206 protein-coding genes, 3 tRNA genes, 1 other RNA gene and 24 pseudogenes (2 of these 234 cut by a window edge) are annotated in these 223,614 nt (G+C 69.9%); 144 read left to right on the top strand and 90 right to left on the bottom strand.

What is annotated here, in order from left to right; all coding sequences use genetic code 11:
• The 15 genes and pseudogenes from K6K41_RS04440 to ftsZ all read left to right on the top strand — a co-directional run.
• A protein-coding gene (locus tag K6K41_RS04440; protein WP_261405639.1) for a peptidoglycan D,D-transpeptidase FtsI family protein crosses the window boundary here: on the top strand, nt 1-454 show its final stretch. It extends 1,250 nt beyond the left edge of the window; the window shows 454 of its 1,704 coding nt (coding positions 1,251-1,704); its start codon lies beyond the left edge, outside the window; it ends in the stop codon at nt 452-454.
• Between the two features lie 5 nt (nt 455-459).
• On the top strand, nt 460-1,923 hold the full coding sequence (locus K6K41_RS04435) for a UDP-N-acetylmuramoyl-L-alanyl-D-glutamate--2,6-diaminopimelate ligase (protein ID WP_378146892.1): 1,464 nt from the start codon (nt 460-462) through the stop codon (nt 1,921-1,923).
• A pseudogene (locus K6K41_RS04430) lies at nt 1,920-3,376 on the top strand (UDP-N-acetylmuramoylalanyl-D-glutamyl-2,6-diaminopimelate--D-alanyl-D-alanine ligase). Before K6K41_RS04435 ends, K6K41_RS04430 begins: the two are co-directional and overlap by 4 nt.
• 9 nt (nt 3,377-3,385) lie before the next feature.
• Nucleotides 3,386-4,505, top strand: a pseudogene (gene mraY / locus K6K41_RS04425) (phospho-N-acetylmuramoyl-pentapeptide-transferase).
• 214 nt (nt 4,506-4,719) lie between these two features.
• Nucleotides 4,720-6,027, top strand: coding sequence for a UDP-N-acetylmuramoyl-L-alanine--D-glutamate ligase (gene murD / locus K6K41_RS04415; RefSeq protein ID WP_261404070.1), 1,308 nt, complete (start codon nt 4,720-4,722; stop codon nt 6,025-6,027).
• Nucleotides 6,028-6,265: 238 nt separating this feature from the next.
• Nucleotides 6,266-7,441: a putative lipid II flippase FtsW gene (ftsW, locus tag K6K41_RS04410; RefSeq protein ID WP_261404069.1), complete on the top strand. Its 1,176-nt coding sequence runs from the start codon at nt 6,266-6,268 to the stop codon at nt 7,439-7,441.
• Nucleotides 7,438-8,544: pseudogene (gene murG / locus K6K41_RS04405) on the top strand (undecaprenyldiphospho-muramoylpentapeptide beta-N-acetylglucosaminyltransferase). The gene ftsW and the pseudogene murG overlap by 4 nt, the downstream one beginning before the upstream one ends.
• Nucleotides 8,545-8,580: 36 nt before the next feature.
• Nucleotides 8,581-9,988: pseudogene (gene murC / locus K6K41_RS04400) on the top strand (UDP-N-acetylmuramate--L-alanine ligase).
• 26 nt (nt 9,989-10,014) lie between these two features.
• Nucleotides 10,015-10,317, top strand: coding sequence for a nucleotidyltransferase family protein (locus K6K41_RS04395; protein WP_261404068.1), 303 nt, complete (start codon nt 10,015-10,017; stop codon nt 10,315-10,317).
• 30 nt (nt 10,318-10,347) lie between these two features.
• Nucleotides 10,348-10,689: a HepT-like ribonuclease domain-containing protein gene (locus tag K6K41_RS04390; RefSeq protein ID WP_346433449.1), complete on the top strand. Its 342-nt coding sequence runs from the start codon at nt 10,348-10,350 to the stop codon at nt 10,687-10,689.
• A gap of 19 nt (nt 10,690-10,708) precedes the next feature.
• A pseudogene (murB, locus tag K6K41_RS04385) lies at nt 10,709-11,636 on the top strand (UDP-N-acetylmuramate dehydrogenase).
• A 236-nt stretch (nt 11,637-11,872) separates the two neighbouring features.
• Nucleotides 11,873-12,793, top strand: a complete 921-nt coding sequence (locus K6K41_RS04380; protein WP_261404066.1) for a D-alanine--D-alanine ligase — start codon at nt 11,873-11,875, stop codon at nt 12,791-12,793.
• Nucleotides 12,794-12,870: 77 nt separating this feature from the next.
• Nucleotides 12,871-13,785 carry a cell division protein FtsQ/DivIB gene (locus K6K41_RS04375; RefSeq protein WP_261404065.1) on the top strand — a complete coding sequence of 305 codons (915 nt, stop codon included), beginning with the start codon at nt 12,871-12,873 and terminating at the stop codon, nt 13,783-13,785.
• A complete protein-coding gene (gene ftsA, locus K6K41_RS04370) occupies nt 13,782-15,215 on the top strand; it encodes a cell division protein FtsA (RefSeq protein ID WP_261404064.1) in 1,434 nt (477 codons plus the stop codon). Before K6K41_RS04375 ends, ftsA begins: the two co-directional genes overlap by 4 nt.
• A pseudogene (gene ftsZ, locus K6K41_RS04365) lies at nt 15,212-16,920 on the top strand (cell division protein FtsZ). Before ftsA ends, ftsZ begins: the two are co-directional and overlap by 4 nt.
• A 330-nt stretch (nt 16,921-17,250) precedes the next feature.
• On the opposite strand, the gene K6K41_RS04360 reads toward ftsZ, so the two are convergent.
• Nucleotides 17,251-17,658 carry an endonuclease domain-containing protein gene (locus K6K41_RS04360; RefSeq protein WP_261404063.1) on the bottom strand — a complete coding sequence of 136 codons (408 nt, stop codon included), beginning with the start codon at nt 17,656-17,658 and terminating at the stop codon, nt 17,251-17,253.
• A 239-nt stretch (nt 17,659-17,897) separates the two neighbouring features.
• Between K6K41_RS04360 and K6K41_RS04355 the strand changes: the two genes are divergently transcribed.
• The 4 genes from K6K41_RS04355 to K6K41_RS04340 all read left to right on the top strand — a co-directional run bounded on the left by K6K41_RS04355 (nt 17,898) and on the right by K6K41_RS04340 (nt 24,516).
• Nucleotides 17,898-18,779, top strand: a complete 882-nt coding sequence (locus tag K6K41_RS04355; RefSeq protein WP_378146401.1) for an outer membrane protein assembly factor BamD — start codon at nt 17,898-17,900, stop codon at nt 18,777-18,779.
• Between the two features lie 28 nt (nt 18,780-18,807).
• Nucleotides 18,808-20,472 (top strand): DNA repair protein RecN, encoded by a 1,665-nt coding sequence (gene recN, locus K6K41_RS04350; RefSeq protein WP_261404061.1) that lies wholly within the window; start codon nt 18,808-18,810, stop codon nt 20,470-20,472.
• A gap of 354 nt (nt 20,473-20,826) precedes the next feature.
• A complete protein-coding gene (ligA, locus tag K6K41_RS04345; RefSeq protein WP_261404060.1) occupies nt 20,827-22,950 on the top strand; it encodes an NAD-dependent DNA ligase LigA in 2,124 nt (707 codons plus the stop codon).
• 267 nt (nt 22,951-23,217) lie between these two features.
• Nucleotides 23,218-24,516 carry an aspartate aminotransferase type Ic gene (locus tag K6K41_RS04340; RefSeq protein ID WP_261404059.1) on the top strand — a complete coding sequence of 433 codons (1,299 nt, stop codon included), beginning with the start codon at nt 23,218-23,220 and terminating at the stop codon, nt 24,514-24,516.
• Nucleotides 24,517-24,622: 106 nt separating this feature from the next.
• Here K6K41_RS04340 and miaA read toward each other — a convergent pair whose 3' ends face one another.
• Entirely contained in the window at nt 24,623-25,606 is a 984-nt protein-coding gene (gene miaA / locus K6K41_RS04335) for a tRNA (adenosine(37)-N6)-dimethylallyltransferase MiaA (protein ID WP_261404058.1), read from the bottom strand.
• An 82-nt stretch (nt 25,607-25,688) separates the two neighbouring features.
• Between miaA and serB the strand changes: the two genes are divergently transcribed.
• Both serB and K6K41_RS29255 read left to right on the top strand, forming a co-directional pair.
• The gene (serB, locus tag K6K41_RS04330; RefSeq protein ID WP_261404057.1) at nt 25,689-26,585 is read left to right on the top strand and encodes a phosphoserine phosphatase SerB; all 897 of its coding nucleotides are present in this window, start codon (nt 25,689-25,691) and stop codon (nt 26,583-26,585) included.
• Nucleotides 26,586-26,804: 219 nt separating this feature from the next.
• Nucleotides 26,805-27,464: a PAS domain-containing protein gene (locus tag K6K41_RS29255; RefSeq protein ID WP_315855137.1), complete on the top strand. Its 660-nt coding sequence runs from the start codon at nt 26,805-26,807 to the stop codon at nt 27,462-27,464.
• Nucleotides 27,465-27,467: 3 nt separating this feature from the next.
• On the opposite strand, the gene K6K41_RS04315 is transcribed toward K6K41_RS29255, so the two are convergent.
• Nucleotides 27,468-28,799: a Do family serine endopeptidase gene (locus K6K41_RS04315; protein WP_261404056.1), complete on the bottom strand. Its 1,332-nt coding sequence runs from the start codon at nt 28,797-28,799 to the stop codon at nt 27,468-27,470.
• Nucleotides 28,800-29,911: 1,112 nt separating this feature from the next.
• On the bottom strand, nt 29,912-30,301 hold the full coding sequence (locus tag K6K41_RS04310) for a hypothetical protein (RefSeq protein WP_261404055.1): 390 nt from the start codon (nt 30,299-30,301) through the stop codon (nt 29,912-29,914).
• Between the two features lie 119 nt (nt 30,302-30,420).
• Between K6K41_RS04310 and gph the strand changes: the two genes are divergently transcribed.
• Together gph and otsA are read left to right on the top strand one after the other, a co-directional pair.
• Nucleotides 30,421-31,104 carry a phosphoglycolate phosphatase gene (gene gph / locus K6K41_RS04305; RefSeq protein ID WP_261404054.1) on the top strand — a complete coding sequence of 228 codons (684 nt, stop codon included), beginning with the start codon at nt 30,421-30,423 and terminating at the stop codon, nt 31,102-31,104.
• Between the two features lie 150 nt (nt 31,105-31,254).
• A complete protein-coding gene (gene otsA / locus K6K41_RS04300) occupies nt 31,255-32,673 on the top strand; it encodes an alpha,alpha-trehalose-phosphate synthase (UDP-forming) (RefSeq protein ID WP_261404053.1) in 1,419 nt (472 codons plus the stop codon).
• Here the strand turns inward: otsA and K6K41_RS04295 are convergent.
• The 3 genes from K6K41_RS04295 to K6K41_RS04285 all read right to left on the bottom strand — a co-directional run bounded on the left by K6K41_RS04295 (nt 32,657) and on the right by K6K41_RS04285 (nt 35,814).
• Nucleotides 32,657-33,625, bottom strand: a complete 969-nt coding sequence (locus K6K41_RS04295; RefSeq protein WP_261404052.1) for a tetratricopeptide repeat protein — start codon at nt 33,623-33,625, stop codon at nt 32,657-32,659. The two genes, otsA and K6K41_RS04295, sit on opposite strands and share 17 nt — an antisense overlap.
• Before the next feature lie 96 nt (nt 33,626-33,721).
• A complete protein-coding gene (locus K6K41_RS04290) occupies nt 33,722-35,242 on the bottom strand; it encodes a TRAP transporter large permease (protein ID WP_261404051.1) in 1,521 nt (506 codons plus the stop codon).
• A gap of 50 nt (nt 35,243-35,292) precedes the next feature.
• Nucleotides 35,293-35,814 (bottom strand): TRAP transporter small permease subunit, encoded by a 522-nt coding sequence (locus tag K6K41_RS04285; protein WP_261404050.1) that lies wholly within the window; start codon nt 35,812-35,814, stop codon nt 35,293-35,295.
• 266 nt (nt 35,815-36,080) lie between these two features.
• Between K6K41_RS04285 and K6K41_RS04280 the strand changes: the two genes are divergently transcribed.
• Nucleotides 36,081-36,344 carry a hypothetical protein gene (locus K6K41_RS04280; protein ID WP_378146409.1) on the top strand — a complete coding sequence of 88 codons (264 nt, stop codon included), beginning with the start codon at nt 36,081-36,083 and terminating at the stop codon, nt 36,342-36,344.
• A 106-nt stretch (nt 36,345-36,450) separates the two neighbouring features.
• Here the strand turns inward: K6K41_RS04280 and moaA are convergent, their stop codons facing one another.
• A complete protein-coding gene (gene moaA, locus K6K41_RS04275) occupies nt 36,451-37,473 on the bottom strand; it encodes a GTP 3',8-cyclase MoaA (protein WP_261404049.1) in 1,023 nt (340 codons plus the stop codon).
• Nucleotides 37,474-37,623: 150 nt separating this feature from the next.
• Between moaA and K6K41_RS04270 the strand changes: the two genes are divergently transcribed.
• Nucleotides 37,624-37,980: a gamma-butyrobetaine hydroxylase family protein gene (locus K6K41_RS04270; protein ID WP_261404048.1), complete on the top strand. Its 357-nt coding sequence runs from the start codon at nt 37,624-37,626 to the stop codon at nt 37,978-37,980.
• Nucleotides 37,981-37,998: 18 nt separating this feature from the next.
• Here the strand turns inward: K6K41_RS04270 and K6K41_RS04265 are convergent, their stop codons facing one another.
• Both K6K41_RS04265 and K6K41_RS04260 read right to left on the bottom strand, forming a co-directional pair.
• Nucleotides 37,999-38,244, bottom strand: coding sequence for a hypothetical protein (locus K6K41_RS04265; protein ID WP_261404047.1), 246 nt, complete (start codon nt 38,242-38,244; stop codon nt 37,999-38,001).
• 171 nt (nt 38,245-38,415) lie between these two features.
• Nucleotides 38,416-39,069 carry a hypothetical protein gene (locus tag K6K41_RS04260; RefSeq protein WP_261404046.1) on the bottom strand — a complete coding sequence of 218 codons (654 nt, stop codon included), beginning with the start codon at nt 39,067-39,069 and terminating at the stop codon, nt 38,416-38,418.
• A 68-nt stretch (nt 39,070-39,137) separates the two neighbouring features.
• On the opposite strand from K6K41_RS04260, the gene K6K41_RS04255 reads away from it, so the two are divergent.
• The 4 genes from K6K41_RS04255 to K6K41_RS04240 all read left to right on the top strand — a co-directional run bounded on the left by K6K41_RS04255 (nt 39,138) and on the right by K6K41_RS04240 (nt 43,821).
• Nucleotides 39,138-40,325, top strand: coding sequence for a hypothetical protein (locus tag K6K41_RS04255; RefSeq protein ID WP_261404045.1), 1,188 nt, complete (start codon nt 39,138-39,140; stop codon nt 40,323-40,325).
• Nucleotides 40,326-40,552: 227 nt separating this feature from the next.
• Nucleotides 40,553-41,824: a hypothetical protein gene (locus K6K41_RS04250; protein ID WP_261404044.1), complete on the top strand. Its 1,272-nt coding sequence runs from the start codon at nt 40,553-40,555 to the stop codon at nt 41,822-41,824.
• A 42-nt stretch (nt 41,825-41,866) separates the two neighbouring features.
• Nucleotides 41,867-41,941, top strand: a tRNA-Val gene (locus K6K41_RS04245).
• Between the two features lie 314 nt (nt 41,942-42,255).
• Entirely contained in the window at nt 42,256-43,821 is a 1,566-nt protein-coding gene (locus K6K41_RS04240) for an anti-phage dCTP deaminase (protein WP_261404043.1), read from the top strand.
• 375 nt (nt 43,822-44,196) lie between these two features.
• On the opposite strand, the gene K6K41_RS04235 is transcribed toward K6K41_RS04240, so the two are convergent.
• On the bottom strand, nt 44,197-45,264 hold the full coding sequence (locus K6K41_RS04235) for a protein-methionine-sulfoxide reductase heme-binding subunit MsrQ (RefSeq protein WP_261404042.1): 1,068 nt from the start codon (nt 45,262-45,264) through the stop codon (nt 44,197-44,199).
• A gap of 336 nt (nt 45,265-45,600) precedes the next feature.
• On the opposite strand from K6K41_RS04235, the gene K6K41_RS04230 reads away from it, so the two are divergent.
• From K6K41_RS04230 to ilvN, 4 genes are all read left to right on the top strand, one after another.
• Nucleotides 45,601-46,977, top strand: a complete 1,377-nt coding sequence (locus K6K41_RS04230; RefSeq protein WP_261404041.1) for a GGDEF domain-containing protein — start codon at nt 45,601-45,603, stop codon at nt 46,975-46,977.
• Nucleotides 46,978-47,100: 123 nt separating this feature from the next.
• Nucleotides 47,101-47,343, top strand: a complete 243-nt coding sequence (locus tag K6K41_RS04225; protein WP_261404040.1) for a hypothetical protein — start codon at nt 47,101-47,103, stop codon at nt 47,341-47,343.
• A gap of 358 nt (nt 47,344-47,701) precedes the next feature.
• Nucleotides 47,702-49,453, top strand: a complete 1,752-nt coding sequence (locus tag K6K41_RS04220) for an acetolactate synthase 3 large subunit (protein ID WP_261405637.1) — start codon at nt 47,702-47,704, stop codon at nt 49,451-49,453.
• Nucleotides 49,454-49,698: 245 nt separating this feature from the next.
• Nucleotides 49,699-50,247 (top strand): acetolactate synthase small subunit, encoded by a 549-nt coding sequence (gene ilvN / locus K6K41_RS04215; protein ID WP_261404039.1) that lies wholly within the window; start codon nt 49,699-49,701, stop codon nt 50,245-50,247.
• A gap of 164 nt (nt 50,248-50,411) precedes the next feature.
• Here the strand turns inward: ilvN and K6K41_RS04210 are convergent, their stop codons facing one another.
• Both K6K41_RS04210 and meaB read right to left on the bottom strand, forming a co-directional pair.
• The gene (locus K6K41_RS04210) at nt 50,412-51,572 is read right to left on the bottom strand and encodes a GGDEF domain-containing protein (protein WP_261404038.1); all 1,161 of its coding nucleotides are present in this window, start codon (nt 51,570-51,572) and stop codon (nt 50,412-50,414) included.
• Nucleotides 51,573-51,646: 74 nt separating this feature from the next.
• Nucleotides 51,647-52,648, bottom strand: coding sequence for a methylmalonyl Co-A mutase-associated GTPase MeaB (gene meaB / locus K6K41_RS04205; protein WP_261404037.1), 1,002 nt, complete (start codon nt 52,646-52,648; stop codon nt 51,647-51,649).
• A 201-nt stretch (nt 52,649-52,849) separates the two neighbouring features.
• Between meaB and K6K41_RS04200 the strand changes: the two genes are divergently transcribed.
• Complete coding sequence (locus tag K6K41_RS04200) at nt 52,850-53,047, top strand: CsbD family protein (protein WP_261404036.1); 198 nt, start codon at nt 52,850-52,852, stop codon at nt 53,045-53,047.
• 57 nt (nt 53,048-53,104) lie between these two features.
• Here the strand turns inward: K6K41_RS04200 and K6K41_RS04195 are convergent, their stop codons facing one another.
• From K6K41_RS04195 to K6K41_RS04155, 9 genes and pseudogenes are all read right to left on the bottom strand, one after another.
• Nucleotides 53,105-53,317, bottom strand: coding sequence for a hypothetical protein (locus tag K6K41_RS04195; RefSeq protein WP_261404035.1), 213 nt, complete (start codon nt 53,315-53,317; stop codon nt 53,105-53,107).
• The gene (gene scpA, locus K6K41_RS04190) at nt 53,314-55,473 is read right to left on the bottom strand and encodes a methylmalonyl-CoA mutase (RefSeq protein WP_261404034.1); all 2,160 of its coding nucleotides are present in this window, start codon (nt 55,471-55,473) and stop codon (nt 53,314-53,316) included. Before scpA ends, K6K41_RS04195 begins: the two co-directional genes overlap by 4 nt.
• Nucleotides 55,470-55,964: a cobalamin B12-binding domain-containing protein gene (locus K6K41_RS04185; protein ID WP_261404033.1), complete on the bottom strand. Its 495-nt coding sequence runs from the start codon at nt 55,962-55,964 to the stop codon at nt 55,470-55,472. Before K6K41_RS04185 ends, scpA begins: the two co-directional genes overlap by 4 nt.
• 32 nt (nt 55,965-55,996) lie before the next feature.
• The gene (locus tag K6K41_RS04180; RefSeq protein ID WP_261404032.1) at nt 55,997-57,382 is read right to left on the bottom strand and encodes a methylmalonyl-CoA mutase family protein; all 1,386 of its coding nucleotides are present in this window, start codon (nt 57,380-57,382) and stop codon (nt 55,997-55,999) included.
• A 161-nt stretch (nt 57,383-57,543) separates the two neighbouring features.
• Nucleotides 57,544-58,581, bottom strand: coding sequence for a hypothetical protein (locus K6K41_RS04175; RefSeq protein WP_261404031.1), 1,038 nt, complete (start codon nt 58,579-58,581; stop codon nt 57,544-57,546).
• Nucleotides 58,582-58,899: 318 nt separating this feature from the next.
• A pseudogene (locus tag K6K41_RS04170) lies at nt 58,900-60,278 on the bottom strand (dipeptidase).
• Nucleotides 60,279-60,301: 23 nt separating this feature from the next.
• Complete coding sequence (locus tag K6K41_RS04165) at nt 60,302-60,694, bottom strand: type II toxin-antitoxin system VapC family toxin (protein WP_261404030.1); 393 nt, start codon at nt 60,692-60,694, stop codon at nt 60,302-60,304.
• A gap of 5 nt (nt 60,695-60,699) precedes the next feature.
• Nucleotides 60,700-60,948, bottom strand: a complete 249-nt coding sequence (locus K6K41_RS04160) for a type II toxin-antitoxin system VapB family antitoxin (RefSeq protein ID WP_261404029.1) — start codon at nt 60,946-60,948, stop codon at nt 60,700-60,702.
• Nucleotides 60,949-61,009: 61 nt separating this feature from the next.
• A pseudogene (locus tag K6K41_RS04155) lies at nt 61,010-62,559 on the bottom strand (helicase HerA-like domain-containing protein).
• A 154-nt stretch (nt 62,560-62,713) separates the two neighbouring features.
• On the opposite strand from K6K41_RS04155, the gene K6K41_RS04150 reads away from it, so the two are divergent.
• The 3 genes from K6K41_RS04150 (at nt 62,714) to folP (ending at nt 64,495) form a co-directional block, all read left to right on the top strand.
• Nucleotides 62,714-63,079, top strand: a complete 366-nt coding sequence (locus K6K41_RS04150; RefSeq protein WP_261404028.1) for a hypothetical protein — start codon at nt 62,714-62,716, stop codon at nt 63,077-63,079.
• Nucleotides 63,080-63,187: 108 nt separating this feature from the next.
• Nucleotides 63,188-63,595 (top strand): DUF4332 domain-containing protein, encoded by a 408-nt coding sequence (locus K6K41_RS04145; RefSeq protein WP_261404027.1) that lies wholly within the window; start codon nt 63,188-63,190, stop codon nt 63,593-63,595.
• Between the two features lie 75 nt (nt 63,596-63,670).
• Complete coding sequence (gene folP / locus K6K41_RS04140) at nt 63,671-64,495, top strand: dihydropteroate synthase (protein ID WP_261404026.1); 825 nt, start codon at nt 63,671-63,673, stop codon at nt 64,493-64,495.
• Between the two features lie 108 nt (nt 64,496-64,603).
• Here the strand turns inward: folP and K6K41_RS04135 are convergent, their stop codons facing one another.
• Nucleotides 64,604-65,689 (bottom strand): alpha/beta hydrolase, encoded by a 1,086-nt coding sequence (locus K6K41_RS04135; RefSeq protein ID WP_261404025.1) that lies wholly within the window; start codon nt 65,687-65,689, stop codon nt 64,604-64,606.
• 162 nt (nt 65,690-65,851) lie between these two features.
• On the bottom strand, nt 65,852-66,448 hold the full coding sequence (locus K6K41_RS04130; RefSeq protein WP_261404024.1) for a superoxide dismutase: 597 nt from the start codon (nt 66,446-66,448) through the stop codon (nt 65,852-65,854).
• Between the two features lie 215 nt (nt 66,449-66,663).
• Here K6K41_RS04130 and K6K41_RS04125 point away from each other — a divergent pair, with 215 nt between their 5' ends.
• On the top strand, nt 66,664-68,346 hold the full coding sequence (locus tag K6K41_RS04125) for a hypothetical protein (protein ID WP_261404023.1): 1,683 nt from the start codon (nt 66,664-66,666) through the stop codon (nt 68,344-68,346).
• A 10-nt stretch (nt 68,347-68,356) separates the two neighbouring features.
• Here K6K41_RS04125 and K6K41_RS04120 read toward each other — a convergent pair whose 3' ends face one another.
• On the bottom strand, nt 68,357-70,477 hold the full coding sequence (locus tag K6K41_RS04120; RefSeq protein ID WP_261404022.1) for a S9 family peptidase: 2,121 nt from the start codon (nt 70,475-70,477) through the stop codon (nt 68,357-68,359).
• A 398-nt stretch (nt 70,478-70,875) separates the two neighbouring features.
• Here K6K41_RS04120 and K6K41_RS04115 point away from each other — a divergent pair, with 398 nt between their 5' ends.
• Entirely contained in the window at nt 70,876-71,295 is a 420-nt protein-coding gene (locus K6K41_RS04115; protein WP_261405636.1) for a Ros/MucR family transcriptional regulator, read from the top strand.
• 95 nt (nt 71,296-71,390) lie between these two features.
• Here the strand turns inward: K6K41_RS04115 and K6K41_RS04110 are convergent, their stop codons facing one another.
• On the bottom strand, nt 71,391-71,780 hold the full coding sequence (locus K6K41_RS04110) for a DUF6477 family protein (protein WP_261404021.1): 390 nt from the start codon (nt 71,778-71,780) through the stop codon (nt 71,391-71,393).
• A 398-nt stretch (nt 71,781-72,178) separates the two neighbouring features.
• Here K6K41_RS04110 and K6K41_RS04105 point away from each other — a divergent pair, with 398 nt between their 5' ends.
• Complete coding sequence (locus K6K41_RS04105) at nt 72,179-72,757, top strand: DUF6456 domain-containing protein (protein WP_261404020.1); 579 nt, start codon at nt 72,179-72,181, stop codon at nt 72,755-72,757.
• Nucleotides 72,758-72,764: 7 nt separating this feature from the next.
• On the opposite strand, the gene K6K41_RS04100 is transcribed toward K6K41_RS04105, so the two are convergent.
• Complete coding sequence (locus tag K6K41_RS04100; RefSeq protein ID WP_261404019.1) at nt 72,765-73,205, bottom strand: SufE family protein; 441 nt, start codon at nt 73,203-73,205, stop codon at nt 72,765-72,767.
• 166 nt (nt 73,206-73,371) lie between these two features.
• The gene (locus K6K41_RS04095) at nt 73,372-73,776 is read right to left on the bottom strand and encodes a DUF5330 domain-containing protein (RefSeq protein ID WP_261404018.1); all 405 of its coding nucleotides are present in this window, start codon (nt 73,774-73,776) and stop codon (nt 73,372-73,374) included.
• 350 nt (nt 73,777-74,126) lie between these two features.
• Here K6K41_RS04095 and K6K41_RS04090 point away from each other — a divergent pair, with 350 nt between their 5' ends.
• The 3 genes from K6K41_RS04090 to K6K41_RS04080 are packed head-to-tail and all read left to right on the top strand — an operon-like array spanning nt 74,127 to nt 76,984.
• Nucleotides 74,127-75,917, top strand: coding sequence for a sensor histidine kinase (locus K6K41_RS04090; RefSeq protein WP_261404017.1), 1,791 nt, complete (start codon nt 74,127-74,129; stop codon nt 75,915-75,917).
• On the top strand, nt 75,910-76,629 hold the full coding sequence (locus K6K41_RS04085) for a peptidoglycan-binding domain-containing protein (protein ID WP_261404016.1): 720 nt from the start codon (nt 75,910-75,912) through the stop codon (nt 76,627-76,629). The genes K6K41_RS04090 and K6K41_RS04085 overlap by 8 nt, the downstream gene beginning before the upstream one ends.
• 19 nt (nt 76,630-76,648) lie before the next feature.
• Nucleotides 76,649-76,984, top strand: coding sequence for a DUF1491 family protein (locus K6K41_RS04080; protein ID WP_261404015.1), 336 nt, complete (start codon nt 76,649-76,651; stop codon nt 76,982-76,984).
• 149 nt (nt 76,985-77,133) lie between these two features.
• Here K6K41_RS04080 and K6K41_RS04075 read toward each other — a convergent pair whose 3' ends face one another.
• On the bottom strand, nt 77,134-78,258 hold the full coding sequence (locus K6K41_RS04075) for a DUF2336 domain-containing protein (RefSeq protein WP_261404014.1): 1,125 nt from the start codon (nt 78,256-78,258) through the stop codon (nt 77,134-77,136).
• 323 nt (nt 78,259-78,581) lie between these two features.
• Here K6K41_RS04075 and K6K41_RS04070 point away from each other — a divergent pair, with 323 nt between their 5' ends.
• Both K6K41_RS04070 and K6K41_RS04065 read left to right on the top strand, forming a co-directional pair.
• On the top strand, nt 78,582-78,776 hold the full coding sequence (locus K6K41_RS04070) for a hypothetical protein (RefSeq protein WP_261404013.1): 195 nt from the start codon (nt 78,582-78,584) through the stop codon (nt 78,774-78,776).
• Nucleotides 78,773-79,492, top strand: coding sequence for a hypothetical protein (locus K6K41_RS04065; protein ID WP_261404012.1), 720 nt, complete (start codon nt 78,773-78,775; stop codon nt 79,490-79,492). The genes K6K41_RS04070 and K6K41_RS04065 overlap by 4 nt, the downstream gene beginning before the upstream one ends.
• Here the strand turns inward: K6K41_RS04065 and K6K41_RS04060 are convergent.
• From K6K41_RS04060 to K6K41_RS04050, 3 genes are read right to left on the bottom strand one after another with little or no spacing between them, the layout of a single operon-like run.
• Nucleotides 79,482-80,045, bottom strand: a complete 564-nt coding sequence (locus K6K41_RS04060) for a DUF1254 domain-containing protein (RefSeq protein ID WP_261404011.1) — start codon at nt 80,043-80,045, stop codon at nt 79,482-79,484. The genes K6K41_RS04065 and K6K41_RS04060 overlap by 11 nt on opposite strands.
• Entirely contained in the window at nt 80,036-80,614 is a 579-nt protein-coding gene (locus K6K41_RS04055) for a DUF1214 domain-containing protein (protein ID WP_261404010.1), read from the bottom strand. Before K6K41_RS04055 ends, K6K41_RS04060 begins: the two co-directional genes overlap by 10 nt.
• 7 nt (nt 80,615-80,621) lie before the next feature.
• Nucleotides 80,622-82,778, bottom strand: coding sequence for a transglycosylase domain-containing protein (locus K6K41_RS04050; RefSeq protein ID WP_261404009.1), 2,157 nt, complete (start codon nt 82,776-82,778; stop codon nt 80,622-80,624).
• A 104-nt stretch (nt 82,779-82,882) separates the two neighbouring features.
• Here K6K41_RS04050 and K6K41_RS04045 point away from each other — a divergent pair, with 104 nt between their 5' ends.
• From K6K41_RS04045 to K6K41_RS04015, 5 genes are all read left to right on the top strand, one after another.
• Nucleotides 82,883-83,401, top strand: coding sequence for a YcgN family cysteine cluster protein (locus K6K41_RS04045; protein WP_261404008.1), 519 nt, complete (start codon nt 82,883-82,885; stop codon nt 83,399-83,401).
• A gap of 189 nt (nt 83,402-83,590) precedes the next feature.
• The gene (locus K6K41_RS04040) at nt 83,591-85,168 is read left to right on the top strand and encodes an MHYT domain-containing protein (protein ID WP_261404007.1); all 1,578 of its coding nucleotides are present in this window, start codon (nt 83,591-83,593) and stop codon (nt 85,166-85,168) included.
• A complete protein-coding gene (locus K6K41_RS30170; protein ID WP_428978567.1) occupies nt 85,165-86,466 on the top strand; it encodes a BLUF domain-containing protein in 1,302 nt (433 codons plus the stop codon). The genes K6K41_RS04040 and K6K41_RS30170 overlap by 4 nt, the downstream gene beginning before the upstream one ends.
• A 31-nt stretch (nt 86,467-86,497) precedes the next feature.
• Nucleotides 86,498-86,839, top strand: a complete 342-nt coding sequence (locus K6K41_RS04020; protein ID WP_261404006.1) for a hypothetical protein — start codon at nt 86,498-86,500, stop codon at nt 86,837-86,839.
• Nucleotides 86,840-86,975: 136 nt separating this feature from the next.
• On the top strand, nt 86,976-87,905 hold the full coding sequence (locus K6K41_RS04015) for a glutaminase (RefSeq protein ID WP_261404005.1): 930 nt from the start codon (nt 86,976-86,978) through the stop codon (nt 87,903-87,905).
• Between the two features lie 125 nt (nt 87,906-88,030).
• Here the strand turns inward: K6K41_RS04015 and K6K41_RS04010 are convergent, their stop codons facing one another.
• Both K6K41_RS04010 and K6K41_RS04005 read right to left on the bottom strand, forming a co-directional pair.
• On the bottom strand, nt 88,031-88,237 hold the full coding sequence (locus K6K41_RS04010) for a DUF2735 domain-containing protein (RefSeq protein ID WP_261404004.1): 207 nt from the start codon (nt 88,235-88,237) through the stop codon (nt 88,031-88,033).
• Between the two features lie 15 nt (nt 88,238-88,252).
• Entirely contained in the window at nt 88,253-88,564 is a 312-nt protein-coding gene (locus tag K6K41_RS04005; protein ID WP_261404003.1) for a hypothetical protein, read from the bottom strand.
• A 188-nt stretch (nt 88,565-88,752) separates the two neighbouring features.
• On the opposite strand from K6K41_RS04005, the gene K6K41_RS04000 reads away from it, so the two are divergent.
• A complete protein-coding gene (locus K6K41_RS04000; protein ID WP_261404002.1) occupies nt 88,753-89,790 on the top strand; it encodes a glutamine synthetase beta-grasp domain-containing protein in 1,038 nt (345 codons plus the stop codon).
• A 259-nt stretch (nt 89,791-90,049) separates the two neighbouring features.
• Nucleotides 90,050-90,316: a DUF2147 domain-containing protein gene (locus K6K41_RS03995; protein ID WP_261404001.1), complete on the top strand. Its 267-nt coding sequence runs from the start codon at nt 90,050-90,052 to the stop codon at nt 90,314-90,316.
• A gap of 34 nt (nt 90,317-90,350) precedes the next feature.
• Here K6K41_RS03995 and K6K41_RS03990 read toward each other — a convergent pair whose 3' ends face one another.
• The 3 genes from K6K41_RS03990 to K6K41_RS03980 form a co-directional block, all read right to left on the bottom strand.
• Nucleotides 90,351-91,496: a serine hydrolase domain-containing protein gene (locus K6K41_RS03990; protein WP_261404000.1), complete on the bottom strand. Its 1,146-nt coding sequence runs from the start codon at nt 91,494-91,496 to the stop codon at nt 90,351-90,353.
• A gap of 128 nt (nt 91,497-91,624) precedes the next feature.
• Entirely contained in the window at nt 91,625-91,783 is a 159-nt protein-coding gene (locus K6K41_RS03985) for a DUF3309 family protein (protein ID WP_261405633.1), read from the bottom strand.
• 99 nt (nt 91,784-91,882) lie between these two features.
• Nucleotides 91,883-92,059: a hypothetical protein gene (locus K6K41_RS03980; protein WP_261403999.1), complete on the bottom strand. Its 177-nt coding sequence runs from the start codon at nt 92,057-92,059 to the stop codon at nt 91,883-91,885.
• A gap of 341 nt (nt 92,060-92,400) precedes the next feature.
• Here K6K41_RS03980 and K6K41_RS03975 point away from each other — a divergent pair, with 341 nt between their 5' ends.
• Nucleotides 92,401-92,679, top strand: coding sequence for a hypothetical protein (locus K6K41_RS03975; RefSeq protein WP_261403998.1), 279 nt, complete (start codon nt 92,401-92,403; stop codon nt 92,677-92,679).
• A gap of 141 nt (nt 92,680-92,820) precedes the next feature.
• Complete coding sequence (locus K6K41_RS03970; protein WP_261403997.1) at nt 92,821-93,603, top strand: SDR family NAD(P)-dependent oxidoreductase; 783 nt, start codon at nt 92,821-92,823, stop codon at nt 93,601-93,603.
• Here the strand turns inward: K6K41_RS03970 and K6K41_RS03965 are convergent.
• Nucleotides 93,600-93,992, bottom strand: a complete 393-nt coding sequence (locus tag K6K41_RS03965; RefSeq protein ID WP_261403996.1) for a DUF4345 domain-containing protein — start codon at nt 93,990-93,992, stop codon at nt 93,600-93,602. The two genes, K6K41_RS03970 and K6K41_RS03965, sit on opposite strands and share 4 nt — an antisense overlap.
• An 18-nt stretch (nt 93,993-94,010) precedes the next feature.
• Here K6K41_RS03965 and K6K41_RS03960 point away from each other — a divergent pair, with 18 nt between their 5' ends.
• The 6 genes and pseudogenes from K6K41_RS03960 (at nt 94,011) to K6K41_RS03935 (ending at nt 99,808) form a co-directional block, all read left to right on the top strand.
• Nucleotides 94,011-95,258 (top strand): flavin monoamine oxidase family protein, encoded by a 1,248-nt coding sequence (locus K6K41_RS03960; RefSeq protein ID WP_261403995.1) that lies wholly within the window; start codon nt 94,011-94,013, stop codon nt 95,256-95,258.
• Nucleotides 95,259-95,379: 121 nt separating this feature from the next.
• Nucleotides 95,380-96,063: a hypothetical protein gene (locus K6K41_RS03955; protein ID WP_261403994.1), complete on the top strand. Its 684-nt coding sequence runs from the start codon at nt 95,380-95,382 to the stop codon at nt 96,061-96,063.
• 408 nt (nt 96,064-96,471) lie between these two features.
• On the top strand, nt 96,472-97,446 hold the full coding sequence (locus K6K41_RS03950; protein ID WP_261403993.1) for a tripartite tricarboxylate transporter substrate-binding protein: 975 nt from the start codon (nt 96,472-96,474) through the stop codon (nt 97,444-97,446).
• A gap of 102 nt (nt 97,447-97,548) precedes the next feature.
• On the top strand, nt 97,549-97,998 hold the full coding sequence (locus K6K41_RS03945) for a tripartite tricarboxylate transporter TctB family protein (RefSeq protein WP_261403992.1): 450 nt from the start codon (nt 97,549-97,551) through the stop codon (nt 97,996-97,998).
• A gap of 129 nt (nt 97,999-98,127) precedes the next feature.
• Nucleotides 98,128-99,653, top strand: a pseudogene (locus tag K6K41_RS03940) (tripartite tricarboxylate transporter permease).
• Nucleotides 99,654-99,732: 79 nt separating this feature from the next.
• Nucleotides 99,733-99,808: transfer RNA gene (locus K6K41_RS03935), tRNA-Lys, on the top strand.
• 245 nt (nt 99,809-100,053) lie between these two features.
• Here K6K41_RS03935 and K6K41_RS03930 read toward each other — a convergent pair.
• Complete coding sequence (locus K6K41_RS03930) at nt 100,054-100,824, bottom strand: DUF4394 domain-containing protein (protein WP_261403991.1); 771 nt, start codon at nt 100,822-100,824, stop codon at nt 100,054-100,056.
• 595 nt (nt 100,825-101,419) lie between these two features.
• Here K6K41_RS03930 and K6K41_RS03925 point away from each other — a divergent pair.
• The 4 genes from K6K41_RS03925 to K6K41_RS03910 all read left to right on the top strand — a co-directional run bounded on the left by K6K41_RS03925 (nt 101,420) and on the right by K6K41_RS03910 (nt 104,626).
• Complete coding sequence (locus K6K41_RS03925) at nt 101,420-102,160, top strand: hypothetical protein (RefSeq protein WP_261403990.1); 741 nt, start codon at nt 101,420-101,422, stop codon at nt 102,158-102,160.
• Nucleotides 102,139-102,984 (top strand): HAMP domain-containing protein, encoded by an 846-nt coding sequence (locus K6K41_RS03920; protein ID WP_261403989.1) that lies wholly within the window; start codon nt 102,139-102,141, stop codon nt 102,982-102,984. Before K6K41_RS03925 ends, K6K41_RS03920 begins: the two co-directional genes overlap by 22 nt.
• Nucleotides 102,879-103,208, top strand: coding sequence for a PAS domain-containing protein (locus K6K41_RS03915; protein ID WP_261403988.1), 330 nt, complete (start codon nt 102,879-102,881; stop codon nt 103,206-103,208). Before K6K41_RS03920 ends, K6K41_RS03915 begins: the two co-directional genes overlap by 106 nt.
• A gap of 77 nt (nt 103,209-103,285) precedes the next feature.
• Nucleotides 103,286-104,626, top strand: coding sequence for a hybrid sensor histidine kinase/response regulator (locus tag K6K41_RS03910; RefSeq protein WP_261403987.1), 1,341 nt, complete (start codon nt 103,286-103,288; stop codon nt 104,624-104,626).
• Nucleotides 104,627-104,741: 115 nt separating this feature from the next.
• Here the strand turns inward: K6K41_RS03910 and K6K41_RS03905 are convergent, their stop codons facing one another.
• Nucleotides 104,742-105,281, bottom strand: a complete 540-nt coding sequence (locus tag K6K41_RS03905) for a CsbD family protein (protein ID WP_261403986.1) — start codon at nt 105,279-105,281, stop codon at nt 104,742-104,744.
• Between the two features lie 179 nt (nt 105,282-105,460).
• Between K6K41_RS03905 and K6K41_RS03900 the strand changes: the two genes are divergently transcribed.
• A tRNA-Pro gene (locus K6K41_RS03900) sits at nt 105,461-105,537 on the top strand.
• 158 nt (nt 105,538-105,695) lie between these two features.
• Nucleotides 105,696-107,072, top strand: coding sequence for a cytochrome P450 (locus K6K41_RS03895; protein WP_261403985.1), 1,377 nt, complete (start codon nt 105,696-105,698; stop codon nt 107,070-107,072).
• Between the two features lie 255 nt (nt 107,073-107,327).
• On the opposite strand, the gene glf is transcribed toward K6K41_RS03895, so the two are convergent.
• Genes glf through K6K41_RS03880 form a run of 3 tightly spaced genes read right to left on the bottom strand, consistent with a single transcriptional unit; the run spans nt 107,328 to nt 109,559 of the window.
• Entirely contained in the window at nt 107,328-108,512 is a 1,185-nt protein-coding gene (glf, locus tag K6K41_RS03890) for a UDP-galactopyranose mutase (RefSeq protein ID WP_261403984.1), read from the bottom strand.
• Nucleotides 108,505-109,047, bottom strand: coding sequence for a glycosyltransferase (locus tag K6K41_RS03885; protein WP_261403983.1), 543 nt, complete (start codon nt 109,045-109,047; stop codon nt 108,505-108,507). Before K6K41_RS03885 ends, glf begins: the two co-directional genes overlap by 8 nt.
• Nucleotides 108,975-109,559: a glycosyltransferase family protein gene (locus K6K41_RS03880; RefSeq protein ID WP_261403982.1), complete on the bottom strand. Its 585-nt coding sequence runs from the start codon at nt 109,557-109,559 to the stop codon at nt 108,975-108,977. The genes K6K41_RS03885 and K6K41_RS03880 overlap by 73 nt, the downstream gene beginning before the upstream one ends.
• Nucleotides 109,560-109,980: 421 nt before the next feature.
• On the opposite strand from K6K41_RS03880, the gene K6K41_RS03875 reads away from it, so the two are divergent.
• The 3 genes from K6K41_RS03875 to K6K41_RS03865 all read left to right on the top strand — a co-directional run bounded on the left by K6K41_RS03875 (nt 109,981) and on the right by K6K41_RS03865 (nt 113,014).
• Nucleotides 109,981-111,129, top strand: a complete 1,149-nt coding sequence (locus tag K6K41_RS03875) for a glycoside hydrolase family 1 protein (protein ID WP_261403981.1) — start codon at nt 109,981-109,983, stop codon at nt 111,127-111,129.
• A gap of 200 nt (nt 111,130-111,329) precedes the next feature.
• Nucleotides 111,330-112,190, top strand: coding sequence for an ABC transporter transmembrane domain-containing protein (locus K6K41_RS03870; RefSeq protein WP_261403980.1), 861 nt, complete (start codon nt 111,330-111,332; stop codon nt 112,188-112,190).
• The gene (locus K6K41_RS03865; protein WP_261405632.1) at nt 112,082-113,014 is read left to right on the top strand and encodes an ABC transporter ATP-binding protein; all 933 of its coding nucleotides are present in this window, start codon (nt 112,082-112,084) and stop codon (nt 113,012-113,014) included. Before K6K41_RS03870 ends, K6K41_RS03865 begins: the two co-directional genes overlap by 109 nt.
• Here the strand turns inward: K6K41_RS03865 and K6K41_RS03860 are convergent.
• The 6 genes and pseudogenes from K6K41_RS03860 to K6K41_RS03835 all read right to left on the bottom strand — a co-directional run bounded on the left by K6K41_RS03860 (nt 113,011) and on the right by K6K41_RS03835 (nt 117,343).
• Nucleotides 113,011-113,211, bottom strand: coding sequence for a helix-turn-helix domain-containing protein (locus K6K41_RS03860; protein WP_261403979.1), 201 nt, complete (start codon nt 113,209-113,211; stop codon nt 113,011-113,013). The two genes, K6K41_RS03865 and K6K41_RS03860, sit on opposite strands and share 4 nt — an antisense overlap.
• 205 nt (nt 113,212-113,416) lie before the next feature.
• Nucleotides 113,417-113,584, bottom strand: a pseudogene (locus tag K6K41_RS30165) (cyclic nucleotide-binding domain-containing protein); the annotation flags it as partial.
• Nucleotides 113,585-113,739: 155 nt separating this feature from the next.
• On the bottom strand, nt 113,740-114,153 hold the full coding sequence (locus tag K6K41_RS03850; RefSeq protein WP_261403977.1) for an RrF2 family transcriptional regulator: 414 nt from the start codon (nt 114,151-114,153) through the stop codon (nt 113,740-113,742).
• A gap of 151 nt (nt 114,154-114,304) precedes the next feature.
• Nucleotides 114,305-114,739, bottom strand: coding sequence for a PaaI family thioesterase (locus K6K41_RS03845; protein ID WP_261403976.1), 435 nt, complete (start codon nt 114,737-114,739; stop codon nt 114,305-114,307).
• Nucleotides 114,736-116,232, bottom strand: a complete 1,497-nt coding sequence (locus tag K6K41_RS03840) for a fumarate hydratase (RefSeq protein ID WP_261403975.1) — start codon at nt 116,230-116,232, stop codon at nt 114,736-114,738. The genes K6K41_RS03845 and K6K41_RS03840 overlap by 4 nt, the downstream gene beginning before the upstream one ends.
• Nucleotides 116,233-116,237: 5 nt before the next feature.
• Nucleotides 116,238-117,343, bottom strand: a pseudogene (locus tag K6K41_RS03835) (CaiB/BaiF CoA transferase family protein).
• 153 nt (nt 117,344-117,496) lie between these two features.
• Here K6K41_RS03835 and K6K41_RS03830 point away from each other — a divergent pair.
• Nucleotides 117,497-118,732 (top strand): metallophosphoesterase family protein, encoded by a 1,236-nt coding sequence (locus K6K41_RS03830; RefSeq protein ID WP_261403974.1) that lies wholly within the window; start codon nt 117,497-117,499, stop codon nt 118,730-118,732.
• A complete protein-coding gene (locus tag K6K41_RS03825) occupies nt 118,665-120,521 on the top strand; it encodes an AAA family ATPase (protein WP_261403973.1) in 1,857 nt (618 codons plus the stop codon). The genes K6K41_RS03830 and K6K41_RS03825 overlap by 68 nt, the downstream gene beginning before the upstream one ends.
• Nucleotides 120,522-120,806: 285 nt before the next feature.
• Here K6K41_RS03825 and K6K41_RS03820 read toward each other — a convergent pair whose 3' ends face one another.
• Nucleotides 120,807-121,130, bottom strand: coding sequence for a hypothetical protein (locus K6K41_RS03820; protein ID WP_261403972.1), 324 nt, complete (start codon nt 121,128-121,130; stop codon nt 120,807-120,809).
• Between K6K41_RS03820 and K6K41_RS03815 the strand changes: the two genes are divergently transcribed.
• The gene (locus K6K41_RS03815) at nt 121,120-122,208 is read left to right on the top strand and encodes an ATP-binding protein (protein WP_261403971.1); all 1,089 of its coding nucleotides are present in this window, start codon (nt 121,120-121,122) and stop codon (nt 122,206-122,208) included. The genes K6K41_RS03820 and K6K41_RS03815 overlap by 11 nt on opposite strands.
• On the opposite strand, the gene K6K41_RS03810 is transcribed toward K6K41_RS03815, so the two are convergent.
• Nucleotides 122,198-122,695, bottom strand: a complete 498-nt coding sequence (locus K6K41_RS03810) for a hypothetical protein (protein WP_261403970.1) — start codon at nt 122,693-122,695, stop codon at nt 122,198-122,200. The genes K6K41_RS03815 and K6K41_RS03810 overlap by 11 nt on opposite strands.
• Nucleotides 122,696-123,384: 689 nt before the next feature.
• Between K6K41_RS03810 and K6K41_RS03805 the strand changes: the two genes are divergently transcribed.
• Together K6K41_RS03805 and K6K41_RS03800 are read left to right on the top strand one after the other, a co-directional pair.
• Nucleotides 123,385-123,921 carry a hypothetical protein gene (locus K6K41_RS03805; protein WP_261403969.1) on the top strand — a complete coding sequence of 179 codons (537 nt, stop codon included), beginning with the start codon at nt 123,385-123,387 and terminating at the stop codon, nt 123,919-123,921.
• Nucleotides 123,872-125,190 (top strand): annotated as a pseudogene (locus K6K41_RS03800) (DNA-packaging protein). Before K6K41_RS03805 ends, K6K41_RS03800 begins: the two are co-directional and overlap by 50 nt.
• 258 nt (nt 125,191-125,448) lie before the next feature.
• Here the strand turns inward: K6K41_RS03800 and K6K41_RS03795 are convergent.
• On the bottom strand, nt 125,449-126,453 hold the full coding sequence (locus tag K6K41_RS03795) for a DUF1236 domain-containing protein (RefSeq protein ID WP_261403968.1): 1,005 nt from the start codon (nt 126,451-126,453) through the stop codon (nt 125,449-125,451).
• A 232-nt stretch (nt 126,454-126,685) separates the two neighbouring features.
• Between K6K41_RS03795 and K6K41_RS03790 the strand changes: the two genes are divergently transcribed.
• From K6K41_RS03790 to K6K41_RS03780, 3 genes and pseudogenes are all read left to right on the top strand, one after another.
• Nucleotides 126,686-127,846, top strand: coding sequence for a phage portal protein (locus tag K6K41_RS03790; protein ID WP_261403967.1), 1,161 nt, complete (start codon nt 126,686-126,688; stop codon nt 127,844-127,846).
• Between the two features lie 412 nt (nt 127,847-128,258).
• Nucleotides 128,259-128,819 carry an HK97 family phage prohead protease gene (locus tag K6K41_RS03785; RefSeq protein ID WP_261403966.1) on the top strand — a complete coding sequence of 187 codons (561 nt, stop codon included), beginning with the start codon at nt 128,259-128,261 and terminating at the stop codon, nt 128,817-128,819.
• Nucleotides 128,820-128,880: 61 nt separating this feature from the next.
• Nucleotides 128,881-130,075: pseudogene (locus K6K41_RS03780) on the top strand (phage major capsid protein).
• 85 nt (nt 130,076-130,160) lie between these two features.
• On the opposite strand, the gene K6K41_RS03775 reads toward K6K41_RS03780, so the two are convergent.
• Nucleotides 130,161-131,420 carry a hypothetical protein gene (locus K6K41_RS03775; protein WP_261403965.1) on the bottom strand — a complete coding sequence of 420 codons (1,260 nt, stop codon included), beginning with the start codon at nt 131,418-131,420 and terminating at the stop codon, nt 130,161-130,163.
• 215 nt (nt 131,421-131,635) lie between these two features.
• Between K6K41_RS03775 and K6K41_RS03770 the strand changes: the two genes are divergently transcribed.
• From K6K41_RS03770 to K6K41_RS03720, 11 genes are read left to right on the top strand one after another with little or no spacing between them, the layout of a single operon-like run.
• Nucleotides 131,636-132,169, top strand: coding sequence for a head-tail connector protein (locus K6K41_RS03770; protein WP_261403964.1), 534 nt, complete (start codon nt 131,636-131,638; stop codon nt 132,167-132,169).
• The gene (gene gp17 / locus K6K41_RS03765) at nt 132,166-132,903 is read left to right on the top strand and encodes a tail completion protein gp17 (RefSeq protein WP_261403963.1); all 738 of its coding nucleotides are present in this window, start codon (nt 132,166-132,168) and stop codon (nt 132,901-132,903) included. The genes K6K41_RS03770 and gp17 overlap by 4 nt, the downstream gene beginning before the upstream one ends.
• Nucleotides 132,904-132,934: 31 nt before the next feature.
• Entirely contained in the window at nt 132,935-133,342 is a 408-nt protein-coding gene (locus K6K41_RS03760) for a phage major tail protein, TP901-1 family (protein WP_261403962.1), read from the top strand.
• A gap of 23 nt (nt 133,343-133,365) precedes the next feature.
• Nucleotides 133,366-133,722, top strand: coding sequence for a gene transfer agent family protein (locus tag K6K41_RS03755; RefSeq protein WP_261403961.1), 357 nt, complete (start codon nt 133,366-133,368; stop codon nt 133,720-133,722).
• Nucleotides 133,723-133,739: 17 nt separating this feature from the next.
• Entirely contained in the window at nt 133,740-133,904 is a 165-nt protein-coding gene (locus K6K41_RS03750; protein ID WP_315855136.1) for a phage tail assembly chaperone, read from the top strand.
• Nucleotides 133,897-134,403, top strand: coding sequence for a phage tail tape measure family protein (locus tag K6K41_RS03745; RefSeq protein WP_261403960.1), 507 nt, complete (start codon nt 133,897-133,899; stop codon nt 134,401-134,403). Before K6K41_RS03750 ends, K6K41_RS03745 begins: the two co-directional genes overlap by 8 nt.
• 16 nt (nt 134,404-134,419) lie before the next feature.
• A complete protein-coding gene (locus tag K6K41_RS03740; protein ID WP_261403959.1) occupies nt 134,420-135,049 on the top strand; it encodes a DUF2460 domain-containing protein in 630 nt (209 codons plus the stop codon).
• A gap of 9 nt (nt 135,050-135,058) precedes the next feature.
• Nucleotides 135,059-135,934, top strand: a complete 876-nt coding sequence (locus K6K41_RS03735) for a DUF2163 domain-containing protein (protein ID WP_261403958.1) — start codon at nt 135,059-135,061, stop codon at nt 135,932-135,934.
• Complete coding sequence (locus K6K41_RS03730) at nt 135,927-136,379, top strand: NlpC/P60 family protein (RefSeq protein WP_261403957.1); 453 nt, start codon at nt 135,927-135,929, stop codon at nt 136,377-136,379. The genes K6K41_RS03735 and K6K41_RS03730 overlap by 8 nt, the downstream gene beginning before the upstream one ends.
• 35 nt (nt 136,380-136,414) lie before the next feature.
• Entirely contained in the window at nt 136,415-140,347 is a 3,933-nt protein-coding gene (locus K6K41_RS03725) for a baseplate multidomain protein megatron (protein ID WP_261403956.1), read from the top strand.
• Between the two features lie 22 nt (nt 140,348-140,369).
• Entirely contained in the window at nt 140,370-141,971 is a 1,602-nt protein-coding gene (locus K6K41_RS03720) for a DUF2793 domain-containing protein (RefSeq protein ID WP_261403955.1), read from the top strand.
• Here the strand turns inward: K6K41_RS03720 and K6K41_RS03715 are convergent.
• Nucleotides 141,877-142,140, bottom strand: a complete 264-nt coding sequence (locus tag K6K41_RS03715; protein WP_261403954.1) for a hypothetical protein — start codon at nt 142,138-142,140, stop codon at nt 141,877-141,879. The genes K6K41_RS03720 and K6K41_RS03715 overlap by 95 nt on opposite strands.
• A 66-nt stretch (nt 142,141-142,206) precedes the next feature.
• Between K6K41_RS03715 and K6K41_RS03710 the strand changes: the two are divergent.
• The 7 genes and pseudogenes from K6K41_RS03710 to K6K41_RS03680 form a co-directional block, all read left to right on the top strand.
• Nucleotides 142,207-142,326 (top strand): annotated as a pseudogene (locus tag K6K41_RS03710) (peptidoglycan-binding domain-containing protein); the annotation flags it as partial.
• A 235-nt stretch (nt 142,327-142,561) separates the two neighbouring features.
• A complete protein-coding gene (locus tag K6K41_RS03705) occupies nt 142,562-142,903 on the top strand; it encodes a C40 family peptidase (RefSeq protein WP_261403953.1) in 342 nt (113 codons plus the stop codon).
• Nucleotides 142,904-142,937: 34 nt separating this feature from the next.
• Nucleotides 142,938-143,300 carry a hypothetical protein gene (locus K6K41_RS03700; RefSeq protein ID WP_261403952.1) on the top strand — a complete coding sequence of 121 codons (363 nt, stop codon included), beginning with the start codon at nt 142,938-142,940 and terminating at the stop codon, nt 143,298-143,300.
• Between the two features lie 13 nt (nt 143,301-143,313).
• Nucleotides 143,314-144,516 (top strand): hypothetical protein, encoded by a 1,203-nt coding sequence (locus tag K6K41_RS03695; protein ID WP_261403951.1) that lies wholly within the window; start codon nt 143,314-143,316, stop codon nt 144,514-144,516.
• Nucleotides 144,437-144,616 (top strand): PepSY domain-containing protein, encoded by a 180-nt coding sequence (locus K6K41_RS03690; protein ID WP_261403950.1) that lies wholly within the window; start codon nt 144,437-144,439, stop codon nt 144,614-144,616. The genes K6K41_RS03695 and K6K41_RS03690 overlap by 80 nt, the downstream gene beginning before the upstream one ends.
• A gap of 31 nt (nt 144,617-144,647) precedes the next feature.
• Nucleotides 144,648-145,311, top strand: a pseudogene (locus K6K41_RS03685) (response regulator transcription factor).
• Nucleotides 145,312-145,433: 122 nt separating this feature from the next.
• A complete protein-coding gene (locus tag K6K41_RS03680) occupies nt 145,434-146,753 on the top strand; it encodes a sensor histidine kinase (RefSeq protein ID WP_261405630.1) in 1,320 nt (439 codons plus the stop codon).
• Between the two features lie 6 nt (nt 146,754-146,759).
• On the opposite strand, the gene K6K41_RS03675 is transcribed toward K6K41_RS03680, so the two are convergent.
• Both K6K41_RS03675 and K6K41_RS03670 read right to left on the bottom strand, forming a co-directional pair.
• The gene (locus K6K41_RS03675) at nt 146,760-148,472 is read right to left on the bottom strand and encodes an FAD-dependent oxidoreductase (protein WP_261403949.1); all 1,713 of its coding nucleotides are present in this window, start codon (nt 148,470-148,472) and stop codon (nt 146,760-146,762) included.
• Nucleotides 148,469-149,530: an NAD(P)/FAD-dependent oxidoreductase gene (locus K6K41_RS03670; RefSeq protein ID WP_261403948.1), complete on the bottom strand. Its 1,062-nt coding sequence runs from the start codon at nt 149,528-149,530 to the stop codon at nt 148,469-148,471. The genes K6K41_RS03675 and K6K41_RS03670 overlap by 4 nt, the downstream gene beginning before the upstream one ends.
• Nucleotides 149,531-149,836: 306 nt before the next feature.
• Between K6K41_RS03670 and ccmI the strand changes: the two genes are divergently transcribed.
• The 9 genes from ccmI to K6K41_RS03625 all read left to right on the top strand — a co-directional run bounded on the left by ccmI (nt 149,837) and on the right by K6K41_RS03625 (nt 159,178).
• Nucleotides 149,837-150,964: a c-type cytochrome biogenesis protein CcmI gene (gene ccmI / locus K6K41_RS03665; protein WP_261403947.1), complete on the top strand. Its 1,128-nt coding sequence runs from the start codon at nt 149,837-149,839 to the stop codon at nt 150,962-150,964.
• A gap of 12 nt (nt 150,965-150,976) precedes the next feature.
• A complete protein-coding gene (gene ccmE, locus K6K41_RS03660) occupies nt 150,977-151,519 on the top strand; it encodes a cytochrome c maturation protein CcmE (RefSeq protein ID WP_261403946.1) in 543 nt (180 codons plus the stop codon).
• The gene (locus K6K41_RS03655; RefSeq protein WP_261403945.1) at nt 151,516-153,501 is read left to right on the top strand and encodes a heme lyase CcmF/NrfE family subunit; all 1,986 of its coding nucleotides are present in this window, start codon (nt 151,516-151,518) and stop codon (nt 153,499-153,501) included. Before ccmE ends, K6K41_RS03655 begins: the two co-directional genes overlap by 4 nt.
• 131 nt (nt 153,502-153,632) lie before the next feature.
• A complete protein-coding gene (locus K6K41_RS03650; RefSeq protein ID WP_261403944.1) occupies nt 153,633-154,106 on the top strand; it encodes a cytochrome c-type biogenesis protein in 474 nt (157 codons plus the stop codon).
• Between the two features lie 132 nt (nt 154,107-154,238).
• Nucleotides 154,239-155,807 (top strand): Do family serine endopeptidase, encoded by a 1,569-nt coding sequence (locus K6K41_RS03645; RefSeq protein WP_261403943.1) that lies wholly within the window; start codon nt 154,239-154,241, stop codon nt 155,805-155,807.
• Between the two features lie 230 nt (nt 155,808-156,037).
• The gene (locus K6K41_RS03640; RefSeq protein WP_315855135.1) at nt 156,038-156,733 is read left to right on the top strand and encodes a winged helix-turn-helix domain-containing protein; all 696 of its coding nucleotides are present in this window, start codon (nt 156,038-156,040) and stop codon (nt 156,731-156,733) included.
• Nucleotides 156,717-158,165 (top strand): sensor histidine kinase, encoded by a 1,449-nt coding sequence (locus tag K6K41_RS03635; protein WP_261403942.1) that lies wholly within the window; start codon nt 156,717-156,719, stop codon nt 158,163-158,165. The genes K6K41_RS03640 and K6K41_RS03635 overlap by 17 nt, the downstream gene beginning before the upstream one ends.
• Before the next feature lie 447 nt (nt 158,166-158,612).
• Entirely contained in the window at nt 158,613-158,822 is a 210-nt protein-coding gene (locus tag K6K41_RS03630) for a DUF3126 family protein (RefSeq protein ID WP_261403941.1), read from the top strand.
• 59 nt (nt 158,823-158,881) lie between these two features.
• The gene (locus tag K6K41_RS03625) at nt 158,882-159,178 is read left to right on the top strand and encodes a DUF6949 family protein (protein ID WP_261403940.1); all 297 of its coding nucleotides are present in this window, start codon (nt 158,882-158,884) and stop codon (nt 159,176-159,178) included.
• A gap of 10 nt (nt 159,179-159,188) precedes the next feature.
• Here K6K41_RS03625 and K6K41_RS03620 read toward each other — a convergent pair whose 3' ends face one another.
• Nucleotides 159,189-160,991: an alkaline phosphatase D family protein gene (locus K6K41_RS03620; RefSeq protein WP_261403939.1), complete on the bottom strand. Its 1,803-nt coding sequence runs from the start codon at nt 160,989-160,991 to the stop codon at nt 159,189-159,191.
• Between the two features lie 156 nt (nt 160,992-161,147).
• Between K6K41_RS03620 and K6K41_RS03615 the strand changes: the two genes are divergently transcribed.
• Complete coding sequence (locus K6K41_RS03615) at nt 161,148-161,678, top strand: gamma carbonic anhydrase family protein (protein ID WP_261403938.1); 531 nt, start codon at nt 161,148-161,150, stop codon at nt 161,676-161,678.
• A 105-nt stretch (nt 161,679-161,783) separates the two neighbouring features.
• Here K6K41_RS03615 and K6K41_RS03610 read toward each other — a convergent pair whose 3' ends face one another.
• From K6K41_RS03610 to K6K41_RS03600, 3 genes are all read right to left on the bottom strand, one after another.
• The gene (locus K6K41_RS03610; protein WP_261403937.1) at nt 161,784-162,419 is read right to left on the bottom strand and encodes a transglutaminase-like cysteine peptidase; all 636 of its coding nucleotides are present in this window, start codon (nt 162,417-162,419) and stop codon (nt 161,784-161,786) included.
• Nucleotides 162,420-162,853: 434 nt separating this feature from the next.
• Nucleotides 162,854-163,450, bottom strand: a complete 597-nt coding sequence (locus tag K6K41_RS03605; RefSeq protein ID WP_261403936.1) for a PilZ domain-containing protein — start codon at nt 163,448-163,450, stop codon at nt 162,854-162,856.
• A gap of 110 nt (nt 163,451-163,560) precedes the next feature.
• Nucleotides 163,561-164,157, bottom strand: coding sequence for a PAS domain-containing protein (locus K6K41_RS03600; RefSeq protein ID WP_261403935.1), 597 nt, complete (start codon nt 164,155-164,157; stop codon nt 163,561-163,563).
• Between the two features lie 215 nt (nt 164,158-164,372).
• Between K6K41_RS03600 and K6K41_RS03595 the strand changes: the two genes are divergently transcribed.
• The 3 genes from K6K41_RS03595 to K6K41_RS03585 all read left to right on the top strand — a co-directional run bounded on the left by K6K41_RS03595 (nt 164,373) and on the right by K6K41_RS03585 (nt 166,106).
• Entirely contained in the window at nt 164,373-165,197 is an 825-nt protein-coding gene (locus K6K41_RS03595; protein WP_261403934.1) for a rhomboid family intramembrane serine protease, read from the top strand.
• 87 nt (nt 165,198-165,284) lie between these two features.
• Nucleotides 165,285-165,716 (top strand): CBS domain-containing protein, encoded by a 432-nt coding sequence (locus K6K41_RS03590; RefSeq protein WP_261403933.1) that lies wholly within the window; start codon nt 165,285-165,287, stop codon nt 165,714-165,716.
• 15 nt (nt 165,717-165,731) lie between these two features.
• Entirely contained in the window at nt 165,732-166,106 is a 375-nt protein-coding gene (locus K6K41_RS03585) for a SecDF P1 head subdomain-containing protein (protein WP_261403932.1), read from the top strand.
• 9 nt (nt 166,107-166,115) lie between these two features.
• On the opposite strand, the pseudogene thrS reads toward K6K41_RS03585, so the two are convergent.
• A pseudogene (thrS, locus tag K6K41_RS03580) lies at nt 166,116-168,090 on the bottom strand (threonine--tRNA ligase).
• 537 nt (nt 168,091-168,627) lie between these two features.
• Nucleotides 168,628-169,056: pseudogene (locus K6K41_RS03570) on the bottom strand (iron-sulfur cluster assembly scaffold protein); the annotation flags it as partial.
• A 183-nt stretch (nt 169,057-169,239) separates the two neighbouring features.
• On the opposite strand from K6K41_RS03570, the gene folE reads away from it, so the two are divergent.
• From folE to K6K41_RS30150, 5 genes and pseudogenes are all read left to right on the top strand, one after another.
• A complete protein-coding gene (folE, locus tag K6K41_RS03565; RefSeq protein WP_261403931.1) occupies nt 169,240-169,905 on the top strand; it encodes a GTP cyclohydrolase I FolE in 666 nt (221 codons plus the stop codon).
• A gap of 88 nt (nt 169,906-169,993) precedes the next feature.
• Nucleotides 169,994-170,440 carry a phosphoribosyl-AMP cyclohydrolase gene (gene hisI, locus K6K41_RS03560; RefSeq protein WP_261403930.1) on the top strand — a complete coding sequence of 149 codons (447 nt, stop codon included), beginning with the start codon at nt 169,994-169,996 and terminating at the stop codon, nt 170,438-170,440.
• Between the two features lie 80 nt (nt 170,441-170,520).
• The gene (locus K6K41_RS30160; protein ID WP_428978566.1) at nt 170,521-170,967 is read left to right on the top strand and encodes a patatin-like phospholipase family protein; all 447 of its coding nucleotides are present in this window, start codon (nt 170,521-170,523) and stop codon (nt 170,965-170,967) included.
• Nucleotides 170,891-171,046 (top strand): annotated as a pseudogene (locus K6K41_RS30155) (hypothetical protein); the annotation flags it as partial. The gene K6K41_RS30160 and the pseudogene K6K41_RS30155, both read left to right, overlap by 77 nt.
• Before the next feature lie 272 nt (nt 171,047-171,318).
• Nucleotides 171,319-171,522, top strand: coding sequence for a patatin-like phospholipase domain-containing protein (locus K6K41_RS30150; RefSeq protein ID WP_428978621.1), 204 nt, complete (start codon nt 171,319-171,321; stop codon nt 171,520-171,522).
• A 15-nt stretch (nt 171,523-171,537) separates the two neighbouring features.
• On the opposite strand, the gene K6K41_RS03550 is transcribed toward K6K41_RS30150, so the two are convergent.
• Nucleotides 171,538-172,719, bottom strand: coding sequence for a hypothetical protein (locus K6K41_RS03550; protein ID WP_261403929.1), 1,182 nt, complete (start codon nt 172,717-172,719; stop codon nt 171,538-171,540).
• A 159-nt stretch (nt 172,720-172,878) separates the two neighbouring features.
• Here K6K41_RS03550 and K6K41_RS03545 point away from each other — a divergent pair, with 159 nt between their 5' ends.
• On the top strand, nt 172,879-173,448 hold the full coding sequence (locus K6K41_RS03545; RefSeq protein WP_261403928.1) for a nitroreductase family protein: 570 nt from the start codon (nt 172,879-172,881) through the stop codon (nt 173,446-173,448).
• On the top strand, nt 173,448-174,047 hold the full coding sequence (locus K6K41_RS03540) for a flavin reductase family protein (protein WP_261403927.1): 600 nt from the start codon (nt 173,448-173,450) through the stop codon (nt 174,045-174,047). Before K6K41_RS03545 ends, K6K41_RS03540 begins: the two co-directional genes overlap by 1 nt.
• On the opposite strand, the gene K6K41_RS03535 is transcribed toward K6K41_RS03540, so the two are convergent.
• The gene (locus K6K41_RS03535; RefSeq protein WP_261403926.1) at nt 174,044-174,751 is read right to left on the bottom strand and encodes an aldolase/citrate lyase family protein; all 708 of its coding nucleotides are present in this window, start codon (nt 174,749-174,751) and stop codon (nt 174,044-174,046) included. The genes K6K41_RS03540 and K6K41_RS03535 overlap by 4 nt on opposite strands.
• 336 nt (nt 174,752-175,087) lie before the next feature.
• Between K6K41_RS03535 and K6K41_RS03530 the strand changes: the two genes are divergently transcribed.
• Genes K6K41_RS03530 through K6K41_RS03520 form a run of 3 tightly spaced genes read left to right on the top strand, consistent with a single transcriptional unit; the run spans nt 175,088 to nt 177,185 of the window.
• A complete protein-coding gene (locus K6K41_RS03530) occupies nt 175,088-175,345 on the top strand; it encodes a hypothetical protein (RefSeq protein WP_261403925.1) in 258 nt (85 codons plus the stop codon).
• On the top strand, nt 175,318-176,046 hold the full coding sequence (locus K6K41_RS03525) for a hypothetical protein (RefSeq protein WP_261403924.1): 729 nt from the start codon (nt 175,318-175,320) through the stop codon (nt 176,044-176,046). Before K6K41_RS03530 ends, K6K41_RS03525 begins: the two co-directional genes overlap by 28 nt.
• Entirely contained in the window at nt 176,043-177,185 is a 1,143-nt protein-coding gene (locus K6K41_RS03520; RefSeq protein WP_261403923.1) for a DUF2336 domain-containing protein, read from the top strand. The genes K6K41_RS03525 and K6K41_RS03520 overlap by 4 nt, the downstream gene beginning before the upstream one ends.
• 17 nt (nt 177,186-177,202) lie before the next feature.
• On the opposite strand, the gene K6K41_RS03515 is transcribed toward K6K41_RS03520, so the two are convergent.
• From K6K41_RS03515 to K6K41_RS03500, 4 genes are all read right to left on the bottom strand, one after another.
• Nucleotides 177,203-177,730 (bottom strand): Hpt domain-containing protein, encoded by a 528-nt coding sequence (locus tag K6K41_RS03515; RefSeq protein ID WP_261403922.1) that lies wholly within the window; start codon nt 177,728-177,730, stop codon nt 177,203-177,205.
• 13 nt (nt 177,731-177,743) lie between these two features.
• Nucleotides 177,744-178,286: a response regulator gene (locus K6K41_RS03510; protein ID WP_261403921.1), complete on the bottom strand. Its 543-nt coding sequence runs from the start codon at nt 178,284-178,286 to the stop codon at nt 177,744-177,746.
• Between the two features lie 67 nt (nt 178,287-178,353).
• Complete coding sequence (locus K6K41_RS03505) at nt 178,354-179,133, bottom strand: NAD kinase (protein WP_261403920.1); 780 nt, start codon at nt 179,131-179,133, stop codon at nt 178,354-178,356.
• Between the two features lie 108 nt (nt 179,134-179,241).
• Nucleotides 179,242-179,802 carry an MBL fold metallo-hydrolase gene (locus K6K41_RS03500; protein WP_261403919.1) on the bottom strand — a complete coding sequence of 187 codons (561 nt, stop codon included), beginning with the start codon at nt 179,800-179,802 and terminating at the stop codon, nt 179,242-179,244.
• Nucleotide 179,803: 1 nt separating this feature from the next.
• Here K6K41_RS03500 and K6K41_RS03495 point away from each other — a divergent pair, with 1 nt between their 5' ends.
• Nucleotides 179,804-180,301 carry a hypothetical protein gene (locus K6K41_RS03495; RefSeq protein WP_261403918.1) on the top strand — a complete coding sequence of 166 codons (498 nt, stop codon included), beginning with the start codon at nt 179,804-179,806 and terminating at the stop codon, nt 180,299-180,301.
• 55 nt (nt 180,302-180,356) lie between these two features.
• Here the strand turns inward: K6K41_RS03495 and K6K41_RS03490 are convergent, their stop codons facing one another.
• From K6K41_RS03490 to ssuC, 8 genes and pseudogenes are all read right to left on the bottom strand, one after another.
• Complete coding sequence (locus K6K41_RS03490) at nt 180,357-180,869, bottom strand: FAD/NAD(P)-binding protein (RefSeq protein WP_261403917.1); 513 nt, start codon at nt 180,867-180,869, stop codon at nt 180,357-180,359.
• A 304-nt stretch (nt 180,870-181,173) separates the two neighbouring features.
• Nucleotides 181,174-182,778, bottom strand: coding sequence for an LLM class flavin-dependent oxidoreductase (locus K6K41_RS30935; RefSeq protein WP_487308362.1), 1,605 nt, complete (start codon nt 182,776-182,778; stop codon nt 181,174-181,176).
• Entirely contained in the window at nt 182,751-182,975 is a 225-nt protein-coding gene (locus K6K41_RS30930) for a hypothetical protein (protein WP_487308361.1), read from the bottom strand. Before K6K41_RS30930 ends, K6K41_RS30935 begins: the two co-directional genes overlap by 28 nt.
• Nucleotides 182,972-183,943, bottom strand: a complete 972-nt coding sequence (locus K6K41_RS03475) for a sulfonate ABC transporter substrate-binding protein (protein ID WP_261403915.1) — start codon at nt 183,941-183,943, stop codon at nt 182,972-182,974. The genes K6K41_RS30930 and K6K41_RS03475 overlap by 4 nt, the downstream gene beginning before the upstream one ends.
• 40 nt (nt 183,944-183,983) lie before the next feature.
• Nucleotides 183,984-184,106: a hypothetical protein gene (locus K6K41_RS03470; protein ID WP_261403914.1), complete on the bottom strand. Its 123-nt coding sequence runs from the start codon at nt 184,104-184,106 to the stop codon at nt 183,984-183,986.
• 20 nt (nt 184,107-184,126) lie between these two features.
• Nucleotides 184,127-184,528 (bottom strand): NAD(P)H-dependent oxidoreductase, encoded by a 402-nt coding sequence (locus K6K41_RS03465; protein ID WP_261403913.1) that lies wholly within the window; start codon nt 184,526-184,528, stop codon nt 184,127-184,129.
• Nucleotides 184,525-185,295 carry an ATP-binding cassette domain-containing protein gene (locus tag K6K41_RS03460; RefSeq protein WP_261405628.1) on the bottom strand — a complete coding sequence of 257 codons (771 nt, stop codon included), beginning with the start codon at nt 185,293-185,295 and terminating at the stop codon, nt 184,525-184,527. The genes K6K41_RS03465 and K6K41_RS03460 overlap by 4 nt, the downstream gene beginning before the upstream one ends.
• A gap of 111 nt (nt 185,296-185,406) precedes the next feature.
• A pseudogene (gene ssuC, locus K6K41_RS03455) lies at nt 185,407-186,154 on the bottom strand (aliphatic sulfonate ABC transporter permease SsuC).
• Nucleotides 186,155-186,454: 300 nt separating this feature from the next.
• On the opposite strand from ssuC, the gene K6K41_RS03450 reads away from it, so the two are divergent.
• The 3 genes from K6K41_RS03450 to K6K41_RS03440 all read left to right on the top strand — a co-directional run bounded on the left by K6K41_RS03450 (nt 186,455) and on the right by K6K41_RS03440 (nt 188,443).
• Entirely contained in the window at nt 186,455-187,729 is a 1,275-nt protein-coding gene (locus K6K41_RS03450) for an AmpG family muropeptide MFS transporter (RefSeq protein ID WP_261403912.1), read from the top strand.
• Between the two features lie 82 nt (nt 187,730-187,811).
• Nucleotides 187,812-188,048, top strand: coding sequence for a hypothetical protein (locus K6K41_RS03445; protein WP_261403911.1), 237 nt, complete (start codon nt 187,812-187,814; stop codon nt 188,046-188,048).
• Nucleotides 188,045-188,443 carry a hypothetical protein gene (locus K6K41_RS03440; protein WP_261403910.1) on the top strand — a complete coding sequence of 133 codons (399 nt, stop codon included), beginning with the start codon at nt 188,045-188,047 and terminating at the stop codon, nt 188,441-188,443. The genes K6K41_RS03445 and K6K41_RS03440 overlap by 4 nt, the downstream gene beginning before the upstream one ends.
• Before the next feature lie 65 nt (nt 188,444-188,508).
• Here the strand turns inward: K6K41_RS03440 and K6K41_RS03435 are convergent, their stop codons facing one another.
• The 5 genes and pseudogenes from K6K41_RS03435 to K6K41_RS03415 all read right to left on the bottom strand — a co-directional run bounded on the left by K6K41_RS03435 (nt 188,509) and on the right by K6K41_RS03415 (nt 195,495).
• On the bottom strand, nt 188,509-188,883 hold the full coding sequence (locus tag K6K41_RS03435; RefSeq protein ID WP_261403909.1) for a DUF423 domain-containing protein: 375 nt from the start codon (nt 188,881-188,883) through the stop codon (nt 188,509-188,511).
• 5 nt (nt 188,884-188,888) lie between these two features.
• Nucleotides 188,889-190,721 carry an aminopeptidase P family protein gene (locus K6K41_RS03430; protein ID WP_261405627.1) on the bottom strand — a complete coding sequence of 611 codons (1,833 nt, stop codon included), beginning with the start codon at nt 190,719-190,721 and terminating at the stop codon, nt 188,889-188,891.
• Between the two features lie 148 nt (nt 190,722-190,869).
• On the bottom strand, nt 190,870-191,754 hold the full coding sequence (locus K6K41_RS03425) for a 50S ribosomal protein L11 methyltransferase (protein WP_378146552.1): 885 nt from the start codon (nt 191,752-191,754) through the stop codon (nt 190,870-190,872).
• A gap of 106 nt (nt 191,755-191,860) precedes the next feature.
• Nucleotides 191,861-192,292 carry an SHOCT domain-containing protein gene (locus K6K41_RS29250; protein WP_315855202.1) on the bottom strand — a complete coding sequence of 144 codons (432 nt, stop codon included), beginning with the start codon at nt 192,290-192,292 and terminating at the stop codon, nt 191,861-191,863.
• 832 nt (nt 192,293-193,124) lie between these two features.
• A pseudogene (locus tag K6K41_RS03415) lies at nt 193,125-195,495 on the bottom strand (ATP-dependent helicase).
• Nucleotides 195,496-195,708: 213 nt separating this feature from the next.
• Here K6K41_RS03415 and K6K41_RS03410 point away from each other — a divergent pair.
• Nucleotides 195,709-196,104 carry a DUF1236 domain-containing protein gene (locus K6K41_RS03410; protein WP_261403907.1) on the top strand — a complete coding sequence of 132 codons (396 nt, stop codon included), beginning with the start codon at nt 195,709-195,711 and terminating at the stop codon, nt 196,102-196,104.
• An 80-nt stretch (nt 196,105-196,184) separates the two neighbouring features.
• Here K6K41_RS03410 and K6K41_RS03405 read toward each other — a convergent pair whose 3' ends face one another.
• A complete protein-coding gene (locus K6K41_RS03405; RefSeq protein ID WP_261403906.1) occupies nt 196,185-196,661 on the bottom strand; it encodes an acyl-CoA thioesterase in 477 nt (158 codons plus the stop codon).
• Between the two features lie 54 nt (nt 196,662-196,715).
• On the opposite strand from K6K41_RS03405, the gene K6K41_RS03400 reads away from it, so the two are divergent.
• Nucleotides 196,716-198,131 carry an FAD-binding oxidoreductase gene (locus K6K41_RS03400; protein WP_261403905.1) on the top strand — a complete coding sequence of 472 codons (1,416 nt, stop codon included), beginning with the start codon at nt 196,716-196,718 and terminating at the stop codon, nt 198,129-198,131.
• A 103-nt stretch (nt 198,132-198,234) separates the two neighbouring features.
• The gene (locus K6K41_RS03395; protein ID WP_261403904.1) at nt 198,235-201,906 is read left to right on the top strand and encodes an AsmA family protein; all 3,672 of its coding nucleotides are present in this window, start codon (nt 198,235-198,237) and stop codon (nt 201,904-201,906) included.
• Between the two features lie 135 nt (nt 201,907-202,041).
• On the opposite strand, the gene K6K41_RS03390 is transcribed toward K6K41_RS03395, so the two are convergent.
• The 7 genes and pseudogenes from K6K41_RS03390 to ssrA form a co-directional block, all read right to left on the bottom strand.
• A complete protein-coding gene (locus K6K41_RS03390) occupies nt 202,042-202,260 on the bottom strand; it encodes a ribbon-helix-helix domain-containing protein (protein ID WP_261405626.1) in 219 nt (72 codons plus the stop codon).
• Nucleotides 202,261-202,397: 137 nt separating this feature from the next.
• Nucleotides 202,398-202,592, bottom strand: a complete 195-nt coding sequence (locus K6K41_RS03385; protein ID WP_261403903.1) for a DUF4169 family protein — start codon at nt 202,590-202,592, stop codon at nt 202,398-202,400.
• Between the two features lie 70 nt (nt 202,593-202,662).
• Nucleotides 202,663-204,055: pseudogene (fumC, locus tag K6K41_RS03380) on the bottom strand (class II fumarate hydratase).
• A 126-nt stretch (nt 204,056-204,181) separates the two neighbouring features.
• Nucleotides 204,182-204,709 carry an SspB family protein gene (locus tag K6K41_RS03375; protein WP_261403902.1) on the bottom strand — a complete coding sequence of 176 codons (528 nt, stop codon included), beginning with the start codon at nt 204,707-204,709 and terminating at the stop codon, nt 204,182-204,184.
• 85 nt (nt 204,710-204,794) lie between these two features.
• Complete coding sequence (locus K6K41_RS03370; protein ID WP_261403901.1) at nt 204,795-205,184, bottom strand: thioredoxin family protein; 390 nt, start codon at nt 205,182-205,184, stop codon at nt 204,795-204,797.
• A gap of 99 nt (nt 205,185-205,283) precedes the next feature.
• On the bottom strand, nt 205,284-206,099 hold the full coding sequence (locus K6K41_RS03365; protein WP_261403900.1) for an MFS transporter: 816 nt from the start codon (nt 206,097-206,099) through the stop codon (nt 205,284-205,286).
• Nucleotides 206,100-206,661: 562 nt separating this feature from the next.
• Nucleotides 206,662-207,029, bottom strand: a transfer-messenger RNA (tmRNA) gene (ssrA, locus tag K6K41_RS03360).
• 97 nt (nt 207,030-207,126) lie between these two features.
• On the opposite strand from ssrA, the gene K6K41_RS03355 reads away from it, so the two are divergent.
• The 19 genes and pseudogenes from K6K41_RS03355 to K6K41_RS03275 all read left to right on the top strand — a co-directional run bounded on the left by K6K41_RS03355 (nt 207,127) and on the right by K6K41_RS03275 (nt 223,482).
• The gene (locus tag K6K41_RS03355; RefSeq protein WP_261403899.1) at nt 207,127-207,918 is read left to right on the top strand and encodes a thymidylate synthase; all 792 of its coding nucleotides are present in this window, start codon (nt 207,127-207,129) and stop codon (nt 207,916-207,918) included.
• Nucleotides 207,915-208,430 carry a GNAT family N-acetyltransferase gene (locus K6K41_RS03350; protein ID WP_261403898.1) on the top strand — a complete coding sequence of 172 codons (516 nt, stop codon included), beginning with the start codon at nt 207,915-207,917 and terminating at the stop codon, nt 208,428-208,430. Before K6K41_RS03355 ends, K6K41_RS03350 begins: the two co-directional genes overlap by 4 nt.
• Nucleotides 208,430-208,801 carry a hypothetical protein gene (locus tag K6K41_RS03345; protein WP_261403897.1) on the top strand — a complete coding sequence of 124 codons (372 nt, stop codon included), beginning with the start codon at nt 208,430-208,432 and terminating at the stop codon, nt 208,799-208,801. The genes K6K41_RS03350 and K6K41_RS03345 overlap by 1 nt, the downstream gene beginning before the upstream one ends.
• A complete protein-coding gene (locus tag K6K41_RS03340; protein ID WP_261403896.1) occupies nt 208,798-209,316 on the top strand; it encodes a dihydrofolate reductase in 519 nt (172 codons plus the stop codon). Before K6K41_RS03345 ends, K6K41_RS03340 begins: the two co-directional genes overlap by 4 nt.
• Before the next feature lie 168 nt (nt 209,317-209,484).
• Nucleotides 209,485-210,738 carry a protease modulator HflK gene (hflK, locus tag K6K41_RS03335; protein ID WP_261403895.1) on the top strand — a complete coding sequence of 418 codons (1,254 nt, stop codon included), beginning with the start codon at nt 209,485-209,487 and terminating at the stop codon, nt 210,736-210,738.
• A 12-nt stretch (nt 210,739-210,750) separates the two neighbouring features.
• Nucleotides 210,751-211,545 (top strand): protease modulator HflC, encoded by a 795-nt coding sequence (gene hflC, locus K6K41_RS03330; RefSeq protein ID WP_315855134.1) that lies wholly within the window; start codon nt 210,751-210,753, stop codon nt 211,543-211,545.
• On the top strand, nt 211,521-211,664 hold the full coding sequence (locus K6K41_RS29245) for a hypothetical protein (protein ID WP_315855133.1): 144 nt from the start codon (nt 211,521-211,523) through the stop codon (nt 211,662-211,664). Before hflC ends, K6K41_RS29245 begins: the two co-directional genes overlap by 25 nt.
• The gene (locus K6K41_RS03325; RefSeq protein WP_428978565.1) at nt 211,664-211,792 is read left to right on the top strand and encodes a hypothetical protein; all 129 of its coding nucleotides are present in this window, start codon (nt 211,664-211,666) and stop codon (nt 211,790-211,792) included. The genes K6K41_RS29245 and K6K41_RS03325 overlap by 1 nt, the downstream gene beginning before the upstream one ends.
• Nucleotides 211,762-212,181, top strand: a complete 420-nt coding sequence (locus K6K41_RS30145; RefSeq protein WP_428978564.1) for a hypothetical protein — start codon at nt 211,762-211,764, stop codon at nt 212,179-212,181. The genes K6K41_RS03325 and K6K41_RS30145 overlap by 31 nt, the downstream gene beginning before the upstream one ends.
• Nucleotides 212,082-212,300, top strand: a pseudogene (locus K6K41_RS03320) (aldehyde dehydrogenase family protein); the annotation flags it as partial. The gene K6K41_RS30145 and the pseudogene K6K41_RS03320, both read left to right, overlap by 100 nt.
• Before the next feature lie 43 nt (nt 212,301-212,343).
• Nucleotides 212,344-213,073: pseudogene (gene rpiA / locus K6K41_RS03315) on the top strand (ribose-5-phosphate isomerase RpiA).
• Nucleotides 213,070-213,588, top strand: coding sequence for a DUF2059 domain-containing protein (locus tag K6K41_RS03310; RefSeq protein WP_261403893.1), 519 nt, complete (start codon nt 213,070-213,072; stop codon nt 213,586-213,588). Before rpiA ends, K6K41_RS03310 begins: the two are co-directional and overlap by 4 nt.
• Before the next feature lie 22 nt (nt 213,589-213,610).
• A pseudogene (gene gor, locus K6K41_RS03305) lies at nt 213,611-214,971 on the top strand (glutathione-disulfide reductase).
• 28 nt (nt 214,972-214,999) lie between these two features.
• On the top strand, nt 215,000-215,887 hold the full coding sequence (locus K6K41_RS03300) for a DUF6869 domain-containing protein (protein ID WP_261403892.1): 888 nt from the start codon (nt 215,000-215,002) through the stop codon (nt 215,885-215,887).
• A 67-nt stretch (nt 215,888-215,954) separates the two neighbouring features.
• Complete coding sequence (locus K6K41_RS03295) at nt 215,955-217,343, top strand: MDR family MFS transporter (RefSeq protein WP_261403891.1); 1,389 nt, start codon at nt 215,955-215,957, stop codon at nt 217,341-217,343.
• A 125-nt stretch (nt 217,344-217,468) separates the two neighbouring features.
• Nucleotides 217,469-218,854, top strand: a complete 1,386-nt coding sequence (locus tag K6K41_RS03290) for a class II 3-deoxy-7-phosphoheptulonate synthase (RefSeq protein ID WP_261403890.1) — start codon at nt 217,469-217,471, stop codon at nt 218,852-218,854.
• Between the two features lie 161 nt (nt 218,855-219,015).
• Nucleotides 219,016-220,275 carry a GGDEF domain-containing protein gene (locus tag K6K41_RS03285; RefSeq protein ID WP_261403889.1) on the top strand — a complete coding sequence of 420 codons (1,260 nt, stop codon included), beginning with the start codon at nt 219,016-219,018 and terminating at the stop codon, nt 220,273-220,275.
• Between the two features lie 45 nt (nt 220,276-220,320).
• Nucleotides 220,321-221,997, top strand: coding sequence for an NAD+ synthase (locus K6K41_RS03280; RefSeq protein ID WP_261403888.1), 1,677 nt, complete (start codon nt 220,321-220,323; stop codon nt 221,995-221,997).
• Between the two features lie 144 nt (nt 221,998-222,141).
• Nucleotides 222,142-223,482 (top strand): glutamate--tRNA ligase, encoded by a 1,341-nt coding sequence (locus tag K6K41_RS03275; protein WP_261403887.1) that lies wholly within the window; start codon nt 222,142-222,144, stop codon nt 223,480-223,482.
• 4 nt (nt 223,483-223,486) lie between these two features.
• On the opposite strand, the gene K6K41_RS03270 is transcribed toward K6K41_RS03275, so the two are convergent.
• Nucleotides 223,487-223,614 carry the final stretch of a TIGR03862 family flavoprotein gene (locus K6K41_RS03270; protein ID WP_261403886.1) on the bottom strand. The gene runs 1,135 nt beyond the window's last position, so 128 of the gene's 1,263 nt are visible here — the last part of the coding sequence; its start codon lies beyond the right edge, outside the window; the stop codon is at nt 223,487-223,489.

Here is a 223,614-nt window from a genome sequence, read left to right as displayed (position 1 = left end):
GCCGACCTTCCTGCAGCGCACCGCCGAGGAGGCGCGCGCCGTCTCGACCAAGGTGCTGCGCGACCAGACCTCGGTCCAGATGCGCTACCTGATGCGCCTCAACGCCGAGAAGGGCTCGGCCAAGAAGGCCGACATTCCGGGCTACCGCGTCGGCGGCAAGACCGGCACGGCCGAGAAGGTCATCGGCGGCCGTTACTCGAAGACCAAGAACCTGACCGCCTTCACCGCCGTGTTCCCGATGGACAAGCCGCGCTACATGCTGCTCGCCGTGCTCGACGAGCCGAAGGCGCTGCCCGAGACCCACGGTTTCGCCACCTCCGGCTGGAACGTCGTTCCGGTCGGCGGCAGGATGGTCGAGCGCATCGCGCCGCTGCTCAACGTCGAGCCTGATTACGAGGCCCCGACCGCGACGGCGCTGCTCGGCGGCATCCCGACGGGCTCGGTTCAGGAGTGAGCGACCTGAAGGCTCCGGCCAGAACTCTCGGCGCGCTGTTTCCCGACGAAGGGCTCGCGCCCGACGTCGCGGCGACCGCGATCGCGGGGCTGACGGCCGACAGCCGGGCGGTGGAGCCCGGCTTCGCGTTCGCCGCGCTCGCAGGCGCCAAGACCGACGGCGCGCGCTTCGTGGCGCAGGCGCTGGAGAAGGGCGCGGCCGCGGTGGTGTCCGAAGCGCCGGTCGACGCGCCGGTTCCCGTGGTGCGGGTCGCCGACGGCCGGCTTGCGCTGGCGAAGGCGGCGGCGCGGCTCTATCCGCGCCAGCCGGAGCAGATCGCGGCCGTCACCGGCACGAGCGGCAAGAGCTCGACCGTCACGTTTCTCCGCCAGATCTGGAGCCATGCCGGCCACGCCGCCGCAAGCCTCGGCACGATCGGCGTGACCAAGCCCTCCGGGGCGACCTACGGATCGCTGACGACGCCCGATCCGGTTTCGCTCCATCGCACGCTCGACGGCCTCGCGGAGGAGGGGGTGACCCATCTCGCGATGGAGGCCTCGAGCCACGGCCTCGACCAGAAAAGACTGCATGGCGTTAACCTTAACGCCGCGGCTTTCACCAATCTCTCACGCGACCACATGGACTATCATCCGACGGTCGAGCACTACCGCGACGCCAAGCTTCGGCTCTTCACCGAACTGCTTCCCAAGGATGGGACAGCTGTGGTGTGGGCGGACTCCTCCGACGCCCCGGCCTTCATCGACGCCGCGAAGGCGAGGGGGCAGGGCCTCTTCACGCTCGGCCGCAAAGGCGAGACCTTCCGGCTGACGGACGTGCGCCGCGACGGCCTCGCCCAAATCCTTTCGCTCGACACGCCCGCCGGCCTGCGCGAGGTCCGTCTGCCGCTCGCAGGCGACTTCCAGGCCGAGAACGCGCTCGTGGCCGCAGGCCTCGCCATCGCGACCGGAGTCGACCAGGACGTCGCTCTCGCCGGCCTCGAACGGCTTGAAGGCGTGCCCGGCCGACTGGAGCTCGTGGGCGAAACGCCTTCGGGCGCCGCGGTCTTCGTCGATTACGCCCACAAGCCCGACGCTCTCGCCTCGGTGCTCGCGGCCCTTCGTCCCTTCGCCGCTGGACGCCTCGTCGCGGTCTTCGGCGCCGGCGGCGACCGGGATCCGGGCAAGCGCCCGATGATGGGCGAGGCGGCGGCGGCCGGCGCCGACGACGTCGTCGTCACCGACGACAATCCGCGCTCCGAAGAGCCCGCGAAGATCCGCGCCGCGATCCTCGCCGCGGCTCCGCAGGCGCGTGAAATCGGCGATCGCCGGACCGCGATCGAGACCGCGGTCGGCGAGGCGAAAGCCGGCGACGTGGTGGTGATCGCGGGCAAGGGTCACGAAACCGGCCAGATCGTGGGCGATCGGACATTGCCGTTCTCCGACCACGAGGTGGTTCGCGAGACGCTCGCAAAGTTGGGGGACGCCGCGTGACCGCGCAGACCGCATTCGCCGAGCCGCTCTGGTCCGCGCCGGAGCTCGCGCTCGCCACCGCCGGGCGCCTCGCCGGCCGTCCGGACGGCGCGCTGACGGGCGTCTCGATCGACAGCCGCACGGTCGGGCGCGGCGACGTGTTCTTCGCCATCAAGGGCGACGTGCATGACGGCCACAAATTCGTCGGCGACGCGCTCGGCCGCGGAGCGAGCCTCGCGGTCGTGGACGAGGCCCACGCCGACGAGGCGTCGGCCTTCGGCCCGATCCTCATCGTCAAGGACGTGCTCGAGGCGATGGTCGCGACCGGGATCGCGGCCCGCGCCCGCTCGCGCGCCAAGATCGTCGCGGTGACGGGCTCGGTCGGAAAGACCTCGACCAAGGAGGCGCTGCGCCTTGCGCTCGCGGAGGACGGCCAGACCCACGCCTCCGCCGCCTCCTACAACAACCATTGGGGCGTGCCGCTCACGCTCGCGCGCCTGCCGAAGTCGGCCGCCTATGGCGTGTTCGAGATCGGCATGAACCACCCCGACGAGATCCGCCCGCTCACCAAGATGGTGCGCCCGCACGTCGCGATGGTGACGAACGTCGAGCCCGTCCATCTCGCAGCCTTCAAGAACGTCGAGGGCATCGCCGACGCCAAGGCCGAGATCTTCGAGGGGCTGGTGCGCGGCGGCCATGCGGTCGTCAATCGCGACAACGCCCATTACGAGCGCCTGAAGGCCGCCGCCATCGAATGCGGCGCCGCGGTCTGGAGCTTCGGCGAGCACGTCTCGGCGGACTCTCGCCTCGACCGGCTGGCGCTCAAGGAGACGAGCTCCTGCGTCGCCGCCACCATCCTGGGCGAGCCCGTCACCTTCAAGATCGGCGCGCCCGGCCGCCACGTCGTCCAGAACGCGCTCGGCGTGCTGCTGGCCGCCAAGCTCGCCGGCGCGGACCTCGCGCTCGCCGCGCTCGCGCTCGCCAAGTTCGCCCCGCCCGCCGGGCGCGGCCAGCGCCACGAGCTCGGCGTCGCAGGCGGCTCGCTGCTTGTGATCGACGAAAGCTAAACGCCAATCCCGCTTCGATGCGCTCGGCGCTCGCGCTGCTCGGCCACACCATGGCGCCGCCGACGGGCCGCCGCATCGCCGTGCTGGGCGACATGCTGGAGCTCGGCGACGAGGGGCCGGCGCTCCACGCCAAGGTGGCGGAGACGGCGGCGGCGGCGCGCATCGACCTCGTGTTCTGCGCCGGGCCGCTGATGAAGTCGCTCTTCGACGCGCTGCCCAAGGCGCGCCGCGGCGGATGGGCCGAGACCGCCGCCGAGCTTCAGCCCAAGCTGCTCGATCGCCTGAAGGCCGGCGACGTCGTCATGGTGAAAGGCTCCAACGGCTCGCGCATGGGCCCGGTCGTCGCCGCGATGAAAGAGCGCTTCCGGCCTCTTTCGACGGTCGACGAGACGCAGGCGGCCGGGTAAAGCGCGACCATGCTCAGCTTCCTCGCCGAATTCTCGGACCTCGTTCCGGGCTTCAACATCTTCCGCTACATCACGTTCCGCACCGGCGGCGCCGTGATGACGGGCGCGCTGTTCGTGTTCCTGTTCGGCCCGCTGATCATCGACACGCTCAGGATCAAGCAGGGCAAGGGCCAGCCGATCCGAGCGGACGGCCCGGTCACCCACCTCTCCAAGCGCGGCACCCCCACCATGGGCGGGCTGATGATCCTCTCCGGGATGATCGCCTCGGTGCTGCTGTGGGGGAACCTCGCCAATCCTTACGTCTGGATCGTTCTGTTCGTCACCGTGGGCTTCGGCGCGATCGGCTTCTATGACGACTATCTCAAGGTCACGAAGCAGACCCACGCCGGCTATTCGGGCAAGATGCGACTGGGCCTCGAATTCGCCATCGCCATCATCGCGGTCTACTGCATCGCGATCGCGGGCCAGCCGGGCGGCTTCCGCGCCGCGAGCCTGCCGGGCCTCGACTTCGGCTTCTCGACCTCGCTAGCCTTTCCGTTCTTCAAGAACCTGTTGCTCGATCTCGGCTGGTTCTTCGTCCTGTTCGGCGCGGTGGTGCTGGTGGGCGCGGGCAACGCCGTGAACCTCACCGACGGCCTCGACGGCCTCGCGATCGTGCCGGTGATGATCGCGGCCGCGAGCTTCGGCTTCATCGCCTATCTCTCCGGCAACGCGCTCTTCGCCGAGTACCTTCAGATCCACTTCACGACCGGAACCGGCGAGATCGCGGTCGTGTGCGGCGCGATGCTGGGGGGGGCTCGGCTTCCTCTGGTTCAACGCGCCCCCGGCCTCGATCTTCATGGGCGACACCGGATCGCTCGCGCTCGGCGGCATGCTGGGCGCGACCGCGGTCGCGACCAAGCATGAGATCGTGCTCGCCATCATCGGCGGCCTGTTCGTGCTCGAGGCCGTGTCGGTGATCGTGCAGGTCGCCTCCTTCAAGCTGACGGGCAAGCGGGTGTTCCGCATGGCCCCGATCCACCATCACTTCGAGCAGCTCGGCTGGTCGGAGCCCCAGGTCGTCGTGCGTTTCTGGATCATCGCCGTCGTGCTGGCCCTCGTGGGCCTTGCGACGCTGAAGCTGAGGTGACGGGCATGGCTGCTTCGCAAGACCACATCGAGGCCAACTGCGTGCTTCGAGACGCCGTTCTGCGGACGGCTCCTCAGCATAAGGTGCATGTGTGGAGTCTAAGGGCTCCTCATGCCGAGGAGCGACGCGACGCGGCGCGTCCCGACGCACGCAGCGCCTCTCCCCAGAACGCCTTCTTCTGGATCAACCTCGCGCAGAGGCGGGCGTCTCTCTCGTGACGCCTGCGACCGCGTTCAAGGACATGAAGGTCGCGGTCTTCGGGCTCGGCGGCTCGGGGCTTGCGACCGTGCGCAGCCTCGTGGCGGGCGGCGCCGACGTCACCGCCTTCGACGACAACGCCGCGAGCGTCGAGAAGGCCAAGGCCGAAGGCCTGCCGACCGGCGACCTGCGCGAGGGCGACTTCTCCCGTTTCGAGCTTTTGGTGCTCGCGCCGGGCGTGCCGCTCACCCATCCCAAGCCCCATTGGAGCGTGGAGCTCGCCAAGGCCGCGGGCGTCGGCGTCATCGGCGACATCCAGATCTTCTGCAGCGAGCGCGACACGATCGCGCCGGACGCGCCCTTCGTCGCGATCACCGGCACCAACGGCAAGTCCACCACCACGGCGCTGACCGCTCATGTGCTGCGCGAGGCCGGCTGGGACGTGCAGATGGGCGGCAACATCGGCGTTCCGGTGCTGGAGCTCGCGCCGCCCGCGCCGAACCGCGTCCATGTGGTGGAGTGCTCCTCCTACCAGATCGACCTCACCATGACCCTCGCACCGACCGTCGGGGTGATGCTGAACCTCTCCGAGGATCATCTCGACCGCCACGGCACGATGGACGGCTACGCCGGCGTCAAGGAGCGGCTGGTGGTGAACGCGAAGACCGCTGTGATCGGCGTCGACGACGAGCGGTCGGCCGCGATGGCGAAGCGGCTTGCGATCGCGGGCGTCGAGGTCGTCAAGATTTCGGAGAACGATCCGCTCGACCTCTCCGGCGCCCGGGCGCTGCGCGGCGCGCACAACGTCCAGAACGCGAGCGCGGTCCGCGCGGTCGCCCGTGCGCTCGGCCTCGACGACGCGGCGATCCTGAAGGGCTTTTCGACCTTCCCGGGTCTCGCGCACCGGATGGAGATTTCGACGCCTGGCCGCGTCGTGTTCATCAACGACTCGAAGGCGACAAACGCCGACAGCGCCGAGAAGGCGCTCGCCTCGTTCGAGAAGTCGTTCTGGATCCTCGGCGGCAAGCCCAAGACCGGCGGCATCGAGGCGCTGGTTCCGCTGCTCGGGCGCGTCGAGAAGGCGTTTCTCGTCGGCGAGGCCTCGGAGGCTTTCGCCAGGACGCTTGGCGAGCACGGCGTCGCGCACGACTTCTGCGGGACCGTCGACAAGGCGGTCGAGGCCGCCGCGAAGGCCGCGGAGGCGTCGGCCGATCCGGAGCCCGTCGTGCTGTTCTCGCCGGCCTGCGCCTCCTTCGACCAGTTCCGCAATTTCGAGGAGCGCGGCGAAGCGTTCCGCAGGGCCGTGCTGGGACTTCAGCTTTAAGCGCCGGGTCATCCCGGCCGAAGAGCCGGGATCCAGAACCGATAAGGGATGGGCAAGCCCCACGACGCGTCGGTTCTGGATCCCGGGTCAAGCCCGGGATGACGCGCTTTGGCTCCAGCGCATCTCGCTTGGCGGCCCCAGTTCGAACTTCATTAACGCTAACCGTCCATTCTCGGCTCGCGCCTTTCCGCCCGCCGGGCCGCGACGCGCCGCATGCTCTTCGGAGTGGAACAGAACCATGATCTCCCGCGCGGAACGCACCCTCTTCGGCGAGTGGTGGTGGACCATCGACCGGGCCCTGCTCTTCGCCGTGAGCGGCCTCATGGTCCTCGGCGTCGTCCTGTCGCTCGCGGCCTCGCCCCCCGTCGCCGAACGCATCGGGCTCGACCTGTTCCACTTCGTGAACCGCCAGGCGCTGTTCCTCGCCCCGGCGTTCCTCATCATGATCGGCATCTCGTTTCTGTCGCCGCGGCAGGTGCGCAGGCTCGCCTGGATCGTGTTCGCGGGCGGCATGGTTCTGCTCGCCGTGACGCTCGTCCACGGCACCGAGATCAAGGGCGCGCGGCGCTGGGTCTCGTTCGCCGGCATCGTCGTGCAGCCGTCCGAATTCGTGAAGCCGGCCTTCATCGTGCTCGCCGCCTGGCTCTTCGCCGAAGGCTCCGAGCGGCGCGACATGCCGGGCCACATCCTCTCCACCGTGCTGCTCGGCTCGGTGGTGGGCCTGCTCATCCTTCAGCCCGACCTCGGCCAGACCGTTCTGACGACGGCGGTCTGGGGCGTGCTGTTCTTCCTCGCGGGCCTGCCCTGGATCTGGGTGGTCGGGCTCGGCGGGGCGGGGGCCTTCGGCCTCATCACCGCCTATCAGGTGCTGCCGCATGTGGCGCGCCGCATCGACCGCTTCCTCGACCCCGAGACCGGCGACAACTTCCAGATCGAGAAAGCCACAGAGGCCTTCGCGTCCGGCGGCTGGTTCGGCAAGGGCCCGGGCGAGGGCACCGTCAAGCGCATCATCCCGGACGGGCACACCGACTTCATCTTCTCCGTGACCGCGGAGGAGTTCGGCGTGCTGTTCTGCATGGTGATCGTGTCGATCTACGCCTTCATCGTGCTGCGCGGCCTCTACCACGCCCGCAACACGCAGGACGGCTTCACAAGGCTCGCGATCGCCGGCCTCGTCATGCTGTTCGGCCTGCAGTCGGCCATCAACATGGCGGTGAACCTCCACATGATCCCGGCCAAGGGCATGACGCTGCCCTTCGTGTCCTACGGCGGCTCCTCGATGTTCGCGCTCGCGCTCGGCATGGGCATGCTGCTGGCGCTCACCCGCAAGCGCCCGCGCGCCGACGCGCTCGCCGCCGAGATCAGGCGTCACGCCCGCAAGAGCGGCCACGCGCCCGCCGGAGCCCCGGCGTGACCGGTCGGCCGATCCTGCTCGCCGCGGGCGGCACCGGCGGGCATCTCTTCCCGGCCGAAGCGCTCGCGACCGAACTCGCAGCGCGCGGCGTCCCCGTCGAGCTCATCACCGACGAGCGCGCGCTCGCCTACGCCTCGCATTTCCCGGCGCGCGCGCTGCACGCCGCCCCCGCCGACACGCTGCGCGGATCGGGGCCCGCGGCCTACGCCAAGCTGGGCCTCACGCTGTCGCGCGGCGTCGTCCGCTGCGTCTCGATCCTGCGCAAGGTCGAGCCGGCGGCCGTCGTCGGCTTCGGCGGCTATCCGACCTTCCCGCCGCTGGTCGCGGCCCGCATCGTCGGCGCGCCCGTGATCCTTCACGAGCAGACGCCGTGATGGGCCGCGCCAACCGCATGCTGGCGAAGCTCGCGACGAAGATCGCCACAGGCTTCCCGACGGTCTCGGGCGCGCCGGAAGGCCGCGAGACCGTCCATGTCGGCAACCCTGTGCGCCCGCAGGTGATCGCGGCGAGCGAGGTCGCCTACCGGCCGCCGAGCAACCACCACCCCATTCGCCTGCTCGCCTTCGGCGGAAGCCAGGGGGCGCGCTTCATCTCCGAGATCCTGCCGGCCGCGCTCGCGCTGTTGCCGACGGAGCTGCGCGATCGGCTCGCCGTGACCCAGCAGGCCCGCCCCGAGGACATCGAGGCCGCGCGCGCAGCCTATGCGGCCGCGGGCGTGAAGGCCGAGCTCTCCTCCTTCTTCGCCGACATGCCCGGCCACATGGCGCTCGCCCAGTTCGTGATCGCGCGCGCCGGCGCCTCGACGGTCGCGGAGCTCGCGGTGATCGGGCGTCCCTCGATCCTCGTGCCGCTGCCCCGCGCTCGACAACGACCAGCTCGCCAACGCCAACGCGCTCGCGCTCGCGGGCGGCGCGGTCGTCTGGGAGCAGTCCCGCCTGTCGCCCCAGGCGCTCGCCGACGATCTCGCCGTCCGCCTCGAGGACGCCGCGGGCCTCGCCGCCGCCGCCGACGCCGCCCGCCGCGTCGGCGCGCCCGACGCCGCCGCGCGGCTCGCAGATGTGGTATTGGCGGCGGCGAGCGGCCGGTCTGCCGCCCGAAGCTGAAGCCGTCCTTCCCTCGAACTGACCGCGTGCCGACCCATGAAACTTCCCCGCGACATCGGGCCCATCCATTTCGTCGGCATCGGCGGCATCGGCATGTCGGGCATCGCCGAGGTGCTGGCCAATCTCGGCTACACGGTGCAGGGCTCGGACGCCGCCGAGAACGCCAACGTCAAGCGCCTGCGCGAGAAGGGCGTCGCGGTCACGATCGGCCATGCGGCCGAAAACCTCGGCAAGGCCGAGGTCGTGGTCGTCTCCTCGGCGATCAAGCGCAACAACGCCGAGCTCGCCGCCGCCCGCGAGCGCCGCCTGCCCGTCGTGCGCCGCGCCGAGATGCTCGCCGAGCTGATGCGGCTCAAGACCTGCGTCGCGATCGCCGGCACGCACGGCAAGACCACCACGACCTCGCTCGTCGCCACGCTGCTCGACGCCGGCGGGCTCGATCCCACCGTCATCAACGGCGGCATCATCAACGCATACGGCGCGAACGCCCGCATGGGCGACGGCGACTGGATGGTGGTGGAGGCCGACGAGAGCGACGGCACCTTCCTCAAGCTTCCCGCCGACGTCGCGGTCGTCACCAACATCGACCCCGAGCATCTCGACCATTTCGGCACCTTCGACGCCGTGAAGGCCGCGTTCCGCTCCTTCGTGGAGAACGTGCCGTTCTACGGCTTCGCGGTGATGTGCCTTGACCACCCGACCGTGCAGGACATGGTGGGCCTGATCGAAGACCGCCGGGTCGTGACCTATGGCGAGAACCCGCAGGCCGACGTGCGCCTGCGCGACCTCGACCTCAAGGGCGGCCAGTGCCGCTTCCGCGTGACGATCCATGACCGCACGTCCGGCGCCGAGACCGCGCTCGACGATCTCGTGCTGCCGATGGCCGGCCGCCACAACGCGCTGAACGCGACCGCGGCCATCGCCGTCGCCCATGAACTCGGCGCGACCCCGGACCAGATCCGGGCGGGCCTCTCGAAGTTCGGCGGCGTGAAGCGTCGCTTCACCCGCGTGGGCGAGTGGAACGGGGTCACGATCTTCGACGACTACGGCCACCATCCGGTGGAGATCGCGGCCGTCCTGAAGGCCGCGCGCGCTTCCACGGACGCCAATGTCGTGGCCGTCGTCCAGCCGCACCGCTACTCGCGCCTCAAGGCGCTGTTCGACGGATTTTCGAGCTGCTTCAACGACGCCGACACGGTGATCGTCGCCGACGTCTACGCGGCCGGCGAGCAGCCGATCGAGGGCGCCGAGCGCGACGATCTGATCGCGGGCCTGCGGGCGCGCGGCCATCGCCACGTCATCCCGCTTGAGAGCCCGCAGGCGCTCGCGGGCGTCGTGGCGGGAGTGGCCAGGCCAGGCGACTACGTGGTGTTGCTGGGGCGCGGGCTCGAGCACCTACTGGGCCGCCGCGCTCCCGGACGAGCTGGCGGCGCTTAAGAGCTGAACTGGAGGCGTGCTAGAACGAACGCCATGACGATGTCGCGCGAACATCTGATCCAGAGCCTTCTGGAGCTGGAGCCGAAGCTGAGGGCCAGGGGCGTGACCCACATGGCCCTGTTCGGTTCGCGCGCGCGCCAGGACAATCGACCCGACAGCGACGTCGACGTGGCGATCGAGGTTGATCCGCATGCCAAGTTCTCGCTGATCGACCTTTCGGGCGTCGCCGTGGCCATCGAGGACGAAACGTCTCTGGAAGCTAACGTTCTCATGCGTCGAAGCCTGGACGGCTCGTTCAGGAGTTCGTTCGAGAGAGACGCCATAGAGGTCTTCTGATGAACGAGAAGGTCAAAGACCGGCTCGGTCATATCAGCGTCGCCATTCAGGATATCCGGTCGCTCCTCGACGCGAAGACGATCGACCACCCTCCGCACCGACAGGTTCGCCCGCGCGGCTTTCGAGCGGTTCCTCGAGATCGTGAGCGAAGCGTCTCGACATATCCCGGCCGAATGGAAAGCCACGGACGCTCCCGACATCGACTGGCCGGCCGTCGCCAATCTTGGAAACATCATCCGCCACGTCTATCAGCGGGTCGACCTCGATATCCTGTGGAGCGTCTATGAGGACGATCTCGGGCCCCTCGAGGCGGCGATAGATGTCATGACCGAACGTCACTTCCCCGAACCGCCATCTGGTTCAGAACCGTAGCGGCCGTTAAGCGCGAGCGATGCACAGCCAACCTCCGCCTCTCCCCGATCGCCTCACGGCCCTCATGCCCGATCTGCGCGGCAAGCTCGTCGTGGGCCAAGCGCTCGGCGACCTCGCCTGGTTCCGCGTCGGCGGGCCGGCTGAAGCGCTGTTCTCTCCGTCAGACGAGGACGACCTCGCTTATTTCCTCTCCCGCCTGCCGGCCGAAACGCCGCTCTATCCGATCGGCCTCGGCTCGAACCTCCTGGTGCGCGACGGCGGCGTGCCGGGCGTGGTGGTGAGGCTCGGCAAGAGTTTTTGCCGGCATCGAGCGCGTTGGCGCGGATCGGCTGCTTGTCGGCGCCGCGGCGGCCGACAAGCGCGTCGCGCTCGCGGCCCATGAGGCCGGTTTGGGCGGCTTCGCGTTCTACCACGGCATTCCGGGCGCGATCGGCGGGGCGCTGCGCATGAACGCGGGCGCGAACGGGACCGAGACCTGCCAGCGCGTCGTCGAAGTCTACGGCGTCGATCGGACGGGCGCGAAGCGGACCTTCTCGAACGCCGAGATGGGCTACACCTATCGCCACTCCTCCGCGCCCGCCGACGTCATCTTCACCGGCGCGCTGATGCAGGGCGAGGTTCGGGACAAGGCCGAGATCCGCGCCGAAATGGACGCCGTCGCCGAGCACCGCGAGACCAACCAGCCGATCAAGAGCCGCACCGGCGGCTCGACCTTCAAGAACCCGCCCGGAAACTCCGCCTGGAAGCTGATCGACGCCGCCGGCATGCGCGGCCACCGGATCGGCGGCGCGCAGGTCTCCGAGATGCACTGCAATTTCCTCATCAATGTCGGGGGCGCGACCGCGGCCGACATCGAGGGGCTCGGCGAGGAGGTCCGCCGCCGCGTGCGCGAGACGTCCGGGGTGGAGCTCGAATGGGAGATCAAGCGGATCGGGACGGCGGCGTAAGGAAAGGCCTTGGGGAGGCCGACTGCGTGCTTCGAGACGCGGCCCAGAGGCCGCTCCTTAGCATGAGGTCAGGTTTGAGCTTCCACCACGCTCCTCATGCTGAGGAGGCCCGCAGGGCCGTCTCGAAGCACGCAGTTCGTCTCGGCGCGCGCGTCGCGGGCGCTTTGTCCTGAACACGATCCGGCCCGGCGCGTCGCGCCGTCCGGGATGACGACAAGAAGCATTCGGGGGAACGCATGTCGAAGCACGTCGCCGTCCTCATGGGCGGGCTCTCCTCGGAGCGACAGGTCTCGCTCTGGTCGGGAGAAGCCTGCGCCAAGGCTCTGGAGAGCAAGGGCTTTCAGGTCACGCGGGTGGATGTCGGCCGCGACCTCCCCGAGGTGCTCCAGCGCGTGAAGCCGGACGTCTGCTTCAATGCGCTGCACGGCCGCTTCGGCGAGGACGGCACGGTGCAGGGCCTGCTCGAGTTGATGGGCATCCCCTACACGCATTCCGGCGTGCTGGCCTCCTCGCTCGCGATGCACAAGGAGCGGGCCAAGACCGTGATGGCCGCCGCAGGAGTTCCTGTCGCGCGTGGCAAAGTCGTCACACGCGCGGAGGCTGCGAAGGCGCATCCGATCGAGCCGCCTTACGTTCTCAAGCCTGTCGACGGCGGATCGTCGGTCGGGGTGCTGATTGTTAACGAAGACCATGTCCACCCGCCGCAGGAGCTCACCCGCGAGGACTGGCCCCACGGCGAGCTGCTGCTGGCGGAAAAATTCGTGGCGGGACGGGAACTTACCTGCGCTGTCTTAGACGGCGAGGCGCTCGACGTGATCGAGATTCTCCCTTCCGACGGCTGGTACGATTTCGAGGCCAAGTACGCCAAAGGCGGCTCGAAGCACGTTCTCCCGGCCGAAATTTCATCCTTTGTTTACCAACAGGTCCGAAAACTGGCTGTCGCGGCGCACCACGCGCTCGGGTGCCGCGGGGTCAGCAGAGCGGACTTCCGTTTCGACGATCGTCCCAACGGAACCGGCGAACTCGTCTGCCTCGAAGTGAACACGCAGCCCGGCATGACGGAGACGTCGCTCGTGCCGGAACTCGCCGCTTATGTCGGCATGGGGTTTGGTGAGCTCGTCACATGGCTCGTGGAGGACGCGTCCTTAGATCGGTAGAGGAGCCGCAGCTCGCGGCCCCGCCCGTTCGCGCATCGCGTCCCCAGCCCACGCTGGTCTACCGCACCGATCCCAACATGCGCGCGGCCGGCGAGGCCCGCGTCCAGCGCCCCGACATCGACGACGTCGACGAGGTGATCGGCGCGAGCCGCTGGTCATCCCTCCGCTTCCGCCTCGAGCGCGTCGCGCGCAAGCGTCGCCTTGGCCTCGCGCTGGTCGCCGTCCTCTACGGCGGCACCGGCCTGCTCGGCATGATCGACGGCGGCCATTGGCCGACGGTGCGCGACGAAATCCTCAACGCCCACGTCACGACCGCCAACCTGATGGGCTTCCGCATCACCGCGGTGCAGACCGAGGGGCAGGTGGCGCTGACCGACGACGAGGTGCTGCTTGCGCTCGGCGTCAAGGACGACACCGCGCTGCCCTTCCTCGACGTCCGCGCGGCCCGCGAGCGCCTGATGGCGAACCCGCTCGTCCAGGACGCGACCGTCAAGAAGCTCTACCCCGACCGCCTCACCGTGAACCTCGTCGAGCGCAAGCCCTTCGCGCTCTGGCAGCACGACGGCAAGGTCCAGATCCTGGCCGAGGACGGCACGCCGATCGACGAGTTCCGCGACTCGCGCTTCGCGCATCTGCCGCTGGTCGTCGGCCCGTCGGCGAACCTCAAGGCCCAGAAGCTGCTCGACGCGCTCGCGCTCGCGCCGAAGATCCGCGAGGAGACCTACGCCGCGGTGTTCGTCGCCGAGCGGCGCTGGAACCTGCGCCTGCGCTCCGGGGTCGAGGTCAAGCTGCCCGAGATCGGCTATGCGGCCGCGCTGGCGCGTCTCGAGTCGCTCCAGGCCAAGCAGAACGTTTTCGCGAAGTGGATCAACGTGGTGGACCTGCGCTCCCCCGCGAAGATCGTGGTGCGCCTCTCGCCCGAGGCCGCGGCCCAGATGGCGGAGGCCGACAAGGCCGCCGCCAAGGCCAAGAAGAAGGCTGGCCAGATATGAGCGGCGCGTTCCCCTACGGCGTCGTGCCGAAGATGCGGCCGTTGCCGGGCCGCCGGGCCGTGATCGTGTCGGCGCTCGACGTCGGCACCTCGAAGGTCGTGTGCATGGTGGCGCGCCTGCGCCCCACCGAGGCCGGCGACGCGCTTCCCGACCGCAGCCACACCGTCGAGCTCATCGGCGTCGGCCACCAGCGCTCGCGCGGCGTGAAGGGCGGCAAGATCGTCGACATGGAGGCGGCCGAGCAGGCCATTCGCCTCGCCGTCGACGCCGCCGAACGCATGGCCGGCGTCCAGATCGAGAGCGTCATCGCGTCGATCTCCGCCGGGCGCCTCGCCTCCGAGACTTTTCACGCCGAGGTCGACATCGCCGGCCGCCCGGTCGAGGACCGCGACATCCGCCGCGTGCTGCAGGCGGGCTGCGTCCACACCGTGCGCCCGAACCGCGCCGTGGCGCATTCGATCCCGACCGGCTTCGCGCTCGACGCCACCCGCGGCGTGCGCGACCCGCTCGGCATGGTCGGCCAGCAGCTCGGCGTCGACATGCACATCGTGAGCGCGGAGGGCGCTCCGCTGCGCAACCTCACGCTCTGCGTCGAACGCAGCCACCTCAATGTCGAGACCATGGTGGCGGCGCCTTACGCGGCCGGTCTCGCGAGCCTCGTCGACGACGAGAGCGAGATGGGCGTCACGCTCATCGACATGGGCGGCGGCGCGACCTCGGTCGCGGTGTTCCAGGGCGGATCCTTCGTGCATTGCGACGCGGTGGCGCTCGGCGGCCATCACGTCACGCTCGACCTCGCCCGCGGCCTCTCGACCTCCATCGACGAGGCGGAGCGGCTCAAGACCCTGCACGCCAGCGTGTTTCCCTCGATCGCCGACGAGCGCGAGCAGATCGCCGTCACGCCGGTCGGCGAGGCGGAGCTCGAGGCGCAGAACTATCTGCCGAAGTCGATGATCGTGAAGATCGTCAAGCCGCGCGTCGAGGAGACCCTCGAGCTCGTGCGCGATCGCCTTCGCGCCTCCGGCCACGCCTCCGAGGCGCGCCGCGTGGTGCTGACCGGCGGCGCCTGCCAGCTCACGGGCCTGCCCGAGCTCGCGCGGCGAATCCTCGACCGCCCGGTCCGCATCGGCCGCCCGCTGGGCGCCCGCGGTCTTCCCGAGGCGGCCAAGGGCCCGGCCTTCGCGGCCCCGGTGGGGCTGCTCGTCTATCCGCAAGTCGCCGGCGTCGAGCATGTCGACCCGCGGCGGATGCGTCGCGGCGGCTCGCAGCCGCAAAAGGACACGTACATCCACCGGGTCGGCCGGTGGCTGAAGAGAGCTTCTGACCGGCGGCGCGGCGGCCGTCGGTCGGCAGGGGCCAAGCGCGCCCTCCGATCGCCGAGGACTGAAACGACTCGCGGTTGGCGCGAAAATTCTAGAGGCTTGAGATGACCATCAACCTGAAGATGCCGGACATCCGGGAACTGAAGCCCCGCATCACCGTGTTCGGTTGCGGCGGCGCTGGCGGCAACGCGGTCAACAACATGATCGACGCCGGCCTCGTTGGCGTCGACTTCGTGGTCGCCAACACCGACGCGCAGGCGCTGACGCTCTCGAAGGCCGAGCGCATCATCCAGATGGGCGTGCAGGTCACCGAGGGCCTCGGCGCCGGCTCGCAGCCGGAAGTCGGCCGCGCGGCCGCCGAAGAGGTCATCGACGAGATCCGCGACCATCTCTCGGGCGCCCACATGGCGTTCATCACCGCCGGCATGGGCGGCGGCACCGGCACGGGCGCCGCGCCCGTCATCGCCCGCGCGGCCCGTGAAGCCGGCATCCTCACCGTCGGCGTCGTCACGAAGCCGTTCCACTTCGAAGGCATGCGCCGGATGAAGACGGCGGAAGCCGGCATCGAGGAGCTGCAGAAGGCGGTCGACACGCTGATCGTCATCCCGAACCAGAACCTGTTCCGGGTCGCCAACGAGCGCACCACCTTCGCCGACGCCTTCGCGATGGCCGACCAGGTGCTCTATTCGGGCGTGGCCTGCATCACCGACCTGATGGTCAAGGAAGGCCTCATCAACCTCGACTTCGCCGCGTCCGCGCGATCATGCGCGAGATGGGCAAGGCGATGATGGGCACCGGCGAAGCCTCGGGCGAGAAGCGCGCCGTGCAGGCCGCCGAAGCCGCCATCGCCAACCCGCTGCTCGACGACGTCTCGATGAAGGGCGCCCGCGGCCTGCTGATCTCGATCACCGGCGGCAACGACCTCACCCTCTACGAAGTCGACGAAGCCGCGACCCGCATCCGCGAGGAGGTCGACTCCGAGGCCAACATCATCCTCGGCGCCACCTTCGACGAGAGCCTGGAAGGCATCATCCGCGTGTCGGTCGTCGCCACCGGCATCGACCACATCCTCGAGGCCGGCATGCCGACCCCGGCCGAGCAGCGCATCGCCGAGCTCGCGAGCCGCGTGAAGCCGGCGGCTCCCGCGCCCGCGCCGATGGCCCACCGCTCGCCCGAGCCGCAGCCGCTCCCGACCTTCCGCCCGGCGGCGCCCGTCGCCCAGGCGCAGGTCGAGCAGGCGGCCGAGGTCGAGAACCACTACGACGCACAGGTCGTGGCGGCGATCGAGGACGTCACCATCCGTCCGGCCGCGCCGCGCGCGCAGGTCGCCGAGCCGGAGCACCACGCCGAGGAGCAGTACGTTGAGGAGAGCGCCCATGAGGCGCCCTTCATCCCGCCGCACGCCGAGCGCGCCCCGGCGCGCGGTCCGCGCATGCCGCGGATCGAGGACCTGCCGATGCCGGCCCAGGCGCAGATCCGCGCGAACCATCACGCGGAAGTCGCCGGCCAGCCGGACAAGAAGCGCATGACGCTGCTCCAGCGCCTCGCCAACGGCCTCGGCCGCGGCCAGGAGGACGAGGGCCATCACCACGCCCCGCAGCAGGCCTATCAGCCCGCTCCGCAGCCGGCTCCGCGCATGCAGGCTCCGGCCCCGCAGAGCGACTACGCCCGCCGCCCGGCGCAGCCCCCGATGGGCCGCCCGGCCCAGGGCAACCTTGACGCCCACGGCCGCGCCCCGGCTCCGCAGCATCCCCGCGGCCTCGAGGACGACCAGCTCGAGATCCCGGCCTTCCTTCGCCGTCAGGCGAACTGAGGCGCTGGACTTAAGGTGAACGACCAAGCGGCCCGGGCGGAGACGTCCGGGCCGTTTTCGTTTGGGGAAGCGCTTGACGATTATGCGCTGCCTCTCGCGCTCGGATCCTCCCCTGCGTCAGCGGGGGAGGGGGACCACCCGCAGGGTGGTGGAGGGGCGAGCGCGACGCGCGGCATGGTCGCGGCGCCGGAAACGACGAGCTTGAGATTTCCGGCCCCTTCTTCGCCGCCGAGACGATCTCGGGGCTGCTTCCCGTTGAAAAGGGTAGCGCCGGCCTCCTCCACCATGGGCTTCGCCCACGGTCCCCCTCCTCCGCGTCGCAGAGGAGGATCAAGAGGCGCCGTCGCCTCCGCGCGCTTCCTCCCTTGCGTCAGCGGTCGAGGGGGTGAGCGCGACGTCCGCGATCATGAGCAGGACGCCTTCGAGGCCCTCGTCGTTCAGGACGTCCCGCGCCGCGAAGCGCAGCGTGCGAATCCCGCGCTCGGCGAGCAAAGCGTCACGACGCTCGTCGCGGACAAGTCGCTCTGCGAAATCGTGGACCGCTCCATCGACCTCGATGGCGAGTCGCGCGGAGGGGCAATAGAAGTCGAGGACGAACGGACCGATGGGATGCTGACGTCGGAAGCGTAGACCCTGAAGCTGGTCGCGTCGAAGCGCTCGCCAAAGCACGGCTTCCGGCAAGCTCAACTTCTTGCGCAGATTTCGCGCGATCCCGAACGTCCGTTTTGGGGCGCGCATTGTCGGTCCGTCGCGGCGGTCTCCTCCACCATGCTGCGCATGGTCCCCCTCCTCCGCAAGCGGAGCAGGATCATGGCCGCCGAGCCCTCCATCCCCTGTCTCAAAAAAGCCGCGCGTGCGTCGGAGATGAGTTTCGGCTATAGACATCCCGCCCGTCGCCAGCATGGTGCGTCGGGTTCCGCGTCAAGGCGCGGGCCGGTCCCGGGGGCCGAATCCGTCTGTTTGTGAAAGAGGCTTCGATGGCCGTGCGTCCGTCTACTGCTTCGTCCGCGCGGGGGCGCCGGATGATCCGCAACGCTCTTCTCGTCGCGCTCGCGCTGCCGATCGCCGGCTGCTCGATGTTCGAGGACAAGAAGGAAGAGCTCGCGCCGGACGAACCAGCCGACAAGCTCTACAACGAAGGCCTCAGCGGCCTGAACACCGGCGACTATGACGCCGCCAAGAAGAAATTCGCCGAGGTCGACCGCCAGCATCCGTACACGGACTGGGGCCGCAAGTCGGTGCTGATGACCACTTACGTCGCCTATCGCGACGGCAAGTATCAAGAGGCCATCACCAACGGCAATCGCTACGTCCAGCTGCATCCGACGAGCCCGGACGCGGCCTACGCCCAGTATCTCGTCGGCATGAGCTACTACAACCAGGTGCCGGACGTGAGCCGCGACCAGGAGCGCACGACGCGCGCGATCGCCGCTTTCGACGAGCTCGTGCGCCGCTGGCCGCAGAGCGAATACGCCGAGCCCGCCAAGCGCCGCGCCTCCGTCGCCCGCGACCAGCTCGCCGGCAAGGAGATGCAGGTCGGCCGCTTCTATCTCGCGCGCAAGGACTACACCGGCGCGATCAACCGCTTCCGCGTCGTCGTCAGCCAGTACCAGCAGACCCGTCACATCGAGGAGGCGCTTCACCGTCTGGTCGAGGCGTATCTCTCGCTCGGCATCGTCGGCGAGGCGCAGACCGCGGCCGCGATCCTCGGCCACAACTATCCGGACGGCGACTGGTACAAGCAGAGCTACGCGCTGCTGAACGGCTCCGGCCTGCAGCCCCAGCAGAACAACGACAGCTGGATCAGCCGCGCGTTCGGCGGCGGCAACAAGACCGCGGCCGCGAACCCGCCGGCCTGACCCCAAAACCCCTCCCGCGGGATCGTCCGTGCTCGCAAGGCTCTCGATCCGCGACATCGTGCTGATCGACCGGCTGGAACTCGATTTCGAGGGCGGCCTGTCGGTGCTCACGGGCGAGACCGGCGCAGGCAAGTCGATCGTGCTGGACGCGGTCTCGCTCGCGCTCGGCGGGCGCGGCGACGGCGGGCTCGTCCGCGAGGGCGAAGCCCAAGGCCAGGTGACCGCGGCCTTCGATCTCGCCCCCGGCCACCCGGCGCGCGCGCTGCTCAAGGCGCAGGACATCGACGACGACGGCGACGTGATTCTGCGCCGCGTGCAGGCCCGCGACGGGCGCACCCGCGCCTTCGCCAACGACCAGCCGGTGAGCGTCCAGACGCTGAAGAGCCTCGGCGCGCTGCTGGTCGAGATCCACGGCCAGCACGACGATCGCGCGCTCGTCGACCCGGCCGCCCACCGCGCTTTGCTCGACGCTTATGGCGGGCTCGGCCAGGAGGCCGAGGCGGTCCGCAGCGCCTGGACCGCGCGGCGCGCCGCCGAGAAAGCGCTTGGCCAGCATGCCGAACGGGTCGAGGCGGCGCGGCGCGAGGCCGACTACCTGAAGCATGCGAGCGAAGAGCTTTCCGCGCTTGCGCCCGAATATGGCGAGGAGGAGCAGCTCGCCGACCGTCGCGCCGCGATGATGCGCTCCGAGAAGGCGGCGGAGGACCTCAACGAGGCCTATGAGGCCGTGACCGGCGGCGCAGGGCCCGCTTCCGCGATCGCCAACGCGATCCGGCGGCTGGAGCGGCGCGCGGCGGCGTCGCCGGAACTCGTCGAGCCCGCCATCAAGGCGCTCGACGCGGCCCTCGTCGCGCTCGACGAGGGCGAGCAGCATATCAAGGCCGCGCTCGAGGCCACCGCCTTCGACCCCCGGGAATTGGAGCGGCTGGAGGAGCGACTGTTCGCGCTTCGGGCCGCGAGCCGGAAGTACGGCGTGCCGGCCGACCAGCTTGCGGCGCTCGCCAAGAAATACAAGCACGATCTCGCCGAGATCGACGCCGGCGAGGCGCGGCTGGCGGCGCTCGGCGCGGAGGCTGAGGCGGCGCGCCACGCCTACGCCGCCGCCGCCGAACGCCTGAGCGCCGCACGGCGCAAGGTCGCGGCCACCCTCGACGCGGCGGTGATGGCGGAGCTGCCAGACCTCAAGCTCGAACGCGCCCGTTTCACTACCGAGGTCGAGCCCGACACGGCCGGTCCCGAGGGCGTGGATCGCGTGGAGTTCTGGGTCCAGACCAATCCCGGCACGCGCGCCGGGCCCCTGGCCAAGATCGCCTCGGGCGGCGAGCTTTCGCGCTTCATGCTGGCGCTGAAGGTCGCGCTCGCCGACCGCGGCTCGGCCCCGACGCTGGTCTTCGACGAGATCGACACCGGCGTCGGCGGCGCGGTGGCGGACGCGATCGGGGCCCGCCTCGCCAGACTGGCGCGCACCGTGCAGGTGCTGTCGGTGACCCACGCCCCGCAGGTCGCGGCGCGGGCGGGTTCGCACTTCCTCATCTCGAAGGCGCAGGCGCCCGGCGAAACGCGGGTCGTGACGCGGGTCGCGGGGCTGGAGCGTCCCGAGCGCAAGGAGGAGATCGCCCGCATGCTGGCCGGCGCCTCGGTGACCGAAGAGGCGAGGGCTGCGGCGGCCCGGCTGCTGGAAGGGGCGGCGTGACCGGGGCGGAGACGGACTGCGTGCTTCGAGACGCCTTCGCTGGCGCGAAGGCTCCTCAGCATGAGGATCGTTTTCGCTTTTTCAACGGTCCTCATGCCGAGGAGACCGCAGGGCGGCGTCTCGGCGACCGAGGAGGCCAGGGCGGCGCCCACCCGGCTGCTGGAAGGGCGGCGTGACCGGGGCGGAGACGGACTGCGTGCTTCGGACGCCTTCGCTAGCGCGAAGGCTCCTCGGCATGAGGTCCGTTTGAGCTTGCCACCCTCGACCTCCTCATGCTGAGGAGCCGTTCGTGAGGACGGCGTCTCGAAGCACGCAGTCGGTCTCCGCCACGCTGGAACCCAAGGGCGATCTGAGATGGCCACGACAGACAAGGACGGCGGCGAACTCCCGCCCTCGCTGCCCGACGCGGCCGCCGAACACGCCAAGCTCGCCGACGAGATCCGCGCGCATGACCGGCGCTACTATCAGGACGACGCGCCGATCGTCTCGGACGCCGACTACGACGCGCTTCGCCAGAAGCTGAACGCGCTCGAGGCCGCGTTTCCCGACCTCGTCACGGCCGACAGCCCGAGCCAGACCGTCGGCGCGGCGCCCTCGGAGGCGTTCGCCAAGGTTCGGCATGCCGTGCCGATGCTCTCGCTCGGCAACGCCTTCAAGGACGAGGACGTGGCGGAGTTCGCCGCCCGCATCCGCCGCTTCCTGCAGATGCCGCCCGAGGAGGCGCTCGCGATCTCGGCCGAGCCCAAGATCGACGGACTCTCGGCCTCCCTGCGCTACGAGGACGGCGTCTTCGTCCGCGGAGCGACCCGCGGCGACGGCGCCGTGGGCGAGGACGTGACGCAGAACCTGCGCACCATCGCGGACGTGCCCGAACGCCTGAAGGGCAAGGACGTCCCCGCGGTGATCGAGGTGCGCGGCGAGGTCTACATGTCGCACGCCGACTTCCGTGCGCTGAACGAACGGCAGGTCGAGGCCGGCAAGCCGGTCTTCGCCAATCCGCGCAACGCGGCGGCCGGGAGCCTCCGGCAGATCGATCCGAAGAACACCGCCGCGCGGCCGCTGCGCTTCTTCGCCTATGCCTGGGGCGAGGCGAGCGAGGTTCCGGCCGAGACCCAGTCGGGCATGGTGAAAAACCTCGGCCGCTGGGGCTTCGCCGTCAATGACGAGATGACGGTCTGCGCGACGACCGACGAGCTTCTGGCGCATTACCGCGCGATCGAGGAGAAGCGCGCCACGCTCGGCTACGACATCGACGGCGTGGTCTACAAGGTGGACCGGCTCGACCTTCAGCGGCGGCTCGGCTTCGTGTCGCGCTCGCCCCGCTGGGCCATCGCCCACAAGTTCCCGGCCGAGCAGGCGACCACCGTGCTCGAGGCGATCGACATCCAGGTGGGCCGCACCGGTTCGCTGACGCCGGTCGCCAAGCTCAAGCCCGTTACGGTCGGCGGCGTCGTGGTGTCGAACGCCACGCTTCACAACGAGGACGAGATCGCCCGCAAGGACGTCCGCGTCGGCGACACGGTCGTGGTGCAGCGCGCCGGCGACGTCATCCCGCAGGTGGTGCGGGTGACCGACGCTGACCGGAAGGGCAGGGGCCCGGCGTTTGAGTTCCCCCATGTCTGTCCCGTCTGCGGCAGCCACGCGGCGCGCGATGAGGGGGAGGTGGTCTGGCGCTGCACCGGCGGCCTCACCTGCCGCGCGCAGGCGGTGGAGCGGCTCCGCCATTTCGTCTCGCGCGGCGCGATGGACATTGAGGGGCTCGGCGAGAAGCAGATCGAGGCCTTCTACGAGTGGGGCGAGATCCGCGAGCCGGCGGACATCTTCACCCTGGAGAAGCGCGAGAAGACCGAAGGTCGGCTCACCGCGCTGAAGAACCGCGAAGGCTGGGGCGAGACCTCGGCCAGGAACCTCTATGCGGCGATCGAGGCGGCGAAGTCGCAGACCGTCGACCGGCTGCTGTACGGGCTCGGAATCCGCCATGTCGGCGAGACCAACGCCAAGCGCCTGATGCGCCATTTCGCGACCATCGACGCCTTGCGCGAGGCGGCGAAGGCCGCGACGTCGCCGAGCGGCGAACGGGGCGACAAGGGCGACGAGGCCTGGCGCGAGATCGTCGACATCGACGGCATCGGCGCCGTGGTGGCCAAGGCCGTGGTGGAGTTCTTCCGCGAACCCAAGAACGACCCGCCGCTCGACGCGCTGCTCGCCGAGGCGACGCCCTCGGCCATGGAGGCGAGGGCGGAAAGCTCTCCGGTCTCTGGGCTCACCGTGGTGTTCACCGGCGCGCTCGAGAAGATGACGCGCGACGAAGCCAAGGCGATGGCCGAGCGGCTGGGCGCGAAGGTCTCGGGCTCGGTGTCGAAGAAGACCGACCTCGTGGTGGCGGGCCCGGGCGCAGGCTCCAAGCTCGAGAAGGCCAAGGAGCTCGGGATCGAGACGCTGACCGAGGACGAGTGGCTGGCGCGGGTCGGCGAGTAAGGCGCGACGTAGGCCGCCCCTTCTCCCGCTTGCGGGAGAAGGTAAGGATGAGGGGAAGTGGCGAAGGTCTTTCCGGCATGGACCCGTCCGTCGGGCGAGCTTTCTTTTCGAGGCGTCGGCGCCGACGGCCCTCACCCTTACCCTCTCCCGCAAGCGGGAGAGGGGGCGGAAGCGTCGCGCCAGTCCTGCCTCTCTTCCTCTGGCATGCCGCGCGCATGAGGCGTAGAACGCGCCCGTTCGACCGCCTCCCGCCTGAGGATCCTTCCCGTGACCGCCGCTCTCGCCGATCTCTCCGCCGCCGACCTCGAAGCCTTTCTCGCCAAGACCCGCGCCGATCTCGACGCGTTCAAGGCGCGCGGCCTGAAACTCGACATGACCCGCGGCAAGCCCTCGCCCGAGCAGCTCGTCTTCGCCGAGGGCATGCTGGCGCTGCCCGGCAACCGCGACCACACCTCCGAGGCCAATGAAGACGCCCGCAACTACGGCAACCTTCAGGGGCTGGCGGAGACCAGAAAGCTCTTCGCCGGCACCATGGGCGCGCCGGCCGAGCGGGTCGTGGTGGGCGGCAACGCCAGCCTCGCCATGATGCACGACGTCATCGTCTGGGCGCTGCTGAAGGGCGTGCCGGGCTCCGCGCGGCCGTGGAGCAAGGAAGAGGAGATCGTCTTCCTCTGCCCGGCGCCCGGCTACGACCGCCATTTCGCGATCTGCGAGGAATTCGGGATCAGGATGATCCCGGTGCGGCTCACGGGCGAAGGCCCGGACATGGACCAGGTCGAGGAGCTCGTGCGCGACCCGGCCGTGAAGGGCATGTGGTGCGTGCCGAAATATTCGAACCCGACGGCCGAGACCTATTCGGACGAGACCGTGCGGCGCCTCGCGAAGATGGAGACGGCTGCGCCGGACTTCCGCCTGTTTTGGGACAACGCCTATGCGGTCCATCACCTGACGGACGCCAAGGCCGAGATCCTCAACATTCTCGACGAATGCGCCGCGGCCGGCCATCCGGACCGGGCCTTCGTGTTCGCCTCGACCTCCAAGATGACGGTGGCGGGCGCAGGCCTCGCCTTCTTCGCCTCGTCGGAGGCCAACGTGAAGTGGCAGCAGGCCCGCGCCGGCAAACAGACCATCGGCCCGGACAAGCTGAACCAGCTGCGTCACGTGCGCTTCCTGAAGGACGAGGCGGGCCTCGCCGCCCATATGGACAAGCACCGCGGCTCGCTCGCTCCGAAGTTCAAGGCGGTGACGGACGCGCTTCAGGCGCGGCTCGGCGGCCTCGGCGCTGCGACCTGGATCACGCCTGCGGGCGGCTACTTCGTCTCGGTCGACCTCGCGCCGGGCGCGGCCTCGCGGACCGTCGCGCTCGCCAAGGAGGCGGGGCTCGCGCTGACGCCGGCCGGCGCGACGTACCCGTATGGCAAGGATCCGCAGGACTCGAACCTGCGGCTGGCGCCGTCCTTCCCGACGCTCGCCGACGTGAAGGTCGCCTCGGAGATCATCGCCGTCTGCATGGCGCTCGCCTGCGCCGAGGCGGAAGAGGCCCGGCGCAAGAAAGCGGCGGCGTAGGGTTCTTTTCCCGGACTTGATCCGGGACCCAGAACCGAGGCCGCTTCCGGAAGTTGCAGAACGCGCGCCGCTTCTCCTCTGAACCGTGCCGGTTCTGGGTCCCGGATCAAGTCCGGGACAAGGGCGGCGGCGCGGTTCCCCGCCGCCCGATTTCTCGAATCGCCAGCTCCAGCGCCTCGTCCGGCGCGGCCTGGAGCCAGCCCGGCATCCGGTTCCGGAACCAGGTCGACTGGCGCTTGGCGTAGCGGCCGGTGTCGAGGCGGGTGCGCTCCAGCGCCTCGTCGAGGCTGATCTCGCCGCGGGCATGAGCGGCGAGCGGGCGAACGCCGAGCGCCTTCATCGCCGGCAGCGCTGGGTCGAGACTGCGGGCGTCGAGCTTCGCCGCCTCCTCGACCGCGCCGTCGCGCGCCATGCCGTCGAGCCGCGCGGCGATGCGCTCCCTCAAAATCGCGCGGTCGGGCGCGAGCGCGATGCGCAGCGTCTCGGCGGGGTCGAGCGGCCCGCGCGTCGCTTCCTCCTGCCAGCGCGCGAGCGAGCGGCCGGTCGCCTCCAGCACCTCCAGAGCGCGGATGAGGCGCTGCGGGTCGGTGGGCCTCAGCCGCGCCGCCATTTCGGGGTCCCGGCGGGCGAGTTCGGCGTGGAGCTCGGCCGCCGGACCGAAGGACCGCCAGCGCACGCGCACCTCGTCGGGAATGGCGGGGACGGCCGCGAGCCCCGCGGTCAGCGCTTCGAGATAAAGCCCAGTGCCGCCAACGAAAATCGGGACGCGGCCGGGTTCGACGGCCTGTTGAGAACCCGGCTCAAAACCAGCGCTTAACCTGTTGATAACCCTGTGGACGTCGTCGAGATAGCGGCCGACCGCATAGGCCTCGGCTGCGTCCACATGGCCGTAGAGCGCATGGGGCGCGCGGGCCTCGTCGGCTTCGCTGGGGCGGGCGGAGAGCACCCGCAGGTCCGCATAGACCTGGCTCGCGTCGGCGTTCGCCACCACGCCGCCGCAGCGCTCCGCCAAAGCGAGCGCGAGCGCCGACTTGCCCGAGGCGGTCGGGCCGGCGATCAGGACGGCGCGGATCGGCGGCTCAGCGGCCATGCATCTCAGCTCATCGCCCAAGGTTGCGGCGGGCGTCGCGGTCCTTATAGACGAGGCCCCGGAACCCGGAGCCGTTCTTTCGATGAGCCAGTCCTTCGCCGCCGTGCTGATTTCGAACCCCGCGCGGCCGGCGGTGGACGAACGCGCGCTCGCTTGCGTCTCCGCCGCCCTTTCGGGCGCGAAGGCGCGCGTGCTCGCCGACGGCGTCGCGGCGGAGTTCGAGGTCTCGCGCTGCGATCCCGGGGACGTCCGCGCGAGGCTCGTCGAGGCGCTCGGCGGCGCGCCGATCGACGTCGCGGTCGTCCCCGTCGAAGTGCGGCGCAAGCGGCTGCTCATCGCCGACATGGACTCCACCATGATCGAGCAGGAATGCCTCGACGAGCTTGCAGGCGTGCTCGGGCTGAAGGCGCAGGTCTCGGCTATCACCGAGCGGGCGATGAACGGCGAGATCGCCTTCGAACCGGCGCTGCGCGAGCGTGTGGCGCTGCTCGAAGGCCTGCCGGCGGCCGAGACCGTGTCGCGCGTGCTCGCCAACCGCATCACGCTGATGCCCGGCGCCAAGACGCTGCTGGCGACCATGCGCGCCGACGGGGCCTATGCGGCGCTGGTCTCGGGCGGCTTCACGGCTTTCACGGGCGCGATCGCGGCGACGCTCGGCTTCCACGAGCATCGCTCCAACACGCTTCTTGAAGAGGCCGGCAAGCTCACGGGCAAGGTCGCCGAGCCGATCCTCGGCAAGGAGGCCAAGCTCGCGGCGCTCAACGACCTGATGGCGAGCCGCGGGCTGAAGACGGCGGAGACGCTTGCGGTCGGCGACGGCGCGAACGATCTCGCGATGCTCGGCGCTGCGGGCCTTGGCGTCGCCTATCGGGCCAAGCCCGCGGTGGCGCAGGCCGCCCATGTCCGCATCGACCATGGCGACCTGACCGCGCTCCTGTTTCTGCAGGGATACCGGTCCGACGAGTTCGTCGGCGGCTGACCACGCGCGCTCATGACGAGGGCAGGCGACGCGACTTTGATCGGATCGCGTTGCTTGAATATTTGCCAGGGCGCCCAAGCATCGATCGTCCCGAAATTCTTGTCGGACGCGTTGCGTTATTTTTACGAGAAAGTAATTCGTCGTTAAGCCTGCGCCGTGATCACTGTCCCGGTCGGATCCGTACGGCTGATCCGGTTCATGCAGCGCCAGGGGGGCGTGATGGCGAGCGCAGACGCAGCGACGATCGATCTCGCCGACTACACGCTCAGCATCGGCGGCCGCATCGACGGCTTTCTCTATCGGGGCCTGAACCGCGACGACTACGCCATGGTGTGGGTCTCGTCCGGTTTCGAGGAGCTCACAGGGCTCGACGCCGAGGCCTTCGTGCGCAAGCGCAGCTCCTTCAGCGCTCTGATCCATCCCGAGGACCTCGATCTCGTCAACGACGCGGTCGCCAAGGCGCTCGAGACCGGCGGGCGCTGGCAGGTCGCCTACCGTCTGAAAGCGCCGGACGGCGGCTGGCGCTACGTCCACGAGACCGGCGGCGGCTGCGATCCCGATCCGGAGACCGGCGTCGCGCGCTATCTCGACGGCATCATCCTCGAGTCCGGCCGGCTGACGGGGCTCGCCAAGAAGCTCGAGCAGGGCCGCGACTCGGTCCGGCAGATCAACGAGTCGATCGGCGAGATCTTCAAGACGCTGAAGACGCTGCGCCTGCTCGCGCTCAACGCGCGCATCGAAGCCGCGCGCGCGGCCGAGCACGGCCTTGGCTTCAACGTGGTGGCGCAGGAGATGAACGGCCTCGCCTCGGCGGGCGAGACCGTGATGAAGCTCGTCGAGGACGAGCTCCGCCGCCTCAACGAGGCCGTGAGACTGTAAGGCCTATTCGATCGACAGCGCGACGAACCGCACGTCGCCCTGCTTGCCGGAGAGCAGCAGCAGCGCGGTCTTTTTGCCTTCCTTCTTGAGCGCGTCGAGGCGCTTGGTCACGTCGGCCGGCTTCTCCACCGTCTCCTGCGCGACCTCGACCAGCAGGTCGCCTTCCTGGATCTGGTTCTCCTGCGCCTTCGAGCCGGGATCGACCTTGGTGATGACGAGGCCCTTGGCGTCGGGCTTGAGGCTGAACTTCAGCCGCAGCTCGTCGGTGATCGCCGTGAAGGACAGGCCGAGCGCCGCGCCCGTCTTCGGCTCCTCGGCGGGCGAGGGCGCCTTGAGCGCGGCCTGCTTCGGATCGGTTTCCTCGAGGCGGCCGACCTTCAGCTTCAGCGTCACTTCCTTGTCCTTGCGCCACACCGTGACCTCGACCTCGCGGTCGATCACGGTGTCGGCGACGATCCGCGGCAGGTCGCGCATCGCGCGCACCGGCTTGCCGTCGAACTTCAGCACCACGTCGCCGGACTGCATGCCCGCCTTCGCCGCCGGCCCGTCGTCGTTGACGCCGGCGATCAGCGCGCCCTTGTCCGGACCCTTGATGCCGAGGCTCTCGGCGATGTCGTCGGTGACCTCCTGGATGCGCACGCCGATCCAGCCGCGACGCGTCTCGCCGAACTGGAGGATCTGGTCGACGACGTTCTTGGCGATCGTGGACGGCACCGAGAAGCCGATGCCGATCGACCCGCCCGACGGCGAGATGATCGCGGTGTTGATGCCGACGACGTCGCCGTCGGTGTTGAACAGCGGTCCGCCCGAATTGCCGCGGTTGATGGCGGCGTCGGTCTGGATGAAGTTGTCGTAGGGGCCGGAATTGATGTTGCGGTTGCGCGCCGAGACGATGCCGGCCGAGACCGACCCGCCGAGGCCGAACGGGTTGCCGATGGCGAGCACCCAGTCGCCGACCCGCAGCTTCTCGGCGTCGCCGAACTTGACTGCCTTGAGCGGCTTCGGCGGCTTCACCCGCAGCACCGCCATGTCGGTCTTCTGGTCCTTGCCGACGAGTTCGGCGGTGAGCTTCGAGCCGTCGTTGAAGTTGACCGTGATCTCGTCCGCGCCGTCGATCACGTGGTTGTTGGTCACCACGATGCCGTTGGGGTCGATCACGAAGCCGGAGCCGAGCGACGTCTGCTTGCGCGAGGGCCGCTTCGGGCCGTTGTCGCCGCGCTTGTTGAAGAACTCGTCGAAGAAGTCCTCGAAGGGCGAGCCTTCCGGCACCTGCGGGCTCGGCACCGCCTTTTCGGCGGCCGCCGGCGCGTTCTGCGAGGTCGAGATGTTGACCACGCTGTCGATGATGCCCTCGGCGAGATCGGCGAAGCTCTCCGGCGCCGGGCGGGCGACGGCCGGCTGAAGCGGCGCGAACGCGAGGCCCGCGGCGAGAGCGAGCGCCGTCGCGCGGAAGAGGGGCGGTCGGCGTGGCTCATGACGTCTCCTGGCGGGGCGAGTGCGCGCGCGACTCTATAGAGGCTCATGAGGCGGAAAAAGGGTGGGCGTCCCGATGGTCTGTCGACGCCGTCGACCGGGACGGCCGCCGGGGCCGGTCAGGGACCGCCTTCGAGGCAAGACGTGAGAACGCGGGAGACGGTTTTGCCCGGTCTCGCCGCCCGAGAGCGCCCGACCCGCCAGCCGTCATCCCGGGCCTGACCCGGGATCCAGAGCCGACGCCGGCGCTTGGCTCTCGGTCCGCCTCGGTTCTTGATCCCGGCTCTTCGGCCGGGATGACGGGCGGAGGTTCGCGCGCCGGGGGCGACGGGGGCTGTTCCTGCGCCGGGGATGGCCGGGGCCACCCTCGCGCCGGAGTGGCTGAGCGCCCGACCCGCCAGCCGTCATCCCGGGCCTGACCCGGGATCCAGAACCGACGCCGGCGCCGCCTGGCTCCCGGTCCGCTTCGGTTCTGGATCCCGGCTCTTCGGCCGGGATGATGGGCGGAGGTTCGCGCGCGGGGGGCGACCGGGGCGGCTGTTCCTGCGTCGGGGATGGCCGGGGCGACCCTCGCGCCGGAGTGATAGGGCGCCCGACCCGCCAGCCGTCATCCCGGGCCTGACCCGGGATCCAGAGCCGACGCCGGCGCCTGGCTCCCGGTCCGCCTCGGTTCTGGATCCCGGCTCTTCGGCCGGGATGACGGGCGGAGGTTCTCGCGCGGGGGGCGACCGGGGCTGTTCCTGCGCCGGGGATGGCCGGGGCGACCCATGCGCCCCAGTGGCTGAGCGCCCGACCCGCCAGCCGTCATCCCGGGCCTGACCCGGGATCCAGAACCGACGCCGGCGCCTGGCTCTCGGTCCGCCTCGGCTCTGGATCCCGGCTCTTCGGCCGGGATGACGGGCGGAGGTTCGCGCGCCGGGGCGACCGGGCGGCTGTTCCTGCGCCGGGGCCGTCCGTCGGCGCTCCGGCCGAACTCACCGCGCCTGCGGCGTGCAGACCACCTGTTCGCCGAGCACGTAGCAGGCGCTCATACGGCCGGTTCGGCGCTCGACGCGATAGACGCCGCCCTCCTGCGTGTGGCTGGAGGCGGCGAGGCCGTAGGATCCCGGCTCCTGGGGCCCGGCGCCTTCGCCAGGCGCGAGGCAGAGCGTGACGCCGACCGAGCCGTCCTTCACGGCGTATTGGCAGACGCCGATCTCGCCGGTCGTCTTCTCGACGCGGAACATGCGGTTGAGGTCGGTCTGGGGCGCGGCGAGGAACTCGTAGTCCTGCGGCGGGGGCGGGGCGGGCTCCTGCGCGACGGCGACGGAGGCGGAAAGCAGTGCGGCGGCGATCCCCGACGTCAGTCCCCGGAACGTTCCCATGGCGGCCTCCCGGATCGCAATTCGCGCCGCGCGTCGAATCGCGGCGGTTGACGGGGCGGAGCCTAGCAGGCCTATGCCGGGGCGACATCGCCCCCTTCCAAGCCATCCCCCCGAGCCTCATGACCAACGACATTCCGCTCACCGTCGTGTTCGATCTCGACGGCACCCTCGTCGAGACCGCGCCGGACCTGATCGCGGCGCTCACCGTGTCGCTCGCGGCCGACGGCGCGCCGCCGCTGCCCTACGAGCAGGGCCGCGACCTCATCGGCGCGGGCGCGCGGGCGCTGGTCGAGCGCGGGCTGGAGGCGGCCGGCCGCCGCCTCGAAAAGTCCCGCGTCGACGAGCTGCACGCGATCTTTCTCGAGCACTACGGCGCCCACATCGCCGACGAGAGCCGGCCCTATCCGGGCTGCCTCGAGGCGCTCGACCGGCTCCGCGCGTCCGGCGCCAAGCTCGCGGTCTGCACCAACAAGGTCGAGAGGCTCGCGCGCCAGCTGCTGGACACGCTCGAGATGACCGACAAGTTCGACGTGATCGTGGGCGGCGACACGTTCCCGACGTCGAAGCCCGACCCGCAGTCGCTGCTCGGCGCGATCCAGCGGGCCGGCGGCGACGTCGCGCGCGCGGTGATGGTCGGCGACGCCTTCACCGACGTCGGCGCGGCGAAGAACGCGGGCGTTCCCGTGGTCGTGATGAGCTTCGGCTACACCGTCACGCCCCCGCACGAACTCGGCGGCGACGTCGTCATCGACCACTTCGACGAGCTCGAAGGCGCCATCGCCGCACTGGTCCCGGCCGTTTGAAGCGCCATATGGCGCCGCAGTGCAAAAAGATGGGAACAAGCGGCGGCGACGTGGCGTTTTAACGGCGGACATGAACACCCATTCATTTGATCGCCGCGCCACATGCGCGCCCCGGCCGGTGCGCCGCCAAGAAGAGCATGGAGCCGCGCCATGTCGCGGCTGATCGTGGTCTCCAATCGCGTGCCGGTGCCGAAGGGCGGCCAGCCGCCGGCCGGCGGGCTCGCGGTCGCGCTGTCAGGCGCGATGGAGGAGCGCGGCGGCGTCTGGTTCGGCTGGAGCGGCGACACCGCCCGTCATGACGAGGCGAGCGAGGTCCGCACGCTTGAGCGCGGCAAGGTCACCTACGCGCTTGTCGACCTCAGCCAGCGCGATCTCGAGGACTATTACGCGGGCTTCTCCAACCGGATGCTGTGGCCGCTGTTCCACTACCGGATGGACCTGACCGACTTCACCCGCGTGACGCTCGGCGGCTACTACCGCGTCAACCGGCTGTTCGCGAAGCTGCTCGCGCCGATGGTCGAGGCCGACGACGTCGTCTGGATCCATGACTATCATCTGATCCCGCTCGCCAACGAACTGAGACAGGCGGGCGTGCGCTGCCGGATCGGCTTCTTCCTCCACATCCCGTTCCCGCCGCCCGACATCCTCACCGTTCTGCCGAACCACGCCGACCTCGTGCGCGGGCTCGCGGCCTATGACGTGATCGGCTTCCAGACCCCGCTCGACGTCGAGAATTTCGAGACGTATCTGCGCCGCGAGAAGGTCGGCCGCCGCATGTCGGACGGCCGCTTCGTGATCCATGGCCGCGCGGTGCGTGTGGAGGCCTGGCCGGTCGGCATCGAGACCAAGGCCTTCGCCGACATCGCCGCCAAGTCCGACGACAACACGCTCGTCCAGCGCATGGACGAGAGCCTCGTCGGGAAAAGCCTCATCATCGGGGTCGACAGGCTCGACTACTCCAAGGGCATCGCCGAACGCATGCTCGCTTTCCAGTCGTTCCTGACGCTCGACACCGAGGCGCGCGGCAAGGTCACCTATCTCCAGGTGACCCCGAAATCGCGCTCCGAGGTCGCCGAATACGCCGCGATGGAGAAGGAGGTGGCGGAGCTCGCCGGCCGCGTGAACGGCCAGCACGCCGATCTCGACTGGACGCCGATCCGCTACGTGAACCGAACCGTCGGCCGCAACGCGCTTGCGGGGCTCTATCGGCTTGCGCGCGTCGGGCTCGTGACGCCGCTTCGCGACGGCATGAATCTCGTGGCCAAGGAGTTCGTGGCGGCGCAGAAGCCGGACGACCCGGGCGTGCTGCTGCTCTCGCGCTTCGCAGGCGCCGCGGCCGAGCTCGACGGCGCGCTGATCACCAACCCCTACGACATCGACGGCACCGCGGGCGCGATCTCGCGGGCGCTCGAAATGCCGCTCGACGAGCGGCTCGACCGCTGGCGGCGCATGTATGAGCGCATCGCCGAGCACGACGTCGCGTGGTGGTGCCGCAGCTTCCTCGACGCGCTTGAGGCCGCGCCCTCGAACGGCGCGAGCGCCGAGCCCCAGCTCAAGGCTGCGAGCTGAGCGGACGCCCCCAGGCCGCCGCGACGCGGTCGACCGACGGCTTGAGGTCGCGGGCCGAGCCGAGATCTGCCTCCGCGCCCGCGACGTCGCCGAGGGAGCGGCGCGCAGCCGAGCGGCCGCAGAGCGCCATCCATTTTACGCGGTCCCTCAACTGGCCTTCGCGCCCGCCCGACTGACGAGCGAGCGCGAGGTCGAACGCCTCGACGGCGGCCGAGGGCGCGTCCTCGGCGAGCGACACCCAGCCGGCGACGGCGAGCGCCTCGGCGTGGTCGGAGCCGCGGTTCAGGACCGAGCCCACGAGCGCCCGCGCTTCGGCGACGTCGCCGCGCGAGAGGACGATCCGCGCGAGGGCGAGCATCATGGTGGGATCGTTCGGCTGAATCGCGAGCGCGTAGTCGACGTCCTCCGCTGCGCGTTCGAACTCCCCGAGCTCGACCAGCGTGATGGCGCGGTTGGCGCGGAAGATGAACTCGTCGGGCGCGAGAGCGACGGCGCGGTCGAGATCGGCGAGCGCCTCCTCGTCCCGGCCGAGCAGGCCGAGCGCCGTGGAGCGGTTGTTGAGCGAGGGCGCGTCCTCGGGATCGAGCCGGATCGCGATGTCGCAATGAGGCATGGCGGCCGCCGGGTCGCTCTCGGCGATCGCCGCGCAGAGCCCGGCCCGCACCTCCGCGGCCTGGGGCGCGAGCGAGGCGGCCGTCTGAAGGTCGGCGATCGCGAGCGCGCGCTGCTCCAGCATCAGATAGGCGGTCGCCCGCCGCTCCAACGCGTCGACGTCCTCCGGATCGAGCGCGAGCGCACGCGTCAGCACCTCGACGGCCTCCTCGTAGCGGCCGTCCTCCACCAGCACGAAGCCCTGGTCGACGAGCTGGCCGGCCTCGCGCGCCTTGCCGAAGCCGAAGAGGCCGAACAGGTTGATCGCGAGCGCGATCGGCTCGAGCATCGAGGGATCCATCGAGGCCTCCAGACACGAAACCGCCCGCCGGAGGGGCGGGCGGCTCGGGCGCGCTGAGCTAGCGCGCCGATCGGAACATGGTAGCCGGACGCCGTTTTACTTCGGCGCCGGGGGCAGGAAGTCCGGCGGCGGCGGCATGCCGAAGTCGTCGGTCTTCTGGCCGTTTCCGCCGCCTCCAGGCGCGGGATCGCCGTAACCCATGTCCGGGATCTCGATCTTGATCGTGCTCGGATCGACCCCGCTCCCGGCCTTCTTGTAGTGCGTGACCATCTGCGGGAAAGCGATCACCAGAGCCACCATGATGCACTGGATCACCACGAAGGGGATCGCGCCCCAGTAGATCTGCGCCGTGGTGACGCCTTCGGTGCGCCTCTTGGTGATCTTGTCGATGTAGGACGAGCGCGGCGCGACCGAGCGCAGATAGAACAGCGAGAAGCCGAACGGCGGGTGCATGAACGAGGTCTGCATGTTCACGCCCAGCATCACGCCGAACCAGATCAGGTCGATGCCGAGCGCGGCGGCGGCCGGTCCGAGCAGCGGCACGATGATGAAGGCGAGCTCGAAGAAGTCGAGGAAGAACGCCAGCACGAAGACGAGGATGTTGACGACGATCAGAAAGCCCACCTGGCCGCCCGGCAGGCCGGTCAGCAGGCCCTGGACCCACTTGTCGCCCTCGACGCCGTAGAACGTCAGGCTGAACACGCGCGCGCCGATCAGGATGAAGATCACGAAGGTCGAGAGCTTCGCGGTCGAGTCGAGCGCATGCAGCATCAGCGGCATGTTGATCTTGCGCTTGAGGCCCGCGAGCACGAGCGCGCCGAACGCGCCCATGGCGCCGCCTTCGGTCGGCGTCGCGACGCCGATGAAGATGGTGCCGAGCACGAGGCCGATCAGCACCAGCGGCGGGATCAGCACGAACAGCACGCGGCCGAGCAGCGCCGCGCCGCGAAGCGAGCGCGCCTCCGGCGGCAGGGCCGGCGCGAACTCCGGCTTGATCATGGTGACGAGGAACACGTAGCCGGCGTAAAGCGCGGTCAGCACCAGGCCCGGCACCAGCGCGCCGTGATACATGTCGCCGACCGACTTGCCGAGCTGGTCGGCCATGACGATCAGCACGAGGCTCGGCGGGATGATCTGGGCGAGCGTGCCGGACGCCGCGATGACGCCGGCCGCGAGCCGCCGGTCGTAGCCGTAGCGCAGCATGATGGGCAGCGAGATCAGGCCCATCGAGATCACCGAGGCCGCGACCACGCCCGTGGTGGCGGCGAGCAGCGCGCCGACGAAAATCACGGCGTAAGCAAGACCGCCGCGCGCCGGGCCGAACAGCTGGCCGATCGTGTCGAGCAGATCCTCGGCCATGCCGGATCGTTCGAGGATCAGGCCCATGAAGGTGAAGAACGGGATCGCCAGCAGCGTCTCGTTGTTCATGACGCCGAGAACGCGGAACGGCAGCGCCTGGAGGAAGTCGGGCGCGAACAGGCCGAGCTCGATGCCGATGAAGGCGAACAGCAGGCCGTTGGCCGCGAGCGAGAACGCGACCGGGTAGCCCATCAGCAGGAAGATCACGAGCGCCGCGAACATAATCGGCGCCATGTTGTGGGTGAAGAACTCGACCATCGGGTGTTCCGCCGGGTGCTTGGTGTTTCAGCGAGAAGAAGGGCAGCGCGTCAGGCGACGACGGGTTCGTCGTCGCCCTCGTGCTTCTCCTCGTGAGGATCCGGGATCAGGCCCTGGATCACGGCGAGACGCTTGATGAGTTCGGAAATCGCCTGGAGCAGCAGCAGGACGAAGCCCGCAAGCAACAGGAACTTGGCCGGCCAGACGATGAGGCCGCCCGGATTGTTGGATATCTCTCCCGACAGGTACGAGTTCAGGAAGAACGGCCACAGGTCATAGATCATCAGCAGGCAGAACGGGACGAGCACGATCGCGTGGCCCGCGACGTCGACCCAGTCGCGGGTCTTCTTCGTCCACCGGCTCGCCACCACGTCGATGCGGATGTGCTCGTTCTTCAGCAGCGTATAGGCCGCGCAGAGCATGAAGGTGCCGCCGAACAGATACCACTGCGCTTCGAGCCACGCGTTGGAGCTGTACTGGGGCGCGACGTAGCGGATGATCGCGTTGCCGGTCGAGATCAGCACCGCGGCGAGCGTCAGCCACATGGCCGCGCGGCCGATGGCCGTGTTCATCGCGTCGATCACGCGACTCACGCTGAGCAATGCGCCCATTGTCGGCTTCTCCCCGTTCGAGCGCTTTATCGAAGCGCAAACCTCCTCTTGAGGCCTCCGCCGCCACGCCTTTCGCGCTGCTTACCACCGCGCTTTCCGCATGGCGAGATCGCACAGCGTCGATCGATCAGGAAAACTGTTGAGGCCATTCACGAAAATTATAGCGCCCGGGGGTGGGAGCCGGGCCGGGAGCCCCGATGTCAGCGGAGCGCTGGACAGGAGGCCCCATGACCATCGCGCCCGAACGCGCGGACCGCGCCAAGCTGTCATGGCCGCTGATGGACACGGCGGCGCGCCGTGCGCTCTCGGTCGGCCTGATGGAGGGGCTCAGTGCGAACCTCGACTGGTTCCCGCGCTATCAGGTCTACCTCCGGGACGAACGTCCGCCGGCGCTGATCGTCTGGGGGCCGCGCGACGGCTACATGCCGGAGGCGGCGGCGCTGATACGGGAGTTTCTGGGGCGCATGCACCCGCCCTTGTCCCGGACGTGATCCGGGACCCAGAACCGATGCGATTTCATAGGAGATCGACGACCGCCCCGTCTGATCGGCCGGCGCCGTCGGCTATTTGTCTCGGATCACGTCCGGGACAAGAAGCCTAGCCGCCCGTGGTGGACATGTGCCGTGCGACAGCCGGGCGGGCGTTCTTCCGGTCGATGATAAAGTCGTGGCCCTTGGGCTTGCGGGTGATCGCCTCGCGGATCGCCTCGACGAGCCGCTCGTCGCCTTCGCTCGCGCGCAAGGGGGCGCGAAGGTCGGCGGCGTCGTCCTGGCCGAGGCACATATAGAGCGTGCCGGTGCAGGTGACGCGCACCCGGTTGCAGCTTTCGCAGAAATTGTGGGTCATCGGCGTGATGAAGCCGATGCGCCCGCCGGTCTCGGCGACGCGCACGTAACGCGCCGGGCCGCCGGTCTTGTAAGGAATGTCCTGCAGGCTCCAGCGGCTCGCCAGCCGCGCGCGGACGAGGCTCAAGGGGAGATACTGGTCGGTGCGGTCGCCCTCGATGTCGCCGAGCGGCATGGTCTCGATCAGCGACAGGTCCATGCCCTTGCCATGCGCCCATTCGGCGATGCCGGCGATCTCGTCCTCGTTGACGTCCTTGAGCGCGACCGTGTTGATCTTGATCTTGAGGCCGGCCGCGAGCGCGGCGTCGACGCCGCCGAGCACCTGGGAGAGGTCGCCCCAGCGGGTCACGGCCTTGAACTTCGCTGGATCGAGCGTGTCGAGCGAGACGTTGATGCGGCGAACGCCCGCGGCGTAGAGGTCGGCGGCGTGCGTGGCCAGCTGGCTGCCGTTGGTGGTGAGCGTCAGCTCCTCGAGCGCGCCCGAGTCGAGGTGACGGCCGAGCGAGCGGATCAGCGTCATCAGGTTCCGCCGCACCAGCGGCTCGCCGCCGGTGAGCCGGAGTTTCCGCACGCCGAGGCCCACGAAGGCCGAGCACAGCCGGTCGAGCTCCTCGAGGCTGAGGAGATCGCGCTTCGGCAGGAACGTCATGTGCTCCGACATGCAATAGACGCAGCGGAAATCGCAGCGGTCCGTGACGGAGACGCGAAGATAGGTGATCGGCCGCGCGAACGGGTCGACGAGCGGCGACTGGAACATGTTCGGAAGGGCGTCCATCAGCGCGACGCGTTCCTCATACTCATCTGCCTTCTCGCCCGGACGCTCCCGCCGCGGGCGAGCGGCTGTTATCTCTGTCCTGGAGTCGTTCTACAAGCTATGAACGCCCCGCCGCGCCGTAAAGGTGCGCGGGCGCAACAAGGATCGAGCATGAACGAGGGAGAGTGGCCGATCGAGCTGAGGCTTTCGCCCGACGGGCGGACCCTCACGGTGGCCTGGGCCGACGGCGCCCGCCACGCGATCGCGGCGGAGCTCCTGAGGGTCGAAAGCCCGAGCGCCGAGGTGCAGGGCCATTCGCCGGACCAGAAGACGATCGTGCCCGGCAAGCGGAACGTCGTTATCCGCGACGTGCAGGAGGTGGGCTCCTACGCGGTGCGCCTCGTGTTCGACGACGGCCACAACACCGGCATCTACACCTGGACGGCGCTCCGCCGCTTCGGCGACGACGGAGCGGAGATGTTCTCGGACTATCTCGCGGCGCTCGACGCGAGCGGCCTCAAGCGTTGAAGTCGTAAGTCCGAAGCCTCAATGGGACACCGGCGGGGCGACTTCCGCGCCGGCCTCGGCGCGCTTCGACACCCAGCCGCAGTCGCACATCTTCTGAAGGATCTCTTCGGGGGTCTCGACGACGCCGACGCAATGCGTTCGATCCATCGAGCTCGTCAGCATGTCGATGGTCGTCTTCTCGCCGAATCGCCGCATATGCACCGCGAGCGACATGTTCACATAGATCTCGTGGTTCCCGAGCGCCGTGAGCCTGAGCCACTGCATGACGTCCTCCTGCGTTCTTCTTGCCCTCACGTTCCCCGATCACAGGATCGGAACACGAAAACGTCAGAGTGGCTAGGAATTTCCTCGCTGCGGCGCCGAAGAGGGGACGCAAAAAGGGCCGCCCGAGAATCGAGCGGCCCTTCGCCTAATGTCCGCTGACGTCGCGGCGACTTACATCTTTTTGTCGCCGCCGCCGGTCTGTTTGCCGGCCTTGCCGGAATCGCCCTCGGTGGTCGGGGCGGTCGCGCCCGTGCCCTGCTTCTGGACGTCCTGCGGGCTGGTCGCCACGCCGCCGGTCGAATTCTGCATCGCGCCAGTCGTTCCCGGCGACATCTTCTCGGTTTGTCCGCCCTGGCCAGACGCCGCGGGCTTGTCGGTTGTCGACGGCGAGGTTTGGGCCAGAACAGGGCCGGTCGCCAGAGCAAAGACCGAAGCGGCCAAAATCATTCTTTTCATCGCGTCCTCCTTCATGTGTGTCTTTTCATTGGTCGGCGAGCGATGTCTGTCGACGACACAATCGCAACGTGTCGGCTTGCCGAATGTTCCTGCTTGAAGCTCGGTAACATTATTGTGCGCTCGAACCGTCGTGGGCGACGAAAGCCGTCGGTCGGGCCGCGCGTCGGCGAAGCGCGCCTGTTCCCGGGTCGTGAGAACGCCGCTTAAGGTTTCCGCGTCAATGCGATGAAACCAAAGCGTATTGGCGCGCGGTCCGAGACGCCCATTCAAATGTAGGATGCTTATGCGCCAGAAAGTTATCGATCGATAATCATGCCGGGTCACAGTCTCGTCCGCGCGAAAAAAGATGAGGGCGCCCAGCCAAGCCATCTGGACTTCCGAGCCTCGCCGGAAGATGACCGCCCGCGGTGCACAACCGTGGGGAAACAAGAATGCGCATGAACATCAGTGCGGCGTGCAGCGTGGCGATCCTGCTGGCGGGGGCGTCGGCCGCATCGGCCACGAGCCTGTCGGGGGCGCCCTTCAATCTCAATCCCAGCGCTCCGAACCAGAGCGTCGTGGCGACCGCGTTCAACAACAAGGACGGCGGCTTCGGGGCCGTGCTCTCCGAAGACAGCGACGGCGACAAGACCCCGGAGACGATCTACCTCCAGCTGTTCGACGCCAAGGGCAAGCCGAACGGCAAGAAGGGCCTCGTCTTCCAGGGCGTTCCGACCGGCCCCATCCCGGCCTCGACGGTTCCCGGCGGCGGCTTGCCGCTCGGCGGCGGCAAGACGCTCGCCGGATACACCGATCTGAAGTTCAGCCCGACCGGCGCGTCCGGGGCTTTCTCCGGCCAGGCGATGGCCAAGGGCAAGAAGTCCGGCAAGGCGTTCGAGCTCTCCAAGAGCGACGGGCCGATGTCGTTCGGCTATCTGCTCCAGCTCTCCGACGGCCGCGGCCTCGCCTATTGGAGCTCGATCGATCTCCAGCTGAAGAACAAGGCCGGAGCCCGCTTCGTCTCGAAGGCCGGCGATCCCAGCCCCGCGACCATCGACCTGACGCGCAAGGACAGCCTGTTTTCCGGCGCGACGCCGTTCATGGACGGCTTCATCGTCCAGCACGCCCAGTACGACAGCAAGTTCAAGAAGGCCTCGGTCTTCGCCCGCGTCTACGACGGAAACGGCAAGCCGAAGAGCGCGGAAGCCACGCTCGAGAAGAACGGCAAGTTCGATGACGCCGTCTTCACCTCGGCGATGGGGCTGACGAACGGCCAGATCGTCGTGCTGCGTTCCGTCGCCACCAAGAAGGGCGCGGAGCTCACCGCACAGCTCCATGACGGCGCGCTCAAGCCGCTCGGACAGCCGAAGACCTTGTCGAAGGAGGCGCTCGCCCAGCCTTACGCCGCCCACCCGCTTCCCGGCGGCGACTTCGTGGTCGGCGTGAAGGTCCGCGACGGCGCGAAGGACCTCGCGCTCGAATACAGCCGCTTCAGCCCCGCGCTGAAGCAGGTCGGCGCCTCGGCGCGGATCGCGGGCGTCGCCGCGCCCGAGTTCTCGCAGATGGTGGGCCTCGACGGCGGCAACCTCGTCGCGATCTACACCTCGAAGGGCGCCGACCTCACCGGCCAGGTGATCAAGCCCTGAAGACGAACCCGGCGGCGTCAAACGCCGCCGGGCTTGGTCGTTTCGCGACGATCCGGCGGACGGCGGCGCCTGCGGCGACTGCCGTCCGCCTCATGATAATCATTCGATCATCTTTCGCGCTCGACGGGGCGCCGTCCGATTTTCTTGTTCGACCTTCGACGTCGTGATTGGACGACCTTCGGTCGCGCATGATCCTTTCGCCGAGACGATCGTCGGGGAGGCATGGCATGCGCATCGGTTTCGCTGCGGCGGCGCTGCTCGCCATGGCGTCGTCGGCCTCGGCCGCGAGCCTGTCCGGATCGCCCTTCGCGATCGACGCGCTGACCTCCCGCCAAGAGATCCGCCATTCGCTGTTCGAAACGCGAAAGGGCGGCTTCGGCGTCGTCATGGCCCGCGACGACGGCCAGACCGGTTTTCCGGATTCGACCTATCTCCGCCTGTTCGACAAGAAGGGTAAGCCGCTCGGCAAGACGTTCTTCGTCGGCCGCAGCAAGCCGGCGCCGGGGCCGTCCGCCGGGACGTTCCCGGCCGGCGCGCTGCAGCTCGCCGGCGGGAAGATCCTCGTGAGTTACGCCGACCACCGGATGAACACGATCTATTCGTGGGGCGGCCTGTTCGCCCAGACCGTGGCTCGGGGCGCGCCCGAAGGGACCGAACGCCGCGTCGACACGAGCGAAAGCGGCACTTTCGAAGCCGGCGGCCTGATCGGGCTCTCCGCGGGCCGCGGCCTGGCCTACTGGAGGATCTCGAACTCCCAGACCCGCCAGGTCGAGGCCTATGGCCGGTTCGTGACCAAGCTCAACGAGCTCGATCCGATCATCTTCGACTTCAGCCGCGAGGGACGCGTGCTGGTCGACGCCGCGCCCTATCGCAGCGGCTTCATGCTGAAGCAGGCCGCGAGCGACGAGACGAGCGGAACCGCCTCGGTGTTCTTCCAGCTCTATGATTCGCTCGGAACGCCGTCGGGCAAGGAGTTCCGGGCGCTCGATGGGGGAAAGATCGGCGAAGTCCCCTTCGTCTCGGCCGTCGGCCTGCCGAACGGCTCGATCGTCGTCCTGCGCAGCCTCAAGTCCAAGGGCGGCGCGGAGCTCACAGCGCAGCTTCACGCCGCGAAACTGGAAGCCGAAGGGCAAGCCCAAGGTGATCGCCAAGGATCTCGTCCGGCGCGACTACATGGCGCGCGCGCTCCCCAACGGCGACTTTCTCGTCGGCGTGACGGTTCCGGACGGGGAGAGCGAGACCGCGCTGAAGTTTATGCGCTTCGAGCCTTCGCTGAAGCAGAAGGGCGGGCCGGCGCGGATTTCGAGCGTCGACGGCGGCGCGCCGCAGCTCTCGCAGATGCAGATGCAGGTTCTGGCGACCGGCGACGCGGTGGTTCTGTATACGGTCCGCGGCAAGGGCCTCGCCGGGCAGCTTCTTCGGCCCTGAAGCGGCGGCCATGGGTCCGCCATACGAGATCGTTTGGAAGATCGTTTCGATCGCCGCGCAAGCCCGATTGAAATCCGCGGCGGGGGGAGTAAGAACCCGGCTTCCGCCGGTCTGCCCGAATAGCTCAGCGGGAGAGCACACCCTTCACACGGGTGGGGTCACAGGTTCGATCCCTGTTTCGGGCACCATTTTATCCCCTCTCAAGGCATAACAGCCTGTAACAGCGCATAACGCGCTGAGACGTGAAGCACCTCAGTTTCCAACCAAAAATTCCCCATTGCTGATCATGCCGTAACAGGCCGTAACTCCCAATCGCGCCAATTCTGACGGTATTTTTGACGGTATCGATTGTTACAAGCGCCTGACCGGGCACGCTCGAGGGAGCGCGCTCTGATGAGCGGCTGTGGATTTTTCGGATTGAACGGTGGTGTGACCTTTTCAACCGCACGTCGTAAGTGCAGATGAAATGGTCCCCTCAGGGGATGCCTTAGGGAGAGTGAAGGTGAGTTCCACCGCCGCCGCCGATTTGCTGTCGCTGCCGACGAAGGCGACCGTCGCAAATACGATTTCTGACCGTAGATCTCAGGAACTAATTATCGCGTTGGTCGGGCCGGTGGGCTCAGGAGTTTCAACGGCGGCCGAATTTATTAGAGAGATCATGGAAGTCGAATTTAAGTATTCAGTATGCCCTATCATTAAGCCAAGCGACATAATAAAATCAGAGGCGCATAGAGTTGGCATGACGTCTTTGCCCGCCGCTAACGCGGCAAACTATATAGACGTTATGCAAACTGCTGGCAACAAACTTAGAGAGAAATTTGGCAACAATTACTTAGCAGAGAAGGCCGTAGAGCGGATCGCAAAATTCCGAAAAGAAAAAGGGGGCGTCGCCGAGGGTGGCGTTTTAAAGCCTGGCAGGCGCGCTTACATAATTGACTCGATAAAGCATGTCGACGAAATCGATTTATTCAAAAAAGTTTATGGCGAGATGGTCTGCATATTTGGCGTTTTTGCGCCGGATCAGTTGCGGTCAAGTCGACTGAAAGACGGAGGTGTTCCCGAATTATCCGTCTCGAATATTATGAACCGTGACCGAGGGGAAGTTGCAACCTTTGGTCAGAAAACTCGAAAAATATTCGTCCAGTCTGATTTCTTTTTATGCAACGATAAGAAAAAGGACGAGTTGAGACAAAATATATCGCGCTATCTGCACATTCTATTCGGTGTAGGCGTTCATACGCCTACACGAGCCGAGTCGGCAATGTACGAGGCGAGTTCCGCGGCAGCGAACTCTGCATGTATGTCACGTCAAGTGGGTGCATCTATTGTGGCCGAGAATGGCGAGTTGATTGCCGTCGGGTGGAATGACGTACCAAAATTCGGTGGCGGGCTGTACAATGAAGATGATCAGTCCGTTTGGGATGCAGAAAAGGGCTCTTTAGTTGATAAAGACAATCGTTGCTTTAAGTGGAAAGGATGCGTTTGTCACAATGAGACTAGAAGACTCGGGATACTTGAGGAAATAACGGACAGTGTCGTCAAATCTGGCATGCTGAAGCGAGGCATCAGTCGGGCTGACGTCCGTGAAATATTTAAGGGCACAGCAGTCGACTCATTGATCGAGTATTCCAGGGCCATCCATGCAGAGATGGAGGCGATACTAACTGTAGCGCGAGAAGGGAAAAGATCTATATATAAAGCGACATTGTATACGAATACGTATCCATGTCATAATTGCGCTAGGCATATTGTTGCCGCTGGCATCAAATCAGTCATCTATATCGAACCATATGATAAAAGCCTCGCGGTTTCATTGCATGATGACGCCATCTCGGAAGATCCTGAAGACCGTACGCGCGTAGTATTCCGTCAATACGACGGCGTCGCGCCGTCGAATTATGTAAAACTTTTCAAATCAGGAGCCGAACGAAAGAGATCTGGAAAAGTTATTCGAACTAATCCAGCAACGTCCGTGCCATTATTTAGCATGCCATTGGATAGCATGGCCGATTACGAGGCAAAAGTGATTGCGGATTTGTCTGATAAGGAGCAAGCTCCGCTTGCGTGATGATCGTCTGACGGGAGCGATGGAGTGTCTAAGCGGAAGGATCGTACGGAGCCACAACTGTCACTTCAGTTGACCGAGCAGCCGCGGAAAGCCCACGACGCCCAGCAATGGGAGCGCCCGAAGGTGATCTCTTTTGTCGACTCAGCCACTCAAGCGATTCGGCAGGACGCGAAGGACCGGGTGCGTGCTGCGGGTATTTTCGCGATGCCGACCGAGCCGCGAGCGAAGGGTTGAGGCACCTGTTTTGCGGCTCTGCAGAGGTGCCAAATCTTCACAAGTTTGATGCCCAACCCGCAAAAAATGTGGTGCAAAAATGACACATTTTTTGACGGTATTTTTGACGGTACGGAAAAATCGTTTGCTAGAATAGTTGCGTTATCTCAATGACTTACAAAATCTAAACCTCCCTGTTTCGGGCACCATTCTTTCCTTCCGAGACGGTCTGTCCTGCGCTGCGGCCCTCGGCCTTGGCGCGCCGCGGCGGCGCGCGCCGATCAGGCTCGAGGCCGCGGCGACCAGGCCGAAGATCAGCACCAGCCAGCAGGGCCGCAGGCCCAGAACCGTGGTGAAGTTCGCCTTCAGCACCCGCAGCGGATCGACGCCGGTGGCGAGCCCGTACCAGATCGCCTCGGAAAGCGCGGTGGCGAGCGCCGCGGCGACCGCAAGCCCGGCGAGCCAGGCGAGGCTCACGGCTCGCTCGCCGTCGCGCTGCAGCCAGCGCCAGCCCATCGCCCACAGGAACAGGCCCCACATCAGCGTCTCGGAGACGTCGAGCTTGGTCTGCATGAAGAAGTGCAGCGTCGCGAGGCCGGCGATCAGGTAGGCGAGGCGGTGCAGCCGGCTCCAATTCTGCGCGCCCATGCGCTTCACCGCGCCGTCCCAAGAGGTCGCGCCGAGCGCGATCAATCCGAGCAGGGCCACGAGGCCGATCGCAAGGTAAATCCTGAGCGCGATCTCGCTCGCGATCTTCGAGACCACGAACTCCTGGTCGAGCGCGTAGAGCCCGAGATGGCCAAGCCCATAGGCGAGCGCCGCGAGGCCGATGCGCCGGCGCGTCAGCACGAGGCGCGGCCAGTGCAGCAGCCGACGGAACGGCGTGATCATCAAGGACAGGATGAGGAAGCGGAACGCCCAGTCGCCGGTGAGATGGATCGCGGCGTAGATCGGCCGCGCGCTGTCGCCGCCCGGGCCGCCGTCCGGCGCGCCGAATCTCGGCGCGGCCGCCGGGCCGAAGGGGGTCGAGCCGGAGCCGGCGGCCGGCCCGCCGATCCCGGGGCCGTCGGCGAAGCCCGGCGGCAGGCCAGGCGGGCCCGCGGGCGCCGCGCCCGAAAAATCGCCGTGCGCGGCGCGGAAGGCGAGCCACGCCGCCGGCAGGCAAAGCCCGACGAGCGTGAGCGTCAAGAGCGGCGAGAAGCGGCCGGTCCGGTCGTGCAGCAGTCCCATGCGGTTCGCCCGTCTCCAGAAAAAAGGCCTCGGTGCGCCTACGCGCAAGCGCGCTTGATCGTTACGCGGCGCGTCTCAAAAGGACGTGTGGGCGGCGCTCCTGCGCGCGGCGGTTGCTTCAAATTTGAGGGCTTTCGGGAACCCAGGCTTAAGGTCCCATGGCGTATGACATGCCACACCGGAACCGCTCGTCCGCGCTTCAGTCCATCGAGCCCGAGTCCGCCTATGCCTGCGTATCGCGTCTGTCTGCTCCGCCGGTTCATCGCCACATGCCTTGATTGGCTGTCCAGCCCGAAGGCCTCGCTGGCATTCTGCTACGGCGGGGGCCTCCTGGCGATGCGCTCGCTGGGGGAGGGAACCAACGGCGCGCCGCTGATGGGCCTGGCGGCCGCAGCCGTCGCAGGCCTCGTCATCCGCTACGGCCGCGGCTTCAGCGCCGGCGACGCCTTGCGGCTCGGGGCGGTACGGCTCGCTTTCGCGGCGGCGTCCAGCGAGAACGTCGTCGACGCCGCGCTCTGGTTCGGCCTCGATGTCGTGGCGATCTGCGGGGCCGCGGGCCTGTTCGGCTGGCTCCGCCGCAAGGGCTTCATCTCGTCCCAGTCGCGCGTCGTCGCGGCCTTGGGCGCTGCGGCCGTCACCATGGGTGTCGTCCAGGCCTCGCCCTTCTTCGCCGCCTTCGGCGAGTTCGGCGTCGGCTTCGCGGCCGCGCTCGTCGCCGCGAGCCTCGCCGCCATGCTGATCATGACAGTTACGCTGTCGTTCGACAGGCCCGAGCGCCGGCTCGACGACGCCAGCGGCCCACGGAACTTCCAGGGCGAGGCGCTCGCAGCCTCCGCGTTGCTCACGGTCTGCGCCGTCGCCGCGATCGCCGACGGGCGTCAGGAGATCGCGCTCGGCGCCTCGGCTGTGCTGATGTGGTTCGCGACCCGGCTCGGCCTGTTCCCGACCGCGCTCGCCGCCTTCCTGCTGGTCTCGACCCTGCACGCTTTCGGAGCCGGGGAGCAGTGGTCCGCGCTCGCCGAGGCGGGCCCGCGCGAGGCCGAACTGATGCGGGGGCTCGCGCTTGCGCTGCTGACGCTTCCCGCGCTCATCGCCGCCGCCGCGACCCACGACCAACGCCGCCTGAGCCGCGACCTGGCCTTCCGCGCCTTCCACGACGGGCTGACGACGCTCGCCAACCGCACGCACTTTCTCGAGACGCTCGGCTCGGCGATCGAGGGCGCCCGCGGCAAGGGTCGCCGCTTCGCGCTGTTCCTCGTCGATCTCGACCACTTCAAGTCCGTGAACGACAGCTTCGGGCATGCGAGCGGCGACGCGCTGCTGGTGGAGGTGTCGCGACGGCTGCGCGACACGGTCCGAGCGACCGACATGGTGGCGCGGCTCGGCGGCGACGAATTCGCGGTGATCGCGCCGGTGCCGACGGCCGATGACGCCACGCGGCTCGCCGGACGGCTCGTGGCCGGCGTCAATCAGGCCTTTGTGCATGACGGGCTGGAGCTTTCGCCGACCATCACGGTGGGCGTCGCGCTCGCGCCGGATTCCACCGTTGATCCCGAACGCCTAATGGCGCTCGCCGACCATGCGCTCTACGAGGCCAAGGCCGCGGGCCGCAACTGCTGGCGGCTCTGCTCGGCGGAAGCCGCCGACGCCTTCGCGGTCGACTGGAACGTGGTCGACTGCGAGCCGAAGGCGCAGATCGTCTATCTGGATTGACGCGGCGCGCACTCTTCCGGCCGAACGGCGTAAGACCATTTCAGGTTGTGTCGCCATGGACGCGGCGCACAGTATCGCCATACGGCGTTGTTTGGCGGTCGCGTCGAGCCAGGGCCGGGGGCTTTGGCCGGCGCCGCGGGGCTGCGCGTCGGGTCGACGTCGTCCGTCCAGGTGTTCGTGGACGGGGAACAGGCGATGGTCGCCGTGAACGCCGAGGGCGGCAACGTCCAGAACTGGAAGAAATTCTCCACGACCTTCACCGCCACGAAGGCGCGCACGAAGATCAGGTTCAACAATGGCGACGCGCCGTCCGACACCCACAACGGCCTCGACGCCGTTTCGCTGACGCCCGTCGAGGCGGACTGACGTTCGAGCGTACGACCGAAGTCGCGCGCGCCGCGCCTTGACGACCGGCTTCGCCGCACGTAACTTCCGAGCGAATTCCGGCTGAGGAGCGACGAATGTCGCGCAAGCTTATCGTAATCTGGGCGTCATCGAAGGTGCGGGCCGCATAAGGTTCGCGCTCGAACGATGACGCCAAGCCAAGGGTCCCCCACGGGGCCCTTTTTTGTTGCCTAAGCGTCCGAAAAGCGCGAGGGCGATGGTCAGGAAAAGGCGAGAGGAAAACGCCATGGCCGCGCAAGACGCCGCAGAACTGGAACCGAAGACCACCGAAGAGGCCGCCTCGATCGACCCCAAGGCGGTGAACCTGTCCGCCGAGACGATGACCGGCGCCGAGATCGTCATCCGCGCCCTTCAGGATCAGGGCGTGGCGCACATCTTCGGCTATCCGGGCGGCGCGGTTCTTCCGATCTACGACGCGCTGTTCCAGACGGAGGACCTCGAGCACGTGCTGGTCCGCCATGAGCAGGGCGCGACCCACATGGCCGAAGGCTACGCCCGCTCGACCGGAAAGTGCGGCGTCGTGCTCGTGACGTCGGGCCCTGGCGCGACCAACGCGGTCACCGGCCTCACCGACGCGCTGATGGACTCGATCCCGATGGTCTGCATCACCGGTCAGGTGCCCACGCATCTGATCGGCTCGGACGCGTTCCAGGAATGCGACACGGTCGGCATCACGCGGCCCTGCACCAAGCACAATTACCTGGTGAAGGACGTCAACGACCTCGCCCAGGTGCTGCACGAGGCGTTCTACGTCGCGACCCGCGGTCGTCCGGGCCCGGTCGTCGTCGACATCCCGAAGGACGTCCAGTTCGCGACCGGCCGCTACGTCGGCCCGGGCGACATCATCCACAAGAGCTACCAGCCGAGGCTCAAGGGCGACGTCGCCAAGATCCGCGAGGCGGTGGAGCTGCTGGCCTCGGCGCGCAAGCCGATCTTCTACACCGGCGGCGGCGTCATCAATTCCGGCCCGCGCGCGAGCGAACTGGTGCGCGAGTTCGCCGATCTCACCGGCGCGCCCGTCACCTCGACGCTGATGGGCCTCGGCGCCTATCCGGCGTCCGGGCCGCAGTGGCTCGGCATGCTCGGCATGCACGGCACGTTCGAGGCCAACAACGCCATGCATGACTGCGACGTGATGCTGTGCGTTGGCGCGCGCTTCGACGAGCGCATCACCGGCCGTCTCGACGCCTTCTCGCCGGGCTCGAAGAAGATCCACATCGACATCGACCCGTCGTCCATCAACAAGAACGTCCGCGTCGACGTCGGCGTCGTGGGCGACGTCGCGCATGTGCTCGAGGAGATGGTCGCGATCTGGAAGGCGAGCCGCTCGCGGATCGATCCGGCGGGCCTCGCGGACTGGTGGCGGCGCATCAACTCCTGGCAGGCGCGCAACTGCCTCGAGTTCAAGAACTCCGACGAGACCATCAAGCCGCAGCATGCGGTGCGCCGTCTCTACGAGCTCACCAAGGGCCCGAACACCTACGTCACGACCGAGGTCGGCCAGCACCAGATGTGGGCCGCGCAATACTTCCGCTTCGACGAGCCGAACCGCTGGATGACCTCCGGCGGTCTCGGAACGATGGGCTACGGCCTGCCGGCTGCGGTCGGCGTGCAGAAGGCCCATCCGGACGCGCTCGTGATCGACATCGCGGGCGAGGCCTCGATCCAGATGTGCATCCAGGAGCTCTCGACGGCGATCCAGTACAATCTGCCGGTCAAGATCTTCATCCTGAACAACGAGTACATGGGCATGGTGCGCCAGTGGCAGCAGCTGCTGCACGGCAGCCGCTATTCGCACTCCTATTCGGAGGCGTTGCCGGACTTCGTGAAGCTCGCCGAGGCCTATGGCGCGACGGGCCTGCGGGTGTCGAACCCGGCCGAGCTCGACGACACCATCCGCAAGATGGTCGAGACGCCGGGCCCGGTCGTTGTCGACGTGCATGTCGACAAGATGGAGAACTGCTTCCCGATGATCCCGTCGGGCCGCGCCCACAACGAGATGCTGCTCGGCGAGGCCGGCGAGCAGACCATCAACCAGGCGATCACCGACGAGGGCAAGAAGCTCGTCTGACCCGTCTAAAGCGCGTCATCCCGGACGGCCCGAGAGGGCCGATCCGGGATCGTCGTCAGAACGCTCTCGAACCTCAGCCGTCATCCCGGGCTTGACCCGGGATCCATGAACGCCGACGGCGCAGGATCGCGCCGGAGCGCCGTGGATCTGGATCCCGGCTCTTCGGCCGGGACGACGGGTTCCGCCTCATCAGATCGACCCGGACGCGTCGCGTCTTCCGCATCTCCAATCAGAAGAACACCGACATGCGCCAGCCCACCGGCTCCGCCTATTTCATGGACGACACCCACGAGCCGCGCTCGAGCCACACGGCGGTCCTCGTCGACAACGAGCCGGGCGTTCTCGCCCGCGTCATCGGCCTGTTTCTCCGGCCGGGGCTACAATATCGACCTCAGCCTCACCGTCTCCGAGGTGAGCCCACGAGGGCCACCTCTCGCATCACCGTGGTGACGACCGGCCCGGACGACGTCGTCGACCAGATCAAGACCCAGCTCGACCGCCTCGTGCCGGTGCACAAGGTTCTGGACCTCACCCAGACCGGCCGCGCGCTCGAGCGCGAGCTCATGCTGATCAAGGTGCGGGGCAAGGGCGAGGCGCGCGTCGAGGCGCTGAACCTCGCGGACGCCTTCCGGGCGCGCGTCATCGACGCCACCACCGAGAGCTTCGTGTTTGAGATCACCGGCAAGCCCGACAAGCTCGACCAGTTCATCGTGCTGATGACCCCGCTAGGCCTCGTCGAGGTCGCCCGCACCGGCGTCGCGGCGATCGCCCGCGGACCCGAGGGGATCGGCTGAGCGCGGGCCCCTAGAGCACGATGACTTTCGGATGACTCGCCACGTCATGCCCGCGTCTTCGCGGGTGTCCACGACTTCGACGTAACGCTCTACGTTTCCAGTAAGTCGTGGATGCCCGGCTCCGCCGGGCATGACGGCATGAGCCGATGAGATCGCGTCACGCTCTAGCCGACGAGCCGAAGCTCTGGCGGCGTCTGCGACGGCAGGCCCATGGCCGGCGCCGCCATCGAGGGCTCGAAGGTTCTGAAGGCGCCGCGCCCGGCGGCCTTGGCGGCGTAGAGCGCAAGGTCGGCGCGCGCGAACCATTCGGCCGGGGCCGCGCCGTCGGAAGCCGCGAAGCCCGCCGAGGCGCCGATCGCGATGCGCGCGCCGTCGCCCTCGACGTCCATCCGCAAGGCCTCCACCACGCGGGCTGCGAGCCGATCGCCGCCTGCGGCGTCGGTCACCAGCACGGCGAATTCGTCGCCGCCGAGCCGCGCCACGACGTCCGAGCCGCGGCAGGTGGCCTCGAGCCGGCGCGCGGCCTCCTTCAGGCAGGCGTCGCCGCGCGAATGGCCGAACGTGTCGTTCACGCCCTTGAAGCCGTCGAGATCGACGAGCAGCAGCCCGGCGCGCGGGTCATGGGCGCGCTCGGCCAGCCGCTCGTCGAACAGGCGGCGGTTCGCAAGTCCCGTCAGCGCGTCGACCTCGGCGAGGCGGCGGGTCTGGGCCGCGATCGCGCGTTCGCCGGTGACGTCGCGCTTCATGCCGTAGAGCCGCGTGGCGCGGCCGCCCTCATGCTCCACCACCGCCGCGATCCGGATCCAGCGGCTGACGCCCCTGGCCGTGGTGATCTCGGCGTCGAGCGAGAACCGGCCGCCCTTCACGAGGGCCTCGCCGCGCACGCGCTCGAGCCGTTCGAGCGAGGCGGGCTTGTAGAGATCCAGCATGTCGCGGCGATGGAGCCGGCTTCCGGCGGGCAGGCCGAAGAGGTCGTAGACGCCCGCGCTCCAGTCCAGCCGCTCGTCGCCGAGGCGGCACTCCCAGAGGCCAGAGCGCGCCGCGCCAAGCGCTGCGTCGATGGTGCGGCTGCGGCGGTCGGCCTCCAGCCGCAGCGCGTCGATCGCCCGCGCCTGCGCCTCCACGAGATCGGCGAGCCTGCGGCGGTCCTCCTCGAGCCGGCCGCGCCGCAGCGCATGGGCGGCGTCCTCGGCGAGCCGCGCGATCGCCTCGGCCTGCTCGCGTTTCAGTCCGGGCGTCGACAGCGCCTGGCGCACCTCGGCGATGAGGCGCGCGGCGTCGTCGTCGCTTGGGGGCGTCGCGTCATTGGGCAAGGCGTCGGACATCGAAAAGCGGCGGGGCGAAGACTCGACTCTGGAGGAAGCTATTCCTCATCCCTTTCGAACTCGTGTCCAGCGCCTTAGAAGCCCAGCACCTTCGCGATTTCGTCAGCGGCGAGCGTCGGGGCGAGTTCGCCTCGCGCGACTTCGCCTTCGAGCGCCGGCACGCGCTCTGCGAGGCGAGGGTGCTCGCCGAGGCGCTCGCGGAAGCGCGCCTCCACCATGTCCCACATCCAGCGCACCTGCTGGCTCGCGCGGCGTTCGGCGAACTCGCCGGATTTTTCGCGCGCGGCGCGGCAGGCCAGAACCCGCTCCCACAGCGTGTCGAGCCGGATGTTCTCGCGGCCCGAAACGGTGATGACCTCGGGCGTCCAGGCGCCGGAATTCGCCGAAAGGATCCTCAGCGCCGCCTTGTAGTCGGAGGCCGCGTCGCGGGCGCGCGCCGCGTTGTCGCCGTCGGCCTTGTTGACCGCCATGATGTCGGCGATCTCGAGCACGCCCTTCTTGATGCCCTGGAGCTCGTCGCCGGCGCCGGGCAGCATCAGCACCACGAACACGTCGGTCATGTCCGCCACCGTGATCTCGGACTGGCCGATGCCGACCGTCTCGACCAGGATCACGTCGAAGCCCGCGGCCTCGACCAGCAGCATGGTCTCGCGCGTCTTGGCCGCGACGCCGCCGAGCGTGCCGGCGGACGGCGAGGGGCGGATATAGGCGTGCGGATCGTGCGCGAGGCTCTTCATCCGAGTCTTGTCGCCGAGGATCGAGCCTCCGGTTCGCTTGGACGACGGGTCGACCGCGAGCACCGCGACCCGATGGCCCTGCGCGGTCAGCATGCTCCCCAGCATGTCGATCGTGGTCGACTTGCCGACGCCGGGCACCCCCGTGATGCCGACGCGCACCGCCCGCCCGGTCTCCTCGATCAGCGCCTGCACCATCGCGCGGGCCGCGGCCTGGTGATCGGCGCGGCGGGATTCCGCGAAGGTGATGGCGCGCGCGAGCGCCGCCCGCTCGCCTTTTCGGATGCGCTCGGCGAAAGCCGCGACGTCGATCTCCTGCACGGGCGTCTGTGAAACGGGCACTGCGGGCTTTCGGCTTGAAAACTGAGGGAGTTCCGCCAGCCTATCAGGCTGCGGCGGCTGGCGCGAAGCGCGCGGGGCGAGACCAAGTGATGAGTCGCCTCAGCACGGAAATTTCATCCGCTACGTCGAACTGTCATCTGCCGTTCAGCGTTCTCGTCGCATAGTGTCTGTTACAGATTGTTTCAGCTCGCGAGGATGGCAATGAACGCCGATCGACTGGAAGGAATCTACCGTCAGGTGAAGGGCCGCCTGCTCCAGGCCTGGGGCCGCATGAGCGGCGACCAGGCGATGGTGCTGCGCGGCCGCGCCACGGCGCTCTCCGGAAAGGCCCAGGCGAGCTTCGGCCGCGCCATGGGCGCGACCAAGCTTCTCGGCTTCCGCCGCCGTCTCGGGGTGTGAAGCTGCACATTTGACCTCATGGCCGGCGATCCGCCGGCCGGGATCTGCCGGCTCGTCTTACGAGGACGCGCCGGTGAAGGCTTCTTGAGCGCGCCGCCGAAAGGCGGCTTTTTCGTCCTCGCTGGCGAACAGATAGCCTTCGGTGGGCAGTCCCGCCTGCTCGAACAGCTTTCCGTCCCACAACCGGCTCGGCGGGTTCTCGGCGCGAAACAGCTGCTTGGCGATCGCCTCGATCATCTCGGGCGTCGGCTCTTCGGACGGGCCGCTCATTCGGCCGCCTGCGCGGGCGAATAGCCCAGCCGCTCGTTCAACATCACGACAAGCTCCTTGGCGGCGTTCGCCACCACTGTGCCGGGCGGGAAGATCAGGCTCGCGCCCGCCTCTTTCAGCGCCGGATAGTCGACCGGCGGAATGACGCCGCCGACCACGATCATGACGTCCTCGCGCCCTTCCGCCTTCAGCGCGTCGCGCAGCGCCGGGACGAGCGTCAGGTGGCCCGCCGTCATGGTCGAGATGCCGACGACGTGGACGTCGTTCTCGATCGCCTGCCGGGCCGCCTCCTCGGGCGTCGCGAACAGCGGGCCGATGTCGACGTCGAAGCCGAGGTCGGCGAAGGCCGAGGCGATGATCTTCTGGCCGCGGTCATGGCCGTCCTGGCCGACCTTGGCCACGAGGATGCGCGGCCGGCGGCCGTCGGCCCGCTCGAAGGCCGCGACAAGCTTCTGCACGTCCTCGATCGCGCCCATGGCCTTGGCCTCCCGCTTGTAGACGCCCGAGATCGACTTGATCTCCGCCCGGTGGCGCCCGAACACGCGCTCCATCGCGCTCGTGATCTCTCCCACCGTCGCCTTGGCGCGGCCGGCCTCGATCGACAGCGCCAGCAGGTTGGCGTTCCCGCGCGCGCCGGCTTCGAGCGCGTCGAGCGCGGCCTGGACCTTGGCCTCGTCGCGCTCCTCGCGCAGGCGCTTGAGCTTGGCCTCCTGCGCGGCGCGAACTTCCGCGTTCTTGATCTGGCGGACGTCGAGCGTCTCGTTCTCCAGCACCTTGTAGGCGTTGACGCCGACGACGACCTGATCGCCCGAGTCGATGCGCGCCTGCGTGGTGGCGGCCGCCTCCTCGATGCGCAGCTTCGGCACGCCCGCCTCGATCGCCTTCGCCATGCCGCCCAGCCGGTCGATCTCGGCGATGTGGGCGAGCGCCTTCTTGGCGAGGTCGTGGGTGAGCTTCTCGACATAGGCCGAGCCGCCCCACGGGTCGATGAAGCGCGTGGTTCCGCTTTCCATCTGGAGCACCAGCTGGGTGTTGCGGGCGATGCGGGCCGAAAAGTCGGTCGGCAGCGCCAGCGCCTCGTCGAAGGAGTTGGTGTGGAGCGACTGGGTGCCGCCCTGCGTGGCCGCGATCGCCTCGAGCGTCGTGCGGGTGACGTTGTTCCAGACGTCCTGCGCGGTGAGCGACCAGCCGCTGGTCTGGCAATGGGTGCGAAGGGGAAGCGACTTCGGGCTCTTGGCGCCGAGGTCGGTCATGAGCTTCGTCCAGATGAGGCGCGCGGCCCGCATCTTCGCGATCTCCATGAACACGTTCATGCCGATGGCCCAGAAGAAGGAGAGCCGCGGCGCGAACTTGTCGATGTCGAGGCCCGCCGCCATGCCGGCCTTCACGTATTCCGCCCCGTCCGCCAGCGTGTAGCCGAGCTCGAGGTCGGCCGTCGCCCCGGCCTCCTGCATGTGGTAGCCGGAGATCGAGATCGAGTTGAACTTCGGCATGTGCTGGGACGTGTGCGCGAAGATGTCCGCGATGATCCGCATCGAGGGCTGCGGCGGGTAGATGTAGGTGTTGCGGACCATGAACTCCTTCAGAATGTCGTTCTGAATGGTTCCGGCGAGCTTTTCCTGCGGCACGCCCTGTTCTTCGGCCGCCGCGATGAAGAGCGCCAGCACCGGCAGAACGGCGCCGTTCATCGTCATCGACACGGTCATCTTGTCGAGCGGGATGCCGTCGAAGAGCGTGCGCATGTCGTAGATCGAGTCTATCGCGACGCCCGCCATGCCGACGTCGCCGGCGACGCGGGGGTGGTCCGAGTCGTAGCCCCGGTGCGTCGCGAGATCGAACGCGACCGAGAGGCCCATCTGACCGGCCGCGAGGTTCGCCCGGTAGAAGGCGTTGGAGTCTTCCGCCGTGGAGAAGCCGGCATATTGCCGGATCGTCCAGGGCTGGGCCGCGTACATGGTCGGGTAGGGGCCGCGGATGAACGGCGCGAGGCCCGGCCAGGTGTCGAGGCCCTTGAGGCCGTCGAGATCGGCCTCCGAATAGACCGGCGGCACGTCGATGCCCTCGGGCGTGGTCCACGGCGCGGCTGCAGCCTTCGGCGCGGGGAGGTCGGGCCGGGCCCAGGCGATGTTCGAGAAATTCGGAAGGGTCGCGCTCATGCCGCGCCTCCTTTCGCCGTGCTGGCGACAGTGGAGGCGATTGTGGTCGCTTCCGTGAGAATGTCGATGGCGTCGTCGCCGGCGGCCACGACGCCTGCGGCCTCGAGCGCGTCGCGGCCGTCCTTGGGCCGGCCCGCGAGCCACACGGTCGCGCCGGACGCTTTCAGCGCCTTGGCGATCGCCGCTCCGCTCTCCTGATAGTCCGGATCGGCGCCGCAGATCACCGCGAGCGCTGCGCCGGAGGCCTTGAACGCGTCCGCGATCTGCTGCGCCGAGGCGTCTGCCGGTCCGTCGGGCGTCGCGAACCCGCCGGCGGCGAGCAGGTTGCGGATGAAGCCGGCGCGCGCGGCGTGGCGGGCGATGGGGCCGACAAGCGCGAGGAACGCCGCGGGACGCTCCGACGCCGCTTCGTTGGCGTGGCGGATCCGTTCGAATGGCTCGGAAAGCCGCGCGGTCGCAAGCGGCGCGCCGACCGGCTGGCCGGCGTCCACACCGAGGCTTTCGCCCTTGCCAAACGCCTCGATCAGCGCCGCGAAGTCCGCTGACCGCCGCCGCCATCGCCGCCGCCGCTGCGATCGCTGGTCGCCGTAGGCGCCCCGGCCGCGTCGGCCTTCGGAAATTCGCTGACGCCGACGAGCGGCATCCTGCGCGTCGCGACGAGCTTGCCGCGGGCCTTGGCGGTCTCGCCGATCTTCGCCTGCCAGAAACCGGACGTCAGCGCCGCCAGCGCGCCGCCCTCTGCCTCGATCTCCTGGAACAGTCCCCAGGCCTTTTCGGCGAGCGCGTCGGTCAGCGCCTCGATCGCGCCGGCGCCGGCCGCGGGGTCCGCGACCCGATAGGCGTTGGTCTCTTCGAGCACGATCGACTGGACGTTGCGGGCGATGCGGCGGGCGTCGCCGTCCGCGGCCCCGCGCGCGAAGCTGTAGGGCAGCACCATGACCGAATCCGCGCCGCCGACGCCGACCGCGAAGGCCGCGATGGTCGAGCGCACGATGTTGGTCTGGCTGTCGTCGAGGGTGAGCATGCGCCGCGAGGTTTCGGCGTGAATGTGCAGCGGCGCGTCGGCGAGCCCGAACTCGCGGCGCAACGCCGCCCACAGCAGGCGCGCGGCCCTGAGCTTGGCGATGGTCGCGAACTGGTCGCCGTCAGCCGCGAGCGCGATCGCCGAGGCGTCGAGCACGGTTTTGGGGTCGAGCCCGTGCGCGGCGAGCGTCCGGACATGCTCGACCGCGGCCGCGAGCACGCCCGCGAGTTCCTGCGCTTCGCTGGCGCCGGCCTCATGGGCGACGCGCCCGTCGAGCAGCAGAACCGGGGAGGAGAAGCCGAGGCCGTTGAGCGTCTTGAGCGCGTCGGCGACGGACGCGGGATCAGCGGCCGAACCGGCGAGCAGCGCGTCGCGGACGAGGTCGAGGCCGAAGAGGACCGACACGTCCTGCGGCGCGTGACCGCGCTGTTCGACGAGCGCCGCGACGAGCGCCGCCGCCTGCGCGCCGCCGAGCGGCTCGGTCTCGACCACGGTCGTGACGAGATCGAGCATCACGCCTTCAAGCGCGGCGTCGAGAGCATCGATCTTTCGGGCGCCGAGGCCGTCCGGGGTTAGCACCAGCGCGACGCCCGACGAACCGTTGGTGAGATCCTCGAGAACCTGCGCGTTGGCGTCGGCGATGTCCGCAAGATCCATGCGGGCGAGGGCCGACCACCGCGCGCCGGCCGGGCGGCCTGCGATGGCGCGAACAGGCGCGCGCGGCCGGATCGCCTCGAAGGCGACGCCGTCGACGAGCTTCGCGTTCACCACCGGATCGAGCGGTCGGCCCTTGAGCGCGGCCTCGGCGGCCCTGCGCCAGGAGGCCTCGTCGGAGGGGAAGTCGGCGGCGAAATCGGTCGTGAATGCGGACGCGTCGGCGGTCATGGTCGTCTCTGCTGCAATGCGGCGCCACCCTGCCACAGGCCCGCACCCCCAGCCATCTTGGAAAATCGAACTACTGGAGAGGGCCGCCGAAACGGAACGGCCCGGATGCGCGAGACGCGTCCGGGCCGGCGAAAGCAGGAGATTCGGAGCGAGGCCGCGCCTTAGAAAGAGACGCCGAGGCGTCCGCGGGTCGCGCGGGTCGAAACGCCGTCGCGGCGGCCGTAGTCGTAGTTCACCTGGACGGTCACGCCCTCCATGAGGGACGTTCCGACGCCAAGACCGCCGACGAGCCCGCGTCCGGTCGGCGAACCGCCCATCGCGATGGCGTCGACGCGTTCGCCGCCCACCGAGGCCTTCAGCTTGCTCGAGCTGAAACCCATCACGCCCTCGCCGCCGACGAAGGCCTCGACCTTCAGCTTGCGCTTGGAGTCGAGGCGGAACGAACGCGAGCCCGACAGCCGCGCCGCGCCGATCGCCGCGACCGCAGACCGCGCGCCGAACGAGGCGGCGCCCGAACCGCCGCGCTCGGAATAGCCGGAGAGCCGGTCGCCGAGCGCCGAGGCGGTCAGCATCGGCGTGATGGTGATTCCGGCGATCTTGGTCGAGGCTCCGATCTGACCGGACGCGCGCGCCACGACGCTCGAGGCGGCGGCCTGGCACTGGTCGCCGGCCTCGCCGCGCTCGATCGCGCCGAAACCGAACTGCGACGCGCCCACCAGAGCCTTGGCGAAGACGCGGCCCTCGTTGAACTTGGCGTAGAAATCGACATGCCGCCCATAGGCCCGCGCGCCAAGATCCCCGGAGCCGACGCCGCCGAAGCCCGCGCTCGCCATCGCGCCGATGATAAGGCCGGGGCGGGTTTCGCGATCGAGGCCGATGCGCATCTGGGTGGACGCGCCCGAGCCGATGCGGCCTGCGCGCTCGCCTTGGCCGTAGCCGACGCCGGACGACTCCCAATAGCTCATGAAGCCGGGAACCGGCTTGTTCGCGCCGACGCGCTCGGCGTCGAGCCGCGAGAACGCGGCGTCGATCTCGGCCATCGACAAAAACAGCGGCGCCTCTACCAGCGCCTGGGTCGATCGAAAGTCTCTCGGGGCGTCGGCCTCGCCGGCCGCAACCGGAGCGGGCGTCGCCGCGAAGGCCAAAATCGTCCCCAGCGCGCCGAGCGTGAGCCCGGCGCGTCGCGCCAGTCCGACCATGATTCGCTGCCTCTGCCGCCTGCCGACGAGGCCCCGCACGGCTCTCGTCTCGCTGCGTCGCAGTATGAACGAACGTTCAGGAAATGGCGCCCCCGAAGACTCACGAAACCGTCATGGGGGACGACGAAAGTCGGAGGTGTTGCCCATACGGCTCAAATGGTTAACCGACGTTAACCGCTGCGCGCCGAAGCCTTGTGCGCCTTGCCCGGGAAAGGGCGCCTGCGGGGCGGGCACACACGCAGGATCAGCGCCGAACGCGGGCAGGCGCCTGTCCAGCGTGCGTTGCACAAATGATTTGCCGTCAGTCGAAGCGGTAATTCAGCCCGCCAACGCGCCTAGGATCCGGATCCAGGAGCGCGTGCCTTTCCGGAAGCTCTCGAGGTCGTACTTCTCGTTCGGCGAGTGGATGCGGTCGTCGTCGAGGGCGAAACCGACCATCAGCGTGTCGAGGCCGAGCGTGCGCTTGAAGTCGCCGACCACGGGAATCGAGCCGCCCATGCCGATCGTCACCGGCGCCACGCCCCATTCGGCTTCGAGCGCCGCCCGCGTCTTGGCGAGCGCCGGGCTGTCGATCGGAACCTGAATCGCGCGCGAGCCCTTGTGGCCGTCGAATTCGACCGCGCAGTCGGAGGGCAGGCGCTCGCGCACGAAGGCGCGGAACGCCTGGCGGATCGCCGCCGGGTCCTGGTCGCCGACGAGGCGGAACGAGATCTTGGCGTGAGCTTCCGCCGCGATCACTGTCTTGGCTCCGGCGCCGGTGTAGCCGCCCCACATGCCGTTCACGTCGCAGGTCGGGCGCGACTGGATCTGCTCGATGATCATGCGGTCGCGCTCGCCCGCGGGCTCCGACAGGCCGACCGGCTTCAGGAAGGCCTCCGCGTCGAGCCCGAGGCCGCGCCACTGCTCGCGCACGTCCTCGGGCGTCTCGTGAACGCCGTCATAGAAGCCCGCAAGCGTCACGCGGCCGTCGGCGTCATGAAGGTCGGCGACGATCTTGGAAAGCACGTGCAGCGGGTTGCGCGCCGCGCCGCCATACATGCCGGAGTGGAGGTCGCGGTTCGCGGCCTTGATGGTGATCTGCTCGTAGATGAGGCCGCGCAGCGCCGAGGTGATGGCCGGCCGGCCTTGCGCCCACATGGTGGTGTCGCAGACGAGCGCGGCGTCGGCCTTGAGCTCGTCCTTGGCCTCGTCGAGGAAGCCGCCGAGATTGACCGAGCCGCACTCCTCCTCGCCCTCGATCATCAGCGTGACGCCGACCGGCAACTCGCCGGTCGCGGATTTCCAGGCGCGGCAGGCCTCGACGAAGGTGAGCACCTGGCCTTTGTCGTCGCTGGACCCGCGGCCGAGGATGATCTTCTTGCCCTCCTTGGTGGTCGCGATCTTCGGCTCGAAGGGCGGCGTCTCCCATTTCTCCAGCGGATCGACCGGCTGCACGTCGTAGTGGCCGTAGAACAGCATGTGGGGGCCGGTGGGTTTGGCGTGCTTGGCCAGCACCACGGGGTGGCCGGGCGTCTCCCGAAGCGCGGCCTCGAATCCGAGCTCGGCGAGTTCGCGCTTCAGCCAGTCGGCGGCCTCGCGGCAGCCGTGGCGATAGGCCGGTCGGTCGAGATCGACGGGATCTTCAGCCACGAGAACAGCCGGTCGAGGCTCTGCTCGAGGCCCTCGTCGGCGGCGGCGAGGCGGTCGAGATCGGACATCGATGATCCTTTCGGAAGAGGCTTCAGGCGAGGTCCGTATGGACGAAATCGTCGCCCTTGTAGAGCAGCGGCACGGCGTGCGCCTTGGCGCAGGCGTAGGCGAAGCAGTCGCCGAGATTGAGGCGGGCAGGGTGGCCGGTCCCCTTGCCGTAGCGCGATCGCGCGTCGATGGCGAGGCGGCCGATCTCGGCGGTGATGGGGACCGTCTTCACCTTCGGCGAGGTGTATGCCGCTGTCTCTTCGGCGGCGAGTTCGAGGTCGATGCGCAATCGCGCCGAAACCGCGAGCGCTGTCTCAAACAGCGCCAGAGCCGAGGTGATCAACGGCGTCTTGGATGCGAGCAGACGCGCCTCGATGTCGTCGGCGTCCTTTTCCCGGACCAGGATGGCGGTCAAAGCCGAGGCGTCGACGAACATGATCGCTATTCGTCGTTGAGAGCGTCGAAGAACGCCTTGTCGAGCGCCACGCCCTCATCTTGAGGGTACTGGGCGAGCCGCTCCCTGACAGCGCGCATCTGGGCGCGCTTTTCCTCTTCGCTTTCCGCAAGCTTCAGCTTCTGAAGCTCGGCGTCGCACGCGACGCGGATCGTTTCGGTGAGCGAGGCGCCCGTCGCGGCGGCGAGCGCTCGCACCACCCTGTCGGTTTCCGGATCCCTTACGTGAAACGCCATCGTCTACACCCCATGGCCTGTCGGTGTAGATAAATAGCGCGCCCGACCGCGTTCAACAACCTCACCGCCGCATCAGGCTGCCCAGCACGCCGCGCACCACAGCGCGCCCGACCGAGCCGCCGACCGAGCCCGCGATCGATTTGCCGATCGAGGCCGCGACGTTGCCGGCGGTCTGGTTGACGATGGTGCGCGTCACCTCGCGGGCGACGCGCTGGCCGGGGTTCAGCGTGCTCGAGCGCGAGGAGCCGCCGCCGAAGATCGTGCTGAAGATGCCGCCGATCCCGCCTCCGCCGGCGTCGGCCTCCACCACCTGCTGGGCGCGCTGCGTCAGCAGCTCGTAGGCCGACTCGCGATCCACCGCCGTGTCGTATTTCGCGCCCATCGCGGAGTTCTGGATGATGGCGCGCCGCTCCTCCGGGCTCACGGGCCCGATGCGCGCGGCCGGCGGTCGGATGAGCGTGCGCTGGACGATCGAGGGAACGCCCTTGCCTTCGAGCGTCGAGACCAGCGCCTCGCCGACGCCGAGCTCCATGATGACTTCAGCGGTCTTGAGCTTCGGGTTCGGTCGGAAAGTCTCGGCGGCGGCCCGCACCGCTTTCTGCTCGCGCGGCGTGTAGGCGCGCAGCGCATGCTGGACGCGGTTGCCGAGCTGGCCCGCCACCGTCTCGGGCACGTCGAGCGGGTTCTGCGTCACGAAATAGACGCCGACGCCCTTCGAGCGGATGAGGCGCACCACCTGCTCGACCTTCTCGATCAACGCTTTCGGCGCCTCGTCGAACAGCAGGTGCGCCTCGTCGAAGAAGAACACGAGTTTCGGCTTCTCCGGATCGCCGACCTCGGGCAGCTCCTCGAAGAGCTCCGAGAGCAGCCAGAGCAGGAAGGTGGCGTAGAGGCGGGGGCTGCCCATCAGCTTGTCGGCCGCCAGGATGTTGATCATCCCCTTGCCGTTGCGGCTCGTGCGCATGAGGTCGGGAAGCGTCAGCGCCGGCTCGCCGAAGAAGCTCGATCCGCCCTGTTGCTCGAGCACCAGCTGACGCTGGACGGCGCCTACGGTCGCCTTGGCGACGTTGCCGTATTTGGTGGTGAGCGCGGAGGCGTCTCGGCCACATAGTTCAGCAGCGCCTGCAGATCCTTGAGGTCGAGCAGAAGCAGCTTCTCGTCGTCCGCCACGCGGAACACGATGTTGAGCACGCCCTCCTGCGTGTCGTTGAGGTTCATGAGCCGCGCGAGCAGCAGCGGCCCCATCTCCGAGACGGTGGCGCGGATCGGGTGGCCCTGCTCGCCGAACAGGTCCCAGAACGTCACCGGGAAGGCGTCGTTGACGTAAGGGGTGAGCCCGATCTCCTCGGCGCGCTTGACGAGGAAGTCCTTCGGCTCGCCCTTGGCCGCGACGCCCGAGAGGTCGCCCTTGATGTCGGCGGCGAAGACGGGGACGCCGGCGTCCGAAAACCCTTCGGCCAGCGCCTGCAGCGTGACGGTCTTGCCGGTGCCGGTCGCGCCGGTCACGAGGCCGTGGCGGTTGGCGAGCTTGAGCTCGAGATACTCGCCCTTCTCCTTCGCGCCCTTCTGGTCGAAGCTCGTCCCGATGAAGATCTTGCCGTCCTCGAGCATGCCGTCTCCTCGCCTCTGTCCGCCGGGCGATTAGTGGCCCGCCGGGCGAGCCGAGACAAGCTGACAGGTCGCGCTTCGCCCATCGGCAGCTTGCCATCGGACCGGCCCTGCCTACTATGCGCCTCCCAATGAGAACCCGGGGAGAAGCCGGACGATGGACGAACTCGTGAACCGCCTGACGGCCGCAGCCGGCCTCGACCGCGCCAAGGCCGAGGCCGCGGTCAAGACCATCCTGGTGTTCCTCGACAAGGAGGCGCCGGCCGACGCGGTGAAGGAGCTCGTCGACGCCATGCCAGGCGCCGACAAGGCGCTGGAGCAGGGCCGCAAGGAAAGCGACGGCTCGGATTATCAGGGGTTCGGCGCCATGGCGGCCTATCACGCGCTGACCGCCGCCGGCCTTTCGGGCGGCGAGGTGCAGATCGTCACCAAGGAGCTGCTCGCCCATTCCCGCGAGACGGTGGGCGAAGAGACGACGGGTCGCATTGTCGGCTCGGTCCCTGGGCTCGAAGCTTTCGTTTGACAACTTCGGTCGCCGAAGGATTTTATTCTTCGGCCTTATGCGCAGTCGCGTTGAGAGGTGACTGATCCCCTGCGTCTTCTGGGGCTGTTATGATCTCGGGGGACGCGCTTGACCTACGCCATCTTGAAGCTCGCAGGCGTCTGTCCGGACACGGTCAAGAAGCTGAGAGCCGTTGGCGTGCGCACGACGGCGACGCTGCTCGAGCGGGCCAATCATCCGCGGGGCCGCAAGGCGCTGGCGGCGGCCTCCGGGGCGCCTGAAGCCACCATCCTGCGCATCGCCAACATGGCGGACCTGATGCGGGTGAAGGGGGTCGGCGGCGAATACGCGGAGTTGCTCGAGGCCGCCGGCGTCGACACGGTGAAGAGCCTCAGGAACCGCAACGTCCAGAACCTCACCCGCGCGATGGCCGAGCTCAACGTGAAGAAGAAGCTCCTGAAGGCGCCGCCATCCGAAAAGCGCGTCGCGGCCTGGATCGAGCAGGCGAAGTCGATGCCGGCCGTCATGACGTACTGACGGGCGCTCGCGCGGGGCGGAAAACGCCGCTATGTCGGGCCTGCCAGCCATTCCGCGCCGCCAAGTGATCCCGACATGTCGCCGAACGAGCCTTTCGCCGCCGCCCGCCTGTTCGACCGCGCCGGCGGCCCGCGCATCATGGGCATCCTGAACGTCACTCCGGATTCGTTCTCCGACGGCGGACGCTTCGAGGCGGTCGAAACGGCGGTCGCCCACGCCCGCGCCATGGCCGAGGAGGGGGCCGACGTCATCGACGTCGGCGGCGAGTCGACCCGGCCCGGTCACACGCCGGTCGACGCCGAGGAAGAGATCCGCCGCGTCGTTCCGGCGATCCGGGCGCTCCGGGCCGCGCTCGAAACGCCGATCTCGATCGACACGATGAAGGCCTCGGCGGCGGCGGCCGCGCTCGAGGCCGGTGCCACGATCGTCAACGACGTCTGGGGCCTGCAGCGCGATCCCGACATCGCCCGCGTCGCCGCCGAACACGGCGCGCCGGTCTGCGTGATGCATCACCGGACCGAGGTCGACGCCTCGCTCGACGTCGTCGAGGACATGAAGCGGTTCTTGAGCCGCTCCATCGAAATCGCTCAGAAGGCTGGCGTTCCGGACCGCGCGATCATGCTCGACCCCGGCGTCGGCTTCGGCAAGACCGTGGAGCAGAACCTTCAGGCGATCCGCCGCGTCGACGCGCTCGCGGCCATGGGGTTTCCGGTGCTGCTGGGAACCTCGCGCAAGTCGCTGATCGGACACATCATCCCGCGCGAACCGAAGGAGCGGGTCTTCGGCACGGTCGCGACGTCCGTCGTCGGCTGGGCCGCGGGCGCGACGATGTTCCGCGTCCACGACATCCGCGCGAACCGCGACGCGTTGCTGGTCGCCAAGGCCGTGCTGGAGAGCTGAAGCGCGAGGCGGACGTTCGCCGGACGCGGCCGAAAACGCCGGCCGTCGTTCCGGGACAGGCCGGGACGACAGCTGCGTCTCACGCGGCTCTCATGGAAGCGCGCGAGCTTACGGCCGCGCCACGATGGGTTTCGGCGGAGCGAGCGGCTTCGGGCCCGGAGCCGCGTTGGGCGGCGGCGGGGCGGCGTTCTTGACGCCGCTCGCGATGGTCTCGGGCGTCGAGGCGCCGGCGGCGACGCGCGTCGCGTCGCTGACGGGCCCGGTCTGCGCGACGGTGACGCCGCGCTTCAGCCGCGAGCCGAGAAAAGCGAGCATCGGAGGCGTCTGCGGGGCCCAGAGCTTCCAGTTGTGCCCGCCGGGCGAAACCGAAAAAGTCACCGGAATGCGCGCCGCCTTCAGCGCCTCGACGAATTTGGCGTTTCCCGCGGCGAGGATCGGAATGTCCTGGTCGCCCCAGGTCATGAAGAGCGCCGGCGTCTCCTCGACCGTCTCGCCGTCGTCGTCGATGCTGCGCCAGGGGCTGGCGGCGTTGAAGGTCACCGGATCGAAGGTCTTGCCGAAGGTGCGGCCGAACAGGCCGATCTGGAAGGCGGGGAAATCGGTCGCGCTCTTGACGTCGGCGAACAGCGCGCCGGAGAGGCTCGCCGCGGCGGCGAACTCGTCGGGCTCCATCAATGCGAAGCGCAGCGCCCCGTATCCGCCCATCGACAGGCCGCCGATCGCGCGCGCCGCGCCGTCGGCGATCGTGGGATATTTGGCGTCGATATAGGTGATGAGGTCGTCGAGGATGGCGGTCTGCCATCGTCCGGTGCCCTCGGGCCCCGAGCTGTCCACGTACCAGCCGGTCTGGGCGAAGGGCATGACGATGATCGAGGGCGGCAGCTTGCCATCGGCGATCAGCCGGTCGGCGGTTTCGCGCAGTCCGCCCTGGTCGAGCCAGGAGACGTCCGTTCCGCCATGGCCGTGCAGCAGGTAGATGGTCGGATATTTTCTAACGTCGTCATCGGCGTCGTAGCCGGGCGGCAGATAGAGCGAGAACTGGAGCTGGCGGCCAAGCGCCATGCTCTTGAATGAAATGCTGCGGATGACCGTGCTTTCGGCGACCGCCGGTTCGGCGCGCGCGGGAAGCGCAGGCGCGAGACACACGGCCGCGAGCGCGGCGCAAGCTGCGATCTGTCGTCCGAGGCGGTTCATGTCCGGAAGAGTTGGGACTCGTTCGCGCCGCGTCAACTTCGGCGCACGCGGGCGTGACGACGTCGATGTCGCAGCGCTTCTCAAACGCGAGGGCCGCGCCCCCGACTGACGGAGGCGCGGCCCTTTGGTCTCGCTTTTCAGCGTTCGGCGCGAACGCCGCGCTTACTTCGCTTCGTCGTAGAGCTTCTCGACATATTCCCAGTTCACGAGGTTCTCGATGAACGCCTTGAGATAGTCGGGACGCTTGTTGCGGTAGTCGATGTAGTAGGAGTGCTCCCAGACGTCGCAGCCGAGCAGCGGCACGCCGCCATGGACCAGCGGGTTCTCGCCGTTCGGGGTCTTGGTGACCTCGAGCTTGCCGTTCTTGAGGGTGAGCCACGCCCAGCCCGAGCCGAACTGGCCCTTGCCGGCCTCGATGAAGTCCTCCTTGAACTTCTCGACGCCGCCGAGGTCTTCCTTGATCTTGGTCTCGAGCGCGCCCGGAATGGCACCGCCGCCGTTCGGCTTCATCCAGTTCCAGAAATGGAGGTGGTTGAAGTGCTGGCCGGCGTTGTTGAACAGCGGCGCATTCTTGCCGTAGCTCTGCTTCACGATCTCTTCGAGCGAAGCGCCTTCAAGACCCGAGCCTTCGAGCAGCTTGTTGCCGGTCTCGACATAGGTGTTGTGGTGCTTGTCGTGATGGAACTCCAAGGTCTCCTTGGACATATAGGGCTGCAGCGCGTCGTAGGCGTAAGGCAGCTCGGGCAGCTTGAAGGCCATTGAAAATCTCCGGCGAAAAAAGATATCGGTCGCCCCGGAGCCGGGCGAAATCCCCGGACGCGGCGTTCGCAGCCCTACATAGGTTCCACCGGGCGCGCGACAACGCCGTGCGGTCGAGAGCCCTGGAGCGCGACGAAACGCAGCGGCTTTACGCCGCGCTAACCACGCCGCAGGAAAACTGTCCGCCCGCCGGAGCCTGAGGAAGGTCGCGAGACATGTCGTTCGTGCTTTACGCGCTCGGCGCAGGACTGATCGGCTGGGGCGGCTACATGCTGCTCGCCGGCGACAGTTTCGCCGCGCTCGACATCGCCGCGAACCTCGTGGGCTGGGGCGTGTTCGCCATCGGCCTCGGGGCGCTCGCCGGCGGGCTGCGCCGCCTCGTGCGCGCCATCGAGGCGTCGGGTCCGGCGCGGGTTTCGCGCGGGCTGCCGGCCATGCTCTCGGGGGCCGCGCCGCGCGAACAGGCGCCGCCCTCCGACTATGGCCGGCCCACGCCCGCGCCCGCCTTCGAGCCGGCGCCCGAGCCGCGCGGGCTGGCGAATTTCGAGCCGCGCCTCGATTTCGAGCCGCGCCAGGAGCCGCAGCCCGAGCCTGCGGACGTCGTCGAGCCTGCGCCGATCGCGCCGGAGCCGCAGCCGTCGCGGCGCTCGGCGCCCCGCTTCGAGGCGCCGCGCTTCGACCGCACGCCGCCGCCGCCGGCCGCGCGGAAGCCCGCGCCGGCCGTGGAGCCGATCCAAGAGCGAGTCCAAGAGCTGGTCCAAGAACCGGTCGCCGAGCTCGCTTTCGCGCCGGCGCTCAAACCGGAGCCGATCGCAAGCGATCCTCCGCCGCTTTCCGAGCCTCAAGCCGAGCCGCAGCCTGCCGACGAGCCTGCTCCGAGCGTCGCGGCCGAACCGGACGAGGACGGCGACGCGGGCCTCAGCAAGAAGGAGCGCAAGCAGCGCCGCCGCGAGGCCCGCCTGCGCGAGGAGGCCGAAGCCGTCGAGCGGCCCGAGGTGGTCACGCCCCAGCTTGGCGGCAGCCGCAACATCTTCGGCGGGCCGGATCGGGGCGTTCGGGGTCCCGAAGCCCCCGGTCCCGTCGCGCCTCCGCTCGAGCGGGCGTCGCGGCCGGTCCTGCCCTTTCAGACGCCGCCCGTGCTCGAAGAGCCGGCGGAGCCGCTCGTCGCCGAACCCGTTCCCGCGGAACTGGACGCGGGTCAATCCGTCGCGATCGAAACGCCCGCCGCCGAGGCCGACGCGCCCGCGCCGACGGAGCCCGAGACTGTCGAGCTGACGCCCGTGGAGCCGGAGCCCGCCGCGCCGGAGCCTGAAGCGCCCAAGCCGGCTCCTGCGCCATCGATCGAGCCCAAGGTTCCGGACTGGCTGGCGAAGGCGCGCGCGCGTCGGCAGGCGCGCGCCGAGACTGATCCGACCGCCGTTCCGTCGCCGGCCGAGCCAGAGCCAGAGCCAGAGCCGGAGCCGGAGCCGGAGCATCAGCCTGCGCCGGAGGCGGTCGTGGAGACGCCGGAGCCGCCCGTGGCCGAAGAGGCCGCCGCGACGGAAACCGGTCATGACGAGGAGACCGTCGAAACCGCGGCTCCGGAGACGGCCGCCGAACCGAAGGTGGTGCGCGAGGGCGAGCATCGCGGCGTGACCTATCGATTCTACGACGACGGCTCGGTCGAGGCCCTGTCGCCGCACGGCGCCCGGCGGTTCTCTAGCGTGGAAGAATTGCGCGCCACCGTCATCGCGGCGCGCGGGCCGGGCTATGTCGAGCCGCCGTCGGATCCGGAGCCTCAGCCCGACGCCGCGCCCGAGTCGCGAAGCGAGACGCCGCGCGAGCCGGGCGACGAGGATCCGCTCGAGGCCGCGCTGACGGAGCTCGAAGGCGGGCGATCCTCGACGCGCTCCGCGTAAGCGTCAGCGTTCAGCCGCTCGCCCGGCCTGTCGCCGAGAGCGCGAAGGCGTAGGCCAGCGCCACCTCCTCCAGCCGGTCGAAGCGGCCGGACGCGCCGCCGTGGCCTGCGTCCATGTTCGTGCGCAGCGCGATCGGCTGGTCGGAGGTGGTCGCGTCGCGCAGCCGCGCCACCCACTTGGCCGGCTCCCAATAGGTCACCCGCGGATCGGTGAGGCCGGCGAGAGCGAGGATCGCGGGGTAGGGGCGGGGCGCGACGTTGTCCACCGGGCTGTAGCCGCGGATGCGCTCGAAGGCGGCCGCGTCCCGGATCGGGTCTCCCCATTCGGGCCATTCGGGCGGGGTGAGAGGAAGCGTCTCGTCCATCATGGTGGCGAGCACGTCGACGAAGGGCACCTCGGCGAGGATCGCGGCGAAGAGGTCGGGCCGCATGTTGGCGACCGCGCCCATCAGCATGCCGCCGGCCGATCCGCCATGGGCGACGATCGCGCCGGGACTGGCGAAGCCCTCGGCGCAGAGCGCCTCGGCGGCGGCGATGAAGTCGGTGAAGGTGTTGGTCTTGTTGGCGAGCTTGCCGTCGAGATACCAGCCCCAGCCCTTTTCCGTGCCGCCGCGGATATGCGCGATGGCGTAGACGAAGCCCCGGTCGACGAGCGAAAGCCGCCCGCCCGAAAAGCTCGCCGGGATGGCGATGCCGTAGGCGCCATAGCCGTAGAGCAGGCAGGGCGCCGCGCCGTCTGGCGCGAGATCCGCGCGGTGGATGATCGTCACCGGAACGGTCTCGCCGTCCGGCGCGGGCGCGAGGATCCGGCGCACCACGTAGTCCGACGGATCATGACCCGAGGGAATCTCCTGGCGCTTGCGGAGCGTGCGCTCGCGCGTGCCCATGTCGTAGTCCCAGGTCTCGGACGGGGTCGCGGGCGAGGAATAGACGAAGCGCGTCAGGTCCGTGTCGAAGGTCGGGCCCGACGAGACGCCGAGCGAATAGGCCGCCTCCGGAAACGCGATCTCGTGTTCGGCGCCGCTCGCGAGGTCGCGGATCACGATGCGCGGCAGGGCCTCGACGCGCTCGAGCCGCGTGAGATGGCGCGCCGTCACCGCATGGTCGAGGAGATAGACGCCCGCCCGGTGGGGGATGATCTCGCGGACGTTCGACGGATCGTCGGCGTCGGCCGCGACCAGCTTGAAGTCGACGGCGTCGCCGGCGCTCGTGCGGATGAAGAGGGTGGAGCGGCCCTCATAGTCCGGATGATGGTCGATCTCGTAGCGCACGCCCGCCTGGCGCGGATAGATGAGGCGCGGGGCGGCGTCGGGCGCGGCGCGCGCGATCAGTCGCGCCTCGCTCGTGTCGTGGTCGGAGACGGTGACGACGCAATAGGCGCCCGACCGGGTCTCCTCGATCCCGACGAACCAGCCCGGATCGGCTTCCTTGAACACGAGGACGTCCGTTTCGGCCGGCCTTCCGAGCGCATGGCGCCAGACCTCGAGCGCGCGGTGCTCGGCGTCGAGGCGCACATACCAGTAGGCTCGTCCGTCCGCGGTCCAGACCACCGCGCCGGTCGCGTCGGGCGTGACGTCGGGAAGATCTTCGCCGGTCGAGAGATCCCGGATGCGGATCGCGAGGAACTCCGAGCCCGCCTCGTCCGCGCTCCAGGCCAGCAGCCGATGGTCGGGCGAGGGGCTCCAGGAGCCGAGCTGGAAAAAGGCGCGTCCTTCCGCGAGCGCGTCGCCGTCGAGCAGGATCTGCTCGTCCGCTCCGGGCGCGTCGGCTGGACGGCGCACGACCAGCGGATGCTGGCCGCCCTCGCGATGGCGCACGGCGTAGTCGAACGGGCCGTCGCGCACGGGCACGCTCGAGTCGTCTTCCTTGATCCGGCCGCGCATCTCGGCGACGAGCCGTTTCTTGAGGTCTTCGAGCGGCCCAAGCAACGTCGCCGCATAGGCGTTTTCGGCCTCGAGATAGGCGCGGATGTCGGTGGGCAACGTTTTGGGATCGCGCAGGGCCTCGCGCCAATTTTCGGCCTTCAGCCACGCGTACGGATCTTCGAGGCGGCGTCCGTGAACTTCGACGACATGCGGGCGCTTCTCGGCGCGCGGCGGTTCGACGGTGGGCGCGCCAGCGCTTTCCGACATCTGCGATTGCTCCGAAACAGGACAGGGGAAACTTGCGGTAGGGCCGCCGATACCTAGCGGCGGGGCGCCGACCCGGCAAGCGGCGCGCGCGCAATCAATGTCCCGCGCAAGACTCCCGAGCCGCCGCAAACCTTTGCACGTGACTCAGAACCGGCCGGATCGGACGGTAATGCGGGCAGTCATGCCATAAATCGTCAAACAAAAACGGTTCACAACCTGTTTGAGAACTTGCGCAGTTGCCGAGGCTCGTCTATTTACCAGGCAGTCAAGCGGGCTTCGAATCGAACGCCGTCGTAATTTCGGTCGGCGGCGCTGGTGGGCTCAAGGACATCACAAGAGCGTGCGGCGGTTTGCTCGTAATCGGCCCGCCAAAAGACAAACCTACGGAAACGGATTTCATGACCGATACCGCCCCCACGTCGAACTATATCGAGCTGGCCGCCGACATCGTGTCCGCTTATGTGAGCAACAACTCGGTCGCCGCGGCGGATCTTCCCTCGCTGATCAACGACGTGCACGCCGCGCTTAACCGCGTTTCGACCGGCGCCGTCGAGACCGTGGCCGAGGCTCCGAAGCCGGCCGTGCCGCTCAAGAAGTCGGTCACGTCGGACTACATCATCTGCCTGGAAGACGGTAAGAAGTTCAAGTCGCTGAAGCGCCATCTGCGCACGCAGTACAACATGTCGCCGGAAGAGTATCGCGAGAAGTGGGGGCTTCCCGCGGACTATCCGATGGTGGCGCCGAACTATGCGGCCGCCCGCTCCGAGCTCGCCAAGAAGATGGGTCTCGGCCAGCAGCGCGGCAAGCGCACCCGCTGACGCTCCAAGCCGTCGTCAAGTCCCGCCCGGCTGACGACGCGCAAGACATCGAACAGAACGCGGCGCAGCGTCAGCCGCGCGGCGTTTTTGTTTGTTCAGCCTGATGTTTCTCGTTCGGCGTCTTGCGCAGGCGCCGGATCGACCTTGCGGCGCTGCGTCGCGCGGACGGCTTCGCCGGCGATCGCCTGCGCGAGCGCCAGGTGGCGGCTGACGTCATAGGTCCAGTGGCCGGCGGCTCCCCGCCGACGTTCGGCGCGGAGCGCACGCGCAAGCCGCGTCCGGATCCGGCGATCGAGCGCCGCGCTGTCTCCGTCCAGTTCCCGAGGATCGAGGCCGATGAGACGCGGCAGCGTGCGGCGGCGGTCATAGGCCGCCGCGCCGCCCGCGATCGTGCGCGCGAAGCCGTCTTCGGCCGCCGCCCGCCAGACGCGCCCATGCGCCGGAGCCGCTGCTCCCCTGCCGCCGTTCCTGCTGTTCCTCTCCATGCCCGCTCCTTCCGGTCGCCGACGGAAAGGATGGGCGCGCCTCGCTCATTGGACAAGAAAAAAAATCCTATTATAGGATAAAAGGCGAGATGGAGGTCTGGCGCGCCGCCGCCGCGCGGTGCGCCGCGTCCGCGCCGCCAGGAGGATCGTCATGAGCAAAGCCGTCCGTCCCCGCAGTCCGCGTCCGGCGCGATCCGCAGGCCGAGCCGGGCCTCAGGCCGCGCCGTCGCTCACGCGGCTCCCGCCTGTCGAAGCCAGATTGCTGGCCCGCGTCGCGGCCGCCGGGGAGGCGGGGATCGCGGCTCCCGCCTCCCGAGGCGGCTCGAGGGCTTGGCCGCCGCGGCCTCGTCGAGGAACTGGGCGGCCGTCTGGTCGCGACGGAGACTGGTCGCGCGCGGGTGGCGCGGGAGGCCGCGGGCCCCGAAGGCTTGCTGGCGCAGCATCGACGGGTGGAGCGTCGCGCCGTCGAGACCGGGAACGGCCACGAACATTTGCTGGTCGATCTGGACGAGAGCCCGCTCGCCTGGCTGGCGCGACGCAAGGGGCGGGACGGGCGCCCTCTGCTCGCGGTCGCCGAGGTCGCGGCGGGCGAGCGCCTGCGCGCCGACTTCACCCGCGCGCAGATGGGCCCGCGCGTGACGGCGAACTGGGAGGCGGCGGTGTCGTCCGGCCGTCGCGGCGGCGGCGCGGGCGACCTCGGCGACGCGGCGCTTGCGGCGAAGGCGCGGGTCGCCCGCGCGCTCGAGGCGGTCGGGCCGGAGCTTTCCGGCGCGCTGCTCGACGTCTGCTGCTTCCTGAAAGGCCTCGAGGAGGTGGAGCGCGAGCGCGGCTGGCCGGCGCGGGGCGCCAAGCTCGTGCTCGGCCTTGGTCTTGCGCGGCTCGCCCGCCACTACGGGCTCGTCGCCGAGGGCAGGGGGCCGGGCCGTATCGTGAGCTGGGGGGCGGAGAGGAGCCGCCCGACGATCGACGGCGCCTGAGACAGGCTCAGCCGGCCGGCGCTTCGGCCTTCGCGGCGGCGGCGGCGGCCTCGCGCTTGATGCGCTCCACCATCGAGCGGAGGCCGTTCGAGCGCTGGGGCGTCAGATGCTCGCGCAGCTTGATCCGGTCGAAGGTCTGGCCGGCGTCGGTCGCGAGGATCTCGCGCGCGGTTCGCCCGGAATAAAGCGCGAGCGTCACGGCGACGAGGCCCTTGACCAGATGGGCGTCGCTGTCGCCGCGGAAGGCGAGGATCGGGTCCGAACCGTCGCCCACCGTGGTCTCGAGCCAGACCTGGCTCGCGCAGCCCTGCACCTTGTTGGCGTCGGTGCGCGCCGCGTCCGGCAGCGGCTCCAGATCGCGGCCGAGCTCGATCAGGAAGCGGATGCGCTCCTCCCAGTCGTCGATGAACTCGAAGCCGTCGATGATCTCTTCGATGGTCGTAGGCATGCGGGGCCGCCGTTTTCCTTGAACACACGACGTAGTGCGGGACGGACGCGGCTGCAAAAAGAAAAAGCGCCGCGGACGGACCGGGCGGGACAGAGCCCGGCCGTCGTCGCGGCGCTGGAGTTGCCGGCGGGGCAGGACCGCCGGGGTCAGAAAAAGCGTTCGGCCGTCAGGCCGCCGGGCCGCGCCAGGCGGGCTTGCGGTCGGAGGTCGTGAGGGTGTTGCGCGAGGCGGAGGAGTCGGCGGCGGATGTCGTCGTGGCCGTAGGCCTCGGCGCGGTTGAAGTCTGAGCGGCCTTGTTGGTCGCGAGATAGCTCTGCACGGCGGCGGCGCCCGCGGCGGCGCGTTCGCCCACCATCTTGAGCGCCTGCTGGCCGACGTCGCAGGCGCCGGGCTGGCGCGAGCAGAAGCCGGAGACGTCGGAGATCGTGGCGCCGGCGGCGGCGAGCGCCGCCATGCCGTCGATGGCGGCGCGGTCCTCGGCGTTCGGCCCCGCGCTCTTCGGGTCGGACCCGAACGGGACGAACATGAGGAGCACCGAAACCCAGAACGCCGTGCGCAGAAGGAAGAACATGGGAAACCCGCCTATCGTCATCGTCGGTCTCCGCGCTCGTTTCGAGCCGGCGCGGTCAGCCGATGGATAGGACCGTAGCAGGGGCGTCTGAATTCGCGTTCAACGGGCAGGCGGCATTTGTCGCGAATGCGTTCAGCAATCCGAAAGACTTCGGAAAGGATTTGGAAAGTCTTTCCTCACCGCCCGCACAGACCGTCGAAGACGCGTTCAGGCTCACGCGAAATCCATCGCATTTTAGCGTTCGCTTAAGCCGGAGGGCGCAAAACTCCGACCTGTGGATGGAAGGATCGGAGCGCCGGCGGCGCGGCCGGTCACGCCGGACCCGCTGGTCCGGCCCGGAGTAAGGCGCGTTGCTTCAGACCGCAGCTTTCAAGGCGCTCTCGGAGCATGTCGCGGACCGGCTCCACGACAGCGTGACGGCCGACGCGGCCGCCGCCGAGCGCCACCGCGGATTCGTTCTCACCCATGTCGTCGTCGGCGCCGCGCCCTTCGCGGCGCTGCCGGCGCTGCTCGCTTTCGCGCCGGCTTCGTCGGCCGTCGGCTTCGCGGCCTTCGGCTGGCTGGTGCTGCCGTTGCTCGCCGCCCTCGACCTCACCCGCTCCGGGCGGCTCGACCGCGCCGCGGGGCTTGCGGCGGCCGCCTATGTCGGCCTTGCGGCGCTTGTCGCGGCCGCGACCGGCGGCGTCGCCTCGCCCGCGGTCGCGCTGCTTGCGCTGCCGGCCGCCGACGCCGCGCTGTCGGGCGCGCGCCGCGCCGGCCGCTTCGCGCTTGGCCTTGCGGGCGCGGCCTTCGCCGGCCTTGCGGCTTTCTCGCTTTCCGGCGTCGCGGGCCCGGTGATGGAGCCGGCGCTCGCGGTCGTGGCGGGCGGCGCCTTCGGGCTCTACGCGCTCGCGCTCGCGCTTCGGACCGCGGGCCTCGCCCGCGCGCTCGAACGCGCCGAGGCGCCGAGCGACGAGCGGTTCGCGCTCTTCGCCGACGGCCTCGACGATCTCGTCACGCGCCACGCCCCGAGCGGCGCGGCGACCTTCGTTTCACGCGCTTCGCGCGACGTCATCGGCGCGAACGCGCGCGACCTCGCCGGGCAGGGCCTGTTCGAGCGCGTCCACATCGCCGACCGGCCCGCTTATCTCCGCGCGCTCGCCGCAGCCGTCGACGGCGCGCCGGCCGAGGCCGAGATCCGCCTGCGTCGCGGCCCGGCGGAGGCGCCCGCCTTCGGCTGGTTCTCGATGCGCGCGCGCCCGGCGCTTCCGCATGAGGCGAACGCCGCCGCTTTCGCGGCGGCGCCCGTCGTCGCCATGTTCCGCGACCTCGGCGACTCGAAGGCGCATGAAGCCGCGCTGACGGAGGCCTGTCAGGAAGCCGAGCGCGCGAGCCTCGCCAAGACGCGCTTCCTCGCGCATATGAGCCACGAGCTGCGCACGCCGCTCAACGCCATCATAGGCTTCTCCGAGATCCTGTCGGACGAGACGCTGTGCCGGCTGACGCCGGAGCGACGCTCCGACTACGCCGCGCTGATCCATCGCTCCGGCGCGCATCTGCTCGAGGTCGTGAACTCGATCCTCGACATGACGCGCATCGAGAGCGGCGCTTTCGCGATTTCGCCGCGCGCCTGCGCGCTCGAGCCGCTCGTCGAGCACTGCCTCAAGCTGATGGAGCTGAAGGCCGGGACCGCGGGCGTCTCGCTTCACGCCGACCTCGACCCGGCGGCCGCCGAGATCGAGGCCGATCCGCGCGCCGTCACCCAGATGCTGATCAATCTGGTGGCCAACGCCATCAAGTTCACGCCGCGCGGCGGCGAGGTCCGGATCGCGCTCGCGCCTCGCGGCGAGGGCGTCGCGCTGTCGGTGCGCGACACCGGCTGCGGCATCGCGCCCGAGCATGTCGGCCGGCTCGGCGAGGCCTTCTTCCAGGGCGACGCCGCGGGCCGCCCGCAGGAGGGCGCGGGCCTCGGACTGTCGGTGGTGCGCGGCCTCGTCGCGCTGCATGGCGGCGAATTCGCGGTCTCGAGCGTGCTCGGCCGCGGAACGTCGGTCGACGTCTTCCTGCCGCGCCGGCCCGGTTCCGTGCGGCCGCTGCGCGCGCCGGTCTTCCAGCATTCCGTCGAAAACATTCCCGCCGAGAAGGTGAAACGTCGTGCCTAGGCCCGCACCGCGACAGTTCGAGATCGAGGACGAGGCTCCCGGCATGATGGGCGCCGCGGCCGCCATGGTGCTGCGCCGGCCGGTGGACGCCTTCGCGGGCCTGCTCGCCGCCGCCTGCACGGCGATGATCCTCGTCAACGCGCTCGCGCTTCAGCAGGGCCGGCCGGGCCCGGCCCCGGAGGCGGCGGCGCGCCAGTCGGCCACCGCGCCGGCCGCCCAGCAGTGGCGCGCCGAGCCCAAGCGCGACGAACTCGTCGCCCAGGTCCAGACCGCGCTCGCCGAGCGTGATCTCTATGACGGCGTCGTCGACGGCGTGATGGGCCCCGGCACCGCGTCCGCGATCCGCGCCTTCGAGCACGCGCAGGGCATGGCCCAGACCGGCGAGGCGAGCGAGAAGACGCTCGCGGCGCTCATGACCGCGCCTGTGCGCCGGGCCGAGGCGAAGCCCGCCGCAAAGCCTGCGCCGCAGCCGGCCGCCCAGGCGCAGCCCGCCACGACCGGCTCCACCGCGCCGAACGCCAAGCTGATGGCCGCCCAGCGCGCGCTGGCGCGGATCGGCTATGGGCCGGTCTCGATCGACGGCAAGATGGGGACCGAGACGCGCAACGCCATCAAGAGCTTCGAGAAGGACCGCGGCCTGCCGGAGACCGGCGAGCTCGGCCCGCAGGTTCTGCGCGCGCTCCAGCAGATGACCGGCGCGCCGATCCAGTGAGGCGCGTATAAGGCGCGCCATGAGCGCGCGCCTCACCTCCGATTTCTGGGTCTCGGCCTATGTCCGCCGCTGCCAGCTCGCCGGCGCCTATGCGCTGGTGCGCCGGCGCGGCTCGCCGGAGGCCGGCGCCATCTTCATCGTGGTCGACCGGCTGGACCGGACCAACGATCTCTACGGCCCCGCGATCCAGAGCGAGGCCGAGGACGTGCGCGGCCGCGCGTTCGAGCGGCTCGCCGAGGGGCTGGACGGCCTTGCGGTCGAGGAGCGGCTCCAGCGCGAAATGCGCTTCGACCCGGATCTGTGGATCGTCGTCGTCGAGGACCGGCAGGGCCGGGCCCATCTCGAGGAAACGTGAGCGTTTCGCCGAGCGGGGCGTTTGGCTCGAGTCTTTTGCGCGGGAGCCGCCGCCCGTCATCCCGGGCTTGACCCGGGATCCATGACTGTCGCTCGACCGATGTGGTCATGGATCCCGGCGCGTCGGCCGGAATGACGGCGGCGTTTGGATCAGCCGCGCTGGCGCTGATCCGCGCCGCGCGCCGAAGGGCGGCGCTGGCTCGCGGGCCGGGCCGCGCCCGCCCGCTCCATCACGCCGCTCTGTTCGAACAGCGGCTCGTGGCGCGGCGCGGCGGAGGCGCGGTCGGCCTCTCCGGTCAGCGCCGCGAGAATGTCGTGCGCGACGGCGCGGGACGTGGTCTCGGCGAGCTCGACGAGGTCGAAGACGCGCACGACCGAAGGTGCGATCTCCGGCTGGGCGATCAGCAGGGCGCGGGTGACGAGGTCGGGCTCGACGCCGATGGAGCGCAGCATCAGCACGAAGGGCTCGCCGCTCGGCTCGGTCGCAAGACGCGCCGCGTCGTCGGGGCGAAGGCGCAGCGCCTCGGCGAGCACCTCGGCGATGAGATGGCCTTTTCCTTCCGAGACCGCGGCCTCGGCGATGGCGGCCTCGACCGGCTCCGCGTTGCGCGAGGCCCGCGCGGGCAGGGGACGCGCCGGCCGGGCCGCGAGGGCCTCGCGGATCTCCGCGCGGCGCGTCGGTCCGGCGTGAAGGTAGAGCGCGGCGAGCGCTCCGGCGTCGAGGTCCTCGCGCCGCAGCAGCGCGGCGGCGAGCGCCGGCGCGCCGCGGGCGCGCTCGACGAGGCTCGCGAGCGGGCCAGACCCGAGCCGCGCCGCAAGGTTCGCGGCGAGCGTCTCGAGCACGAGCTCGTCCCTGTTGTGGGCGAGCAGGCGGATGAGGTCGGCGTCGAGGTCGCGCCGGGAGGCGACCGCCGCGGCCTCGACCGGGCCGCCGTCCATGACGCGGGCGAGCAGCACGTGGCGCGGCGCGTCGGGAAAGCGCGCGAGGATCGGCGCGGACACTGCGGCCTCGTCGGCGATCAGGCGCTCGATGACGGCGGCCGGCGCGCGGTGGTCGTCGGCGAGCTTGCGCGCCACCGCGGCGCGGGCCTCGACGCTCACGACGTCGAGAAGCCCCAGGACGAGCTCCTCGTAGCGCGCGGTCTCCTCGGCCGAATGATCGGCCTTCTGGACGAAGAGATCCGTCAGGACGCGGATCAGGATCGGCCGCGTGTCGAGGCCGTCCCGCCGCGAAAGGCGCTCCAGAGTTTCGAGAGGAAGAATGTCGTCGCTCATCAAGCGTCCGTTGAGAAGGCGCCGGCTGGATGCGATCACGCCCGCGCGCGCCTTCGGGCCATGAGACTGTTAGGTCCGGATGGTTATCGGGAGGTTAATCCCCGGACCGGACGAGGGTTCCGAAGCGCGTCGGCGCGGTATCGGACGGATGCCGGAGACGCCTATGTGGCGCAATCGCAACAGCAAGCGCCATCACAAGTTGCATGGGGCGACGCTTACTCCTCGTTAACCATTTGGACCCAAGAGTTAACGGCAGACAAGGCCCGCAGCCGGGCTCTTCCGCCGGGCCACATGACCTCCAGCCCCCTTTTGGGGAGGACACCATGGGCCTCGTGCTCGCCTTCCAGAACGCGCCGCGCCGGGCCTCCGCCCGTCCGGCGGTCAAGCGCCCCGCGGAACCCGCAAAGAGCGCCGACATCCTGTTCTTCACCGGCGTTCGTTACGAACGCTACGGCGACGCCTCCGACGCCTCGGCCCAGCCGAGCGCCCGGCAGGACGCGCCGACCCAGGGATCGTGAGGCTCGGCGCGGTCCTTCTCGCGCCGCTCGCGCTCGCAGCCTGCGCCGAGACGGGCGACTTCGGCCGCCCGAAGCCCAACGTCCTCAACGACGCGGTCTATCCTGCCATGGGCGCGGCTCTCGCCTATCAGCGCGACGAGCCGGTCTCCGCCTATCGGCTGACCGACAACGAACGCGAGATGCGCGACTTCGGCTGGGGCATCGTGATGCCGCCGCTCGAGGGCCAGCGGCGCGACCGCATCCTGACCGAGCTGCGCCGCACCCGCATCCTCCCGGCCGACCGGGCGCGCCTCGACCGCGCCTCTTACGTCCGCACGCTGATCGCGACCGACTACCGGTCCTCGCGGGCGCGCTACGCCAAGCTCAAGGACGACGTCGTCAACGACACGCTCCGCGTCGAGCCGTTCTTCGCCGCGGCCTCGCGCGTGGCGCGCGACGACCGGGCGCGGGCGAGAGCGCTCGCCGACGTTCCTGAGGTGACGCCCGCCGAGCGCGAGAACGCGACGGCGCGGATCGACGAGAACGGGATGATGATCGCCTGGGCGCGCGAGAGCCTCGACGAGCGCCTCGACAGCTACCGTTACGCGCTCGACCGGCTGATGCTGGAGACGCCCGATCCTTATTCGAACGAGGTCGCAAGCGCGATCGACGCTTTCGCGGCCGTGCTCGCGAGCCTTCGGCCGCTCGGGCCTGCGCGCGGGATCTTCAAGAGCTAGGCGCGACTTTCGCGCAGGTCGCCTTGGCGGCGAGGTCGCGCAGCGCCGGCCGCGCGCTTTCGCCCGGCGCGAACAGCCGCACCAGGATGAAGCCGGTTTCGGTCGGCGAGACGATCTTGAGCTTCGGGCGGCTCTCCTCGCTCGGCTCCTCCTGCTCCGCCGCCGCGACGTCGTCCTTGGCCAGGATGGTGATCTCGACGCGGCCCCCGGTCGCGGCCCGGTCGGTCAGCGCGTAGAAGGGCTGGCCGGCGCGGGCGTGGACCGAGATCGCCCCGTAGGTCGAGGGCAGGGGAGCCGTGACGGCGACCGGCCCGCTCGACAGGTCGTAGCGGCAGGCCGCGGTGACGAAGGCCGGATCTCGGAACGGTAGCAGGTCGGCGGCGTCGCCCTCGTCGGCGAGCGTGACGAAGGCGCCTTCGGGCCCGAGCGCCGCGATCCGCTCCAGCGGCCCCTGGGTCGCGTAGCGCGGCACGCCGAGCAGCGAGCCGATATGGACGAGCCCAGCGAGAACCAGCCCGACGACGACCACATAGGCGACGCGCATCAGCGGCATGCGCCCCTCCGGATCGAGAGGAGGGCGGAGGGGTTGGCGCGCTCGAGCGGCGTGCCGAGCACGGTTTCGTAGAGCGACAGGCGCAGCGTGAAGCGGCCCTCGCCCTCGAGCTGCGCCCACGCGCCCGGCCGCGCGCGTCGCGACAGGGCGATCTTGAGCGGTTGTCCCACGATGCGCACGTCCGTCGCGCTGGTCAGCGCGAGGTTCTTGGCGCCGTTGGAGAAGCGGCGTCCGTCCGGCGTGAAGGCCGCGAGCGTCCAGAGGCGGCCGGACGGCAATTCGCCCTCGAGCTCGTAGTCGCAAGCCGCGTCGAGCGGGCGGCCGTCGTCATCCATCGTCGCGGTGAAGGCGAGCCCGTCGCCATAGGACAGCGGAGCCTCGCCGCTGCGCGCCACCTTGGCGATCTCGTACGGATCGGCCCCAATGGTGCCGGCGTCGGGATCGGCGCGCCAGGCCCCGATGGTGAGGCCCGCGACCGGCAGGCCGTTGGCGACCGTCCACCAGGTCGCCGCGAGACCGAGCGTCGCCGCGAGGCCCAGGGCAGCGAGCGTTCCAAGGATCAGCCGCATCGCGCCCTCAGCGCGCCGCGACGGCGGGCGCCGCCGAGGCGGGGGCGAGCGTCGCGCCGCGCTCCGGCGCGGTCCGGCCTGCGGCCGTGACGTCCGAGACGATGTCGTCGAGCACCCGCGCGGCGTTCTCCGTGAGGTTGCGGGAGCGTTGCGGCCCGGCGTCGTCGGCCGGCGCCTGAGCCGCCGCCTGCGCCGCGGCGGGCGGGGCCGGCAGGCCGTAGATCGGCTTCGGCGGCAGGCCCTGATGGGCGAACTGCATGATCTCCTTGAAGGTCATGGCCGGAAGCGATCCGCCGGTCATCTCCTTGGTCATCGTGAAGTCGTCATTGCCGAACCAGACGCCGCCCACGAGCGAGCCGGTGAAGCCCACGAACCAGGCGTCGCGATAGGATTGCGAGGTGCCGGTCTTGCCGCAGACCTGCAGCCCGTCGAGCCGGGCCCTGCCGCCGGTGCCGGCCTCCGTCACCGCGTGCATGATCTTGGCCATGTCCGCGACGACGTAAGGGGCGAGCACCTGGGCCGCCGGCTTGATGTCGCGGTCATGCCTCCAGAGCAGGTCTCCCTTGGCGTCGGTGACCTCGATCGCGGCGTAGGCGGTCGACTTGCGCCCGCCGTTCGCGATCGTGGCGTAGGCGGTGGTGTGGTCGAGCACCGAGATCTCCTCGACGCCGAGCGCGAAGGCGCGGCCGACGTCGAGCTTCGAGCGGATGCCCATGGCGTGGGCGAGGTTGATGACGTTCTTCTGCCCGACCGCGAGCGCGAGCCGCACCGGGATCGTGTTGATCGACTTGGCGTAGGCGGTGGTGAGCTGCACCCGGCCCGCGAAGCGGCGGCCGTAGTTCCGCGGGCACCAGTTGCCGACGCAGATCGCGGCGTCCGAGACCACCGTGTCGGGCTGGTATTTTCCGGAGGCGAAGGCGGCCGCGTAGACGTAGGTCTTGAACGACGATCCGGGCTGGCGATAGGCGTCGACCGCGCGGTTGAACTGGCTCTGGCCGTAGTCGCGCCCGCCCACCATCGCCCGCACGGCGCCGTCCGGCTCCATGATGACGGCGGCGGCCTGGTCGACGTCGTACTGATCGCCGTACTGGCGCAGCATCTGCTCGACCGAAGCCTCCGCGTGCTGCTGGACCGCGATGTCGAGCGGAGTGCGCACCCGCAGCACCCGCTGGCCGGCGAAGGAGCCGTCCTTGGCCATCTGCTGGACCTGGTTGAAGGCCCAGTCGAGGTAATAGTCGGGGCTGATCGTCTGCTGGACGGGCTTGGGCGTCGCGGGGTTGAAGCGCGCGACCTGCACCTGGCCCTCGGTCATGAGGCCGGAGTTCACAAGGTTGTCGAGCACGACGTTGGCGCGCGCGCGGGCGGCCGCGAGGTTGATGTGCGGCGCGAACTTGGTCGGCGCCTTGAAGAGGCCCGCGAGCATCGCGCTCTCGGCGAGCGTCACCTCGCGGGCGGACTTGCCGAAATAATAGTTCGCGGCCGCGTCCACGCCGAAGGCGCCGCCGCCCATATAGGCGCGGTCGAGATAGAGCTTGAGGATCTCGTCCTTGGTGAGGTGATGCTCGAGCCAGAGCGCGAGGAACGCTTCCTTGATCTTGCGCTCGATGGTGCGCTCGTTGGTCAGGAAGATGTTCTTGGCGAGCTGCTGGCTGATCGAGGAGCCGCCCTGCCGCACGCCGTTCGCGCGCGCGTTCTCGACGATGGCGCGCAGCGTGCCGGGAATGTCGATGCCGAAATGCTGGTAGAAGCGACGGTCCTCGGTCGCAAGCGCCGCCATGATGAGATGGGGCGGATATTCGCTCAACGGGATGCCGTCGTTCTGCATCACCCCGCGCTTGCCGATCTCGACGCCGTGGCGGTCAAGGAAAGTGACGGAGATGTCGCCGCGGGTCAGCCAGTCGTCGCCGGTCTCGCGGAACGCCGGCGTCGCGAGCGCGGTTACAAGCACGACGCCGGCCGCGCCGAGGGTGAGGCCCTCGCCGAGGATCTCGGCGGTCCAGCGCCGCCAGCCGCGGACGCGGAACCAGTCGAAGGCCGCGCAGACGGCGTCCCACTTGCGGGTCGCCGACGGCAGCATCGACCAGACCGTGTCGTCGAGCCAGGAGTCGATCGCGAGCAGGCGACGCTTCAGCACGGCTCGCTTCTTGCCCTCGAACCCGAACACCGAAAACGCCCTTCCTTCACGCCCGACCAAGCACTTGACCCGATCCGCGCCGCCGCGCAAGAGCCATGCCGTCCCCTGCGGGACGCGTCCGAGACATGCGATCGATGGCCGAAGCCAAGACCTTACAGCCGCAGCCTTTCTGGCGCGTGAAGCGCCTCGGCGAGATGACGTCCGCCGAATGGGAGAGCCTGTGCGACGGCTGCGGCCGCTGCTGCCTGCTGAAGCTTCAGGACGAAGAGACCGAGCGCGTGGCGTATGTGGACGTCGCCTGCCGGCTGCTCGACCATGAGGCCTGCCGCTGCAAGGACTACCCCAACCGGGCCGCCCATGTTCCGGACTGCGTGCGGCTGACGCCCGAGGCGGTCGAGGAAATCGGTTGGCTGCCGGTGACTTGCGCCTACAGGCTCATCGACGAAGGCAAGGATCTGCCCTGGTGGCATCCGCTCGTCTCGGGCCGCGCCGAGACGGTGCACGAGGCCGGCGTGTCGGTGCGCGGCCGCATCTTCGCCAGCGAGACGGATGTCGGCGTCGACGAGCTGGAGGACAGGATCGTCGGATGGCCGGGCAAATGGCCGAAGGCCGCCAGAAGCGCGCCGAAACCGCGCCAGGCCCGCAAGAGGTAGCCCAAGACCATAAATCGGGATCATCCCGGACTTTGCATAATCGCACTGCGTGCGCCCGGCGCGCAGGGGCGTTCTCCAAGTTGAATTTTGCGCGATCGGTCCGTGATTTAACGCTGTGATAAGCTGCGTTCGCAGATGGCTTTGCGGTGGGAACGTCTCATTCCCGAACGCAAACCCGAGCGCCCCAGAATGCAGGCCGTCTTCAGCTGCGTCACAGAGAGCCACGACCTGATCCTGGTCGCGCTCGCAGCGTTCATCTGCGCGCTCGGCATTTTCGCAGCCTTCGGGCTCGCCAGGGAGGCGGCGCGCGCGGAAGGGGGAGGGCGCATCAAGGCGCTCTGGAGCCTCGGCGCCGCCGCCTCGCTCGCCTCTGCGATCTGGGCCACGCACTTCATCGCCATGCTCGCCTACCAGCCCGGCATGGCGGTCTCGTTCGAGATTCCGCTGACCGCGCTTTCTTATGTCGTCGCGATCGCGCCTGTCGGCGCCGGCGGCGCCGTTCTGGCCGTCGCCCGGGGAACGGCGGCGCGGCTGTCCGGCGGCGCGATCCTGGGCCTTGCGATTTCGGCCATGCACTACACCGGCATGGCGGCCTATCGCGTCCAGGGCGTCATCGAGTGGGATCACGGCATGGTCGCCATGTCGACCGTGCTCGGCGTCCTGTTTTCGGTCGCCGCTGTGCTCGTCGCCTATCGTCCGGGCCGCCTCGCGGCGGCGGCGGCCCCGACGCTGATGGTGCTGGCCGTGTGCGCCACGCATTTCGTCGGCATGACCGCGGCCGTCCCCCGGTTCGATCCCGCCGTCGCGCCGCCCGCCGACTTCGGGAACGTCACGACGCTCGTCACGCTCGTGGCCAACGTCGCGCTCGTCATCGTGGCGTTCTCGCTCGCGGCCGTATGGGTGTCGTTCCGGGACCGCCTCAAGCTCGCGGCGGAGGAGAAGCGCCTGCGCGATCTCGCGGACATCGCGGTCGAGGGGCTGCTGATCTGCGACGGCGAAAGGATCGTGGGCGCCAACAGCAGCATCGAAAGCCTCGCGGGCTGCGCGCGCGCCGATCTCGTCGGCCGCGCGCTCGAGGACGTCGTCTCCGGCCTCAAGGTCCGGGACGTCTCGATGCAGCACGAGGCCGAAGCGCGCATCGACGCGGCGGGCGGCGGGATCCCGGTGCGCGTCATCGCCCAGGAGATTTCGCTCGGCGGCCGCAAGCACGTCGTCGTCGCCGTCCGCGACCAGCGCGAGCGTCTGCGCACCGAGGCCGAGATGGTGCGTCTGGCCTATCAGGACGCGCTGACCGGCCTCGCCAATCGCGCGAGCTTCGCCAAGCACCATGACGAGCTCGAGGCGAGCCGGGTGGAGACGCGCGCCTATGCGCTCTTCACCGTCGATCTCGACCGCTTCAAGGAGGTCAACGACACGCTCGGCCACGCCGTCGGCGACGAGCTGCTGCGGCGCGTCGCCGGCCGCCTCAAGAGCGCGGTGCGCGGCGTCGACGCGGTCGCCCGGCTCGGCGGCGACGAGTTTTCGGCGCTCGCGCCGGGCGTCTCGGATCCGAGATCGGCGAGCGCCATCGCGGAACGCATCATCGACCTCTGCGCGCGGCCCTACTCATCGACGGCAAGATCGTCGAAGTTTCGGCGAGCGTCGGCGTCGCCTTTTCGCCGGCCGACGGCGACAGCGCGGCGGAGGTCGCCCGCGCCGCCGATCTCGCGCTCTACGACGCCAAGCAGAGGGGCGGCGACGGCTTCCGCCTGTTCGAGACCGAGATGAACGAACGCGCGCTGTCGCGCCGCTCGATGGAGATCGACCTTCGCCGCGCGCTCGGCCGCAACGAGTTCAGCGTGTCGTACCAGCCGCAGGTCGACCCCCGCACCGGCGAACCGCATGGGGCCGAGGCGCTCATCCGCTGGCGCCATCCCATCCGCGGCATGGTCCCGCCGGTCGAGTTCATTCCGCTCGCCGAAGAGCTCGGCCTGATCAACGAGATCGGCGAGTGGGTGCTGCGCACCGCCTGCCGGGACGCCGCCAGCTGGCAGGGCGATCTCGCCATCGCCGTCAACCTCTCGCCGGTCCAGCTACGCGACCCGCGCCTGCCGGCGATCGTGGCCGACGCGCTCGCAGAGTCCGGACTTCCGGCCCGCCGGCTCGAGCTTGAGGTGACCGAGACCGCGCTGATCCAGGACGAGGAAGCCTCGTTCGCCGCGCTCACCGCGCTCCGCAATCTCGGCGTGCGGCTCGCGATGGACGATTTCGGAACCGGCTACTCTTCGCTCAGCCACCTCCGGCGCTTTCCCTTCGACAAGATCAAGATCGACCCGGTCCTTCCTCAGCCAGCTTCCGGGCGACGCCGACAGCGCCTCGATCGTGCAGGCGGTGATCGGGCTCGCCGGGCGGCTCGGAATGCAAGTCACGGCCGAGGGCGTCGAGACCGAAGGCCAGCGCGCCTTCGTCGCGCGCGAAGGCTGCGGCCTCGTCCAGGGCTACCTCACCGGACGGCCGGCGCCGATCGACGAGATCGCTCCGATGCTCGACAGGTCGCGGCCGACCGCCGCGGTCGCATGAGGTCCGACATGATCGTCCATCGCCTCGTCTATCGCAGCGACGTCGCCATCTCGGTCGGCGACGACGCCTCGGGCGGCCTCGCCCAGATCCTTGACCGCGCCCGCGCCGCAAACCAGCGGGCGGACCTCACGGGCGCGCTTATGGTGGCGTCGAACACCTTCGTCCAGGCGCTTGAAGGACCGCTTCCCGCGCTCGAGCAGACGTTCGAGCGGATCTGCAGGGACTTCCGCCACCGCCGCGTGCGGCTGCTTGAGTTCGTCGAGGCGGAGGACCGGGTCTTCGGCGAATGGCCGCTGGGCTTCGTCAGGCCGGGCGCCGAGATCGCCGGGCTCTGCTCGCCGCTCGACGCAGGCGCGATGCGGCTCGGCCCCGACGCGTCGACGAGCGGGCTCGCGCAGATGATGCGCGCGCTGCTCGTGACCAACGCCCAAACTTTCGACGCGGCCGCCGCCCCGGAAGCGCCTCGACTGCGCCAAAAGCCCGCCACGAAGGGCGCGGCATCCTGACGGCGAGGGTCGCGTAACGGGGTCTCACATCATGCGTATCAGCCTTGCCGCCTTGTCGTTTCTCGCCGTCGCGGCCGCGCCGGCGGCCGCCTTCGCCGCCGACTATCCGGAAGACGACTACTCCTACCGCGAACGCGGCTCCTACGAGCGCTCCTACGACCGGCGCGCCGACTACGACGAGCCCGAGCTCGAGGAGCGCGTGGTCGTCCGCCGCCCGGCGCCCGTGCGGCGCGTCTATGTCGAGACGCCTGCGCCGGTGGTCTATGTCGGTCCCGGCTTCTACGGCCCGCGCCGCTTCTACGGTCCGCGTCGCGTTTATGGTCCGCGCGCCTATTACGGTCCGCGCGCCCGCTGGGCGCACCGCCGCTGGTGACCGCTGAGGGCGTCGTTCGCCCGGCGCCTTGAATTTGTCCTCCCGCCCGGCCGCGCTTGACGCTAAAGCGCCTCGGCGAGGGGACATGCGCGCCGGCCGAGGCGCTTCGTCCCGGTTTTACGGGAACGGAGCGCAGATGCCGGATCTGAACACGGTCGTGGCCGAGATCGCCGCGGAGATGCTGGCGCGGCCCGACCGCGGCGACGTCGCGACCTATATTCCTGAACTCGCCCGGGTCGACCCGAAGCATTTCGGCATCGCGGTGATCGACGCGCAGGGCGAGATCGCGGCCGCCGGCGACGCCGAGACGCCGTTCTCGATCCAGAGCGTGTCGAAGGTTTTCACGCTGACGTTGGCCCTCGGCAAGGTCGGCGACCGGTTGTGGCGGCGCGTCGGGCGCGAGCCCTCGGGCAGTCCCTTCAATTCGATCGTCCAGCTCGAGCGCGAGGAGGGCGTGCCGCGCAACCCCTTCATCAACGCCGGCGCGATCGCGGTCACGGACGTCATCCTGTCGGGCCACAAGCCGCGCGAGGCGCTCGGCGAGATCCTGCGCTTCATGCAGTTTCTGGCCGACGACGAGACGATCTCGATCGACAAGGCGGTGGCGGAGTCGGAGGCGCGCACCGGCTTCCGGAACGCCGCGCTCGCCAATTACATGAAGTCGTTCGGCGTGATCGAGAACCCGGTCGACTACACGCTCGGCGTCTACTTCCACCACTGCGCGATCACGATGACCTGCCGGCAGCTCGCCATGGCGGGCCGCTTCCTCGCCCATCGGGGCAAGAACCCGACGACCGGGCATTCGGTGGTGACGCCGGAGCGGGCGCGCCGCATCAACGCGGTGATGCTGACCTGCGGGCATTACGACGGCTCGGGCGACTTCGCCTATCGGGTCGGCCTGCCGGGGAAGAGCGGGGTCGGAGGAGGGATCTTCGCGGTCGCGCCGGGCAAGGCCTCGATCGCGGTGTGGGCTCCGGGGCTCGACGCCGCGGGCAACTCCCATCTCGGCCGCATCGCGCTCGAGACGCTGGCCAAGCGCATGGGCTGGTCGATCTTCGGGGCGTGACGCCTGGCGGGACGCCCGCCTGCGCAAAGAAAAAGGGCCGCCAGCTTAACGCTTGCGGCCCTTGTCGTCGTCCGGTTCCCGCCTTGCGGCTACAGGCCCCGGCGCGTTTGTCGGCTGATGCGGCATCAGTGCTTGCCGGCAGGCTGCGCGTCCGCCACCGCCTCGGCGTGGTACCAGCTGTCGATGTCGACGGCGGCGACCGCATAGATGGGCTTGGACACGCGCAGTTGCGCGATTTCGGCCGTGCGGCCGGGAAGCGGCGCGGCGCCCGAGCGGGTCCGCGGACGGAAGTCGAGGATCTTGGCCGATCCTCGGATCGGATCAGGGGTCATGCGATGCGTTCTCCTTCAGACAGCGCCGACCTTGAGCCGGCTCGCATCGTGAAGATAGCAACGACTGCGCATTTTTTGTACTGAGTGCCTCATCAAAAAGCAGCTTTTGGCGCAAGTATCAGCAAAGAGCTTGGCGCCCCATTTCGAAGCAAGGGTTTCACGCTCAGTTTTTGTGCATGAGTTTGCGCGCGCCACGTGGGCGGCGTGGCCGGAGCGACCATGACGGTCGTCAGGCCGGTCCGCGACGGCCTTGGTCCGGCCCGGCGCCATAGCGTGATTAAAGCGCTGCGAACGTTGCGGGATGAGGCCATAGCGGCGCAGCCGCATGTCTCTCCCCGAGCGGGCCCCGGTTCCGAGAGGCGACGCGCGCCAACCCGACGCAGCCCGCATTCCCCGCCATTGGCACGGTTGATGCTTTCATTCGGGCGTTCGTCCGCCGCCCGCGCGCGCCGCGGCGCGTCGGACGTCGACCGTTTCTCAACCCCTCGCGTGATCGCGCTTCTGAGAGGTTCGCAATGACGAAGTATAAGCTCGAGTATCTCTGGCTCGACGGCTACTCGCCGGTCCAGGGCCTCCGCGGCAAGACCCAGATCAAGGAATTCGCGGAGTATCCCACGCTCGAGCAGCTGCCGCTGTGGGGCTTCGACGGCTCGTCCACGATGCAGGCCGAAGGTTCGAACTCCGACTGCGTGCTGAAGCCGGTCCGCCACTTCTTCGACGCCACCCGCGAGAACGGCATCCTGGTGATGTGCGAAGTGATGATGCCGGACGGCGTCACCCCGCACCCGACCAACGCCCGCGCCACCATCCTCGACGACGACGGCGCCTGGTTCGGCTTCGAGCAGGAATACTTCTTCTACAAGGACGGCCGCCCGCTCGGCTTCCCGACCACCGGCTACCCGGCCCCGCAGGGCCCGTACTATTGCGGCGTCGGCTATGCGGCGTCCGGCTCGGTCGCCCGCAAGATCGTCGAGGAGCACCTCAACCTCTGCCTCGCCGCCGGCATCAACCACGAGGGCATCAACGCGGAAGTCGCGAAGGGCCAGTGGGAGTTCCAGATCTTCGGCAAGGGCTCCAAGAAGGCCGCCGACGAGATGTGGGTCGCGCGCTACATCCTGCAGCGCCTCTGCGAGTCCTATGAGATCGACATCGAGTACCACTGCAAGCCGCTCGGCGACACCGACTGGAACGGCTCGGGCATGCACGCCAACTTCTCGACCGAGCACCTGCGCACGGTCGGCGGCAAGGAGTACTTCGAAGCGCTGATGGCCGCCTTCGAGAAGAACCTGATGGACCACATCGCCGTCTACGGCCCGGACAACGACAAGCGTCTGACCGGCAAGCACGAGACCGCCCCGTGGAACAAGTTCTCCTACGGCGTGGCCGACCGCGGCGCCTCGATCCGCGTGCCGCACTCGTTCGTCAAGAACGACTACAAGGGCTATCTCGAGGATCGCCGCCCGAACTCGCAGGGCGACCCCTATGCGATCGCCTCGCAGATCCTGAAGACGATCTCCGAGGTCCCGGCCCAGAAAGCCGCCGCCGCGGCCTGATCTGACCCGTCTTATCCTCCCTCGACGACTTGAGCCGGCCTTTGGGCCGGCTCTTTTCTTTTGCGCGTTGCGGCGCGCGGCGCCGCGCCTATGTGCCGGATGATGAAGACACGCTCGCTCGTCGCCGCGCTCGCTCTCTTGTCGTCGAGTCCGGCGCTCGCCGCTCCCGTGCCCTCGGGGCTCTGGAGCCTTTCGAACGGCAAAGGCGCAGATCCGCATCGCGGATTGCGGCGGATCGCTCTGCGCGACGCTCACGGGGTTGCGCAAGCCGAACGCCAAGGACGGCCGGCCGAAGCGCGACAAATACAATCCGGATCCGGCGCTGCGGGACCGGCCGGTGATCGGCCTCGCCCTCGTCAGCGGCATGCGCTTCGACGGCGACGTCTGGACGGGCCGTTTCTACAATCCCGACGACGGCCGCACCTATGCCGGCCGGATCTTTGCCGACGGGCCGAACCGGCTGCGGCTCAAGGGTTGCGTCGTCGGCCTGCTGTGCAAGACGCAGTCGCTCACGCGCCTCGATTGAGACGGCGGAGGCGAGGCGCCCGCCGCCTGCGCGGTCAGCGCTGGCGGGCGCGGTCGATCTCGATGTCCTCGACGCCCCGGTCGGAGCCGTTCGCCTCAGACGCAGGGGCCGCCGCGGAAGGCGCCGCCGGCTTCGTCGAGAAGCGCGCCGGATAGGCCGCCGCCCACATGACGTTGTCGAGGTCGCCGATCGCCGCGCTCGGCGGCTGCGGCGCATAGTTCGCGACGTAGCGCAGGTTCTGGAACATCACCACGAAATAGGCGCCGTAGTTCACGTTCCGCTCGGGGATCGAGGCGGCGCTCCAGCGCCAAGCGCCGGAGTGCCAGAAATTGTAGGTCACGCCGTCGCGGCTGATGCGCTGATACGTGCCGATCGAATAGAAGGCCCCGCCCTCCAGGCCGACCTGCGGCCAGGAGCTCGGCGGCGACTTCAACAGCTTGCTGCCCGGGCGGAAGTGATCGAGGAATTTGGCGTAGTCGACGGCCGAGATGTTCCAGCCGCCCCAGGACGCCATGATCCGCCAGTTCGGATCGAAGCCCGCCTTCTTCACGCCGGCCGGCGTCAGCACGAGTTTCGAGCAGGCCTTCTCGTAGCTCTTGCCCGTCACGGACTCGATCACGAGACCGAGCGCAGCGTAGTTGGCGTTGTTGTAGACGTAGGTCTTCGCTCCGAGGGGCCGGTTGAGCGCCATGGCGGTCACCGACGTCAGGTCCGGCTTCTTGAAGTCGAGAGCCGCGAACTCGGCCGTGCCCTGCGTGGGGTCGTAGGTGAGACCGGCGGCGTGGTTCAGCAACTGGCCGACCGTGATGGACTTCGCTGCGGGATCGGCCGGCGGGCGCTTCTTGAAATAGGCTTTCAGGAGCTTGCCGAGATTGGCGCCGTAGGAAAGCTTCTTGCTCTCGACGAGTTCGGCGACGCAGACGCCTGTGATCGCTTTCGAGAGGCTCGCCACGGGACGTGGGGCTTTCGGATCGCCGTCCCCGACTTTCGCAAGGCCCACGACGTCGTCGTCGCGCATGACCGCGAAACTCGCGTTCTGGACGCCCCATTGGGCCGCCCAGGACTTGAACGCCGCCTTCATCCGTCCGCCCTGCGCGTCCTTCTTCGGGGCGGGTTCCTGAGCCGAGGCCCCGATGCTCGAGGCCAACAGGACGGCCAGTGCCGCGGCGACGCGAACCATTTGAGCTCCCAAGAGAATCCGGTCGGCGGACCGATGTTCGTCGAGAGCTCACTATTAATTGGGGCGGCGACCCCGCGGACAGTCGGGAAGACTACGTATGCGTCCGCGGGGCCAGCTGTTTCGGGCGATCAGAGATGCCCGAGAAGCGCGAGAATGATCAGCACGATCACGATCACGCCCAGGATCCCGCTTGGCCCGTAGCCGTAGCCGCGCGAATGCGGCCAGACCGGCACGACGCCGATGAGGATCAGGATCAGGATGATCAGCAGTATCGTGGACATGGAAATGCTCCGGAAGGCCCGGCGATCGCTGTCGCCGGGACCGTCATCGCCCTCCCGGAAGCAACCTTCGGACGGCGATGACGGTTCCGTGACGCATCGCGTTCGTCAGGAGCGGCGCTGTTTTTCGCAGCCGAGGTCGTCGGCCGCGCGCAGGCTCGCCAGGAGCTTTTCGATCTCCGTGGACGACGTCGGCTGACGGTCGACGTCGAGTTTCTCGCGCAGCATGCGGCCAAGCCGCTCCTGCGTGTGCCGATCGAGGACCGGCTCGGCCTCGCGGATCATGCGCGGCCCTCCCTTCGTTTGTGTCTTGAAGCCGCGTCGTCGACGCGGGTCGCCCGAGGGTCTCATCTGCGGGTCACGTATCGACGAACGGTCCTCGACTCCGCCAAGTTCCAAACCGGGACGAGATTATTTAGATTGTCCACAAGTCTAAATTTTCTGCGGAACCCGCCATGACATTGCGCGTTCTGACTGGCGAGGGCGAACTACATGGAAGCGCGCACGAGGCCTGAAGGTTCGTCGCGCTCCGTAACGCGGCCGTCCAAGACGAATTGACGAGATCGGCGAGCCGCCGCGATGCGGCGGGTCGCGTCATGTCCGGCGGGCGCGCGGAGGATGCACAGATGACGACCAATGACACCCGCGGCCTGATGGCCACCGTCCGTCGCGCCGGTCCTGTGGCGCTGCTCGCCGCTTGTCTGGCCGCCGGTCCGGCGCTTGCGCAGACCACCGTGGTGACGACCGACCGCGACCGCACCGAGAGCACGGACGTGAAGGTCAAGGAAAAGAAGAACGGCGACGTGGTCATCAAGTCGAAGGAGAAGGACTCCGGCGACATGGTGAAATCGAAGACCACGATCGACGACGACGGCGACGTGAAGACCAAGACCACGATCCGCTGATCAGGTGGATTCCGGCAGTCCGAGGCCCGCGAGACCCCCTCGCGCGGGCCTTTTCGCATGGCTGCGCCGCAAGGCTCGCTTTCCGTCGCGTCAGGCGCTAGGTCCCGCTCTTCTCTTCGAGAAGCCGCGGAGCTGACGCCGATGACCACCACCCCGCTCGATCCCAAAACCCTGACGGTTCTCGTCACCGGAGCGACGTCCGGCTTCGGCGAGGCGATCGCGCGTCGCTTCATCGGCGCCGGCGCCAAGGTGGTCGGAACCGGGCGACGGGTCGAGCGGCTCGAGAAGCTCAAGTCCGAGCTGGGCGACGCCTTCCATTTCGCCGAGCACGACGTGCGCGACTACGAGGCCACGGTGAAGCTCTTCGAGAGCCTTCCCGAGCCCTTCGCGGGCGTCAACGTCGTGGCGGCGAACGCCGGCCTCGCGCTCGGCCTGCTGCCGGGCGACCAGGTCGCGATCGACGACTGGCACACGATGATCGACACCAACGTCACCGGCTTCGTGAACACGGTTCGCGCCGCGCTGCCGGGCATGGTCGCGCGCGGGCAGGGCCACGTCTTCGGACTGGGGTCGGTCGCCGGCGACTATCCCTATCCGGGCGGCAACACCTATGGCGGCACCAAGGCCTTCGTGAAGCAGTTCTGCCTCGCGCTGCGCGCCGACATGCTCGGCAAGAACATTCGCGTCACCAACATCGAGCCCGGCATGGTGGAGACCGAGTTCTCGCTGGTCCGCTTCAAGGGCGCCGAGGACAAGGCCTCGAGCGTCTACGAGAACATGCGCGGCATGACGGCCGACGACGTCGCCGAGACGATCTTCTGGTGCGCGACGTTGCCGGCCCACGTGAACATCAACCGCCTGCAGGTGATGCCGACCGACCAGGCGTTCTCGCCCTTCGCGGTCCATCGCGGCAAGGCGGGCTAAGGCGCGTTTCGGGCGAGCCGCGCTTGCCAGAGGCAGATCGCCGGCGTGACCACGAGCTCCATCACGAGGGCGAGCCGCATCGCGAGGTCCGGCTCGCCGGCCAGAAGCCCGAACGCCCGGGCGAGGCCGCCCAGGACGACCACCGCGCCGAGCAGCCGGTAGCGGGCGCCATGAACTTCCGGACGCCCGAGCGTCGCCCAGAAGGCGAGCCCAATGCCGAGCAGCAGGCCCGAAAGGTAGCGCGCATGGCTGTCGAGCGAGAGATCGAAGGGGTCGGGCGCGGCGGCGAAGACGGCCGCGCCGCCGAGCGCGCCCGCAAGCCCCGCGCCGACGGGCACGAGACCCGCGAGCGCGACGACGATGCGGAACGCGGTCTTCTCCGAAACCATGGGCCGAGGTCATAGCCGATGCCGGTCGACGAGGTCGACGTCGTCGTGGTCGGGGCCGGCGCCGCCGGGATCGCGGCCGGTCGGCGGATCGCGGCCGCGGGCCTGACCCTTCAGGTCCTCGAGGCTCGCGCGCGACTGGGCGGGCGCGGCTTCACCCGCGTCGATCCGCTCGCCGGGCCGCTCGACCTCGGCTGCGGCTGGCTGCATTCGGCGGACCGGAACCCCTGGGTCGAGGTCATCGAGCAAGAGGGCGGCGAGGTCGTCCGCGGTCCGACGCCGTGGACGCGGCCGATGATGGAGGCCGGATTTCCGGCGGCCGATCAGGCGGCCTACCGCGCCGACGCCGCGGCGCTGCGCGAGCGGCTCGCGCTCTGGGCCGCCCGGCGGGACGGCGCGGACCTCCCGGTTTCCGATTTCCTTGATCCCGCGTCGCGCTGGAACGGGCTGATGGGCGCGACGTCCACCTATGTCAGCGGCGCCGAGCCTGAGCGCGTTTCGGCCGACGACCTCAACGCCTATCGCGACACCGGCGAGAACTGGCGCGTCGCCGGCGGCTACGGCGCCGCGATCGCCGCGCATGGCGCGGGGCTGCCGGTGGCTTTCGGCGCGCCTGCGACGCGGATCGATCACTCGGGGCGCCTCGTCAGGGTCGAGACGCCCGCTGGCGCGGTCTCGGCGCGGGCCGTCATCGTTTGCGTCCCGAGCGCGCTGATCGCGGCCGGCGCGATCGCGTTCGCGCCGGACCTTCCCGACAAGCGCGACGCGGCCGCGGGCCTGCCGCTCGGGCTTGCGGACAAGCTCTATTTCCGGCTCGACCGGCCGGACGGCTTTGAGCCCGAAAGCCGCGTCTTCGGCCGCACCGACCGGGCGGCGACCGCCGCCTATCATTTCCGCCCGCTCGGCCGGCCTGTCGTCGAGGCCTATTTCGGCGGCGCCTGCGCGGCCGAACTCGAGCGAGGCGGCGAAGCGGCTTTCGTGGACTTCGCCTTCGCCGAACTCACTCGCCTGTTCGGCGCCGGGGTCACGAAGCGGCTCAAGCCGCTGCCGATGCATTTGTGGGCGTCCGACCCATTCGCCCGAGGGTCCTACTCATACGCGGTTCCCGGCCGGGCCGGCGACCGGGCGAGGCTGGCGGCGCCCGTCGACGAACGGCTGTTCTTCGCCGGCGAGGCCTGCTCGGAGCGCGACTTCTCGACCGCGCACGGCGCCTACCGAACGGGGGACGCCGCTGCGGCTGCGGTGGTGGATCGGCTTAAGGTCGCCTGATGATCACGGGAACGTGATCTTAAGCCCCGCGTCGCTACGTGGTTCTACGACTACCGCTTCGGTTTTCCGGAACGATCGTTCCGCCCATGGCCGCCAGTCTGCGGCCTGTGGGGAACGTGACATGAAGACGATGCTGACCTGCGCCGCCGTCGCGGCGCTTCTCGCGACTGTCGGACCCGCCTCCGCGCAGTCTCCCGCTCCGGCGTCCTACAAGGCGACCCGCGATTTCTCGTACAACAATCCAGGCGGCGTCTGGTCCTACGGCTACGGCACGGCCGGCGACAAGGCCAGCTTCGTGCGGTACCCGGCCGGGCTGATCTCGGCCGCCAACGGACTGCTCGACAGCTTCTACGACGGCGAGTCCTCGGTGTCGGTGAACGCGACCGGAGCCGTGGCGCTGCACGATCCCGGCTCGAGCAAGGTCGTCATCCCGACCGACGCGCTGGTGATGCATCCGCGCTTGGACGGCCAGGAGACCATGGTGGTGTTCACCGCGCCCGCGCACAGCTTCTACAGGATGGAAGGCTTCTTCGAGATCCTCGACAACGCGCCGACCAGCGTCGCGCCGCGCATCGTCATCGGCACGAAGGACCAGACCCGGAAGGCGTTCGGCGAGAAGCAGACCGTCGTGTTGAGCGGCGCCGCGGACCCCGCCGCGCTGAAGCCGGGCGAAAAGAAGTCCTTCAGCTTCACCCGCGAGCTCTCGAAGAACCAGCGCGTGCAGTTCGCCCTCAATCCGAACGGCCACTGGCGGTTCGACTCGACCGGCTTCGACGTGACGATCACGCCGGTCGCCTCGAAGTGACCTGACGGGCGGCGCGGGGAGGGGCCGGCGTCGCCTTCGTCCCGCGCTCCGCCGCGGAGCGGTTTTCCACATTCGGCTTCGAACGTTCCGCGGCGACGCGCCCGACGCGGCTGAGGCCCGCGCCGGGAACAGGCGATTTAAGAGTCGCAAGCGATCACATTGGTCGGGCGACCAAATCGATCGTCGGCCGCTCGCTCTTCTGTGACTGGTCAGGGCCGTAAGTAGTTGTCCTTATAGCGACGAATTGGGATTTTCGCCTGTTGCGCTCGTGCTTTTGATGAAACATAAGCGACGAAAGGCCAGCGGCGTCTAAGCCGCGGCCGCGTGTTTGGACCGGCGGAAAGTCAATACCGCCAAAGAACGATGCGGTTCACCGCCTCGCCGGTCGGCGTCAGGGAGAAGACGAGAATGCTGAAGTCGTTCGCCGCAGCCGCGGCTATGTTCGTGGCTCTCGGGGTAGGAGCGGCTCACAGCGCCGACTATCCCAATCGCACCATCACCGTCGTCGTGCCGTTCGCGGCCGGCGGCCCGACCGATACGGTCACGCGCCTCATCGCCGAGTCGATGGGCAAGGATCTCGGCCAGCAGCTCATCGTCGAGAACGTCGGCGGCGCCGGCGGCACTCTCGGCGCAGGCCGCGTCGCCAAGGCCGACGCCGACGGCTACACGCTGCTGCTGCATCACATCGGCATCTCGACGAGCGCGACGCTCTACCGGAAGCTCCCCTACGACACGCTGAACGCCTTCGACTATGTCGGCCTCGTCACCGAAGTGCCCATGACGATCGTGGCCCGTTCGGACTTCGAGCCGACGGATCTCAAGAGCCTCGTCGACTACCTGAAAGCCAACAAGGACAAGGTGACCTACGCCAACGCCGGCGTCGGCGCCGCGAGCCATCTCTGCGGCATGCTGTTCATGCAGAAGATCGAGACGCCGCTCGTCACCGTTCCCTACAAGGGCACCGGCCCGGTCATGACCGACCTCGTCGGCAAGCAGGTCGACCTCACCTGCGACCAGACCACCAACACGACGAACCAGATCAAGACCGGCAAGATCAAGGCTTACGCCACGACCACCAAGGAGCGCGTGCCGGCGCTGCCCGACGTGCCCACCGCGACCGAAGGCGGCCTGGCGGGCTTCGAGGTCGGCATCTGGCACGGCCTCTACGCGCCGAAGGGCACCTCGCCCGAGATCCTGAAGAAGCTCACCGCCTCGCTCCAGAAGGCGCTGAAGGATCCGAACGTGGTGAAGCGCTTCGCCGATCTCGGCACCACCCCGTCGCCGGAAGCCGACGCGACGCCGGAGGCGCTCAAGGCCAAGCTCAGCTCCGAGGTGGAGCGCTGGGCGCCGGTGATCAAAGCCGCCGGCGTCTACGCCGACTGACGACCCGCGAGGGCCCGCAGGAGATCCTCTCCGGCGGGCCTTCCTGTTTTGGCGTCCGCGCGGGGAGAGCCCGCGCGTCGACCCTTCGGGACCCGGATCTCCATGCAAGTCAACACACGCGCCGCCGCGGGCGGCATCTTCATCGCGATCGCAGCGCTGTTCGCGCTCGGCACGATGGAGCTCACGATCGGCTCGGCCCTGCGGATGGGCCCGGGCTTCTTTCCGCTCCTGCTCGCCGCCGTGCTCGGCGCGCTCGGGCTGATCATCCTCATCAAGGCGGTCGGCAAGGCGCCGTCGCCCATGACCGGCGTGCCGTGGCGAGGCGCGATCCTGATCCTCGCGGCGCCGATCGTGTTCGGCCTGACGGTGCGCTGGTTCGGCCTCGCTCCGTCGGTCGCGCTCGTCGTTCTGATCTCGGCCTTCGCCAGCCAGCGCTCGACGATCAAGCTCGCGATCATCCTGACGGTCCTGCTCACCTTCTTCTGCGTGATCGTGTTCCAGCGGATGCTGGGCCTGCCGACGCCCGTCTTCGCAGGGCCCTTCGACCCCTGAACCCTTATTTCGACGCGCTGATGTCGCCCTTCGCCGGCCTCGGCACAGCCATCGCGGGCGCGCTCGGCGCGGTCGTGCACTGGTTCCGCGACCTTTTCGGCATCGGCGCCTGAGCGAGGAGACAGACAGATGGATTTCCTCAGCTCCGCCGCCGAACTCGGCAACAATCTCGGCCTCGGCTTCGCGACCGCGGCCCTTCCAGTCAACCTGGCCTTCTGCTTCGTCGGCGTCCTGCTCGGCACGCTGATCGGCGTTCTCCCGGGCATCGGGCCGACGGCCACGATCGCGATGCTGCTGCCGATCACCTTCAACTTCGAGCCGGCGACCTCGCTGATCATGCTCGCCGGCATCTATTACGGCGCGCAGTACGGCGGCTCCACCACCGCGATCCTGATCAACCTGCCGGGCGAAAGCTCCTCGGCCGTGACGGCGATCGACGGCTACCAGATGGCCAAGCAGGGCCGCGCCGGCCCCGCGCTCGCCACCGCCGCGCTCGGCTCGTTCTTCGCGGGGTCGGTCGCCACCGTCCTGATCGCGCTGTTCGCGCCGCCCCTCACCGATCTCGCGCTGAAATTCGGTCCCGCCGAATATTTCTCGCTGATGATGTTGGGCCTCGTGGCCTCGGTGGCGCTGGCGTCCGGATCGGTGATCAAGGCGCTGGCGATGGTGGTGGTCGGGCTGCTGCTCGGCCTCGTGGGCTCGGACGTCAACACCGGCGCCCAGCGCTTCACCATGGGTTATCTCGAGCTTGCCGACGGCCTCAACTTCGTCGCGGTCGCGTCGGCATCTTCGGCATCGCCGAGATCCTCCGGAACCTCGAGGACGAGAGCGACCGCGAGGTCATGGTCAAGAAGGTCACGAACCTCTGGCCGACCAAGGAAGACTTCAAGGCGATGTGGGCGCCGGTGCTGCGCGGCACTGCGCTCGGCTCGGTGCTCGGCATCCTGCCGGGCGGCGGCGCGGTCCTGTCGTCTTTCGCCGCCTACACGGTCGAGAAGAAGATCTCGAAGACGCCCGAACGCTTCGGCAAGGGCGCGATCGAGGGCGTGGCGGCTCCCGAATCGGCCAACAACGCCGGCGCGCAGACCTCCTTCATCCCGATGCTGACGCTCGGCATCCCGGCCAACCCCGTCATGGCGCTGATGATCGGCGCGATGATCATTCAGGGCATCCAGCCCGGCCCGAACGTCGCCACCGAGAAGCCGGAGCTGTTCTGGGGCGTCATCGCCTCGATGTGGATCGGCAACCTGATGCTGGTGCTGCTCAACCTGCCGCTGATCGGCATGTGGGTGCGCCTGCTCACCGTGCCCTACACGATGCTGTTCCCGGCGATTCTCGCCTTCTGCTGCATCGGCGTCTATTCGGTGAACTCGAACGCCTTCGACCTCTACGCGGTCACGGCCTTCGGCCTGCTGGGCTACATCCTCGTCAAGCTCGAATGCGAACCCGCGCCGCTTCTGCTCGGCTTCGTGCTCGGGCCGATGCTCGAGGAAAACCTGCGCCGCGCCATGACGATCTCGCGCGGCGATCCGACGGTGTTCGTCACCCGTCCGCTCAGCCTGTCGCTGCTGATCATCGCGGCGCTGGTGCTCGTCGTGGTGTTCCTGCCCTCGGTGAAAGCCAAGCGCGAGGAAGTTTTCCAGGAAGACGCGTAAGACGGCGCTTGCCAGCGGCGGGGAGCTTTGTTACATCCCCGCCGCTGCCGCACGGCAGACCGAAACCCCTCGGGTTTCCGGGCGCATAGCTCAGTTGGTAGAGCAGCTGACTCTTAATCAGCGGGTCCTAGGTTCGAGCCCTAGTGCGCCCACCAAGCCCTCAAGGCTTGGTGGGGAGTTCCTGAAGGAACTTCTTTCTCAAAATGTCGATCCCAGATCGAACGTGTCGGGCGAACCGAGACGGGCCGGGCGGAGTTTCCGCGCCGGCCCGCGTTCGTTTCCGGCTGTCGGCGGAATAGGCCGCGCTCCGCGCTGAACCGGCCGCAAGAGGCCATCGGCGGTTTCGACGACGCAGTCGGCCGGCAGGCGTCTGTCGCCAGCTCGCTTGCCCTGCGCGACGTCAGTCCTCGAGAACCACCATGTCGGTCACGTCGACCGTCAGGTTCTTGATCATCTTGCCCTTGGTGGTCTTGCCCGACTTGACGTTGACCTTGTGCAGCGTGCGCTTGGCGATCATGTAGCCGCCGGCCTTTTTGCCGGTGGTCAGGACGTCGAAGGCGATGGGAGCCTCGACGTCGACGCCGAGCCTGCCGATCGGGACCATGGTTCCGCTGGTGGGCGGGGAGACGAGGAACAGCTGGTCCGTCAGTCCCTCCACCAGAAGCAGGCGCAGATCGGCCGCGTAGGCGACGCCGAGGACGCGCTTTCCGAGCAGCCCGTTCAGCCCCGGCAGGACCAGCGCGTTGTCGCCCTTGGGAAGATCGAAGGCTGCAAAGTAGCCGTCCTGCGAGATGAACCTGCAGCTGTCGCGCGTCCCGATCCGGGCGCAGTCCATCCGCGTGGTGGGCGTGGCGAAGCGCCCGATGTTGCCGGTGTATTTCGAGGCGCCGGTCTCCGGCGTGATTCGGAACAGGTCGAAGAAGTCGTCCATGCCGTAGATCGACTGGTCGCTCGGGTTGAAGGCGATCGTCCGCAGCGTCCCGAGCGCCGCGGCTCCCTTGAGGCGCACGGTCTTGATGACCTTCGCCTTGTCCGCGTCGATCAGGATGAGCGAGCGGCTCATCGGCGACAGCGCCACGATGGTGGTCGCTTTCGCCTCTCCTGCGCCCGCCTGCAGCGCTCCGAGCGCGGCCAGGCCGCAGGCAAGACTCATCAGCCAACGCTTCGCCATCGTCGTCTCCGTCGCTGCGGCCGAAGCCGGCGGATCATTCGGGTGGAAATTCCCGGATAAGGAGGCGATGTCGGGAGCGATTGCTCAATACGTGCGACTACTTAGCTGACGTCCTCGTGATCATGGAGAGGCCGGGGGCGTCATCGGAAGTCGCATGAGGTTTCGGTCAAACATTCGGCTGGACGCACTTCGTTATCGTCGCTGGACGAGATAAGGTTACCCGGGCAACGAATCTTACCGGCGGGTAAATGACGAGGCCGCGCACGACCGCCTCGACCAGACTTGCGTTCGGCATGGCGCTCGCCCTGCTCGCATGCGCCGTCGCGTCTATGGGGCTCGTCGGTCAGGTTCTGGGCGCGCCCCGCCTGTCGAGCCTGCTGCCGGGCCTGCCCGCCATCAAGGTGAACGCCGCGCTGTCGATCCTGGCCTCCTGCGGCGCCTGGTTCGCGCTGCAGCGTCGCGGCGCGGGCTTCCGGGCCTTCGGCTACGGGCTTGCGGCGGTCGGCGGCCTGATCGCCGTGCTCACGCTGCTGCAGCATCTCACAAGCTTCGATTTCGGCATCGACACGCTCGTCGCCCGCGACGTGAGCGAGCCATGGACCGGGCACCCCGGCAGATCGAGCGTCGCGGTCAGCCTCGCGCTGCTGCTCGCGGCGATCGCCGCGGCGCTGACGCCGGCCGCTCGGGACGGGCCGAGGATCTTCGACAGTGCCTGAGGCTCTGCGGCCTCGCGATCCCGCTCTTCGCCATCGCGCTGCACGTCTACGATCCGGCGACGCTCGGCGTGATCGACGGCTTCGAGCAGACGGCCTTCAACGCGGCGCTCGCGCTCACGCTGCTGCTCGTCGCGATGGGATTCGACCGTCCGGCGGCGAGCCTGCGCTGGCAGGTCGCCAACATCGGCGTCGTGGTGCTCGCGCCGCTCGTCGCGCTCACCGTCCATTTCGCAAGCGCCGAGCGCGAGGCGGCGCTTGCGGCCGCGAGCGAGCGTCTCGCGGCGCTCGGACGGCTCGGCGGCGAACGCCAGGACGCGGTGGTGGCGCAGACGCGCCAGATGCTCACCTTCCTCGCCGCTCCCAGTCGGTCCGACAGCCGGGGCCCGTCTGCGATCGGGAACTCACCGCCTATCTGCCGATCATCTCCGGCGTCCGCGCCCTCTACACCGTCGACCGGTCGGGCGTCGTCCGCTGCTCGAACGATCCGGCGAGCCTGTCGCTCAACGTCGGCGACCGCGACTATGTGCGCGAGGCCTTCGCAAGCGGCCGTTTCACGCTCTCGGGCTTCATCCTCGCGCGCATCAGCGGCGCGCCGCGCATGGCGCTCGCGATGCCGGTGACCGAGGACGGCGAGACCACGATGCTGCTGGTCGCGAGCCTCGATTTGTCGGAGCTCGCATCGCCGCTCGAGGGGCTCGGCGGCGACATGCCCCGCGGCGAGACGCTCGTCCTGCTCGACCGCGACGGCGTCGCGATCGCCACGCAGCCGAAAGATCTCGCCGGCGTCGGCCAGAACCTTGCGGACGCGACCTTCGCCACCCAGGCGCTCGCCAATCCCGGGCAGGCGTTCCAGGCGTCGGACCTCAAGGGGCGGCCGACGGTCTATTTCGCCCGGCGCGTGCTGGACGGGCAGGGCACCCTGGTCGTCGGCGCGCCGCGTCGTGAGGTCGTGCGGCCGGTCGACGCCCGCCTGAACGCCCGCCTGCTGCTGATCGTCTCGATTCTGCTTGGCTCGCTCGCGCTCGGCGTGCTCGGCACCGAGATCATGGTTCTGTCGCCGCTCAGGCGGCTGATCGCCTACGCAGGCCGCCTGCAGGCCGGCGAGCTCGCGGCGCGGCCGGACGTGAGGGCGGGCGGCGAGGTCGGCGCGCTCGGCCGCGCGCTCGCCGCCATGGCGGCCGCCATCGAGGATCGCGAGCGCCGCCTGACAGGCGCCGAGGCGCTGTTCCGCGGGCTGTTCGACCACTCCCCCCGACGCCAAGGTGGTGATCGGCGTCGGCCGCGACGGAGAGTTTCGCGTCGAGACTTGGAACGCGGCCGCGACGGCGATCTCGGGTCTTGCGGCGAGCGAGGTCGTCGGCCGGTCCCCGCGAGGTTTTCCCGGGCTCGCGCGGCCTTGCGATCGAGCGCGACCTCAAGCGCACCCTCGAGCTCGGAGCCGTGACGACCGTCGAGCGCGAGCCGCAGACGAGCGGACTGTCGACCGTCTTCGAGGTCGTCCAGGTGCCGCTGCGCGGGGCGAACGGCGAGATCGAGCGCATCTTCCTCAGCGCCCGCGACATCAGCGAGCGCAAGCGCGTGGAGCGGCTGAAGAGCGAGTTCGTCTCGACGGTGAGCCATGAGCTGCGCACGCCGCTGACCTCGATCGGGGATCGCTCGGCCTGCTGACGGGCGGCGCCGCCGGCCCGCTGGGCGAGCGCGCCCGTCACCTGATCCAGATCGCCCATTCAAACAGTCTGCGGCTGGTGCGGCTCATCAACGACATTCTGGACATCGAGAAGATCCAGGCCGGCCGGATGACGTTCGAGCTGCGGTCGGTCTCCGTGATCGACCTGGTCGGCCAGGCGATCGGCGGGCTGAAGGCCTATGCGGACGAGTACGAGGTGGAGGTCGAGCTTGCGCCCGGCGGCGCCGGCCTGATGGTCTACGGCGACCATGACCGTCTGACGCAGGTGGTCACCAACCTGCTGTCGAACGCCATCAAGTTCTCGCCGCGCGGCGGGATCGTGACGGTCGTCGTCTCGGCGCTCGGCGAAGCGGTGTCGGTGGTGGTCAAGGACCGCGGTCCGGGCATTCCGGAGTCGTTCCGGCCGCGCCTCTTCACGAAGTTCGCCCAGGCGGACGGCTCCGACAGCCGGCGCAAGGGCGGCACCGGGCTCGGTCTCGCAATCTGCCGCGAGATCGTCGAGCGGCACGCCGGCGCGCTCTCGTACCGCACGGCGATCGGCGAGGGCACCGAGTTCGAGGTGCAGTTGCCTCGCCACGTGACCCGCGGGCGCGCCGCCGCGCCGGCCTTCGCGGAGCTGCCGCCCAAAGCCAAGGTTCTGGTGTGCGAGGACGACGCGCTGATCGCCGCGATCCTCGCCGAGCAGATGCGCGACGCCGGCTATGAGGCGCTCACCGCCGGGACGGTTCGCGCCGCGCTCCAGGCGGTCGAGCAGGAGGAGATCGTCGCCGTGTTGGTCGACCTCAATCTTCCGGACGGCGACGGCATCAGCCTCATCCGCGACCTCAGAGCGACCGAGAAGGGCCGTGAGCTGCCGGTCTTCGTCATTTCGGCCGACGCCGATCGCGCGCGCAGCGACGTCCGCGCCAATGGGCTCGACGTGGCGGCCTGGATGCGCAAGCCCGTCGATACGAGCCGCCTCGCCAAGCTGCTGTTGCAGCGGGTGGGGCCGCAGACCAATCGTCCGCGCATTCTCCACGTCGAGGATGACGCCGACCTCTGCAACGTGGTCGCCGCCGCGCTTGCGCCTTACGCCGACGTCACAGCGGTCGCGAGCGTCGCGGCGGCGCGCCGCGAGGTCGAGACGGGCGGCTACGAGATCGCGATCCTCGACGTCGCGCTCGAGGACGGCTCGGGTCTCGATCTGCTGTCGACCTTCGAGGAAGCCTATCCACGGCCGTTGCGCGCCATCATCTTCTCGGCGCGCGACGCCGATCGCGCCGTCGCGGCGCGCGCGGAGGCCGCGATGACGAAGTCGCGAAGCTCGCTCGCGACGCTGGTCGAGACCGTGCGCGGCATGCTGGCCGAGCGGGACGCCGAGCAGGCTCAAAGATGGGCGGGCCGGCGCTCGGCGGGCTGACCCGAGGCGCGATCACGCGAACGCAGCGAGCAAACGAAAGCCCGCAGGCGAACGTCGTTCGCGCCGCGGGCTTTGTCTGATTTTTCGGACGCCGCCGAAGCCGCGTCCGTCGGCGTCATTGAACGGCGGACTTCACCTTCGTGATGGCCTTGCCGGCTTCCTTCTGGACCTTGCCGGCCGCCTGCTGCGCGCGGCCCTTGGCCTCGAGGTCCTTCTCGCCCGTCGCGCGCCCGACAGCGGCCTTGGCCTTGCCGGTCGCTTCCTTGGCCGCGCCTTTGACTGTGTTGGTGTTGACCATTTCGTCGTCCTCCAATGCGGCGAGACCGGAGCGGTTCGCCCTCAAAATCTCACAAAACGAAGCGTCCCAGCACGACGCCGACCAGAGCGCCGCGCCGGCGGCCGCGATCGGGTTGCGCCGGATCGTCGCCTCGAGCGAATCGACGCGCTCTTCGAATTCGTCGGTCGTCGCGTCATAGGCGTCGGCGGTTCGGCGCGCGGCCCGACGCATGCGCGCCGCGCCGGCCGCCGAGCCGCGCTCGATGGCCGCTCCCGCGTCCGCGCCGGCGCGCCGGGCCCGCGTTCCGGCCCTGCGGCCAGCCGCCGCGACCGTGTCGGCGGCGTCGTCGCCGTTTTCCGTGATCCTGCGAGAAACCATCCAGCGGTCGTCCTTGTGTCGTCGACGGCGTGGGAAAACCGCCTCTTCAGGCGTGCAACGCGCCGTCGGCGAAGCAGGTTCCACGCTCTGCGGTCCTTAGCCGGCGCGACGAATGGGGACGGCCGCACAAGGTCGCTTGCGGAGCGCGAGCGCGGCCCCTATAAGGCGCGTCGTCGGCTCGGAGTGTGGCGCAGCCTGGTAGCGCACCTCGTTCGGGACGAGGGGGTCGCAGGTTCGAATCCTGCCACTCCGACCAACGTTTCTCCAATGTTGGCGGCCGACGATCCTGCGCCGAAAGCTCGCGCCTCCCGAATGCGCGCAGCGTGGCGCTCAAGATCCTTTTTCAGCTCGAAACAGGTTCTGCGCGCCGGGTCGGTTCTTCCGCCGCAGCCCGAGTGACGCTATCGCTCGGCCATGACCGAGCCGCCCGCGACGCCTCCCGTCCTCGCAATGCCCGACCGGCCCGAAAAGCCGTTGCCGGTCCTGACCCTGCTCAAGACGATTCCCACGAACTCGCTTGGCGTGCTCGACGCGGAGCTCTATCGCGAACTGTTCGTGCGGCGCTCCTACGGGATGGTGTCGGCCTGCTTCGTCAGCGATCCCGCGGGCGTCAAACGGGTGCTGGTCGACAATTTCGACAACTATCCCCGGGTGCCGACCATCCGGCGGCTGTTCGAGGCCGAGATCGGCACGGGGACGCTCGCGAGCGAAGGCGAGACCTGGCGGCGGCATCGCCGCATCGCCACCCCCTCGATCGACGCCCGTTCGGTGAAATCCGACGCGCCGGCCATCATCGCGCTCGCGGAGGCCTGCGCGGCCGACCTCGCAAAGAAGGCCGGCGCGAAGGGGAGCAAGAAGCCCGTCGACATGGAGCGGGTCGCCGGCGACCTGCTGATGCGGATGCTGAACCAGATCTCGACCGGCGGCGATCCGGACGCGATCCCGGTGATGAAATGGCTCTCCACCGTGCCGCGCAAGCCGCGGGCGCTCGACATCGTGCCGAAGCCCGAATGGGTGTCGAAGCTGTTCGTCCGGCGGCGGATCGAGGGTTGGAAGGGCGAGGCGGACGTGACGCTGCGCCGCCTTATCGACGCCCGCCGGTCGCCGGACTGGGCGGGCGGGCAGGATCTGCTGTGGCGTCTCGCCCACGCCCGCGACCGGCAGGACGGCCAGCCCTTCTCCGCCGAGGAGGCGCGCGACGAGGCGGCCTCCATCATCGCGGCCGGCGACGCCACCATCCGCGCGCTGACCTGGATCTGGTACCTGCTCGACCTGCATCCGCACGTCGCCGAGCGCATGCACGCCGAGATCGACGCGGTGCTCGGCGACGACCCGTTGACGCCCGAACATGTCGGGCTCGTGCCCTACACCAGGCGCGTGCTCGACGAGACGATGCGGCTCTATCCGCCGATCCCGGTGATCGTGCGCAAGGCGCTAAAGGCCGACGAGGTTGCGGGCCAGAGGGCGCCGAAGGGCGCGATCATGTGCGTCGCGCCCTTCATCATCCACCGCCACGAGAAGCTGTGGGAGCGGCCGGGCGTGTTCGACCCGGACCGCTTCGCGGACGAGAATCGCGACAAGCGCCACCGCTTCGCCTTCATCCCCTTCGCGGCGGGGCCGCGCGTGTGCCCCGGCGCGAGCGCCTCGAGCGCCAATCTGATGTTCGGCATTCTGGCGCTCGCCCGCAGGCTGAGGTTCCGGCTTGCGACCAAGGGGCCCATCGTCCCGTTCGGCGGGATCTCGCTTCAGCCCAAAGGCGGCCTGCCGATGATCGTCGAGCGGCGGCGGTAGGGAGCCGTCGCCGTTCGCCACGCGGGTCATTGTTTTGCAGGCGCGTGACGCACCGCCCGTCATCCCGGCCTTGAGCCGGGATCCAGAACCGAACCCCTCGCAACCAGACCGGCGACGGCGTCGGTTCTGGATCCCGGGTCAGGACCGGGATGACCGGGTGGTTCGTGGGCTCGCTTCCGAGGCGCGCCTTCTCCCGAACGAAAAGGGCGCCGCCTTGCGGCGACGCCCTTCCGTTCGGTCCGACCGGAACGTCGGTCAGTTCAGCAGGCGGCCGTCCAGCGTCGCGCCGATGAGACGATCGTCGGCGGAGGCGCCGTTCGCGCCGTTGACGCCGGTCCAGAGCGGAACCTGCTCCTGGATGCGGCGGAACTCGGCGAGGGCCTGACCCACGACCTGGTCCATGTTGTAGTACCGGTAGGTCGCGAGGCGGCCGACGAAGTGCACATTCTCCGTCTGCATCGCGAGAGCCTGGTACTTCTTGTAGAGCGCCTGGTTCTCGTCACGGGGGATCGGATAGTAGGGATCGCCCGTCGCCGACGGATACTCGTAGGTGATCGTCGTCTTGTGGTGTTCCTGGCCCGTCAGGTGCTTGTACTCCGAGATGCGGGTGTAATCCTCGCTCATCGGATAATTGACGGTGCCGGTCTCCTGATACTTCTCCTGATCAAGCGTGACATGCTTGAACTTGAGCGAGCGGTAGGGCAGGCGACCGAAGCGGAAGTCGAAGAACTCGTCGATCGGACCAGTGAAGATCAGCCGGCGATGCGGGATTTCGTCCCGGATCTCGCGATAATCCGCGTTCAGCATGATCTTGATGTTCGGATGACTCAGCATCCTCTCGAACATCCGCGTGTAGCCGTGCTTCGGCATGCACTGGTGGGTGTCCGTGAAGTAACGGTCGTCCGTGTTGGTGCGCGTCGGCACGCGCGAGGTCACCGACTTGTCGAGCTCGGACGGATCGAGGCCCCACTGCTTGGTGGTGTAGCCTTTAAAAAACTTTTCGTAGAGCTCGCGGCCGATCTTGGAGACGACCACGTCTTCCGACGTCTTGATCGTCTCGACCGGCTCGGCGCGCGAGTCGAGGAAGGCCTGAGCCTCCTCGTCGGTCTTGAGATCGAGGTCGTAGAGCGCATTGATCGTGGTCCGGTTGATCGGGATCGGCACCGTCTTGCCGTCGATCATGCCGAGCACGCGATGCTCGTATTTCCGCCACTCGGTGAACTTCGACAGATAGTCGACGATCTGGTCCGAGTTGGTGTGGAAGATGTGCGGCCCATACTGATGCATGAGCACGCCGGCGTCGTCGTACTTGTCGTAGGCGTTGCCTGCGATATGCGGACGACGGTCGATGATGAGGACGGACTGGTCGCGTTCGGCCGCGATCCTTTCCGCCAGGACGCTGCCTGCGAAGCCTGCGCCGACGATCAGCCAATCATACACGGAGAGTTTCCTTTCCGAAGTTTGCCCCTTCGGAACGCGAGTGACGGCGGTCATGCGCCCTCACCACGAGCTCGTAGATCCTTTCGAACGTCTGATCCCAAGAGTTCTCGGCGAGTTTCTGATCGACCCGCTCGAGGAACGGCGCGCGATCCATCGCCATCAGCTCTTCGGCCGATTTCACGACGGAGGCGGCGTCTTTCACGATCTCGACGTAGCCTTCGTCCCCGTAGGAGCGAATGACGTCGTGGATCGGCGTCGACACGACCGGCAGGCCGGCCGCGAGGAATTCCGGCGTCTTAGTGGGGCTGATGAACCGCGTGGATTCGTTCAGCGCGAAGGGCATGAAGCCGACGTCCCAGCCGCCGATATAGTCCGGGAGCTGCTTGTAGTCGCGCCCTCCGAGCCAATGGATGTTGTCGCCCTTCGGCAGATCCGCCGGGTCGATCTTCACCACCGGGCCGATCATGACGAACTGCCAGTCGGGCTTGGCGGCGGCGACCTCGCGAAGGAGATCGATGTCGAAGCGCTCGTCCACGACGCCGAAGAAGCCGAGGCGCGGATGGCCGATCGCGGCCTGGTCCTCGGGCTCCTTGCGGTCCGCGGCGCGGGCACGCGCGAAGTGCTTGGTCTCGATCGAGGACGGGAAGGCGTGGATGTCGTGGTGGCGGTGCTTCTTGGCCTCGTAGAGGCTGTGGGCCGGGTGAAGACCACGTCGGCGCGGCCCATGATCTCTTCTTCGAGCGCCAGCAGCTCGGGCGGCGCGCCCTTGAAGGCGGACAGCTCGTCCATCGAGTCGAACACAATGACGTCGGCGTCGAGGTGGCGCGTGAACAGCAGCGCCATCGGCGTGTAGTACCAGAAGACGCGCTTGGAGGTCTTGAGGCCCGCCAGCATCTGGTCGACGAGCTTGCGCTGGGCGAGCACGTCGCCGGCATGGCCGAGGCCGTGCGGCAGCACCGGAACGCCAACCTTCACCCGGCCGTCTCGCGGGGTCACGCGCAGTTCGGGCTCGGCCACGTCTTCGAAGACCGGCTCTTCAATCACCATCACGTCGTGATGGCGAGAGAACCGGCTGAGGAGATGTTGCGGGCGCTGATAGACGAAGTCCCAGCGGAGATGAGAAAAGCAAACGACAGTTGCGTCTTCAAATCTAATCGGATCGTCTGATCCTGAATTCGGCGCAAGTTTCGCTGTCGTGAGCATTATCTCTCCCAAAAATGCGAGACATCATTACGAAAACGGTAGGGGAGGCGAAATGAACCGAAACTGAACGAGCGACAAGCAATCGCGTCCGGCGCAATGGTCGCCGGTCCCGAAACAACCGATCGTGAGAGCAGGTTCCTAAGAGCGCTTATTTGTACGAAACCGTACAAATAAATACAGCTTTGCGTGAGCCGCGCGATCAGGACCCATATGGCTTCCGCGCCGCTCCTCCGGCGCATCCCCGAAATTTCCACGGAGACGACCCTTGAGCTCTAGCGTCCTGCCGAGCGCCGCCGGACTTCGCAGCTTCTTCATGGCGGGCTTCGAATGCGCTTCGCAACGGCGCGCCGACGGCAAGCGTCTCGACCTGCTCGCGTCCACCAGGCACGACGTCTGCGCCGCGACCGATTATGCGCTGGTGGCCGGCCGCGGGATGCGGGCCGCGCGCGACGGCATGCGCTGGCATCTCATCGAGAAGACCGCGGGCTTCTACGATTGGTCGAGCGTCGCGCCGATGGCGAAGGCGGCGCAAGGAGCGGGCGTCCAGATCGTCTGGGATCTGTGCCACTACGGCTATCCGGACTGGCTCGACGTCTGGTCGCCGTCCTTTCCCGAGCGTTTCGCCCGTTTTTCAAAGGCCGCGGCGCAGTTTCTCAAGGATCAGAGCGACGAGATTCCCTATTTTTGCCCCGTGAACGAGATGTCGTTCTGGGCCTGGGCCGGCGGGGACATGGGCCGCTTCAACCCGACCACGAAGGGCAGGGGCGACGAATTGAAGCGTCAGCTCGCCCGCGCGGCCATCGCGTCGATCGACGCTGTCCGTGAGGTCGACCCGCGGGCGCGCTTCATCGTCGCGGAGCCCTGCATCCATGTCTCGCCGAACGGCGACAGCCCGCAGGCGCTCGCCGACGCGGCCGACTACTGCAACGTCCAGTACGCCGCCCACGACATGCTGGTCGGCCGGTTGAACCCCGAGCTCGGCGGCTCGCCCGACAAGCTCGACATCGTGGGCGTCAACTACTACCCGGACAACCAGTGGGTTCTGGGCGGTCCGCCCGTGCCGCTCGGCCAGTACAATTACCGGCCGTTCCGCGAGCTTCTGGCGCAGACCGCCGAGCGCTACGGCCGCCCCGTCATCGTCTCGGAGCTCGGCGCCGAGAACACCGCCCCGCCCGGCCTGGCTCTATTACGTCGCCCAGGAGGTCGCGGCCGCGCGGAAGGCCGGAGTGAGCGTCGAGGCCATGTGCCTCTATCCGATCTTCGACTATCCGGGCTGGGACAACGATCGCCACTGCGACGTCGGCCTGTTCGGGAACGCCGGCCACGACGGCGAGCGCCTGATCTGCGAGGAATACGCCGCCGAACTCGAGCGACAGCGCCAGCGCTTCGAGGCGGATCTTCTCGCCGCCAATGACGAACCGCTCGCGCCGCTCCGCCGCGAGGCGTCATGACGGACCGCCGCTTCGACCGCCGAGATCGTGCGCGCGGCCGACCGGCCTTACGCGCCCGAGCGCCTGGAGGAGAACGAGGATCTCGCGCGCTCCATGCAGGGGCCGCTGCGGTTCCTCTGGCGCTACGTGAAGCTGCTTTGGCCATTTCATCGGGCTCACCACCGTGGTGGTCACCGCCTCGCTCGCCGGCATCGCCTCGCAATACGGCATGAAGCTTCTCGTCGACGCGATGGAGAAGCCGCCGGACAATGTCGCGGTCTGGTACGCGCTCGCCTTCTTCGTCGGGCTGTTCGCGCTGGAGGCCGCGCTGTGGCGCGTTTCGGGCTGGCTCGGCTGCCGAACCTCGGTCGGCGTGGGCGTGGATATCCGCCTCGATCTCCTGAACTACGCCACCGGTCATCCGATGCGCTTCTTCCAGGAGCAGCGCGCCGGCTCGCTCGGCCATCGCATCACGTCGACGGCCGGCGACTTCTCGGCGATGGTCAACAAGCTGACCTGGAACTTCGCGCCGCCGATCGTGAATTTCTTCGGCGCGTTCTTCATCTTCCTGACGATCAACGTCTGGATGGCGCTCGCGCTCGCCTTCTTCGCCGCGGCGATCACCGGGCTGCTGTTCTTCTATTCGACCCGCGGCCGGCCTCTCCATCGCCAATACGCCGAGCAGGCCGGCCAGACCGGCGGCGAGATGGTCGACGTCCTCACCAACATCTGGTCGATCAAGGCGTTCGCCGCCGGGCCCGCGAACGCGCGCGGCTGCGCTACACCCTCGACGGCGAGGCCAACGCCCAGCGCCGCAGCTGGATGTTCACCGAGAAGGCCCGCGTCATCCACGACGTCATGCTTTGGACCATGGCGGGCTCGATGCTGGTCTGGGCGCTGCTGCTCTGGAAGGCGGGCCAGGTCACCGCCGGCGACGTGGTCGTCGTGTCGACGCTGGTGTTCCGCATCCTGCATGGCTCGCGCGATCTTGCGGTGGCGCTCGTCGAGATCGAGCAGCACGTCAATTATCTCGGCCAGACCCTGAAGGTCGTCGGCGTCGCCCATGAGGTCGTCGACGCCGAAGACGCCAAGCCGTTTCGGCGCGAGGCCGGGACGGTGCGGTTCGAGAACGTCACCTTCGGCTACGATCCGGCCAAGCCCGTGCTCCGCGACTTCGACCTCGACATTCCGGCGGGACAGAAAGTCGGCGTGGTCGGGCCTTCGGGCGCCGGCAAGTCGACCATCATCCACCTGACCCAGCGCCTGCACGACATCCAGGCGGGCCGGGTGCTAATCGACGGTCAGGACGCAAGGACGCTCACGCAGGAATCGCTGCGCTTCGCGATCGCCGTGGTGCCGCAGGAGATCTCCCTGTTCCACCGCACCGTGATGGAGAACATCCGCTTCGGACGCCCCGAGGCGAGCGACGAGGAGGTGAAGGCGGCGGCCGCCGCCGCGCATTGCCACTTCATCGACGATCTGCCGGACGGCTACGGCACGATCGTGGGCGACCGCGGCGCCAAGCTCTCGGGCGGCCAGCGCCAGCGCGTCGGCATCGCGCGCGCGATCCTGAAGGACGCGCCGATCGTGATCCTCGACGAGGCGACTTCGGCGCTCGACACCGAGTCCGAGCTCGAGGTCCAGCGCGCGCTCGACAAGCTGACCCAGGGGCGCACCGTCATCGCGGTCGCGCATCGCCTGTCGACGCTGACGAGCTTCGATCGGATCGTGGTTCTGATGGGCGGCAAGGTCGCCGAGGACGGACCGATCGAGGAGCTGATCCAGAAGGGCGGGATCTTCGCACGCATGTGGAAGCTGCAGATCCGCGGCATCTCGGTCGACGTCGCGCTCGAGCAGCAGGGGTCTTAGGGCCGCCAAGGCTCCACGTGGCAGCCGCAGGAGGCCGCCTCGAGCCTTGCGAGGTCTCGGACCTCCACCGAGCCGCGCCGGCACCGGACGGCGCGCTCGCCCTCGAGCAGATGCAGGCTCGTGGTCACGCTCGCTCTCCGCACGGCGAAGATGTCGCCGAGCTGCTGGTGGGTGACCTCGATGGGCCGTTCGCCCAAGGAGCGCCGTCGCCGACAGCAGCCACCGCGCCAGCCGCCGCTCGATCGAATGGGCGGCGGCGCAAGCGCAGAGCCTCTCGGTCTCCGCCGCGCGGGCGAGGGCGTAATCGACGAGATCGCGATGAAGGGGAGGGCTCCCGGTCGCGAGCGCGGCCAGCGACGCCCCGTCGAGCAGAAGGCCGCGCGTCGCCGTGAGCGCGAGCGCGTCCGTCGAGGCCGTCCGCGCGCCGAGCGCCGCCTGATGGCCGACGAGCCCGCCGGGGCCGACGAGCCCGGCCTCGGCCCGCGCGCCTCCGGGCGTCCTCGCAAGGATTGCGACGAGCCCCTCGGTCACGAGATAGGCGGCTGAAAGCGGCGCGCCGCTTTCGATCATCGCCGTCCCACGCGCGACCTCGAACCCGCGCGGTTCGGAGCCCACCAGCGCCGCGCCGCTCGCCGCGAGCGAGGGCGGCCGGAAGGCTTTGCGGCGGTCGAGGGAGATGGGGCGCTGCATCGCCGCCGGCCTCGCGGGTCCGGGCCGACGGCCCGTCAGATCTGGTAGATGAAGCCCGCCATGGCGTTCTCGCCGATGTCGCGCATCTCGGCGAGCGTATGCTCGTCGAGAATTCGGGACATCGCGTCGCGCACGTCGAGCATCAGCAGCCGCACCTGGCAGGCCTTGACGTCCTTGCAGTCCTCGCACGGCACATAGGCCGAGCGGCTTGCGCATGGGATCGGCGCGAGCGGGCCGTCCAGCGTGCGGATGATCGAGCCGATGGTGATGGCCTCGGCGGGCTTGGCCAGCATGTAGCCGCCGGCCTTGCCCTTCTTCGAGGTCAGCATGCCGGCGTTGCGCAGCTCGCCCAGAATGGCGTCGAGAAACTTCTTGGGGATCGCGTTGCGGCTCGCGACATCGGCCACGAAAGTGGAGTGACCGGGCTCGAGGCGTGCGAGATCGACCATCGCTTTCAGACCGTATTGGCCTTCTTGGTCAGCATCGCGGTCCCGTCCATGCGCGGCCGCGCCAGAATCGGCGGCCGCTCATCGCCTTAAATAGATCGGCTCGATTGGTTCATAAACCGCAACCGCGTCGAGCGGCGCGTCACGCCGGCGTTCATGCGGCCCGATCGAGGATTTTCCACAGCCCGTTGGCCGCGGCCGCCGCCCTGTCGCCGACCATGAGCGTGCCGCGCATGAAGACGAGCGAGCGCGTGAGGCGCACGAGCTCGGGCTGCATGGAGGCGAACTCGCCCATCTTCACGGCGGACAGGAACTGCATGTCGAACTGCACGGTGACGCTCGGCTTGCCGCCCGCCGCGTCCCATGCCGCGACGCCGAGGGCGCGGTCGGCGAGCGTCATCAGCATGCCGCCATGGACGACGCCGATCAGGTTGGCGTGCTTGGGCTCCGCCACGAAGCCGAACGAGCGCAGGCCGTCCGCGCCGGTCCGCACGTAGAACGGACCGACATGGTCGACGAAGCCCTGGCCGTCGAACACCTCCCAGCCTTCGCCGAGAGGGTCGAAGGCGGGCGAGGGGGCGTCGTTCATGCGGGGACCTTTCGCCAGAGCGCTGGGCCGAGCTGGTGGATCGAGGAGCCTTGCGCGTCGACCGCGACGGTGACCGGCATGTCCTCGACGTCGAACTCGTGGATCGCCTCCATGCCGAGATCGGCGAAGGCGAGCACTTTCGACGACTTTATCGCCTTGGCCACGAGGATCGCCGCGCCGCCGACCGCGATCAGCGAGGCCGCGCCGTGGCGGCGGATGGCCTCGATCGCCTGGGGGCCGCGCTCGGCCTTGCCGATCATCGCGAAGAGGCCGGTGTTCTCCAGCATCTCGGCGGTGAACATGTCCATGCGGGTCGCGGTGGTGGGGCCGGCGGGGCCCACGGCCTCGTCCCCCACCGCCTTCACGGGGCCCACATAGTAGATCACCCGGCCCTTGAGGCTCACCGGAAGCGGCTCGCCGCGCGCCATCATCTCGACCATGCGCTTGTGGGGGGCGTCGCGGCCGGTGAGGAGTTTTCCGGACAGCAGCAGCCGGTCGCCGGCTTTCCAGGACGCGACCTCGGCGCGGCTCAAGGCGTCGAGGTCGACTTTCTTCGCGGCGTCCGCCGTCCGCTGCAGCGCGATCTCCGGCCAGTCGGCGAGCGAGGGCGGATCGAAGCGCGCGGGCCCGGAACCGTCGAGCGTGAAGCGCACATGGCGGTTCGCAGCGCATTGCGGCACGAGGCCGACGGGCTTCGAGGCCGCATGGGTCGGCGCGGTCTTCACCTTCACGTCGACCACGGTCGTCAGCCCGCCGAGCCCCTGCGCGCCGATGCCGAGCGCGTTGATGCGCTCGTAGAGCTCGATCCGCAGCTCCTCGGCGGTCGATGGCCCGCGGCGCAGCAACTCGCCCATGTCGATCGGCTCGAACAGAGACTCCTTGGCGAGCAGCATCGCGTGGTCGGACGAGCCGCCGACCCCGATCCCGATCATGCCCGGCGGGCACCAGCCGGCGCCGAGCGTCTCGACGGTCTGGATCACCCACTCGGCCACGGAGGCGCTCGGATTGAGCTGCGCGAACCGCGCCTTGTTCTCCGACCCGCCGCCCTTGGCCGCGACGATCACCTCGACCGCATCGCCCGCGACGAGGTCGACATGCAGCATCGCCGGGCCGTTGTCGCCGGTGTTCTTCCGGTCGCCGAGCGGATCCGACACCATGGTGGGGCGCAGAGGGTTCTCGTCGTCGAGATAGGCGCGAGCCACCGCCTCGTCGACGAGATCCTGCAGTCCGCGCGTGGTCTCGAACCGGACGCCGACGCCTGCCTTCACGAACACCGCCACCATGCCGGTGTCCTGGCACATCGGCCGCCGGCCGATCGCGGCCATGCGCGAGTTCACGAGGATCTGGGCGATCGCGTCCTTGGCCGCCGGGCTTTCCTCGCGGTCGTAGGCGGCTTTGAGGCTCTTCAGGAAATCGGCCGGATGATAGCAGGCGATGAACTGCAGCGCGGCCGCGACCGAGGCGACGAAATCCTCCTCGCGCACCACCGTCATCGCCGCTACTCCCCGGCCGCCCGGAGCGGCGCGAACTCGGCGCGCAACGCCGCGTCGTGCTGTCCGAGCGCCGGAACGGGGCCGAGCGTGCGGCGCTTTCCCTCGATCACCACCGGCGGCGCGAGCACTTCGGCCGGCCCGCCCGGCGTCTCGACGGGCAGCGTCGTGGCGCTGCGATGCGCCATGAGGTCGGCGACGGTGGACACGAGCCCATAGGCGATCCGCGCCCGGTCGAGCGCTTCCGTCACCTCGGCGCGGCTGCGGCTCGCGAGCGCCTTCTGCACGCGGGCGTCGCACGCCTCGCGGTTCTTCACGCGCTGGACGTTGGAAGAAAAGCGCGGGTCTTCGGCGAAGTCGGGATCGCCCAGCGCCTCCGCGCAGAGGATGCGCCACTCGCGTTCGTTCTGGATCGAGATGACGATCTCGCCGTCCGCGAGGGCGAAAACGCCGTAGGGACAGATCGACGGGTGCGCGAGGCCGAGCCGCTTCGGCTCGAAACCGCCATAGCGGCGCGTGAGATACGGCACGTTCATGTGGTCGGCGAGCGTGTCGAAGAGAGACAGCTCGATCAGCGAGCCCTCGCCTGTCTTTCCGCGTCGGATCAGCGCTTCGAGGATCGCGGCGTAAGCGGCCTCGCCGGTGGCGATGTCGCAGAGCGAGACGCCCACGCGCGCAGGGGCGGAGCCTTCGGCGCCCGTGATGGCCGAGAGGCCGACCTCTGCCTGCAGCAGCAGATCGTAGGCCTTGCGCTCGTGGTCGGGCGAGCCGGCCGCATAGCCGGAGATTTCGCAGACGATCAGCCGCCGGTGACGCTTGCGCAGCTCGGCGCCGCCGAGCCCGAGGCGCGAAGCTGCGCCGGCGCGAAGTTCTGGATGAAGACGTCGGCGCGGGCGACCATCGCCTCGACGAAGGCCCGGTCCTCTGGGGTCTTGAGATCGACCCGGCAGCTCTCCTTGCCGCGATTGACCCAGACGAAATAGGTCGACTGGCCCTGGACGAAGTCGTCGTAGCCGCGCGCGAAGTCGCCGTCTTCGCGCTCGAGCTTCACCACCCGCGCGCCGGCGTCGGCAAGCCGGGCGCTCGCGAGCGGAGCCGCCACCGCCTGCTCCATCGTCACCACGAAGATCCCGTCGAGCGCGCCCGGCATGAGGCCTCCTGAACCGTCGATGAGAAGCCTTCTAACCCTTCCGCGCCGCGCGCGGAAAGAGCCGGGCCGAATGCGAGCCGCTCGCGAATCGGCGCCCCGGCTGCGATTGTCCCGCCCGTGAGCAGCTTTCGCTTCGTCCACGCCGCTGACCTGCATCTCGGAGCGCCGCTTTCCGGGATCGCGCGCGCCGACCGTGATCTCGCGGAACGGTTTGCGAGCGCGAGCCGCGACGCCTTTTCCGATCTCGTCTCCCGCACGATCGAGCTCGGCGCCGCGCTCTTCGTGATCTCCGGCGACGTCTATGACGGCGAATGGCGCGACGCCTCGATCGGTCTGTTCTTCGCCCGGGAACTCGGGCGGCTCGATCGCGCCGGCGTCAAGGTCGCGATGGTGAAGGGCAACCATGACGCCGACAGCGTCGTGACGCGCGCGATCACCGCGCCCGAAAGCGTCGCGCAATTTCCGTCGAAGAAGCCCGCGACCGTGCGTCTCGACGAGCTGAAGGTCGCGCTCCACGGCCAGAGTTTCGCGGACCGCGCCGCGCCGGACAATCTCGCCCGCGGCTATCCGGCGCCCGTGCCGGGCTGGTTCAACATCGGCCTGCTGCACACTTCCTGCGGCGGCTACGCGGCGCACGAGACCTACGCGCCGTGCTCCGTCGAGGAGCTTCGCCTGAAGGGCTACGACTACTGGGCGCTCGGTCACGTGCATATGCACGAAGAGCTGTCGCAGGATCCCTGGATCGTGTTTCCCGGCTGCATGCAGGGCCGCAGCGTCCGCGAATGCGGGCCGAAGGGCGCGGTCGTCGTGGACGTCGAGGACGGGCGCGTCGTCTCCGCAGAGCGGCTGCTGGTCGACCGGGCCCGCTTCGCGATCGCGGAGGTCGACCTCGCCGACGTCGCGGACGAGGCCTCGGCTCTCCGACGCATCGAAGAGGCCGCCGCGCCGCATGTCGCCGAGGCCGAGGGCCGGCTTCTCGCCGTCCGCGTGACGCTTCATGGCGAGACGCCGCTTCATCTTCCTTTCGCCGCCGCGCGGGGCCGGATCGCCGAAGAGGCGCAGGCCGCGCTCCATCGGCTCGGCGCCGACGTCTGGCTCGAGAAGCTGAAGCTCGCCACGTCTTCGCCCGCCGCCGCCGCGGAGCGAGCGCCGGAGTTGAAGTCGCTCGACCTCGCGGGGCTGATGGAGGGGATCGACGACGATCCCGAGTTCTTGGCCCGCGCCGCCGAGACGCTGCAAGCGATGGGCGCGCGTCTTCCGGCGGCCTCGTCGGACGAGCCGGCGCTTGCCGACGATCTTGCCGGGCTTCTCGCCGAGGCGCGGGCGCTCGCGCTCGGTCGGCTCGGAGCCTGAGGCGGCGATGCGGCTGCTGCGGCTCGATCTCGAGAAATACGGCGCGTTCGAGGGACGAGCGCTCGTCTTCCGGCCGGACGCGCGGCTTCATCTCGTCTTCGGGCCGAACGAGGCGGGCAAATCTTCGGCGCTCTCGGCGGTCGGCGACCTGCTGTTCGGCTTCGGCCAGCGCACTGATTTCGCTTTCCGCCATGCGACCGGCGAGCTGAGGCTCGGGGCGCTGATCGCGGACGCCGAAGGGCGCGAGGTCTTCTTCCGTCGCCGCAAGGGCGCCAAGGCGACGCTGATCGACGCCGACGACAAGCCGCTGCGCGACGACCTGCTGGCGCCCTTCCTCGGGGCTCTCGGACGCGAGACCTTCGAGCGGGCCTTCGGCCTGACCTCCGACGCGCTCCGCAAGGGCGGCGAGGAGCTTCGCAAGGCCGACGGGGAGGCGGGCGCGAGCCTGTTCGCCGCGGCCTCCGGCCTTCGGGGATTGGAGGAGAAGCGTCGCGGGCTCGACGAGGAGGCCGACGCGCTGTTTCGCCCGCAGGCCTCGACGCGGCGCTTCAACGAGGAGTTCCGCGCCTTCGAGGCCGCGCGCAAGGAGGTGGCGGCGAACGAGCTCGGCCAGACCGAGTGGAAGCGGCTGAACGAGGCCATCGCGGCGCTCGAGACGCGTCACGCCGAGCTCGAACGGCGCCTCGCCGAAACCCGCACCGACCGCGCCCGGATCGAGCGGCTCGGACGCGCCAGGCGGGCCGCGACCGGCGTCGACGAGACGCGGCGCGCGCTAGAGGATCAAGGCGAAGCGCCTGACCTGACGATCGCCGGCGCCGCCGCGCTCGCCCGCGCGCTCGACGCCGCGGAGGCCGCGCGCGAGGCCGCTGGCCGGGCCGCCGGCGCTCTCAAGGCGCTCGAGGCCGAGGTCGCCTCGGCCGGGCTCGACGAGGCGGCGCTTGGCGCGGCGGAGGCGATCGAGCGCGCGTTCCGCCAGTCCGGCGCCTACGCCACGCTCCAGACCGACTTGCCGCGGGTGCGGCGCGAGGCGGAGGAGCGCGAGGCCGCGCTCGCCCAGCTCGCCGAACGGCTCGGACTTCCCGACGTCGCGGCCGTCGAAGCCGCGCGCCCGACCGATGCGGCGCGGGCCGAGCTGAAGGCGATGATCGAGGACGGCCGCGAACGCGCCCGCGCATCGGCCGAACGCGCGAAGGCGATCGCGGCCGAGCGCGAACGCCTGTTCCTGCTCGAACGGGACCGGGGGCCGCTCGAGCGATCGACCCGCGACCCTTCCGCGAGATCTTCGCAGGCCTTTCGCCGCGTCTCAGGTCGCTCGACCGGCGCGAGGCCGCGGCCGCTGAGGCAGGCGCCGAGGCCCGCGCGCTGGCGGAGGCCGCCGCGAGGCTGTTGCCGCCGGTCGGCGATCTCGACCAGCTCGCCGGACGCGCGGTTCCGGGCGCCGAGACCATCGCGCGTCATCGCGGCGCGCTCGACCGGCTCGACGCCGACATCGCGCGCGCGGCCGAAGCGCTCGCCCGCGACGAGGCCGAGAGCGCGCGGGCTGCGAGCGAGGCGCGGGCGCTCGCCTCGAGCGGGCCGATCGCCTCGCCGGAGGCGGTGCGCATGGCGCGCGAGGCGCGCCGGGCCGGCTGGGAGCGGCTCCGGACCCACCTCTTCGGTCTCGCGCCGCTTGAACCGGGCGAACTTGCGGCGGCCGTGTCGGAGCTCGAAGCGGCCATGGCCGAGGCCGACCGCCTCGCCGACCGCGCCGCCGAGGACGCCGGGCGCGCAGCCCGCGAAGCCGAGCTGAAGCGTCGCGGCGAGGATCTCGCGGCCGCTCTCCACGCGGGCAGGGCGCGACGGACGGCGCTCGAAGCTGGACGGGGCGAGGCGCTGGAGGACTGGCGCGGCGCCTGGGCCCCGTCCGGCGTGTCGCCCGCGACGCCCGCCGAGATGGAGGGCTGGCGCAAGGACGTCGCGGCGCTGCTCGATCGGCGCGAGCGCAACGGCCGGCGCCTCGCCGATCTCGCAGCGCTCGACGCGCAGGCGGCCGAGCTGCGGCCCGAGCTTGCGGCGCTCGGCGCCGAAATCGGGCTCAAGGGCGTCGAGGACCTTTCGGCCCGCTGGGAGAACGGATCGAGGAGCGGCTCGCCGCGCTCGACGAGGTCTGGCGCGACGCGGCCGAGGCCGCCGCCGCCATCGGCGAGCTCGGCCGGCGGCTCGCCCGGCTCGAGGCCGAGGAGCAGGCGGCGCAGGCCGGCGCGGCCGCGCGCGCCGCGCTCTGGTCGTCGGCCTGCGCGGCCGCGGGCCTTGCGCCGGAATCGGCGCTTTCCGGCGCCGCCGCCGCGCTCGCCGCCTGGGACGAGGCGCCGGCGCTCATCGCCGAGCGCGAGGACAGGAGCCGGCGCGTGCGCGGCATCGTGCGGGACTCGGCGCTGTTTTCCGATCAGGTCGCCGAGCTCGTCGGCGCCGTCGCGCCGGATCTCGCCGACCTTGCGCCGGACGCCGCGGCCCGGCGCCTCAACGACCGCCTCACCGCCGCGCGCGCGGCCGAGACGCGCCGCGTCGAGACCTCGCGACGCCTCGTCGAAGCGCGGCGTTCGGCCTCGGCCGCGGCCGAGCGGCGCGCCGAAGCGAGCGCGGCCGTCGCTGCGGCCTCGTCGGCTTTTCCCGAAGGCGCGGACCTTCGCGACGCGCTCGCCCGCTTCGCCGCGCGCCAAAAGCTCGCCGAGACGCTCGCCGAGCGGCGCGCCCAGCTGCTGATGGCGGGCGAGCGGCCCGACGAAGAGACGCTGCGGGGCGAACTCGCCTCCTTCGATCCTGACGCCGCGCCGGCCGCGATCGAGGCGCTCGGCGCGGACGAGGCCCGGCTCGTCGCCGAGGACCGGGAGGTCTTCGCCGAGCTCACGGCCCAGCGCGCGCGCCGCGACGCGCTCGGGGGCTCGGCGGCCGAAGCCGCCGCGGCGCGCCAGCGGGCCGCCGGCGCCGCGCTCGCCCAGACGGCGCGCGATTGGGCGGTGCTGAAGCTCGCGAGCCTGCTGATCGGCGCCGCGGTCGAGCGCGCCGGAAGCGTCGACCGCAGCCCGACGCTCGAGCGCGCCGGCGGCCTGTTCGCGCTGCTCACCGGCGGCGCCTTCGAGGGCTTCGCGCAGGATTTCGAGAAGGACGAGCCGGCGCTCGTCGCGCGGCGCGCCGGCGGCGAGCGGGTCGCGGTCTCGGGCCTGAGCGAGGGCACCCGCGACCAGTTCTATCTCGCGCTGCGGCTTGCGGCGCTCGAAGACTACGCCGAGCGCGCCGAGCCCGCGCCCTTCATCGGCGACGACCTGTTCGCGAGCTTCGACGACGCCCGCACCGAGAACGGCCTTCGGGCGCTCGCCGAGGTCGGGGGCAAGATCCAGCCGATCCTCTTCACCCACCACCGGGCGGTGGTGGAGGCGGCCAAAGCCACGCTCGGCCCGGCGGTCGACGTGATCGAGATCGAGCCCGTCACGCGCTGAGCGCGCGGCGCGCGAAGGCCCGGACGCGGGCAGCGGCCGAGGCCGCCGCGCGCCAGGCCGCCGTGCCGCGCACCCAGGCGAGCGCGCGCTCGCGCAGCGCGACCAGAAGTCCGTAGCCGCGGGCGAACCAGCCGATCTCGAGCATGCGCGCCTTGCCGGCGTGGAAGATCCGCTCGCAGATCAGAAGGCTCGACAGATGCGCGGCCACGAGCGCGACGGCCCCTGTCACGAAATGGCCCTCGGCGATCCAGTAGAGAGCCACGAACTTGAACGGCTCGATGGCTGCGAACGGCACGGCGAGCAGCGCCAGCGCGCCGTAGGGCGGCAGGCCCGCGATCCAGTCGCCGATCCTCTGGAACAGTCTTAGGCCCGCGGCCCAGCCGATGATCGGGCGCACGAGCGGCCCGAACAGGGCGTCGAGCGCGTCATAGGCGAGCACGAGCGCCGCGACCGGAACGGAGAGGATTTTCTTGAGGAGGTCCCGCATCACGCCCCGATGCGCCCGGGCCGCGGCGTTTTGAGGGCGGGGCTCGACTGTGGCGAACTTGGGAGCAGGTCGATCCCCTTGTCGTCATGCCCGAGCTTTGCTCGGGTATCCACGACTTCGGCGTAGAGCTTCACGTCCCTAGGAAGTCGTGGATGCCCGGCTGCCGCCGGGCATGACGGCGGCGGGTGTGATCTGCGAATTCCGCCCTCCGTCATGCCCGAGCTTCGCTCGGGTATTCACGACTTTGTCGTAGAGCTTCACGTTCCTAGGAAGTCGTGGACGCCCGGCTGCCGCCGAGCATGACGGCGGCAGGCGTGATCTGCCAATTCCGCCACTCGTCATGCCCGAGCTTCGCTCGGGTATCCACGACTTTGGCGTAGAGCTTCACGTTCCTAGGAAGTCGTGGACGCCCGGCTGCCGCCGGGCATGACGGCGACGGATGTGATCTGCCAATTCCGCCCCCGTCATGCCCGAGCTTTGCTCGGGTATCCACGACTTTGGCGTAGCGCTCGACGCTCCTGGAAAGTCGTGGACGCCTGGCTGCCGCCGGGCATGACGGCGGCGCAGGAACAACTAAAAATCCTAAATAGGAAAAAAGTCATTGACAGCGTGACGCTGGTCGGGTAGGTTTCTTCCATGCTCCACAGTTGCGTCGAGGTCGCGGCGCTGTCCTGCGAAGGAGGCGCGGCATGACGGCCGATCGCCCGGTGAAACAGGCGTTGCACGGCGCGGCCGCGCGGTCCGTCGCCCAGAACGGCATTTCGCCGGATACCGTCGCCGAGGCGCGGCGGCTCTACGAGTCGAGCGCGCTGTCGATCGAGGCGATCGCGACGCGGGTTGGCGTCGGCCGGACGTCGGTGCGGCGGCTCGCGGAGAAGGGCGGCTGGCGCCGGCCCGCGGCCGCGCAGGCGCGAAAACGTCTCGTCGGCGCGATCCGCGAGAAGGCCGAGAAGGAGATCGTGGCCGCCGAGGCCGCCCTTGCGGGCGGCGGCGACGCGGGCCCGGCGGCGCGCACGCTGGCGAGCCTGGTGCGCACGCTGCGCGAACTCGCCCGCTACGACGAGGAGCAGGCGCGCTCAGATGGGCAGGGCCGCGCCGGCGGGCGGGCGGCTGGCGCGGACATGGTGGACGGCGAGGAGTTCGATGGCTTTGTCGCCGATCCTGACGCCTTCCGCGATGCGCTTGCGCAGCGTCTTGAGAAGCTTCGCGACGAACGCGGAACGTGACTCGCAGCTCGCCGCGCTCACCGCGCGGGACGTCGCGCTGATTGAAGGCGACTGGGCGCTCTGGGCGCGGCGGGATCAATGCCCGCCGGCCGGCGACTGGACCACGTGGCTCGTGCTCGGCGGCCGCGGCGCGGGAAAGACCCGCGCCGGCGCCGAATGGACGCGCGGCGTCGCGCTCGGCCGGCCGGGCTTTGCGCCCGCCGCCGGACGGATCGCCCTCGTGGCCGAGACCTACGCCGATCTTCGCGAGGTGATGATCGACGGCCCCTCGGGGCTGCGGGCGATCTGCCCGGGCCCCGAGCGGCCGCGCTACGAGCCGACGCGCAAGCGTCTCCTCTTTCGCAACGGCGCGGTGGCCCACGGCTTTTCGGCCGAGGACCCCGAGGCGCTGCGCGGGCCGCAGTTCGACGCCGCCTGGTGCGATGAGATCGGCAAGTGGCGACACGGCGAGGAGGCCTGGGACATGCTGCAGTTCGGCCTGAGGCTCGGGGCTCGGCCCCGGCAGGTCGCGACCACGACGCCGCGCGCGACGCCGCTGGTGAAGCGGCTGGTCGCCGACGGCGCCGTCGCGGTGACGCGCGCCGCGACCAAGGCGAACGCCGCCAATCTCGCGCCCGGCTTCCTGCAGGCGGTGGTCGGCGCCTATGCCGGCACGCGGCTCGGCCGGCAGGAGCTCGACGGCGAGCTGATCGAGGACCGCGACGACGCGCTGTGGTCGCGAGAGGCGGTGGAGCGGGCGCGGGTCGCCGCCGCCCCGGCGCTGCGCCGGATCGTGGCGGCGGTCGATCCGCCGGCCTCCTCGGGCAAGAGTTCGGACGCCTGCGGGCTCGTGGCGGCCGGTCTCGGCGAGGACGGGCGCGTTTATGTGCTCGCCGACGAGACGCTGCAGGGCGCGCGGCCGGAACTTTGGGCGGCGCGCGCCGTCGCGCTGTGGCGCAGGCTCGAGGCCGACGCGCTGGTCGCCGAGGTCAACCAGGGCGGCGAGATGGTGCGCGCGGTGATTTCCGGCGTCGATCCGTCGATCCGGTGATCGCGGTGCGGGCGACCCGCGGAAAATGGCTGCGGGCCGAGCCCGTGGCGGCGCTCTATGCGCAGGGGCGCGTCTCGCATGTCGGGCCGTTGCCGGCGCTCGAGGACGAGATGGCGGGGTTCGGGCTCGACGGCCTGTCGAACGGCCGCTCGCCCGACCGCGTCGACGCGCTGGTCTGGGCGGTGTCGCATCTGATGTTCGCCGCCCGGGGCAGGGGCCCGCGGGTTCTGGCGCTTTAGGAGATTTCGCCCGACGGCGCAGCCGCTCCGCCGTCATGCCCGCGCGGCGGCGCGGGCGTCCACGACTTTCTGGGATCGTCGAGCGCTACGCCGAAGTCGTGGATACCCGAGACAAGCTCGGGCATGACGGTTGAGGCGCGCGCGCCTGAACCGGAAGCGGCTTGAAAAAAATGCGCCGGCCGACCGGGGAGGGGTCGGCCGGCGCAGTAACGGAAGCCCGGCGGCGAATGCGCAAGGGGGTGTCCGCCGGGCCTCCGGTTACGCTTCGATCACGTCGACGATCTCGTAGGTGTCGGGGTCGACGATGACGATGAGGTCGTCGTCCGTGACGAAGTAATAGTAGCTCTCATATTCGGGCACGATCTCGACGATCGTGCTCGGCAGGCGCTGCGCCCTGATCTTGTCGCGCGGCAGCTTCACGCCGACCGAGAACGAGACGCCGACGCTCGACCGCGAGACCTTGGCGGACGAGCCGGAGCTCCTGATCGTGGTCTTGATCTTGGTCTTCTGCTCGGTCGAGACGCTGACCTTGGTCCTGGTGGAGGACTTCGACGACGCCTCGCCGCGGTCGCGGTCTCCGCCGGAACGGTCGCGGTCCCCGCCGGCGCGATCGCCGCCGCGGTCGCGGTCGCCCGACTTCTCGCCGCGGTCCATTCCGGACTTCTCGCCGCGATCCTTGTCCATGCCGGATTTTTCGGAGCCGGATTTTTCAGAGCCCGACGACATGTCGCCGGACTTGTCCTTGCCCGAGCCGTCCTTGCCCGAACCCGACTTCATGTCGGAGCCGCTTTTCATGTCGGAGCCCGAACCGGACGTCTCGGAGCCGGCCTTGTCGCCGCCCGACTTGCCCGAGCCGCTCTCCGAGCTCTTGCCGGAGCCGCTCTCCGAGCTCTTGCCCGAACGCTCGCCGCTGTCCGAACCGGACCTCGAGGTCGAGCCAGCGTCCTGACCCGACCCCTGGCCGGAATCCATGCGGCCGCCCGACGACGATCCGCCGCTTGACGCGCCGCCGTCGGACATGCCCGACGACGACCCGCCTGACGACGACCCGCCGCGTTCGGCGCCCGAAGACGAGCCGCCCGCCGAGGAGCCGGACGAACCGCCGCTCGACGACGAACCGCCGGACGAGTCGCCGCCGCCGCCGCCCGACGAGCCGCCGGACATCTCCTTGCCGCCGCCGCCGTCGCCCTTCTGGGCGAACGCGGCAGCCGGCGCCACAGCGATGGCGATCGCCGCGACGGTGGTCATGAGAAGATTTTTCATGGGAAGTCTTTGCCCTTCTGCGGCGGAGAAAAATCACCGCCGCCAAAGCGCGCCCTCGGGACCGCCAACGCGACCCCCGGGCGATCGTTCCGAAAAACATGTCGAAAAACACGCGGCGGACACAACGATCCATGCTGCGCCGCGGCGTGAATCCTGAGGCGTTTTCGCCCAACCGACTGACAACCCGAGCGGAACCGCGCCCGCCGCGCCGCCGCAACCCGTGAGAGCCGCCATGGCGTTCGGTTTCGCGCATTTGTTCGGCCGCCGCCGTGAGGCGAAGTCGCATCCCGCGGGGTCGCTCGTGGCGTTGCACGCCGGCGGCCGCGCGGTCTGGTCGGCGCGCGATCCCGCGACGCTCGCCCGCGAGGGCTACCCGAAGAACCCGGTGGTGCACCGCGCGGTGCGCATGGTGGCCGAGGCGCTCGGCGGCGTTCCGCTGGCGCTCTCCGAGGGCGACCGCGAACTCGACCGCCACCCGCTGCTCGACCTGCTCGCCCGCCCGAACGCCCGGCAGGGCAAAGCGGGGCTGCTGGAGGCGGTCGCCGCGCATCTGCTGACCGCAGGCGACGCCTATTTGGAGGTCGTCTCGATCGAGGGCGAGCCGCGCGAGCTTCATGCGCTGCGGCCCGACCGGATGCGGCTCGAGGCCGGGCCGGACGGCTGGCCGGAGGCCTACGAGTACCGGGTCGGCGCGACGGTCGTGCGCTACGACCAGCGGGCCGAGCCCGTGGCTCCGATTCTCCACCTCTGCCTGTTCAATCCGCTCGACGACCACTTCGGCCTGAGCCCGCTGGAGCCGGCGGCCGCGGCGGTCGACCTCCACAATGCGGCCTCGGCCTGGAACAAGGCGCTGCTCGACAACGCCGCCAGGCCGTCGGGCGCGCTGATCTACAAGGGTCCGGAGGGGCAGGGCCTCGCCGACGACCAGGTGGAGCGGCTGAAGGAGGAGCTGGAGGCGCAATTTTCCGGGGCCGCCAACGCCGGGCGGCCGCTGTTGCTCGACGGCGGCCTCGACTGGCGGCCGATGTCGCTCACCCCGCAGGAGATGGATTTTCTCTCCGCCAAGAATTCGGCCGCGCGCGAAATCGCGCTCGCCTTCGGCGTGCCCCCGATGCTTCTGGGCATCCCGGGCGACGCGACTTACGCCAACTACGCGCAGGCCAATGTCGCGCTGTGGCGCCAGACCGTGATCCCGCTGCTGGGGCGGATCGCGCAGGCGATCGCCAACTGGCTCTCGCCCGCCTACGGCGCCGAGCTGACGCTGACGCCCGACCTCGACGCCGTGGAGGCGCTGAGCGCGGAGCGGGAGTCGCTCTGGCGCCGCGTGACGGCGGCCGACTTCCTCACCGACGAGGAGAAGCGCGCGGCGGTGGGGTATGGGGCGAGAACGTGAGCAGGTCAGCGCCGCCGATCCTGCCGAGCCGGCGCGCAGTAGGCGTCTGGTCGAGACTTGCAGAGGCCGACTGCGTGCTTCGAGACACGGCCTTACGGCCGCTCCTCAGCATGAGGCCGGTTTGATTCCGCTCCAACGGTCGTGACGCTTCGACAGTCCTCATGCTGAGGAGGCCCGCAGGGCCGTCTCGAAGCATGCCGCGACAGGGTCGAGCGCGGCGTCTTCGCAGTGAACCTATTGCGGCGTGCGGATCCTCTCTTTCTTGTCCCGGACGTGATCCGGGACCCAGAACCGAGACGTGTCTCGATCAGGCTCCGCCGCCTCCGCGCTTCAGTCTGAGCGCCTGTCGGTTCTGGGTCCCGGATCAGGTCCGGGACAGGAGGTCCGCGGCTCCATCATCAGGGATCACCCCATGCCCAACCCGCTCTCCCGGGCGCGAACGCTTGCGCCTGCGCGCCGCCCCGCGCCGGAACTGAAGCGCCCGCCGCTGGCTCCGGCGGTCTCGGCCGACGGCGCGATCGAGGGCTACGCCAGCCTCTTCGGCGTCGTGGATCTCGGCCGCGACAGGGTCGAGCGCGGCGCCTTCGCCGCGAGCCTCGCCCGCCGCGGGCCGCGCGGAATCCGCTTCCTGTTCCAGCACGATCCGGCCGAGCCGATCGGCGCCTGGACGTCGATCTCCGAGGACGTCCGGGGCCTGCGGGTCTCGGGGCGGCTCAATCTCGCGGTCGCCCGGGCGCGCGAGGTGCATGCGCTGCTGCGGCAGGGCGCGCTCGACGGGCTTTCGATCGGCTTTCGCGCGGTGCGCTCGGTCCGCGAGGCAGCGGGCGTGCGCCGGCTCATCGAGATCGACCTCTGGGAGGTCTCGGTCGTCACCTTCCCGATGCTGCCCGACGCGCGCGTCGCGGCGGTCAAGCGTCGCGTTTCTCCCGCCGCCGCCCGGCGGCCCCACGCCAGAGAGGCAGCAGCCCGATGACCCTCGCCGATTTCTCCTCCCCCGAAACCAAGGCCGCCGAGGGCGCGCGTCGTCGCTCGAGGTGGTGACCGCCTTCGACGACTTCATGCGCGCCTTCGAGGCCTTCAAGGAGACCAATGACGAGCGCCTCGCCGAGATCGAGCAGCGGCTCTCGCCCGACGTGGTGACGAGCGAGAAGCTCGCCCGCCTCGACGACGCGCTCGACCGGCAGCAGCGCGCGCTCGACCAGCTGTCGCTGAAGAGCCGCCGGCCGCCGCTCGAGACCGGCGTTGCGCGCGACAGCGGCCGCGCCGAGCACAGGTCCGCGTTCGACGCCTATGTGCGGCGCGGCGAGGTCGCCTCGCTGAAGGGGCTGGAATCCAAGGCGCTCGTCGCCGGAACCGACGCGCAGGGCGGCTATCTCGCGCCCGACGCCACGGAGCGCGAGATCGGCCGGCGGCTTGCCGAAGTCTCGCCGATCCGTGCGATCGCGAGCGTCCAGGCGGTGACGGCTTCGGTCTATCGAAAGCCCTTCGCGACGGAAGGCTTCGCCTCCGGCTGGGCGGCCGAGACCGCGGCCCGCGCGCAGTCGGCGACGCCCGTGCTCGACGAGCTGACCTTCCCGGCCATGGAGCTCTACGCCATGCCGGCCGCGACCCAGACGCTGCTCGACGACGCCGCGGTCGACCTCGACCAGTGGATCGCGCAGGAGGTCGAGACCGCCTTCGCCGAGCAGGAGAGCGTCGCCTTCGTCACCGGCGACGGGATCACCCGGCCGCAGGGGTTTCTCACGCCGCCGAAGGTCGCGAACGGCAGCTGGTCCTGGGGCAATATCGGCTATGTGGCGAGCGGCGCCGCAGGAGCCTTCGACGCTGACGAGCCGGCCGACGCGTTGCTCGACCTCGTCTATGCGCTGCGCGCCGGCTATCGCCGCAACGCGAGCTTCGTGATGAACCGCCGCACGCAGGCCGCCGTGCGAAAACTGAAGGACGTCGACGGCCGCTATCTCTGGGCCGCCGGCCGGGGCAGGGGCCGCGAGCCTGCTGGGCTTCCCCGTGGTCGAGGCCGAGGCGATGCCGGACGTCGCGGCCGACGCCCATGCGATCGCGTTCGGCGACTTCCGCCGCGGCTATCTGGTGGTGGACCGGATCGGGGTGCGGATCCTGCGCGATCCCTACACCGCCAAGCCCTATGTGCTGTTCTACACGACCAAGCGCGTGGGCGGCGGCGTGCAGGACTTCGACGCCATCAAGACGCTGCGCTTCGCGGCGAGCTGAGGCGTCGGAAAGGGACGCGCCGCAGGATCGATCCCCACCCTCTCCCGCACGCGGGGGAGGGACGGAGACGGCGGCGCGTCGCGTTCTACTTCGGCGTCGCGATGTAGAAGGTGTCGACGGCGTTGTAGCCCTCGGTGAAGGCGATCACGCCGCCGCTCACCGAGCGGTCGCCGACATAGGGCAGGTAGTAGTCGGCCCCGCCGCGCGCGACGCGCAGAACCTTGCCGCCGGGCTTGGCCACGAAGAACACGTCCTGGTGGTTGCCGTTTCCGTCGACATAGAACGCGGTGAAGGCGAGGCCGCTCGCGTCGACGCCGAAGCCCGGGCCATAGCCGTTGCCCACGAAGGTGTGGAACGTCGTGGCGGCGCCCGGAACCTTGGTCTTCGTCGTGACGAAGGCCAGGGCCTCGTCGAGCGTCCTGGGCTTGAAGATGCCCGAATAGCCGTCGGCCGGCTGGTCCGACAGGACGGCGATCTCGCTCGACGTGTCCGAGGCCGAGGCCGCGGAGTTGCGCACGTGAACGCCGCTCGAGCCGCCCTGCAGCCGCGTCATGTTGTCGATGAGGTCCGTGAAGCCGTCGCCCGCCTGAAAATAGGCGTTCGCCCCGCTCACCGGATCGAACAGTCCGCTGGCGTAGAACTGAAGGCTCTTCTTCGCCACGAGCGGGCGCGAGAAGTAGCCGAAATAGCCCGGGACCGGCCCTGAGGGCGAGCGGGCGTCGAGCTCGGTCTCGGCCGAATAGATCACGGTCTTCAGGCTCGAGCCGTCGATCTTGGCCCTGAAGACGCCGGTCGCCCCGTTCGGGTCGACGCCGAAGAACGCAACCGTCTTGCCGTTGGTCGAGGCCCAGCGGATGTCCTGGAACACGAGCCCGCCGGCCTTCGGGATCGGCGTCTTGCCGTTCGCGATCAGCCGCACGCCGCCGCGCACGTTCGCGGTGTAGAGGCCGTTCGTGTTGTCGGCGTCGCGGGCGAAGAACACCACCGTCTCGCCGCCGATCAGCGTCGGATATTCCGAGCCCGTATTGCCGAAGGCCGTAAACTTGCCCTTGCCGGCCGGCGCCTTGGTCTCGAAGCCCGCGAGCTTGCGGATCTTCTTGGTCGAGATCTGGTAGCTCCAGATCCCGTCCTGCGGGCCTGCGCGATTGGTCCAGACGACGAAATCGCCGGAGATCGCAGGCGGCCCGAAGAGATTGAAGGGCGTGCAGGGATCGGGCGGCAGATCGGGCCGGCAAAGCCCCTTGAGCGGCGCGGTGATCTTGAAGTCGGCCGCCGCGGCGGCGGAGCCGAAAAGCGCAAGGAGCGCTGCAGCGAGCGCTGCGCGCCGACCGGAAATGCGGATCATGAGGCGCTCCCCGAACGATCCCGTGGTGACGTTATCAAGTGCTGACAAGTCGTATCGCCGAACGCCAAAGCATTCGGCGTCGACATGCTCGCAAACATTACCACTCTGTATTGTGCAAGACAATCGATCGGCTTCGGCCTGTCGGGTTTATTTGCGCGCCATGTAGTCGAATACCGCGCAGGCGCTTCGTCATCATCAAAAGTCATGAGGATCTCATGCCCGCCGTGCTTTTGAGCGCGCCCGCGGCCGAACCGATCGGCCTGTCGGACGCCAAGGCTTTCCTGCGCCTCGACCACGACGCCGAGGACGCGCTCGTTGGCGATCTCATCGCCGCGGCGCGCGACCAGGTCGAGCGCCTCACCCGCCGGGTGCTCGTCGCCCAGCGCTGGCGGCTCGACATCGCGGTTCCGGCCGACGGCGCGCCCGTGCTGCTGAAGCCGCGCCCGGTGCGCGAGGTCGAGGAGGTGCGGATCCGCCGTCCGGGCGGCGCGCTCGAGGTTCTGGACGAGGCGCTCTGGCGCTTCGACTGGGCGGGCGAGCGGCTGACCTTCGCGGCCTCCGTTCCGCCGGGCGCGCGGGTCGAGATCGATCTCGCGGTCGGCTATGGCGAGCCCGACCAGGCGCCGGAGTCGCTGCGGCTTGCGGTGCGCCGGCTGACCGCGGAAGGCTTCGAGCGGCGATCGGGCCGCGACGGGCCGCCGGCCGACGTCTGCGGGCTCGTCGAGCCCTACCGGGACATGCGGCTGTGAGCGCGGCGGCGACCCCCGGGCTCCTGCGCCGCAGGATCTCGATCGAGCGCCCGGCCGACGCCGACGACGGCGCCGGCGGCGTGACGCGCGGCTTCGCGCCGCTCGCGACCGTCGCGGCGAGCCTTGAGCCGCTCTCGGCCGAGGAGGCGGCGGCCGGCCGCGCGCTCGGGCTCAACCGCCTGTGGCGCGCGACGATCCGCGGGCGGGGCGACCTCACCGGCGGCCACCGCGTCGCCTGGCGCGGCCATGTGTTCGACGTGCTCTCGGTCCCGCCCGCTCGACGCAGACGGGCGTTTCGAGGAGCTGCTCTGCGAGGAGACCGGCGCATGAGTTCGGCCGCGCTTTCCCTGCGGGCCGCGGTCCGCGGGCGCCTTGCGGGCGACGCCGCGCTTTCGGCGCTCACCGGCGGCCCGCGGATCTATGACGAGCCGCCGCGGGGAAGCCTGCCGCCCTACGTCGCGCTCGGCCGCTGCGAGAGCCAGGACGCGTCCGGCGACGGCGCGCCCGCCGAGGAGCATGCGCTGACGCTCGAAGTCTGGTCGCGCGAGGGCGGGCTCTCGGAGGCGCTCAGGATCGCCGACCGCGTCGTGCGGCTGCTCGACGACGCCGATCTTTCGCTCGACGGCGCGCGGCTCGCCGGCCTCGCCTGGCGCGCGACGGAGGCCGACCGCGTCGCGGAGGCGGGCCTTCGCCGCGCGACGCTGACGTTCCGGGCCGTCACCGAGCTCGCCTGACCCATCGACCCCACGCCATCGGAGATCCCTCATGGCCATCCAGAAAGGCAAGGACCTGCTCGTGAAGGTCGCCGACGGGGCGGGCTTCGCGACCGTCGCGGGGCTGCGCTCGCGCCGGCTCGCCTTCAATTCCGAGACCGTCGACGTCACCCATTCCGAAAGCGCCGGCCGCTGGCGCGAGCTTCTGGCCGGGGCCGGCGTGAAACGGGCGAGCGTCGTCGGCGCGGGCGTCTTCCGCGACGGCCCGTCGGACGCGCTGGTGCGCGGGCTCGTGTTCTCCGGCGACGTCGCCGAGTTCCAGATCGTGATCCCGGATTTCGGACGGATCCAGGGGCCGTTCCAGGTCGTCGGGCTCGAGTTCCGCGGCGAGCACGCGGGCGAAGTCACCTACGACCTCTCGCTCGAAAGCGCGGGCGAACTCGCCTTCTCGGCGCTATGACGCCCGACTTCGAGGAGCTTCCAATGCCAGCCAATCGCCGCCGCGGCGAGGTCGAGGCCGTGTTCGACGGCAGGCCCTGCCGGCTCGCGCTCACCCTCGGCGCGCTCGCCGAACTCGAACACGCCTTCGCGGTCGCCGACCTCACCGCGCTCGCGGAACGCTTCGAGACGGGGCGTCTCTCGGCGCGCGACGTCACGACGATCTTGGGCGCGGGGCTGCGGGGCGGCGGCGCCGATCTTTCCGACGCCGACGTCGCGCGCCTGTCGCACGAGGAGGGCGCGGCCGGTTTCGTTCGCGCGGTCGCCGACCTGCTGCGCGCGACCTTCGGGGCCGGGGAGGGCGGCCCGGCGGGCCAAAACCCTTTCCCTGGGACGAGCTGAGCGCCGTCGGACTCGGCGTGCTGAAGCTCGCGCCGCGCGACTTCTGGCGCGCGACCCCGGCAGAGATCGCGGCGGCGGCGCGAGGGCTCGCCGGCGCGGCCGGCGCCGTCGCCCCGCTTCGCCGCGGCGAGCTTGAGCGCCTGATGACGACGTTCCCCGACGCGGAGACACGACATGGCTGAGGGCGAAGCGATCGCCGTGACGATCGAGGTCGAGGCCTCGGCGCTTCGACGCGAACTGACGGAGGCCGAACGCCTCTCCCGCCGCTTCGGCTCGGCGCTCGGCGACGCGCTGGAGGCCGGCGTCGTGCAGGGCTCCTCGCTCTCGGAGGTGCTGCGGGGGCTCAGCGCGCGGCTGTCCTCGATCGCGCTGTCGGCGGCCCTGAAGCCGGTCGAGACCGCGTTCGGCTCGATCTTCTCCGGGCTGACCCGCGGCCTGTTCGGCGGCGCCTCGCCTTTCGGCGCCGCAGGCCTCGCCGCGCCGCAGGGCGTCTCGACCGCGCTCGCCTCCGCTTCGCCCGCAGCCGTCGCGGCGCCTGCGCCTCAGTCGGCGCCGCAGGCCGGCCATGGCGCGATCACCGTCAACATCTCGACGCCGGACGCCGAAAGCTTCCGGCGCTCGGAAGTCCAGGTCTCGGCCGCGCTCGCCCGGGCGGTGGCGCGGGGCCGGCGCGGGCTTTGATCAGGGAGGGCCGCAGGTGAGCCCCTTTCACGACGTGCGCTTTCCGACCGACATCGCGCGCGGGGCGCGCGGCGGGCCCGAGCGGCGCACCGAGATCGCGACGCTCGGCTCAGGGTTCGAGGAGCGCAACGCGCTCTGGGCCCATTCGCGACGGCGCTGGGACGCGGGGCTCGGCGTGCGCACGCTCGCCCAGCTCCAGCAGGTCGTCGCCTTCTTCGAGGAGCGGCGCGGGCGGCTCGTCGGCTTCCGCTTCAGGGATCCGCTCGACCATTCCTCGGCGCTTCCGGGCGTCGGCGTGGAGCCCGCCGACCAGCTGCTCGGGGCAGGCGACGGCGAGACCCGGCGCTTCGCGCTGCGCAAAACCTATGGCGGAGCGTTCGACCCCTATCGCCGGCCGATCCGCAAGCCGGTGGCCGGCACCGCGAGGGTCGCGGTCGGGGGCGTCGAAACCACGGCGTTCGCGCTCGATCTCTCGAGCGGCGAGGTCGTGCTCGACGCGGCCCCGGCGGACGGAGCGCCGGTCTCGGCGGGCTTCGAGTTCGACACGCCGGTGCGCTTCGACGCCGATCGGCTCGAGGTCGACCTCGCGGCTTTCGGCGCGGGCTCCGCGCCCTCGGTGCCGCTGATCGAGATCCGGCTCGCCTGAAGGACCCCCATGCGCCACATCCCCGAAGCGCTCGCCGGGGCGCTCGCCTCGGGCGTCTCCACGCTCGCGCGCTGCTGGCGGCTCGCCGCGTCGCCGGGGCGCCCACCCCGCGGCGCGCCACGGCGACGCTCGGGACGCTCGGCCGACGGCGCGCGCTCCTTCGCGACCGGCTCGTCGCGGCCTCGGCGGCGCGAAGCCTCGCTCGGCCTCGGCGTCGACGGGCTCGAGGTCGTGGGCGCGCTCGACGACGCCGGGCTCACCGACGCCGATCTCGCCCGCGGCGCCTATGACGGGGCGCGCGTCGAGCTGACGCTCGTCGACTGGGAGGACGTCGAAAACCGCGTGACGTTGTTCTCCGGCGCGCTCGGCGAAGTCGCGCGCGAGGGGCGGGGGTTCACGGCGGAGCTTCGGAGCCTCGCGCATGCGCTCAACCAGCCGCGCGGCCGGCTCTACCAGCGCGCCTGCGACGCGGCGCTGGGCGACGCCCGCTGCAAGGCGGATCTGACGCTCGCCGAGCATCGGGCCGAAGGCGTCGTGACGGCGGTCATCGGCGTCCGCGGGCTGACGGCGGACGCGCTCGACGGGCGCGGACGTGCGTTCGAACGCGGCCGGCTCATCTGGACCAGCGGCGCCAATCAAGGCGCCGCCGCCGAGGCGCGGCGGCACGCGGACGGCTTTCTGGAGCTCGCCGAGGCGCCGCCGGCGCCGATCGCCGAAGGCGACGGCTTCATGGTGACGGCGGGTTGCGATAAGTCTTTCGAAACCTGTCGAACGCGCTTCGACAACATCCTCAACTTTCGAGGATTTCCGCAGATGCCCGGCAACGACTGGCTCACCCGCCAGGCCCATCAGGGCGACGATCTCGACGGCGGCCGCCTTGTGTGAGGATCGACCGCCGCTCGATCCCCGCTCGGCCGCCGTGGCGGCGGCGGCGCGCGAGTGGATCGGCACGCCCTACCGCCATCAGGCGAGCCTGAAGGGCGCAGGCGCGGATTGCCTCGGCGTCGTGCGCGGGGTGTGGCGCGAGCTGATCGGGCCCGAGCCCGAGCCGCCGCCGCCCTATGCGCGCAGCTGGGCCGAGGACGGCGCGGGCGAGCTCGTGCTCGCCGCGGCGACGCGCTGGCTTGTCCCGGCGGCAAGCGACGAGATCGCGGCCGGCGACGTGCTGCTGTTCCGGGTCTTCCGCGGGACGGTCGCCAAGCATTGCGGGATCGCGACCGGGCGACGCGCCATGGTCCACGCCTATGACGGCCATGCGGTCGCCGAGACCGCGATCCCGGACGTCTGGGTCCGGCGCCTCGTCGCGCGGTTCCGCCTGCCGGGCTTCTGAGAACCCCCTTGTCTTCCAGCCGAAAGGCCTCTCTCATGGCCGTACTCGCGCTCACCGCCGCAGGGGCGGCGATCGGCGGGGCCCTGCTGCCCGCCGGCGTCTCGATCCTCGGCGCGACGTTGTCGGGCGCGGCGATCGGCGGCGCGATCGGCGGGCTCGCGGGCTCGGCCATCGACCAGGCGCTGCTGTCGCCGACCGTGAAGGCCTCGGGCCCGCGGCTGCAGGACCTGTCGGTCACGACCTCGACCGAAGGCGCGCCGGTGCTGCGCGTTTACGGACGAATGCGCGTCGGCGGCCAGGTCGTCTGGGCCTCCAAGCTCCGCGAGGACAAGGACGTCGAGCGCAGCAAGGGCAAGGGCGGCAGCGTCGAGCAGACGACCTACTCCTATTTCGCGAGCTTCGCCGTCGGCCTCTGCGAGGGACCGATCGACGGGATCGGCCGAATCTGGGCGGACGGCGAGGCGCTGGAGACCGACGGCTTCGAGATGCGGCTCCATCGCGGGACGGAGGGGCAGCAGCCCGATCCGAAGATCGTGGCGGTCGAGGGCGCCGAATACGCGCCGGCCTATCGCGGGCTCGCTTATCTGGTCTTCGAGGAGCTGCCGCTCGAGCGCTTCGGGAACCGCGTGCCTCAGATCACCGTCGAGGTGATCCGCCGTCCCGCCTCCGACCGGCCGGCGCTCGAGGATCTTGTGACCGGCGTGACCCTGATCCCCGGCGCGTCCGAATTCGCCTACGCCACCGACGTCATCGAGCGGCAGGCGGGATACGGGACCTGGGAGGCCGAGAACGCCCACACGGCCGACGGCCGGTCGGACCTCGCCTCCTCGCTCGACGAGCTCGCGACCGTCGCGCCGAACGTTCGGCATGTCTCGCTCATCGTCGCCTGGCACGGGACGGATCTGAGGATCGGCCACTGCCGCATCGTCCCGAAGGTCGAGGGGCTGCTGAAGCAGACCCGGCCGTGGGAGTGGCGGGTCGAGACCATCAAGCGCGCCGACGCCGAGCGGGTCTCGCGCATCGGCGGGGCGCCGGCGATCGGCGGCGCGCCCGCGGACCGGGCGGTCCATCAGGCGATCCGGGAGCTCAAGGCGCGCGGCTTCAAGGTGATGCTGACGCCCTTTGTGATGATGGACGTGCCTCCGGACAACGGCCTGCCGGACCCCCATGGCGCGCCCGAGCAGCCGCCCTATCCCTGGCGCGGCCGCATCACCTGCCATCCGGCGCCGGGGCGGCCCGGCTCGCCCGACGGGACGCCGGCGGTCGCGGGCCCGGTCGAGAGCTTCTTCGGGACCGTGACGCCCGAAAACTTCGGCTGGAGCGAGGATCTGAAGGCGGTGACCTACAACGGCCCGCCGGCCGAGTTCTCCTACCGCCGCTTCGTGCTCCACTGCGCGCGCCTCGCGGCCGAGGCCGGCGGGGTCGACGCCTTCCTGGTCGGCACCGAGCTCGTCGAGATCACGCGGCTGCGCGACGGGCCCGGCTCCTATCCTGCGGTCGGGGAGCTTCGGCGGCTCGCGGGCGACGCGCGCGAGATCCTCGGGCCGGCGACGCGCATCGGCTATGCGGCGGACTGGAGCGAGTTTCCGCCGCACAGGCCGGCGGACGGGTCCGGCGACCTTCATTTCCATCTCGACCCGCTCTGGGCCGACCCGGACATCGACTTCGTCGGGGTCGATTTCTACGCCCCGCTCGCCGACTGGCGCGACGGCGACGGACATCTCGACGCGCTCGCGGGCTTTTCGGGTCCGCGCGACCAAGACTATCTCGACGCCAACATCGAGGGCGGGGAGGGCTTCGACTGGTTCTACGACGCCGCCTCCGACCGCCGCGACCAGATCCGCACGCCGATCCTCGACTCCGCCCATGGCGAGCACTGGGTGTTTCGCTCGAAGGATTTCCGCAGCTGGTGGGAGAACCCTCATCACGACCGCCCCGGCGGCGCGCGCGCGGCCGCGCCGACCGGCTGGGTCCCGGCCTCGAAGCCGATCGTGCTGTGCGAGATCGGCTGTCCGGCGATCGACAAGGGCGCGAACCAGCCGAACGTCTTCGTCGACGCCAAGTCGTCGGAATCCGCGCTGCCGCATTTCTCGTCCGGTCGGCGCGACGATCTCGGCCAGCGCGCCGCGCTCGAGGCGCTCATCCGGCATTGGAGCCCGGAGAACGGCCGTAACCCGGTCTCCCCGCTCACCGGCGAGCCGATGATCGATCCGGCCCGCGTCTTCGTGTGGACCTGGGACGCGCGGCCGCCCTCGGCCTTTCCGCTGCGTTCCGACGTCTGGACGGACGCGGCCAACTGGCGGCTCGGCCACTGGATCACCGGGCGTCTCGGCTTCGCGGCGCTTCGCGACGTCGTCCGCGACCTCGCCGGCGGCCTGGGCGCGCCGCTCGATCTCGACGATCTCGAAGGGCTGGTGCGCGGCTACGCCATCGACCGGGTGATGAGCCCGCGCGAGGCGATCGAGCCGCTCCTCGACGCGTTCGGCGCCAAGGCCGCGGCCCGCGGCGGCGCGATCGCGATCTGGAACCGACCCGACGCGCCGGTCGCGACGCTCACCCCCGACGACCTCGCCGAGGCGGGCGGCGGGCGGCCGGCCTTCCGGCTCGTCCGGGCGCAGGCTTCCGAGATCCCCGAGACGCTGAAGCTGCGCCATGTCGATCCCGACCAGGACTATCGGCAGGGCGCGGTCGAGGCGCGGCGGCTCGCGGGCGAAGGCCGGGCGGTCGCCGAAGCCGCCTTCGCGCTCGCGCTGACGGCCGGCGAGGCGCAGGGGCTCGCCGACGCGCTGCTGATCGAGGCCTCGGTCGCGCGCGAGACCGGCGCCTTCGCGCTGCCGCCGAGCCGGCTCGCGCTGGAGCCCGGCGACCTCGTGGCCTTTGCGGCGGCCGGCCGCACGACGCTGTTCCGGCTCGACTCGATCGGCGAGGAGCATGTCCGGCCGGTTCGCGCGGTCCGCGCCGATCCGGACGTGCGCGACGCCGCGCCCGAGGAGCCGGTCCGCCGACCCCCGCCCCGAAAGGGCCGCCCGACCGAGCCGCTGTTCGAAGCGCTCGACCTGCCGTTGATCGACGGCGAGGCGCCGCACGCCCCGCGGCTCGCCGCGGGCTCCAAGCCCTGGAGCGCGGTCGCGGTCTATCGTTCCGACGACGGCGACGCCTATGGGCTCGACGCCATTCTGCGCCGCCCGGCGGCGATCGGCCGGCTCGCCGCGCCGGCGCCGCGCCACGACGCCGGCCGTTTCGACCTGACGAACGCGCTCGACGTCGAGCTCGCGCCTGACCAAACGCTCGAAAGCCGCAGCCGCAAGGCGGTGCTGAACGGCGCCAACCTCGCTGCGCTGCGCGGAGCCGGCGGCGTCTGGGAGGTTCTGCAGTTCACGACCGCGAGCCTCGTCGCGCCCGGCCGCTGGCGGCTCGAGGGCCTGCTGCGCGGCCAGTTCGGCACGGAGGACGCGGTCGGCGACCCCACGCCGAAAGGCTCGGCCTTCGTGCTGATCGACGCCCGCATCGGCGTCTCGGGCGTCGGCGAGGATCGCCGCGGGCTCGATCTCGTCTGGCGGGCCGGGCCTGCCTCCCGGCCGCGCGACGACGCGACCTACGCCGCGCGGGTCGAGCGCATGGGCGCCCGCGGCCTGCGGCCGATTTCGCCCGTGCGGCTTGCAGGGCGACGCGATCCTCTGACCGGAGACGTCACGCTGTCCTGGATCCGCCGCACCCGCGTCGGCGGCGACGATTTCGACGCCCGCGAGGTGCGGCTCGCCGAAGAGCGCGAGGCCTATGAGGTCGAGATCCTCTCGGCCGGGGTCGTGGTTCGCACGCTTGGCTCGGAGGCTCCTTCAGCGCTCTACGCCGCCGCGCGGCAGACGGCGGATTTCGGCGCGCTTCCGGCCGTGATCGAGGTCGCGGTCCGCCAGCTCTCCGCGACCGTCGGGCCGGGACTTCCCGCCCGCGCGACGCTGCTCCTCTGACGAACCCCAGGAAGCCCGATCCATGAGCGACAGCCCCCATCTCGGCCTCGGCTATCTCGCGCCGGCGCAGGCGCAGAAGCACGTGACCGTCAACGAGGCGTTCCGGCGGCTCGACGCCATCGTCCAGCTCGGCGCGCTCGACCGCGACCGGACCGCGCCGCCCGAGGCCCCGGAAGAGGGCGACCGCCACATCGTCGCCGCCGGCGCGGCGGGGGCCTGGGCGGGGCAGGCGGGAAGGATCGCGGCGTATCTCGACGGCGGTTGGACCTTCATCGAGCCCAAGCCCGGCTGGCTCGCTTACGTCGCCTCGGAAGGCGCGCTGCTCGCTTTCATAGACGGCGGTTGGGCCGGCGGCCTCGCGGCGACCGAGGCCCTGACGAAGCTCGGGATCAACGCGTCGGCGGACGCGGTCAACCGCCTCGCGGTCGCCTCGCAGGCGGTGCTCTTCACCCATGAGGGCGCTGGCGTCCAGGTGAAGCTCAACAAGGCGGCGGCCGCCGACGTCGCGAGCTTCCTGTTCCAGCGCGGCTATTCGGGACGCGCCGAATTCGGGCTCGTCGGCTCGGACGCTTTCAGCCTCAAGGTGTCGGCCGACGGCTCGGCCTGGATCACCGCGCTCAGCGTGGATCCGGCGAGCGGCGCCGTGTCGACGCCCGCCACCCCGCAGGCGCGCGTCGACAAGTTTACCGCGAGCGGAACCTGGACCAAGCCCGCCTGGGCGAGCCGCGTCGTCGCCGAGATGATCCCGGGCGGCAACGGCGGCGGTTCGGGCGGACTGCGGGCCGCGGGCGCGGCCGTGGCGGGCGGCGGCGGGGCGGCTCCCGCGCCGGTCGTCGTCTACGAGTTCCTCGCCGCGGAGCTGCCGGCGACGGTCGCGGTCACGGTCGGGGCGGGCGGCGCGGGGGGCGCGTCGCAGACCGCGGCCGACGCCAACGGCCTCGACGGCGCGGCCGGCGGCGTCTCGAGCTTCGGCGCCTACAACGCCCGCCAGAACAGCGGCGTGAACGGCGGCGGCGGCGGCGGCGGCGCAAGGCCTCGCCGGCTCGCTCTCGGGACATCGCTGCATGCCGGGCTTCCCGGTCGCGCTTGCGGGCGGAAACGGCAACGCCGGCGTCGGCAACACCGGCGGGGAGGGCGTCGGCAAGCTCGGCGGCGGCGGAGGAGGTGGCGGAGGCCTTTCGGCCGCCAACCTCTGGAGCCGCGGCGGCGACAGCGGATCGAACCGGCTCGCCACCAACACCAGCCGCCGCGCCAACGGCGGCGTGGCCGAGGGCCAGGGCGGCTCGGCCGGCGGGGGTGTCGCAGGCTCGCTCTATTTCGCGCCGGGCGATTCCGGCGGCGGGGGCGCGGCGAGCGCGGCAGGACATGGCGGCGCGGGCGGCGACGGCGCGGCGCCCGGCGGATCGGGCGGGGGCGGCGGGGCCGCGCGCAACGGTTTCGCCTCCGGCAAAGGCGGCGACGGCGCGCGCGGCGAGGTGTGGGTGACGAGCTACCGCTGAGGCCGCGCCGATACGGCGGCGGCCGGCCGGCTACCGCCCGCCGCGTTCGTCGGGCCGCGCGCGGCGGGCGGCCATGTCGGCGGCCTCGGGGTCGTCGCGCTCGTCGAGCTTGGAGGCGAAGCTGATGGCGGCGAGCGACGTCGCGGCCGACATCACGAACAGCGCGAACAGCTTCATGGTCGGGATCTGAAGCCCGTCATAGAGGCGGCTCAGGAACAGATAGCTGAACCCGCCCACAAGCCAGACGAGCGTCGTGGCCGCCGCGAACGCCGTCCAGCTGGCGATTGTCCTCATGGGCCTCAGCATGAGGCCGCAGGCCCAAGCGCGCCACCGGATTCTGATCGGCGCGCCCTTCACAACATGCGGAGGACGACCATGACCACGCTGGAGCTCCAGCGGCGGCTCGCCGCGCGCGGCTTCGATCCGGGCCCGCTCGACGGGATCTGGGGACGCCGCACGATCGCGGCCGTCAAGGCCTTCCAGGCGAGCGCGGGCCTTGCGCCCGACGGCGTCGTCGGGCCGCTGACGCGCGCGGCGCTCGGGGCGCCGGCCGCGCGCGCGTCGGCGCCGGAGGATCCGCCCTGGCTCGCCGAGGCGCGGCGCTGGATGGGCCTGCGGGAGATCGCGGGCCCGGCCTCCGACCCGCAGATCCTCGCCTGGGGGCGGGCGGGCCGACTGGTACAGGGACGACGACGTTCCCTGGTGCGGCGCCTTCGTGTTCGGCCAGTTCGCGGCGGCGCTGCCGGACGAGCCGCTGCCCGCCAACCCGCTCTGGGCGCGCGGCTGGGCGCGGTTCGGCGTGACGCTTTCGAAGCCCGCGCCCGGCGCCGTGCTCGTGTTCGAGCGCGGGCCGACGGCCGGACATGTCGGCTTCTATGTCGGCGAGGACGCCGGCCGCTTCCGCGTGCTCGGCGGCAACCAGTCGAACGCCGTGACCGAGGCCTGGATCCTCAAGAACCGCCTGATCGCGATCCGCTGGCCCGCGACCGTCCCGGCGCCGCGGCCGCGGCGCGTGCGGGTCGCGGCCGGCGGCGCGACGAGCCTCGACGAAGCCTGATCGCGCGACCGTTCCCAGCTCAAAGGAGACGTTCATGACCCATGCGCTCACCCGTTCCCGCCTCGAGGCCGCGGTGGCGGACGCCGCCGCCGATGCGCTCGGCGAGGCCGCGGTCCCGACCGGCAAGGCGATGGCGGGCGCCCGGCGCCTCGCCGAGAGCGTCTCGGCCGATCCGCGCGTCGCGCCGGCGCTCGAGCCGGTGTCGCGGCTGAAGAGCCAGACGCTGCGCGGCGTGGCGATCGCGGCGGGCGCGCCGCTTGTCGTGGCGCTCGGGAAAGCGCTCGGCGCGCCGATCGCCGAGAGCGCGGCCGCCGAACTCGTCTCGACGCTCGTCTCGCTCGCGGGCGCGGCCTACGCCTGGTACGGCCGCGAGACCACGACGCGTCCGCTGAAGTGAGGCCCGGGCGGCGATGAACGCGAGCGTCCGGGCGGCGAGCGTGGAGCGGTCCCTCCACGACGACGCCAAGCTCGCCGCGCTCGAGCAGCGGGTCTACGGGCTCGAGCGCGGGGTCCACGACCTCAACCAGCTGTTCACGGGCCGCATCGGCGAGGTGTCGGCGCAGCTCGCCGGGCTCACGACCAAGCTCGACGAGCGCTCGCGCACGCCCTGGGCCACGATCGTCTCGGCCATGGGCGTGGTGCTGGCGATCGTGGTGGCGGGCGGCCAGCTCGCCAAGGCGCCGGTCGACGAGGCGCTCGGGCGCCTCGAACGGGACTACGAGCGGCTGGCGCGCGAGAGCGTGTCGGGCGCCTATCTCTCGGAGTTCAAGTCGACCTACGAGAACAACCGCCTGGTCAGCCGACAGGACTACGACGCCCGCTTCGCGCGGGTCGACGCGGCGCTCTCCGTTCTCGACGCCCGCGCCCGCGAGGCCCGCGACGCGGTGGTGCCGCGGGGCGAGCACCAGGAGCGCTGGCGGGCCGAGGACGCCGCGATCGCAGGGCTGCAGCGTCAGGTCGACGACCTCAAATCGGCGTTCGGCGGGCTCTACAACGCGCGCGACGTCATCGTCGATCTGCGCCAGCGGCTCGACCGGGTCGAGCCGCGGGCGAGGCGCCGGCGCGCTGACCACGCCTCGCCGTGGCCTTGGCGGTCCGGCCCGGGCCGTTATCTAAGGGGGCGAGCCGAGGCCGCGCAGGTGACATTCATCGTGGGTTCAGAGCGTTTCTGGCACAGGGAGGGCATGCACACGCCTTGCGTCATAGCGCTCGCGCTCGCGCTCGCGACGGTTTCGGCGGCCGCCCAGGACAAGCCCGTTCTCGCGCCGCCCGGCCAGGGCCCTTCGGGCCCGCAGGAGCCGGCCGGCGCGCCCGGAAAGCCTCAGGACGAGGGCGTCGAGAAGGCCCGAGCGGCCGCGAAGTCCGCCGATCCGGAGGACGAGGAGCAGCTCGACCGCGCCCGCGCGGCCGCCAGAGCCGCCGATCCGCGTCCGGATCTCGACCGCCCGCGACGCCGCGCGCGCGGCCGATCCCGGCGGCAAGGACTGCATGTCGGCGCGCGACGCCCGCGGCGCGATCGCGCAGAAGCGCGCCGTGTCGCTCTCACAGGCCCTGCGCACCGCCCGCGGCGCCTGGGACGGCGAGGTCATCGACTACAAGCTCTGCACCTTTGACGGCGCGCTCGCCTATGATCTCACGCTGCTCAACGACGACGGCCGGGTCGCCCGCGTCCGCGTCGAGGCGGTGAGCGGCAAGCTCGTCGGCGTGAGATAAAGGCCGCTCGCGGCCAGGAGGACAATTCGCAATGCGGCTGCTCGTCGTCGAGGACGATCCCGACCTCAATCGCCAGATCGTGACGGCGCTGGAGGAGGCCGGCTATGCGGTCGACCGCGCCCATGACGGCGAGGAGGGCCACTTCCTCGGCGACACCGAGCCCTATGACGCGATCGTGCTCGACATCGGCCTGCCGAAGATGGACGGCATTTCGGTGCTCGAGCAGTGGCGCCGCGACGGCAAGACGACGCCGGTGCTGATCCTCACCGCGCGCGACCGCTGGTCCGACAAGGTGCAGGGCTTCGACGCCGGCGCCGACGATTACGTGCCGAAGCCCTTCCATATGGAGGAGATCCTCGCCCGCATCCGCGCGCTGCTGCGCCGCGCGAGCGGACACGCCTCGAGCGAGATCCTGTGCGGGCCGGTGAGGCTCGACACGAAGTCCGGCCGCGTCACGGTCGACGGGGCGGCGATCAGGCTCACCAGCCACGAATACCGGCTGCTCTCCTACCTGATGCACCATCAGGGGGGTGGTGTCGCGCACCGAACTCGTCGAGCACCTCTACGATCAGGATTTCGACCGCGACTCCAACACCATCGAGGTCTTCGTCGGGCGGCTGCGCAAGAAGCTCGGGGCCGAGGTCATCCAGACGGTCCGCGGGCTCGGCTACCTGCTCGGCGTGGAGCCTGCGTGAGCGCCCACGCCGACGGCGGCCGGGGCCCGGCGGCGATCGCGCCGCCCGTGGAGCAGACAGCGGCGCGGAGAAAGACCAAGCGCGCCGCCTCGATCGCGGCGCGGCTGTTCGGCTCCGCCGCGATGTGGACGACCGCGATCCTGGTGATCGGCGGCCTCACCCTGTCCTCCTACTATGTCCGCTCGGTCGAGAACGGGTTCGACCAGCGGCTCCACGTGCATCTCAAGACGATCGTCGCGCGGGTCGCGGACGGCACTTTCCAGAGCGCCGATCCCGGATCTTTCGGCGAGCCGCGGTTCGAGATTCCGCTCTCGGGCTGGTACTGGCAGATCACCCGGATCGATCGGGATCCGCCCGAGGCCACGACGTCGAAGTCGCTGTTCGAGGAGCAGCTTCCGCGGCTCGGCGCGAGCGGCGCGGACGGACAGGCGAGCGTGCGCGAGGGCTATGCGGCCGGGCCCGAGGGACGGCGCCTGCGGATCGTCGAGCGCATCATCGATCTCGGGCAGGACGGACGCTATCTGATCTCGATCGGCGCGGCCTCGAACGAGATCGACAAGGACGTCGCGAACTTCAACTTCGCGCTGCTGGTCTGCTTCGTACTGCTGGGGCTCGGCCTCGTCATCACCACGGGCTTCCAGGTGAAGTTCGGCCTGAAGCCGCTCGCGCGCATCCGCGCCCAGCTCGTCGAGATCCGCAACGGCGACCGCGCCCGGCTCGACGGCGCCTTCCCGCGCGAGATCGCGCCGCTCGCCGGCGAGCTCAACGCGCTGATCGACTCCAACCGCCAGATCGTCGAGCGCGCCCGCACCCATGTGGGCAATCTCGCCCACGGCCTGAAGACCCCGCTGTCGGTGATCGCCAACGAGGCGAACGCCGGCGACGGCGCGTTCGCGGAGAAAGTCCGCGAGCAGGCGGTGCTGATGCGCCGGCAGATCGACCATCATCTCGAGCGGGCGCGGCTTTCGGCCGGCATCGCCTTCGCGGGCGAGTCGGCGGAGGTGAAGCCGGTGGTGGAGGGGCTCGCCCGAGCGATCGAGAAGATCCACCGCGACCGCGCGATCGAGGTCGAGATCTCGATCGCCGAGCCGCTGCGCATGCGCTGCGAGCGGCAGGATCTCGAGGAGATGGTCGGCAATCTCGTGGACAACGCCTTCAAATGGGCGAACGCCAAGGTCGCAATCACGGTCGAGGCCTCGCCGGAGGCCACCAAGGCGCAGCCATCCGCCCGGCTCACCGTCGACGACGACGGTCCCGGCCTCACCGACGCCCAGTTCAGCGAGGTGATGGCGCGCGGGCGCCGGCTCGACGAGACCAAGCCCGGGTCGGGGCTTGGTCTCGCCATCGTCAACGAGCTCGCGGCGATGTATGGCGGCTCGGTGGAGCTGCGCCGCTCCGCCATGGGCGGGCTGCGCTGCGAGCTGACGCTGCCGACGGTCTGAGCGCGCTCAGGCGTCTCTGAGGCGCGCGCGGGCGGCAAGCGTCGCGAGCGTCGGCCGGCCGGGCGAGGGCGGCGCGAAGCCGACGCCCGTTATCCTCTCGAACGCCAACGCGGCGACGTCGCCGCCGAGCCGCCCGCCGTCCGGGCCGAGCCCGAGGCCGAGCCGCCGGGCGACCGCCGCAGGCGCCGGCCCGCGACGCGCGGCGGCGGCGACGAGATCGGCGAGGGTGACGTCGGCTCCGAAATCCACGAAGGCCTCCGCGGCGCCAGGCTCGTCGAGCCGCGCGGGCAGGACCGCGGCGACTTCGCCGGCTTCGTCCGCGCTCGCCTCGACGACGGGAGCGGGGCCCGTGGGCTCGGCGCCGAGACGCGCCGCGGCGGCGGCCCCGGCGGCCCAGCCGCCCGCAACGGCCTCGACGGCGTTCGGCCCGGCCGAGGCCGAGAACACGCCCTGATCGGACCCGAGTCCGCAGAGTCGCGCGAGTTCGTCGCGCGGCGCGAGGCCGCCCGAGACGACGAGCGCGTCCGCCTCTAGAATGCGCGCCCCCGCGGTCGCGCCCTCGCCGAAGCGGTTGCGGGTCCGCACGCCTGCGAGCTGGGCCTCGCCTTCGGCGAATTCGACGCCGGTGACGACGGTCGACAGGCTGACGGGCGCGCCGAGCGCCTTCGCCATGTCGACCGCGGGGCCTTGCGGGTCCGCGCGCGCGTCGAGCACGAAGCCGACCTCGACGCCGGCCTCGCGGAGATCGGTCGCGGTCCGGTAGCCCTCGTCGCAGGTCGTCGCGACCATCACGCGGGAGCCCGGCGCGACGGCGTGGCGGCGCAGCAGCGCGCGGGCGGTCGTGGCGAGCATGACGCCGGGCCGGTCGTTGCCGGGGAAGACGAGCGGCCGTTCGCGCCAGCCCGTCGCCAGCACCACGGCTGAGGCCGAGACCAGCGTGACCGTGACGCGGCCCGGGCGCTGGGGATCGTCGCGCTCCATGACGCAGACCGATCCGTCGGCCTCGATCGAGATCGCGGTCGCCCCGAGCTTCAGCGCGTCGCGGTCGCGAAGGCCTGCGGCCTGCGCCGACGCCCAGCCGGCGAGCGGGAGGCCGTCCACGGTCCCGCCATAGAGATCCGCGAGGCCGCCGGCGCGGCGCGAGGCTTCGACCACCCGCACGTCGACGCCGGCCGAGCGGAGCGCGGCTGCCGCCGCAAGCCCCGCGAGCCCCGCGCCGATCACCAGCACGCCGCAGGTCTCGACCCGCGAGAAGGGCGGCGGCTCGACGGCCGGCAGGCGCGGGCCCGGAAGCGGCAGGGCGCGCCGGAGCCGCTCCAGCATCTGCTGGGCCGCCGGAAGCGCGCGGCGATCGGGCGACATGACCGGCGCGAAACGACGCAGCGCGGTCTCGACGCCCGAGCTCGCCTGGCGGGCGCGAAGGCCCTCGCGCAGCGTGATCTCGGAGCCGGACACCAGGCTCCAGGGGCCGGCGTCGCCCTCGAGCGCCATCGGCGTCTGGTCTTCGAGCCCGAGCGCCATGAGGCCGCGCGGCCGGCCGAGCAGCGGGCTGCCGCCGAACTTGCGGACGCCGCTCGCAAGCAGCGCGCTTGCGAGCGTGTCGCCATAGAGCCCACCGAAGACGCGGCCGCCGAGCCGAAAACCGACCGGCTCCGAGCGGTCGACCTCGGTTCCGAAGCCGCCGGGCGCCGTGGCGGGAAGGCGATGGGGGCCGGTCATCGAGCCGTCTCCTGGGCGCGGACGGCGGGCCGGCGGGTCGGCGCGAAGGGGTCAAGCGCCTCGACGCCGCGTCGGCCGGACATCAGCGCCGCGAGGTGGTCGGCGGCCGCGAGCCCGAGCGAGAGCCCGTCGCGGCCATAGCCGAGCGCGAGCCAGAGCCGGTCGATCTCCGCGGCGCCGACCTGCGGCAGGCCGTCGATTCCGGTCCAGATCGTCACGGGCTCTTCGGCCGCGAGCGTCAGTCCGCCGAGCGTCGGCGCGATCGCGACGGCCCGCCGCGCGATCGCGTCGACGCCGGCCGGACCCGAGATCGTCAGCGCGCCGACGCGGTCGCGCGAGATCAGCAGGTCGTCGATCACGAGCGACGGCCCGATGTCCGGGGCGTCGGCGGACGTCACCAGGATGGTCCGCTCGTCGCGGGTGAGCGAAAGCCGGCCGCGGCCTTCCCGCACGAGGCGGATGGCCGACAGGTCGCCGGCGAGCGCGACCGCGCCCGCGCCGACGTTGCGCGCCATCACCTCGACCCCGGTGACGACCGAGCCCTGCCGCTCGATCGCGCCGACGGGCGCATGGGAGAAGAGGTGCGCGCCGAGCGCCGCGGCGTCCTGCGCGATCGACAGCGCGAGCGCGTCGGCGTCGACCGCGAGCGCGCCCGGCTCGTAGAGCCCGGCCCCGAGGTCGGCCCAGTCGGCGAGCGGCGGGCTCAACGCCGCGGTCTCGCGCGCCGGAATCATCCAGGCGTCGGCGCCGTCGGCCTTGAGGCGCCGCGCGGCGTCCTCGAACTGCTCGACCTCTCCGAAGCCCGTCGCGAGCGTCACGCAGCCCGGCCGGTCGATCGCGACCGGGCTCGGCAACCCGGCCTCGAGCCGCTTGAGCCGCTGGACGGCGTCGCCGTCGCTTCCCGCGCGCAGCCGCTCGACATGGGCGGCGCGCGCCACCGGCCAGGCCCGCTCGTCGGCAGCGGCCGCGATCTCGCCTGCGGCGAACAGCGCGACCGAGGCCCCTTCGGCGGCGCAGGCGCGCGCGATCGCGAGACCGCGCACGCCCCCGCCCACCACGGCGACGTCATAGGTCTCGCGCAGCGCCTCGGGGGGCGCGAAGGTCTGTCCGGGGCGGGCGCGCCGCCTGCGAAGGAGGGACGGAAGATCGAACAGGGCGGGGGCTCTCGTGGCCGGACGGCGAATTGGAGTGATTTAAACCTCACCCTATAAAGCCCTGCGGCGCGAGGATCAGCCACCTCGCGGCGATTTTTACGAAGGCGTCATCGGCGCGCGACCCCGTGTCTCTTCTCGCCGGGCTCGAACGCTTCTAATGACAACGCCAACATGACGGCCGGGACGAACCGGCCGAAAAGGAGACGCGGCTTGGGCTCGACCATGGCCTTGTGGCTGATTTTCGCGGTGATGACCGGCGCGGCGGTGTTCGTCGTGCTGGGCTCGCTCGCGCGCAGCCGCACGGCGGGCGCGGACGGGTCGGAGGCCGACGCCGCCGTCTATCGCGACCAGATCGACGAGATCGCGCGCGACCGTTCGCGGGGGCTGATCGACGAGCGCGAGGCCGAGAGCGCCCGCGTCGAGGTCGCCCGTCGCCTGATCGCGGCCTCGGAGCGCGGCGGGGACGCTCCCGCCTCGGCGTCCACGGGCCGCCGCCGCATCGCCGCCGCGCTGTCGCTGGTCGCGATCCCGGCGATCGGGCTCGGCGTCTATGCGAGCCTCGGCAAGCCGAACCTGCCGGACCTTCCGCTCGCCGCCCGCAAGACCGAGGCGCCCGACGGCGCGAACGTCGCCGATCTCGCGGCCCGCGTCGAAACCGCGCTCGCCAAGAACCCGAACGACGGCCGCGGCTGGTCGGTGATCGCGCCGATCTATCTGCGGCTCGGCCGGCCGGCCGACGCCGCGACCGCCTACGCCAACGCGATCCGCCTGCTGGGCGCGACGCCCGACCGCGAGGCCAATCTTGGCGAGGCCCTGTTCGCGGCGGCCGACGGCGTCGTGACGGCGCAGGCGCGCGCCGCCTTCGAGCGCTCGGTCGAGGGGCCGCAGCCCTCGATCAAGGGGACGTTCTACCTCGCCCGCGCCGCCGAGCAGGACGGCGACCTCGCCGGCGCCTTCTCGCGGCTCAAGCTCATGTTCGCTAACGCTCCCCAGGACGCGCCCTATCTCGAGGCGCTGAAGGAAGAGTTCCAGCGCATGGCCGACGTGCCGGCGCTGCAGTTGCCGACCGGCGACGAGGCGGCCACGCTCAAGACGCCGGAAGAGCGCGAGGCCTTCATCCGCAAGATGGTCGAGGGGCTCGACCAGCGGCTTTCCGCCGACGGCGGCGATCTCGGCGAATGGCTGCGCCTGGTGCGCTCGCGCGTCGCCCTCGGGGAGGTCGACAAGGCCCGGGACGCGCTCGCCAAGGCGCGGGAGAAATTCGGGGCGGACGGACGGGCCGCGGTCCGGCTCGAGGCGCTGGCGCTCGGGCTCGGGCTCGAAGGCCGCGGCGCCTAAAGGGAATCTCGGATGACGCTCGACGCTTCGACCTCCTCGTTTCCCTCGCCGCGCCGGCGCGCGAGCGCCCGCAAGCGCCGCCGCTTCGCGCTGCTCGCGGTGATCGGCCTCGTGCTCGCGGCCGCGGTCGCGCTGGTGCTGAACGCCTTCACCGACACGCTGGTGTTCTTCCGCACGCCGAGCGAGATCGCCCAGCGGGGCGACGCGCTTGGCACGCGCATGCGGCTCGGCGGGCTCGTGAAGCAGGGCTCGGTCCGCCACGAGGGCACGACGGTGTTCTTCACCGTGACCGACAACAAGGCCGACCAGGCGGTGACTTACACCGGCATGCTGCCGGATCTGTTCCGCGAGGGGCAGGGCGTCGTGACCGAGGGTTCGGTGCAGACCGACGGCGTCTTCAAGGCCGACAGCGTGCTCGCCAAGCACGACGAGAACTACATGCCCAAGGACGTCGCCGACCGCTTGAAAGAGCAGGGCGAGTGGCGTGGCGGCGGCAAGTCCGACGGCAAGTCCGACGCCGCTCCCGCAGCAAAGCCCGCGGAGACGTCGAAATGATCGCTGAAACAGGACATTACGCGCTCGTCCTCGCGCTCGCTCTCGCGATCCTGCAGTCGATTCTGCCGCTCTGGGGCGCGCGGGTGCGCGACGTCGCGCTGATGCGGCTCGCAAGCCCGCTCGCCGTCGCGCAGTTCGGCTTCGTGGGCCTGGCGTTCGCGGCGCTCACCCACGCCTATCTCACCTCCGACTTCTCGGTGCTGAACGTCGTCGAGAACTCGCATTCGCTGAAGCCGCTGATCTACAAGTTCTCGGGCGTCTGGGGGAACCACGAGGGCTCGCTCCTGCTCTGGGTGCTGATCCTCGTGCTGTTCGGCGCGCTGGTGGCCGTCTTCGGGCGCAATCTCCCCGCTCGCCTCAAGGCCGACGTGCTCGCCGTGCAGGCGATGATCTCGACCGCCTTCCTGCTGTTCGTGCTGATCACCTCGAACCCGTTCGAGCGCGTGGTCCCGGCTCCGATGGAAGGGCAGGACCTCAACCCGCTGCTGCAGGACCCGGGCCTCGCGATCCATCCGCCGCTGCTCTACATCGGCTATGTCGGCTTCTCGATGGCGTTTTCGTTCGCGGTCGCCGCGCTCATCGAGGGCAAGGTCGACGCCGCCTGGGCGCGCTGGGTGCGGCCCTGGACGCTGACCGCCTGGCTGTTCCTGACGCTCGGCATCGCGATGGGGTCCTACTGGGCCTATTACGAGCTCGGCTGGGGCGGCTTCTGGTTCTGGGACCCGGTCGAGAACGCCTCGTTGATGCCCTGGCTCTCCGGCACCGCGCTGCTGCATTCGGCGGTCGTCATGGAGAAGCGCGAGGCGCTGAAAGTGTGGACGGTGCTGCTGGCGCTGCTCACCTTCGCGCTGTCGCTGCTCGGCACGTTCCTCGTCCGCTCGGGCGTGCTGACGTCCGTCCACGCCTTCGCCGTCGATCCCGCGCGCGGCGTCGCGATCCTGATCATCCTCACCGTCTTCGTCGGCGGCAGCCTCGCGCTCTACGCGCTGCGCGCGCCCGTGCTGAAGCAGGGCGGCATCTTCGCGCCGGTCAGCCGCGAGGGCGCGCTCGTCGTCAACAACATCTTCCTCACCGCCGCGACCGCCGCCGTCTTCGTCGGCACGCTCTATCCGCTCGCGCTCGAAGCCGCGACCGGCGAGAAGATCTCGGTCGGACCGCCCTTCTTCAACGCGACCTTCGGGCCGATCATGCTGCCCGTGCTGCTGGTGATGCCCTTCGGGCCGCTGCTGGCCTGGAAGCGCGGCGACGCCTATCGCGCGGCGCAGGGGCTGATGATCGCCTTCGGCGTCGCGATCGTGGCGACGGCGCTCGTCGCGGGCTTCACCCTGGGCGGGCCCTGGCTCGCGCCGATCGGGATCGGCCTCGGCCTGTTCGCGATCGTGGGCGCGTTCGCGGAAGTCATGGAGCGCACCAAGCTCTTCAAGGCGCCGTTCGGCGACAGTTTCGCGCGCGCCAAGGGCCTGCCGAGCTCGACATGGGGCGGGGCGCTGGCGCATGCGGGTCTCGGCGTGACGCTCATCGGCGTCGTGGCGGCGACCGCCTGGTCGAGCGAGAACGTCGTGGCCTTGAAGCCCGGCGAGAGCGTCGACCTCTCGGGTTTCCACGTGACCTTCGAGGGGCTCGAGCAGCGGCAGGGGCCGAACTACGCCTCGGTGGTCGCGAAGCTGACCCTGCGCGAGGGCGGAACCGTCGTCGCGGCGGTGGAGCCCTCGCGGCGCATCTATCAGGCGCGGAAAATGGACCTCGCCGAGAGCGGCATCGCGACCTTCGGGCTCAGCCAGTTCTACGCCGCGACCGCGGAAGCGCGCGACGACGGGGCGACGGGCCTTCGGCTCCAGTACAAGCCGCTGGTGCTGCTGATCTGGCTCGGGCCGGCGCTGATGGCGCTTGGCGGGGCGTTCTCGCTCGCCGACCGGCGCCTGCGCGTCGGAGCCCCGAGAAAGGCGGCGCGGCCCGCGCCCGCGCTGCAGCCGGCGGAATGATGGCGGGGCCAAGGACAGGGCGCGTCATCCCGGACGGCCGTAAGGCCGATCCGGGATCGTCTTCAGGATATGGTGCCTCTTCGAGGCTTTTCCGGAAGACGATCCCGGCTCTTCGCTTCGCTGCGGCCGGGATGACGGCGGTTCTTTTGCTCGCCTCCGCCCCCGCCTTCGCCGTGAACCCCGGCGAGCAGCTTCCCGACCCTGCGCAGGAGGCCCGCGCGCGGGCGCTTGGGACGGAGCTGCGCTGCATGGTCTGCCAGAACCAGTCGATCGACGACTCCGACGCCCCGCTCGCGAAAGATTTACGACTGCTGGTCCGCGAGCGCGTGAAGGCGGGCGACAGCGACACGCAGGTCATCGAGTTCCTCACCGAGCGCTACGGCGAGTTCGTGCTGCTGCGGCCGAGGTTCCGCGGCGAGACGCTGTTGCTCTGGCTGTTCGCCCCTGCGGTGCTTGGGGTCGGCGTCTTCGGCTACCTGTTCTGGGCGTTCCGCTCGCGAAAGAGAGCCGCGGCCGGCGAAGGCTTGTCCGAGGCCGAGCGTGAAAGGCTCGACGCGCTGCTCTCGGCGAACGACGAGCAAACGGCGGCGCGCGCCAAGAGCTGACCGGTCACGGATCGCTCCAGCTTACGTAAGTTTCATGCGCCGGACAGACGCGCGTAAGATTGGCCCGGTGAATATCCTGACCAAGCGCCCATATGGGAGCGTACGGATTTTCCTTCCCGGAGACTGATGTCCATGACGATCGACAAGCCCACGGCCACCTCGCGCCGCCGCAGGACGATCGCTGCCTCGGTGATCGCGCTTGCGGTCGCCGGCGCGATCGGCGCCGAGGCGCTCACCACCCTAACGACGCCCGCCGTCGCCCAGACGCAGATCCAGCCGCAGGCCGGCCCGGCCCTGCCGAGCTTCGCCGACGTCGCCGAGCGGGTGAAGCCCGCGGTCGTCAGCGTGCGGGTCAAGAACGTCGCGCTCGACGACGACGACGGCCCCGGCGGCCAGAGCGGCCCCGGCTCCCGGCGGGCAGGGCGGCATGCCGAACATTCGGGTCTCGGCCAGCTTCCGGACGACCACCCGCTGAAGCGCTTCTTCAAGGAGTTCGGCCAGAACCAGCAGGGACCGAAGGCGAACCCGCGTCCGCGCGGCATGAGCCAGGGCTCGGGCTTCTTCATCTCCGAGGACGGCTACGTAGTCACCAACAACCACGTGGTCCAGGGCGCCAAGGACGTCGAGCTCGTCGCCGACGACAGCAAGACGACCTACAAGGCCAAGGTCATCGGCACCGACCAGCGCACCGATCTCGCGCTCCTGAAGGTCGACGGCGACCGCAAGGACTTCAAATACGTGAAGTTCGGCGCCCCCGAGGGCCCGCGCGTCGGCGACTGGGTGATCGCGGTCGGCAATCCGTTCGGCCTCGGCGGCACGGTGACGGCCGGCATCGTCTCGGCCCGCGGCCGCGACATCGGCGCCGGCCCCTATGACGACTTCCTGCAGATCGACGCGGCGGTGAACCGCGGCAACTCCGGCGGCCCGACCTTCAACCTGAAGGGCGAAGTGGTCGGCGTGAACACCGCGATCTTCTCGCCCTCGGGCGGCAATGTCGGCATCGCGTTCTCGATCCCGTCGGAAGTCGCGACCGGAATCATCGAGAAGCTGAAGAGCGGCGGCAAGATCTCCCGCGGCTACATCGGCGTGCAGATCCAGCCGGTGACGGACGAGATCGCCGACTCAATCGGCCTCAAGAAGGCCTATGGCGCGCTCGTCGCCGAAGCCCAGAAGGGCACGCCGGGCGAGAAGGCGGGCCTGAAGTCCGGCGACACCATCCTCAAGGTCGACGGCGAGGAAATCGACAGCGCCCGCGACCTCTCCCGCAAGATCGCCTCGATGGATCCCGGCAAGCCGGTGACGCTGACCATCTGGCGCGACGGCAAGGAAGAGACCAAGGAGCTGAAGCTCGGCACGCTTCCCGACGAGCCCAAGCAGGCCTCGCTGAAGACCGACGAGGACGACAGCGCCAAGAGCGGCAAGGTCCGGCTGGGCATCGAGGTCTCGCCGGCGTCCAAGATGGGCAACGCCGGCGACCAGGGCCTCGTGGTGACGCAGGTCGACGAGGACGGCGCCGCGTCCGGCAAGCTCGAGCAGGGCGACGTCATCATGAAGGTCAGCGGCAAGACCGTCTCGACGGTCTCCGAGGTGGCCGGCCAGCTCGACGAGGCGCAGAAGAACGGCCGCAAGTCCGTGCTCCTGCTCGTCAAGCGCAACGACGCGACGCGGTTCGTCGCGATCGAGATCGGCAAGGCTGGATAAGCCTTCGCCGATGACCCAGGCGCCAGCGGTCCCCCCCGAGCCGCCGCCTGGGCCTTCTGCGGGCGGCGCGCGTTTCCCCCGAGCGCGCGCCGCCTAGGCGGAAGAACTCCCCGTGCGCGCCCCGTGACCAGGGCTCTCCCCGCCCCACGCGGGGGCGCGCGCAGCGGCCGGTTACAGATCCGAGAAACCAGTGTTGAATGCGCCGCTTGCGGCGAACGGAGAGCCGCGCCATGACGACGGCCATGAAACTCCTCATCGTCGAAGACGACCGCGAAGCGGCGGCCTATGTGGTCAAGGCCTTCACCGAGGCCGGGCATGTCGTCGACCATGCGGCCGACGGCGAGCAGGGCTATGCGCTGGCGAACGGCGAGGCCTCCTACGACGTGCTTGTGGTCGACCGGATGCTGCCGAAGCTCGACGGGCTCTCGCTGATCGGGCGGCTGAAGGCCGAGGGCCTCAACGCGCCGGTGCTGATCCTCTCGGCGCTCGGGCAAGTCGACGACCGCGTGCAAGGGCTCCGGGCCGGCGGCGACGATTATCTCACCAAGCCCTACGCCTTCGCCGAGCTCCTCGCGCGGGTGGAGGCGCTGGCGCGGCGCGGCAAGGCGGGCGCGGCCGACACGGTCTACCGCATCGCCGATCTCGAACTCGACCGGCTGTCCCACACCGTGACGCGCGGCGGGCAGGACGTGCCGCTGCAGCCGCGCGAGTTCCGCCTGCTCGAATACCTCATGCGCAACGCCGGACAGGTGGTCACGCGCACGATGTTGCTGGAGAATGTCTGGGACTATCATTTCGATCCCCAGACCAACGTGATCGACGTCCATGTCTCCCGCCTGCGCTCGAAGATCGACAAGGGCTTCGACCGCCAGCTGCTGCACACGGTTCGCGGCGCGGGGTACATGATCCGTGACGGCGCTCGGTAAACTTCTCCGAACGACCGCGTTCAAGCTGGCGCTCGCCTATCTGGTGGTGTTCGCCGCGCTCTCGACGGTCGTGCTCGCTTATGTCTCGTGGCACGCCAACGCGCTGATCGCGGGCCAGCTCAACGCCACCGTCAACGCCGAGATCACGGGCCTCGCCGAGCAGTACCGGCAGGGCGGCATCCGCAAGCTCGTGGCGGTGGTGGACGAGCGCTCCAACCGCGCGGGCAACGGCTCGCTCTATCTCCTGACGACCGTCACCGGCGACACGCTGGCGGGCAACGTCTCGGGGCTTCCCGGCGCCTCGCTCGCCGAGGCCGGCGAGCGCGAGCTGCCCTATCAGCGCGTCGGCGAGGCCAACACCGCGCCTTATCCGGCCGTGGTGCGCGTGTTCGTGCTGCCGGGCGGATACCGGCTGCTGGTGGGGCGCGACACCGAGGAGCGCGAGCGGCTCGCAGGCGTCATCGCCAACGCCGTGCAGTGGTCGATCGCGCTCGTCGTGGTGCTGGGGCTCGCAGGCGGCGCGTTCGTCGCGACGCGGGTGCTGAAGCGCCTTGACGCCATGACGGAAACGAGCCGCTCGATCATGGCCGGCGACCTTTCGGGGCGCCTCGCCGTCACCGGTTCCGGCGACGAGTTCGACCGCCTCGCCGAGGCCGTCAACGCGATGCTCGACCGCATCAACGAGCTGATGGCGGGATTGAAGGAGGTCTCCGACAACATCGCCCATGACCTCAAGACCCCGCTGACGAGGCTCCGGAATCGCGCGGAGGCGGCGCTCCGCGACGCGCGGTCGGACGAGGACTGGCAGGTCTCGATGGAGCAGATCATCGCCGAGAGCGACGGCATGATCCGCATCTTCAACGCGCTGCTGCTGATCGCCCGCGCCGAATCCGGCGGCGTCAGGGGACAGCTCGCCGAGGTCGACGTCGCCGACGTCGTGCGCGAGGTCGCCGAGCTCTACGAGCCGCTCGCCGAGGAGCGCGGCGCGGCGCTGAAGGTCGACGCGCCGTCCTCGCTCATCGTGATGGCGAACCGGGAGCTCATCGGACAGGTGGTGGCCAATCTCGTCGAGAACGCGCTCAACTACGCGACCGGGGAGGGCGGCGGCGACGAGGTGACGGTCTCGGCGCTGGGCTCCGGCCTCAACGCCGAGATCGCGGTCGCGGACCGCGGGCCGGGCATCGTGGAGAAGGATCGCGCCCGGGCGGTCGAGCGCTTCGTGCGGCTCGACTCGAGCCGCTCCCGTCCCGGTTCGGGATTGGGACTGGCGCTCGTCTCGGCAGTCGCGCGCCTCCATGGCGGACAACTCGCGCTTTCTGACAACGCCCCGGGGCTGAAAGCCGCGCTTATTTTGCCCCGCGCCGCGACAGCGCTCGCCGGTCCGCCAGAGCTCGCGCGCCTCGCCCCGCCGACGGCGGCTGCGGCGGAGTAGCGAGCGGATGGCGGAGATCAAAGGCCGGCGTCCGGTCGCCATGTCCCGATTGCGCGACATCGGATGGGCGCACTGGGATCCGATCGGGATCGGTCCGCCGCAACCGGAATTCGCCGACGAGTACGACGGATATCTTCAGGAGGCTGTCGGCCTTCTCCGCAGGGGCGCAGAACCGCGCCGTCGCAGAACTCCTGACCGAGATCGAAGCTGATCATATGGGGCTCGGCCGAGGGCCTGACGCCGACCGGCGCGCAGCTGCGACGGTCAAGGCCCTCTACGCCTACGTCATGGAATTGGACGGCGGACGCCCATCCTCTGAATGACGGGAGAATGTCCGTGCTTGCGGTTGCCACCCGCGGCCCCGCGTGGCAATCCCTCGGCTCTGTTTCCGACGACGGCCAAGCTGCAGGCGCTGGCGTCGCGACTGTTTCTCCCTAGGAGGATCTCTTGGACAAACGCGAGCTCGAACGCGTGCAGGCCTATCTGCGCAAGACTTTCCAGAACCCGGGCTTCCGCGTCGTGGCGCGGCCGCGCAAGGACGATTCCGCCGAGGTCTATCTCGGCGAGGAGTTCATGGGCGTGCTGTTCCGCGACGACGAGGACGGCGATCTGTCCTACAATTTCTCGATGGCGATCCTCGAGACCGACCTCGACTGAGGCGTCCCGCATCGGGACGGCCCGCCTCTTGCTCAGGTCTGGGCAGGAGGCTCTCCCCCATGACGCTATTCTTCGGATCGCTCACCTTGATGCTCGGCTTCGCGGTCTCGGGCGCGACGGCTTCGGCGTTCGAGGCGGCGACCGGTCGGCGCGCAGGATTCAAGCTTCTGCGCGAGCCGACCGTCACGGCGGTCGCGGCCGTGCCGGTCGTCACGATCGGCGCGGCCTACATCATGGCCCGGAACCTGATGTTCGGTTCGAAGCGCCCGGCGCTCGCCACCATGGTGGGCGTCGTGCTGCTCGGCCTGTGGAGCCTCGTGATCGGCTCCGCGACGCTGACGGCTCTCGCCGTCTGACGCGCGCCGGTCAGTCGACCGGCCGCGCCGCCCTTTCGCCCGCCTTCACGCGGAAGCGCACCGTCTCCGTCACATAGGTCCGGTCGAACACCGTCGACACGAACACGTGGTCGACGGTCACAGCTTTCGGCCGCGCCTCGATCAGCATGAAGCCGCGACGGCGCTGCTCGGCGTAGATCAGCTGGTCGATCGTCGGCCGCTTCGCGCTCGACTCGACGAACAGCGCCGCGATGACCTCCGGCGCGGTGTTCAGCAGATACTGTTCATAGCCGGGCGACGAGACCGACGTTCCGCCGAACTCCGGCGCGACCGGCTTCGGCCCCTCGGCCGACGGCTGGACGAGGTTCGCGGTCCAGGCGTTGTGGCTGTCGCCGGTCAGCACGACGGGGTTCGGCGCCTTGGCGAGCGTCTCGAGCATCGCGAGGCGCGCGGTCGGGTAGCCGGTCCAGGCGTCGGCCGCGAGCGGGAACGGCAGGCCGGCGGCGCCGAGCGCCGCGATCTGGTCGCCGAAGCCCGCGCCGCCGACCCGGTCGAGATCCGCCAGCAAGGCGAGCCGCTGCGGCAGGCTCAGGAGCGAGGACGCGCCGATGTCGGGCGAGGCCTGGTAGAACATCAGCACCTGATTGCCGATCAGCTGCCAGGTCTGGTCAGCCTCGGTGATGCGCCGGTCGACCCAGTTCGCCTGGCGGCCTCCGAGCAGCTGGCGCGGCTTGCCGCCGCCGCGGACGTCCTTGGGGAACGGCCCCTGCGGCGCGACGCCCGAATAGACGTCGATCAGCGCCGGCGCCGCGAGCTGCTGGTCGCGGCCGGCCTGCCGGGTGTCGATCATCACGAGCCGGGCGAGGTCGCCGAAGTCGAACACGCGGTAGAGGTCGTCGGGATTGCCGGTGTCGGGGTCGAGCGGATCGCCGTCGGCCGGCTCGCGGATCGGGAGCCACTCATAGAAGGCGCGGATGCCGGCGGCCTTGCGGGCCTGGTAGTCGCCCTCGGTCTCCGGATCGTGGTTCTCCGCGCCGCCCTTCCAGGCGTCGTTCGCGACCTCGTGGTCGTCCCAGATGTTGATGACGGCGTTGCGCGCGTGGAGCTTCTGGAGATCCCGGTCGGTCTTGTAGAGCGCGTGCCGCGCGCGGTACTGCTCGAGCGCGATGATCTCCTCGCGCGGCTCGAGCTTCTTGTCGCGCGGCTTCGGAACGAGGCCGAGCGCGGCCGCCGGCGTCGTGTAGCCTTCAAGGCCCGGACCGTATTCATAGATGTAGTCGCCGAGATGCAGCACCGCGTCGAGGTCGTCGTAGCGGGCGATCTCGCGATAGGCGTTGAAGAAGCCGAGCTCGAAGTTCGAGCAGGAGACGGCCGCGAGGCGCAGCTGCTTCACCTTGCCGACCGGCAGCGTCTTCGTCCGGCCGACCGGCGAGGCCGCGCCGTCGGCCTCGAAGCGGTAGTAGTAGGTCTCGCCGGGCTCTAGGCCCTTCACGTCGACCTTCACGGTGAAGTCGCGCTCGGCGTTCGCCTCCGTCGTCCCTTCCTTGACGGTCCTGCGCATCGCGGCGTCGCTCGAAAGCGTCCATTTGACCGGGATTGGAGACGAGGCGTCGGCCTTGGTGACGCGCGTCCAGATCACCACGCGTCCGGCCTTCGGATCGCCGCTCGCGACGCCGTGGAGAAACGGGCCGGACTTCGCGGCTTCGGCCGGGTCCGTCACGAGCATGGTGATCGACGTCGCGGAGACGCCGGCCGCGAGCGTGAGGCGCAGCGCGTCGCGCCGCGAGAGGGCGGGGCCGGCCGGCCCGTGGCCGTGGTCGTCGTCGCGGGTCATGGGATCTGTCTCGGGAGGGGACGGATTGGAACGATTTCAGATAATTCGCGGGGTGCGACGCGCCTGTGACGGGCGGCGCGGCTCGTTCCCGTTGGACGGGACGGCGAGGCTTCGTTATTCCGGCGGAAGGTGCTGGACCTGCCCAAGGAGGAACGATTGGCGCTCTATTCGCTCGACGGGGTGAGCCCCAAAACGCCCGCCAACGGCCGCTTCTTCGTCGCGGAGACCGCGGTGGTGATCGGCGACGTGACGATCGAGGAAGACGCCAGCATCTGGTTCGGCGCGGTGCTGCGCGGCGACAACGACCCGATCGTCATCGGGGCGCGCTCGAACGTGCAGGACGGCTCGGTGCTGCACACCGACCCCGGCTACCCGCTGATCCTCGGGCCCGACTGCACGATCGGCCACGCGGCGATCGTCCATGGCTGCGAGATCGGCGCCGGATCGCTCATCGGCATGGGCGCGACGGTGCTGAACGGCGCGAAGATCGGGAGGTCCTGCCTCGTGGGCGCCGGCGCGCTGGTGACCGAGGGCAAGGAGTTTCCGGATTTCTCGATGATCCTCGGCGCGCCGGCGAAGGTGGTGAAGACGCTCGGGCCGGAGTGGGAGATCAATCTGATGGGCACCGCCGGCCGCTACGTGGCCAATGGCCGCCGCTACCGGGCCGGGCTCGTCAGGATCGACTGAAAATGGCGAGGCCGGCTCCTGGGCGGGAGCCGGCCTCTGGCTTGCGGTCGGTCGGGGCGGGAGTGGGGACGTGACCGGCCGCGAGCATCCCTGGAAAGCTTCGGCTCAGGGCGTGGCGACGCCGGCCGGGCCGATGCCGTCGCCGAGCATGACCCACAGGTTGGGGTCGGTCTGCGACTGGCGCTTGATGAAGGTGTAGCCGGTCTCGAACCACGGCTTGACGTCGTCGGCCTGGTTGTCGAGGGCGTAGTCGCCGCGGTCGGTGACGACGGTGAGAATGGCGTGGCCGTCGCCCTTGAGGTCGCGGACGACCGTGATCAGCAGCGCCTGGCGCGGCCAGCCGGCCTCGATGAGGCGGCGGCGCTTCTCGAGCACGTAGTCCTCGCAGTCGCCGTAGCCGGCGGTCGGATACGTCCAGAGCTCCTCGACGCCGAACTGCTCCTGATCGGTCATCGGCTGGATCTGGACGTTGACGCGGCGGTTGACGCGGTCGAGCTCGGCGACGCGGGTCGGGGTGAGCTTCACCCACTGGGCCTTGGCCGGAGCGACGTCGCAGTCGATCTCGCTGGTGCGGCAGAACTGGATCCAGCCGATCGGCGCCTTGGCGGCGGCCTCGACCATCATCGGCGTCGCCTGGGCGAGCTTGACGGTCTGCGCGGCGGCGGTTCCTGCCGTAGTAAATCCGCCGGCAACCAGTCCAAACAAGATGTAAATCGCGCTGTTCTTGATGTTCTTGAGCATTTGCAATCCCCGTCCTGTCCCGGGATGCAAAGTCTCACATTCGATTTGCTGTCGGTCTAAGTCGAGATAGCGTGTTTTAGCGACCAGATTTAGGATTTAAATACTTTTCGAAAATCAATTGTTTAGAGTTGCATTGGGTGTTTTGTTTACCACGGTGGCGACCGCGAAGAGAATGAGGGGAAGACTTGGTGGGCCAAACGTTAACGGCGCCCCGTTTTCCGGGGGGTCGATTATCAAAGCCTCAACCATGTTTTTGAATGCCCATTCATCGCGGGCCCCGGTCTAGGCCGGGCTAGGCTGCTTTTCCAGGCCCTGGGCCGGACCGTGCGGGACGCTCGCAGAGCCTGAAAGCCCTGGAGACGGCGCAAACAAAAACGCCGCCCGGTGGGGCGGCGTCTTGAAGCTCTGAGAAGAAAGAGAAAGGGCGTGGAGGCTCAGCCGAACTGTTCGGCGAGCTGCTCCTGGTTCTGCGGCCTGTTGAACTCGACGGCGAGGCCCTTGTCGAAGTGGCGCACGACGCGCGCCGCCGTCTTGCCGAGCATCACCGGCGCGCCGATCGGAAGCTGCAGCGTCGACTGCACCGCCGCGCCCGACAGCGACACGTCGATGATGCGGACCTCATGCTCCTCGCCGTCCTCGGTCACGAGCATCGCGCGCGGGTTGCGCGGCGTAAGGCGTTCGTGGCGGCGATCCTCCGGCAGGCCCAGCATCGAGCGGTTGGCCAGCCAGGTGAGCTGGGCCGCGAGCTTGTCGCGCTTGCGGATCGTCGCGCCGACCGTCATGGCGAAGCCGTTCGGGATCGCGCGGACCATCTGGCCTTCGACGCGGCCGACATGGTCGAGATAGACCACCACGCGCTCGCCCTGGCTGGCGGGCACCGGCGCGATCAGCGCGAGGCCGCCGGGCGACATGTCGACGGTCTGGCACGGATATTCGCGCCGCGACGACAACATGTAGCGTCCGAGCAGCGCGACTTTCACGCGCTGGTGGCGGCGACGTTCGTCCGAAAAGGGCGCTTTAAGGGAAAACATCGGCGACATGTCCGCGAGCGCCATGCGCGGAGAGAATCCGCGCATCCGGCAATGACCAAAAACTAGGGCCGCTCGGTTAACGGCGGGTAAGCTCGCAGGCGAGAATGCGCTCAGCGTCCGCCGTCAAACACCATGAATCTGCCGATCTTGCGTCCCACTGCGGCGATGGTCGAGGCCGCGGGAGCCATCGGCGACTCCATCGGCCGGCGCCGGCCGCTCGGCCAGATCATCCGCAGCGAGGTCAGTTCGAAGCGGGTCACGAGGCAGGCGCCGAGCCAATAGGGCGTCTCAACCGGCGCGAGCGAGCCGAGCAGGCGCGCATGGGTGCGGCCGCGATGGCGAAGCGGCAGCAGCCCGATCTCGAGATCGAGCTTGCGCCCGAGGTCGGTCGAACCCTGCGCGCCGATCACGGCGACGGCGGCGTCGTCCGACACCGTCCCGAGCGCGCCGAGCACCGTGGCGCGGTCCGGCCCGGACCACAGCGACAGGAAGGACTCGCCCTTCATCTCATGGCCCGTGATCGAGCAGATGCGCGAGCCCGACAGGCGGAACGGATAGCCGGAGTCCTGGTCGGCCTCGAGAATAAAGGTGTCGCCCAGCGCGCTGCGGATCGCGGCCGGATCGACGTCGGCGCGTTCGGGCGCCGCGCGCTCTCCCCGGAGACGGTTCCAGTATCCGAACAGATCCTTCGTCGCGGCGGCTTTCATGGGCGGCCCTTTCAACACTCTTGCATGGTCCCGGCGTGCCGTTCCGGGACAGACGCCCGGCGCAGCTCGCGGTTAACGAGGTATTGAGCAGGGGCCGTGCCAGTCGGGCGATCACCAAGCGCCGGCCTTGCAATCGCCGCAGCTTCGCGCGATCGCTCAGCGGCCGGGGAGGCCGTCCCGCCTCCACGCCGTCCTCGAACGAACGGACCTCACGCGTGCCGTCCCAGCGGGAACCCGCCTTCAACGCGCCGGCCTCGGTGCTCGCCTTGCTCGGCGCGTGCGTCGCCGTCCACGTCGTCCGCAGCCTGATCGGCGAGAACGCCGACATCGACGTCATCCTGCGCTTCGCATTCATCCCGGCGCGCTACGACCCGGCCTCTCCCTACGCCGCCGACTTCCTGGGCGGGGACGCGGCCAAGGTCTGGACCTTCGTGTCCTACGCCTTCCTCCATGGCGACTGGATGCATCTCGCCGTCAATTCGGTGTGGATGCTCGCCTTCGGCAGCGCCGTCGCCTGGCGGTTCGGGTCCGCGCGCTTCCTGGTCTTCTCGGCGGTCACGGCCGCGGCCGGCGCGGCCACCCATCTCGCGTTCCATTTCGGCACGCCGCTGCCGGTGGTCGGCGCGTCGGGCGCGATCTCGGGCCAGATGGCGGCCGCGACCCGCTTCATCTTCGAGGCCGGCGGGCCGCTCGGCGCCTTCCGTCGCAACGGCCGCGAGGCCTTCCTCGCTCCGGCCGAACCGCTCTCCCGCGCGATCCGGCGGCCGCAGGTGATCGTGTTTCTCGTCGTCTGGTTCGGCATGAACCTCGTGTTCGGCCTCGGCGGCGTGCCGTTCTCCGAAGAGGGCGCCACCGTCGCCTGGGAGGCGCATATCGGCGGCTTCCTCGCCGGGCTCGCTTTGTTTCCGCTGTTCGATCCCGTGCGGGCGCGCCCGACGTCTCATCCCAATGACGTGTGGGGCGACGGCTTGCACGAGGACGGGGGTCGCCCTCATGATGGCGGAACCGGGGCCGCCGAACGGTCGCCGCAGGACCGCTGAGGCGATCGCCGGACGGCCCTCCGCCAGGGTCCGGACGATCCGGACCCGTTTCAACGCCGCGCCAGACGGCGAGAGGAGGGATGCGAAATGAAGGTCGAGACCATTCTCGCCGCCAAGGGCCATTCGGTCGTGACCGTCAGGGCCGAGGATCCCGTCTCGAAGCTCGTTTCGACGCTTGCGGCCAAGGGGATCGGCGCCGTGATCGTCGCCGACGCAGACGGCGGCGTCGCGGGGATCATGACCGAACGCGACGTGGTGCGCGTCATCGCAAGCGACGGCCGCGAGGCGCTCGACCGCCCGGTCGGCGACTTCATGACCCGGAAAGTGGTGACCGCCACCCCACACGACACGCTCGATTTCCTCTCCGAGCGCATGACTCGCGGCAAGTTCCGCCACGTGCCGATCATGGATCACGACCGCCTCGTCGGGATCGTGTCGATCGGCGACGTGGTGAAGCATCGGATCGAGTCGATCGAGGCCGAGGCCTCGGCGATGCGGGACTACATCGCCACTGCCTAGATCCCAGGAAACTCGATGCTCGTCCGTTCGCTCGCCGGCATCCTTCTGGCGGCGGCCGTCGCCGTCGCGGCGCACGCCGCAACGGGAAGCGTGAGGCTCAAAGCCGACGACGCGACCGTGACGTTCGACGCCGACGGCCGCGCGCAGGTGGTGATCAAGCTCAACCGCCTCTCGTCGCTCAACCTAGCGACCTTCACGCGCGATCGCGTCGGCCTGACGGTGGACATTCTGATCGACGGCGCGGTGGTGATGTCGCCCGTCATCCGGTCGCCGATCGAGGGCGGCCAGATCGCGATCGCGCCCGCTTCGGAGGACTCCGCTCTGGCGCAGCGTCTCGCCGACAGGCTCAAGGCCGGCGAGACGATCCTGGTCCGGACGCGCGACCAGTAAGGCCGAGGCTCACTCCGCCGCCAGCGGGCGTCCGTCTGCGAGCCGCGCGCGCCTGACGTCCGGCGGGGTCGCCTCGTCGGCGAGCGCGGCGACGCATTCGTCGAGCGTCATCGAGGTCTGGCCCTGGCTGCCGAGGCGGCGGACCGACACGCCGCGCGTCTCGGCTTCGCGCGCCCCGACCACGACGAGCGCCGGCGTCTTGGTCAGCGAGTGCTCGCGGACCTTGTAGTTGATCTTCTCGTTCCTGAGATCGAGCTCGACCCGAAGCCCGGCCTTGCGAAGCTCGGCCGCGACCTCGAGCGCATAGCCGTCGGCCTCCGACGTGATCGTCGTCACGATCGCCTGCACCGGCGCGAGCCAGAGCGGGAAATGGCCCGCGAAATGCTCGATCAGGATGCCGGTGAAGCGCTCGAGCGAGCCGAAGATCGCCCGGTGGATCATGACGGGATGATGCTTCTCGCCGTCCGCGCCGATGTAGAAGGCGCCGAAGCGCTCGGGCAGGTTGAAGTCCACCTGGATCGTGCCGCACTGCCAGTCGCGGCCGATGGCGTCGCGCAGGACATATTCGAACTTCGGCCCGTAGAACGCGCCTTCGCCCGGATTGACCGCCGTGGTCACGCGGTTGCCATAGCGCGCCTCGATCTCCTTCAGCGCGTCGCTCATCACTGCTCGGCGCGGTCCCACAGCGCGTCGGAGCCGACGCGCTTTTCGGGCCGGGTCGAGAGCTTCAGCATGATGCGGTCGAAGCCGAAGTCGGAATACATGCCGAGGATCAGCTCGTTCAGCGCGAGCGTCTCGGCCATGAACTGCTCGTCGGTGCAGAAGATGTGCGCGTCGTCCTGGGTGAAGGCGCGAACCCGCATCATGCCGTGCAGCGCGCCGGACGGCTCATAGCGGTGCACGATGCCGAATTCGCCCATGCGGATCGGCAGTTCGCGGTAGCTGCGAAGCCCGTGCTTGAAGATCTGCACATGGCCCGGGCAGTTCATCGGCTTGATCGCGAAGACGCGGTCGTCCTCGGTCTGCGTGACGAACATGTTCTCGCGATACCAGTCCCAGTGGCCCGACGTCTGCCACAGCGAATGGTCGAGGATCTGGGGCGTGTTGACCTCGACGAAGCCGGACGTGTTCACGACGCGCCGCGAATAGGCGATCAGCGTCTGGAACAGCGTCCATCCCTTCGGGTGCCAGAACACAGCGCCGGGGCCTTCCTCCTGAAAGTGGAAGAGGTCCATCTCGCGCCCGAGCCGGCGATGGTCGCGCTTCTCGGCCTCCTCCAGCATGTGAAGGTAGGCGTCGAGCCCGGCCTTGTCGGGGAACGCCGTGCCGTAGATGCGCTGGAGCATCGGGTTGTTCGAGTCGCCGCGCCAGTACGCGCCCGCGACCTTCATCAACTTGAAGGCGTCGCCGACCTTGCCCGTGGACGTCATGTGCGGACCGCGGCAGAGGTCCATCCACTGCCCTTGCGCATACATCTTGATCGTCTGGTCGGCGGGGATGGCGTCGACCAGCTCGACCTTGAACGTCTCGCCCTTGGCCGCGAACCAGTCCTTGGCGCGGTCGCGGCTCCAGACGTCCTGGTGAACGGCATGTCGCGCGCGATGATCTTGCGCATCTCGGCTTCGATCGCGGCGATGTCGTCGGTGGAGAACGGCTCTTCGCGGTGGAAGTCGTAGTAGAAGCCGTTCTCGATCACCGGGCCGATGGTGACCTGCGTCTGCGGCCAGAGATTCTGCACGGCCTCAGCCAGCACATGCGCGCAGTCGTGGCGGATGAGCTCGAGCGAGCGCGGGTCGTTGCGGTCGAGGAACTCGATCCGGGCGTCGTTTTCGATCTTGTCCGCAAGGTCGACCACGACGCCGTCGAGCGCCATGGCGACGGTGCGCTTCAGCAGGGATTTGGAGATCTGGCCGGCGATGTCGGCGCCCGTGACGCCGTGCTCATAGGATTTCTGGGCGCCGTCGGGAAACGTGACGAGAGGCATGGTCTTCTCTTTCCGCTCACTCACTGCCTACGAACGCAGGTAAGCGATTTCAGGGGTTGGTCTTCGCCGCGTCAGCTCGGGTCGACGGCCTCGCAAATCGGCCGCCGCGCCCGGCGCGCGTAGGCCACGGCCTAGACCACGTCGCGTCCGAAGGCAATTCGCGCGGCACGGGCTCGAAGCCGTCGCCGCCCCAGGGATTGCAGCGGCAGATCCGGCCCGCCGCCATCCAGCCGCCGGCCCATGCGCCATGGCGGGCGAGCGCCTCGTCGGCGAACTCCGAGGTCGGCAGGTAGCGGCAGCGCCGCCCCATGAACATCGACAGCGAATAGCGATAGGCGAGAATGGGGAGGCGGAGAGCCGAGGCGAGCGGGGGGCGTGGAGGGAAAGGGAAGGGACGCGGGCGTCATCCCGGCCGAAGCGCGGCGAAGCGCCGGGATCGTCCTCCGCAGAGCGCGGCGTCTCCGCTTGCGCCTCGTTCCGAGGCGATCCCGGATCGGCCTGCGGCCGTCCAGGATGACGCGCGTGCCGCTCACCCGCCCGCTTCTTCTCGATCTGGTCGAGCGCGTCGACGACGGCGTCGAAGGTGAGCAGCGTCGAGGCGTGGCGGGCCTTGTAGTCGCGCACCGGCTCCAGCACCTTGAGATCCTCCCACACGCCGTCCGGCGCGGGGCCGTTGTCCTTCAGCATCGCCCGCATCGTTTCGCGCACCTCGCGCAGCTCCTGCGCGGTGCGGCCGACCACGGTGCGGGCCATCACGGAGGACGACGCCTGGCCGAGCGCGCAGGCGCGGACCTCATGGGCGAAGTCCGTCACCGTCTCGCCGTCGAAGGCGAGATCGATCGTCACTGTCGATCCGCAAAGTTTCGAATGCGCCGTCGCGGTCGCGTCCGGCGCTTCGAGGCGGCCGATGCGGGGAATCTCGGCCGCGAGCTCGAGGATCCGGCGGTTGTAGATGTCGTCGATCATCGATCGAGTCTCTTGATGGTCCTGTCGCCGAAGTCGCATTGTTCGATCGGCCTCGTTGCCTATATATGAACTCGCGACGCGCCCCGCCATGATCGGCCGCCGTAAGCTGAAGCCTCGCTTCGGCCGGTTGATCGGGGTTCAGTCGTCGCGCGTATGGGGCTAGCGCCCCCAAGAGGTTCTTTCATGGACGCTGTCGTTCAGCACCCCCGGGCCCGCGTTCCGATACCGGCGCCCAAACATTCTTCTGTCCCTGCCGAATTCGTCCAGCCGCGCCCGACCCGGGAGCAGGCCGAGGCGGCCGTTCGCACGCTCATCGCCTGGGCCGGCGACGACCCGACCCGCGAGGGCCTCATCGACACGCCCAAACGCGTCGTGAAGGCCTATGGCGAGCTGTTCGCCGGCTACGGCAAGGACGGCGCCGAGGATCTGCTGCGCGTGTTCGAGGAGGTCGCCGGCTACGACGACATGGTCGTGCTGCGCGACATTCCGTATTTCTCGCACTGCGAGCACCACATGGTGCCGTTCTTCGGCAAGGCGCATGTCGCCTATTTCCCGTCGAACGGCGTGGTGGGACTGTCGAAGATCGCCCGCGTGGTCGACGTCTTCGCCAAGCGCCTGCAGACGCAGGAGACGCTCACCTCGCAGATCGCCGAGGCGATCGACGAGCACCTGAAGCCCCGCGGCGTCGCCGTGATGCTCGAGGGCGAGCACATGTGCATGTCGATGCGCGGCATCCAGAAGGCGGGCGTCTCGACCGTGACCACGCAGTTCACCGGCGTGTTCAAGGACGAGCCGGCCGACCAGGCACGCTTCATCACCATGGTGCGCACCGGCCATCCGAGCCGCTGAACGCTGTTGGGGCCAGGGCGGGCGTGAAGGGCCGGCTCGTCCGGCCCTTTTCTTATGCCTCGCCGCCGTTCGCCCGGGACATCGCTCCATGACCGTCACGTTCCCCGCGCCGGGCTCGCACGACGAGCTCGAAGAAGGCCAGCGGCTTACCCCGAAGTTCGACCGGGACGGGCTCGTCGGCGCGATCGTGACCGACGTCGAGACCGGCGACGTCCTGATGTTCGCCCACATGAACGCCGAGGCGCTCGCCGCCACGATCGAGACCGGGGTCGCGCATTTCTTCTCGCGCTCGCGCGGCAAGCTGTGGCGCAAGGGCGAGACCTCGGGACACGAGATGTCGGTCGCCGAGATGCGGGTGGACTGCGACCAGGACGCTCTGTGGCTTCGTGTCCGCGTCGCCGGCACGGGCGCGGCCTGCCATACGGGCCGCAAGTCGTGCTTCTACCGCGCCGTGCCGACCGGCGAGGTCGGCGCGCCGCTTCGCCTCGTCGACGACGCGCGGCTGTTCGATCCCGCCAAGACCTACGGCGGCTGACGCCGCGCGCCGCGCGTTCAATCGGCGTTCACGCGGCCATGGGATGATCGCTCCGTCGCGAGAGCGAGGGTTCGGGTTCGGTGTTCCCCAGTCTGTCATCGCTGATCTCTCGTCCGGCCTCGATCGCCGAGACCGGGGACGCCGGCGCGCCGGAGCCGCAGGGCGACCGCCGACCGGTCTTCGCGCTCGCGCTCGGCGGCGGCATCGCGCGCGGCTGGGCGCATATCGGCGTCCTGAAGACGCTCGACGCCGCAGGCGTCAGGCCAGACATCGTGACGGCACCTCGGTCGGCGCTGTCGTCGGCGGGTGCTGGGCGGCCGGAAAGCTCGACGAACTCGAATCTTGGGCGCGTTCGCTCACCCGGCGTCGCATGTTCGGGACTGCTCGACGTCAGCTTCGGCGGCGCGGGCCTCATCGGCGGCGGCCGCCTCAAGGCGCAGCTCGAGGCCAATCTCGGCGACATCGCGATCGAGGATCTCGACGTCCGCTTCGCCGCGATCGCGACCGAATTACACCACCGGCCATGAGGTCTGGCTCGGCCGCGGGCCGCTCGCCGAGGCGATCCGCGCCTCTTATGCTCTGCCCGGCGTGTTCGAGCCGCTGCGCATCGGCGGCCGCTGGCTGATGGACGGCGCGCTGGTCAATCCCGTGCCGGTCTCGGCCGCCCGCGCGCTTGGGGGGCGGATGGTGGCGGCGGTCAATCTGCAGAGCGACGTCTCGGGCCGCGGCACGGTGGTGCAGTCGATCGGCGCGAGCGAGCGCGATCAGGAGGCGGCCGAGGATCTCACCTGGTTCGCGCGCATGCGCGGCGCCCGGAGATCCGGCGGGGAGCCGGCCGCCCGGCGCCCATCGAGGACGGCCCCGGCATTCCCGCCGTCATGGTCGACGCCTTCAACATCATGCTCGACCGGATCTCGCGTTCGCGCCTTGCGGGCGATCCGCCCGACGTCACCATCGGGCCGCGGCTCGCCGACATCGGCCTGTTCGACTTCCACCGGGCCGCGGAGTCGATCCGTCTCGGCGAAGAGGCCGGCGAACGCGCGATCGAGCCGATCCGCGAAGCGATGCGGGCGCTCGCCTGAATGAGCGGACTGTCCTTAGCGGACCGCGACTTCCACAGTGGCGTTGACGCCCGTGCGCACCGCGAAGCTCTGCTGGTAGAGGCGTCCGTCTCGGCGCGCGATCGCCATGTAGTCGCCTTCGGCCAGCACGACGCTCGAGAGCGCGCCGATCGAGTCGCGGATCACGTCGCCGCCGGGCGTCAGGATCGTCCATGACGTGTCGCGCAGCTCCGGTCCTCCGGGCGACTGCACGAGCTTCAGCGAGACATGGGCGGCCTTGTGGTGGACCTGCGCCTCGACAAGCTTGCCGGGCGCGACCTTCAGGTCGGCTTCGACATTGGCGTTGGCGTCGCCATAAACCGAGGACACATGATAGGAGCCGGCCGGAAGCCTCAGGAGCTGGCCGGGCTTCACGTCCTCCGCGACCGTGCGGGCGACGCCGCCGTCGTCGCGCGTGAGCGTGAAGGTCACGTCGCCCTCCGGCGCCTGCTGTCCGCCCACGAAGGCGGTGAGGCGCACCGCGCCCGCGGGCAGCACCATGGTCTGGCTGGTGGGCCGGCCGGCCGCCACCGTGACGAATTTCGCGGCGCTCACGAGGCCGTAGACCGCGTGGACGATGTAGGCCCCGGGGTCGACCTCGAAGCGCGGACGGGCGTCGTTCGATTCCGCCACCAGCATGTGCTCGCCGTTGGCGTCGGCCTGATCGGTGAAGAGACGCCACTTCACGCCGCTCGGGATGGCGGAGCCGTTCTCGTCGAACTGGCCCTGGAGCGTCAGGAACTGCTTGGCGAGCGGCGCCGCGCCTGCGCCGAGATCGGTCGGCGGCGACGTCGTGGTCGTCGTGGTCGGCCGCGACGCCGCGCCGGGCGCGAGATTGGGCAGGCGCATCTGGTCGACGATGGCCGGGTCGAGCCGATCGATCCGCTCGGGCGAAAAGACGGGGGCGGGAGGCGGCGCGGGCCGGGACAGGGTCGGCGGCGAAAGCGCGTCGGGGCCTGCGGGTCCGATGAGGTTCATGCGGCCGGTGATGACGCCGCCGAAACTCGGCGCGTTTCTCGGCCCGGCGCCCGAACGGGCGGCCTCTCCGGCGTTCGGAAGGCCCCCGGGCGCGAGCGCCCCGCCGGGCGCCGCCTGCGCGAGGGCGTCCCCGGCCGAGGTGACGGCGAGCGCCGAGGCCGTGAGAAGACCGGCGAGCAAGGACGGCGAACGACGACCCATGGGCCGAGCGATGCCATCAGCGGACCGCCAAGGCAAGCGTCCGAATGGGCGCCCCGGCCCCCCGTCCCCAGCGGGGCTCGCGGATGGCGACGCCTTGGCCGGTCGGCCGCGGATCGTGCTAAGCCCTCGCGCGACCAGTCACGTCCGCCGGAGCCTCCCATGTCAGACACGATCGAGCTGCTCGCCGCGCGCCGCTCCGTGCCCGCCAACGCGCTTTCCGAGCCGGGACCGAGCGACGCCGAACTGGAGCAGATCCTCACCCTGGCCTCGCGCGTGCCCGATCACGGCAAGCTCGCGCCCTGGCGCTTCATCGTGATCGCAGGCGAGGGCCGCGCCGAGCTCGGCCGTCGGCTCGCGGAGCTGCTGCGCGAGACCGATCCTTCGGTCTCCGAGGCGCGCCTCGGGGCGCAGTCGGCCTGCTTCTCGCAGTCCGCGCTCGTCGTCGCCGTCGTCAGCACGGCCGCGCCCCATGTGAAGATCCCCGAATGGGAGCAGGAGCTTTCGGCCGGCGCGGTCTGCATGAACCTCTCGGTCGCGGCGAACGCGCTCGGCTATGGCGCGCAGTGGCTGACGGGCTGGGCGGCCTATGAGCCGCGGGCCCGCGAGCTCATCGGCCTCGCTCCGCAGGAGCGCGTCGCGGGCTTCCTCCATCTCGGCACGCCGACCGAGCGTCTGCCCGATCGCCCGCGGCCGGAAATCGCCAAGATCACGACCCGCTGGAGCGCGTGATGTTCTACGAGCCGATCCTCGGGCACGGCCTGCCGCACGACCCGTTCAAGGCGATCGTCGCGCCGCGGCCGATCGGCTGGATCTCGACGCTCGACGTCCGCGGCCGGCGAAATCTCGCGCCCTACAGCTTCTTCAACGGCGTCTGCGGCTCGCCGCCAATGGTGATGTTCTCCTCCGAGGGCTTCAAGCATTCGGCCGAGAACGCGCGCGACACCGGGCAGTTCGTGTGCAGCCTCGCGACCCATTCGCTGCGCGAGCAGATGAACGTCACCTCCGCGCCGCTCGCCAAGGGCGAGGACGAGTTCTTCCGCGCAGGACTCGCCGCCGCCCCGAGCCGCACCGTCCGTCCGCCGCGCGTCGCAAAAAGCCCCGCGGCGCTCGAATGCCGAACCATCAGCGTCACCGAGCTCAACGACATGCATGGCGCCGCGACCGGGCGCTACGTGGTGATCGGCCAGGTCACCGGCGTCCACATCGACGACGCCTATCTGGTCGACGGCCTGTTCGACACCGCCAAGGCCCAGGCGCTCGCGCGCTGCGGCTACATGGACTACGCGACGGTGTTCGAGACGTTTTCGCTCGCGCGGCCGCAGAGCTAGCGGGCCGCGAACGTCTCCTGCGCGATCGCCGCCTGATTTACGTCGAGCGAGATCTTGCCCGAAAAGCCGTCGCGCCGGGCGCGTTCCGCCTCGCCCCGGAAGGCGCCAGAATCGCGCGTCGAAAACGGGCTGTCGAGCGCCGGTAGGCCCGCGTCGGCGGCGGCCGCGAGAGCGAGCGTGCGGGCGGTCTGGAGCGGGTCGCTCCAGCGCCCGTCGGCGTCGCGCGGCTCCTCGTCGCCGAAATCCGCGCCGAGCGCCTCGCCGTCCCAGGCGATCGCCGCCAGCCGCGGGGTGGCGACCGCAAAGCCGATCAGCCCGAACAGCGACGCCGTGGTCTCGGCGACCGCCACGATCGAGATCTCGCCGTCGTCCAGCCCGCCGGCGGCTTCCGCGACCGACAGGAGCGCGCCGAGGTGCTGGAGATCCGCGCCGGTCTCTGCTGCCGTCGTCGCCACGGCGTCGGGCCTCAAGGGCCCAAGCGCCGCAAGCTGCTCCGCGCCGCCATCGTCGAGCGGCGCGAGCTTCAGGACGACGAGCGGGCCGTCGGCGCCGGGACGCGCGCGCAGCCGCCGTGCCACGGCCTCGAGACCGGCGGCGCCGGCTTGGCCGAGATCGAACAGCAGGGCGTCCGCTCCGCCCGAGATCGGATCGCCCGGCGAGGCGACGAGGACGGATCGGATCGGACCGGCGTGAAAGCGTCGCAAGCTCTGGGTCTCCTAGGCGTTCGGCGGTGCGTTAACGAGCGGTTTACCATGTCGGCCGCATCCTCGTCGCAACGGGCCGGAGTCGGCGCCGGATGGGCGTCCCGCCCGGGACGTGAAGGGTCACGAGCGCGAAGTCGATGGAGCTCCTCACTCCCGCGGACGCCGCAGGCCGCGTCACCGCGGCGCTGAAGAGCGCGGCGGAGGCGACCGGCGCAGGCTTCGATTATCTGCTGCGCACCGCGACCCCGCGAATCCTCCCTCAACGCCACGGCCAAGAACCCGTCGTCCTCCGCCCGCGGCCTGTTCCAATTCATCGATTCGACCTGGCTCGAGGTGATGAAGGAGGAGGGACCGGGCCTCGGCATGGGCGCCGCGGCCGGCGACATCGCCAAGACCGCGTCCGGCCGCTATGTCGTCGCCGATCCCGCCCGGCGCGCCGAGATCCTGGCGATGCGCGACGATCCACAGGCCTCCGCTTTGCTCGGCGCCGCCTTCGCAACGCGCAGGCGTTCGAGAACGGTCTCGGCCGCGCGCCGAGCGAGGGCGAGCTCTACGCCGCTCATTTCATGGGCGCGCAGGGCGCGATCGAGCTGACGAGCCTCGCGACGGCGACCCCGACCGCTTCGGCCGCAGCCGCGTTCCCGTCGCAGGCGTCCGCCAACAGATCGATCTTCTATGACGGCGGCCGCGCCCGCACCGCCCGCGAGGTCTACGACCGGCTGACCGCGACGCCGTCCGGAACCGCGATCGCCGCGACGTCTCCCGCCGCAAAGACCACGCGGCCGATCCTCGCGCTGCAGGCTACGAACGAGGCCTCGGTCGCGCCCTACAATGGCGGGCGCGAGAACGACGGCCAGGCGTTCCATTCGCTGTTCAAGACCGGCCGGCGCACGCCCGTCGCGTCCTACGTCCAACAGGCCTGGGCCGGCTTCGGCTCGGCGGGCCTCGCCGCGGACGGCGCATCGGTGAAGGCCGCGGCGAGCGCGATGGGCTACGCCGCGGCTCCGACCGCCGCGGCCGCGACGCCGCGCGCCGAGGCCGCAGCGGCGGCCGTCGATCTCGCCGGCCGCGCCCGGGCCGCGAAGCCGCGCGCCGCAGCCACGATCACCCCGCGCGCCACGCCTGCCGCGTCCGGAGCTTCGATCACTCAGAGCACGGCCGTCCAGCCTGCGCCCGCCGCCGTCTCTGCGCTGGCGGGCCGCAAGGTCGAACCCGCCACCACCTTCCTCGGGATCCAACTGCCGTCCTGGCTGACCACGGGTTCCGCGTCGTCAACCGCGCGAGGCCGGCCGTGATCGTCGAGCGCTATCTCGATTGGGCGTCGTCCGCGCCTGCGCATATGCGCGCCGAAGCTGCGGGAGCGCTCGCGCGCTCCTATCTCCATGGCGAGCTCGACGCCCATGTGCGCGAAGAGGTCGAGGCGGCGCTGACGCTCGCGCTCGACGACGACCATGTGGCGGTGCGGGCCGCGCTCGCCGACGCGCTCGCCGCCTCTCCGGACGCGCCCCCCGCGCTCATTCTTTCGCTCGCCCAGGACGTGCCCGACGTCGCCGATCCGGTGCTGTCGCGCTCGCCGGTGCTGGGAGATCTCGAGCTCGTCGATCTCGTGGCCCTCGGGGGCTCGCGCGCGCAGCTCGCGATCTCGGGCCGCCGGCAGGTCTCCGGACCGCTCGCCGCGGCCATCGCCGAGGTCGGCGACGCGCGCGCCTGCGAGCGTCTCGCCTCCAACCGCGGCGCTCATCTCACCCGCGCGGCCGCCTCCCGGATCGCCGAGCGCCACGGCGCCGACGGCGCGACGCGCGACGCGCTGCTCACGCGCGAAGAGCTCGGTCCCGAGATCCGCCAGCGGCTGATGCGCTCGGTCGCCGAGGCGCTTTCGGCTTTCGTGTCGAGTCGCGGCTGGCTCGACGCCGGCCGCGCGCGCCGCGCCGCTGACGAGGCCTGCGAGCGCGGACTCGTCGTCATCGCCTCCGACGCGCCGGACCGCCGCGCCTTCGTGCTGCATCTCGCCGAGCGCGACCTGTTCTCGCCGAGCCTTGCGCTGAGGGCGCTCCTGAGCGGCGACCTTGCGCTGTTCGAGGCCGCGCTTTCCGCGCTTTCAGGGCAGGATCCGGTCCGCGTGGCGGGCTTCGTCCGCGACTTCGAGGGGCGCGGCTTCGAGGCGCTCTATCAGCGCGCGGGCTTCCCCCGCTCGGCGCTCGGCGCCTTCCGCGGCGCGCTCGCCGCGGCGCGCGAGGTCGGCTTCGCGGAGATGGGATCGGCCGCGCTTTCGCGCCGGATGGTGGAGCGGGCCCTGACCGCCTGCGAGGGCGCCGATCTCGACGTCTCGTCGCTGCGCGCCATGCTGCGCCGCCTCGCCGCCGAGGCCGCGCGCGAAGACGCCCGGCGCACGCTCGGCGAGCCCGCCCGGCGCGTCGCGGCGGCGGCGGCCTGACGGCTCCGGGAGAGCAGTCAGGCGTCGTTCGAAAGGCCCGGGATCGTCTGGCGCCGCAGTTCCGCAAGGCGGCGCACCAGCGCGACGCCGAGCGGATGGTCGCGGTCCCGCACGTCCTCGCGCACCATGGCGCGGACCGCTTCCACATGACGGTCGACCAGGCTCTGGGGCGAGGCTTCGGCCAGCCGCTCGATCATGGTGCAGAGCCCGTCCGCGACTTCGCCCGCGAGCGGAAAGCCGAGCGTGGCGGCCTGGCCGCGGATGTCGTGCGCGGCGCGATAGAGTTCTTCGAAGTCGCCCGTCGAATGCGTGATCGACGCCCGGCGGCGCGCGTCCTCGAGCGCGTTGATCTCCGAATCCATCCACTGGTCGAATTCGTTCTCGAGCAAGGTGAGCGCATGCTCGGCGCGGCGCACGGGATCGGCGAGCCGTTCGTCCGGATCGACGCGCTGCGCGACGCGCGCCTTCAGCCTGTTGGGCGGACGCAGGATGATGTGGTCCGCATAGGTCTCGGTCGGGACGTCGAGGGGCGGCTGGTCGGCCATCGGAGCCTCGCGATCACTGGTTCACGGTTTCGCGGATCCGGTCGACGCCCGAGTCGATCAGCACCGTCTCGTTGACGCGGCGTTCGGGTCCGCTGTAGGCGGCGGCGCCGCTGCGTCTGCGGTCCGGCCCGAAATAGTCCTTGGTGCGCACGAAGGCGCGCGGATGCAGCACGCAGTTCAGCACGCGCTGGTGCAGGGCCTTGGCGGAGATCGGCTTGCAGAGGAACTCGGTGACGCCGGCGTCTCTCGCGCGCAGCACGCGGCTCTTCTCGGAATGGCCGGTCAGCATGATGATCGGCACGTAGGGGTTCACCCCGCTTTCGGGGCGGCGGATCATCTGCACCAGCTCGATGCCGTCGAAAATCGGCATCGACCAGTCGACGATCAGGATGTCGGGCAGGTGGGAGGTGAAGAGCTCGAGGCCGGCCGCGCCGTCTTCGGCCTCATAGACCTCGCGCGCGCCGAAACCGTGCAGCAGCGTACGCACGATCCGACGCATATGGGCGTTGTCGTCGACGACCAGAATGCGAAGTTTCGTGAAATCGACGCGGATCATCTTGGGCTGCGCACACGCGAGGGCAGCTCATCATGACGAAACGTTGTTAACGCTCCGTTTCAGGTTGTCACCAGCCGAATTGCTCGGCGAGGATGCGCTCGTCGAGGCCGTGGCCGGGGTCGTGGAGCATCACGAGATCGGTCTTCCGGTCGAGCGCGATCTCGACGCGACGGATGTTGCGGAACTCGGTGTTGTCGGCCACCGCCGCCACCGGGCGCTTGTCGTCCTCGATCACGTCGATCGCGACCGCGGCGCGGTCCGGCAGCAGCGCGCCGCGCCAGCGGCGGGGCCGGAAGGGCGAGATCGGCGTCATGGCGAGCAGGGGGCTCGCGAGCGGCAGCAGGGGCCCGTGGGCCGACAGGTTGTAGGCCGTGGAGCCCGCAGGCGTCGCCACCAGCACGCCGTCGCAGATGAGCTCGGCCATGCGGGACTTGCCGTCGACCTCGATGCGGAACTTCGCCGCCTGGTAGCTCTGGCGCCAGAGCGCGACTTCGTTGATGGCCTTGGCGACGTGCACCCGGCCCTCGCGGTCGCGGGCGCGCATGGTCAGCGGATGGATAACCGTCCGTTCGGCGGCCGCGAGGCGCTCGACGAGGCCGTCCTCGATGTATTCGTTCATGAGGAAGCCGACCGAGCCGCGGTTCATGCCGTAGATCGGCATGCGCCGGCCCATGGTCTCGTGCAGCGTCTGCAGCATCATGCCGTCGCCGCCGAGCGCCACCACGACGTCGGCCTCGGCCTGCGGCGCGTCGCCGTAGCGGGCGACGAGCGCCTCGAGCGCGGCGCGGGCGTCGTCGGCGGCGCTCGCCACGAAGGCGATCCGCTCGTAGCGCTTGCGATCGTTCATGGCCGCCGTGACGTCGTCTTCCGAAGCCGCGAAAGGGGAGGGAGCGCGGCGAGAGCGCGCTTTATACGCAAAGCCGCGCGGGCGTCCATTGAACTTAGCGCGTCGTCGTTAAAGCGCGGGGTTCCACTGCTCGGGAACGAAGGCGAATTCGCGCACGCTGCGCTGCGCGATGTGGCCGACGGCGGGGAAAGGGAAGTGATAGCCGGACACGAGCAGCTTGTCGGTCGCCGCCATGTCGAGCATGCGGCGGCGCGTCTCCTCGGCCATTTCGGGATCCATGTCGAAGATCGCGTGCCAGCCGGGATTGCGCACGAACAGCGCCGGATGGTTGGTGACGTCGGACCAGACCAGAAGCTGCTCTTTCTCGGACGCGATCCGGAACGCCATGTGGCCAGGCGTGTGGCCGTAGGCCGGAATGGCGTAGATGCCCGGCGCGGGCTCGGTGTCGCCCTTGTAGCGGCGCACGTCCTTGGCCATCGGGTCGAACACCGCGCGCACGATCTTGAAGGCGTTGACGAGGCCCGCCGGCGCGCGGCTCATCGCGCCTTCGTCCATCCAGAAGTCCCATTCGGCCTCCGGGACCACGACCTCTGCGTTCGGGAAGGCGAGCGTCCCGTCCTTCAGGCGGATGCCGCCGATGTGGTCGGGGTGGAAATGGGAGATCAGCACGGTGTCGACCGCTTTCGGATCGACGCCCGCTGCGGAGATTCTCGTAGAGCTGGCCCGCGGTCGGGGCGAGGCGTCCGCCGGTGCCGGCGTCGATCAGCACGAGGCGGCTGCCGGTGTTGACCACGAGCGCCGTGAAGGTGATCGGCAGCGTCTCGGTCGGGATGAAGGCGTCTTCGAGGGCCTTTCGAACGTCCTCGAGCGGGGCGTTCTTCACGAAACCGGCGTCGAGGGGGCGGCGGGCGAGGCCGTCGGTCAGCGCCGTGACCTCGAACGAGCCGACCTTGTAGCGATAGACGCCCGGCGACTGGCGGCCGGCCGCGGGCGCGGCGGCGCGCGCGCCCGATCCCGCGACGGGGATCGTCACGGCGGCGCCGGCGGCGGTCAGCACGGTTCTGCGCGACATGATCGACATGTGGTCCCCTCCAGCGTGAGTGCAACTAGGTCAGGCGGGATCGGGCAGGCAACAGGCGAGCGGGCGGCCGGCGTCACTCTTGCGTGACGCCGGCCGGACTTGCGGTAACACACCGGAATGGAAAGAGGCGAGGCCTCGCGGTTCAGGCGACCGCGCGGACTTCGACCTGAAACGCGGCGTCGGCGGCGCGCAGGGTTTCGCAGGCGACGAACTCGGCGTGCCGCGCGACTTCGGGCAATCCCATGAGCTCTCCGAAGGTCGCCCGCGCCAGCGGACCGGCGATCCAGATCAGACCGGAGGGCGCGCCGTCCGGGCCGAGCGCGCGGCTCAGCTCGTCGGTCGCGACGCCGAGCCGCAGGCGGTCGGACGTCACCAGGCCGGCTGCCGCGAGGCGCCGCATGAGCGGATCGGCGTCGCAGATGCCGCGATGCGCCGGCCCCGTGGCGAGCGCGACGGCGTCGAAGGCGACGGTCTCGGTCGCGCCGCGCCGCCTCCGGATCGCGACCTCCAGCCCCTCGACGCCCGCGCGAGCCGAGACCGGCTCGCCGGCGAAGACCTCGAGCTGGCCCGACGCGCGCAGCCGCGCGATCGCCGCCTCGACCTGGGGCGCGACCCGGAAGCGGTGGACGTCCCAGAATGTGCGCAGCCGTCGCACGACCTTGCGGCGCTCGCTTTCCGGAAGCGCTGTCCAGAGGGCGCGGCCCTGGTTGCGGGCGGCGTCCAGGACGTGCTGCCACGGGATGTCCGAGGCCCCGGCGGCTTCGACGGTGCGGCGGATCCGACCAGAAGCTCGAGCGCGGTTCTGGCGGGCTGGCGGTCGAAGGCGCCGAACTCGCCGGGTCGGTCGGCGTGGCCGCGCGACAGCAGGCCGCGCCGGGAGACCGCCACGATTGGGCCGCGATGGCCGCGGCGTTCGAGCGAGGCGACGATGTCGGCCATGGTGAGGCCGGTTCCCACGATCAGAAGGCGCGCGTCAGGCGAGAGGGCGTCGAGCGCGGCGCGGTCCTGGGGTCGGGGATGAGCCGCGGATCGCCGAGGACGGCGTCGAAGGCCGCGGGAGCCGCGGGCGCGGGATGGGTGGCGGCCAGCACGACGAACGACGCCGCGACCGCCTCGCCGCCGGCGAGATGAACCACGCAGCCGCCGTCGGCGCTGCGGTCGACCGAGACGGCCCTGTCGCGACGGTGCTCGATCGCGCCTGCGAGCAAATAGGGCTCCATTGTCTCGGCCGCGTAGCGCCCGAAAACCTGACGGCGCGGAAAGGCGCGGCCGTCAGGCGTCACCGCCTCCGGATCCTCGACCAGCGCGCCGTCGGCCTTCAGCCACCGCTCGAAGTGGCAGGGATCGGACGGCACGAAGCTCATCCGGCTTGCGGGCACGTTGATGCGGTGCGCGGGGTCGGCCGTCGAATAGGCGACGCCGCCGCCGAGCGCCGATCGCGGCTCGACGACGACGATGCGGAAGCGTGCGGGCGCGCGGCGGGCGAGCTGGTGGGCGACGACCGCGCCGGTGAAGCCGCCGCCGATGACGACGACGGTCTGGCGGTCTCCCTCGCCCGGCGCGCCGGGAACGCAGCCCGCCCCGTCGCTCACGACTGGGAGACCCTCAGCGCCGGACGGGCGTCGTTGGCGATGGTCTCGCCGAACGGGCCCATGTTGACGCTGGTGGCCGCCGGCGCCGTCGTGGTCGAGAGCGGCAGCAGCGGGAACACCAGCTCGGCGAAGCGGTAGGCCTCCTCGAGATGCGGGTAGCCGGAGAGAATGAAGGTGTCGACGCCGGCCGCCATGTACTCCTTCATCCGCTCGGCCACGGTCTCCGGATCGCCGACGAGCGCGGTGCCCGCGCCGCCGCGCACGAGCCCGACGCCCGCCCACAGGTTCGGGCTGACCTCGAGCTTCGCGCCGGCCGCCATGGAGCGCGGCCATGCGCTGCTGGCCGACCGAATCCATGCGGGCGTAGACCTTCTGGGCGGCCGCGATGGTCTCGTCGTCGAGGTTCTCGATCAGCTTGTCGGCGGCGGCCCATGCCTCTTCGTTGGTCTCGCGGACGATGACGTGGAGGCGGATGCCGAACGACACCTCACGGCCCTCGCGCTTGGCGAGCGCGCGCACCGCCGCGAGCTTCTCGGGCGACCTGCGCCGGCGGCTCGCCCCAGGTGAGGTACTTGTCGATGGTCTTGGCGGCGACTTCGGAGGCCGCGGGCGACGAGCCGCCGAAGTAGAGCGGCGGCCCTTCGGGCTGGTCGGCGCGAACAGCAGGCGGCCGTCCTCGATGCGGATGTGGTCGCCCTTGTAGTTCACCGTCTCGCCGGCCAGCAGCGCCTTGTAGACCTCGAGGAACTCGCGGGTGACCGCGTAGCGCTCGTCGTGGTTGAGGAAGATGCCGTCGCCGGCGTTCTCGGCCGGATCGCCGCCCGTCACCACGTTGATGAGGAGGCGTCCGTTCGAGATCCGGTCGAGCGTCGCGGTCATGCGCGCCGCGACGGTCGGCGACTGGAGGCCGGGTCGCACGGCCACGAGATAGCGCAGCCGCTCGGTCAGCGGGGCGAGCGCGGAGGCCACCACCCAGCTGTCCTCGCAGGGCGGCCGGTCGGCAGCAGCACGCCGAAATAGCCCAGGCGATCGGCCGCCTGGGCGACCTGTTCGAGATAGGGAAGGTCGACCGCCCGGCCGCCCTTGGTGGTGCCGAGATAGCGGCCGTCGCCATGGGTCGGCAGGAACCAGAGGACGTTGGCGGTTTCCGGGGGGGTGAACTCGGTCATTTCGCGACATCCGCGGTCTTGAGCTTCAGGACGGCGTCTTCGACGACGATGGGCTTGGGCAGGAGCTTCAGCTCGAGGAAGGTGTCGGCGATCCGCTGCTGGGCGGCCGCGACGTCCGGGGTGAGAGGCCGCACGCCGAGCCCGAGCCGCGATATCGCGACCGTCAGGAGCGGCGCCGGGATGCCGACGAGAGGAGAGAGCTCGGCCGCGGCGGCGTTCGGATCCTTGGCGACCCAGTCCTCCACCTTGCGGAGCTCGTCGAGAGCGATCTGCAGGACGTCTTCGTTGTCCTTGGCGTAGTCGCGCGATGTCAGGAAGAACTGGTGGTTCTCCACGATGCCCTCGCCGGTGGTCAGCACCCGCGCTCCGGCGGCCTCCGCGCCTGCGAAGAAGGGATCCCATACCGACCAGGCGTCCACCTTGCCGCTCTCGAAGGCCGCGCGGCCGTCGGCCGGCGCCAGGAACGAGATCTTGACGTCCGAATATGCGACGCCGCCCTTCTCGAGCGCCTTCACCAGCAGGTAGTGGGCGTTCGACCCCTTCGCGACGGCGATGTTCTTGCCCTTGAGATCGGCCAGCGTCTTGATCGGGCTGTCCTTCTGCACCAGGACCGCCTCGGCCTTGGGCGAGGGCGGATCGTTGGCCACGTAGGCCAGCTTGGCGCTCGCCGCCTGCGCGAAGATCGGAGGCGCTTCGCCGGTCGTTCCGAAGTCGACCGCGCCGGCGTTGACCGCCTCGAGCAGCGGCGGCCCGAACTGGAACTCGGCCCATTTCACCGTGACGCCGAGCGGCTTCAGCTTCTCCTCGAGCGTGCCCTTGCCCTTCAGCAGGATGAGCGTGCCGTATTTCTGGAAGCCGATGCGGATGGTGCGGTCGGCCGCTTGCGCGCTCGTCGCGCCGATGAGGGCCGCGGCGACGAACGCGGCGGAGGCGAGGCGCGAGACCCGCGTGAGGGTGGGGGAGGTCATCTGTTTCGTCTTGTCGGTTTGGGGACTGGGGGGTGTGGGGTCAGGCCGCGGCGGAGGAACGGACCGCGACGGCGCTCGAGGCTTCCCGGACAAGCGTCTCGATGCGCGCGCGCACCCGCTCGTCGGCGACATGGCCTTCGGCGCCGATGTCGCGGTCGACCACGAAAACGGCGGTGCCGAGCGTCAGCGCGTCGAAGGAGCGAACAGCGGACGCATCTGGTGCTCGACCGCGAGCGCATGGCGGTCGCTGCCGCCCGTCGCGAGCAGCGCCACCGGCGCGCCGGTCAAGGCGCGGTAGTCGACGAGGTCGATCAGGTGCTTGAAGAAGCCGCTGTAAGAGCCCTTGTAGATTGGAGAACCGGCCACGATCAGGTCCGCCTTTTCGATCGCCGCCAGCGCGGTTTCGACCGGTTCGGCCGCAGGGCGCGAGAACGACCGGCCGAGCTCCGGGGCGAGTTCGGCGACGTCGACCAAGGTCACGGCGCCGCTCGTGCGCGCCGCGACGCGTCGCGCGACGTCCTCCACGAGAAGGCGGGTGCGGGACGGCTTTCCAAGGCTGCCCGCGATGGCGACGATCGAAGTCACGCGATCGCCCTCCGGGCCTCGGGCGCGTCCGGCGCCGCGACGCCCGGACGGTCGTCCGAGGGGCGGCCGCCGGCGTTGAACAGCTTGTCGAGAATGGTCTCCTCGAGGCGGCCGATCTCGGCGGACCCGCGGCGGCGGGGCCGGGGAAGGTCAACGGTGAGGTCGAGGTCGATGCGGCCGTCCTCGATCAGCACCACGCGGTCGGCGAGCGCGAGCGCTTCGGAGACGTCGTGGGTGACGAGGATCGCGGTGAAGCCCTGGTCGAGCCACATGTTCTCGATCAGCTCCTGCATCTCGATGCGGGTGAGCGCGTCGAGCGCCCCGAGCGGTTCGTCGAGCGCCAGCAACTGGGGACGCGAGACGAGCGCGCGGGCGAGCGCGACGCGCTGTCGCTGGCCGCCCGAGAGGACCGACGGCCAGTCGCCCCCACGATCGGCGAGGCCGACCTGCGCGAGCGCGGCCTGAGCGGCGGCGCGCGCAGCCGACTTCGGTTCGGACGACGGCAGGCCGACGCGGACATTGTCGATCACGCGCGCCCAGGGCAGCAGGCGCGGCTCCTGGAACATGATGCGGCCAAGGCCCGCGCGGCCGCCGCCGACCGTGACCGCGCCCTTGGTGGGCGTCTCGAGCCCGACGACGGTGCGAAGCAGCGTGCTCTTACCGCAGCCCGATCGTCCGACGATGGCGAGGAACTGGCCGGCCGGGACCGTGAGGTCGACGTTCTTCAGCACCTCTTTCGGGCCGAATGACTTCGAGAGGCCGCGCAGCGCGACCGAAGCGCCGGAGCCGGAGGTCTTGGCGCGGAGCGAGAGCTGCTCGGCGCGCGTTCCGGAGCCTCGGAGCGGGCGAGGCGAACGGGGCGGTGATGGCTTTGGCTGTCATGGAGGAGGGGCGCCTTCAGGCCGGGAGATAGGCGGGTGCCAGGACAGCGTCGCCCGCTCGAGCGTTGGCGATCGAGTCCGCGAGTTTTCCGAGCAGCGCGTAGATGAGGATCGCGAACACCACGACGTCGACCATCATGAATTCGCGGGCGTTCATGGCCATGTAGCCGAGGCCCGAGGAGGCCGAGATCGTCTCGGCGACGATCAGCGTCAGCCACATGATGCCGAGCGCGTAGCGCAGCCCGACGAAGATCGAGGGCAGCGCGCCGGGCAGGATCACCTTGGTGAAGAGCGTCGCGTTCGACATGCCGTAGGCGCGGCCCATCTCGACGAGCTGGGCGTCGACGGTGCGCACGCCGTGCAGCGTGTTGAGATAGATCGGGAAGAACACGCCGAGCGCGACGAGGAAGATCTTCGCGGTCTCGTCGATGCCGAACCACAGGATCACGAGCGGGATCAGCGCGAGATGCGGCACCGTGCGGATCATCTGCAGGGTCGGGTCGACGAGCCGCTCCGAGAGCCGCGACAGGCCGTTGCCGAGGCCGAGCGCGAAACCGATGCCGCCGCCGATCAACAGGCCGACGCCCGCGCGCCAGGTCGAAATCCAGATGTTGGTCCAGAGTTCGCCCGACAGCGCGAGCTTCCAGCCCGCGGCCGCGATCTCGGTGGGCGCCGGCAGGACGCCCCCCGAGATCAGGCCCGCGCTCGACAGCGCCTGCCACGCGACGAGGATCCCGACCGGCAGGATGAAGGATGCAGGGGGATCGGGCGTCGAACGACATGGCGTTCCTCGCTGTACTGGACTTCAGGGCGCGCAGACGCGCCCCGGGAGGAGATGACCGTGACGCCGCCCGCATGCGGCGTCGCACCAATGTCCACACAATCCATAAAGCAAGTCAACAATGTTTCGATTGGGATGTGGAGGCTGGGACGCCAGATGGCGGGCGCGCGCGCCGGCAGGCCCAGGGTGGCGGAGACGCCTCGAATCCGCCAAGAAGATCAGGCGCAAGACCGGTTCTGCGCGCCGCCTGAAAGAGGAACCCGGATGGTCGAAACGCCGCAGCCTGAAGCCGTCGCCGGTTCGTCCGCGCCGATCACCGTGCGCAGGCTCGCGAGCGGCGTGCTGGGCTATGCGTCCGGCCTGCCGCTGCTTCTGGTGCTCGGCACCTTCGCGTTCCGGCTGCGCGAGGCGGGCGTCAGCCTCGAGGCCATCGGCCTGCTGTCATGGGCGAGCATCGCCTACAGCCTCAAGTTCCTGATCGCGCCCTTCATGGACAGCTATTCGCTCGGGCCGCTCGGGCGCGCGCTCGGCCGGCGGCGCGCCTGGATCCTGCTCGCGCAGATCGGCGTCGCGTTCGGGCTCGTCGGCATGGCGATGGGCGATCCGGCCACGGGCCTGCCGCTGGTCGCGACCGCCTGCTTCCTGACCGCTGCGGCGTCAGCGACTCAGGACGCCGCGGTCGACGGCTGGCGCGTCGAGGTGGCGGGCGCGCAGGAGCAGGGACTGCTCGTCGCCGCCTACCAGCTCGGCTACCGGCTGGCGCTGCTGACGGCCGGCGCCGGCGCGCTCTACCTCGCGCAGGATTTCGGCTGGAACAGCTCCTACTGGGTGATGGCCGCGATCATGGTCGCGATCGCGCTGCTCACGGTCGCCTTCATTCCAAAGACCGCGCGCGATCTGGAGCCGAGCGAGCCGCGCGCGCCGGGCGAAGCGCTGCGGGCGCCGGTGAAGGACCTTCTGGGCCTCGTGGCCGCCACGCCGATCGCGGTGCTGCTGATGATCGGGCTCTACCGGATGCCCGACCAGCTCGCCAACGTCATGTCGTCGCCGCTCTACAAGGACCTCGGCTTCACCAACAAGGAGATCGCCAACGTCACCAAGGTGTTCGGCATCGTGCTGTCGATCGCCGGCGCGTTCCTCGGCGGCTGGATGCTGACGAAGATGCGGCTGAAGACGGTGCTGATCGTCGGCATCGTGGCGTCGGCCGCCACCAACCTGTTCTACGGCGCGTTGGCGCAGGTGGGGCATTCCATCGTCATGCTGACCGCCACGATCGGCTTCGACAACGTGGCTTCGTCGATCGCGGGCACGGCGCTCATCGCCTTCATGTCGAAGCTGGCGGCGTCGGAGTTTTCGGCCACCCGCTACGCGGTGCTGAGCTCGATCTATGCGCTGCCGGGCCATCTGCTCGCCGGCGGCTCGGGCTTCGTGGCCGTGCAGACAGGTTACCCGGTTTATTTCTTCCTGACGTTCCTGTCGGGCGCGCCGGCGCTGGTGCTCTGCCTGTTGCTGAGTGAGCCGAAGTCCAGCGAAACCTAGGCGTTCCCACGCGCTCCGGCGCCTTGTCAGGCGTTCGATCGCCGTGCCATTTTGGCGCCGTGGCGGCCGGAGGGGCATGGCGATGCGCATGATGGTTTTGGGCGGCTTGGTGCTCTCCTGCGTTCTGGCGCCAGCGCTGGCCGTCGATGCCGGAGAGGCGCAGGCCGCCAAGGAGGTGAAGGCCTTCGTCAAGCGGAAGAAGCCTTGCGGCTCCGCCGCCGACGTCTTTTTCTGCCTCAGGGTCGAACCCAAGGACGCCGAGAAGATCTCGCTTCCCACCTTTTCGGTTGATTTCCGGGAGCCGGCGCAGCTGTCGTGACCTGGAACGGGACGGTGTTCTGCGAGATCACAGACACCAACACCGCCGATCCGACCCTATCGACGACGCGGTCACAGTTCTACATGCATCTGGCGTTGAAAGACGACAACTCCGAGATCACGATCAACGAGGAAGGCGCCACCTCGCTCGACGTCTATCACCGAACCATGATGACGTACGCGGCCTCGAGCACCGACCGGACGCCGGCTTACCTCGCCGGAGACAAGAACTACCTTGTCCCGGTTTCGTTGACGCGCGTCTTCGACATCAAGAAGAAGTCGACGTCCAAATTCAGAACCTTCGTGCTCGGAGACTTCAGGATTTTCTCCGATTATGGTCCGAAATACTGCAACGTGAACGGCGGCGCGATGACCGTTCAGTTCACTCCGAACTGACCACGCGGCGGCCTGGCCGCATGGGGCCGAGCCGACGTCGCCCCGGCAACGCAAAGCGGAAGCCGTCAACCTCTCCGCAGCGCCCCCACCACCGCGCCGACCGTCACGCCGAGCCAGCTGACGATCAGAATCGTGCCGCCGGTCGGCGCCGCGACGGCAGCGGGCTCGCGCCGTAGACGACGCGCACGATCAGGTCGCCGCAGAAACAACAGCGTCCCGAGCGCGACGCCCCAGGCCGGAACGAGCAGCGGCAGGCCGATCCCGAACGCCCGCGCCGCGCCCGCGAGCCCGACGAGGACGGCCGCATGCAGCATCAAGAAGGTCGAGGCGGTCCCGAGGCGCGTGTCGCCGGATATGTGGGCGGCCACGGCCGCCGTGGCGACGCCAGCCGCGCCGTACAGACCGGCGACTGCGAGGAGGGCGAGGGGAGAGCGGGACATGGGCCTCACAGCGGCGCGCAGGCGGCTTCGAGCCAGGCCCGCGTTTCGGCGTCGACCAGCGGGCCGACCTTCGCGAGCGTCTCGGCGTGATAGGCGTCGAGCCAGGCGCGCTCGTCGGCGCTCAGCAGCGAGGGCTCGATCGCGCGACGGTCGATCGGCGCGAAGGTGATGGTCTCGAAGCCGCGCATCTCCCGGTCGCCGCCCGCGATCTTTCGGGCCTCCACCACGATCAGGTTCTCGGTGCGGATGCCGTAGTGGCCCTCGCGGTAATAGCCGGGCTCGTTCGAGAGGATCATGCCGGGCTCGAGCGCCACCGTCCCGAGCTTGGAGATCCGCTGCGGGCCTTCATGGACCGAGAGATATGACCCGACGCCGTGGCCCGTGCCGTGGTCGAAGTCGGTCCCGACGTCCCAGAGCGCCCGACGCGCGAAGGCGTCGATCTGCGCGCCCGACACGCCCTTCGGAAACGCCGCGGTCGCGATCGCGATGTGGCCCTTCAGCACGCGGGTGAAGCGGTCGCGCATCTCCGCGCTCGCCTCGCCGACGACGACCGTGCGGGTGACGTCGGTGGTGCCGTCCTCGTACTGCGCGCCGGAATCGATCAGGTAGAAACCGGAGGTCAGCTTTCGGTTGGTCGAGCGGGTGACGCGGTAGTGCGGCAGCGCGGCGTTGGGCCCCGCGGCCGAGATCGAATCGAACGAGATTTCCTTCAGGACCCCGGTCTCGCGCCGGAAGGTCTCGAGCGCTTCGGCTGCGCCGATCTCGTCGAGCGCGCCTTTCGGGGCCTCCTCGTCGACGAAGCGCAGGAAGCGGGCGAGCGCGGCGGCGTCGCGCAGATGCGCGGCGCGGGCGCCGGCAAGTTCGGTCGCGTTCTTGACCGCCTTCAACTTCGCGATCGGGTCCGCGCCGCGCTGGAGCTTCGCGCCAGACGCTTCGAGCGTGCGCGCGAAGGCGACCGCGGAGGCGGCCGCGTCGAGCCTCACGGTCGCTCCGCGCGCGCCGAGCGCCTTGAGCGCCGCGTCGAGGTCGCCGGGCTCGGAGATCTCGGCCGATCCCGCGAGCGCGTCGCGAACCGCGTTGGAGAGCTTGCGCGCGTCGAGGAAGACGCTTGGCCGCCCCATGGCCGGGATGATCGCAAATCCGAGAGGGAGCGGCGTGTGCGCGACGTCGCCGCCGCGGATGTTGAAGACCCATGCGAGGCAATGCGCGTCGGTGACGAGCAGCGCGTCGGCCTTCTGCGTCTTGAGCTCCGTCTGGACGCGGTCGAGCTTCGCCGCGGCGCTTTCGCCCGCCAGCGCCTCGCCGTGGAGCGTCACCGGCGCAAGCGGCGGGGCGGGGCGGTCGCTCCAGATCGTGTCCACCGGGTTCTGGTCGACCGCGGCCAACTCCACGCCGGCGGCCTTCGCGGCCCTTTCGAAACGCTCGAAGCCGTCGAGCGTGTGCAGCGTCGGGTCGTAGCCGATGCGCTGGCCGGGCTTGGCGTGCTCCCTCAGCCAGTCGGACGGCGGCTGGTCGGAGACGTTGACGGCGGTGAACGCCGCCGCGTCGACCTGCGCGCGGACCTGCACCGTATAGCGCCCGTCGACGAAGATCGCGGCGACGTCGGGAAGGACGCTCACGAAGCCGAACGAGCCGGTGAAGCCCGTGAGCCAAGCGAGCCGCTCGGCCGAGGGCGGCAGATATTCGTTCTGGTGCTCGTCGGCCCGCGGCAGCAGGAAGCCGTCGAGGCCCTGCCGCGCCAGTTCCGCCCGAAGCGCCTTGAGACGCGGCGCGCCCTGGCTCGGATCGGCGGTTTCGTCGAACGACTGGAAGCGGGCTTCAACATGTTTCGCCGTCAGCTTGGATCAGTGAAGTGCGTGCTTCGAGACGCCGCGCCACGCGCGGCTCCTCAGCATGAGGGATGACGGCGCGCTCCAACGACCCTCATGCTGAGGAGCCTTGGCGGGAGCCAAGGCGTCTCGAAGCACGCAATTCGCCGCTCCAGTCCTACTTCTTTATTAGCACCAGCGTCGACCAGCCCTCGAGCTGGCGCGCCGAGACGAGGCTGAGGCCCTTCGCCAGATATGCGTCGCGCACCCGATCCTCTTCATGCGTCATCAGGCCAGACAGCACCACGACTCCGCCTTCGGCGAGATGCGCCGCGACGTCGCCGGAAAGCTCCACCAGCGGGCCCGCCAGAATGTTGGCGACGATGAGGTCGAACGGTCCGCGCTCGGCGAAGACCGGGTGATCGAAACCTTCGGCATGGATGGAGGCGACGAACGCGCCCGCGCCGTTCGCCTCGGCGTTCTCGCCGGCGATGCGGGCCGAGGTCTCGTCGATGTCGGTGGCGAGCACCGGCGCCTTCTGCGCGAGCGCCACTGCGATCGCGAGTACGCCGGTGCCCGAGCCGAGGTCGAGCACGCGCTCGAAGCGGCGCTCGGTCAGGAGTTCGTCGAGCGCCAGCAGGCAGCCGCGCGTCGTGCCGTGATGGCCGGTGCCGAAGGCGAGCGCGGCCTCGATCTCGATGCCGATGGCGTCGGCGGGGATCTTGTCGCGGTCATGGCTGCCATGGACCACGAAGCGCCCGGCCGGCACAGGCTTCAAGCCCTCGAGGCTCTTGGCCACCCAGTCCTTCTCGTCGATCGCGCCTTCTTCGACGCGCAGGCCGGCGCTTTCCGGCCCCAGCGCCTCGCGCAGCGCGCTTGCGAGCTCTGAGGCCTCCATCTCGGGCGAGCCGTAGACCTCGACGCTCCACGCGTCGGGCCCGGTCTCGAACGCCGCGATCGACACCTCGCCGAAGGGGAACGCCTCCTCCAGCACGTCGGCGACGCGTTTTGCGGTGGTTTCGTCGAGGCTGAGGCGGATGACGGGCGTTTGGGTCACGGGCATGTCCGGTAAGGCGCCGGGCGAGGCGTTCGCCTCGCCCTGGAGCCCGGACCCATAAACATCGCGCGGCGCGAAGGAAACAGCGAAGGCGGAGCCGCGCCTTGCGACGTCAGATGCGGGCGAGCAGTTCGGTCTTCTTGGCCGCGAACTCTTCGTCCGTCAGGAGCCCCTCGTCCTTCAGCCGGGCGAGCTTCCGGATCGTGTCGAAGGGATCGCCGCCCTCGATGCGGACGGGCGGCGGCGCGGACGGCTCGGCGGTCGCGCGGGCCGCGTCGGGCGCCGGTTCGCGCGTCGTCGACGCGGCAGCCGCAGTCTCGAGCGACGCTGTCGGGCGGTATGCGGCGCTCTGCTCGATGATCGGCTCCGCCGACGCCGACGCCGACGCCGACGCCGAAGACGGCCGGTCGTCCGGCGCGCGCAGCTCGGCGAAGGCCTCGATCCCGACCGATCCGCGGTCGGTCGAGAAACTCAAGGACGAGCCGCCGCCCTGCTGCTGCGACGCGCCGCCGATGCGATGGTCGCCGGTGTCATAGATCGTCACGCGGCCGTCGCGCTCCACCGCAAGCCGACGCGCCTCGGGGAAGACCGCGTAGCGCCCGCCGTTCTGGGCGCCGGTCGACGAGGCGCGGCCGAGCTCCTCGGGCCACCATTGGCCGAACCCGGCGGACGATTCGCCGGGCGCCGGGCGCCGCGCCACGATCGCGCCGCGCGCCATGGCTTCGGCGAGATCCTCCGCGAGGCCCGCGACGCGGCCTTGAGGTGATGGTTGAACATGTCGCCGATCATCAGCATGCCGCCGCGCGACCACTGGCCCATGCCGCCCAGATCGGGATGATGGAACTGCGCCATGGAGCCGGCGCTCTGGTTGAGGGCGTCGGCCATCGCGCGGCCGGCCTCGTCCGAAAAGCCGTGCCGGCGCGCGATCTCGCCGATCGCGGTCGATCCCTCGTCCGTCCATTGCGCTTGCATGTTCCATCCTTCCGCTCGAGCAGCCCATATAAGGCCGGGCGGCGTCGAGAAGGAGGGCGTGGGGCATGGCCGAAGCGACAAGGATCGCGGTCGTCTTCGCTTTGCTTGCTTCGGCGGGCGACGCCTCGGCCGCCGAGCGGGAGGCGATCGTCGGTCGGGACGCCTATGCGTGCGCCAGCTGGGCGGCGTGGCGGGAGTACGGGCAGGCGTCGCTCGCTCCGAAAGGCGCGCGCGCGAGCAAGGCTTGCCCCATCCGGATCCGCGTGGGCCGCAAGGTGACGGTCGTGGAGGAGACGCCCGGCGAGGGCGCGTCCGAAATCCGCTACGGGAACAGACCTGGTTCGTCGACAGCCAGCGGCTGGACTGACGCGGCCCGCGATCGCGGCCCCGCGTTCCGGCGCGCCCTACGCCGCCTTCACGAAGCTGTCGACCACGCGCTTCTGGCCGGCTTTGTCGAAGGCGACGGTGAGCTTGTTTGCCGTCGACCTCCACCACCGTGCCGTTGCCGAACTTCTGGTGAAACACCCGCGCGCCCTGCGAAAAGCCCGCGGACTTCGCGGTCGACGCCGCCACGAGCTCGCCCTCGATCGTCATCGGCCCGCGGCTGCGCGCGCCGGGGCCGGCCGAGCCGCGGTCGAAGCCGCGCTCCTGCGCGCGCTTCCAGCCCGGCGTCTCGTAGGTCGAGGTGAAGGCGTCCGCCCGGTCGAAGCGGCTTGCGCCGTAGCTTCCGCCCATATGGCCGCCGCCGAAGGTCGCCGGCGCCTCGACGACGTCGACGGCCGTCTCCGGCAGCTCGTCGAGAAAGCGCGACGGGATCGAGGACTGCCACATGCCGTGGACGCGCCGGTTCGACGCGAACCAGATCTTGGCCCGGCGCTTGGCGCGCGTGACGCCGACATAAGCCAGGCGCCGCTCCTCCTCGAGCCCCGCGCGGCCGTTCTCGTCGAGCGAGCGCTGGTGCGGGAAGAGGCCTTCCTCCCAGCCGGGGAGGAAGACGGTGTCGAACTCCAGCCCCTTGGCGGCATGCAGCGTCATGATGGTGACGGCGTCCTCGCCGCGCGCGCCGTCGACGTCCATGACGAGGGAGACGTGCTCGAGGAAGCCGCGCAGGTTCTCGAACGGCTCCATCGAGCGCACGAGCTCCTTGAGGTTTTCGAGCCGACCCTGGGCTTCGGCCGAGCGGTCCTTGGACCACATGTCGGTGTAGCCGCTCTCCTCGAGGATCTTTTCGGCGAGCTCCACATGGGGCGTGCGGTCGAGCTCTCCGGACCAGCGGTCGAACGACAGCACGAGATCCTTCAGGGCGTTGCGGGCCTTGGCCGGCAGCGCGCCCTCGGCGACCAGCCGGCGCGAGGCTTCGGGAAGCGTCACCTCGTCGGCGCGGGCGCGCTCCACGATCTGCTTCACGCTCGCATCGCCGATGCCGCGCTTGGGCACGTTGACGATGCGCTCGAAGGCGAGCGCGTCGGCCGGGCTCGCCACGACGCGGATATAGGCCATGGCGTCGCGGATCTCGGCGCGCTCGTAGAAGCGCGGGCCGCCGACGACGCGATAGTTCAGGCCCAACGTGATGAAGCGCTCTTCGAACTCGCGCATCTGGAACGAGGCGCGCACGAGGATCGCCATGTCGTCGAGCTTGTGGCCTTTGGTCTGCAGCGCCTCGATCTCGTCGCCGATCTGGCGGGCCTCCTCGCCGGAGTCCCAGGCGCCCGCCACGCTCACTTTCTCGCCGAGCTCGGTCTGGGGGCGAAGCGTCTTGCCGAGCCGGCCCTCGTTTTTCGCGATGAGATGCGAGGCGGCGTTGAGGATGTGGCCGGTGGAGCGGTAGTTGCGCTCGAGCCGCACCACCTTCGCGCCCGGAAAATCCCGGTCGAATTTGAGGATGTTCTCCACTTCGGCGCCGCGCCAGCCATAGATCGACTGGTCGTCGTCGCCGACGCAGGCGAGGTTCTTGGAGCCCTGCGCGAGGAGCCGCAGCCAGAGATACTGCGCGACGTTGGTGTCCTGATACTCGTCGACCAGCATGTAGCGGAAGCGCCGGTGATACTGGCCGAGCACGTCGGCGTTTTCGCGGAAGATGCGGATCGGCTCCAGCAGCAAGTCGCCGAAATCGACCGCGTTCAGCTGTTTGAGGCGTGTCTGGTAGAGCCCGTAGAGCTCCGCGCCGCGGCCGTTGGCGTAGGCCTGCGCCTCGCCGACAGGCACATCCTTCGGCGACAGCGCGCGGTTCTTCCACCCGTCGATCGCAAACGCCAGCTGGCGCGCGGGCCAGCGCTTGTCGTCGATGTTTTCCGCCGCCAGCACCTGCTTCAGCAGGCGGATCTGGTCGTCGGTGTCGAGGATCGTGAAGCTCGGCTGGAGCCCTGCGAGCTCGGCGTGCCGGCGCAGCATCTTGGCGCCGATCGAGTGGAACGTGCCGAGCCACTCCATGCCCTCTGCGGCTCTGCCCAACAGGTCTCCCACCCGCGTGCGCATCTCGCGCGCCGCCTTGTTGGTGAAGGTGACGGCGAGGATCTCGAACGGCCGAGCCTTTCCGAGCGCGAGGATGTGGGCGATCCGCGTGGTCAGCACCCGCGTCTTGCCCGTTCCGGCGCCCGCCAGCACCAGCAGCGGGCCGTCGAGCGTCTCGACGGCTTCGCGCTGCTCCGGGTTCAGCCCCGCGAGATAGTCCGGCGCGTTCGCCGCCCGCATCGTCCCTTGGGCGCGCGCGGCGATGCCGCCCGGACGGAGCGCGGGCGCGGAAGGATCGTCGTAACGGGCGTTCGGGTCGGACAAGGAAAGACGGCTCCGGAATGCAAGGCGAGCAGGCCGCGACTCAGCGCGGCCCGCCGAGAACAAAATGGCGCCCCGGTGGCCCGATGGCGAGCCGCCGGGAGGTCATCGCGAAAGTCGGCGCACAGCTCGCTTTTGGTTACATGTCATTTCACGTGGAACGCTTTCTGTGGGCCGTCCGTTGTTGGGGCGGGCGGAACACAGGAGGACTTCATCATGCGCAATGGCATGATCGCGCTCGTCGCCGCTCTCGGCGTAGCCATTCCCACCGTCGCTTTCGCCGGGGACCGTGAAGCTGGCGGCGCCGCCGCGGGCGCGGCCACCGGAGCCGCCACGGGCGCCGTGGTCGGCGGACCTGTCGGCGCGGCTGTCGGCGCAGGCGTCGGCGGCGTCGTGGGCGCGGCCGCGACCCCGGACAAGCGGGTGCGCACCTACGTGACCGGCGCCGACCGCGCCTCCGTCACCTATGAGGGCGACGTCGTCGTCGGCCGTCGTCTGCCGGAGCGCGTCGAGGTCTACAGCGTGCCGGACAGCGACTACAGCTACACGGTCGTCAACGAGAAGCGGTACATCGTGAACAGCGACCGCGAGATCGTCGAAGTCGTCGAATAAGATTTGACGCATCGTCTGGTCTTCGAAGGCCCCGCGCATCCTCTGCGCGGGGCTTTTTCGTGTCGCGGCTCGCGGCGCCGTCACTTCCGCATCGCGACCCGGCGGCCGAGCCAGTCGAGACCGGCGGCGCCAGGAGCGTCGCGGGCCACCCGCGCCGTCAGCCGCTCGAACACGTCCTCCGGGAAGGGCGCGACCTTCCGCGACGCGACCGAGACCGACATCGTCACGCCTTCGGCGGTCGTGACCGTCTCGCCGTCGGAGCCGCGCACCAGCTCGACCGCCCAATGCGCCCGCTTGGCGTCGGCGGCGACGAAGCGCACCCGGCCGCGGATCTCCTCGCCCATCTTCATTTCGCGCAGGTAGCGCACATGCATCTCGGCCGCGAAGGTCGTCATGCCGCGCGCTTCGACGTAGTCTGGGCCCTTGAGTTCGCCGAAGGCGAGGTCGAGCGCCGTATCCGCCAGCACGAGATGGTAGGCCATGTTGACGTGGCCGTTGTGGTCGAGGAACCGGCTCTCGATCTCGAGCGGGGGCGACAGATAGGGCGCGTCGTTCAAACGGGGTCTCCGGAAGAGAGGCCAGGACGGGACGCCGGAGGTCTTGGCCCAATCATGCACGCCGCCGCAACCTCAGCCGCCGTCCGGGCGCCGGAATCCGACGTCGAGACGGCGATCGCCAGACTGTCGGAGCGCTTCGGGCCCCGGCTTTCGACCGGCGCCGCGATCCGCGAGCAGCACGCGAGCGTCGTCACCTGGATCGCCGCCGAGCCGCCGGACGCCGTCGCGTTTCCCCGCGACACCGAGGAGGTGGCGGAGATCGTGCGGATCTGCGCCGAGCATCGCGCGCCGATCATTCCGTTCGGGGCCGGCTCCTCGCTCGAAGGCCATGTGAACGCGCCGTTCGGCGGCGTCTCGATCTCGACCGCGCAGATGACCGAGATCGTCGCGGTCCATGCGGAAGACCTCGACGCCGTCGTCCAGCCGGGCGTCACCCGCAAAGCGCTAAACGCTCATCTTCGCGACGCCGGGCTGTTCTTCCCGATCGATCCCGGCGCCGACGCCTCGATCGGCGGCATGGCGGCGACCCGCGCCTCCGGCACCAACGCCGTGCGCTACGGCACGATGAAGGATGCGGTGCTTGGCCTCACCGTGGTCACGGCGTCCGGCGAGGTGATGCGGACCGGCGGGCGGGCCAAGAAGTCCTCGGCGGGCTATGATCTCACCCGGCTTTTCGTCGGTTCGGAAGGCACGCTCGGCGTCATCGCCGAGGTGACTCTGCGTCTCCACGGCTCGCCCGAGGCGGTCGCGGGCGGCGTCTGCCCGTTCCCGAATGTCCGCGCGGCCTGCGACGCCGCGATCCTGACGATCCAGACCGGCCTGCCGATCGCCCGAATCGAGCTTCTCGACGCCGCCATGGTCGCGGCCACCAACGCCTACTCCAGGCTTGCCTTGCCGGTCGCGCCGACGCTCTTCGTCGAATTCCACGGAACCGACGCGAGCGTCCACGAACAGTCCGAGCGTTTCGGCGAGATCGCGGCGGATCTTGGCGGCGGGCCGCTCGACTGGACGACGAAGGCCGAGGACAGGACGCGGCTCTGGACCGCCCGCCACGACGCCACTTGGGCGGCGGCGGCGCTGCGCTCCGGCGCCAAGCCCGTGCCGACCGACGTCTGCGTGCCGATCTCGCGGCTCGCCGACTGCGTCGAGGAGACGATCGAGGACATCGCGCGCTCCGGCCTCGTCGCGCCGATCGTCGGCCATGTGGGCGACGGCAATTTTCATGTCCTGCCGCTGGTGAAGCCCGAAGACGCCGGGGAGCGCGCGGCCTGCGCGGCCTTTATCTCGCGGCTCGTCGAGCGGGCGCTGCGCATGGGCGGCACCTCGACGGGCGAACACGGGATCGGGCAGGGCAAGATGGCCTATCTCGAAGCCGAGCACGGCGCCGCCGCCGTCGAGGCGATGCGGGCGCTGAAACGGGCGCTCGATCCATTCAACATCATGAATCCGGGCAAGATAGTCATTCCGTGAGTCCGGCCATCCCGTGTAATCATTTTCCCGTCGCACCCGGCCGCCGACCCGCCGCGGATGCGGCCGTTTCGCGAGCATCGGGTCGAAGCCGGACCAAGGCGCCTTGAACAATACGCTCACCGGGCTCGGGCTCGCTCTGGTGCTCGCGCTGGTCGCGGCGCTGATCGGGCCGTGGTTCGTCAACTGGACCGCCTATCGCGACGATTTCGCGAGACAGGCGAGCGCGCTCGTCGGCGCGCCGGTGACGGTGTCGGGCGCGGTCGACGCGCGGCTGCTGCCGACGCCCTATGTGCGGTTCCGCAACATTCATTCGGGCGCCGGCGCGACGCGGCTTGCGGTCGACGAGGTCGAGATCGAGCTCGCGATCGCCCCGTTGCTGCGCGGCGAGTTCAAGGCCGAGCGGGTGAAGCTCGTGCGGCCGAAGCTCGGCGTGGAGGCGACCGCGGACGGCGCCGTGCGCACCGCGTTCTCGGCGGGCCGCGCGGGCGCGGCGGAGCGGGTCTCGTTCGATCGCGCCGAGATCATCGACGGCGAGATCGCGCTCAAGGCCCCATGGGGCGCGTCGGCTCTGGGGGCGATTTCGGGCTTCGCCGAGGCGGGATCGCTCGCAGGCCCCTACAAGTTCGAAGGCTCGGCCGGCCCGCAGGAGCGCCGGATCGATCTGAGGCTCGCAACCGCCCGCGCGGACGCCTCCGGGGCGCTCCGGGTGAAGCTTTCGGCGAACGAGGCTGGACGACGCACGACCCTCGACGCCGACGGATTGCTGAAGCTCGCGGCGCGGCCAGGCTTCGAGGGGCGGGTCGCGATCACCCGCCCGGCTCGCCGTGACGCCCGCGACGGCGACGAGATCTGGAGCGCGAGCGGATCGACCAAACTCGAGGCCGGACGGCTGACCGTCGAGGCGCTCGATCTCGTCTACGGTCCCGAAGACCGCGCGGTCCGCATCGCCGGATCTGGCGCCGCTTCCCTCGCGAACGGACCGCGCATCGATCTTCGGCTCGAGTCGCGGCAGCTCGATTTTGACCGCTTGCTGGGCGATGGGCGCCCGCGCACGCCCGCGGGCGTTCTCGCCGAGATCGCCTCCCGGCTGCCCGGCGGATTCGCGCCGCCGGTGAACGGGTCTTTCTCGCTCGACGCGAGAGGCGTGGTGCTGGCCGGCGACGTCGTCCGGGACCTGCGGCTTGATCTCGAAGCCCAGAACGGCAAGTGGCGGGTGCGCCGCGGCGGCGCGACGCTGCCGGGCGAGGCGCGGACGGCTCTTTCGGGCGCGCTGGCCTTCGCCGGCGCCGAACCGGGCTTCGTCGGGCAGGCGGAGTTCGAGGCCGCGGACCTTTCTGCGTTCCGTCGATGGCTGGCCGGCGGGCGCGCCGACGGCGCGACGCCCGTGCGGCGCTTCGCCGTGAAAGGCGAGGTTTCGGCGCGGCCGGCCTCGGTGATCGTGGAGAAGGCCGAGATCGCGACCGACGGCGCGCGCTCGACGGGCCGGATCGCCTGGACCGGCGCGACCGAAAACGCCCGCGCGCAGCTTCAGGCGGCGCTCGTCTCCGACCGCCTCGACCTCGACGCGCTCGGCCTCGACCGGATGCTCGGGCAGGCGCTCGGAAACCGCGACATGGACGCCTTCGTCGCGCTCGACGCCAAGACGCTCGTGGTCTGGGGCCTCGCGCTGCGCGACGTCTCGGTCGACGGCTCGCTCGACCGGGACGGTCTCGACCTCAAGCGCTTCGAGGTCCGGGACGCGAGCGGCGCGCGCATGTCGGGGGCAGGGCGGCTCACGCCGGGCGCCGGCGGTCTCGAGGGCAGGCTGGGCTTCAAGGTCGCGGGTCCGTCGCTCACGCCGCTTCTGGCGATCGCGCGGGCGGGCGGGGTCGCGCCCGCAGCGGTCGAGGCGATCGAGACGCGCGCCGGCGCGATCGCGCCGGTCGATCTCCAGATCGATGTCGACGCGCGCGCCGGCGAACGCCGGATGACCGTCGCCGGCTCCGCGGCCGGAGGCCGGATCGACGCCCGGCTGTCCGCGCCCGAACTCTCGTTCGACGCGCCGACCGAGATCGACGTCAAGCTGGCCTCGCCGGACGGGCGACGGCTGGCGGCGCTCGCGGGATTTGGCGTCAGCCCGCTGGCTTCCGCCAAGGGCGGGGACGTGACGGTCCGCCTGTCCGGCGCGCCGGCGCGCGGCATGGCGGGCGAAGCGCGGTTCTCGGCCCTCGGCGCCGTCCTTGCGGCGCGCGGAAACGTGGCGGTCGCGCCGGTGGCCGGGCTTTCGGCGCAGGGCGAGGCGACCTTCGAGACCGGCGACCTCGCCGGTCTGGCCGCCGCCCTTGGCCGCGCGACGCCGCTGTCGGGCCCCGCCGCGACCATGAGGCTCGCGGCAAATGTCGGCCTCAGCGCCGACGGCCTGCGGCTCGACGAACTCAAGGGCGAGATCGGCGGCCGCGCGTTCAGCGGCCGGGCGAGCGCTCCGCTCGACCCGTCGAAACCGATGGAGGGGCGGCTCGCCTTCGAGGAGCTTCCGGTCCAGGCGCTCGCCGCGCTGGCGTTCTCGCCCGAGGCGTTCGGCGCATCCGGCGACGGCTCCGCCTGGCCGAATGCGTCATTCGGTCCCTCGCCCCTGAGCGGCCTTCTCGGCCGCTTCGAGGTGACCGCCGCGCGGATGCCTCTGGCGGGCCGCCAGGTCGCGTCCGACGTCGCGTTCGCGCTCGCGCTGAAGCGCGATGGCCTCGCCATGGAAGGGCTCGCGGCCACGCTCTATTCGGGTCGGCTCTCGGGCGCGGCCGGCGTGACGCGCTCGGAGCCCGAGGCGACGGCGAGCCTTGCTCTCGCGCTGTCGGGCGCAGCCGCCGAGACGCTCTTGGGCTTTGCGCCGGCGGCCTCGCCGCTCCTCGGGACGACGGATCTCAAGATCGAGGCGCAGGGGACCGGGCGGTCGCTGTCCTCGCTCGTCGGCGCGCTCACGGGCGCGGGACAGATCACGCTGTCGGACGGGCTTGTCCGAAGGCTCGACCCGGCGGCGATCGACCGCATCGAGCCGCAGATCGAGGCGGGCCTTGCGCTCGAGGCGCCGAAGGTCGCTGGGGCGCTCGCAAGGGAGTTCGGCGCGGCCGACCTTCGGATGAAGCGCGCCTCGGCGTCCTTCACGATGTCGGGCGGTGTCATGCGGTCGGGCGGCCTCGATGCGGAGGCCGACGGGGTCAGGCTCGGCGGCTCAGCGACGCTCGACCTGCGCCGGCTCGTCTTCGACGCAGATCTTTCGCTTCAGCCGGCCCGCCCGGAGGCGCCGCAGGTCTCCGTCGCCTTCAAGGGGCCGCTGGCGGCGCCGGTCCGCGTCGTCGAGGCGACGTCGTTCACCGGCTGGCTGTCGATCCGCGCGGTCGAGCGCGAGACCAGGCGCATCGAGGCGATGGAGGCGGACGCCCGCGAGCGCGCGCGGCTGGCGCGCGAGCGCCAGGAGGAAGAGCGCAAACGCGCCGAGGCCGAGAAGGCGCGGCTGGAAGCCGAACGCCGCAAGGCCGAGGCCGAAAGGAAGAAGCGCGAAGCCGAAACGCGGGCGCTGATCGAGTCTCTGCCGCGTCCGGCCGGAGCCGCGACGCAGGGCGCGATCGACGTCACGACGCCGCCTGCCGCCGCTCAGAACGCGCCTGTCGTCGCGCCGCCGGCCGGCGTGTTCGCGCCGCAGGGCCAGGCGAGCGCCGCCGAGCGCCACAAGACGCTGCCGGACGCGCCTCTCCCGGCCCCGCAATCCATCCTGCCGCCGGCGGCCGCGACCCCGCGCTGAGGCGCGTCGAATGGCGTTGACGTTCGATGGGGAAGATCAGAAGCGCTGATCTGGTCTGGCCGACGCAAAGCCTCCGGCGTTCCCACGCCAGAGGCGATGGGTCGGATTCCGAAGGCCTCTAAAAGGCCGCGTGGCTCACCGGGACTCCGAGCAGCGGCGGCGATAGTGGTCGAGCACGAAGAGCCGCACGGCTGAAGACAGGTTGCCGCCGCGACGGCTGGCGTCGATCTCGGCGACGAGGCCGCGCAGCGACACCGAGCGCTCGCGCGCGATGTCCTTCAGCGCATGCCAGAACGCGTCCTCGAGGCTGACGCTGGTCTTGTGGCCGGCCACGACCACGGAACGCTTCACGATGTCCGGGTTGAACTCCCGCGGCTCCGCCGCGGATTCCCCCGCGAGGATGCCCTGCACGACGATCCCCTCCGCTTGCCTCGAGCCAAGGGCGTCGACAAGGCCCGACTGGCCCAGGTCGATTGGCTTCGACGGTTCGTTCATTCGCTTCCGTCGCCCCCGGTTTCGCGGCGATGCCCCTCATGTCGACGAACCGATGCGTCGCGTTCGGCCTTTTCGGCCTCCCGCTCCTGCTTGCTTGCCCCGAACCGGGCGCGGTTGGCGGCGGCTTGCGCCTCCGCCTCTTCTCGCGCTCTGGTTTTGCGGGCTCGCCGCAAGTTCACGATTTCGCCCATCGACTTGTTTTATTACACTCGCCTTGAAAGCAAATCGAGCGCCACCGGATTACCGTCTTGCGCAAGGGGTTCAACCGGGGCGGATCATCGACTCCGGGCGAACGATGCGGTCGAAGTCTTCCGCCGACACAAAGCCAAGCTTGACGGCTTCCTCACGCAACGTCGTGCCGTTCTTGTGCGCGGTCTTCGCCACTTTGGTCGCGTTGTCGTAGCCGATCGTCGGGGCGAGCGCCGTGACGAGCATCAGCGAACGGCTCATCAGGTCGGCGATGCGGGTCTCGTCCGCCTCGATTCCCGCCACGCAATTGTCCGCGAAGCTGACCGCCGCGTCACCGAGAATCCTGATCGATTGCAGCATGTTGTAGCCAAGGACGGGCTTGTAGACGTTGAGCTCGAAGTGTCCCTGGCTGCCGGCGAACGAAATCGTCGCGTTGTTGCCGAACACCTGGGCGCACACCATCGTCAGCGCCTCGCACTGCGTCGGGTTCACCTTGCCGGGCATGATCGAGGAGCCGGGCTCGTTCTCGGGCAGCACGAGTTCGCCGAGGCCCGAGCGCGGCCCGGAGCCCAGCAGACGGATGTCGTTGGCGATCTTGAACAGGCCGGCGGCGAGCGCGTTCAGCGCTCCGTGGGCGAACACATAGGCGTCGTGGGCGGCGAGCGCCTCGAACTTGTTCGGCGCGGTGACGAAGGGCAGGCCCGTGATCTCGGCGACCTTCTCAGCGAATTTTTCCGCGAAGCCGACCTTGGCGTTGATGCCGGTGCCGACCGCCGTGCCGCCCTGGGCGAGCGGATAGAGATGCTTCAGCGTCTCGCGGATACGCTCCGCGCCGAGGCGAACCTGCGCGACGTAGCCCGAGAATTCCTGGCCGAGCGTCAGCGGGGTCGCGTCCTGCGTGTGGGTGCGGCCGATCTTGATGATGTGCTCGAACGCGCTCGCCTTGGCCTGGAGCGCGTCCTCGAGATGCTTCAGCTGCGGCAACAGGCGGCGCTCGATCTCCTCGGCCGCCGCGATGTGCATCGCGGTTGGGAAGGTGTCGTTGGACGACTGGCTCATATTGACGTGGTCGTTCGGGTGAACGGGCTTCTTCGAGCCCATCTCGCCGCCGAGCGCCTCGATGGCGCGGTTCGACACCACCTCGTTGGCGTTCATGTTCGACTGGGTGCCGGAGCCGGTTTGCCAGACGACGAGCGGGAAGTGATCGTCGAACTTGCCGTCGATGACCTCCTGCGGCGGCGGCCGCGATGGCGTCGGCGAGCTTCCCGTCGATCGAGCCCTGCTCCTTGTTGGCGAGGGCGGCCGAGCGCTTGATGATCCCGAGCGCGCGGATCAGCGGCTTCGGCATCGTCTCGCCGCCGATCTTGAAGTTCTGCAGCGACCGCTGGGTCTGCGCGCCCCAATATTTGTCGGACGGCACCTCGAGCGGACCAAAACTGTCGGTTTCGGTGCGGGTCGCGGTCATCGGCGCTCTCTTCAGCTTGCGTGAAAGGGGCTTTCAGCCGCGCGCGTCGCGGCGCAGGCTCCCTAGCACGCTCCGGACGAGCGCGTCACTCGTCGCCCCCGGCGAACGTCGCCGCGGGGCCGACCGTCACTTCTTGCGGAATTTGTCGAGGCTGACGACTTCCGCGCCGCCGGCCGGCGGATGCGTCGTCTCGGGCTCCGGCTCGGCCGCGATCTCCGCGGCCGGCTCTTCGGCCTCGGCCGCCGGCTCTTCGGCGTCGAGAGCTTCGGCGTCCGGATGGTCGAACTTGAGGCCGAACTGCACCGAGGGGTCGAAGAAGCCGGTGATCGAGCGGAACGGCACCACAAGCTTTTCCGGCACGTTGCCGAACGACAGGCCGACCTCGAAGCCGTCGTCGTCGACCTCGAGGTCCCAGAACTGGTGCTGGAGCACGACCGTCATCTCGGCCGGATAGCGCTCGCGAAGGCGCTGCGACAGGCGCACGTCCGGATCGGTGGTGCGGAACGAGATGTAGAAATGATGCTCGCCCGGCACGCCCTCGCGCGACACCCGCATGAGCACGTCGCGCACGACGCTTCTCAGCGCGTTCTGCGTCAGCAGATCGTACCGGATGAAGTCCTGGGCCGGGGGGGCCGGAGGCGGCGTCGTCGTCATGCCCGCTACATAGGCGGATTCGGAGCGGCGAAAACATCGCGACCGCTCGTCGCGCGGCGGAGATTCTTTGAGCGCGCTTTGGCGGTCACAGCGCTTTCTCCATGAGCTCCTCGATCCAGCCCTCTTCGCGGTCGCCGACGGTGCGCGCGATTTCCTTGCCGCCACGGTAAACGATCAGGGTGCTCTGAAGCCGCGCATTGACGACGCGCAGCGACGCCTTGTCGGAGTCGAAGTCGACCTCGAACTGGCCGAAGTCCTTGAAGCGGGGTTCTGCGCGCAGCCTGGCGAGAATCGGCTTCTGGGCGCGGCAGATCGGGCACCAGGGCGCGGTGACGTGGACCACGAAGGGCCCGCCCGCGGCCAACGCCGCATCGAACGCGGCCTTGTCGAACGGCTTCGGCCCCTCCTGCGCGACGGCGGGGGCGACTGTCGCGATGGCGACCAGACAAGCGATGGCGAGGCGCCGCGTGATCACAAGGCCGGCTCCGGCGTGAGAGGCGTCACAGACACCAATACGCCCGAGAGAGGCGAAACGCTCCACGACGGAAGGCCAATGGCTCCCGGTTGCGACCGTTCAGGCGGCGGCGCGCTCCCGTCGATCGAGCGCGAGCGACGTCAGGAGCAGCGCGAGCCCGCCGAGCGCCAGCAGGAAGCCGACCCAGCCCGGGGCGGTCCAGCCGAAGCCCGCCGCGACCGCAAGGCCGCCGAGCCAGGCCCCGAGCGCGTTCGCGATGTTGAAGGCCGAATGGTTCAGCGTCGCCGCAAGCGTCTGGGCGTCGCCGGCGACGTCCATCAGGCGCGTCTGGAGCGCCGGCCCCATCGCGATGCAGCCGCCGATCAGGAACAGGTTCAGGGCCGCGGCGTACGCGTTGACGGAGGTGAAGACGAAGGCGCCGATCACCAGCGCGCTGTAGATCAGCACGCCCACCATCGTCGCCTTCAGCGCCTTGTCGGCGAGCCGGCCGCCCGCGATGTTCCCGGCGATCATGCCGCAGCCGAGGACGGCGAGCATGACGGGCGCTGCGGAGGCGGGCAGCCGGGTCACCTCGACGAGGGTCGGGACCACGTAGGAATAGACGGCGAAGATGCCGCCGAAGCCGACCGCCGCGACGCCGAGCGTCAGGAGCACCTGCGGCTTCTTCAGCGCGCCGAGCTCGCGCGCGGGGCTCGCGCCGGTCGGGGACACTTCCGGCGTCCAGGCGCGCACGAGCGCGATGGTGAGCGCGGCGAGCGCCGCCACCGAAATGAAGGTCGCGCGCCAGCCGAAGGTCTGGCCGAGCCACGTCGCGGCCGGCACCCCGACCACGTTGGCGATGCTCAGGCCCAGCAGCACGTTGGCGGCCGCCTGGCCGCGGCGCGACGGCTCGACCATTGAGGCCGCGAACAGCATGGCGACGCCGAAATAGGCCCCATGCGGAAGGCCGCGCGACGAAACGCGCCGCGACGACCTGCCAATAGCCCTGGCCGAGCGCGCTCGCGACATTGCCGAGAAGGAAGAAGGCCATCAGTCCGATGAGCAACGCCCGCCGCGGCGCCCGCGCGAAGGCGACCGCGAACAGCGGCGCGCCGATCGTCACCCCGAGCGCGTAGGACGAGATCATGTGCCCGGCCTGCGGGATGGTCGAGCCGATGTCGGCCGCGACGTCCGGCAGCACGCCCATGGCCGCGAATTCGCCCGTGCCGATCGCAAGGCCGCCCACAGACAGCGCGAGCTGCCCGAGCGCCGCGCCGTGCGGCGCGACGACGCGGACGAGCTCTTCGCCGCGCTGATGGTCCGGCGCGTCGCAGGGGGGCAGGCAGTCGGCTGCGCTCGTCATGGGTTTTCGCTTTCGTGCCGGACCAGACAAGAGCGCGGAAGCTGGTCCGGACGGCGTCATGCTGCAACGCAGCGTGACGCATGGCGGCCATGCGGCTGGCGGGACGACGGAACGTTCGGAAGAGAGGGGAAGGGAAGTGGAGGTTTCTGTTGCCAGGTACCTCCGAACCCCGCCTGACGAATGCTAACCCATCAGGACTTTAAGCGTGGTCTTTCAAACCGCTCACGCGGCCTGAGCAACCGGAGCATAGTTGTCGTTGGCAACTATAAAAAAGCCCGATAACGGCGGAACAATACCGGGTGAAAGTTCGCCCTTTACGCCCCCGTCGATCCTGTTTCGCCCCCGCCGAAGCCCACGCCAGGCCAAGAGGCCCATGGGCTTCGGTGGAGGCGCCGGGTACTGCCCCCGGGTCCGAAGGGTTTATTGCGGCGGCCGTTTATCACCATAGCCGGGTATCCCCGGCGCTTCGGAATATAGGCGATCGGAGCCGGCGGCGGAAGGGGCGCGGCGATCGCCTGTTGACGGCGCCCCGGTCGATCTGGCTGCCCGGGGGCGGCCGGGAGTAAGGTGCGCCGTTCCTGACTTCCGAGGAGCGCCGCGATGCGTCCCTATCTCGATCTGCTCGCCCATATCCTCGATCACGGCGTCGCCAAGGACGACCGGACCGGCACCGGCACGCTCTCGCTCTTCGGCGCGCAGATGCGCTTCGACCTCACTCAAGGGTTTCCGCTCGTCACCACCAAGCGGCTCCATCTGAAGTCGATCGTCCATGAGCTGATCTGGTTCATCCGCGGCGACACCAATGTCGGCTATCTGCGCGACAACGGCGTCAGCATCTGGGACGAGTGGGCGGACGAGAACGGCGATCTCGGCCCGGTCTACGGCCGCCAGTGGCGCTCCTGGGCGGCGCCCGACGGACGGGTGATCGACCAGCTCGCCGAGGTGCTGGCCGAGATCAAGCGCAACCCGTCCTCGCGCCGCCTCATCGTCTCGGCCTGGAACCCGGCCGACATTCCGGACATGGCGCTCGCGCCCTGCCACTGCCTGTTCCAGTTCCACGTCGCCGACGGGCGGCTCTCCTGCCAGCTCTATCAGCGCTCGGCCGACATTTTTCTCGGCGTGCCGTTCAACATCGCGTCCTACGCGCTGCTGACGCACCTCGTGGCGCGCGACGCGGGGCTCGGGGTCGGCGACTTCGTGCACTCCTTCGGCGACGTGCATCTGTACCTCAACCACGTCGAGCAGGCCCGCGAGCAGCTCTCGCGCGAGCCGCGCCCGCTGCCGAGCCTCAGGCTCTCCGGGCCGCGCTCACTGTTCGACGTGTCGTATGAGGACATCGCCTTCGAGAACTACGACCCGCACCCGGCCATCAAGGCGCCGGTGGCGGTGTGAGCCTCGTCGTCCGGCAGGCGCTCCCCGAGGATGGGGAGCTCATTTGGAGCTTGGTGCGCGAGCTCGCGGACTACGAGAAGCTCGCTCACGAAGCCGTGGCGACGCCTTGGGATTTCGCTTCCGCGCTCGGGGGCCCACATCCGCGCGTGTTCGGCGAGATCGCCGAGATCGACGACGAGCCGGCCGGCTTTTCGCTCTCGTTCTACACCTTCTCGACCTTCGTCGGCCGCCACGGGATCCATCTCGAGGATCTCTACGTCCGGCCGGCCTTCCGCCGCCGCGGCGTGGCGAAGGCGCTGCTCGCCTCGCTGGCGCGGCGTTGCGCGAAAGAGAAGCTCGGACGGCTCGAATGGTCGGTGCTGAAATGGAACGCTCCCGCGATCGCGTTCTATGAGAGCCTTGGAGCCGTAGCGATGGACGGCTGGACGGTGTATCGCACGAGCGGGGACGCGCTCGCGCGACTCGCGGAAGATCGCGCTGGGCGGCGCGACGGGGACGAGGACGTAACGTGATGAAATTTAGGACGATTGCGGCGCTCGCCGTCGCGGGCGCGGCGATGTGGTCGGGGGCGGCCGCCGCGCAGAGCACGCCGCAGGTCTACACCGAGACCGAGCAGGCGCTGCGCGCCAAGCTGAAGTCGGCCTATGCGGGCAAGCCCGCGCGCTTCGGCTTCGAGAACTTCCGCCGCCGCACCGACGGCAAGCAGGAGGCCGTCTGCGGCCAGGCCACCATCTATATCGGCCGCGACAAGCCGAGCCTGGTGCGCTTCGTCTATCGCTACAAGCAGGGCGACGCCGCGATCGAGACGCTCGGCGCCGACGAGACCCGCACCGTGCAGGCGCTGTGGAACCCGCTGTGCCTGCGGGGACGGCCGATCGAGTGAGCGCTCCGATCGTCCTCGTCGCGGCCGTCGCCTCCAACGGCGTCATCGGCCGCGACAACGGCCTGCCGTGGCGGCTGTCGAGCGACCTCAAGCGGTTCAAGGAGGTGACGATCGGGAAGCCCCTGATCGTCGGCCGCAAGAACCATGAGGCGATCGGCCGGCCGCTGCCGGGACGCGAGACCATCGTGCTGACGCGCGACCGGGCCTTCAAGGAGACCGGCGTCCACGTGGCCCATGACCTGGCCGACGCGCTCGGCCTCGCCGAGGCGATCGCCGAGGAGATGGGCGCAAGCGAGATCATCTGCGCGGGCGGCGGCGAGATCTACGAGCTCTTCATGCCCAAGGCCTCGCGCATGCGCCTCACCGAGGTCGAGGCCGAGGTCGACGGCGACGTGTTCTTCCCGAAATACGACCCCGCGCGCTGGCGCGAGACGTTCCGGGAGGAGCATCAGCCAGGCCCGAAAGACGACCACGCCTTCACGTTCCGCGACCTCGTGCGGGTGCGCAGCGAGTGACGCGCTGAAGGCCTCGTGATCGCCGCGCGCGTGAATTGCGGTTGACGGTTCTGTTACGGCGCCGCACGAGCGTCGCCCACGCCGTGCGCGTTGAACGTGTTGCACGGCGGCAATATATGCGGCGCCGCGGATCGACGGCGGATCGGCCGGCGCGCAGAAGGAGAGCAGATGCCCTGGAGCAACCAAAGCGGCGGCGGCGGCCCGTGGGGCAACAAGCCGGGCGGCCCGTGGGGTCAGGGCCCGCAGAGGCCCTCGGGCGGCGGAGGGGGCAACGGCCCGCAGCCGCCGGACATCGACGAGGTTCTGCGCCGGGCCCAGGAACGGCTTCGCGGCGTGTTTCCGGGCGGCGGCGGAAGCGCCAAGGGCGTGTTCGCCCTGGTGGCGGTCGCGGCGATCGCCTGGGGCCTGTCGGGCTTCTACCGAGTCGAGCCGGACGAGGAAGGCATCGTGCTGCGCTTCGGCGAATTCGTCCGCACGACCCAGTCGGGCCTCAACTACCATCTGCCCTATCCGATCGAGACGGTCGTGACTCCCAAGGTCACCACGCAGAACTCCATCGAGGTCGGCATGCGCTCCTCCGTCGGCGGCCAGCGCAGCGTGTCGAGCCGCGAAGTCCCGCAGGAAAGCCTGATGCTGACCGGCGACGGCAACATCGTCGACGTCAATTTCTCGGTCGTGTGGGTCATCAAGCCGGCCGACGGCGCCGCGAACCGCCCGAGCGGGGCGGCCAACTACCTGTTCAAGCTTCAGAACCCGGAAGGCACCATCAAGGCGGTCGCCGAAAGCGCCATGCGTGAGGTCGTGGGGCGCTCCAAGCTGTCGCAGATCCTGACGGAAGGCACGCCGGAGACCGACGTCACTCCGCCGACCGCCGCGCCCGGCGCGCCGCCGGTCGAGCCTGTCCAGCCCAAGGAGGACGTGCAGTCCGCCGCGGTCACCGCCGCGGCCGTGCGCGACCTCATGCAGAAGACGCTGGACAGCTACGAGTCCGGCATCGACATCGCGCAGGTGCAGCTCCAGAAGATCGCGCCTCCGGGCGAGGTCATCGCGGCGTTCCGAGAGGTGCAGGTGGCGCAGGCCGACCGCATCCGCGCCACCAACGACGCCCAGGCCTACGCCAACCGCGTGGTGCCCGAGGCGCGAGGCAGGTCGACCCAGACCATCCAGGCGGCCGAGGGCATCAAGGCGACCTCCATCGCCGACGCGCAGGGCCAGGCCTCGCGCTTCAGCCAGGTGGTGGCCGAGTACAAGAAGGCTCCGGACGTGACCCGCGAGCGCCTGTTCCTCGAGACGATGGAGCGGGTGTTCGGCGGCGTCGACAAGGTCATCATCGACCAGAAGGCCGCGGGGCAGGGCGTCGTCCCTTACCTGCCGCTTGACCAGCAGCCCGTCGCGCCGCGCGCGGCGCGGTCGATCCCGTAAGGAGCGCGCGAGATGAACAAGTCCATCTTCGGCGCCGCTTTCGCGGTGATCGCCTTCCTGGTCGCCGTCGCCGGCTACAGCGCCCTCTATCAGGTCAGCGAGACCGAGCAGGTCATCGTGCTGCGCCTCGGCCAGCCGGTCGCCACCGTCACCGAGCCCGGTCTTCACGCCAAGGTTCCGTTCATCGAGAGCGTGACGCGCATCGACAAGCGCGTGCTCGACCTTGATTTGCCGGAGCGTGAAGCGACCGCCAACGACAGCCAGCGCCTCGTGGTCGACGCCTTCTCGCGGTACAAGATCACCAACGCACTGCGTTTCCGTCAGGCCGTCGGCACGATCGAGCAGGCCAACACGCGCCTGACCAACGTGCTGACCGACGCGCTGCTCGAGGCGATCCGCTCCAACAGCTTCGAGCAGATCGTCCGGGACCGCCGCGACCAGATCATGGCGCGCATCCGCGACCAGGCGAACCGCGAGGCCGACCGCTTCGGGCTCCAGATCGTCGACGTCCGCATCCGTCGCGCCGATCTTCCCGAGCAGAACTCCAAGGCCGTGTTCGACCGCATGTCGTCCGAACGCGCCCAGGAAGCCGCCCAGATCCGCGCTCGCGGCCCGAGACGGCGCAGGGCATGCGCGCTCGCGCCGACCGCGAGGCGCAGGTCATCGTCGCCGAAGCGAACCGCGACGCCGAGATCCTGCGCGGCCAGGGCGAAGCCGAGAAGACCCGCATCCTCGCCGAGTCCTTCGGCGCCGATCCGGACTTCTTCGCCTTCTTCCGCTCGATGCAGGCCTACGAAACCTCGTTGAAGACCGGCACGCGTCTGGTGCTCGCGCCCGACAGCCCGTTCTTCAAGTACTTCGAGCAGCCCCACCGGCGCCGCGCCGCGCGCCGCCGCGCCGCAGCCCGGGCAGACGCCCGCCCCTGATGAGCGACCTGTTCGCCGCGCTCGGACTGTTGCTCGCGATCGAGGGTCTCCTCTTCGCGGGCTTTCCGGGCGGGCGCGACGGGCGAGCGAAAACATCGTGGCGACGCCCGAAAACGCGCTTCGCGTGATCGGGGTGGTGTCGGCGGCGATCGGCGTCGCGATCGTCTGGCTGGTGCGGGGGCTAGGATCCGCCGGGTCCCGGCGCGGCCTCGCCTTTACATCGCTTCGTTTCTTTCCGGCGTCTCGCTTGCGGGAGGTCCGCCGCCGCGCGCCGGGTGGCGTCCCGCGCGGGCGCCGTGCTAGACCGCGCCTTCCTCACGGCGGAGCCCAACTCCGATGCACGGACCGACGCAGCCCGCGCCGATCATCCGTTTCGAGACCCAGGACGAGGTCTTGGCGAACGTCGACGCCGACGATTTCGGCCTCGCCGCGTCCGTCCATGCGCGCGGCGTGGGACGGACATTCCGGGTCGCTAAGGCCCTTGAATATGGCGGGGTCGGCATCAACTCAGGCATGATTTCGACCGAGCTGGCGCCTTTTGGGGGCGTCAAGGAAAGCGGTCATGGCCGCGAAGGAACGCCGCGGGGAGTCGACGAATTCGTCGATGTGAAATACCTGCTGGTCGCGGGACTTTGAAAACATCGCCAGCGATCCCTTCGCGCTGAAAGGACGGGACGTCTTGAGCACTGACGACTTCAAACGCGCGGCCGCCGAGGCCGCTCGCCTATGTCGAGCCGGGCATGAAGCTCGGCCTCGGCACGGGCTCGACCGCGGCGCATCTCGTCGAGCTGCTCGGCGAGCGGGTCGCGCAAGGGTTCGACGTGGTCGGCGTGCCGACCTCCGAGGCGACGCGCGAGCTCGCCGAGCGTCACGGCGTGCCGCTGACGACGCTGAAGGACACGCCCGAACTCGATCTCACCATCGACGGCGCCGACGAGATCGACCCGGAGCTTCGCCTCATCAAGGGCGGCGGCGCGGCGCTGCTGCGCGAGAAGATCGTGGCCTTCGCTTCGAAGCGCATGATCGTCATCGCGGACAAGACCAAATGCGTGCCCCATCTCGGCGCGTTTCCGCTGCCGATCGAGGTGGTGCCCTTCGGCAAGGAGTCGACGCGCCGCGCCATCGCGCGGCTCGCCCAGGAGCTCGGCGGCTCCGGCGAGGTCGGCATCCGCCGCGCTGAGGACGAGTGCCCGGTCGTGACCGACAGCGGCCACATCATCGTCGACGCCCATTTCGGCCGCATCGACGATCCCCGTCAGGTCTCCGACGCGCTCAACCGGATCCCGGGCGTGGTCGAGCACGGACTGTTCATCGGGCTCGCGAGCCTCGCCATCGTCGCCGGCCCCGACGGCGTCATCACGCTCGAGCCGGGCCAGGGCCTCGTCGAGCAGCCAAGGAAGATCGCATGAACGCGACGCTCCGCGCCGGCCTTGCGGCCGCCACCCTCTTCGCCGCCTTCGCGTTCTCCCCCGCCTTCGCGCAGGCGCCCGCCGGGGACGCCGCGCCGTCCGCCGAGCAGGTCAAGGCCGCCCGCGAGGTCATCGACGTCTCTGGCGCCGCCGACAGCATCAAAGACATCGTCCCGATCTTCCTCGACGAGGCCAAGAACACGCTGACCCGCACGCGTCCCGAGATCGCCAAGGATCTCGGCGAGGTCCTCAAGATCGTCGAGCCCGAGTTCCTCCAGCGCAAGGAGGACCTCATGAACGACATCGCGACGGTCTACGCCCAGCGCTTCTCCGCGCAGGAGCTTACCGAGATCAAGACGTTCTACACCTCGGAGACCGGCAAGAAGCTGGTGCAGAACCTGCCGGGCGTCCTGCAGGCGAGCTATGAGCGCACGCAGGTCTGGAGCCAGCGGATGAGCACCGACATCATCGCGCGCCTTCGCCAGGAGATGAAGAAGCGCGGCGTCGACATCTGACGCCAGGCGGGTCCGGGTCCACATGAGCCAGTACGACGTCGATCTCTTCGTCATCGGCGCGGGGTCGGGCGGCGTGCGCGCCGCGCGCATCGCCTCGGGCTACGGCGCGCGCGTGGCGGTCGCGGAGGAATACCGCATCGGCGGCACCTGCGTGATCCGCGGCTGCGTGCCCAAGAAGCTGCTGGTCTACGCCAGCCGCTTCCCGGACGGCTTCGAGGATTCGGCCGGCTTCGGCTGGTCGTTCCCGGCCGAGCCGACCTTCTCCTGGGCCGCCTTGATCGCCGCCAAGGACAAGGAGATCGCGCGGCTTTCCGGGCTCTACGAGCAGAACCTCGCCAAGGCCGGCGTCGCGATCCATCGCCAGCGCGCGGTCGTCGCGGGGCCGAACGCGGTGCGGCTCGCGGACGGGACCGAGATTACGGCCGAGCGCATCCTGGTCGCCGCCGGCGGCGGGCCGACGGTCGGGGATTCCCGGGCGCCGAGCTCGCGATTTCGTCCAACGAGGCGTTCGATCTCGCTGAGCTGCCGGAGAAAATCGTGATCGCGGGCGGCGGCTACATCGCCATCGAGTTCGCCGGCGTCTTCGCCGGCCTCGGCTCGCAGGTCACGCTGGTCCATCGCGGCGAGAAGTTGCTGCGCGGCTTCGACGAGGATCTGCGCGACGAGGTGAAGGCGGGGCTGGAAAAGCGCGGCGTCATCGTCAGGCTCAACGAACGGATCGCTTCGATCGCGGCGGGCGAGGGCGGCTCGAAGCGCGTGTCGCTCGCCTCCGGCGAGACGCTCGACGCAGATCAGGCGATGCTCGCCATCGGCCGCGCGCCGCATGTCGGCGGCCTCGGGCTCGAGGCCGCCGGCGTGAGGCTCAATGAGAAGGGCGCGGTCGAGGTCGACGCATTCTCGCAGACTTCGGCGCCGTCGATCTATGCGGTGGGCGACGTCACCGACCGCATGAACCTCACCCCCGTCGCCATCCGCGAGGGCCACGCCTTCGCCGACACGGTCTATGGCGGGCGGCCGACGACGGTCGACCTTTCGAACGTCCCGACAGCGGTGTTCGCGACGCCCGAGCTTGGGACCGTGGGGCTGACCGAGGCGGAGGCCCGCGAGAAGGGCGAGGTCGACATCTACAAGACGCGGTTCCGCTCCATGAAGGCGACGCTGTCGGGCCGCGACGAGAAGGTGCTGATGAAGCTCGTGGTCGACGCCGCGACGACCAAGGTGCTCGGCGTCCACATCGTCGGCGAGGACGCGGCCGAGATGATCCAGGTCGCCGGGATCGCGGTGAAGATGGGCGCGACCAAGGCCGACTTCGACGCGACCGTCGCGCTGCATCCGAGCGCGGCCGAGGAGCTCGTCACGCTGAGGCAGAAGTGGACGGGGTGATGGCCTTGCCGCGTCGCAGGGGAGCGTCGTGACCTCGGGGGACGACGACCCCCTGTTCAAGAGCGCTTGGATCGCGGCCACCGAGCCTGTTCCCCGCCACCCGCTCGCCCCGCGCGGCGAGCGATACGCTGCGATGGACGTTCCCGAACTCGCCGCGCAGTGGCGGCGCATCCAGCATTTCGGCCTGCGGGAACGGATTCCGGACGTCTTCGAGGCGGAGCAGTATTTCGATCATCTGCCGCATGAGGAGCCGCGTCGCGCGTTGGCGCTCGTGCTCGAGGTGCTTCGCGCGGAGACCGACCGAAGCGTCAGGATGCAGCTCAACGACCGGCTGATGACGGCGCTGGTCCACCGCCACGGCGACGCTCTGGTCGACGAGATCGAGGCCGCGGCCGGCGAAAGCGCCGATTTCCGATGGCTGCTCGGCGGCGTCTGCTTTTGGGCGGAAGGCCGGACGAGGGCGCGGCTCGAGGCGATCGCGGACGCCGCGGCTTGGGACGCCGATCACGATGAGGCGCGCCGGCCTGCCGTTCCGATCGACTTCAGAAACCTCACGATCGACGAGCTCGCGCGGGTCTGGATCGAGCAGAAGAGCAAGCCCGCCAAGGACTGCGACGACAACTGGTACGCGCTGATGGACCACGAGCACGATCTCGCGGCCGGCGACCCCGAAAAGCTCGTCGATCTTGCGCTGGCGGTCCTCAAGATCGAGTCCGATCCGAACGTCCTCGGCCTCTTCGCCGCGGGACCGCTCGAAAACGCCGTCGGCCACGCGACGATCGACCGGATGGAGCGGGAGGCGGCCGACAATCCCGCCTTCGTCGCGATGCTCGGCGGCATGTACTATTTCAGCGAGCCCGACGACATCAAGGCGCGGCTCGACGCCATCTTCGAGCGGGCGGGGAGGGGCGCCTGATGGACCGCCAGACGGCGGCCGCCCCGGCTCCGCTCACCGAGACGCGCAAGAAACAGATCATCGTCGCGTGCTGACCGCGATGCTGCTCGCCGCGCTCGACCAGACCATCGTCGCGCCGGCCATCGTGCCGATCGGGCGCTCGCTCGGCTCGGTCGAGTATCTCCCCTGGATCGTCTCGGCCTATCTCGTCACCGCGACCGCCGTGACGCCGCTCTACGGCAAGCTCGCCGACATCCACGGGCGCCGGCCGATCATCTTCGTGTCGGTGACGATCTTTCTCGCGGGCTCGGTGCTGTGCGCGCTCGCGCCCTCGATGCTCTGGCTCGTCGCCGGCCGCGCGATCCAGGGGCTCGGCGGCGGCGGGCTGATCGCGCTCGCCCAGACCGTGATGGGCGACCTCGTGCCGCCGAAGCAGCGGGCGAAATACGCGGCCCAGATCTCCGCCGTCTGGGCGACCGCGAGCGTCGCCGGGCCGCTGGTCGGCGGCGTCTTCGCCCAGCACCTTCACTGGTCGCTCGTGTTCTGGATCAACCTGCCGATCGGCCTGGTCGCGCTCTGGATGATGAACGGCCCGCTGAAGGACCTGCCGTTCCACCCGCGGCCGCACCGGCTCGACGTGCCGGGCGCGATCCTCGTGGTCGCCGCCACCTCGCTTGCGATGCTCGCGCTCTCGCTCGGCCGCCAGAGCGGCGAATGGGCGGCGCCCGACGTGCTCGGCCTCGCGGGCGCCGCGCTCGTCGCCGCGGCGCTGTTCGCGTGGCGGGTGAAGACCTTCGCGGAGCCGCTGATCCCCATCAAGGTTCTGAAGAACAAGGTGATCGCGCGCGGCGCGCTTGCGGTCGCCTGCGGCGCGGGCGGCTTCATCGGGCTGACGACGATCATCCCGGTCTTCCTGCAGACGCGGAACGGCGTCGGGCCGGATCTCGCGGCCGTCGGCCTCATTCTGATGGGGGCGGGCGCCGTGATCGGGGCCGCGCTCACCGGGCGCGCGGTGCCGAAGCTGAAGCGCTACCGCACGCCCTCGCTCTGCGGCTTCGCGCTCTCGATCGCGGCGCTTGCGGGGCTTGCGCTCAGCGTCGAGCACGGCTCCTTCCTCGTCTCGCTCGCGCTGCTGTTCCTCTACGGGCTCGGCATCGGCCCGATCTTTCCGGTCGGGACGGTGAGCGTGCAGAACGCCGTCGCCCAGCACGATCTCGGGGCCGCCACCGGACTTCTGGCCTTCCTGCGCTCCATGGGGGCAGCCTTCGGCGTCGCGATCCTGGGCGCCATCGTGCTCGGCGCAGGGCTCGGGCCCGAGGGGGGCGAGCACGGTCCTGCGGTCGTCGAGCCCGGCACGTTCAGGCTTGCGTTCCTGGCGGCCATTTTAGGAACGGCGGCGCTTATATCTCTGTGGCGGATGCCCGAGCGTCCGCTTCGGGACACGATCGAGCCGCGACCCTCCGAAGGTCCCGGCTGAGACGGTTGGCGTCGTGGCGCCCTTGGTGCTAGAGGGTCCGCCGAACGAGCGGCCGCGAGGCCGGGCGGCGCCTTGTCGTTTCCCGAAAAGAAGGGCTCGGCGCGAAGGTCAGTTGGAGCGAAGTCATGTCGGAGCGTTGGAGCCCGTCGAGCTGGAGAAACCTGCCGATCGAGCAGTCGCCGGTCTATCCGGACCTGACCGCGCTCAAGGCCGCCGAGGACCAGCTCGCCTCGTTTCCGCCGCTCGTCTTCGCGGGCGAGGCCCGCAAGCTGAAGCGCAAGCTCGCAGCGGTCGCGAACGGCGAGGCCTTCCTGCTGCAGGGCGGCGACTGCGCCGAGAGCTTCGCCGAGCATTCGGCCGACAACATCCGCGACTTCTTCCGCGTCTTCCTGCAGATGGCGGTGGTGCTGACCTATGCGGCCGCGTCCCCGGTCGTGAAGGTCGGCCGCATCGCGGGCCAGTTCGCCAAGCCCCGCTCGTCCCCGACCGAGACGATCGGCGGCGTCGAGCTGCCGATCTATCGCGGCGACATCATCAACGGGTCCGAGGGCACGCCCGAGTCGCGCATCCCCGATCCGCGCCGCCAGCTCGAGGCCTACCGCCAGTCGGCCGCGACCATGAACCTGCTGCGCGCGTTCGCCACCGGCGGCTACGCCAATCTCGACTTCGTGCATCAGTGGATGCTCGGCTTCGTGAAGGAGAGCCCGCAGTCCGGCCGCTACCAGGAGGTCGCCGACCGGATCGCGGAGGCGCTCGACTTCATGCGCGCCTGCGGCATCAACCCGGAGTCGAGCCCGGAGCTGCGCCAGACCGATTTCTTCACCAGCCACGAGGCGCTGCTGCTCGGCTACGAGCAGGCGCTGACCCGCGTCGACTCGACCACCGGCGACTGGTACGCGACGTCGGGCCACATGATCTGGATCGGCGACCGCACCCGCCAGCTCGACCACGCCCATGTCGAGTTCTGCCGCGGCGTGAAGAACCCGATCGGCCTGAAGTGCGGCCCCTCGCTCAAGCCCGACGAGCTGATGAAGCTCATCGACGCGCTCGACCCCGAGAACGAGGCCGGTCGCCTCACGCTCATCATGCGCTTCGGGGCCGACAAGGCGTTCGACCACATGCCGGGCCTCGTCCGCGCGGTGAAGAATGGCGGCCGCAAGGTCGTGCTCGCCTGCGACCCGATGCACGGCAACACGATCAAGTCCTCGTCGGGCTACAAGACGCGCCCCTTCGAGCGGATCCTGCAGGAGGTCGAGGCCTTCTTCGAGGTCTGCCGCACGGAAGGCGTCCATGCCGGCGGCGTCCATGTCGAGATGACGGGCAAGAACGTCACCGAATGCACCGGCGGCGCGCGCGCGATCTCTGACGCGGACCTGCAGGACCGCTACCACACCTTCTGCGACCCGCGCCTCAACGCCGAGCAGGCGATCGAGCTCGCTTTCCTGGTGGCCGAGGAGCTCAAGAAGGAGCGCGCCGCGCGCGGTCCCCGGCAGGTCGTCGCCGCCGAGTGAGCGGTTGGCCGCGCGAACGGAACATGGCGGCGCGCACGCGCCGTCATGCCGGCCGCGGAAACGAACGCCAATTAAATCAAATGCTTGACGAGACTTCACCTTCCTGAAGCTTTTTCGGGCGAGGCTCGCTCTGCGCGAACTTCGAGACGACGCTTTTCGGCATGGTGGAATCTTTGTCAGACGACGCAGGGCAGGCCTTCTCGACCGACCGCCTGCTCCAGCACCCCGCGATGGCCGCGACCCTCATCGCGTTGTCCAAGGTGCGCACCCGCGACCTCGTCCTGCCGCCGCAGATCCACGACGCCTATCTCGAGCACACGCGGCACACCCGCACCAAGATCAACGCCGGCTGGATGCTCTGGGCGGCGGCGCTCAACATCTTGTGCTGCGCGCTCGCGTTCTTCATCGTGCCGCCGGGCGCGCTCGAGCAGGTCGTGGTCGCGCGCATCGCGATCAGCCTTGTGCTCGCTCTGGGGGCGGGCGCGATCTTTCTCGCGCGGCGCTCGGACGTCGAGGGGCTGCTGACGATCGCGGTCTGCCTCGCGGTCGTCGCGCTCGCCGGCTTCATGGCCGAGCAGGCCCGCCAGCATTTCGCCGAGCGCTACGTCGTCCACGCCATCTTCATGTGCGGCACCGCGATCGTGATCTCGCGGATCGCCTGGCGCGACACGGTCGCGCTCACAACCTCCGTGATGACGGCGCTGGCGATCCTGATGGCGACGTCCCCGACCGCCGACCTGTCGATCGCCGAAAAGCTCCAGATGGCGGCGTTCTTCGGCGTCGGGCTGATCGGTCTCGCGCTCGCCAAGCGCGCGATGAACAAGCTCCAGTACCGCGTCTTCGTGCTCGGCCTCGTCGATCGGCTGAAGATGGCCGAGATCGAGGAGATGAACGGGCGCCTGCACGCGATCGCGCGCACCGACGCGCTCACCGCCGTCTCCAACCGACGCGGCTTCGACGAGGCCTACGCCGCGCTTCAGGGCCGGCCGGAGCGCGGTCAGTGCGCGGTGCTCATGATGGACATCGATCACTTCAAGGGCCTCAACGACACCCGCGGCCACGCCGCGGGCGACGAGTGCCTGCGCGCGGTCGCGGGCGTCATCAGCGGCGAGCTGCGCCACAGCCGCGACCTGCTCGCCCGCTTCGGCGGCGAGGAGTTCGTCGCGATCCTGCCCGAGGTCGACGGCCAGCAGGCGCTCTCGATCGCCGAGCGCATCCGCGCCGCCGTCGAGGCGAGGGGCGTCGCGAACCCCGCGGCGCCGGGCGGAGTGCTGACGCTGAGCGTCGGCGTCGCGGTGTCGCCGCCGGCCGCCATCGAGCGTCTGGTCGCGCGCGCCGACGCCGCTCTCTACGAGGCGAAGTCCGGCGGCCGCAACGCGGTTCGGCTCGCCGCGCCGCCCGCGGCCCTTCGCGTCGCCTGACGCATCGCGATTGCCGCTTTTCCGCGGGCGCGCTAGACGAGCCGCATGGCTCCGACACCCCCCGCCGACACGCTCCGCATCGCGCTCGCGCAGGCGAACCCGACCGTCGGCGACGTGTCGGGAAATCTCGCGCGCGCCCGGCGCATGCGCGCCGAGGCCGCGGGGCAGGGCGCGGACCTGATCGTGTTCCCGGAACTCTTCCTCGCCGGCTATCCGCCCGAGGATCTCGTGGTGAAGCCCGCCTTCCAGGACGCCTGCCGCGACGCTTGCGCCGCGCTCGCCGCCGACACCGCCGACGGCGGGCCGGACGTGCTGATCGGCCTGCCATGGCGCGAGGGCGACCGGCTCACCAATGCGGTCGCGCATTTGTCCGGCGGCGCCATCGTGACCGTGCGCCACAAGGTCGACCTGCCGAACTACGGCGTGTTCGACGAAAAGCGCGTGTTCGACGCCGGCCCTCTGCCGGGACCGGTGGTGGTGCGCGGCGTGCGCCTCGGCGTGCCGATCTGCGAGGACATATGGACCGACGAGGTCGTCGAGTGTCTCGCCGAGACCGGCGCCGAGCTGCTGCTCGTCCCGAACGGTTCGCCCTATTGGCGCAAGAAGGCCGAGGTCCGCCTCAACGTCGTCGCCGCGCGCGTGGTCGAGAGCGGGCTGCCGCTCGTCTATCTCAATCAGGTCGGCGGGCAGGACGAGCTCGTCTTCGACGGCGCCTCCTTCGGCCTCAACGCCGACCGCAGCCTCGCCTTCCAGATGCGCGGCTTCGTCGAGGAGGTGGCGACCGTCGCCTACACGCGGGGGGCTGGCGGCTGGACCTGCGTCGAGGGGCCGATGGCGGCGCTCGAGGAGGACGAGCGCGCCGACTACCGCGCCTGCGTGCTGGGCCTTCGCGACTATGTGGCGAAGAACGGTTTTCCGGGCGTGGTGCTGGGGCTTTCGGGCGGCGTCGACTCGGCGCTCGCGGCCGCCATGGCCGTGGACGCGCTGGGCGCCGAAAAGGTCCACTGCGTGATGCTGCCCTACCGCTACACGTCGGACGAGAGCCTCAAGGACGCCAAGGACTGCGCGGCCGCGCTCGGCGTGCGCTACGACATCCTGCCGATCGCGCCGGCGGTCGAGGGCCTCGAGGCCGTGCTGGCCGAGACCTTCGCGGGCCGGGAGCGCGACGTGACGGAGGAGAACCTCCAGAGCCGCGCGCGCGGCACGCTGTTGATGTCGATCTCCAACAAGTTCGGGCCGATGGTCGTCACCACCGGCAACAAGTCCGAGATGTCGGTCGGCTACGCCACGCTCTACGGCGACATGAACGGCGGCTTCAACCCGCTGAAGGATCTCTACAAGACGGAAGTCTTCCGGCTCTGCCGCCTGCGCGACCGCTGGAAGCCCGACGACGCGCTGGGGCCCGACGGCGAGGTGATCCCGCAGAACATCATCGACAAGCCGCCGACCGCGGAGCTGCGCGAGAACCAGAAGGACGCCGACAGCCTGCCGCCTTATGACGAGCTCGACGCGATCCTCGACGGCCTCGTGGAGGAGGACGCGCGCGTCGCCGACCTCGTGGCGAGGGGCCATGACGAAGCGACGGTGAAGAAGATCGAGCGGCTGCTGTATCTGGCCGAATACAAGCGCCGGCAGTCCGCGCCCGGCGTGAAGGTCACCCGCCGCAACTTCGGCCGCGACCGCCGCTACCCGATCGTGAACAGGTTTCGTGATGGCGGGTGAGGGAAAGGAACTGCGTGCTTCGAGACGCGGCCTGATGGCCGCTCCTCAGCATGAGGACCGCTTGAGTTCGCCTGGATCCTCAGTTCTCCCTCATGCTGAGGAGGCCCGCAGGGCCGTCTCGAAGCACGCAGTCGGCTTCCGCTCATGACCACTTTCCGCTTCGCCCCGTCCCCCACCGGGCGGCTTCATCTCGGCAACGCCCGCACGCTGCTGCTGAACGCGCTGATGGCGAAGAAGACCGGAGGCCGCTTCGTGCTGCGCATCGACGACACCGACGTCGAGCGCTCGCGCGAGGAGTATGTCGAAGCCATCCGCGAGGATCTCGCCTGGCTCGGCCTGACGCCCGCGCTCGAAGTGCGGCAGTCCGAACGCGCGACGCTCTACGAGCAGGCCTTCGCCAAGCTCGGCGACCGGGTCTATCCGGCCTATGAGACGGAGGAGGAGCTCGACCGCGCCCGCCGTCTGGCGCGCGCCTCGGGACGGCCGCCGATCTACGACCGCTCGGCCCTGAAGCTCACGCCCGAAAAGCGCGCCGCCTTCGAGGCCGAGGGGCGGTGCCCGCACTGGCGGTTTCGCCTCACCGGCGGCCGCGTCGCCTGGGACGACGGCGTGCGCGGCGCGCAGGAGATCGATCTCTCGAGCCTCTCCGACCCGGTGATCCGCCGCGACGACGGCACGTTCCTCTACGTGTTCACGAGCGTCGTCGACGACGCGGCGCTCGGGATCACCGACATCGTCCGCGGCGAGGACCATGTGGCCAATTCCGCCGTGCAGCTCGACCTGTTCGCGGCGCTGGCCGCGTCGGCGCCCCGGCTCGCCCACCACAACCTGCTGACGACCGCGGACGGGGCGGGGCTTTCCAAGCGCAGCGGCGCGCTCTCGCTCGGGACGTTGCGGGAGGAGGGGATCGAGCCGCTCGCGGTCGCGGCCTACGCCACGCTGATCGGCTCAGCCGAGGCGGTGCGGCCGGTCGGCGATCTCGACGAGCTCGCAGGGTTGATCGATCTGTCGCGTCTGTCCCGCGCGCCCGCGCGGATCGATCCCGAAGAGCTTGCGGCGCTGTCGGCGAAGACTGCGCATGCGCTGCCGTTCGAGATCGTCGCTCCGCGTCTCGCAGCGCTTGGCGTCGGCGGGGGCGCGGCGTTCTGGGAGACGGTCCGCGGCAATCTGCGGACCGTCGCGGAAGCTGCGGACTGGTGGCGGATCGCGACCGATGACGCGTTCTCGTCTCCTGCGGCGGCCGAAGACGACCGGCCGCTCCTCGTCGAGGCGGCGCGGCTGCTGCCGGACGAGCCGTGGGACGAGACCACGTGGAAATCCTGGACCGCGGCGCTCGGAGCCGCCGCCGGCCGGAAGGGTCGCGGGCTGTTCCTTCCGTTGCGCCTGGCGCTGACCGGCGAGCCGGGCGGGCCGGAGCTCGCGCGGCTGCTGCCCTTCGTCGGCCGCGCCCGCGCGCTCGCGCGCCTCGAGGCTGCGGCGGGCTGACGTCTCAGTCCGCGTCCTGTCGCCGGGCGAGCGCCCATCGCGCCGCCGCGTCGCCCGCCGCGAACCCGGTGGCGAAGCAGGCCTGGAGCAGATAGCCGCCGGTCGGCGCCTCCCAGTCCAGCATCTCGCCGG

The organism is Chenggangzhangella methanolivorans, from assembly GCF_019797865.1.
Classification (GTDB): domain Bacteria; phylum Pseudomonadota; class Alphaproteobacteria; order Rhizobiales; family Methylopilaceae; genus Methylopila; species Methylopila methanolivorans.
Note: the sequence above shows the minus strand (reverse complement) of the source record. Positions and strands in the feature narration are given on the sequence as shown.

Bases quoted from the DNA above. Each gene is read 5' to 3' on its own strand.
- K6K41_RS03385 (WP_261403903.1), bottom strand. From the start codon at position 202,592: ATGGGCGAAATCGTGAACTTGCGGCGAGCCCGCAAAACCAGAGCGCGA.
- K6K41_RS03400 (WP_261403905.1), top strand. From the start codon at position 196,716: ATGCACGCCGCCGCAACCTCAGCCGCCGTCCGGGCGCCGGAATCCGAC.
- K6K41_RS03525 (WP_261403924.1), top strand. From the start codon at position 175,318: ATGGGCGCGCAGGGCGCGATCGAGCTGACGAGCCTCGCGACGGCGACC.
- K6K41_RS04360 (WP_261404063.1), bottom strand. From the start codon at position 17,658: ATGCGCGCCCCAAAACGGACGTTCGGGATCGCGCGAAATCTGCGCAAG.
- K6K41_RS04115 (WP_261405636.1), top strand. From the start codon at position 70,876: ATGACCGATACCGCCCCCACGTCGAACTATATCGAGCTGGCCGCCGAC.
- otsA (WP_261404053.1), top strand. From the start codon at position 31,255: ATGTCGCGGCTGATCGTGGTCTCCAATCGCGTGCCGGTGCCGAAGGGC.
- hflC (WP_315855134.1), top strand. From the start codon at position 210,751: ATGAACAAGTCCATCTTCGGCGCCGCTTTCGCGGTGATCGCCTTCCTG.
- K6K41_RS03620 (WP_261403939.1), bottom strand. From the start codon at position 160,991: ATGACCCGCGACGACGACCACGGCCACGGGCCGGCCGGCCCCGCCCTC.
- K6K41_RS03375 (WP_261403902.1), bottom strand. From the start codon at position 204,709: ATGACGACGACGCCGCCTCCGGCCCCCCCGGCCCAGGACTTCATCCGG.
- ftsW (WP_261404069.1), top strand. From the start codon at position 6,266: ATGATCTCCCGCGCGGAACGCACCCTCTTCGGCGAGTGGTGGTGGACC.
- K6K41_RS03735 (WP_261403958.1), top strand. From the start codon at position 135,059: ATGCGCCACATCCCCGAAGCGCTCGCCGGGGCGCTCGCCTCGGGCGTC.
- K6K41_RS03850 (WP_261403977.1), bottom strand. From the start codon at position 114,153: ATGGTCGATCTCGCACGCCTCGAGCCCGGTCACTCCACTTTCGTGGCC.
- K6K41_RS03805 (WP_261403969.1), top strand. From the start codon at position 123,385: ATGACGGCCGATCGCCCGGTGAAACAGGCGTTGCACGGCGCGGCCGCG.
- folE (WP_261403931.1), top strand. From the start codon at position 169,240: ATGGACGCTGTCGTTCAGCACCCCCGGGCCCGCGTTCCGATACCGGCG.
- K6K41_RS29255 (WP_315855137.1), top strand. From the start codon at position 26,805: ATGGCGAGCGCAGACGCAGCGACGATCGATCTCGCCGACTACACGCTC.
- K6K41_RS04355 (WP_378146401.1), top strand. From the start codon at position 17,898: ATGGCCGTGCGTCCGTCTACTGCTTCGTCCGCGCGGGGGCGCCGGATG.
- K6K41_RS03770 (WP_261403964.1), top strand. From the start codon at position 131,636: ATGCCCGCCGTGCTTTTGAGCGCGCCCGCGGCCGAACCGATCGGCCTG.
- K6K41_RS03980 (WP_261403999.1), bottom strand. From the start codon at position 92,059: ATGATCCGCGAGGCCGAGCCGGTCCTCGATCGGCACACGCAGGAGCGG.
- K6K41_RS04070 (WP_261404013.1), top strand. From the start codon at position 78,582: ATGGGCCTCGTGCTCGCCTTCCAGAACGCGCCGCGCCGGGCCTCCGCC.
- hisI (WP_261403930.1), top strand. From the start codon at position 169,994: ATGACCGTCACGTTCCCCGCGCCGGGCTCGCACGACGAGCTCGAAGAA.
- K6K41_RS04080 (WP_261404015.1), top strand. From the start codon at position 76,649: ATGAGCGCGCGCCTCACCTCCGATTTCTGGGTCTCGGCCTATGTCCGC.
- K6K41_RS03605 (WP_261403936.1), bottom strand. From the start codon at position 163,450: ATGTTTTCCCTTAAAGCGCCCTTTTCGGACGAACGTCGCCGCCACCAG.
- K6K41_RS03450 (WP_261403912.1), top strand. From the start codon at position 186,455: ATGGTCGAAACGCCGCAGCCTGAAGCCGTCGCCGGTTCGTCCGCGCCG.
- K6K41_RS04285 (WP_261404050.1), bottom strand. From the start codon at position 35,814: ATGAACACGGCCATCGGCCGCGCGGCCATGTGGCTGACGCTCGCCGCG.
- K6K41_RS03990 (WP_261404000.1), bottom strand. From the start codon at position 91,496: ATGGTTCGCGTCGCCGCGGCACTGGCCGTCCTGTTGGCCTCGAGCATC.
- K6K41_RS03955 (WP_261403994.1), top strand. From the start codon at position 95,380: ATGAAGACGATGCTGACCTGCGCCGCCGTCGCGGCGCTTCTCGCGACT.
- K6K41_RS03290 (WP_261403890.1), top strand. From the start codon at position 217,469: ATGTCGGAGCGTTGGAGCCCGTCGAGCTGGAGAAACCTGCCGATCGAG.
- K6K41_RS04130 (WP_261404024.1), bottom strand. From the start codon at position 66,448: ATGGCCTTCAAGCTGCCCGAGCTGCCTTACGCCTACGACGCGCTGCAG.
- K6K41_RS03695 (WP_261403951.1), top strand. From the start codon at position 143,314: ATGAACGCGAGCGTCCGGGCGGCGAGCGTGGAGCGGTCCCTCCACGAC.
- miaA (WP_261404058.1), bottom strand. From the start codon at position 25,606: ATGGCCGCTGAGCCGCCGATCCGCGCCGTCCTGATCGCCGGCCCGACC.
- K6K41_RS03925 (WP_261403990.1), top strand. From the start codon at position 101,420: ATGGACCGGGCACCCCGGCAGATCGAGCGTCGCGGTCAGCCTCGCGCT.
- K6K41_RS03540 (WP_261403927.1), top strand. From the start codon at position 173,448: ATGTTCTACGAGCCGATCCTCGGGCACGGCCTGCCGCACGACCCGTTC.
- K6K41_RS03365 (WP_261403900.1), bottom strand. From the start codon at position 206,099: ATGCTGTTCGCGGCCTCAATGGTCGAGCCGTCGCGCCGCGGCCAGGCG.
- K6K41_RS03795 (WP_261403968.1), bottom strand. From the start codon at position 126,453: ATGAAAAATCTTCTCATGACCACCGTCGCGGCGATCGCCATCGCTGTG.
- K6K41_RS04280 (WP_378146409.1), top strand. From the start codon at position 36,081: ATGACCATCGCGCCCGAACGCGCGGACCGCGCCAAGCTGTCATGGCCG.
- K6K41_RS03725 (WP_261403956.1), top strand. From the start codon at position 136,415: ATGGCCGTACTCGCGCTCACCGCCGCAGGGGCGGCGATCGGCGGGGCC.
- K6K41_RS03950 (WP_261403993.1), top strand. From the start codon at position 96,472: ATGCTGAAGTCGTTCGCCGCAGCCGCGGCTATGTTCGTGGCTCTCGGG.
- K6K41_RS03550 (WP_261403929.1), bottom strand. From the start codon at position 172,719: ATGGGTCGTCGTTCGCCGTCCTTGCTCGCCGGTCTTCTCACGGCCTCG.
- K6K41_RS03425 (WP_378146552.1), bottom strand. From the start codon at position 191,754: ATGCCCGTGACCCAAACGCCCGTCATCCGCCTCAGCCTCGACGAAACC.
- K6K41_RS03920 (WP_261403989.1), top strand. From the start codon at position 102,139: ATGGCGCTCGCGATGCCGGTGACCGAGGACGGCGAGACCACGATGCTG.
- K6K41_RS03810 (WP_261403970.1), bottom strand. From the start codon at position 122,695: ATGCGGGACCTCCTCAAGAAAATCCTCTCCGTTCCGGTCGCGGCGCTC.
- ccmE (WP_261403946.1), top strand. From the start codon at position 150,977: ATGACGCTCGACGCTTCGACCTCCTCGTTTCCCTCGCCGCGCCGGCGC.
- K6K41_RS04005 (WP_261404003.1), bottom strand. From the start codon at position 88,564: ATGCGGCTGCGCCGCTATGGCCTCATCCCGCAACGTTCGCAGCGCTTT.
- K6K41_RS03285 (WP_261403889.1), top strand. From the start codon at position 219,016: ATGGTGGAATCTTTGTCAGACGACGCAGGGCAGGCCTTCTCGACCGAC.
- folP (WP_261404026.1), top strand. From the start codon at position 63,671: ATGTCGCCGAACGAGCCTTTCGCCGCCGCCCGCCTGTTCGACCGCGCC.
- ligA (WP_261404060.1), top strand. From the start codon at position 20,827: ATGGCCACGACAGACAAGGACGGCGGCGAACTCCCGCCCTCGCTGCCC.
- ilvN (WP_261404039.1), top strand. From the start codon at position 49,699: ATGCGCCAGCCCACCGGCTCCGCCTATTTCATGGACGACACCCACGAG.
- K6K41_RS03745 (WP_261403960.1), top strand. From the start codon at position 133,897: ATGGCTGAGGGCGAAGCGATCGCCGTGACGATCGAGGTCGAGGCCTCG.
- K6K41_RS03610 (WP_261403937.1), bottom strand. From the start codon at position 162,419: ATGCTCAAGAACATCAAGAACAGCGCGATTTACATCTTGTTTGGACTG.
- K6K41_RS03590 (WP_261403933.1), top strand. From the start codon at position 165,285: ATGAAGGTCGAGACCATTCTCGCCGCCAAGGGCCATTCGGTCGTGACC.
- K6K41_RS04165 (WP_261404030.1), bottom strand. From the start codon at position 60,694: ATGTTCGTCGACGCCTCGGCTTTGACCGCCATCCTGGTCCGGGAAAAG.
- K6K41_RS03715 (WP_261403954.1), bottom strand. From the start codon at position 142,140: ATGAGGACAATCGCCAGCTGGACGGCGTTCGCGGCGGCCACGACGCTC.
- K6K41_RS04055 (WP_261404010.1), bottom strand. From the start codon at position 80,614: ATGCGGCTGATCCTTGGAACGCTCGCTGCCCTGGGCCTCGCGGCGACG.
- K6K41_RS03275 (WP_261403887.1), top strand. From the start codon at position 222,142: ATGACCACTTTCCGCTTCGCCCCGTCCCCCACCGGGCGGCTTCATCTC.
- K6K41_RS04395 (WP_261404068.1), top strand. From the start codon at position 10,015: ATGACGATGTCGCGCGAACATCTGATCCAGAGCCTTCTGGAGCTGGAG.
- scpA (WP_261404034.1), bottom strand. From the start codon at position 55,473: ATGAGCGCGACCCTTCCGAATTTCTCGAACATCGCCTGGGCCCGGCCC.
- K6K41_RS03965 (WP_261403996.1), bottom strand. From the start codon at position 93,992: ATGGTTTCGGAGAAGACCGCGTTCCGCATCGTCGTCGCGCTCGCGGGT.
- K6K41_RS03650 (WP_261403944.1), top strand. From the start codon at position 153,633: ATGACGGCGGTTCTTTTGCTCGCCTCCGCCCCCGCCTTCGCCGTGAAC.
- K6K41_RS04310 (WP_261404055.1), bottom strand. From the start codon at position 30,301: ATGGGAACGTTCCGGGGACTGACGTCGGGGATCGCCGCCGCACTGCTT.
- K6K41_RS03655 (WP_261403945.1), top strand. From the start codon at position 151,516: ATGATCGCTGAAACAGGACATTACGCGCTCGTCCTCGCGCTCGCTCTC.
- K6K41_RS04380 (WP_261404066.1), top strand. From the start codon at position 11,873: ATGTCGAAGCACGTCGCCGTCCTCATGGGCGGGCTCTCCTCGGAGCGA.
- K6K41_RS04270 (WP_261404048.1), top strand. From the start codon at position 37,624: ATGAACGAGGGAGAGTGGCCGATCGAGCTGAGGCTTTCGCCCGACGGG.
- K6K41_RS04210 (WP_261404038.1), bottom strand. From the start codon at position 51,572: ATGTCCGACGCCTTGCCCAATGACGCGACGCCCCCAAGCGACGACGAC.
- K6K41_RS03545 (WP_261403928.1), top strand. From the start codon at position 172,879: ATGTCAGACACGATCGAGCTGCTCGCCGCGCGCCGCTCCGTGCCCGCC.
- K6K41_RS03510 (WP_261403921.1), bottom strand. From the start codon at position 178,286: ATGATCCGCGTCGATTTCACGAAACTTCGCATTCTGGTCGTCGACGAC.
- K6K41_RS30150 (WP_428978621.1), top strand. From the start codon at position 171,319: ATGGTCGACGCCTTCAACATCATGCTCGACCGGATCTCGCGTTCGCGC.
- K6K41_RS03410 (WP_261403907.1), top strand. From the start codon at position 195,709: ATGCGCAATGGCATGATCGCGCTCGTCGCCGCTCTCGGCGTAGCCATT.
- K6K41_RS04095 (WP_261404018.1), bottom strand. From the start codon at position 73,776: ATGTTCTTCCTTCTGCGCACGGCGTTCTGGGTTTCGGTGCTCCTCATG.
- K6K41_RS03600 (WP_261403935.1), bottom strand. From the start codon at position 164,157: ATGAAAGCCGCCGCGACGAAGGATCTGTTCGGATACTGGAACCGTCTC.
- K6K41_RS03880 (WP_261403982.1), bottom strand. From the start codon at position 109,559: ATGGTGATTGAAGAGCCGGTCTTCGAAGACGTGGCCGAGCCCGAACTG.
- K6K41_RS03785 (WP_261403966.1), top strand. From the start codon at position 128,259: ATGCCCAACCCGCTCTCCCGGGCGCGAACGCTTGCGCCTGCGCGCCGC.
- K6K41_RS04175 (WP_261404031.1), bottom strand. From the start codon at position 58,581: ATGGTCGGACTGGCGCGACGCGCCGGGCTCACGCTCGGCGCGCTGGGG.
- K6K41_RS04160 (WP_261404029.1), bottom strand. From the start codon at position 60,948: ATGGCGTTTCACGTAAGGGATCCGGAAACCGACAGGGTGGTGCGAGCG.
- K6K41_RS03755 (WP_261403961.1), top strand. From the start codon at position 133,366: ATGCCAGCCAATCGCCGCCGCGGCGAGGTCGAGGCCGTGTTCGACGGC.
- K6K41_RS04010 (WP_261404004.1), bottom strand. From the start codon at position 88,237: ATGACCCCTGATCCGATCCGAGGATCGGCCAAGATCCTCGACTTCCGT.
- K6K41_RS03280 (WP_261403888.1), top strand. From the start codon at position 220,321: ATGGCTCCGACACCCCCCGCCGACACGCTCCGCATCGCGCTCGCGCAG.
- K6K41_RS04180 (WP_261404032.1), bottom strand. From the start codon at position 57,382: ATGACCGCCGACGCGTCCGCATTCACGACCGATTTCGCCGCCGACTTC.
- K6K41_RS03845 (WP_261403976.1), bottom strand. From the start codon at position 114,739: ATGAACGACGCCCCCTCGCCCGCCTTCGACCCTCTCGGCGAAGGCTGG.
- K6K41_RS03820 (WP_261403972.1), bottom strand. From the start codon at position 121,130: ATGCCGCGCACGCGCCGGCTCCTGTCCTCGCGCTCGGCGATGAGCGCC.
- K6K41_RS04120 (WP_261404022.1), bottom strand. From the start codon at position 70,477: ATGTCGGAAAGCGCTGGCGCGCCCACCGTCGAACCGCCGCGCGCCGAG.
- K6K41_RS04110 (WP_261404021.1), bottom strand. From the start codon at position 71,780: ATGGAGAGGAACAGCAGGAACGGCGGCAGGGGAGCAGCGGCTCCGGCG.
- K6K41_RS04040 (WP_261404007.1), top strand. From the start codon at position 83,591: ATGCAGGCCGTCTTCAGCTGCGTCACAGAGAGCCACGACCTGATCCTG.
- K6K41_RS03775 (WP_261403965.1), bottom strand. From the start codon at position 131,420: ATGATCCGCATTTCCGGTCGGCGCGCAGCGCTCGCTGCAGCGCTCCTT.
- K6K41_RS04195 (WP_261404035.1), bottom strand. From the start codon at position 53,317: ATGAGCGGCCCGTCCGAAGAGCCGACGCCCGAGATGATCGAGGCGATC.
- K6K41_RS03530 (WP_261403925.1), top strand. From the start codon at position 175,088: ATGAAGGAGGAGGGACCGGGCCTCGGCATGGGCGCCGCGGCCGGCGAC.
- hflK (WP_261403895.1), top strand. From the start codon at position 209,485: ATGCCCTGGAGCAACCAAAGCGGCGGCGGCGGCCCGTGGGGCAACAAG.
- K6K41_RS04295 (WP_261404052.1), bottom strand. From the start codon at position 33,625: ATGGATCCCTCGATGCTCGAGCCGATCGCGCTCGCGATCAACCTGTTC.
- K6K41_RS03895 (WP_261403985.1), top strand. From the start codon at position 105,696: ATGACCGAGCCGCCCGCGACGCCTCCCGTCCTCGCAATGCCCGACCGG.
- K6K41_RS03720 (WP_261403955.1), top strand. From the start codon at position 140,370: ATGAGCGACAGCCCCCATCTCGGCCTCGGCTATCTCGCGCCGGCGCAG.
- K6K41_RS03515 (WP_261403922.1), bottom strand. From the start codon at position 177,730: ATGGCCGACCAGCCGCCCCTCGACGTCCCGACCGAGACCTATGCGGAC.
- K6K41_RS03975 (WP_261403998.1), top strand. From the start codon at position 92,401: ATGACGACCAATGACACCCGCGGCCTGATGGCCACCGTCCGTCGCGCC.
- K6K41_RS04235 (WP_261404042.1), bottom strand. From the start codon at position 45,264: ATGGGACTGCTGCACGACCGGACCGGCCGCTTCTCGCCGCTCTTGACG.
- K6K41_RS03960 (WP_261403995.1), top strand. From the start codon at position 94,011: ATGCCGGTCGACGAGGTCGACGTCGTCGTGGTCGGGGCCGGCGCCGCC.
- K6K41_RS30930 (WP_487308361.1), bottom strand. From the start codon at position 182,975: ATGACCGAGTTCACCCCCCCGGAAACCGCCAACGTCCTCTGGTTCCTG.
- K6K41_RS03790 (WP_261403967.1), top strand. From the start codon at position 126,686: ATGGCGTTCGGTTTCGCGCATTTGTTCGGCCGCCGCCGTGAGGCGAAG.
- K6K41_RS04100 (WP_261404019.1), bottom strand. From the start codon at position 73,205: ATGCCTACGACCATCGAAGAGATCATCGACGGCTTCGAGTTCATCGAC.
- K6K41_RS04290 (WP_261404051.1), bottom strand. From the start codon at position 35,242: ATGGTCGAGTTCTTCACCCACAACATGGCGCCGATTATGTTCGCGGCG.
- K6K41_RS04250 (WP_261404044.1), top strand. From the start codon at position 40,553: ATGCGCATCGGTTTCGCTGCGGCGGCGCTGCTCGCCATGGCGTCGTCG.
- K6K41_RS03310 (WP_261403893.1), top strand. From the start codon at position 213,070: ATGAACGCGACGCTCCGCGCCGGCCTTGCGGCCGCCACCCTCTTCGCC.
- K6K41_RS29245 (WP_315855133.1), top strand. From the start codon at position 211,521: ATGCAGGCCTACGAAACCTCGTTGAAGACCGGCACGCGTCTGGTGCTC.
- K6K41_RS04265 (WP_261404047.1), bottom strand. From the start codon at position 38,244: ATGCAGTGGCTCAGGCTCACGGCGCTCGGGAACCACGAGATCTATGTG.
- K6K41_RS04150 (WP_261404028.1), top strand. From the start codon at position 62,714: ATGGACGAACTCGTGAACCGCCTGACGGCCGCAGCCGGCCTCGACCGC.
- K6K41_RS03475 (WP_261403915.1), bottom strand. From the start codon at position 183,943: ATGACCTCCCCCACCCTCACGCGGGTCTCGCGCCTCGCCTCCGCCGCG.
- K6K41_RS03905 (WP_261403986.1), bottom strand. From the start codon at position 105,281: ATGGTTTCTCGCAGGATCACGGAAAACGGCGACGACGCCGCCGACACG.
- K6K41_RS03945 (WP_261403992.1), top strand. From the start codon at position 97,549: ATGCAAGTCAACACACGCGCCGCCGCGGGCGGCATCTTCATCGCGATC.
- moaA (WP_261404049.1), bottom strand. From the start codon at position 37,473: ATGGACGCCCTTCCGAACATGTTCCAGTCGCCGCTCGTCGACCCGTTC.
- K6K41_RS04015 (WP_261404005.1), top strand. From the start codon at position 86,976: ATGCCGGATCTGAACACGGTCGTGGCCGAGATCGCCGCGGAGATGCTG.
- K6K41_RS03700 (WP_261403952.1), top strand. From the start codon at position 142,938: ATGACCCATGCGCTCACCCGTTCCCGCCTCGAGGCCGCGGTGGCGGAC.
- ftsA (WP_261404064.1), top strand. From the start codon at position 13,782: ATGAGCGGCGCGTTCCCCTACGGCGTCGTGCCGAAGATGCGGCCGTTG.
- K6K41_RS03445 (WP_261403911.1), top strand. From the start codon at position 187,812: ATGCGCATGATGGTTTTGGGCGGCTTGGTGCTCTCCTGCGTTCTGGCG.
- K6K41_RS03760 (WP_261403962.1), top strand. From the start codon at position 132,935: ATGGCCATCCAGAAAGGCAAGGACCTGCTCGTGAAGGTCGCCGACGGG.
- K6K41_RS03625 (WP_261403940.1), top strand. From the start codon at position 158,882: ATGACGCTATTCTTCGGATCGCTCACCTTGATGCTCGGCTTCGCGGTC.
- K6K41_RS04375 (WP_261404065.1), top strand. From the start codon at position 12,871: ATGCGCGCGGCCGGCGAGGCCCGCGTCCAGCGCCCCGACATCGACGAC.
- K6K41_RS30170 (WP_428978567.1), top strand. From the start codon at position 85,165: ATGAACGAACGCGCGCTGTCGCGCCGCTCGATGGAGATCGACCTTCGC.
- K6K41_RS04135 (WP_261404025.1), bottom strand. From the start codon at position 65,689: ATGAACCGCCTCGGACGACAGATCGCAGCTTGCGCCGCGCTCGCGGCC.
- K6K41_RS04255 (WP_261404045.1), top strand. From the start codon at position 39,138: ATGAACATCAGTGCGGCGTGCAGCGTGGCGATCCTGCTGGCGGGGGCG.
- K6K41_RS03675 (WP_261403949.1), bottom strand. From the start codon at position 148,472: ATGACCGGCCCCCATCGCCTTCCCGCCACGGCGCCCGGCGGCTTCGGA.
- K6K41_RS03840 (WP_261403975.1), bottom strand. From the start codon at position 116,232: ATGACGGTGGTGCGCGAGGAGGATTTCGTCGCCTCGGTCGCGGCCGCG.
- serB (WP_261404057.1), top strand. From the start codon at position 25,689: ATGAGCCAGTCCTTCGCCGCCGTGCTGATTTCGAACCCCGCGCGGCCG.
- K6K41_RS04220 (WP_261405637.1), top strand. From the start codon at position 47,702: ATGACCGGCGCCGAGATCGTCATCCGCGCCCTTCAGGATCAGGGCGTG.
- K6K41_RS04200 (WP_261404036.1), top strand. From the start codon at position 52,850: ATGAACGCCGATCGACTGGAAGGAATCTACCGTCAGGTGAAGGGCCGC.
- K6K41_RS04230 (WP_261404041.1), top strand. From the start codon at position 45,601: ATGCGCTCGCTGGGGGAGGGAACCAACGGCGCGCCGCTGATGGGCCTG.
- K6K41_RS03585 (WP_261403932.1), top strand. From the start codon at position 165,732: ATGCTCGTCCGTTCGCTCGCCGGCATCCTTCTGGCGGCGGCCGTCGCC.
- K6K41_RS04125 (WP_261404023.1), top strand. From the start codon at position 66,664: ATGTCGTTCGTGCTTTACGCGCTCGGCGCAGGACTGATCGGCTGGGGC.
- K6K41_RS03640 (WP_315855135.1), top strand. From the start codon at position 156,038: ATGACGACGGCCATGAAACTCCTCATCGTCGAAGACGACCGCGAAGCG.
- K6K41_RS04260 (WP_261404046.1), bottom strand. From the start codon at position 39,069: ATGGCTTGGCTGGGCGCCCTCATCTTTTTTCGCGCGGACGAGACTGTG.
- K6K41_RS03645 (WP_261403943.1), top strand. From the start codon at position 154,239: ATGACGATCGACAAGCCCACGGCCACCTCGCGCCGCCGCAGGACGATC.
- gph (WP_261404054.1), top strand. From the start codon at position 30,421: ATGACCAACGACATTCCGCTCACCGTCGTGTTCGATCTCGACGGCACC.
- K6K41_RS03345 (WP_261403897.1), top strand. From the start codon at position 208,430: ATGAAATTTAGGACGATTGCGGCGCTCGCCGTCGCGGGCGCGGCGATG.
- K6K41_RS03930 (WP_261403991.1), bottom strand. From the start codon at position 100,824: ATGGCGAAGCGTTGGCTGATGAGTCTTGCCTGCGGCCTGGCCGCGCTC.
- K6K41_RS03970 (WP_261403997.1), top strand. From the start codon at position 92,821: ATGACCACCACCCCGCTCGATCCCAAAACCCTGACGGTTCTCGTCACC.
- K6K41_RS03680 (WP_261405630.1), top strand. From the start codon at position 145,434: ATGTGGACGACCGCGATCCTGGTGATCGGCGGCCTCACCCTGTCCTCC.
- K6K41_RS03435 (WP_261403909.1), bottom strand. From the start codon at position 188,883: ATGTCCCGCTCTCCCCTCGCCCTCCTCGCAGTCGCCGGTCTGTACGGC.
- K6K41_RS04045 (WP_261404008.1), top strand. From the start codon at position 82,883: ATGGCCGAAGCCAAGACCTTACAGCCGCAGCCTTTCTGGCGCGTGAAG.
- K6K41_RS04020 (WP_261404006.1), top strand. From the start codon at position 86,498: ATGCGTATCAGCCTTGCCGCCTTGTCGTTTCTCGCCGTCGCGGCCGCG.
- K6K41_RS03325 (WP_428978565.1), top strand. From the start codon at position 211,664: ATGAGCGACCTGTTCGCCGCGCTCGGACTGTTGCTCGCGATCGAGGGT.
- K6K41_RS04075 (WP_261404014.1), bottom strand. From the start codon at position 78,258: ATGAGCGACGACATTCTTCCTCTCGAAACTCTGGAGCGCCTTTCGCGG.
- K6K41_RS03505 (WP_261403920.1), bottom strand. From the start codon at position 179,133: ATGAACGATCGCAAGCGCTACGAGCGGATCGCCTTCGTGGCGAGCGCC.
- K6K41_RS04060 (WP_261404011.1), bottom strand. From the start codon at position 80,045: ATGCCGCTGATGCGCGTCGCCTATGTGGTCGTCGTCGGGCTGGTTCTC.
- K6K41_RS03355 (WP_261403899.1), top strand. From the start codon at position 207,127: ATGCGTCCCTATCTCGATCTGCTCGCCCATATCCTCGATCACGGCGTC.
- K6K41_RS04000 (WP_261404002.1), top strand. From the start codon at position 88,753: ATGACGAAGTATAAGCTCGAGTATCTCTGGCTCGACGGCTACTCGCCG.